Raw genomic sequence first — 197,034 nt, 5'->3', positions numbered from 1 at the left:
CCGAACCGCCCGGCGGCGACCTGCCGGGTGGCGCGCTCGCCCCGCCGCTTCCGCTCGCGGCCGGCGCGCCGCCACCGGGCCCGGACGCGATCGGGCCGCTCGCACCCGGCATCGGCGACATGGCCCTCGTGACGCGGCCCGGCGGGCTGGCGGACCTGCCGCCGAACCCGCGTGCCGTACCCCCGCCGCGGCTCGCGCCGCTGGACCCGGTGGAGGGGCAGGCCACACCGTTCGGCGAGGGCACACGGTTCGGCGGCGTGCTCGGCGACCGGCCCTTCGCCGCGCCTGCCGGCGATCTGGTCCGGCCGGGCGACCTGCCGCTGCACGATCTCGTATCGGGGACCACTCCGGGGACGATCGGCGGCCCGGCTCCGGCGGGGGTGCCGAACACGCTGCTCGGCGCCGCGCCGCTCGGGTTCGCCACGCTGAGCGGCGGGCTCACCCCGCCCGTACGGGAGTCCGCGGCCCCGCCCGGCGTCCTCGGCGCTCCGCCCGCGGGCGACCGGTTGTTCGCCCCGGGGCAGCAGCACCTGACCGAGCCGGCGCCCCCGGTCACGTCGCGCGGCGGCGGGCTGGGCTCGCTGCCTCCGATGACGGGCATGGCGGGCGCCGGGTACGGCGGCATGGTGTCGGCCGGCCCGGACCCGGACGGCCGCATGTTCCTCGACGACGTCTTCGAGGAGAACGAGGAAGAGAAGGCCAAGGCGAGGGAGCGCTCACTCGTCGGGGGCCCGCGCAAGGAGAACGGCGCACCGTTCACGCCGCCGTACGGCACGGCGCGGGACGAGGAGAAGGAACGCGAACGCGACCACACGGACACGACCGAGGACCTGTGGGGATCGGTGGCCGGGGCGACGTCCCTGGGCCGCTGAACCCTGCCTGCGGAAGGGGAAGGACCACCAATGGCAGCGGAACCGGCCGGGCAGATGCCCGGCATCCCGGGCCTCGCCGGCCTGATCGAGGACTTCGTCGCCGACTTCGAGCGGCGTCGCACCGAGCTCACCGAGGTACAGGACAAGATCAGGAAGTCCTCGTCCACCGCCACCTCGGACAAGCGGATGGTGACCGCGACCGTCGGCCCGCACGGCGAGCTGACCGCGCTGAAGTTCAACTCGCACGACTACCACGACCTGTCCTCGACCGAGCTGGCCGCGGTGATCGTCAAGACCGTGCAGAAGGCGCGCGACACCGCCATGGACAAGATGGGGGAGATCGTGGGCCCCGTGCTGCCGCCGACCATCGACTTCGACGCGGTCACCGGCGGCCGGCTCGACCTGGCCTCGGTGCTCCCGGAGAACCCGCTCGAGACGCTCGACCTCGCCCGATTTCTCGACCGGCACAAGCCGGACGAGGACGCCTAGGAGAAGGAGGACACATGGCCGATCACATCAGCGTCGATCCCGAGAGGATGGCGGCCTCGGCCAGAGGCATGCTGACGTTCGAGGACATGTTCGGTGGCAACATGTCGCGGATCCAGACGGCCACCGCCCAGTACATGGACGGGTTCGGCAACGACGACTTCGGCCGGCGGCTGCACGAGCAGTACAACGGCATGGCGCTGGAGCTGGTGACGAACAGCGAGGGCCTCGTCGACGCCGTCGGCCGCATACGTATGAACGCTTACCACTCGGCCGAGGCCTGGCACCAGACGAGCCACCTCGGCGGCGAACCCGCCCTTCCCGTCGCGCACAACGTCGTCCACGCTCCCCTGAACGCCCAGCACGGGCCTCAGCACTGAAGACGGCGAACGCCCCCCGCCCAAGGGCGGGGGGCGTTCGCGTCTCGTGGTTCAGGCCTCGCCGAGCAGGGCGGTCTCCTCCGGGGACGGCGTCAGGTCCACCAGCCGCACCGAGCCCTTCCGTACGAGGGCGACGGCGTGCCGCGGCATCAGGCGCAGGGCGTTGGTGGCGGCGCCCGGCAGCTCGTACGCCCTGGTCACCGCGTCGACGACCGCGGCGGCGGGGCGGTGGACGAGCGCCGTGTCGTACGTGGCGACGGTGGCCGGCTCGGGAAGCAGGTCGAGGGACGCGCACCAGGGCGCCGGGGCGGGCGGCGAGCCGGTGCCGTCGTCCAGCGTCACCCAGGGGCGCAGCGAGGTGCCCTCGACCGGCCCGGCGCCTGGGGGCACCCGCTCGATCGAGGTCGGCCACAGGCCGGGGCGCGCCGTGACGGCCCGTACGAGCGCGCCGGCGTCCGCCGCCCGCCGCGCGAGCAGCGCCGCGACCGCGGGACCGGCGAGCAGCGCGATCCGCACCGGGCCCGGCTGGAAGACCGGCAGCAGCTCCTGGCCGTGCGCGCCCGTGCCGAGAAGGAGGCCCTGGCCGCCCTCGCGCAGGAGGGGCGCGGCGGTGTGGCGTGGCCGCCAGGAGACCGGCGTCTCGACCTCGCGGCCGAGCGGGAGCGTGGCGAGGACGCCCTGGTGGTGCTCGCCGTGCAGCGGCACGAGCTGCGCGCCCTGACGCCGCGCCGCCCGGCGGGCGTCCCTGGCGGCCGTACGCGGCGCGACCAGCCGCACCAGGGTCGTGGCGCGGAACGCGTCGCCCCGCGCGGGCGTCAGCGTCACCGACAGGACGCCGGCCTCACCGAACTCGGCGAGCCCGGCGGCGGGCCAGCGGCGGAGCCAGAACACCGTGTGCCGCAGATCGCCGCTCGCCCACGCCCGCCAGTGCTGGCGGGAGGGTGCGCCGGGGGTCAGCGCGGCGTCGTCCAGCAGCGCGGCGCGGACCTCGGCGGCGTCCATCGTGTGCGCCCGCCGGCCGTGGGCGGTGAGGAGCTCGACGACGCGGCGCGCGCGCAGCCGCAGCGCCCGCTGGAAGGACGGCGCCCCCATCGTCTCGCTCCCCGGCCCGGCCGTACGCGGGTCGAGCCGCAGGGCGATCCGGGTCAGCTCGGTACGCCGTGGGCCGCCGCCCGGGTTCGGCACCGCGTGGACCAGCACCTGGATCGCGGCGAGGGTCACGTTGTCGCCGCGCAGCGCGGGGGCCAGGATCTCGGGCCGGAGTTCGGCGCCCGGACCGGCCGCGTCGACCGCGACCACGGCCGTCCAGCAGGACCCGTCCTCGATGACGCCGATCCGGGCGTTGGCCGGTCCGGCGCCGCGTATGCGCAGCTCGGGCAGCAGGTCCTGGCGCAGTGCCGCGACGCCCTCATCCGGCGCGCCGGGCAGGACGAGCTCGCGGGGCACCGGCCGGCGGCGCCTCACCAGCGCGGTGCCCAGCCACTGGTAGCCCCATCGGTGGTGCCGCCGCGCCAGCGTGCTGAGGAAGACGACTCCGGCTCCGGCGGCGAGGGCCGAACCGGCGGGCCCTTGGTGCGTCAGTCCGTACGCCAGTCCTGTCGCGGCGGGCGCCCACACTCCGACCTGCGCGGCCCGCAGGCCGGCAAGCGGGGGCTTGGCTCGATCGGCGGTCATCGGGGGTCCTCCGTGGTCGTGGGCCCGGCACGGCGCCGGTGCCACTCCGAGGTACGAGCGCGGCCCCGGCACGGGTTCAGCCATCGGCAATCGCCTTCGCGCTGAACCTGACGGTGAAGAAGTCCCGTACCGCTGGGCGACATGACCGGACCGACGGTGTCCAGGAGGCACGGTGATTGCGGAAGCCCGGGTGAGAAACCGGACTGGGCGACACGATGACGAGACGTTGATACGACGGCTGTACGCCGAGCACGGGAAGATGCTGCTGGCGTACGCCACTCGGTTGACCGGCGATCGCGGCGCGGCGGAGGACCTCGTTCAGGAGACGCTGATCCGCGCCTGGCGGCACTCCGACACTGTGGCCGGCGCGACCGTACCCCTCAAGGGCTGGTTGCTCACCATCCTGCGAAACCTGGCGCACGACCGGCTGCGACGCCGGTCGGTACGGCCGGCCGAGGTGCCGGAGCTGCCGGAAGGAGGACCGGCCAGCGGTGACCATGCCGACAGGGTGGTGGAGTCGCTCGTGGTGCTGGACGCCTTGAAGACCCTTTCCACCGAGCACTACACGGTGCTCGTCGAGATCTACTACCGGAACCGTTCGGTCGCCGAAGTGGCGCGGATGCTCGGCATCCCGGAGGGCACCGTGAAGTCGCGGACCCACTACGCGCTCCGCTCCCTGCGCGCCGCGCTCACCGCCGGGGAGGAGGGCCGATGAACCACGATCTGCTCCTGGGCGCGTACAGCATGGGTGTGCTCGGCCACGACGAGGCCGCGCAGGTGGAGGAACACGTGGCCGCCTGCCCGGCCTGCCGCGACGAACTCGCCGAGCTGACCGCGACGCGTGACCGGATGGCGGAGGTGCCTCCTGAGGCGTTCCTCGACGATGGCGCCGGTCCCGAGCTCGTCCTGCGGCGTACGCTGCGCAGCGTACGGGTCGCGCGGCGGTCCCGGCGGGGCGCGCTTCTCGCGGCGGCCGCGGCGGTCGCCGTCGTGGCGGGGGCGGCCGGGCTGGGCGGCGGTGTGCTGATCGGACGGCATGGCGGTGCGCCCGCTGCGGCTCCGGCTCCCGCTCCCGTGACCGCGGCCGTCTCCCGTACGGCGACCGGCGTCAACCGGGCGCTCGGCGCGACGATGACGGCCTCGCTCGTCCCGGCCGACGGCTGGGTGCGGGTCAAGGTCCGGATGAACGGCGCCCCCGCCGGCGTCGACTGCCGCATGACGGTGGTGGCGAAGGACGGGTCCGTACGGCCGGCCGGCAGCTGGCGGACGTCCGCGTCGGGCAAGGCCCCGGTCGTGGACGGCGCGGCGGCGGTCGCGCCTGCCGACGTGGCCGCGGTCCGGGTGGAGACCCTGCGCGGCGAACCGCTGGTCACCGCGCGATTCTGAGCCTTCCTCATGCCCGGCCGGCGGCGTCCGGCCGGGCTTGCCCTTTTGGTCAGCGGATCCGGCCGGCGTTGCCGGGATCGTCCTCGATGGCGAGGTAGAGCCTCCGGAGCGGCGGCCGGCCGGCCGAAGATGACCGCCCGTACCGCCCGGTCGCCCTCGCACCTGCTGAACCGGCGCTCTCGGGCGTGCGTACCGGACATCAACCGCGCCGCCTCCGAGGAGAAGAACCCGATGAACCGAACCCCTGACGACACCCGGCTGAACGACGCGGCCACCCACGTGATGACCGCGCGCCGGGTGGCGCGCCCGTTCCACCGGCGGGGTGGGGAACCGGTGGGTGCGAGATGACCGGCTCTCCGGCACCTTTCGCCCCCGCGCTACCGGCCGGCTGGGCCGCGCGGCGTGTCCCCGCCGGTGTCTGGGTCTTCGAGGAGCCGGAGCCCGCACCCGCACGCGCCGCCGAGCTGCGGTGGCCGGTCCCCGAGCCCGCCCGGCCCATCCTGGTCGTCGACGGACGCGGCGAACCCGCCCTGCGAGCGGCGGACGCGGCCGTACGATCCCTGATCGACGAGGGCGCCCCGCGCCGCGTACGCCTCCTCTTTCCCGGCCTGTCCCCGCAGGCGGCCCAGCGTTTCGCCGACCGGCACGGGCTGGACGTGGTGGCCACTTCGGGCGCGCTGCGGATCGGCCGTACGCACCTGCACACGTGGGGGTTCGACGCGGCGCGGCCGACCGAGTTCTGGCAGTGGTTCCGTTTCGTTCCGGGGCGGCGTCCGGAGCCGTTCGGCGCGGTGTACCCGCTGCCGGAGTGGGAGGCTCTCCTCGTCGGGTCCGCCGTGCCTTCCCGGCTCGCCGGCCTGGTGCCGTGCCGGATCGCCGCGGGTCTGGCCCTGGTTCCGGATGGTCTCACCGACGTGGCGTTCCTTCGGTACGCCGCCGAGATCCAGCCGGACCCCGCGCGGCTCACCGTGGCGGCGAGCGGTCCACCGTCGGTCCTCAACGCCGTGGAGAGCCTGCTGGCGGCGCTACCCGGGATGCGCCGGATCCGGATCGTCTGCCCGGACCTGGCGAGAAGCCCGGGCGTACGGGACCTGGCGCGGAGGTACGGCGCCGAGCTGCTCGCCCCGGACACCGAACTCGTCCGGACGCGGGCCGGCGCCCTGATCGCGACGGGCCCGGAGAGCCTGGGCCACTGGGTGAGGACGACGGCGGACGGCCGTACCGAGAGCCTGGGCGCTCTGCACCCGGTCCCGTTCTGGCGCCCGGCACTGCGCGAGGTGCTGGCGGGCTCGCGAGACTTAAGGGAGACGCCGTCCGGCGTGCGGCTGCCCCGGCCGACGGGTTCGTCCACGGCCCGCCTGGCCGCGGTCGTCCCCCCGTCCCCGGAACGCCCCACGATCCTCGCGGACGGCGACCCCGGCCGTCCTGGGGACCGCGCCGCCGTCGAGCGGGTCATCGCGCTTCTTCCCCCGGAGCTACGTACGTCGTTCCGCCTGGTCATGGCCAACGCCGAGGCAGGCGGCCCGCGCGCGTACGGCCAGTGGCTGGCCAACCGCTTCGGCGCGCTGATCGCCGTCGCCTGCGACATTCCGGCCGCGGCCTGGGAACCGACCGCGCCGAGGGTCCCGATCCCGGCCCCGGCGTGGCAGGAGTTCGCCCCGGAGGAACACCCCCCGTTCCCCCCGAACCGCCTGCTGGACCACCAAGCACCCGCCCTCCCGCCGAACGCCCCCGCGACCCCGCAGCCCATCGCCGAGCCGCCTGGGACGCCGGCACCGGTGGCCGGGCTTGGCGCGCCCCACCGTGCCCCGGCGGCGGCGATCGTGCCGGGCACCGCTCCGGACTCCGTCGCCGCCTTGATGACCGTCACCCGGCCCGATACGGCACGTACCGCCCTGGGCTCCTCCACAGCCCCCGCAAGGGTGACCGACCCCGGTTCTTTGGCCGCCCCGGCCACGGTGCCGCCGCCCGAGACCGCCCCGAAGTACCCCGTCATTCCGGCGATGTCCGCTCAGTCCGGCGTCGCCCCAGGGTCTTTCGTCACCACGGCGACGATGTCGCCGCCCGACACCGCCCCGACCGTGCCGGGCTCCGTCGCCGCGGCGGCGCCTGACACCGCCGCAGGCTTTTCCGCCGCCCCGGCGGCGCTCCCGCGCGAGGCCCAAGTGCGGCTCGTCTCCGCGCCGCCGCCACTCGGAACGCCGCCGCCGCGACACGAAGCGGAAGCGAGCCCCGGGCCCTCGGCGGCCACGCCCGGCGACGGGCCGGCCGCGCGACGGGCCGAAGAAGCGAAATCCCGCCCCTCCGGCCCCGCACCGATCGCCGCGCCGGCGACGACGCGCGAGGTGTCCCGGCACCCTGGCCGCCGTCCCGAGACGGCACCGGACGCCCTTCCTCCAGCCCCGCCCGAGCCCGGAGACGTGCCCGTCTGGCCACCGACGGCCGGCCCCGGCCGACGACCGCCACGCCGACCCGGCGACGTCCCGCCCCTCCCGAAGCCGACCGCCGGCCCCCGCTTCTCCACCGCCCCGGCCACGCACCTCTCCCCACCGGCCCTGCCCACTCCCGCCCCGCCGTCCGACCCCGGCCGACGACCCCCGCGCCGATCCGACGACACCTCCCCGTTCCCGACACCGACGGCCGGCCCCCGGCTCACCACCACCCAGGCCCCGCCCACTCCCGCGCCGCCGACCGACCTCGGCCAACGACCCCCGCGCCAAGACGACGACACCGCACCACTCCCGACACCTACCGCCGCCCCCCGGCTCGCCGTCGCCCAGGCCCCGCCCACGCCGGCCTCATCGGTGGTGCCGCCTTCGGCTTCGCCATCACGAGTGGCGACGCCTCCCGCTGCCGCGGCCTCACTCGCTACGTCCCCCCTGACCTCCCCGGCCGTGTCTCCGGTCCAGCCGGGCACCGCCCCAGGCGCGCCGCTCTCGAACCCGGTGCTCCCACCGCCCGTCGCACCCACGGTGCTCATGGGGGCGCCAAGTCCGGCGGATCCCGTCGCCTCGCCGTCTTCGCGACCGCCGGCGCCCTCACAGCCCCCACCGGCCGCGCCCGGCCTCGCCACGCCCCCGCCGACAGCGGCCGGCCTGGCCACACCGCCGCCGACCAGGTCGCCTCTGGCCACGCCCACTCCGACCACACCCCAGGTGACCGGGCCTCCCGTACCTCCGGTCCAGTCGGACACGGGGTCGGCCGCTCCGGCGGCCGCCCCCGTACCTCCGCCGCCGCCCCTCGCACCCGCGCTGCCACCGGGTGCGGCAACGCCCGTCGGCTCGCCGCCCCCATCACCCCAGCGGTCCTTGCCATCCGGGCAGCCGCCCGTGCAGGCCTCACCGGCGCGTGCCGGGTCCGGGGTGCGGCAAGTGGTCGTGGTTCCGCTCGTTCCCCGGGCGCACCGCACCGACCCTGACGAGCGGCGGCTCTATCGGGAGCGGATCGGGACCCGGCGGGAGCGGCACATGGTGGCCGTCACCCGCGTGATGACCGAGCGGCCTGCGCTCCGGGCAGCGATGGCCTCCGAGTCCGACGACGCCGTCACCACCGACCTGTCCGCACTGCGCGCCTACCTGAGTGGCGATCTGCCCGGACTGGACGCCGCCCTGCGCGCCGGCGACGCCGGCGGCCTCCCTGCCGACGCCGGGAGGCCCCGTGCCGACGCCGAGGGCCTCCGTGCCGACGTGGCCTGCTGCGTCTCCGGGCTGCGGCTGCTCGCCGCCTACCGTGGGCCCGCCTACCGTACGGCGGACCTCACCGACGACGAGGCGGCCTGCCACTCCCCCGGCGACGTGCTGGCCGAGCCCGGGTTCACCGCGGCGACCGCCCGCCGGCCGCGGCAAGAGGGGAACGCCCTGTACGCCATCTGGTCCCGTACCGCCCGCCGGGTCGCCCCGCTCTCAGGCGGCGACGACCCGGGAGCGCTCCTGTTCGCGGCGGGGACGGCCTTCACCGTGCTCGCCTCCGCGCGGGAGAACGACCGCTGGGTGATCCATCTCGACGAACGCAACCGGCCCGGTCAGGGTGACGGCGCGCTCACCGAGGCGGACCGGACCGTACTCCGGCGGCTCCACGAGGCGGAGACAGAGCCGGCCGACGACGCGCCACGTTCCCACGGCGCGCCGCTGGGCGTCGGCGACCGGTGCCGCTACGTGCCGCCTCCCTCATGATGACGGCGCGTCCCACGTCACCGGCAACCCCAGCAGCCCACGGGTGGCCATACCGTGCTTCCACCGAAGCTCCTCCTCGGGCACCGCGAGCCGCAGGCCGGGCAGCCGCGCCAGCAGCGAACCCAGCGCGACCTGCAGCTCCATCCGGGCGAGCTGTGCGCCGACGCAGTGGTGCGCGCCGTGGCCGAGGCCGAGCTGCGCCTGGGCCATCTCGCGCCTGACGTCCAGCCGGGCCGGGTCGGGGAAGGCACGGGGGTCGCGGTTGGCCACGGAGTACAGGGGCAGGACCGCGCGGCCGGCGGGGACCGTACCGCCCTCCAGCGGCACGTCCACGGTGGCGTACCTCGGCAGTTCGGTCTCGGTCGTCATCAGCGGGATGTAGCGCAGCAGCTCCTCGACGGCGCCGGAGAGCAGGGACGGGTCGTCGCGCACGAGGGCGAGCTGGTCGGGGTGGGCCAGCAGGGTGTACACGAAGTTGCCGATCTGCGAGGACGTCGACTCATGTCCCGCGGCGAGCAGGACCGTGGCCAGCTCGATGAGCTCCTGCTCCGAAAGCCGTGACTCCTCGTCGTGCGCCACCACCAGGGCGCCGAGCAGGTCGTCGGTCGGCGAACGCCGGCGCTGCGCCACCAACTCGCCGAGGTAGTGCGCGAGCTCGCCGAGCCGGGTGTCGCGCTGTTCGGGGGTCAGCGCCGTCGTGGACATGAACGCGTCCGTCCAGCGCACGAACTTTCCCCGGTCCTCGTACGGCACGCCGAGCAGCTCGCAGATCACCGTGGTCGGGAACGGCACCGCGAAGTCCCTCACCAGGTCGGCGGGCGGCCCGGCCGCGATCATCGCGTCGAGCAGGCCGCCGGCGGTCGCCTCGGCCCTGGGCCGTAGCCGTTCGACGCGGCGTACCGTGAACGCCTTCGCGACGACCCGGCGTACGCGGGTGTGCTCCGGCGGGTCGAGGTCGACGATGCCGCCGGCCGCGTGGTGCTCGTGGGTGCGCGGGACGTCGCGGTCGACCGTCTCGGCCCGGCTGAACCGCGGGTCGGCGAGCACCGTGCGGACGTCCTCGTAGCGCGTGACCAGCCACGCGTCCTCGCCGTACGGGAGGCTGACCTGGCAGACCGGCTCGGCCTCCCGTATCTCGTCGAGCCGGCGGTCGAACGTCAGACCGTGCGGCTCGTCTAAGGGAAATCGCTTCGCCATCACCCACCACGTCCTCTCTGTTCCACCGCGAGATCACCACGCGGAGCGGGCGACGTCAATGCCCGTCGAGACGTGCCGAACCCGACGGCCGCAGGTGGTGGCTCACGTCGCCGGTCAGGTCGACGTGGACGCGGCGGGACGTGAAGATCCATCGCCGGTCGCGGCGCGAGAACTCGTCGTGGTAGCGGCCGGCGACGATGGGCTGCAGCGGCAGGCCGGGCACTGCCTGCAGCACGGTGAAGTACGCGCGTGAGGTCGCCGTGCCGGTCTCCTCGTCCACGTCGACGGCGATGTTGGTCGTCACGTGCTTGGTCCGCGGTGTGCCGTCGTCGTACACGACCAGCGTGTCGCGGAACATCGCCTCGATCGCGTCGCCGCCGGTCACCTGCCCGCCGGAGCCGATGAACGCGGCGGAGGCGAGAAGCGCGCCGACCCCGGCGAAGTCGCCCGCGTCCACGAGTTCGGCGTACGACACGATGAGGTGCTCGATGGCGCGGTGGCTCGACATGGTCACTGCCTACCAGACGGAGGAGAGCCCGTGGAGACGCGACCGCAGGCCGGCCCGCCGCCGCTCGACCGGGAGCGGGCAGGCGGGCGGCGAGGCCGAACTCCACGTGTGGCCGGGCGGTTTCCACAGCTTCGACACGGAGGCGCCGGACGCCGCCCTCTCCCGGCGGGCCCGGTCCGCGCAGCGCGACTGGATACGGAGCCTGCTGGACCGCGCCCGCGGCGCCTGACGCGGTGAAGAGCGCCCTGCCCTTCGGAAGGCAGGGCGCTCTTTCGCTCCGGGCTACCCCCTCCGCCCGTCTTCGCAGACGGTGACCTCTACACACTGATTCCCGTTCGCGTTGCTCCGCTCGGATTTCCGCCAGTCTAGAGCTGCCATTCTTCGATCACCTTCTCGATCAGCTTCATTGAGTCCTTGGGCGGCAGGGCCGCCTCCCGCACGTCTTCCCAAATCTTGCTGGCCTCTACGACGTCACCGTTTCCTTCGACCACCCGACCGCTGAGTATGTCGTCCACGTTCACGAGCTTCGCGTTGTCGAGTTCGGCGATCATGAACGGCAACGTCGAGTAATATTCGATACCAGCCGGAATCACTTTCGCGACGATGTTCGGCCGTTTCGCACATTCGCACAGGTATGCCAACTGCTCCACCATCACGTCGGGCCCACCGACCAAGCGCCGCAACGCATACTCGTCAATGACGAAGATACACATAGGCGGATTCTCGTCGGTGAGAATCTTCTGCCGCACCACCCTTCGGTGAACTCTCTCCTCGACGTCGATCGGAGAATGCCTCGTGAACCGCATGACCGCCCGCGCGTAGTTTTCGGTTTGGAGGAGGCCGGGAATTACGGACAGCTCGTAGTTCTGGATCAGGTTCGCCAGACCCTCCGCGGCCAGCCAGGCGTCATCCCATTCCGAAGGGATCTCCCGGGTGACCCATCGTTCGTAGTAGCGGGCCAGGAATCCATTGGTGCCGAGCACGTCGTCACAGCGCTTGACGTCTTCCAGGTGCGGAGTCCGCTTGCCGTTCATCCACTGACTGATCGTGGATGGGGCCACGGTCAGCGATTTCGCGAGTTGCCGTGCGGTCATCTTCGCCGCGTCGCAGGCGTGCCCGAGTTCCTTACCCCACGCCTCAAGCGCTGTCTCCCGTTTCGGTGCCATCGAGGGTTCACATCCTTGTGTGAATGCTGATCACTAGTTCACGGGCAACCGACCGTGCGACACGGCTTCACAAAGCTTACCGTTTGTCATCACGATTATGCTCCCAGATAAAGACGCAGGACAGGAGCACACTCCCATGACGACATGCGCAGCCGACAACTTAGTAACGGATCTTGCAAACGCCCTCAAACGGCAGGGCATGGCGACGGATATCATCGAACCTTCAACGAAGATTAAGGTTTTTTCACCCGCCGGTAACGCCTTCATGGATGAGCTGATCACGCTCAAGCCGGACGCCGACGAGGTGCTCACCTGGTACTGGTCGTGGGACCGACCGATCTGCCCGGCCACTCACCTCGGATCGGCCGTCGAATTAATCAAAAACGTCGTGTCCGGAACACGCGCATGAGCGGCGTTTCGTAGACCTGAATCCGGCTCCCTCAATGCCATGTATTCGCTCCGATAATGACCTGCTTCGGCCACATGAAGGGGGCTCGAGGCCGCCTAGCGGAGCTCGAGATCGGCGAGGTGGCCGGCGACCGGCCCCAGGGTGAGCAGGCCGCTTCCCGCACCGGCCAGTTCTCCGTCCGCCGGGAGCAGCGCGGCGTACGCGCGCTCCATCGTCGCGCGGTCCTCCAGGGCGACGGCCGCCCGGGCGGTCAGGCACCACAGTGCCTCGAATAGCAGGTCACGGGGTGGTTCCGGCACCCGGCGCAGCGCCTCGGCGGCCTCGCCGCGCCGGTGCCGGGACAGCAGCACCAGCGGCCGGGCCCACGGCTCGTACGGGCCCCAGTCCCCTTCGTCGAGAACGGGCAGGGAGTGCCGTACTCGCAGGCAGAGCAGGGCCAGCGGCAGCAGGCCGCGTTCCAGGCCCGGCATGCCCGCGCCGGCGAGCCCCGCCGCCGCGACGCGGTAGGCGGCCTCCGCCGCAGGCGGGGAGTCGGCGAGCCGCAGCGCCCGGTACCAGGAGGTGAAGACCCCGACCAGCGGCAGCTCGTGGCGCTCGGCCAGGCGGTCGGCGGCGGACGCGTGCTCGTCCGCGCCGGGAAAGTCGGCCAGCGCGCCGAGAGCCTGGAGCCGGATGAGGTGGCCGAGGACCTCGTACGTCACCAGGCCGTGCCGCGCGGACAGGGCCACCAGCTCCGCCCCGATCCCGTCCCGCCGCGACGCCAGCCCCGCGCGCGAGAAGCTCTGCATGAACACGCCGTTCAGCGCGAACGCCAGCAGCCCCGGATCGTCCATCCGCCGCGCGATCTCCTCCGCCTCCCTCGCCGCGGAGGACGCGTCGGTGCCGCGTGACTCCAGCGCGACCGTGGCGAGCAGGCGTGCCCGCGCCGCCTCGTGCACGCCCGGCGGCAGGAGCGCGAGGGTGCGTTCGGCGGCGGCCACGACCTGCCCCGCCTGCGCGGGGTCGTCCGAGCGGGTCCAGATCGCCGGGACGTCGTACGCGCCGATCACGCGGGCGGTGAGCTCGGCGTCGCCGAGCTCCTCGGCCGCCGCGATGGCCGCCACACGGTGCGCCCGCGCCGCCTCCAGGCCGGTGCCCCCGGTCACCGCGAGGTTGCGGAGCAGGCCCACGGTCGACTCCAGCCGCGCGCGTGCGCCCGACGCCACCGTACGGTCGTAGGCGGCGGCCGTACGCGCCCACACCCGCGCCGCCGAGTCCGTGCCGTCCAGGTGGCGTTCCTGGTGCAGGATGTCGGTCTCCAGGCGGCGCAGGGACGGCCCCGGGTCCACGCCGAGCTGCTCGACCAGGAGCGTACGTGCCCGGCGGAGCACCGCGAGCGCGTCGCCCTGCCGCCCGGTGCGGTAGAGCGCGAGCGCCAGCAGCCGCCAGGCGTCCTCGCGCCAGGGGTGCTCGGTCACGTGCGCGTCCAGGTCGGGGACCGCCTCGGCGGCCAGGCCCAGGGCGAGCCGGGCCTCGGCCTGCCGCTCGACGGCGTGCAGCCGCAGCTCCGCCAGGCGCGAGCGCTCCGCCCGTGCCCACGGCTCGTCGGCGAACTCGGCGTACGCGGGCCCGCGCCACCACCCCAGCGCTTCGGTGAGCACGCCGAGGCCCTCCTCGTCCGGCGGCGCGGCGGTCACCGTACGTGAGAAACGCCAGGAGTCCACCGCCTCCGGCCCCGCCCGCAGCGCGTACCCCGGTCCTTCGGTGACCAGCAACCGCGCCGGTGTACGGGGCGGGCGCGACGGCTCCAGCGCACGGCGCAGCGCGGCCACGAAGGTCCGTACGGCCCCGGCCGCGCCGGCGGGCGGATCGGCGGCCCACAGGTCGTCGACCAGCAGGGACACCGGGACGACGCGGCGGTTGGCGACGATCAGCCGGGCCAGCACCGCGCGGTGCCGCGGCCCCTTGAGGTTGATCGCGTCCCCGGCGCCGTCCCAGGCCGTCACCGGCCCGAGCACCCCGAAGGCGATCTCACCGCTGCCCACCTGGTCACGGTAGCGCGCTCACCGAACGCTCATCGGCGCCCGCCAGGCTGAGGCCATGAACATCGAAGGCTTCGACTACCAGCGCGTTCCGGTCGCCGGCGGCGTGACCCTGAACGCGGCCGTCGCGGGATCAGGCCGGCCGATCGTGCTGCTGCACGGCTTCCCGCAGACCCATCTGATGTGGCGGCACGTCGCCGCCGACCTCGCGGCCGACCACACCGTGATCTGCCCCGACCTGCGCGGGTACGGCGCCAGCGACAAACCGCCCGCGACGGACGAGATGACGTACGCCAAACGCACCATGGCCGCCGACGTCGTCGCGCTGGCCCGGGCGCTGGGCCACGAGCGCTTCGCGCTGGCCGGGCACGACCGCGGCGCCCTGGTGGCGTTCCGCGCCGGGCTGGACCACCCCGGTGCGATCAGCCACCTGGCCTGCCTGGACGTCCTGCCCACCCTGGACATGTGGGAGGTGATGCACGGGCGGACCGCCGCCGTCGGCTTCCACCTGTACCTCATGGCCCAGCCGCCCGGCCTGCCCGAGCACATGATCGCCGCCGCTCCGGACGCGTTCTTCGGCCACTTCCTCGACCTGTGGGCCAGTGATCCGCAGGTGATCCCGGACGACGTCCGCGCCGCGTACCTGGAGGCCTCCCGTACGGCGGTCACCTCGATCGTCGCCGACTACCGCGCCTCCGCCGGCATCGACGTGGCCCACGACCAGGCCGACCGCGACCGGGGCGACCGGCTGACCATGCCGGTCGCCGTACTCCAGCAGGACTGGGGCGCCGCCCTCGGCTTCGACGCGGCGGAGCTGTGGCGCGCGTGGGCCCCCGACCTGCGGCACGCCACCGTGACCTGCGGCCACTTCATGGCCGAGGAGGCCCCCGCCGACATCGCCAAGACCCTCCGCGACCTGCTAACCCGGTGACGTCGGGAGCACGGCGCGCAGGCAGGCGCCGGGGGCCGGGCGGGCCGCGACGGTGAGGGTGCCCTGGTGTGCGGTGGCGATGTCGCGGGCGATGGCGAGGCCCAGGCCGGAGCCTCCGCTGTCTCTGGCGCGGGCCTGGTCGAGCCGGGTGAACCGGTCGAAGACCACCTCGCGGTGCTCCTCGGGGATGCCGGGGCCGTCGTCGGCGACCTCCAGGGCGGCCGAGGAGCCGTCCGCGGTCAGGCGCACCGTCACGGTGGTGGCCGCGTGGCGGACGGCGTTGTCGACCAGGTTCGCGGTCAGCCGCTTGAGCTGGCCGCCGGAACCGCGTACGAGCACGTCGGAGGCGACGTCCAGGTCGACGGTGACGTCCGGGCGCGGCCGGGGCTGCGCGGCCTCCTCGGCCACCACCTGGCCGAGGTCGACCTCCCGCTCGCGCAGGGGTTCGCCCGCGTCGAGCCGGGACAGCAGGAGCAGGTCGGCGGTCAGCGTCTGGATGCGCTCGACGTCGGTCAGCGCCTGGTCCGCCAGTGCGGGAGCCTCAGCACCGGCCACCTCCAGCCGCGTGCGCAGGATGGCCAGCGGGCTGCGCAGCTCGTGCGCCGCGTCGGCGACGAAGCGTTTGTGCTGCTCGACGGCGGTCTGCAGCCGGTCGAGCGTGGCGTTGACCGTACGGGCCAGGGCCGCGATCTCGTCGCGGGACTCCGGCTCCGGGACCCGCTGATGCAGGTCGTGGGCGGTGATGTCGGCCAGCTTGCCGCGGATCGCCGACACCGGCTTGAGCGCGCGCCCGACCGCGAGCCAGGTGAGCAGGCCGACGAGCAGCAGCAGCGCCGGGACGCCGGGCAGCAGCAGGCTCCACAGGGTCACGATCGCCTGCCGCGTCGGCGCGAGGGAGGACCGGCCCTGGACGAGCACGCTCCCGCCCCGGCCGTCCACCTGTTCCATGGCCACGGTGTAGCCGGCCCCGGACTTCCAGACCGAGCCGGTCGAGTTCGAGCTGAGCACCTGGACGTCGCCGTCCGGAGGGAGGCCCATCCCGGCCGACCCGGGAGGCGCCGGCGGGGCCCCGGGCCCGCCGACCTTCACCGCGGTGGCGACCGCCTTGGCCTTGTCGGCGGCCTCGGCCCGCGCGCTCTTCTCCAGGCTGCCCTGCAGGACCAGGAGCAGGACGGTCGAGGCCACGCCCAGCGCCACGGCCACGGTCAGCATCGCCGCGGCGGTGGCCCGCAACCGTACGCCGCCGAAGCGGGGCAGCCGCACTCTCGGGAGCGATCGCATCAGGCCTCCAGCCGGTAGCCGGCCCCGCGTACGGTGACCAGGCTCGTACGCCCGAACGGTTTGTCGATCTTGCGACGCAGGGCGCTGATGTAGACCTCGACGATGTTGGAGTCCCCGTCGTAGGCGAAGTCCCACGCCTGCGACAGGAGTTCGGTCTTGGTGACGACATCACCGGCCCGGCGGGCCAGGCCGTGCAGGATCGCGAACTCCTTCGGCGTCAGCGCGATCTGGGTGTCCCCCCGGCTGCAGCGCAGCCCGGCCGGGTCGACCCTGAGATCCCCGACGGAGATGACGGCCGGACGCTCGCGGATGCCCCGGCGCAGCAGCGCGCGCAGCCGGGCGAGCAGCACCACGTACGAGAAGGGTTTGGACAGGAAGTCGTCCGCGCCGATGTCGAGCGCCTGCGCCTCGTCCTGTGCGGTGTCCTTCGCCGTGAGCATCAGGATCGGCGTCCAGATCTCGGCCGTACGGAGCCGGGCGCACAGTGTGTTGCCGTCCAGGAGCGGCAGCATCACGTCCAAGACGATGACGTCATAGGCGTTCTCGGTCGCCATCCACAGCCCTTCCCGCCCGTCGTGGGCGAGGTCGACCGCGAACCCTTCCCGCTCCAGACCGTCCTTCAGGAGTTCGGCGAGGCGTCGTTCGTCTTCCACCACCAGTATGCGCACGGCCCCAGCGTGATGGGCACTACCTAAAGCCACCATGAAAGAACGCCGAAAGCCACTCATCGTGCCTTCAGGTCCTCCACACGAGACTCCGGGTTGTCTCATCCGACTCCCATCTCGGAGGAACCATGAAGAAGAAGCTCGCCGCCGCCTGCCTCCTGGCGGGCGGCATCGCCCTGACGGGACTGTCCGGCTCGGCCTTCGCCCAGGGCGGGTCCGCGACGACGACCGCGAAGCCCGGCGTGCCCAAGGGCAAGGGCGTCTCCGGCGTCATCTGCGCCGGCAAGGCCGGGCACATCAAGGGCCGGCCGGAGAAGGGGACCGTGACCAGCAAGGAGCCGGGCAGGCTCCCGGGCCTCCCGAAGCCGGTCAAGGGCGGCAGCCTCAAGGTGATCAAGGACGGTGGCGGCAAGGCGGTCAAGGGAGAGGGCGGCAAGACGCTCCCGGCCCCGCCGCCCGGGGGCGTCAAGATCACCGCGCGAACCGGCCCTGACGGCACGGTGAAGATCGGGAAGCTGCCGAAGGGCGTCCACTGCTCGGTCGTGAAGCCCGGCGCCGACGGCACCCTCCCGACCCCGCCCGCCGGCTGACGCGGCGGGACCGTCCCCGAACCCCTCGTCCCCAGCACCGGAGCGCGAAGGACGGCGGGGCCTTGAGACGGCCCTGGCCGAGGCAGGTCCGCCGGGCGGCGCATCCCGGCGGACCGCTCAGCCCGTCTCCCCCGCCCACCACCGGCCCAGGCGGCGGCGCCAGCCCTCCGGCTCCGGGGGCACCGGGGCCTCCGGCACGGGGACGGCCGGGGCGGGAGGCGGGGCGGGTGTCTCCTCACGCGAGGCCGGAGCGGCTCCGGGGATGGCCGGGAAGCGCACCGGCAGCGACGACAGGGCACGCTGGATGAAGCCGGGCCGCCAGACCAGTTCCTCGACGGGGACGGCCAGTTCCATGTCGGGCAGCGCGTCCAGGAGCTTCTCGATGGCGACCGTGGAGAGAAGCCGTGCGTGGCCCTGCGCCGGGCAGGTGTGCGGGCCGATGCCCCAGGACAGATGGGCGCGGTTGCCCGCCCGGTGGTCGCTGAGCGTCGAAGGGTCGTTGTTGGCCGCCGCGAAGCTGATGACGACCGGCTCGTGGGCGGGCAGTTCGACCCCGTGGAAGGAGATCGGCTCCACGGGATAGGTGACCCCGAAGTTGGCCAGCGGCGGATCCACCCACAGCACCTCGTCGAGCGCGTCCTCGACGGTGAGGCTGCCGTCGGAAAGGTCGCCGCCGAACCGATCGTCGGACAGCAGCAGCCGCAGTGTGTTGGCGATGAGGTTCTGGGCGAGCTCGCTGCCGGCGCCCACGAGCATCACGAGCTGGTGCGCCACCTCCTCGTCCGTGAGCCCGGCCGGGTGGTCCATCAGCCACGTCGTCACGTCCGGGCCGGGGTTCTCGCGCTTGAGCGCCATGAGTTCGAGGACGGCGAGGCCGAGATTCATGTTGGCCTCTTCGGAGTTCTCCCACTTGAGGACCTCCTGGATCGCCGCGACCATGCGGTCGCCCAGATCGGCCGGGCAGCCGCACAGCAGGTTGAACACCAGCAGCGGGAGGATCACCGCGTAGTCGGTGAGCAGGTCCGCGTCGCCCCGGGGGCCGATGCGGGCGATGAGCGTGTCCGCGCTGCGTTCGACGAACTCGCGCAGCACGGTCGGCTCGACCCGGTCCAGGCTGTCGGTCACGGCGTCCCGCAGCCGGGACCGCAGCGGGTCGTCCGTCAGGTTGCAGGTCGGCCGGTACGCCATGATCGGCAGAATCGGGCAGTCCGGTGGGATGCCCTGCTGCCATCTGCGGGCGTCACGCGGAAACCGGTTCGGGTCGCGCAGCACCTCCAGCGCCGCGTCGTAGCCGGTCACGAGCATGCCCGGAACTCCCGGGGACAGCTCGACCGGCGCGACGGACCCGTGCGAGCGCAGTTCGGCGTACACGCGCCCGGGGTCGGCGGCGAACTCCGGTCCGTAGATGGGAATGCGGCCGTGTTTCACTGGGCAATCGAGTGGCGACGCTTCGGAGTCGCGCGAGGTCATAAGTGCTCCTGATCGGCGCGGCGAAGCGCCGAGTCGAGCCGGGGCCGGCGCCCCGCCGCCATAGCGGGGTCAGAAGTCGCGGCGATCGTCGGGCCGCGAACCGAAGGCCGCAACGTTACAAGCGGTGATCACTCGGTGGCAATCGATAGCGTCAATGCCGGAGTGATGATTCGGCGGCCGTGCGCTCCGTTGTGGAAACGTTCCAACCAGGTGCGCACAACGGGAGACGGGGCGCGCGGGGATGCTTGGTTATTCTCAAGAATCATGATCTACCCAGCCAGTGAGGCCGCGAAGGTCCCGTTAGGGACCGGCCGCACGGGCTGTCGCTGTGACCGAACGGGTTCCGCACGGCTCCCTGGCGAGCGTGCAGAGTGGACGTGATCATGAGCCCCCGCCGTTCCAATCCTCAGGTGCGCCCCATGCTGGTGGACATCGCCGCCCGGCTGTTGCTGGAGGAAGGACCCCAGTCGCTGTCCACCCGGCGTATCGCCTCCGAGGCGGGCTGCTCCACGATGGCCGTCTACACGCACTTCGGCGGCATGAGCGGGCTCATCCGCGAGATGGTGCACGAAGGGTTCTCCCGGCTGCAGAACCATTTCTCGCGCGTACGGGAGACCGACGACCCGGTCTCGGACATGGCGCTGCTCGGGCGGGCGTACCGGCGCAACGGAATGGCCAATCCCCACCTGTACGCGGTGATGTTCGGGGCCTCCTCGATCAGCGGTTTCTCCCTTTCCCGTACGGACCGGCAGTACGGCCGCTACACCCTCGGCTCGGTCATGCGCTGCGCCGAACGCTGCATCTCCCACGGGCGGTTCCTGACCGATGAGCCCGAACTCGTCGCGCACCAGATGTGGATCGCCATCCACGGCCTCGTGACGCTCGAGCTCGGGGAGTACCTCATCGCCCCCTACACCGCCGACCGCTGCTTCGAGGTCCAGCTCACCGGGCTGATGGTGAGCGTGGGCGACAGCTGGGAGGCGGCGGCGGAGTCCGTGGCGCGGTCCCAGCCCCGCCTGAGCGTCGAGGTCGAGCAGGAGGGCGCCGGCGCCTGGCGCTGACGGCGAAACGTGCCGGCACCGTCGCGACGGTGCCGGCACGCGGGTGTCAGGCGTCAGGCGTCCAGGTCGGCGAACTGGCCGGGGCGGCGTCCCTCGCCGGCCGGACCGCGGTACGCCTGGGCGATGTCCAGCCACGTGTCGGCGTCCTCGCCGGTGGCCACGATCTTGAGGTCGTCGCGGTGCCGCCGGCGGGTCACCAGCAGGCAGAAGTCGACGGCCGGGCCGGTCACCGACTGCTCGGCGTCCTCCGGGCCGAACGCCCACACCTCGCCCGACGGCGCGGTCAGCTCGAACCGGAACTGCGTGTCCGGCGGGGTCAGGCCGCGCGCCTGGTAGCCGAAGTCCCACACGAGGATCGCGAAGCCGACCAGGTGCTGGATCCGGTCGGTGTACTCACGCCGTATTCTCAGCGCGTCCGCGATGTCCTGCCCGTGCCCGAACAGCTCCATGATCCCGGCGCAGGCCAGCACGAAGGCGGGGATCGGCCGGACCAGCCACGGCACGATCTTGTCCGGCGGCAGGGCGCTCAGCGCCTCGACCGTGGTGTCGCGCTCGTCCCGCCAGCGCTGGAGGAGCTCGGCCGGGTCGTCCATGTACTCCTCGATGGCGGCGTTCACCGCGGCGTTCAGGCCCTTCGAGGCGCGCTCGACGATCGCCTGGAACTCCTCGCCGTCGGCGGCGGCCGCGCCGGCCAGGTGAAAGATGAACGCCAGGTGGGCCACCTGGTTCGCGACCGTCCAGCCGGGCGCGGGGGTCGGCAGGTTCCACTGCGCCTTGTCGAGGCGGGCCACCATCGCGTCGAGCTCCTCGCTCTCGGCGGCCAGGTCGGTGAACACTTGTGCCAGGTCACTCATTGTTCTGTCCTCTCTCCGGTGTTCGTGACATCTCGCTCGGGCCGCAGGCGGCTCCCCACCTCGCGCGCCGCCGCCATGGCCGCCCACGAGGTGAGGCCGATCAGCGCCGCGTCATCGGGCCGGTCCCGGCGGAACTCCTCCACCACCGATCCGCCGACCTGGTAGGAGGCCATCGCGGTGAGCAGCGCGAGCCGGCCCGCCGCCCGTTCGCCCTCCAGAAGGCCCGCGACCGCCTCGTCGGCCCAGCCGCTCGACAGGCCCGGCGGCTCGCCGTCCCAGGCGGCCAGGCGCGCCAGCGTCAGCTCACGTACGGCGCCGGGCACCGCGGTCTCGCCCGCCGCCTCGATCGCCGCCGCGGACCGGGCGAGCCCGTCGGCGACGTGCCGGGTGCCGGCCGCCCACGACAGGTCGCCGGGCAGCGGCGCCTCCGGCAGCAGGTCGAGTGAGGCGCCGGGCTCGCAGAACCGCTGCGCGGCGGGCCGCACCATCCGGCCGGCCAGCCGCCGCAGCCGAGGCCGTACGCCCGCGGGCACCTGGTCCGGGAAGGGCGACGCGGTCAGGAAGACGTTCACGATGCGGTTCAGGTAGTGGAAGACGACGGCCACGCCCGCGAACTCCGGAAGCTGCCCGGAGGGGAACGGGGCCGGCGACGTGGACGGCCGCCCGGCCGCCCACGCCCAGCCGGCGATCGCGCGCAGGCGGGCGTCGCCGACCTCGTCGAGCCGCCCCTCCGCCACGGCCGTCGCGTCATCGGCGCTCGTCAGCCCGTACAGCGTCGAGCCGTGCACGTCGACGCAGTACGGGCAGCCGTTGCCGAGTGAGACGGCGGCGGCCACGACCTCCTTGGCCGTACGGTCCGCGTGCCCGCCGGCGACCAGCGTCTCGCGCAGCATCACCCAGGAGGCGGCGAGCAGCGCGGGCGCCGGCGCGTGCAGGCTCACCGGCGGCGCCAGCAGGCCGAAGTCCTCTTCGACCTGGGCGTACACCCGGCCGACGAGCGGGTCCGCGCCGTCCGGCGACACCGGGGTCAGGTGTTTGATCTGCATCCGCGCGCCCCGGCGGGCGGCGCGGGTGACGAGGCCGCTCATCGCGTTACTCACGGACCAGGCCGCCGACCAGCGGAGCCGTGGCGCGCCGCGCGCTGGTGGAGCCGTCGGGCGCGGGGGCGCCGTACGTGACGTCGATGCCGCGCCGCTGCGCCGCCCGTACGATCCCCGGCATGGCGCGCTCGGCGAGCGCCGAGATGGTCATGGCCGGGTTGACGGTCAGCGCGCCCGGGACGGCCGAGCCGTCGGTGACGAAGATGCCCGGGTGGCCGCGTAACTCGTGGCCGTCGTCGAGCGCGGAGGTGGCGGGGTCGTCGCCGATCCGGCAGGACGCGAGCGGGTGCACGGTGTACGCGCCGACCAGGTCGTTGGTCCAGGGCGCGACCTTGGCGAGCCCGTCGCGTTCGAGGACGTCGCGGATGACGCCGTCGGCCGGGGCCCAGGCCGACGCGGTGTTGAGCGTCGGCCGGTAGCTGAGGTTGCCGCGGCCGAGCATCTGCTGGGAGATCCGCATGGCGTTGCCGGTGCCGGGCGGCGGGCCGAAGACGCCCTCGTTGTCGTCCTCGATCATGATGAAGATGGTCAGCCACGACTGCCAGCGCCGCAGGACCTCCTTCTTGTCCAGGCCGAACCAGCTCGGCCCCTCGGCGCCGGGGACCTGGGCGAGGATGGTACCGAGGCCCGGCGGGAAGTAGAGCTGTTCGAGGGAGAACCGGGAGAACTCCGGCAGCGACCCGTCGAGGCGGTCCCAGTTGGCGACCACGGGCCCCTTGCCGATCTGGTTGGCCTCGTACGCCTTGCCGTCGCCGCGCGAGAGCCCGAGCACGTCGCGTACCCGGTCCTCGTCGATGATCGCGGTGTTGAGACGCTCGCCGTTGCCGGAGAAGTAACGCCCGACCGCGTGCGGCATCGGCCCGAGGTCGGCCGCGCTGCGCTGCAGGATCACCGGCGTCGCGCCGGCGCCCGCCGCCAGGATGACGATCTTGGCCTCGATCGTGCCGCCGCCGGTGGTGATCCGGTAGTCCTCGTCGTCGATGGTGTTGTAGTGGACGCGGTAGCCGCCGTCGTCGGTGCGCGTCAGTTTCTGCACCTCGTGGAGCGGCCGGATCTCCGTCCCGTGCGCGAGCGCGGCCGGGAGGTAGTTGTAGAGCAGGGACCGCTTGGCCTCGAACCGGCAGCCGGCCATCATCCAGTTGCAGTTGACGCACTTGGCGTTGTCGACGGCGACCGGCACGGGGTTGGCCGTGAGACCCGCGTGGTCGCAGGCCGCCGCCCAGAGGCCGCCCGGGTAGGACACGTCGTTCCAGTCCTGCGTGGTCACGGGCAGCGCCTCTGCCACCCGGTCGTACCAGGGCTCGAGCGCGTCGCGGTCGATCGTCTTCGGCCACATCCGCCGGCCGATGCTGCCCCGCCGCTCGAAGATGAACCTGGGGGCGCGGGGCATCGCGGCGAAGTAGACGACGCTGCCGCCGCCGACGCAGTTGCCGCCCAGCACGCTCATCCCGTCGCCGACGACGAAGTCGAAGATCCGGGTGTAGGAGGATCCGAGCTTGTAGTCGTGCTCGAACTCCTCGCTCTCCAGCCAGGGCCCGCGCTCCAGCATCACGACCTTCGCGCCGCCCGCCGACAGGTGGTACGCGGCGATCGCCCCGCCGAAGCCGGTGCCGATCACAAGGACGTCCGTACGTTCGACTGCGCTCATCCGAGGCTCCCCGATGCGTCAGTGTCCGGGTGTGTGGCCGCCAGCCGGCGCCCGTAGGAGTAGTCGGGGAACCGCCACAGCCCGTCCGGGTCCGGGAGGGTGATGCCCAGCGCCGCCAGTCCCGGGTGCCCGGCGGCGATGGCGTCGACCGTGTGCATGTGGGCCCCGGTGTCGTAGGCCATGTTGCTGAACAGCGCGAGCAGCACCCAGACCTCCTTCTCCGGGTGGCCCGGGGCCGTCAGCGCGGCCACCAGCGCGGTGCGGTCGGCGAAGGGCAGGGCGGCGAAGGGCGGAACCGCGTCGCCGAGGGTCAGGTCGTGCTGGTCCGCGTAGGCCAGCGCGTGCTCGTTCAGGTCGTGGACGAGCACGTCCAGGTCGTGCGATATGCCGGTGGCGGGGGTCTCCAGTAACTCAACCGCCCCGGCCTGAACCGCTCCGGGCCCATCTCCGGCACCCGCGATCGCGACATCGTCCGGTCCCCGTTTGTCCCCAGGAATGATCGTGTCGGCGAACGCCTCCAGCGTCATCGTCCTGGCTTCGTACTCATCCGATGGATGCGGTCGCACTTGTCAGCTCCCGTCGCCCGAGAAAGGCCATTTCACGCGTTCACCCATCGTCCATGCCGCCATCGGCGCGGATCATCTCCAGGAATGCCCGGTAGGAGAACGGCGCGGCCATTCAAAAGAACTCGGCGAACGAGGTTCGCCAAGCGGCATGGTCGTTTCCGGGGCGGGCGGAGCCGAGCCACGTCGTACGGCCCTCCGGCGGCAGGGCCACCGGCAGGCTCACGGTCGCCCGCGGCGGGCCGGCCAGGTCGAGGGCGTCGAACACCATCAGGTCGCCGCGGTGCCGGCCCGGGTCCTCGACCGCGAGGACCAGCCATCCGGCGCCCTCGGTGGCGTCGTCCGCGCGGGGGACGAAGACCGGCCGTCCGGGCACCAGACCGGCCGGGAACTCCCACGACCGGAGGGTTCCGGTCCGCAGGTCGAGGCGGCTCAGCGCGGCGCCGGTGGCGCCGAAGAGATAGCGGTGCCGCCGCCCGTACACCCTGTCGTCCACGATCGCCGCCTCCGGCGGGAGCCCCGGGGCCGGTACGGGCACGAGCGGGCGCGTCCGCACCGCGCCCGAGCGCAGGTCGAGCGTCCAGCGGCGCAGGCACGGCGGGCCGGCCGGGCCGTGCGCGTCGAAGGCGCGGGTGTACGCCGTCGCGTCCAGGACGACGCGGTCGCCCTCGTCGTAGGCGTTCGCGGCGTGGAAGACGTAGCAGGGGTCCACGGCGAACCACCGGGGCTCGGCGGTGCGGCGCCGGCGCAGGAGCAGGCCGATCCGGGCGGGCCGCCGCGCCCGCCAGGAGTAGGGGAAACGCGCCCCGACCAGCGCCGCCGCGTCGTCGTAGCAGACGGGCAGGTCGAGCACGACGACGAATCGGCGGGTGAGCGCCATGGCGTGCATCAGCGGCGCGCCGTCCAGCGCGAACGGCGTGGCGCGCAGGATCTCCCCGCCCGGGTCGACGACGACGTGCTCGGCGTAGCCGAGACCCGGGTGGCAGGCCACCGTGTGCCACAGCGGCGACCCCGCCTCACGGACGGGACGGGCCACCGTCATGGCCGGCCCGCCGGGACCCGCGAGCCACACCGACGGCGCGATCGCCGGCACCGGCCCCAGGGTCTCCGCGCGCAGGACGCCGCGGAACCAGCGGGCGCCGCCGTCCTCGACGCGCACGCCCGCGAACGTGCACGGTCCGGCGGCGGCCTGCCGGCCGCCGGGCGGCAGGGAGGCGGCCGGATGCGGGACCGCCTGCAGGAAGCAGCCGCCGAGCTCGGGCGGGAGCACACCGTCCACCGGCAGGCGGCCCTCTGACAAAGCGTGGGCAAGGGACCGGGCCGATGCCGGACCGCGTTCTTTGACGGCCATCGCGAGACCCTCCTCGGCGGCATATCCACATTCCATATCAGTGTTGTACTACGAAGTTTCCGGCACATATTTCTCGCAGATTGCCGCACCCGTGACGCCGTGAAATCCGATCGCAATTCGGAGGAAGCGTCACGCGTCCGCGCCAGATGATGATTCGTTGGTAACAACGGTGACCACAGGGGGAACGGTGAGCGCATCGGAACCGGACTTCGTCCGGGTGCCCGTGCTCCGTCCGAACCGGAGACGGCTGAACGGCGACGCCGCGAAGCCGCCCGAGCCGCCGGAGCGGTCGATGCCGCTGCTGCGCGAGCAGCGCGCGGCCCTGCGCGAGGAGACGGCCACCGGGAACCGCCGGGCGGTCCAGCGGCAGCACGCGCTGGGCAAGCGCACCGCGCGCGAGCGGCTCGGCCTGCTGCTGGACGAGGACTCCTTCGTCGAGATCGGCACGTACCGGCGGCACCAGGCCCAGGGGCTGAAGATGGGCGGGAGCCGCCCGTACACCGACGGGGTGATCACCGGCTCCGGCACCGTGGACGGGCGGCAGGTCTTCGTCTACGCCCAGGACTTCACGATCTTCGGCGGCTCGCTCGGGGCGGCCCACGCGGCGAAGATCCACCGGCTGATGGATCTGGCGCTGGAGGCCGGCGCGCCGCTCATCGGCCTCAACGACAGCGGAGGAGCGCGGATCCAGGAGGGCGTCGGGGCGCTCGACGGGTACGGCGGGATCTTCCACCGCAGTGTCCAGGCGTCCGGCGTGATCCCGCAGATCAGCGTCGTGCTCGGCCCGTGCGCGGGCGGCGCGGCCTACTCGCCCGCGCTCGCCGACGTGACCTTCATGGTCTGGGACACCGCGCAGCTCTACCTGACCGGGCCGGACGTCGTGGAGGCGGTGACCGGCGAGCGGGTGACGCACGCCGAGCTCGGCGGCGCGGAGGTCCACGGCACCCACTCGGGTGTGGCCACCTTCGTGCACGAGGACGAGGAGAGCTGCCTGGCCGACGTGCGCCATCTCCTGTCGCTGCTGCCGAGCAACAACCTCGAACCCCCGCCGGCCGCGGAGGAGCGCGGCGCGACGACCGACGAGAGGCCGCGGCTCGCGGAGATCGTCCCGGTCGAGGCCGGGAAGCCCTACGACATGCGGGCGGTCGTCGCCGAGATCGTGGACGACGGCGACTTCCTGGAGTTCCACACGGAGTGGGCGCGGAACGTCGTCTGCCTGCTGGCCCGCGTCGACGGCGAGGTGGTGGGGGTCGTCGGCAACCAGCCCATCGTGCTCGCCGGCGTCCTCGACGCGGACGCGGCGCAGAAGGCCGCACGGTTCGTACGGTTCTGCGACGCCTTCGGCATCCCGCTGGTCACCCTCGTCGACGTGCCCGGCTTCCTGCCCGGCGCCGACCAGGAGCGCGCGGGGGTCATCCGGCACGGCGCCAAGCTGCTGTACGCCTACTGTGAGGCGACCGTGCCGCGCGTCCAGGTCATCATCCGCAAGGCGTACGGCGGCGCGTACATCGTGATGGACTCCCACTCGATCGGCGGCGACCTGTCACTGGCGTGGCCGACGAACGAGATCGCGGTGATGGGCGCCGAGGGAGCGGTCAACGTCATCTTCCGCAAGGAGCTGGCCGCCGCGGCCGACCCCGACGGGCTGCGCGCCGAACTCGTCGCGGAGTACACCGAGCAGCTCGCGCATCCCTACCACGCGGCCGAGCGGGGGTTCGTCGACGACGTGATCGACCCCGCGCAGACCCGTGCGGCGGTCGCCCGCGGACTCGTCATGCTGCGTGACAAGCGCACCGCGCCGCCGCGTCGCAAGCACGGCAACATCCCGCTTTAGCCCGGCCGGCCCGCCGACGGCGGATTTCCGGCTGTCAACGCTGTTCACGACCATTTAACGAACGCCTGCGAGTCGACGCACCGACGTGAGCACGGCCGCTGTCCACGCCATTCCGGCTGCTTGCACGAACTGGACAGACATGTATCTTTGAGGCAAAAGCCATCACGAAGGGTAAGTCAGATTTAAATTACACCGTTATAAATCTATTGGTGGTGGAAATGGCAAATGCCGAACAAGATGCCGGATCGGGTTCGGCTGATTCTGCCATGGCGGACGACGACGCGACCCCCCGGCCTCCACTGCCGTCGGCGACGGCGAGGATACCCGTCGACCGGCTTCTTCCCGCGTTCTCTCCCCGCGTGGGAGGGGAGGACGAGGAGCATATTCTCCGCCTCGCCGAAACGGAGGCGCCTTTGCCCCCGATTCTGGTGCACCGATCCACGATGCGGGTGATCGACGGCATGCACCGGGTACGCGCCGCCGTACTCAAAGGATGCCGGGAGATCGATGTCGCGTATTTCGAGGGAAGTGAGGACGAGGCGTTCGTGCTGGCGGTACGGGAGAACATCTCGCACGGCCTGCCGCTCTCCCTCGACGACCGCAAAGCCGCGGCGAGCCGCATCATCAGCTCCCATCCGCGGCTGTCCGACCGCGGCATCGCCGCCTACACCGGGCTCTCCGGCAAGACCGTGGCGGCCATCCGCCGCCGGGCCCGCGCCGACGCCCCGGAGTCGGCCCCGCGGATCGGCACCGACGGCCGGGTGCGCCCGCTGACCGCCACCGAGGGCCGGCGCCGCGCGTCCGAGCTGATCGAGGCGCACCCCCACGCACCGCTGCGGGAGATCGCCAAGGCGGCGCAGGTCTCGCTGGGGACAGCGCACGACGTGCGCAAACGCATGCGCAGCGGGCTGGACCCCGTACCCCCCAAGGTACGGGCCGCGGACGGCGAGACGCTCCCGCCGGCGCCGCCCCGCCGGACCCCCGAGCGGCTCAAGAGCCTGGGCGCGATGGTGGAGAGCCTGGCGCGGGACCCGTCACTGCGCCAGACCGACCACGGGCGCGAGCTGCTGCTGCGCCTGCGCGCGAGCGTGCTGACCCCGGAGGACTGGGCCCGGCTCATCGCGGCGGTCCCGGCGCACTGCACGGAGGGTGTGGTGGAGATCGCCCGGCAGTGCGCCGAGACCTGGAACAGGTTCGCCGACGAACTCGACGGCCGTCCGGCGCTCCCGGGCTAACCGGCCGCGTGCACGGTCATCGGGAGGCCACCGCGCACCCGGAGGGACAGCATCGCCTCGGGCCGGGCCGTGTGGCCGGGCGGCAGGCTCAGCCGTACGTCACGTGCCGCCAGGGCCAGCACGAACGTGGCCTCCATCAGGCCGAGATGGTTACCGACGCAGAACCTCGGCCCGGCGCCGAACGGGATGTAGGCGTACCGCGGGCGGTCCGCCGCGACGTCCGGGGCGAACCGGTCGGGGAGGAAGCGGTCCGGCTCGGGCCAGAACGCCGGATGCCGGTGCAGGGTGTACGGGCAGATGAGGACGTCGGCGCCGGCGGGCACGCGGTACCCGCCCACCTCATCCTCCTCCTGCGCCTGCCGCGTGAGGATCCAGACCGGCGGATAGAGGCGCATGACCTCCTGGATGACCATGTTGGCGTAAGTCAGCCGGGTCAGGTCCTCATACGTCGGCAGGCGGTCGCCGAGCACCTCGACGGCCTCGGCGCGCAGCCGGTCCCGTACCTCCGGATGCTTGTCGAGCAGGTAGAACGCCCAGCTCAACGTCGACGCCGTCGTCTCGTGCCCGGCCAGCAGCAGGGTGATCAGCTCGTCGTCCATCCGCTGGCGGCGCACGTGGACGTCGCTCTCCTGCCGGGTGGAGCTGATCAGCCGGGTGACCACGTCGTCCCCGGGCCCCGTACGGTCGATCATCACGAGCCGGTCGGCGACCCCGCGAAGTTGCCGGCGGGCGCGGCGGAACCGCACCTGCTTGGGGAGCGGGATCCACGTCGGCACCATGCTCAGCGACACCATCTCGAACATGGCCTGGTCCTGCACGGCCTCGAACGCGTGGCCGACGGAGCCGAAACCACCGAGGTCGGCGTCGAGGAGCGTACGCCCGAGCACACCGAGCGTGAGCCCGGTCATCTCCTCCACCACGTCGACCGGCGCGCCGTCCTGGCGGGCGCGAAGCCGGCCCACGAGACCGGCCGCCTCCTCGGCGACGACGTCGGCCTGCCGGGCGATCCGCTTGGCCTGGAAGACCGGCTGGATCGCCGCGCGCTGCTTACGCCACAGCTCGCCCTCGCTGGTCAGCAGGCCGTCGCCGAGGGCGCGTTTGGCCTGGATGAGCCCGATGCCCTTGTGGTACGCGCCGCTGTTGTCGGCCAGGACGTGCTTGGCGTGGTCGGGGTGGTTGAAGAAGTACAGCGTCTTCGGCCCGATGCGCAGCCGCGCCGCGTCGCCGTACTCCTCGGCGGCGGCGTTCATCAGCGCGAGCCGGTCCCGTACGAGCCAGGCGAACAGCCGCGGCGTCGCCCGGCGGGGCGGCCCCGGGGGCACTCGCCGGCCGGCGAGTGCGGCCTCGCGGTCGGCGACGCTCATGCCGACACCTCACTGCGGTCGAGGTCGAGATGGCAGAAGCGCCCGTCGAAGAAGGCCAGGACCTCGCCGTCGGCGCGCCGGTCCAGCGAGAGCAGCCGGCCCAGGAAGATGGTGTGGTCGCCGCCGTCGTAGCTGCGCCACACCTCGCACTCCAGGCTCGCCAGCGCGTCGCTGATCAGCGGGACCCCGGTCAGCGGGCCGGGGCGCCAGTCCACGGTGTCGAACTCGGCCGTGCCGAGCACCCGCCAGCGGTCGGCGAAGTGCCGGGCGACGGCCTCCTGCTCACCGGCCAGCACCGAGACGCCGAAGTGGCCGGTGGTGCCGAGGACGCGGTGCATGACGGCGTCATGGTCGATGCAGACCAGGACGAGCGGCGGGTCGAGGGAGACCGAGGTGAAGGCGTTCGCGGTCATCCCGTGCGGGGCCTCGTCGCCCTCGGCGGTCACCACCGTGACACCGGTCGCGAACGCGCCGAGCACCGTGCGTAAGGCCTTCCGGTCGCCCACGTCGTACGCGGACCGGCCGTCCGGCTCGGGCCGGGCGGCCGGGGAACGCCCGGCCGCCGATGAGATTCGGGACACGTCGGTCACGCCACTCTCCCCACTCCGGCGGGATCCGCCGTCTCGTACGGTTTGAGCGCCTCCACCAAGGAGTCGGGCACCGAGGCGGGGACCGTCTGGGTACTCGGCCCGCGCATGCAGGCCACTCGCTGGCGGCCGCGGGCGACGAGTATCTCCTCGCCCTCGCGGTCCAGATGCACATAGTCGAAGCCGAACTCGAGCTGGGTCTGCGCCCGCTCGATCAGCCGCATGCGGATGGACAGCTCGTCGAACGCGGTGATCTCGGCGAAGAACTCGCAGTCGACCTTCAGCGTGAACAGCTTCAGGTCGTCCTGGATCTCCGCGAGGACCTCCGGGGCGCGCTCCTTGAGGAACAGCTCCCGGCACCGCCCCTGCCATCGCAGGTAGTTGACGTAGTAGACGTTGCCGACGAGGTTGGTCTCCTCGAAACCGACCGTGTGCAGGTACTCGAAATAGTTCCCCATGGCTCAGGACCGCCCTCCGGCGAGGACCGCGAACACCACGGGGTCCGGGGTTCCTCGCAAAGTCGTGACGAATGTCGTGATTTCGAGTTCGCCCGAGGCGAAGATCACCCATCCGTCCTGCCGCCGGGCCATCGCGAGCGGGGCGTCCGGCGGCAGACCGGCCTTGGTCAGGCACTCCGCCGCCGACCACACGCGCGTGCCGGCCAGGTCCAGGCCCTCGCCCGGCTCGGCCGCCACCAGGTCGGCCAGCGACCGGCGCCGGCCGAGCAGGCCGTCCCAGTCCTCCGCCGGGCGTCCGGTCACCGTCTCGACGTCGCAGGCCAGGGTGCCGGTCGCGGCGACGCACAGCGTCACCCCGGCCCCGTGCGACGCGGAGATGGCCCGGTCGCCGTCGACCTCCGGCCGCCCGTCGGGCCGGTAGCGGACCGTGACGCCGTGGCCGAGGGCACGGCCGGCGGCCTCCGCCGTACGTGCCCGCCGCTCGTCGCCGTCCGCCGGTTCGCCGTGCGGCTCGACCGCCACCGCCACCTGCGCGCCGGTGAGGTCGCCGAGCATCCGCTCGATGTAGGGCCCGAGCAGCGGCGCGACCCAGGGCCCCGAGCCGTCCGTCTTGCGCACGGCCTGCAGGCGCAGGCCCTCCCAGCGCTCGACGACCGTCCCGTCCCCGGTCCGTACGGCGATGTCGTAGGTGTAGGTGTCGCCGTCGCGCGACCGCTCGGTGGCGCAGTAGCGCACGCCGCCGGCCTCGGCCACGCCGTCGCCGGCCGGGTAGATCCGGTCCACCCCGATCGGCAGCAGCGTCGCGTGCGGGACGCACACCTGGTTGCCGTGCATCAGCGCGTCGCGCATCCCGGGATCGCCCAGGACCAGCCCGCCGGGCAGGAACCCGGCGAACCAGCCGGCCGGCCGTTCCACCGACAGGTCGGCGTCGACGTGGCGGGCGGCGGCCCGGTGGTAGCGGCGCAGCCGGTGGAAGGACCGGCCCTGGAACAGCACGCTCCCGTACAGGTCGGCCGCGGGGTCGAGGGGGACGACGGGCAGCCCGGAGACCTGGTCCGGCGGCCCGTCCGGCGCCTGGGCGCCGTCGAACCGCAGCCGGGCGCGGAAGTGCTCCGCCGCGAACCCTGTCTCCGCGCTGCGGATGGCCACCTCGACCGTGTCGTCGCCGGTGACGACCGCGGCGACGCGGATCACCGTCTCGCCGTCGGGCGGCACCACGATGGGCCGCAGGAACTCCGCGTCCTCGATGACCGGCACCGCGGACCGCCCGGTCGCCGCCCCGGCGACCTGGGCCATCGCCTCCATGCCGAACACCGCGGGGAACAGCAGGTTGCCGTCCAGCAGGTGGTCGGCGAGGTACGGGTCGGTACCCGCGTTCAGCGCGACCTCGGTGACGAGCTCGACGCCGTGGTAGCGGATCAGGCTGCGGCCGACGAACCGCAGCAGCGGCAGTGCCGGCAGGTCGTGCCGTACGGTGTCGATGCTCCCGGTCCGCCCGCTGATCACGATCACGGTGGGCGCGTCCGGGTCCGCGACGAGCCGCCGCATGATCTGGACGCCCTGGTCGGGGTGGATGGCGGTGATGCCGTCGCGGGAGAGCCCCTCGACGACCGACAGCCGCTCGCCCATGCCCACGCCGGACCAGACCGACCACTCCATGCACAGGCTGCGGCAGCCCGGATGGCGGCCGGCCACCTCCCGCGTCAGCTCGGCCAGCCAGTCGTTGGCGGTGGCGTAATGCCCCTCGCCGCGCAGCCCGGCACGGCCGATGATGCTGCCGAAGGTCACGAGCAGCCGCAGCCGGTCGGGTTCGATCGCCGCGAGCACGGCCCGCAGGCCGTCGATCTTCGGGGCGAGTGTGCGGCGGAACGCGGCCGCGTCGAGGCCGGTCAGCGCCGCGGGCTCGTTGAACCCGGCGCCGTGCAGGACCGCGGTGACCGGCCCCAGCTCCTCGGTGATCTCGGCCACCGCGCGGTCCACCTGGTCGGCCCGGGTGACGTCGGCGCGGAAGTAGCGCACGGTCGCGCCCTGACCGGCCATACGCGCCAGGTTCGCGGCCAGCTCCTCGTCCGTCTCCGGATCCGAGCGGCCCAGCAGGGCCAGCCGGGCGCCGCTGTCGGTCGCCACCGCGAGCGCGCACTCGGCGGTGATGCCCTTGCCGCCGCCGGTCACGAGCAGCACGTCCGAGCCGTCCAGCGGCTGCTCTCGTCTCGCCGGCTCCACGGGCATCGCCCGCAGGGTCGGCACGCGCCGTACGCCGGCGGTGTCGTAGTGCGCCTCGGTGAAGCCCGTGGTCGCCGCCACCTCGTCGACGATCCAGCCGACCGCCTCCGCGGCGACCGGGACCTGCACGAGGGTGACGCGTAGGTGCGGCGCCTCCTGCCGCAGGGTCTTGACCAGCCCGGACGCGCCGCGACCGTGCTGGACCAGGACGAACCGGCCGTCCGGCGGCTGGGCCGTGGCCGCCTTCGCCGCCTCCAGCGCGGTGGCCAGGTGCTCCTCCTCGCATTCGGGCGGCAGGCACACCAGGACGCCCGCGCCGACGTGCGCGCGCTGCAGCGCCGCGCGCAGCGGCCCGGCGAGCTCGGAGCCAGCGTCGAAGAGCTGCCAGGACCCGTCGTCCTCGGCGTCGACTCTGGCCGGTCGCGGCAGCTCGTCCAGGTCCAGGGCGAACGGCCGCGCCCACGTCGCCGCGCCCTCGATGACCGGGGCGACGGCCGCGTCGCCGCCGGTCTCGGCGAGCGTGTCGAGCGTCGAGGCCAGCTCCCCGATGGTGGCGGTCGCGACGTTGGGCAGCGACTGCGCGACGGTCAGGCCGAGCCGCTGGGCGGCCTGGTTGACGAGCTGCCCGACGGTGATCGAGCTGAGGTGCAGGTCGTCGAGCAGCCGGCTGTCCTCGCCCACGGTCTCCAGCGGGAGCTCGGCCCGCTCGGCGGCCAGCCGGCGCAGCAGCTCCATGCTGGACTCCCCGGTCGCGTCGCCGGGTTCGGCGTCGGGCTCGGTCATGAACGTGGCCGCCGCGCCGATCGCGTTCTGCGGCGCCCGCTCGCACGGGCTCGCGAAGAACGAGAACTCCGCGCCGATCTCGATCGGCCGGGTGAACCGGCCGCGGAACAGCACCTCGTGGCGGACGGGCGCGCCCATCACGTACGCCGCGCCGGCGATCCGCAGCAGCCCGGACAGCGACTCGTCGTCGGTGTCCAGCGCCACCGCGGGCACGTCGACGCTGCCCTGGACCAGGCCGCTGAGCACCTGGCCGGGGCCGACCTCGACGAACAGGTCGACGTCCTTGGCCGCCAGCGCCAGCGCCTGGGCGAACAGCACCGGCTCGGTGATCTGTCGCCGCAGCAGCTCCGGGATGTCGGTGTCGGGCGCGAGCGCCTCGCCGAGCACCGTGGAGACCACCCGCCGGTCGATCGACCCGAAGCGCTCCTCGGACAGCCGCCCGGCGAACGTGTCGGCGGCCGGTGCGACCAGCGGGGAGTGGAAGGCGTGCGAGACCCGCAGCCGGGTCCAGCTCACGCCGGCCGCCTCGGCCCTGGCCCCCGCCGCCGCCACGGCCTCGACCGCGCCGGCGATGACGGTCTGGTCCGGGCCGTTGTACCCGGCGATCACGACCGGCAGGCCGGTGATGAGGCCGGACACGACCTCGGGCCCGGCGCTGACACCGGCCATCGTGCCCGAGGCGCTGTACTCGGTCATGGTCTGACCGCGCACCCCTGCCACCCGGAGCAGGGTCCGCGCGTCCAGGCCGCCCGCCCAGTGCAGGGCGGAGATCTCGCCCAGGCTGTGCCCGACCGCGACGCTCGCCCGCAGGCCGAGCGTCTCCATCGCGCGCAGCCCGGCCATGGACCCGGTCACGATGCGCGGCTGGGCGACGGCCGTGGCCACCATGTCGCCCGCCGAGGGCAGCGCCGCCGCGGCGTACACCTCGTCGACCTCGGCGAACCGGCGCCGCAGCGCGCCGCCGCTGGTCCCGCTGCCCGAACCCTGGCCGGGGAAGAGGAAGCCGAGCCGGGCCGGCCGGGTAACGTGGCCCATGAACGCCCGGCCGCCGCTCACGGTGGTCATGGTCGTCTCGCCCGCGTCGAGGCTCTCCAGCAGGCTCCGCAGCCGCGTCTCGGCGTCCTGCGGGGAGGAGACGATCACGGCCGCGCGGTACGGCAGGTCGCGCAGCCCCCGCTGCGCCTCGGCGGCCAGGTCGGCGAGCTGGGCGTACGACAGGGCCGGCACCCAGCCGGCGAGCTCGGCGAGCCGCTCCCGCAGCGCCTGCGGCGACTCGGCGTCGACCAGCAGCAGCTCGACGTCCTGGACCGAGGCGGCCAGCGCCTCGTACGCGGGGCCGTGCGCCTTACGCGGCGCGCCGCCCTCCAGGACGATGTGCGTGTTGATGCCGCCGAAGCCCATGGCCGTGACGCCGGCGCGGAACGCCGCGTCCTCGGGCCACGGCTCGGCCTTGCGCAGGACACGGAGCCCGGCCGCCTCCTCCGACAGCACCGGGTGCGGGTCGAAGCACCCGGTGGTCGGGGGCAGCACCTGGTGGTGCACCGCGAGCGCGGCCTTGATCAGGCCCGCCACCCCGGCCGCGGCCTTGGTGTGGCCGATCATGCCCTTGATGGTGCCGATCGCGGCCGGAGACTCCGCCGAGCCCGCCCCTGCGCGCGCCTGTGAGAGCGCGGTGAGCTCGGTGGCGTCGCCGACCTCGGTGCCGGTGCCGTGGCCCTCGAACAGCGCGACGGTGTCGATGCCGAAGCCGGCCCGCTCGTACGCGCGGCCCAGCGCCAGGCGGTACCCGTCGACCTCGGGGCGCGTGATGCCGCCCTTGCCGTCCGAGGAGATGCCCCAGCCCGCGACGCTCGCGTAGACGTGGTGACCCCGGTCCACCGCGTCCGCCTCGCGCATCAGCACGACCATGCCGCAGCCCTCACCGGGCCAGAACCCGTTGGAGCCGCGGTCGTAGACCCGCATCTCCCGCTTGGCGAGCGCGCCCGTCTTGGCGAAGCCCACGATCTCGAACGGGTCGATGGACAGGTCGACGCCGCCGGCGACGGCCACGTCGAGCTCGCCCTCACGCAGGGCCCGGCAGGCCGTCGCGACCGACAGCAGCGACGACGAGCACGCGCCGTCGACGGTGTAGCCGCCGCCCTTCAGGTCGAAGTAGTTGCAGATCCGCCCGGCGATCGTGTTCGAGAGCCCGCCGGCGAGCGTGTCCTCGTCGATCGGCGGGAAGGGGCTCTTGTAGCGCTGTTCGAGGTCGGCGAGGAACCCGGCCGTACGGTCCTCGTCCCAGTCCAGGTCGCCGAGGGCGGCCGCGAGCGTGCGCCGCACGTACGGCCAGCGCAGCCGCATGAGGTTGGCTCGTGCGAACTCCCCGGTCAGCGTGTTGCCGACGATCACGCCCGTACGCTCACGCGGCAGGCGCTCCCCCGACGGGTACCCCGCGTCGGCGAGCGCGCGGGCCGCCGTGTCCAGCGCGAGCCAGTGCGTCAGGTCGGTGGACCGGTAGGTGCTACCGGCGATCTTGTAGCCGACGCGGTCGAACTCGTACCCCTCGATGACCGCCGCCGTACGGGCGTAGAACCGGTCCGGCGCGGCGGGGTCGGGGTCCCAGTAGTCCTCCAGGCGCATCCGCTCGTCCGGCAGCCGGCGGAAGGCCCGGCGTCCTGCGACGACGTTCTCCCACAGCTCTTCCGGCGACGCGGCGTCCGGGTACCGGCACGCCATGCCGATGATCGCAACCCTGGTCATGCCGTCTCCGCCCGCTCCGCGTTCTCGTTGTGATGACTCACCTGCCGGCACCTCCCAGAGGTACGAACTGTTCGGCGATCCGCTGCCGCCAGACGTCGTGGGCGGTCAGTTCGCCCTGGTCGCCGAAGTCCGGACGGGTCTCGTCGCAGACCCGGGCCGCCTGCTCGGGTGTCATCCCGCAGAGCACCTCGGTCGCGAGGTGCGTGTGCGGCACGACCAGACCGGCCCGCACGCGTGCCTTCGCGGCGAACGCGCTGCCCTGGGCCACCTCGGGACGGTGCGGTCCGGCGCGCTTGGCGAACCTTCGCAGTTCGTCCTCGTCGACGCCCCCGGCGTACGTGGCGGCGAGCCCGGCTCCGCTGTAGAGGTCGGCCCGCCGGGAGGCGTCGAACTTCTCGATCATGTCGGCCACGTAGTCGGGGTCCGTGCCTCCGACGAACCACATCGCCCGCCCGACGCCCTGGTCGATGGCCCGGTCGACGTAGGACGCGGGGCCCTCGAAGGGCCAGGGGAAGTGCGGCTCGCGGTACTGCTGATGGACGTAGCGGTCCGTCTTGAAATAGGCCTGGTGGAAGCCGTAGCCGTCCAGCGCGAACCAGCGCAGCAGCGGGTCCGGCGCCTGGACCTTGGACCAGCGGAACCTGGGCAGCCGCGCCATCGCCCAGCCCATCCCGACGTAGGCCATGTAAATGTGGTCGTGCCCCTCCCCGGCGAGCAGCCCCGCGAGCCTGCGGCTTCCGCCCATGGGAAGGGCGTCCAGGATGGTGAGACCCATCGCCGCGCCCTCATAGGCGAACCCCCGGAACCTCGTGGGGATCTCCTCCAGGCGTGCCTCCGCGTCGTTGGTCGTCTTCGCCTCGACGGCGTGGCCGAAGCCGGCGAGGAATGTCGCCCCGACGGTCTCGAGCAATTCCCTGGATTCGTCGTTCTTTATCCGGAAACCACGCGTGCTGAGCTTTGTATCCTCATTGCTCGGAGTCAGAATGCGACGCCTGATCGCCCGCAAGTAACCGGCCAATGTGTCCTCCTCGGCTTACCGAGATACGCCGCAAATCTGGCGCACTCTCGTGCAATCTATGCGGATCCGTGGTGATGACGCCCACTCCCAGCGTGCGACACCGGACACGGCGCGAAATGAACCGCGTATATTCACAGCGGCCGGTGGCGATTGCTCGCCACCGGCCGCTGCTGCCCCCGCGAAAAGAGTTCTGCAGGCGGGCCGTTGCCGTGGGCTCGACGGCCGCGCCGTTGCTCGGTTGAACGTCCTCTCCAGGACGTGCCCTCATGTTCCGCCACATCGGCCCGGAGGTGCATCTCTCCGATTGCGCGGAGACGGGCGGGCCCGCGGCGGCTACGCGTGATGATGCCGATAACACCGCCGGACGTCTTCTTGTAAATTGCTGAAATCTCTCCGGTCCTTACCGTTTCCGTAATGACCAGGGTGAACACGCCGCCCGGCCGGCGTTCCGGCGGCCCAGCCGCGTCTGCTCACGGACTGACACGAAGCCGCTGCTCACAGGCATGCCGTCTCGGCGGCGACTCCGGGCGGCCGGACGGTTCACCATTTCGACCTCGGCCGATCGTCATGTCCCGGGCCAGGCCCACCGTTCCATGTAATGCGCGTTTTGTCAGAAAGCCCATTCAGCATGTTCGTCCCGGAGTAGCCTTACGCGGCAAACCCTTGATGAAGGAGGTTGGGCCACGGTGAAGACGTTCGTGTTGATTCCCGGCGCCTGGATGGGCGGCTGGGTTTGGGAACCGGTGGTCCGGCCACTACGCGAACACGGCCATGACGTTCACGTTGTCACGTTGTCAGGATTGGGTGGAGACGACGGCGATAGGTCGCTCATAGGCTTGGACACGCACGTCGACGACGTTCTTTCATCGATTGCCGAACACGACTTGCACGATGTCATCCTGGTGGGACACGGCACCTCGGGCGTTGTCGCGGGCGTGGTCGCCGATCGCGCCCCCGATCGCGTGACGCACGTCGTGTACGTCGAGGCGTTCCTGCCGCATGACGGAAGCTCGACCCTTGACGCCTTTGCCGCGCCACTCCGCACGGACGAGCTTCGCGCCATCGCGGAGAACCACGGCCGGTGGCCGGTCCCCGACGCGGCGGCGGTGAGCGAGGGGCAGGGGCTGAGCCCCGAGCAGGCGCGCTGGCTGGTGGACCGTTTCGTCGACCACCCGGGCCGGCCGCTGACCGATCCCGTACGCCTGGCGCATCCGCTGGAGAACCAGCGGGCGACCTACGTCGTGTGCCGGCTCGAGCACTTCGACGAGCGGCTGGCGGACGACGTCGAGCGGATGCGCTCGGCGCCGGAGTGGACGTTCCGCTACCTCGACACCGGCCTGTGGCCGATGGTGTCGGCCCCGGGCGACCTCGTCGCGCTGCTGGAGGAGGTCCCGGAGAACGACGACCACCCGCCCGGTACGCACGCGGCACACCCGAGGTCTCGCTGAGCACGACCGCTCCGGCCGGCCTCCTCCCGACGTTCCGTCCGCGCCGCCCGCCATCCCCCGCTCCGCGCGCCGGCCGCGCGGCCCCTCGCCGACGGGCCACCAGGAGCGGGTGGGCGACGGGGGTCGGGCCGGCGGCGGCGCCCATCCCGCTCCGCAGGTGATCCCCCGCGGCCGGGATCAGGGCCCGGACCGTACGGCACGCGGTCAGGCGGCGATCTCGATGCGAGCGTGGTCGCCGACCACCAGGCGATGGTGGACCTCGCCGTCGACGCTCGGCCCGATCGTGGCCGACCGGCCGATGATGGACTCGCGCAGGCCGGGAGCGCCCGAGATGGACGCGCCGGCCAGGACGATCGAGTCGGCCAGACGGGTCGTACGGATCACGCAGCCGGGGCCGATCGCGACGTTCGGCCCGATGTTGCTGTCCTCGACCAGGGTGTCCGGGCCGACGATCGCCGGCCCGACCACCCGCGAGCGCACGATGCGGGCGCCCGGTTCGATGACGACGCGCCCGCGCAGGTCGCTCGCCTCGTCGACCTCGCCCGCGACCGAGGGACGCAGGTCGCTCAGCAGCCGGCGGTTGCACTCCAGCGCGTCGTCCACCTGGCCCGCGTCCTTCCAGAAGCCCGCGTACTCGCGCGCCCTGACCTCCGCGCCGTTGCCGAGCAGCCACTGGATCGCGTCGGTGATCTCCAGCTCGCCCCGTGCGCTGGGCTCGATGGCGGCCACCGCCTCGTGGATGGCCGCGGTGAAGAAGTACACGCCGACGACCGCGAGGTCGCTGCGCGGCTCGCTCGGCTTCTCCACCAGCCGCTGGACGGTGCCGTCCGCGTTCACCTCGGCGACGCCGTAGGCGCGCGGATCCGTCACCTTCTGCACGACGATCTGCGAGGCCGGGCGCCGCGCTCGGAACTCCTCCGCGATGTCGGCGTAGCCGTCCTGCAGGACGTTGTCGCCGAGGTGGAGCACGAAGTCGTCGCCACCGAGGAACTCCTGGGCCATCCGCACCGCGTGCGCCAGCCCCAGCGGCTGGTCCTGCCGCAGGTAGGTGATGCGTGCGCCGAAGCGCGAACCATCGCCGATCACCTCGGCGATCTCCTCCGCCCAGTCGCCGACGACCATGCCGATCTCGGTCACCCCGATCTCGGTGACATTGCGCAGAACGTGTTCGAGAACCGGTTTGTTCGCAACCGGAATGAGCTGTTTCGGCATGGACCAGCTGATCGGGCGGAAACGAACCGCCGACCCACCTGACAGCACCAGAGCCTTCACGACGAACTTCTCCTTAATGGTGATGAAAGCGCGCCCTGGCCGTGTTCCGCCGGCACGCGCACCGCACACCCCGGCGGCCGTCCACGATGCCCATCGTCAGACGCGGCCGGAGCGCGGCGCATCTCGCTGATTGCCACGTGGGACGGGGATGGGCGCGGGTGTTCAACCCGGCCGACAGGCACCGCGGCTCGCTCCAACGGATGTCCACAAGCCGTGGATAACTACACCCGGAACCCGTCTCGGTGGGCACACGTGACGTCGGCGGAGCCGCCGGACCGTACCCGCGAGGAGGCGGATCGCGCCACAACCTGCGGTTCGATCTGCCTGTCAAGGGGAGTAAGCGTAATCTAACTCTGCGCCGTCCCAGGCATTTGCTGCACGTGCAGCAATAGATAACTCTGATATTAAGAAAATCGATCCTTGTGCATCGCCGAGAGCGATGTATCTTATGGGAATCACATTGTTCGGCCCGGATCCGGGCTGGATTGCACTGCCCGCCTCCAGCGGAGGAAGGCCGCACAATCCATTCACCGAGCGTGATATTACACTGTGATATTACGGATTGTGAGGTAGCGGCAGCAGTGCATCGCGGAGCCATTCCCCGGCCGGCGCTCTCGAAGGTCATCGAGAAAGCACCGGCTGTCGCGGATAAAGTGAACGATACGTTCACTCTCCCGGCTCCCCGACCTGTCGATCAGACGACGCTCACCGCTGCCGCCGACACGACCGCCGGCGCGCCTCTGCGTTCGAACGCGGATTCTCCGCACTCGAACGCGGAAACCGACGGAGCCGGACCGCCGCACGCCGTTTACCGCGGCCGGATCCGGTCCCGCCGGGCGCCCCCCGGGGCGGTGAGAGGCTAGCTCCACCAGCCGGTCGCCGATACACCGGCACGTCAGGTCACGCCGAGTCCTCCACCCGGACCAGCGGCGCCACCTCCGCCACCCCTCCCTTTCCGACGCCTTCCCCGCCATGCCCGCGAACGCCGCGAAATGGCTAGATATTGGCGCCCTAAACATTTACCTGCAGGCCGTTTATTCGCAACACAGAATGATCGCCGGCGGTCAAAAACGTTCACTTACCTCTATGTATATTTGTCCGATTTCTTATTACTCTGAGGAACGAGTGCTTGATATGGCCGCAGTCAAGGACGCGGCCGTGAATCCGGGCTCTTCGGCATCCGTTGAGTCGACCGATCGGCGAACAGGAGTGGCTGTGGTGAAGACGCGACAGGAAATGACGCGTCCGCGTTGGGACCAAGACGCACGAGAGCCCATCGACGAGGGGCTGGAACGGGCCGTCATACGCGTGATCGATACGATGAGACAGAATCTCAGTGAACAGCTCACGGTCGATGACATGGCTCGAGCGGCGAGGTTCAGCAAGTTTCACTTCAGCCGGGTCTTCCAGCGGGTGACCGGAGTCTCGCCGGGACGTTTCCTGTCGGCGATGCGGCTTCAGGAGGCCAAGCGGCTGCTGCTGACGACTTCGCTCAGCGTCGCGGACATCACGTTCCAGGTCGGCTACAACAGCGTGGGGACCTTCAGTACGCGATTCAAGGAGTCCGTCGGCCTTTCGCCCACGCAGTACCGCCGGTTCGGCGGCTACACGAAGGACATCGCCACGGACGACCGCCGGCGCGGCCTGCGGTCGACCACGCTCAGAGGCGAGATCAAGTCCCCGCCGGACAACCCGGTGGGGACCGTCTTCGTGGGGCTGTTCCCCGACTGGATCCCCCAGGGTTTCCCGGTCAAGTGCACGGTGCTGCGGACCCCCGGCCCGTACGAGCTGGCGGACATCCCGCCGGGCACATGGCACCTGCTGGCACACGCGGTCGCTCCGGGCCAGGAGCACGTGGCCGGCTTCGACGCGGACCGGCAGTCGCTGGTGGTGGGCGCCAACGGCCCCATCGCGGTGCGGTCGGAGACCAGCCTCAAACGCGTCAATCTCCAGCTGAGACCGATGCGCATCCTCGACCCGCCGATCCTGCTCGCCCTCTTGGACGTACGCGAAATGGCCCTGAGCAAGCAGGCCGGCTGACCGACGGACGACGACGCCCGTGGGACCCCGACAGGGACTCCCACGGGCGTCGTCGTGCACTCGCCAGGGCGACGGGAAAGGCCGTGGGGGCGAGGACAGGTCCTCGCCCCCACGGCCGGGGGCCGTGCCCCGGACCGGCGGTCACCGGCCCGGGGATCGGGCTATGCCGGGATGCTCTGCGTCCTGCCGGGGACCGCGACCTCGCCGGCCGCCCGCTCACGGCGCCGGCGGCGTAGGTGCGCCACCCACCAGCCGAGCCCGCGGAGGGCGCAGACGATCGAGGTCGCGTAGAACAGCGTGTACACGACGTTGAACGCCATCAGCACCCCGTACGTCGCCGCGATCCCGCTGCCGAACATGAACTGCGCCCGGCCCTTCGACGGCGTCGTACCCGGATCCGTGACCATGTAGTTCGTGAACAGCACGAAGGCGACACCGCTCATCACGCCGAATGCCGTGAACAGGGAGATGTCCCAGATCCAGTGCCGGATCAGCGCCTGGATGTAGAACCCGCCCATCCAGCCCATGATCAGCATCACCCGCTTGGTGAGCATGGCGTTGATGACCGTGCCCGCCGTGGCGATCACCAGGGGGATGCCGATGCGGAAGAAGCTGTTCGCGTACTCGGTGAACTGGTACGGCGGGGCGATGCTGAGCCACGTGCCGAAGGTCAGCAGCGTCACCGTGATGCCGAGGTTGGAGGGGTTCATGAAGTGGCGCCAGCGTCCGGCGATCGGCGCCTTCAGGAAGTGCTTCTGCCCGACCGCGACGACGACGGCGAAGCCGATCGGCCACCACAGGTCGTTGGCGTACAGCAGCATGTTGCACGCCAGGCTCGTGATGTGCGCCGGGAGTAAGAACTCGTACATGCCCCGTGGGCCGTTCCCGCGGAAGCGCGGTGGGCGCTTCTCCGCCCACGCGCCGATCATCTCCAGGACCAGTTCCGTGGTGTAGCCGGTCGCGAGGGCGAAGAACGGCCAGATCCACGGCTGCTCGAAGCCGAGCACGGTGTAGCCGAGGATGTTGAAGATCGAGAGGGAGATGGCGAAGTTCCGCAGCGCCAGGTAGCGGTTGTCGGGTGCGGCCTTGGTGCCGCTCGCCGCCGGCGAGGCGGGGGCGGAGGCGCTGTTGGCCGGTTGGACGGTTGTGGTCATCGGGTCGTGGCCTCCTTGGCCGCGCTGTCCAGGAGCAGGGAGTGGTTGCCCGGGTTCAGCTGGAGGGTCTGTTCGCGCATCTGGCCCGCCTGGCACCACTCGATGTGGACGCTGACCGGGCCGTTGTAGGAACCGAGGCCGAAATTGACCTCGAAGCTGCGCTTGCCGCTGTGGCCGCCGCCGCCGTCGAGCCGGGAGATCTGCGTACGGCCGTCAGGCGTACGGATCTGCACGGTCGCGCCGTACGCCGGTGAACCGGTCCCCTGCAGGTTCGTCCCCGGCTCGGCGCCCGCCACCGGGCGGTACAGGTCGAGGCCCAGGAAGTTGCCGCGGCCGGGCGTGTTGTTGGCGAAGAACGCCGGCGGGCCCCACTGGCGTGCGACCGCGAAGTCCAGGGCGCCGGTGCCCCGGGTGTCGGCGGTGGCGATGCCGCGGGTCGGGGTGGGCGCGCCCGTGCCGAGTTCCTTGGTCACGTTGACGTACGTCCCGGTCGGGCTCGAACCACGCCGGGAGTAGAAGGCCATCGGCTGGTCACCGGCGATGTCGTCACCGGGCCGCGCGTGGGGCCACATCTTGGGGTTGGTGTAGATCTGGTCGTTGCTCATGGCCAGTTCCTGCAGCCACGGCCAGCGGTTGATCGTGCCCTTGATGAAGCCCTCGGCCTGGAGGATCTCCAGGTTGCCGTCGTTGCGGAAGTCGCCGGCCTTCACGTCCCAGCCCCAGCCGGTCCAGGCCAGCCCCATCTCCTGGGCCTTCTGGGAGAACGGGGCGTCGCCGGCGGCCATCTGGCGCTTCGCGTCGGCGGCGTCCTTGGCCGTGTTCATCCAGGTGAAGTTGCTCTCCTCGAGCCCCCACGCCGTGGTGATGTTGCTGACCATCATGTCGAACCTGCCGTTGTGGTTCAGGTCGGCGAAGTCGACGCCCATCCCCTTGAACGAGCTCTTGCCGAGCACGAAGGACTTGGGCGTGGTCGGGCCGCGGTGGCCGAGGGCCTCGCTGAACAGGATGTGCCCCGGCGTGGACCGGTTGTAGAGCAGATGGTCCTTGCCGAAGTCGTTGGCGACGTACAGCTCGGGCATCCCGTCGCCGGTGAGGTCGGCGCTGGAGGCCGCCAGCGTCCACCCGGTCGAGGCCTTGTACGGGATGGCACTCTTCTGCTCCACGAAACGGGCCGAGGGGTGCTTGCCGGAACTCCCCGAGAACCAGCGCATCATGTGCGCTCCGCCGCCGTTCTTGGCGTTGGACATCGAGGTGTTCATCGTGACGTTGTTCTGGCCGTGCGGGTCGAGCACGTCGGAGTCGGGGAAGTAGTTGGCGACCAGGATGCTCGGGTGCCCGCTGCCGTCGAAGTCGGCGACGTTGACCGCGTTCGTGTTCCACCGGGGGCCGTGGTACTGCCCGTCGAGTGACTGGTTGGCGATCAGCTCGGTCGGCACGTACGTGCTGGGCGACAGCCCCTTCGCGTCCGACCTGGCGAGGAACAGGATCGGCGTACGGCCCCAGTAGTTGACCAGCAGGTCCATCCGGCTGTCGCCGTTGAAGTCACCCGGTGTGCAGCCCATGGGCGCCATCGCCGCGTCCATCGGCAGCGGCGCGCCGTTCAGGGTGAAGGGGGTGAACCGGTCCTGTGCCGGTGCCGTCGGCGTGTAGGTCACCACCACCTGGTCGGTACGCGTGTCCACCAGGCACATGGCGTCCGCGTGGCCCCGTCCCCACAGGTCGGTGAGCGCGACCGACGCGCCGACCGCGGAGATCCAGGATCGGATGTGGTGGTAGACCGGGTTCACCTTCCGTACGGTCTGGACCGGCCGGTAGCCGGGAGGCATCGCGATCGGCATCTCGGTGAACTTGTACCGGGAGGCGATCTGCTCTCGCTCCGAGCCGGAGGCCGAAGGAAGCCGCGCGACCAGAAACAGGGTCAAGATGGCGGCGAGCGCGATGATTCCGGGAACGGATCTCCGCATTCTCGTGTTAGAGGAAGACATCGTTTCCTTTTCCTTGGGAATTCACTCTGGACTCCTGTGGTCGTGGCTCAATAGGCCACCCTTCGACTTTCCGCATTCGACCGAACGAAATGCGGCGATCGGAACCGATCCAGACTTGTAGCAACCTACGGAAAACTAAACGGCAGCGGCATTGAGAGGGTCTACTCTGAGCGTGCGATTCCTGACCGCCGTCATCCGGGCACGCCGATATGCCCGGCCCTCACGCATAAGCGAATGGAGAAGGCCGGGTGGTGCCCTTCGCGGTCAGCCGGTCAGCCGGTCGGCGGGCACGCCGAAACGCTCACGGATGTTCTGCCGCCACTGCTCGTACGGCGTCACCGGACCCGGGGCGTCCGCGCCGACGGCGGTGCCGTCGGCGATCTCGACGGCGCCGTCCATCGACAGGTCGGTCAGCGCGCGGAGGGCCTCCTGCGTGTGGTCCGGGACGAAACCGGAGTAGCTGCGGGCCCTCGCCGCGAAGATCGAGCCGAGCGCCAGCTCGGGACCGAGATCTCCCGCCGTGGCGCGCAGCGCGCCCAGCCCGGCGGCGTCGCAGCCGCCGGCGAAGGTGGAGGCGAGCCCGACGCCGGCCCACAGGTCCGGCTGCCGATGGACGGCGAACCGCTCCACCGCCGCCGCCACCGCGGGCGCGTCACCTCCGTGGATGAACCACAGCGCCCGGCCGATGCCCTGGTCGACGGCGCGGAGGAAGTAGTCCGGCGCCCCGAGCCAGGGGTAGGGCTTGGGCACCTCCTGCCGGTCGACCCAGCGGTCGGTGTGGAAGTAGGCGAGGTCGAAACCGTAGCCGTCGACGGCGAGCCAGCTCATCGTCGGATGGAATCCCGAGGCGAGGTCGGGCAGCACCTTCTTCCACAGCGGCCGGGGCAGCCGTGCCATCGCGAACCCGATGCCGATGTAGGCCAGGAAGATGTGCGGCTCGCCGGAGCCGTCGAGCAGGTCACGGGTGCGGGTGCCGCGGCCCGGGCCCATCGCGTCGAGGATGGTGAACGCCATCGTCGCGCCCTCGTACGCGAAGCCGCGCAGCTCGGCGTCGACCATGTCCAGCCGCCGTTCGAGCTCCCACTGGTCACGCGCGTCGATGCCCCACTCGAACCCGCAGACGACCGACTGCGGAATGGCTTCGAGCCGCCGCGTCGCGTCCGTCGGCTCGACCGGGAATTTCCGTCCGGCGAAGCTCACCTCGCTTAGAGACGGTGCGAAGACGAGCCTGCGAAGCGCGCCAATGATCGGCATGGGTTCTCTCCTCGCCATCCTCGGGAAGATGCCCTCATCCTCATGCGTACTGACCGGGATCTGCATCTTTCGCCGTGCGCTCAGTCCATCCGCGGATCCGGGCACGGCCGATCGAGCAACTCAGAAGTCGTCGCGCCCGGCGAAACGTATGACACTTCGAATGGATGAATTACGCAGCCGCCGGCACGCGCCCGGCCGCCCCCGAACGGCGGGACCGATGAGTTTTCCGCCCGCGCGTCGTCTCAACGAAGACGATCGCCACTCCGGCGGCGGCCCGCGACGAAAAGGAGCACTGGTATGACGACCGGCGCACCACCGCAACGGGCCGACTGGAGAGTCTGGACCGGTCTGGCGGTGCTGGCACTGCCCACGCTTCTGGTGTCGATGGACATCAGCATCCTGTTCCTCGCGCTGCCCCGGCTGAGCGAGGACCTGGGGGCCGGCGGCATCCAGCAATTGTGGATCATGGACATCTACGGCTTCGTGCTGTCCGGCTTCCTCATCACGATGGGCACGCTGGGCGACCGGATCGGGAGCAAACGCCTGTTGCTCATGGGCGGCGGCGCGTTCGGCGTGCTCTCCGCGGTCGCGGCCTTCTCCAGCAGCCCGGAGATGCTCATCACCTGCCGGGCGCTGCTGGGCATCGCGGGCGCCACCCTGATGCCGTCCGGCTACGCGTTGATCCGCAACATGTTCCTGGACGACAAGCAGCGGTCCATCGGCTTCGCGGTCTTCATCACCTGCATCATGGCCGGCGGGACGGTCGGCCCGGTGCTCGGCGGCATCCTGCTGGGCCGGTTCTGGTGGGGCTCGTGCTTCCTCATCGGCGTCCCCGTGATGCTGCTGCTCCTGGTCGCCGGCCCGCTGCTCCTGCCGGAGAACCGCAACCCGCAGGCGGGCCGGCTCGACCTGGTCAGCGTGGCGCTGTCCCTGCTGGCCATTCTGCCGGTGGTGTACGGCTTCAAGGAGCTGTCCCGCAGCGGGCTCGAGGCCACGCCCGTCTCGGTGGGGCTGGCCGGCGTGGCGTTCGCCGTGCTGTTCGTCGTCCGCGAGCTCCGGTCGCCCGAGCCGCTCCTGGACATCCGGCTGTTCGCGAACCGCACCTTCGCCGGCGCTCTGGTGATCATGCTGCTCGGCTCGTTCCTGACGGCCGGCATGATGCTGCTGTTCGTCCAGTACCTGCAGCTCGTCAAGGAGCTCTCGCCGCTGCGGGCCGGGGTCTACATGATCCCCACCGGCGTCGCGACCGCGCTCGGCGTGATGCTGGCGCCACTGCTCGCGCGGCGGCTGCGCGCGGCCTACGTGATCGCCATCGGCCTGTGCGTCGCCGTGGTCGGTCTCGTCATCTTGACCCAGGTCGGCCCCGGCACCTCGGTGGTCGTGTCGCTGGGCGCGGTCGTCATCACCAATATGGGCGTCGGCCCGTTCGTGACGCTGTCCACCGAGGTGATCCAGGGCGCCGTGCCGCCGCAGAAGGCGGGGTCGGCCGGCGCGGTGTCCCAGACCAGCGGCGAGGGCGGCGTCGCGCTCGGCCTGGCCGTGCTCGGCGGCATCGGCATCGCCGTCTACGGCAGCCGGGTGGTCATCCCCTCCGGCCTGCCGGCCGGCGCGGCAGACGCCACCAAGGAGAGCCTCGCCGGGGCGACGGCCGCCGCGGCGCGGCTGCCCGCCGCCCAGGGACACGCGCTGCTGACGAACGCGCAGCACGCCTTCACCTCGGCGATGAACGTCGTCGCGGTCATCGTCGCCGTCCTGGCGGCGCTGCTCGCCGTCATCGCCGCGACGACGTTGCGGGACGCCGAACGCCCGGGCGAGGGCGCTCCCGTGGAGGAGGCGGGTGAGAGCGCCCGGGTGGCGCCGGTCGAGTCCTGAATCTCGCCCGCGCCAGGCCTCATCGGTGATCGTGGGAGAAACCTCCTACGCCTACCAATGAGGCTTATTCGGCGTTCATAATACTTTTTCGTCAATTGTCACTGATTGGCGAAGAAATCACTAATAAATGGAATGAGCACGCCTGAGAAGTTACGATCGCTCCGGTCGTAGTTCGTCTCTCGTGTCCCATGCGGACCTCACGCTGAGGAGTGCTCGATTTCATGATGGAAAGACGCAAGGCGCTCGCCCTGGGCGCCGGGACCGCGGCGCTGGCCGCGACGGGCGCGGTCACCTCGGCCGCGCAGGCTGCCGGTCGGCGCGCGCCGTCCAACGCGGAGCTGGCCGGCTCGATCCCGGGCGGCTTCACCAGCAAGGTCGCGCAGGCGGGCGACGTACGGCTGCACTATGTGGCGGGCGGCTCGGGCGCACCGCTGTTCCTGCTGCACGGCTGGCCGCAGACCTGGTATGAGTACCGCAAGGTCATGCCTGCCCTCGCCAAGCGCTACCGCGTCATCGCCGTGGACCTGCGCGGCATCGGAGGCTCGGACAAGCCGCAGGGCGGCTACGACAAGAAGACCATGGCCGGCGACATCTTCGCCCTGGCCCGGACGCTCGGCTACTCCCAGATCAACATCGCCGGCCACGACATCGGCTCGCAGGTCGCCTTCAGCTTCGCCGTCAACCACGCCGCGGCCACCAGGAAGGTCGCGATCCTCGACGTCACGCACCCGGACGAGAGCTACTACGAACGCCGCCTTCTCGTACGGCCCGGCGTGCCCGGCATCAACCTGTGGTGGCACGCGTTCAACCAGGTACGCCTGCTGCCCGAGCAGCTCATCGCGGGCCGCGGGCAGTATCTCACCGACTGGATCTTCGACGACTTCCTGCTGAACAAGGCCGCGATCAGCAAGGGCGACCGCGCCGTCTTCGGCGCGGCCTACAACTACCCGGACGCGATCCGGGGCGGCAACGGCTGGTACCAGGCGTGGGACCAGGACATCGCGGACCTCAAGAACTATCCCAAGGTCACCGCGCCGATGCTCGGCATGGCCAACGAGATGTTCTACGACGGCGTGGCGCAGGTCCTGCCCACTCAGGGCACCGACGTGCGGCTCGTCAAGGTGCCCGGCGCCGGGCACTACTTCGTCGACGAGGTACCCGACTTCGTCGTCCAGACGCTCACCGGCTTCTTCGGCTGACCCCGGCGGACGCGGGCCACGCGTCCCCTCGATCCCGGCACCGCGCGGAACGGTACCCAGCCGCTATTTCGCGCGGTGCCGGCTTTTCTCTTTCTCCTGCCGTCACCACGATGATGGCACCGCCGTAAGGGCGGGACTTCTTCCCGGTTGCGCATTCGAGTCGAGCGCACCGGCTCTCCGGAAGACGGCAATCGTGGAGAGGCCACGGCCTCTCACCAAGCCGCAGCATGGGCGTGAGGCGAATCTGTCTCGTGCGCGCGAGAAATCAGTCCCCCGGAGAGGACAGGCGGAGATGTATGACTATGTGATCGTCGGTGCCGGCTCGGCCGGATGCGTGCTCGCGGCGCGTCTGAGCGAGGACCCCGACGTCAAGGTGTGCCTGATCGAGGCCGGTCCCGCGGACACGTCGGGCAACATCCACGTTCCCGCCGGCGCCGCCAAGCTCTTCCGTACCGAGCTCGACTGGGACTACGACAGCCACACCGAACCCTTCTGCGAAGGCCGGCGGATCTACCTCCCGCGCGGTCGTGTGCTGGGCGGCACGAGCTCGCTGAACGGCATGATCTACATCCGCGGCAACCGGCGCGACTACGACTCCTGGAGCCTGCCGGGCTGGAGCCACGACGAGCTGCTGCCCTACTTCAAGCGCGCCGAGGACAACGAGTGGGGCGCCTCGGAGTACCACGGCGCCGGCGGGCCGCTGGCCGTCTCCGACGGCCGCTCGCACAACCCGATGTCCGAGGCGTTCATCAAGGCCACGGCCGAGGCGGGGTACTCCCACAACCCCGACTTCAACGGGGAGACCCAGGACGGCTTCGGCTACTACCAGGTGACGCAGCGGGACGGGATGCGTTGCAGCAGCGCGGTCGCGTACCTCCACCCGGCGATGCGGCGGCCGAACCTCACCGTCGAGACGAACGTCCAGGTGCACAGGGTCACGCTGTCGGAGGGGCGGGCGACCGGCATCGCCGGGCGCCGCCTGGAGGAGGACGTCGAGATCCGGGCCGAACGCGAGGTCATCCTCGCCGCGGGCGCCTACAACTCGCCCCAGCTGCTGATGCTGTCGGGCATCGGCCCGGCCGAGCAGCTCGGCCCGCTGGGCATCCCGGTGATCGTCGACCAGCCCCTCGTCGGCCGGAACCTCCAGGACCACCCGCAGTTCTGGCTGGTCTACGCCCACTCACAGCCGGTCAGCCTGCTCGTCGCGGGTGAGGAGCGCTACCAGCGGCAGTACGCCGAGGAGCGCAGCGGCCCGCTCGCCTCCAACGGGCCCGAGGCCGGCGGCTTCCTGCGCTCGTCGGAGGACCTGGCCCAGCCCGACCTGCAGTTCACCAGCCTGCCGGTGATGTTCGCCGACGGCGGCCTCGGCTTCCCCACCGCGCACGCGCTGTCGTACGGCGGGTACGTCCTGCAGCCGCGCAGCCGGGGCAGCGTGACGCTCGGCTCCGACGACCCGACGGCCAAACCGCGGATCTCCCACAACTACTACGCCGACGACACCGACCTGACGACCGCGACGGCCGGTGTACGGGCCGCGCTGGACTTCGCCCGGCAGACGGCGCTCGCGCCGTACACCGAGAAGCCCTACAGCGTGCCGGCCTCTGATTCCGACGCCGACATCCGTGACTTCCTGCGGCGCAACACGCAGACCTCCTACCACGCGGCCGGTTCCTGCGCGATGGGGAAGGTGACGGACGGGGAGCTGCGCGTGCTCGGGGTCGACGGCCTGCGCGTCGTCGACGCGTCGGTGATGCCGACGCTCATCAGCGGCAACACGAACGCGCCGACCATCGCGATCGCCGAGAAGGCGGCCGACCTGATCCGCGACGTCGCCCCGCTCCCCCGGGACGCGGTGGCGGCGGCGGCTCACCACTCATGAGAGGACATGGATTCGTGACGATCTCTCCCACGACGCCGGCGACGTCACTGTCGGCCACCGAGCTGGAGGACCTGGATCGGCGGCATCTGATCCACCCGCTCCTTTCCGGCGACCGCACCGACCGGTCGGTCATCGTCCGCGGCAAGGGCTCCACCGTCTGGGACGCCCAGGGCAACGAGTTACTCGACATGACCGGGGCCGGCAACTGGCTCGCGCAGGTCGGCCACGGGCGTACCGAGCTGGCCGAGGCCATGGCCGAACAGGCCGGGCGGCTGGAGTACTTCACCAGCTTCTTCGAGTTCTCCAACGACAAGGCGATCCAGCTCGCGACCCGCGTGACCGGGCTCGCGCCGGAGGGCATGAACCGCGTGTTCTACACCTCCGGCGGCTCGGAGGGCGTGGACACCGCGATCAAGCTCGTACGGCTGTTCCACCACCGCCGCGGCGAGCCCGACCGTACGTGGATCATCGCGCGGCAGCTCGGCTACCACGGCTCCACGCTCGGCGCCGGCACCGCGACCGGCTTCGACTTCGTCCACCAGGGCATCGGCCCGGTCCTGCCGCACATCGAGAAGATCTCCCCGCCGTTCCCGTTCCACCCGGAGATGTACGGCGGCCAGGCCCCGACGGACTTCCTCGTCCAGGAGCTGGAGCAGACGATCGAGCGGATCGGCCCCGGCAAGATCGCCGCGATGATCGGTGAGCCGGTCATGGGCGGCGGCGGCGTGGTCGCGCCCCCGGCCGACTACTGGCCGCGCATCCGCGAGGTGCTCGACCGGCACGGCATCCTCCTGATCGCCGACGAGGTCGTCACCGGCTACGGCCGCACCGGGGCGTGGTTCTCCTCGACCCAACGCGGCATGGTCGCCGACGTCATCGTCACCGCCAAGGGCATCACCAGCGGCTACATGCCACTCGGCGCGGTCCTGATGCGCGACGAGATCGGCGACGCCGTGGCCGGCGGCGAGGGCTTCATGCACGGGTTCACCTACTACGGCCACCCCGTCGCGTGCTCCGTGGCGCTCACCAACCTCGACCTCATCGAGAAGGAGGGCCTGGTCCAGCGGTCGCTGCAGGTCGGCGACTGGCTCCGTACGGGCCTGGTGCCGGCGCTGGAGACGCCGACGGTGGGCGAGGTACGGGTCGAGGGCGCGACGGTCGGCATCGAGCTGGTGGCCGACAAGAACACCCGCGCGCCGCTCCCGCCGCCGTTCGCCATCGCGGCCGTCAAGGAGCTGCACGAGAGGCACGGCGTCATCGCCCGGCCGTACGGCCCGGTCATCGTGATGGCACCCCCGCTGGTGCTGGAGCAGGCCGAGGCCGTACGCGCGGCCGAGGCCACGGTCGAGGTGCTGTCCCGCCTCGGCACGGACGGGACGCTGAAGTCCTGACCGACGTCCCCTGTCCCGCTCACCGTCCTGGGCAGACCCGTCCGTTCCGCTCCGCCGGGGTTCGGTCGGGTCTGTCCAGACCGGCGTGGGGCGCTTCGCCCTCCGTCAGACGTCGAGAAGCAGCGCGCGATGGTCGGAGACCTCGGGTTCGGCGAGGATCTGGAAGCCCGCGGCCGCCGCGGGATCGGAGACGAGCAGGTAGCCGGCGTGGCGGACCCGTTTACGGTAGCGGGACGTGCGGGTGTCGGACTCCCCGACCAGGTCGACCAGCCCCACTTCCCTGAGCACGTCGAACGTCTCGCTGTCCGGCAGCAGGTTCAAGTCACCGCACACGACCGTGAGGTCCCCCTCTTCACGGCTGCGAACCACCAGTTCGGCGAGCCGCTCGGCCTGAGCGAGCCGGGCGGGGCTGTCCTGCTTGCCGGAAGGGTCACGCAACCCGTGACACTGCACCACCGTGACGCCCCGTCCACGGGCCCGGTCGAGGACCCGGACCCCCACCGCCGCCCGGGGCCGGTCCTCGATGGCCCACTCGTGATGGTCGACGAAGCTTCCGTGCACGAACGCCGTGTGGACTCCGACGACCGGCAGGTGCTCGGCGACAAGAGTGGCGAGGCCGAAGTCCTGCCGATGCGTCTCTCCCGACGCGTCGCGCACCGGGCCGGCGTCACTCGCGACGAAGACCGCCTGCTGCGCCGGCAGCAGCCCGCGCACGTCGTCGAAGAGGTTCGCCCGCTGCGGGAGCGCCCGCTCGCCGTCGTCGAAGCGGGTCCATCCCCCCGCGCCCGGGACGCGGGTCACCTCCTGCAGACAGGCGATGTCGGCGCCGACCTTACCGAGCCAGGCGGCCAGCGGATCGAACATCGCGCCACCCCAGGCGTTCACCGAAACGATGCGCACGGTGCCACATGCTACGTCCCCCGCCCGATGCCCTCGCTCCTGTCCGGCGGACGGTACGAGAAGCGAGTCCTCGGCCGCCGGCTCAGATCACGCCGTCGGCTCTCAGCGTGGTGAGGTCGTCGAGGCCGAGGTCGCCGGCGTAGATCTCCTCGTTGTGTTCGCCGAGCAGGGGTGAGCGCTCGACCGTCACCGGGGAGTCGGACAGCTTCAGCGGGCTGCCGACCGTACGGAACGGGCCCCGCTCCGGGTGGTCGACCGTGACGATCATCTCGTTGGCGGCCAGGCTCTCGTCCTCGATCAGTTCCGCGGTCGACAGGATCGGGCCGCAGGGGATGCCGCGGGCGTTGAACGCCTCCAGGACCTCCCACTTCGGATGCCGGCTCGTCCACTCCTCCATCAGCTGGAACATCTCGTCCAGCTTGGGCAGCCGCACCTCCGGCGTGCTCCAGTCCGGATCCGTGGCCAGCTCCGGGCGGCCGATGAGGCCCGCGATCGGTACCCAGCCCGGCGGTTGGACGATCACGTAGACGTAGTCGTTCGGGCCGCCCGGCGCACAACGTAGCGCCCAGCCCGGCTGGCCGCCGCCCGAGGCGTTGCCCGAGCGGGGGACCTCGTCGCCGAAGTCCGAATTCGGGTACTCCGACAGCGGGCCGTGCGCGAGGCGCTGCTGGTCGCGCAGCTTGACCCGGCACAGGTTCAGCACCGCGTGCTGCATCGCGACGCTCACCCGCTGGCCGCGCCCCGTCGTGACGCGCTGGAACAGGGCGGCGAGGATGCCGGCCACGGTGTGGATCCCGGTGCCCGAGTCGCCGATCTGCGCGCCCGTCGCGGTGGGCGGGCCGTCCTCGGAGCCCGTCGTGCTCATCGCGCCGCCCATCGCCTGGGCGATCACCTCGTACGCCTTGAAGCGGCTGTACGGGCCGTCGCCGAAGCCCTTGATCGAGGCGTAGACCAGGCGCGGGTTGAGCGACTGTAGCGTCTCCCAGCCGAAGCCCAGGCGCTCCACCGTCCCCGGGCCGAAATTCTCCACGAGCACGTCCGAGCGCTTGACCAGCTCGGCGAATATCTCCTTTCCGCGCTCGCTCTTGAGATTAAGTGTGACGCTTTTCTTGTTCGCGTTCAGCATCGTGAAATAGAGGCTGTCGACATCCGGCAGGTCGCGTAACTGCCGCCGGGTGATGTCGCCGGCCGGTGCCTCCAGTTTGATGACGTCCGCGCCGAGCCAGGCGAGCATCTGCGTACACGACGGTCCGGACTGCACGTGCGTCATGTCGAGGACCTTGACGCCGTCAAGAGCCTTTCCCATGGCCGGTTTCCTTTTCACTTGTACATGGTCTGGTTCATGGTTCCGGGTGCGTACGCGTCTGTGTCGATCCAGACGTTGACGAGCGACGGCTTTCCGGAGGCGCGGGCGCGCTCCAGGGCCGGGCGGATCTGCTCCGGCGAGCGCACCTCCTCGCCGTGGCCGCCGAGCATGCGGGCGAACTCGCTGTACGGCACGTCGCCGAGCGTGTTGCCGACCCGCTCGCGGTCCTTTCCGTACTTCCTGGCCTGGCCGTAGCGGATCTGGTTCATCGAGGAGTTGTTGCCGACGACGCCGACGAACGGCAGGTCGAAGCGCACGAGCGTCTCGAAGTCCCACCCCGTGAGGCTGAACGCCCCGTCGCCGAAGAGGGCCAGCACCTCTTTGTCGGGCCGTGCCTGCTTGGCGGCCATGACGAACGGGACGCCGACGCCGAGTGTGCCGAGCGGGCCCGGGTCCATCCAGTGGCCGGGCGAGCGCGGCTGGACGACCTGGCCGGAGAAGGTGACGATGTCGCCGCCGTCGCCGACGTAGATCGTGTCCTCGGTCAGGAAGTCGTTGATCTCGCTGACCAGTCGGTACGGGTGGATCGGCGTCCGGTCCGAGCGCAGCAGCGGCAGCCGCTTCTCCCGCGCCCGCGTCTCCTCGGCGCGGAGCTCATCCAGCCAGGCCTTACGGCGGGCGGCGCCGTTGTCCGTACGGCCCGAGGCGGCCTGCGTGACGGCCGACAGGACCAGCCCGGCGTCGCCGACGATGCCGAGGTCGACGTCGCGGTTCTTGCCGACCGTGCGGTAGTCGAGGTCGATCTGGACGACCGTGGCGTCGGGGGAGAGCCGGCGGCCGTACCCCATGCGGAAGTCGAAGGGCGTTCCGACGATCACGATGAGGTCCGCGCTCGCGAACGCGTGCCGCCGCGAGAGCTGGAAGTGGTGCGGGTCGCCGGGCGGCAGTGTGCCGCGCCCGGCGCCGTTCATGTACGCGGGGACGTTCAGCGCCGCGACGAGCTCGCGGGCCGCGTCGGTCGCGCGGCAGGTCCACACCTGGCCGCCGAGCAGGACGCAGGGCCGCGAGGCGTGGACCAGCAGGTCGGCGAGCCGTTCGACATCGGACGGGTCGCCCGCCGTACGGGTCGAGGCGCGGTAGCGCTGGGGCACGCGGGCCGACTCGACCGGCACCTTGGCGTCGAGCACGTCGCGGGGGATCTCCAGGAACGACGGGCCGGGCGCGCCGTGGTAGCACTCGCGGAAGGCCATCGACACCAGGTCCGCCACCCGTGAGGTGGCCGGGACGGAGGCGGCGAACTTCGTGATCGGCGTCATCAGGTCGACGTGCGGCAGGTCCTGCAGCGACCCCATCTTGTGCTGGCCGAGCGCGCCCTGCCCGCCGATCAGCAGCATCGGGCTCTCCGCCCGCAGCGCGTTGGCCACGCCGGTGACCGCGTCGGTGGTGCCCGGGCCCGCGGTCACGACCGCGCAGCCGGGGCGCCCGGTCACGCGAGCGTGACCGTCGGCCGCGTGCGCGGCGACCTGCTCGTGCCGTACGTCGATGACCTTGATCCCCTCGTCGACGCACCCGTCGTAGATGTCGATGATGTGGCCGCCGCACAGCGTGTAGATCACGTCGACGCCCTCGGCCTTGAGCGCCTTGGCGACGAGGTGACCGCCGGAGATGAGTTCGCCCTGCGGGCCGGTCTCCATATGACAACCCCAATTGAATGGCGCGAACAAATTGGTCGTGAACGCTCTCATAATAGCTTCGCGACACAGAATGGAACGCGCAATATAAGAGATGCGGTAATTGGCGGGCCTCCCCATCATGGATATGTTCACCGTCAAGCCGTTCTGCCTGTGGGAGGTCCAGAATGCGGTTCAGCGACATGTATGTCGCGGGCGTGGCCAGTTGGCTGCCGCCACGGGAGCCGATCGGCGAGAGCCGGGGGTATGACCCGGAGGAGCAGGCCGCCAGCGCCTACGAGTCGGCCGCGGTGGCGGGCGAGGAGGACGCGCCGCCGCTGATGGCGACGCGCGCCGGGAGCCTCGCGATGGCGCGTTCGGGCGTGGCCCCGAATGACGTGGCGCTGCTGCTCCACGCCTCGATGTGGTTCCAGGGCCTGGACTTCTGGTCCTCGGCGCCGTACATCCACCGCGCGCTGCTCGGCGGCGACAACCACCACGCCCTGGCGATCGACGTCAGCCAGATGTGCTCCGGATCGGTCGGCGGCCTGGAGGTCGCGGCGAGCTACCTCGCCGCCGACCCCGCGCGCCGCGCCGCGCTGATGACGGTCGCGGACCGCTTCCACCCGCCGGGCTTCGACCGCTGGCACAGCGAGGGCGCCTCGATCGTGTACGGCGACGGCGCCGGCGCGATCGTGCTGTCGAAGGACCAGGGCTTCGGCCGGCTGCTCGCCGTCCGCACCGTCGTGGACACCTCCCTGGAGCCGATGAACCGGGGAGAGGACCCGTTCAACCTGGTCAGCCCCACCGGCGGCACGGCCGTCGACAACCAGGCGCGGCGCATGGCCTACCTCGGCGACGTCGGCAACGACTACGTGATCGAGCGCACCAGCATCGGCCTGGCCGACGCGGTCAACGGCGTGCTGGAGGAGGCCGGGCTGGACAAGGACGAGGTCAGCAAGTTCATCTTCCCCAACGTCGGCCGCGGCCTGCTGCAGGCGGCGTACCTCAAGCCGCTGGGGCTCGACGTGGACGCGACCGCGTGGGAGCTGGGCCGTACGACCGGCCACGTCGGCACGGCGGACCAGCTCACCGGGCTGAACTTCCTGATCGAGCACGGCAAGGTCGCGCCGGGCGACCGCGTGATGCTGCTGGGCATCGGCTACGGCTTCTTCTGGTCGTGCGCGATCGTCGAGTGCACCGACGTGCCGCAGTGGCAGGCCGCCTGAGCCCACGACGGAGACCGGCCGCCGCGGGGTACGCACCGCGGCGGCCGGTCTCGTGCGGCGTCACCCGGCGGTGGCCGCCAGCCACGCCGGGTCCTGCCGCGCCCACTCGATGGTCCGCCGCAGGCCCTCGCGCAGCGACGTGCCGCAGGTCACGCCGAGCACGTCGCGGGCCTTGCGCACGTCCGGCACGCGCCGCCCGATGTCCTGGTAGCGGCTGCCGAGCCGGCTGGCCGTGTCGAACGGCGCGTCCGGCACGGAGACGCCCGTGAGCTCGCAGATGGTCTGGATCACCTCGGCGACCGTGGTCTCCCGGTCACTGCCGATGTTGAAGCACTCGCCCTCGGCCTTCGGGGAGTTCGCGGCCGTGACCGTGCCGCGGATCGCGTCGTCGACGTAGGTGAAGCACCGCGTCTGGCTCCCGCCGTCGTACAGCTCGGGCGAGATGCCGCGCAGCGCCCGGTGCACGCTCCGGCTCACGACGTACGCGGCGCGCTGACGAGGGCCGTAGACGTTGAAGTAACGCAGGATCGTGGCGTTCACCCCGTACTGCCGGATGTAGCCGAAGGTGAGATGGTCGGCCAGCGCCTTGCTCGTGGAGTAGGACCAGCGGTCCACCGAGGTGCTGCCGAGGACACGGTCGGCGTCCTCGTGCCAGGGCGGGTCGGGGTTCTTGCCGTACACCTCGCTGGTGCTGGCGACGATCACCCGGTTGCCGTTCTCCCGCGCCTGGCGGAGCACGTTGAGCGTGCCGAGCAGGTTGATCTCCACGACATCGGCGGGCCGGCTGAGGTACTGGTCCACGCCGACGACCGCGGACAGGTGGTAGATGACGTCGTCGCGCCCGTCCACCGCCCTGGCCAGGGCGTTCTCGTCTCTGATGTCGCCCTGGACGTAGCGGACCGAGCCCGGCGCGCCCGGGGGCGGCGGCGCCGCGTCGAAGACCGTCACCTCCTGCCCTGTGCTCGCCAGGTGTTCGACGAGATGTCCGCCGAGAAAGCCGCAGCCGCCGGTCACGAGTACGCGTGTCATCGTCAGCGTCCAATGCCTCGGTAGGTGAAGCCGGTCTCCTGGAGCGACCTGATCGTCTCCTTGGAGTAGTAGGCGCGGCCGTCGACGATCAGGCACGGCATCGACACCCGCCGCGCGAGGTCGGTGAAGTCGAGCCCCTCGAAGGCCTCGTGGCCGGCCAGGACCGCGACGCAGTCACAGTCGCGGACCGCGTCCTCCAGGCTCGGCGACGGCTTCACCCCGAACTCCGCCTCCGCCTCGTTCGCCGCGATCAGCGGGTCGTAGATCGAGATCTGGGCACCGTCGGCCCGCAGCGCCTCGACCACCGGCCGTACGGGCGTGTGGCGCAGGTCGTTGGTGTTGTTCTTGTACGCGAGCCCGAGCACGGCCACCTTCGCCGTCGCCGGGTCCTTTCCCAGGTCGGCCAGGCCGGCGCGGATCAGGCCGTGGGTGTAGGCGGGCATCGTGTCGTTCACCTGGCGCGCGGTCTCCACGAGACGCATGCGCACGCCGTGCTCCTGGGCGAGGTTCCACAGGATCCACGGATCCTTCGTCAGGCAGGAGCCGCCGACCCCGACGCTGGGCAGCAGGATGTTGACGTGGCTGTCGCCCTTCGGCAGCGAGTTCGCGCCGGAGATCACGTCGAGCACGTCCACGCCGAGCGCCCCGCACAGCGCGGCGAGCTCGTTGCCCAGCGCGATGTTGGCGTCGATCCAGGAGTTGTCGGCGAGCTTGATCAGCTCGGCGACCTCGGGCCGCGCGAAGACGTCCACGTCGACGCCCAGCGCGCCGGTCCAGAACCTGCGGGCCGCGTCGGCGCTCTCGTCGTCACAGCCGCCGACCACGATCGGCAGGGCGCGGAACTGGCTGATCGCCGCACCCTCGGCGAGACGCTCGGGGCAGAAGGCCAGCCCGAAGTCGCGGCCCTGCCGGAGTCCGCCCCTCTCCAGGAGCTCCCGGACGAGTCCGTTCGTGGCCCCCGGCGCGACCGTGCTCTTGAGGATGATCAGCTGACCCTGCCGGAGCAGCGGGGCCAGCGAGTCGCAGACCGACTCCAGGTAGCGCGTCACGAGCGACCGGTTCGCGTCCACGGGCGTGCCGACCGTGATGATGATGACGTCGGCCTGCCGCGTCGCCTCGTACCGGGTGGTGAGCTCGAGTCGCCCGTCCCGGCGCGCGTCGCGCAGCATCTCCGCGAGCCCCGGCTCGTTGAACCGGCAGTAGTCGGTCTGCATCTCCTGGATCAGGCGCTCGTCGGTGTCGATTCCGGTCACGCTCAGCCCGCAGTCGGTCAGCACCGCGGCCACCGTCGATCCCACGTAGCCGAAGCCCACGACGGCAACGCTCGGTTTTCCGCCGTCCAATAAGAATTTCATGCAGGTTCCCTCTGTGGTGGTTTTCTGACTCAGACCACGCGGACTTTCGGCACGTAGAGGATCCAGCGCCCGCCGGACCGGCGGAAGTCCTGCTCCTTCGCCATGATCTCCTCGGCGTGGTTCCAGGCGAACAGCAGCGCGTAATCCGGGTACGGGTCGGAGAACGCCGAGGCGGGACGTACGGGGATGTGCGCGCCCGGCGAGAGCCGGTCCTGTTTGGCCGGCGTCGTGTCGCAGACGAAGGAGACCAGGTCGGGGCCGATGCCGCAGAAGTTCGTCACGGTGGCGCTCTTGGCCGTCGCGCCGTAGGCGACGACCGTACGGCCCTCGTCCTTCAGCCGGCGCAGCAGCGTGACCAGGGTGTCCTTGATCTCGACGACCTTCGCGGCGAAGCCCTTCAGCGTCGCCGGGTCGGTGAGACCGCGCTCGTCCTCCTCGGCGAGCAGCGCCGCCACGTCCGCGGTGGGCTCGCGTTCGCCGGCCCGCGCGAGCGTGTACCGGATCTCGCCCCCGTGCACCTCCAGCCGCCTGACGTCGACCAGCGCGAACCCGTGCCGCCGCGCCATCTCCGCCACCGAGTGTGCGGAGAACAGGAAGCAGTGCTCGTCGTAGATCTGGTCGAAGGAGGTCTTGGAGACGATCTCACCGAGGTACGGGTCCTCGAACACGAAGACGCCACCGGGCCCGAGCAGCGCGTCCACCCCCTTGAGGATGGAGCCCATGTACGGGATGTGGCAGATCGTGTTGGCCGCGAAGATGACGTCGGCCGGGCCGTCGGCCGCGCGGACGGCCACGGCGGTGGCCTCCTCGAAGAAGTCCCCCGTCACCCGTACGCCCTTGCCCCGCGCCACCTCGGCGACCTTGCCGGAGGGCTCGAAGCCGAGGTGCCGTACGCCCGCGTCGTGGACGGTCTTGAGCAGGACCCCGTCGTTGCAGCCGATCTCGACGATGAAGGGGTCGTCCCCGGTGGCCTCGGTCTCCAGGAACTCCCGTGCGGTCTGCTCGAAGTGCTTGCGCATCACCGAGGAGCCGGAGGAGTAGTACGGGTAGTCGTCGTGGAACATCCGCTCCCTCGGCGGCACCTCGCCGAGCTGCACCATCGTGCACGACTCACAGAATCCGACGGAGAGCCGGAAGAAGAACTCATCACCGAGGTTCTCGGCGGTCAGGAAGTTGTCGGACAGCGGGTTCCGGCCGAGGTCCAGGAACTCGTGTACGGCGCCGCCGCACACCCGGCACCGGCCCTTTTCCTCCTGCGCGGGGCCAACTCGATCAGTCACAGCGATTCTCCTAGTCGGGACGGCCGGTCAGAGGGACGTCACTACCTTGCGTACGGAGCTGATGACGTGGTCCTGCAGCTCCCGCGGCAGCGAGGGGTACATCGGCAGCGAGAAGATCTCGTCGGCGAGCCGCTCGGTGACGGGCAGCGTGCCCTTCCCGAGCCCCAGGTGCTGGAAGCCGGTCATCGTGTGCACCGGCCACGGGTAGCTGATGTTCAGGTGGATGTCGAAGTCCTTGAGCCGCTCGAGGATCGCGTCCCGCTGCGGGTGGCGGACGACGTAGATGTAGTACACGTGCTCGTTGCCCGGGGCGGTGCGCGGCAGGAGGAGGCCGTGGGAGCCGGCCAGGTCGCCGAGGCCGTCCACGTAGTGCTCGGCCACCGCGCGGCGGCCGGCGATGTACTCGTCGAGCCGGCCCAGCTTACGGCGCAGGATCTCGGCGTGTAACTCGTCGAGCCGGGCGTTGTGCCCGGGGGTCCGCACGACGTAGTAGACCTTCTCCATGCCGTAGTAGTGCAGCCGCTGGAGGTTCTCCTGCGTCGTCTCGTCGCGGGTGATGACCGCGCCGGCGTCGCCGTACGCTCCGAGCACCTTCGTGGGATAGAAGGAGAAGGCGCCCGCGTCGGCCATGGTCCCGGCCAGTTCGCCGTGGTGGCGCGCGCCGTGCGCCTGGGCGCAGTCCTCCATGACGACCAGGCCGTGCTCGGCGGCGAGGCGCTTGATCGGCGCCATGTCGACGCACTGGCCGAACAGGTGCACCGGGACGATGGCCTTGGTGCGCCCGGTGATCGCGGCCGCCACCTGGCCGGTGTCCATCAGGAAGTCTTCCTCGCGGACGTCCACGAACACCGGCGTCGCGCCGCAGCCGTCGATGGCGAGCACGGTCGGCGCCGCGGTGTTCGAGACGGTGATCACTTCGTCGCCGGGGCCGACCCCGAGGGCCTGGAGGGCGAGCTTCACCGCGTTGGTGCCGTTGTCGACGCCGGTGCAGTGGGGCAGCCCGTGATAGGCCGCGAACTCCTCCTCGAAACCGCGCACGCTCTTGCCGAGAATGAGCTGCCCGGACTCCATGACCGTCTCGACCGCGTCGAGGATGTCGGCGCGTTCCTTTTCGTACTCTGGCAGATAGTCCCATACGCGAGTAGGCACGTACGACCTCCAATGCGGCACCAAGTGAATGTGGCGTTTCAGGTCAGAAGTCCACGGCCCCGGTGGTGAAGGCCGCGAGCAGGCTGCGGGCCTGGACGTTGACGTAGTGGCCGTGCCGGACGAGCGAGGACAGCTGGCCGGGCGTGACCCACTGGTAGTCCGGGGGCGGCGGCGAGGGCACCTCGGTCTCGTCGATCTCGACGATCCGGTAGCGGCTCTCCGCGTTGAGGAGCCGCCCGCCCTCCTCCGCGAGCACCGCGTCGTAGCGGATACGCGACGGCGGCGCGTCGCGCACCAGGTCGGCGAAGAGCGGGCGGGAGGTGTCGGGCAGGCCGGCGTACTCCTCCGGCGTGTACTGCACGGTCGGCCCGAACTCCACGGTGTCCAGGAAGCCCGCCTCCGGGCGGGCGTGCGCCAGCAGGTGCGGGACCCCCTCGAACCGGCACGCGACGAACGCGCTGACGCCGAGCCCGATCGGCTCGCAGAGCGGCTGCGACCAGTGGGTGACCTCGCGGTTTCCGGCCTCCACCTCCACCGCAGCGATGCGGAAGTAGCGCTCGTCGGCGTGCTCGATCGACCATTCGCCGCGCGCCCAGTCCGAGACCTTGGCCAGCGGGATGCGGGTGGCGCGGACGTGCCGCCGGGACCGTACGCCGGTGAACCAGGACAGCAGGTCCGTGTCCGAGTGGAGCGCGTGCGCCCACGGGCTCGCCATCGGGACGCAGGAGAAGATGGACCGGCTGTCCATGTTCATGACGTTGTCGCGCCGCAGGAACGCGCCGATCTGGCCGGCCGTGAGCCAGCAGAACTGGTCCCGCAGCGGCACGTCCCCGGTGACCTCGACGATCATGTTGCGGTTGGCCTTGTGGTGGAACCGGGAACCCACCTCGGACTGCAGCACGTCGACGAGGATCCGGCCGCGGCCGGGCTCGATGAAATAGTCGATGTAGTTGACGTCGGCGCCTTTGTGCACCCGGGTGTAATTGCTGGGCGTGGCCTGTACGGTCGGCGATATCTGGATCAGACCCGGATTTCCGGGCTCCATTTTCGCCTGCATGAGGAAATGCAGCACGCCGTCGAACTCCTTGGCCACGACGCCGAGGATGGCGACCTCCGGCTGCACCATGATCGGCTGCTGCCAGGCGCGCGGCCGCGGCCCGTCGGCGACGACGTCCAGGCCCTCGACGGTGAAGAACCGGCCGCTGCGGTGGGCGAGGTTGCCCGTCTCGGAGTCGAACGACCAGCCGTCGAGCTCGGCGAACGGGATGCGGTCCACCCGGAACCGCGCCGCGCGGCCCTGCTCGGCGAGCCAGCCGGCGAAGTCCTCGGTGAGCGTGCCGGCGCCCTCGTCGACCGCGGCGGCCGAGGCGGAGACCCGCCCGGGTAACGCGCCGTCGTGGCGGGGCTTCAGCAGCGTGTGGACCGTCATCGGACCGCCTTTCCTTCTCGGCCGCAGCAGTACGGCGTGGGGGGAATGTCATGGGGATTCGGACATATCCCACGAGCAGATCGTCACATCCGCCGCCGTACGAGGCATCCGCTGAAATGCGTTACCGGACCGGGGCGGTCACGGCGCTGCCCAGGCGACCCGGTCTGTCGTAGCATTCCTGGCAGGACCTGATGGTCGATGCGCAAGCGGAGGCGGCTCTTGAGCGCGGTTGATGATGTCCTCGTAGCCGCGGCCCGAGCGGGCGACGAGTCCGCGTTCGCGGAGCTCGTCGAGCATCACCGCGCAGAGTTGCGGGTGCACTGCTACCGGATGCTCGGCTCGTTCGACGAGTCGGAGGACCTGGTGCAGGAGACGTTCCTGCGCGCCTGGAAGAACATCGCGGGCTTCGAGGGCCGCTCCACGCTGCGCGCCTGGCTCTACCGCATCGCGACCAACGCCTGCCTCGACGCCCTCGACGGCCGGGCGCACCGCGTCCTCCCGCACAGCGTCGCGCCACCGGCCGACTCGACCACCGCGCGGCCGCCCCGCGGAGACGTCGCATGGCTGCAGCCGTTCCCCGACCGCCTCTGGGAGCCGGCCGAGTCGGCCGAGGCCGAGCCGGACGCCGTGGTGGTGGCACGGGAGACGATCGAGCTGGCGTTCCTGGCCGCGATCCAGCACCTGCCGCCGCGCCAGCGGGCCGTGCTGATCCTGCGCGACGTGCTCGGCTGGCCGGCGAAGCAGACCGCCGAGCTGCTGGAGGGCAGCGTCGCCTCGGTGAACAGCGCGTCGCAGCGGGCACGGGCGACGCTGCGCGAGCACCTGCCCGAACGCCGCATGGAGTGGGCGCCGGCGGAGGAGCCGACCGAGCAGGAGCGCGCGGTGCTGCGGCGCTACATGGCCGCGGTCGAGCGCGCCGACCTCACCGCCGTGGCCGGCCTCCTGGCCGAGGAGGTCCGCTCGATGATGCCGCCCTTCCCGGTGTGGTTCCAGGGCCGCGACGCGGTCGTCGCGGCGCTCGCCGAGAGCTGGAACCCCCGCTCGCCGGACTACGTCGGCGAGTTCCGCATGGTGGAGACCGGCGCCAACCGGCAGCCCTCGGTGGCGACCTACGTACGCCGTCCCGGCGAGTCCGCCTACCGCGCCTTCGCGATCTCGGTGATGCGCATCGAGGGCGAGCACATCGTGGACGCCACCGCCTTCCACGAGCCGGAGCTGTTCCCCGCGTTCGACCTGCCCCTGACGTTGCCATCCGCCCACCGATGAGTTTTGCCGCGGCTCGCCGTCTCAACAGGAGGCAGCCGAACGACTCGCAACGGAGGTAGGCCATGGCCAAGCTGCAATATCAGTGCACCATGTCGCTGGACGGCTTCATCGCCGGCCCAGACGGAGATATGTCCTGGCTGGCGGACCACCTGGGCCCCAACCCGACGGTGGACGAGATCATGGAGCAGACCGGCGCGCTGCTCGTCGGCAACAACACCTTCGGTGGTGACGACCCGTACAAGGGCACCGAGCACCAGGGTGAGCCGTACGGCGGTGGCTGGGACGGCCCGCAGTTCGTGGTGACCCACCACGTCCCGGCCGACCAGGGGCCGGGCGTCACGTTCCTCGACGACCTCGGCGCGGCGATCAGCGCGGCCAAGGCCGCCGTGGGCGACAAGTACGTCGGCGTCCTCGGCGCGTCCATCGCGCGGCAGTGCCTCGAGGCGGGCGAGCTCGACGAGATCTTCGTGTCCGTCGCGCCGGTTCTGCTCGGCGACGGCATCCGGCTGTTCGACCACCCGGGCGGCCGCAACGTGCGATTGGAGACGATGCGGGTCGCCGAGGTGCCCAGCGCGACGAACATCCAGCTCCGCGTCGTGCGATGAGCCCTTCGTGGGCCTCGGACACGGGGGCATGAGGATTCGAGGCCCTGGGGCGGCGCGCCCCAGGGCCTCGCGCTATTCCTCCTCGCCGCCGGGGATGTAGTCCGGAGGCGTCTCGCGCACCACGGCCGGCGCGCCGCACTCGTTGTTCGCGCCCTTCAGCACGAACGCGAGGTTGTGGTAGAAGTACAGCCCCATGACGTTCTCGTCCAGGTAGGACGGCTTTCCGGCCTCGTACTCCCGGTGGTACAGCCCGTCGATGAGCTTCTTCAAGAACCCGATCGAGGTCGTGGGCGCGGCCGTGTCCCGATCGTCCCCGCCCCAGCTCGGCCAGTACGCGGTCTGCAGGTCCTCGATCGCGTAGATACCGCCCTCCTTCAGCAGCGGGAACAGCGCGTCGAAGGACGCGAGCACGTCCCGGTTGAAGTGGCTGCCGTCGTCCACGACGATGTCGAACGGCCCGTGCTCCTCGCTCATCCTCCGCAGGAAGTCCCGGTCCGACTGGTCGCCCTGGATCGTACGGACCCGCGGGGTGTCGAGGCGCTTCTCGTACACGTCCAGGCCGTGGACGATCCCGCGGCGGAAGAACCGCTGCCACATCCGCAGCGAGGAGCCGCCCGACTCCAGGTCGTGGTAGCCGCCGATGCCGATCTCCAGCACCCGTACCTCCTCGTCCGCGAACGCGGAGAAGTGGCGCTCGTAGTACGGGGTGTACCAGTGCACCGAGCCCCACTTGTCGGTCCCGAAGCGGCTCGCGAGCTCGTTCAGGCTCGGCCGGTGCGGGCTGCAGGCGGCGAGCAGCGCGTCGTTCGCGCGCATCGCGCCCTCCTGCACCTTCAGCAGCTCCGGGATCTCCCCGGGCGGGGTGTCCGGGCCGATGAGCTGCAGCGCCTCGTGCCGCCAGGCGCCGGTGTTGATCGGACCGGGACGGCCGAACAGCGCCTTGGCGAGGTTCTCCGCGGTGAACTCCACCCGCGCCCACGGCTCCTCGGGGACGCCGGGCTCGGCCGCGACCGTCTCATCGCCGAACGCCACGACGTAGTCGGCGGACTCCGGGCCGGAGGTGACCCGCAGGTGGATGTCGACGCCGCCGCTCCGCGCGGGCGGGTCACAGCGGTGGACGAGCTCGTCGACGAGCGCCGCCGCGGTCAGAGGGAGGCCGATCTCGCGCACCCTGTCCGGAAGCGCGCCCGGCACGGCGGGGATCAGTGCCTCGAGAATGCTCGTCGTGTCGATGCCGGCACTCACGAATGTGCCCTCCTTGAGGTCAGGTCGTCGGGGCGGACTTCGCGGCTCGGACGCTCATGTAGTTGTTGTCCTGGTCGAGGCCGAGCGTCTGCGCGCTGAGGAAGTTGACGGCGTCGCTGTAGGTGTAGGGCTGCATGAAGGTCCCGGCCCGTACGTCGCGGTAGAGGCGGGACAGGTCGTGGGTGGTGGCGTACGCCCGGCTGCCGGTGACGGCGAGGCAGTCGTTGACGATGGCCGGCGCCAGCTCGTTGATCGTGAGCTTGGCGTACTGGTAGGGCAGCATCATCCGCCGGCCGCGCTCGTCCATGTCGCCGGACAGGTCGGCCGAGTAGGTGTCGGCGTTGGTGAGCGCGGCGGCGACGGTGGCGTGCAGCGTGTAGAGGTTGGCGTCGATGTGGGAGATGAGCGTTCGGGCGCCGGCCGGCGGCTCGCCGGACTTTCCCCTGAGCGTCTCGACGGTGGAGTCACGCGCGGCCTGGGCGATGCCCAGGTAGATGCCGAGCATGGTGATGGAGCTCACGGTCTGACCGGCGAGGACGGCGTCGTTGCGCGCGCCGACGGGATCGCGGACGAAGACGTTGCGGTCGGGCACGTGACACTCGTCGAAGATGACGTCGACGGTGCCCGAGGCGCGCATGCCGAGCCCCTGCCAGTTGTCCAGCACGGTGACGCCGGGGGTGTCGCGCGGCACGATCGGGGCCGCGAGCCGCGGTGTCCGCGCCCCGGTGAGCGCGGAGGCGTGCGCGACGAAGTGCGTCCCGATCGGGGCCATACTGACGAGCGTCTTGCGGCCCGACAGGATCCAGTCGCCGGTGCCGTCGGGGACGAGCGTGGTCGTGGAGGACGGGTGGTCCTTGGCCGCCCCGCAGACCGCGGCCTTGCCCGCGCCCATCTCCCGCATGAGCCCCTCGGCGAGGACCTGGGCGCCGGGTTCGGCGTGCCGCCATTCGTAAGTGAGGGTCAGGCCGCGGCTGAACTGCATGTGGAGCGCCAGTGCCGTGGAGGCGTCGGCGGTCGAGACGGCGAGCAGCGCGGCGGCGACGTCGTAGAGGCGGCTGACGCCGAGGCCCCCGAGCTCGGCGGGGACCGTCGCGCCCATCACTCCGCTGTCACGGAAGCGCTCGAACGTGGCGTAGGGAAAGGTCCCGTCGCGGTCGTTGTCGGCGGCGGAGGCCGCGATCTCCGGCAGCTGCCCGGCGACCAGATCGAGCAGCCGGCGGCCCTCCGGGGTGACCGGGACGCTCAGCGGCCAGGGCGTGTTGCCGGCGAGATAAGTGGACATTATCGGCCGTCCTTCAGATAGCGGTCGATGACGCGTTTGTAGTAACCCGGCGAGAAATCGATTCCGGCGACCTCGGGAACGGTCGCCCGTAGTTTCGCGATCGATGAACAGTAGGCGATTCCGTCGTCGACAACCTGCCGTTCGGCGGTGATGCCGAGGCGTTCCGCCAGATGGTCGATGATCTGCCCGACCGGCACGCATTCGCCCGAGGCGACGTTCACCACCTCATTCATCGGCCGGGTGCTGAGAAGCCCGTCGACGACCGTGACGAAATCGTCGATGTAGAGCAGGTCGCGGCGCGCGTGGCGATGAACCTGGATGCCGCCCGTCGCGAGCTGTTTCATCAACGTCGGTAACAGCCGGAAGTCGGGCTCTTCCGGGCCGACCACCTGGGTCAGCCGCAGGATCAGGTGGTCGACTCCCTCGTCGCGGATCAGCGTCTCCAGGTCGAACTTGTGCCGCCCGTACGCGGTGGAGGGAATGACCGGTTCGTCCTCACGGCCGTTGTTACCCGGACCGCCGTACATGCTGGTCGTGGAGAAGAACACCAGCTGATGCCCGCCCGCGCGGCAGCGCGCGATCGTCTCCCGGACCAGCGCCGCCTCGCGGGCGTTCTCGGACTCGGGCAGATGGTGGCCCGGCAGGCCCGCCGCGAGCACGGTCACGCCGGAGTGCCGGTCGCGTAACGGCCGCAGGGCTCGGGCGATGAGGCCGTTCCCAATGATGTACATGAATCACCTCGGTCATGAATACTCCCTCGCGCGCGCGGTGAATACTTCTCCTGCCGTGCTGAGAGCCGCGCCGATCGGCCGCACAATCTCGGAGATGCATCGTCGGCGATGCCGATGTCACGCTGCCGTAAGTGAATTCGAGTAAATCCTTATCGTGCCCCCGTGGCCCAGTGGCAGAGGCAAGCCCCTTAAAAGGGTTCAGGTGTTGGTTCGAGTCCAACCGGGGGCACTCGGTGAGGGCGCCCGCGCACCGTGGTCGCAGTTTGGGAGATGCGACCCGGCGAAGCCGGATGCGACCCTCGTCCGGAGCGTCACCGAATTGTCATTCCCTACAGTGAGGAAACGCGCATGGCCACCAAGGCAAAAGCCCCCGCCGACGCGGAGATGGCCGCCATAGCGGCCCTCCCCGGACGCCTCGTCGCGGCGTGGGCCGAGCACGACGCCGACGCTTTCTCCCGGCTCTTCGTCGAGGACGGAACCATGATCCTTCCGGGTGTCTACCAGAAGGGCCGGAAGGACATCCGCGCCTTCATGAGCCAGGCGTTCGCCGGGCCGTACAAGGACACCTCGGTCACCGGCTCTCCGCTGGAGCTGCAGTTCCTGAGCGACGAGTCCGCGGTCATGGTCACCGAGGGCGGCGTGATCGCGGCCGGCGCCACGGAGCTCGCGCCCGAGGACACCATCCGCGCCTCCTGGGTGGTCGTCAAGCGCGACGGCGAGTGGAGCCTGGCCACGTACCAGAACAGCCCCAAGTGACCGCGTTCATCTCTCGAGGGAAGCCATGACCGAAATCATTGATGCCCCGTCCAAGCCGGAACTCGTCCGCCGCGCGGCGGACCTGGTCCCGCATCTCCAGGAGAAGGCGCCCTGGGCCGAGGAGAACCGGCGCCTGCACGAAGAGTCGATCGAGGCGATGGCCGACGCCGGCATCTTCAAGCTTCGGGTGCCCGCGCGCTACGGCGGCTACGAGGCCGACATGCGCACGCTCGTCGACGTGCTCACCCAGGTCGGCCGCGGCGACGCCTCGGCCGCCTGGACCGCCGCGGTCTGGTCGATCTGCAACTGGCTGGTCGGCCTCTTCCCGGACGAGGTCCAGGACGAGGTGTTCTCCACGCCGGACGTCCGGGTCTGCGGCCTGCTGAGCCCGACCGGCATGGCCACCCCCACGGACGGCGGCTACGTCGTCAACGGCAAGTGGGCCTTCAACACCGGCTCCCTGCACAGCCAGTGGAACGAGCTCGTCGCGATCGCGCCCATGCCCGACGGCCAGATGGCGCCGATCATGGCGCTGGTGCCGATGTCGGACCTGCAGATCATCGACGACTGGCACACCGCCGGCCTCCGGGGCAGCGGCAGCGTGTCCACCGTCGCGCAGGACCTGTTCATCCCGGCCCACCGCGTCCAGCCCATGGGCGGCATGCTGCACGAGCAGTACGCCTCCGAGCGCAACCGCGACAACCCGGTCTACCGCGGGCCGCTGCTGCTGACCGCCTGCACGTCGACCATCGGCACGGCGCTCGGCCTGGCCGAGGCGGCGCGTGACGTCTTCTTCGAGCGGCTGCCCGACCGGAAGATCACCTACACCTCGTACGAGAAGCAGAGCGAGGCGCCCATCACCCACCTGGAGGTCGCCGAGGCCGAGGTGAAGGCGGACGAGGCGCGCTTCCACGCGCACCGGGCCGCCGGCGAGCTGGACTACCGGAACACCAACGGGGACTCGTGGTCCCTGCGCGACCGCGCCCGCATCCGTCTCGACGCGTCCTACACGATCCAGCGGGCGAAGGAGTCCGTGGACATCCTGAACAACGCCAGCGGAGCGTCCTCGATCTATGAGTCCGTGCCGATGCAGCGCATCGAGCGCGACGTCCAGACGCTCAACCAGCACGCGATCCTGCACCCGGCCACGAACCTGGAGCTGTACGGCCGGATCCTGTGCGGCCTGGAGCCCAACACCCTCTACATGTAGGCGAGGGTCCGCCCGTCGCGGCCACCTCGCGCTGCGACGTGACCGACATTCACGATTGGAGGAGGTGTCCGCGATGGGCGACCTCGTTGGAGACCGCGCGGTGGTACTCGGCGGGAGCATGGGCGGCATGCTCGCGGCCCGGGTGCTGTCGGAGGTGTTCCGGGAAGTGCTGCTGATCGACCGTGAGGAGCTGACCGGGGTCACGGGGTACCGGCGCGGCGTCCCGCACGGGCGCCACGCCCACGCCCTGCTGGCGCGGGGCCACCAGATCATGGAGGCCCAGTTCCCCGGGCTCACCGACGACCTGACCGCCGCCGGGACGGTCCCGGGAGACGCCAACGGCGACATCCGCTGGTACTTCAACGGACAGCGGCTGCGGTCGGCGCGCTCCGGGCTGATGTGCGTGCCCGCCACCCGCCCGGTCCTGGAGTTCCACGTACGGGAGCGGGCACGGGCCATCGCCAACGTGAGCTTCCTGGAGCGGTGCGACATCCTCGGCCTGGAGACCACGCCGGACGCCGGCCGGGTCACCGGCGCGCGGATCCGGCGTGAGGACGGCTCGGAGGAGGTCGTCTCCGCCGACCTGGTCATCGACACGACCGGCCGCGGTTCGCGCACGCCGGCCTGGCTGGAGGAGATGGGGTACGACCGCCCCGAAGAGGAACGCATCAAGATCGGGCTGGCCTACACGACCCGCCACTACGACCTGCCGGCCGACCCCTTCGGCGACGAGCTGGCGATCATCCCGGTGGCGACGCCGGAACACCCGCGGGGCGGGATCCTCTACCGGCTGCCGGCCTCCCGCAGCCGCGTCGAGCTCTCGCTCATCGGCATCCGCGGCGACCACGCGCCGACCGACCCGGACGGCTTCCACGCGTTCGCCCGGTCGCTGCCGATCCCGGATCTCTACAACGCCGTACGCGACGCCGAGCCGCTCGACGACGCGGTGACCTTCCAGTTCCCCGCGAGCGTGTGGCGGCACTACGAGCGGCTGACCCGCTTCCCCGGCGGGCTGCTCGTGATGGGCGACGCCGTGTGCAGCTTCAACCCGGTGTACGGCCAGGGGATGACCGTCGCCTCGCTGGAGTCGCTCACCCTGCGCAAGCACCTGGCGAACGGGCCACGGCCCGACGCACGCCGCTACTTCGCCGACGTCGCCCGCGACATCGCCGACCCCTGGGACGTCTCGGCCGGCGCGGACCTCGCCTACCCGGGCGTCGAGGGGAACCGGACGCCGAAGCTCCGTATCGCCAACGCGTACGTCGGAAAGCTCCAGAAGGCCGCCGTCCACGACTCCGAGCTCACCAACGCCTTCATCCGGGTGGCCGGCCTCGTGGACCGGCCGATGGCCCTGATGAAGCCCCGCACGGCGCTCCGCGTCCTGCGCCGCTCCCTGTTCCCCAGCACCCCGGAGCCGAACGGCTCGCCGGTGACCGAGACCGAAAGGCAGCCCCATGCGTCCCTTCCGAATCGAGACTCCGCAGGCTGAGATCGACGAACTGCACCGGAGGATCGCCGCGACCCGCTGGCCGGGCGAGCTTCCGGACGTCGGCTGGGACCGTGGCATCCCGCTGGGGTATGTCAGGGAGCTGGCCGACTACTGGCGGAACGGCTTCGACTGGCGTGCGGCCGAGGACCGGCTGAACCGCTACCCGCAGTTCCTCACCGAGATCGACGGGGTCGACGTGCACTTCATGCACGTACGCTCCCCGGAGCCGAACGCCACGCCGCTGATCCTGACCCACGGCTGGCCGGGTTCGTTCGCCGAGTTCGTCGACGTGATCGAGCCGTTGACCAACCCCACGGCGCACGGCGGCGAGGCGCGCGATGCCTTCCACGTGGTCGTGCCCTCCATTCCCGGCTACGGGTACTCCGGTGCCCCGGCCGAGGCCGGCTGGAACACCGACCGGGTCGCGAGCGCCTGGGCGGAGCTCATGGAGCGGCTCGGTTACGTCCGGTACGTCGCGCAGGGCGGCGACTGGGGTATGCCGATCACGCTGAAGCTCGCCCTGGCCGACCCCGAGCACGTCATCGGCGTGCACCTCAACATGTTCGCGGCCTTCCCCCCGGAGGACCCCGCGGCCTTCGCCGACCTCAGCGAGGCCGACCAGGGCCGGCTGCAGTTCACCATGTGGTTCGAGCAGGACGGCTCCGGCTGGCGCAAGCTCCAGTCGACCCGCCCGCAGACGCTGTCCTACGCGCTGACCGACTCACCCGTCGGGCAGCTCGCCTGGATCGCCGAGAAGTACAAGGAGTGGACCGACTCGGACAAGGCCCCCGAGGACGCGGTCGACCGCGACCAGCTGCTGACCATCGTCACGATCTACTGGCTCAACGCCAGCGCCGGGTCGAGCGCCCAGCTCTACTACGAGTCCAGCCACCTCGACGCCGAGTTCATCCGTACGTGGGCCGGTCCGTGGCCGCTCGCCATGCCGGTCGGCGTGGCGAACTTCCCGCAGGACGCGGTGCGGCCGGTCCGCTCGTTCGCCGAGCCGCTCCTGCCGACGCTCACGCACTGGAGCGAGTTCGAGCGCGGCGGCCACTTCGCCGCGATGGAACAGCCCGAGCTGTTCGTCGGCGACGTACGGACGTTCGTCCGTACGCTGCGCTGACACCCGCCCCGTTCATCCCGGCTCGGGGGGCACGAGCCGGGATGAACGGGTTCGCGGTTCGCCGACCAGCCGAGACCCTGAGGAGCTGCGCATGGCAGCCGAACCGAACACCGCGGAACACCGGCCGTCCCCGGCCGCGCCCGATCGCAGCCCGGAGGAGCTCGTCGCGCTGGCCGAGGCCATCGCGCCCACGCTGACCGACCGCCAGGCCGAAACGGAGGAACGCACCTTCTACGCCCAGGACACCCACGAGGAGTTCGCCGCGGCCGGCCTCTACCGGATCCTGGTGCCCCGGCGGTACGGGGGTTACGAGTACGGGATCGGCACCTTCCTGCGCGTCTCGATGGCGCTCGCGCGGGGCTGCCCGTCGACCGGGTGGATGTACTGCCTGGGCGCCGCGCACGCGCAAGCCGCAGCGACGTTCTTCGAGGAGAGGACCCAGGACGAGATCTTTGGCTCCGGGGAGTTCCTCTGCCCCCTGATGATCGTGCCGAGCGGCACCGCGGAGCGTACGGGCGACGGGGACTGGGTGCTCAACGGCACGTGGAAGTACGGCTCCGGCGCGCCGTACGCCACACACTTCATGGGCCACACGATGGTCGACTCCGACGGGAACGGGGAGCCCGAGCCGATGCTGTTCATCGCGCCGCGCAGCGAGTGGCGGCGGCTGGACGACTGGGGCGGCCAGCTCGGCCTGAACGGCAGCGGCTCGCACAGCATCGTCATGGAGAACGGCCGTATCCCCGCGCACTTCACGATCGAGCGGACGCACGCCAGCCGGGCCGCCGTCGACGGGGGCACGCCGGGCCTGCGCCTGCACGGCAACCCGGAGTACGCCGGCGGCCCGCTCAGCTTCATGAACCTCGAGGTCGCCGCCCTCTCCGTCGGCATGGCCAAGGGCGCGCTCGACGCGTACGAGGAGCTGATGCGCACCCGTACGACCGTGGTGCCGCCGATCGTCGGCCGGGCCTCGAACCCCGACTACCAGTACTGGTACGGCGAGGCCACCGCGCTGATCGCCACCGCCGAGGCCGCGGTGTTCGGCGCCGTGGAACAGTGGACCGGGCTGTGCGCGCGGGGCCCGTTCACGCGGGAGCACGACCTGCGGCTGAGCGGCGTCGCCCGGCACGTGATCAAGCTCTGCTGGCGCGCGGTCGAGGAGTTCGTCTTCCCCACCGCCGGCTCGAGCTCGGTCCGCCACGGCCAGCGGATCGAGCGGGTGTGGCGCGACATGTCGACGTTCCACACCCATTCCGGAATCTCGGTCCTGCTGCCCACCATGGCGCTCCGCGAACTCGCCCAGCTGCGGTTCGGCACGGGTGGCTGACGCACGTCTCGTACCCGAAGGAGGTCTGTAGTCAATGGTCGTTCATCAGCCCACGCATTCGCCGGACGCACTGGTGAGCCGGATTCCGTTCTCCTGCAACCAGGACTTCACCTACATGTTCGAGGAGGGGGACGCCGACGGCCAGTTCGGCCCCCGGAACCACCTGGTCCACGGCTGGCGCGTCACCGGGGCGGTGGACGTCGACACGCTGCGCGCGGCGCTGGACGACCTGGTCGTGCGGCACGAGATGCTGCGCACCGAGATCGTCCTCGACGGCGAGGAGCAGTACCAGGAGGTGCTGCCACCGAGCCCGCCGGAGCTGACCGTCCGCGACCTGCCCGTCGCGCCGGAGGACCGCGACCGCCGGGCCGAAGAGCTCACCATCGAGATCGAGTCCACGACGTTCGCCATCCACCGGCAGCCGCACGTACGGGCCGTCCTCACGCGGTTCGACGAGAACGACTCGTTCCTCATCCTCCAGGCGCACCACACCGTCACCGACGGCTGGTCGATGCGGGTCATCATGCGCGACCTCACCGCCCTGTACGCCCGGCGCAAGGGGCTCGGCGAGCCGCTGGAGGAGCCGCGGCAGTACCGGGAGTACACCACCTGGCAGCGGGCGAACCTGGACACGCCGGCGGTCGGCGCCTCGCGCAAGTACTGGCGGGAGAAGCTGCGGGACGCCCAGATCTGGGCCCTGCCCACGGACCGGCCGGTGACGACCGGCGCGCCGAAGTACACGTCGGTGCACCGGCACCTGGTCACCACCGACGTCATCACGTCCGCCCGGCGCCTGGCCAAGGCGACGCGCAGCACCCCGTTCATGGTCGTGCTCGGCGCCCTCGAACTCATGATCAACCAGATGACCGGGGCCACCGACATCGTCGTGCCGACGTTCACGCCCGGCCGCGACGCCGACCGGTTCGAGGACACGGTCGGCCCGATGTTCAACTTCCTGCCGCTCCGTACGGACATCGGAGGCTGCCGGACCTTCCTCGACGTGCTGGAGCGCACGCGCCGTACCTGCGTCGAGAGCTACACGCACGACATCCCGTTCGTGCAGATCCTCGAAGAGGCCCCGGAGCTGATGAACCCCGCGGAGGACGAGAACCTCGCCCCCTGCGTGTTCCAGATCTTCCCGTTCCCGTTCGCGCTCGGCGGGGAGCTGGTCGGCGACCTGCGCTACGACGAGCTGCGCCGCCGCCTGATCTCCCAGCCGGTCGGCTGCGACGTCCCGGACGGCGTGCTCTGGACGCTGAACCTGCACCCGGACGGCGACCTGATCGGGCACCTGCAGTTCCGCCGGAACCGCTTCGACCAGAGCTCGATGAGCGCGATGGAAGGCCACTTCAGCCGCCTGCTGCGCACTGCGGTGGCCGCCCCGGAGTCCCCGCTGAAACTCGCCTGACGGTCTCCTACGCCGAAGGCCCGGGCACGGCCCCGGACCTTCGGGCGAATGGGGAGATCTGGCACGCGACCACGCACGCCCTTCCCCCGGTGGCATTCTGGTTCGGGGCCGCCGGGGAAGAGGGGTTCGTCATGTCACGCATGCCGTTCGACCGGGTCATGCGCTTCTTCGCCGCGCGCCTTTGCCTGTACGTTCTCGCGGGCCTGGTGGTCATGCTGGGCACATCCCTGACCACGGGCGTCGGGTGGCTCTCGGCGATGCGCCAAGGCATCCTCCCCTGGATCGCGCTCGCGTTTCTCAACGAGTGGATCTACCGACGTGACCGGGGAAGAACGCCCTTCACGAAGAGGGCCCGGATCAGATGGGCGGGGATCCTCGTCGTGGACGGGACGCGCTTTCGCTGGGCCGCGGTCCGCGGCGAAGAGTTGGCGGCGATCGCCGTCGAACGGGCCGCCGGGCGTGGCCGGCGGATCGTCGCGCAGGTGGGCCACGACACGGTGATCGGGCCCGCGCTGGTCGAACAGATCATCCGTGAAGCGCTGGAGCACGGCTGGGTCCCGCGCGAGCGCGGCCGGGAGGTGACCTTCCGGATGGTCGACGACGGTTCGGGGACGCTCCGTCCGGGCGAAGGCATGCTCTGACCAGCACGACGAAGGCCCCCGCCCTCCCGGCGAACCGGAGAGAGCAGGGGCCTCGTCACGCGAACCAGTGGCGCGAGCCGGATTTGAACCGGCGACCTCAGGGTTATGAGCCCTACGAGCTACCGAACTGCTCCACCGCGCGGTCTGAGCCTACACCGGCAGCGCACCCACTCCGCCCACTCCGCCCAGGGCCCGGGGTCGGAGAACCGGTTCCACGGCGGCTCACCACGCGACTTTCATGCTGTCGGGGGAACGGCGGGGTGGCCCGGCACAGTGGGCGTTGTAGGCGTCCAGGAGCTGTTGTGCTTCCGTGTTCGCCTGCGTGAACCGGGCCACCGGCTCCGCGTCGCCGGTCAGGACATCGTGCATGGCCGACGTGATCTCCTTCTGGATGCCCGCGAACTCCCCGAAGATCGGGCCGAGGGTCCCCGGCAGGCCGGCGCTCGCCTCGAGCTGGTCGCTCGCGACGCGGCGTTCCGGGTGTTCGGTGAACCAGCCCTCCTCCTCCAGCAGCCGCACCGCCGTCCGCGTGATCGGCAGGCGGCCCTGGAACTTGTGCCACTCCACCGCGTGCTCCGGCTTGATGACGTGCTGCATGAAGGCCAGCGCCCCATCACGCCTGGCTGGGTCGAGGCCGGCGGCCAGCCACATGCCGTCCCCGCCCATCAGGTTGCCCGCGTACGGGACCTCGTCGTTGTACGGCATCGGCGCCGCCTCGACGGTGAAGCCGGCCTCCCGGCCCTGGCGGATCAGCCGGGAGGCGTCCACCGACGAGCTGAGGATGAACGCCAGGCCCTGTTCGCCGAACGCCTTGAAGCAGCTCATCCAGTCCGACTGCTCCCCGGAGTAGAAGAAGTGGCCGTCGCGGTGGAGCCGCTGCCACCAGGTGAAGAAGGCGGTCATCTCGTCCGACACGAGCGAGATCTTCTCGGCGCGGCCGGACCGGCCGTTGTCGTGGTCCACGAGCCGGCCGCCCTGCTGGGCCATCGCCTGCAGGAACATCCACATGTGGTTCGGCCAGGCGATCCGGTGCGCGGGGCCGCCGGCCAGCCGGGCCACCGCGCGGCAGGCGGCCTCGACCTCGGCCCACGTCCGCGGCACCGACGTGACGCCGGCCGACGCGAGCAGCGTGGTGTTGGCGTACAGCAGGACCGTCGAGGCGGTCGGCGGCATGGCGATCCTCCCGGACTCGCCGGTGAAGAAGTCGCGGGCGGCCGGGATCACGTCATCGACCAGGACGGGCTCGCCGAGGATCTCGGTACGGCCGCCGATGGCCGGCCCGATCGGGGTGAACAGCGGCTCGCCGTCCCGCCCGAGCGTGTCCAGGGCGAGCTGGGTGCTCGTGTAGAAGAACTCGACCAGATCCGGGGTCTCGCCCTTGGCGATCCCCCGGGCGACGTGCGTCGGCATCGTACGGAAGTCGCGGCCCTGGATGTTGACCTCGTACTCGGGATGGGCGGCGCCGAACGTCGCGGCGGCCTCCTTCAGCGGGTCGAGGAAGCCGGGGAACGGATACTCGTTCAGCCAGACGTTGATGGCGATCTTGTCTGCGGGCATGCTGATCTCCCTGATCTCCCTGATCTCCCTGATCTCCCTGATCTCCCTGATCTCCCTGATCTCCCTGATCTCCCTGATCTCCCTGATCTCCCTGGTCTCACGCGGCGGCGCGGTGTTCGGCGGTCAGCCTGGTCAGGGCGGGGATGACGTCGTTCGGCGCGGGCATCTCCAGCAGCTCCGTGCGGAGCCGGGCCGCGTTCCGCGCGTACGACGGGTCGTCCAGCGCCCGAACCAGGTGGTCGCGCAGCTCCCCGGCGGTCACGGGACGCGAGGTGTCCACGTAGATCCCGGCACCCTGGTTCTCCAGGCCCTCGGCATGGCCGACCTGACCCCAGAACTTCTCGTTCGCGAACGTGCTCGGCAGGATGATCTGCGGGATCCCGTGCTCCAGCGCCGAGAACACCGTGCCGGCGCCGCCGTGGTGCAGGATCGCCGAGCAGGTCGCCAGCAGCGTGTTCATCGGGACGAACTCCACCACCCGCACGTTGTCCGGGATGCCCGGCAGGTCCGCGACGCTCTCCGGCGCGAGCGTGGCGATCACCTCGACGTCGAGGCCGGCCACCGCGGCGAAGAGGTTCTCGACCGAGGGGATGTTGGAGTGCACGCCCCGCGAGGTCAGCCCGAGCGTGATGCAGATCCGGCGGCGCGCCGGCTGCTCGTGCAGCCACTTCGGCACCGCGGACGGGCCGTTGAACGACATCGGCCGTACGTTCAGGTAGTGCTGCCCGGCCGGCCGCCACGTCCAGGGCGGCATGGTGTTGATGGTGAAGTCGCCGTCGGTCATCGAGGGGTCGAAGTCAAGGCCGAAGTCGGCGAACCGGTCGCGGACCCCCTTCTCGATGGGGTCCGGGCTCCCGTACCGCTCCCGGTACGCGATGCGCAGCTGCGCCACCGAGTCCGGGCAGTAGACGAGGCGCGCGTTGGCCGCGCCGCAGGCCTTGGCGACCGCCGGGCCGGCGAACATCATCAGGTGGTCCCAGACCACGAGATCCGGCCGCCATTCGGCGGCGAAGGCGATGAGCTCGTCCACCATCGACTTGGAGCTGAACACGACCGGATAGATCCGCGCCATCTGCTCCAGCTCGACCCGGACATCGCAGTTCGAGTAATCCGCCTGCACCGTCTTGCGGCCGGGTTCCGTCGCGGGCGGTACGACCGGCGCTATTTTCGACGCCTCTTCCTGCGCCATTTCTCCGATGTTCACCGGCTCGCCGACCGACACCGAGGTCAGGCCGGTGCTCGTGACATCCTCCGTGGTCAGGCCGGGATCGGGCACGCTGGCGACGAACACCTGGTGGCCCGCGCCACGTAACGCCCAGGCCATGGGAACCGACAGATAGAGATGCGATCTATGGGCACACGGAATGAACAGGACTCGCACGACGATCCTCCAATGTGAATTCGACGGTAACCCGGCGAACAACGGCGTACTTCTCCGACGATGCGCAAAAAAGGCGTCACCGGAGCGTCGCGTGCTCCGGGGTGAGTTCCGCGACCGTCCGTACGCCGAGCAGTTGCATGGTCCGGACGATCTCGGCCCGCAGGATGTCGACGGCCCGCGCGACGCCGCGCTCCCCGCCGGCCATCAGCCCGTACAGGTAGGCCCGGCCGACCAGGCAGGCGTCGGCGCCCCGCGCCAGCGCGGCCACGATGTCCGCGCCGGACATGATCCCGGTGTCCACCCAGACCTCGGCCTCGCCGCGTACCGCCTCCGCCACCGCGGGCAGGAGTTCGAGCGGGACCGGCGCCCGGTCGAGCTGACGGCCGCCATGGCTGGAAAGGACCAGGGCGTCGGCGCCGTGCTTGACCACGTCACGCGCGTCGCCGACGTTCTGGACGCCCTTCACGACGAGCCGCCCGGGCCACGACTCCCGTATCCAGGCCAGGTCCGCGAGGCCGAGGTCGGGGTCGAAGACGTGGTCGATGAGGTCGGCCACGGAGCCGCCCCCGGCACTCAGCGAGGCGTACCTCAGCGGCTCGGTGGTGAACAGGTCGAACCACCAGGCCGGGTGCGCCGCCCCGTCGAGGAACGTCCGGAGCGTGAGCGCCGGCGGGATGGTCAGGCCGTTGCGCGCGTCGCGCAGCCGCGCGCCCGCGACCGGCGTGTCCACGGTGAGGATGAGGGTGTCGTAGCCGGCGCGGCGGGCCCGGTCCATCAGGTCGCGCCCCGCGGCACGGTCCCGCCAGACGTAGAGCTGGAACCACCTGCGCGCCTCCGGCCCGGCCGCCGCGACGTCCTCGATGGAGGTGGTGCCCATCGTGGACAGCGCGTACGGGACGCCGGCCCGCTGCGCCACCCGTACGACGGCGCGCTCCCCCTCGTGGTGCATCATCCGGGTCAGACCGGTGGGGGCCAGGGCGAACGGGAGTTCCGAGCGCCGCCCGAGGATGTCGGTCCCCGGGTCGGCGCCGGACACCCCGCGCAGCACGTTGGGGTGGAACTCCACCCTCCGGTACGCCTGCCGCGCCCGGCGCAGGCTCTCCTCCATCTCGGCCGCGCCGTCGGTGTAGTCGAACACCGCGCGCGGCACCCGCCGCCGCGCGACGGCGCGCAGGTCGGCGATCGTGTGCGCGCGGGCGAGCCGGCGCCGGGTGGCGTCGAGCGTCGGCGGGCGCGGGCGCAGGATCCGCGCGAGCTCGCCGGCGCGGGGCAGGCGGCGCTGGGTCACGCGTCAGGCCCCCAGGTCGGCGGCCGGGGCGTCGAACCGCCCGGCCAGGCCCGCCACCGTTGGGCTGTCGAACAGCGTCTCGACCGCCAGCGCGACGCCGAACGTCGCGCGGATGCGCCGGATCAGCCGCATCGCCAGCAGCGACTGGCCGCCCAGCTCGAAGAAGTCGTCCTCGATCCCCACCTCGCCGACGCCGAGCACCTCCGCGAAGAGGCCGCACAGCCTCTCCTCCGTGGCGTCGCGCGGCGGCCGGTGCGAGGACAGGGCCCGCAGGTCGGGCCGGGGCAGCGCCTTGCGGTCGAGCTTCCCGTTGGGGGTCAGCGGCAGGGTGTCCAGCACGACGAACGCCGCCGGCACCATGTAGTCCGGCAGCGCCGCCGACGCGTGGCCGCGCAGGGACGCGACGTCCAGGTCGTCCGAGGCGGCCACCACGTACGCGGTGAGCACCTTCTCCCCCGAGTCCAGGTCCTGGGGCAGCACGGCGATGTCGGCCAGGCCCGGATGTTCCATGAGCACCGACTCGACCTCGGCCAGCTCCACCCGGAATCCGCGGATCTTCACCTGGTCGTCCGTACGGCCGGCGAAGTCCAGCAGCCCGTCGGAGGTCTGGCGGACGAGGTCGCCGGTGCGGTACATCCGCGCTCCGGGCTCGCCGAACGGGTCGGCGACGAAGCGCTCGGCGGTCAGGTCGGCGCGGCCGACGTAGCCGCGCGCCAGGCGGTCGCCGGCGATGTACAGCTCGCCGGTCTCGCCGTCGGGAACCGGCCGGAGCTCCTCATCCAGGACGTGCGTGCGGACGTCGTCCATCGCGCGGCCGATCGGCACGGTCGGGCGCGCCTCGTACGGCGCCGTGATGGCCGACTGCGTGGTGAACAGCGTCGACTCGGTCGGCCCGTACAGGGCCCGCACGACGAGGTCCGGGCACGCCTCCAGCACCCGGCGTACGGCGGCCGGTGAGACGACGTCCCCGCCGGTCATCACCTCGCGCACCCCGGCCAGAAACTCCGGTGCCTCCTCGGTCACGACGCGGAAGAGCCCGGCGGTCAGGTGCAGGCCGGTGATCTCCTCCTCCACGATGAGGCGGTGCAGGGTGTCGATCTCCAGGTCGCCGGGCGGCGCCAGGACGACGCGTCCGCCGTGCAGCAGCGGCACCCACAGCTCGTACGTCGAGACGTCGAAGGCGTGCGGGGCGACCATCGGCACCCTCTCGTGGCGGCGGGTGCCCCAGCACCGGTCCAGCGCGAGGGACAGCACGCCGCGATGGGTGATCGCCACGCCCTTCGGGTGGCCCGTCGAGCCCGAGGTGTACATCACGTACGCGAGGTGGTCCGGGTGGACGATGACCCCGGGGTCGTGCGCCGGGGCGCCGGCCGGTTCGGTGTCGACGTTGACGAGCTGATCGCTCTTGGGCAGGTCGCGCTCGGCGTCGTCGGCGAGCAGCACGGGCGCCTTGGCCTGGTCCATGATCCACTGCATGCGTTCGACCGGGTAAGCACTGTGCAGCGGCAGGTAGCAGCCGCCGGCCTTGACCGAGGCCAGGATCGCGACGACCACGTTGACCGACCGCTCCATGAGGATCGCGATCGGCGCCTCCGGCTCGATCCCCAGGCCGAGCAGCCGGTGCGCGAGCCGGTTGGCCCGCTCGTCCAGCTCCCGGTAGGTCAACCGGACGTCGCCCGAGATCACGGCCACCGCGTCCGGCGTCCGCTCCACCTGCGCGGCGAAAGACGCCTGAATGGACGGGTACTCCATCGCCTACTCCATTCCGTTCGTTTGACGGGCGGACGCGCCCGGGGCGATGTCGCCGCCGAAGAGGCCGGCGGGGTCGACCCGCGCGCGGATCCGGTCGAGGGCCCGCACCTGGTCCGGTGTCAGGTGTCCCTGCGGCTGCTCGAAGTGCTCCACGAAGGTCGGGGTCGTACGGCCGGTGTCCCACGGAGTGAGCGCGGCGCGTACGGCCGCGCAGTGCGTGGTGATCGCCTCCGGGGTGACGGGGGCGAACGGCACGCCCCCTCCCATGTAGGCGTAGCGGGCGTCGAGGTGGTCGAGCACTCCGCCCGACGGATCCGGTACGGCCAGTGCCCCGCCGAGCTGCCGGATCTCGACGTTGGTCAGCGGCGAGCCGGATCCGTGCCCGGCCACCCGCAGGAGGGCGTCCGTGCCGCCGTCCTCGCCCAGGTCGCCGAGCAGCATGTGGTCGCCGTAGACCGGGAAGGGCTCGGCCGGGTCCATGTGCGTCTGGGCCACGGCGGGCGGCCCGGCGAGCTCCCAGGTGTCCATGAGCGGCGCGGCCACCGACCGCAGCGGGCCGAGCAGGTCCTCGGCGTACGCCCGCGCCGCCGTCACGTCATCGGTCGGGCTGAGCACCGCACCGTCCACGCAGAGCACCGTCCCGACGTTGAGCTCCGGCGGGACGTCGGGGTGCTCGGGCAGGTTCATCAGCCGCAGCGTCGTCGTGACCTCGCGCGGCGCGTCGCGCGACCACCGCAGCCACAGCGGCAGCAGCCGGTCGGCGTCGGCCGCGGACCAGTACGCGGCACCGGTGATGACCCGCGCGGCCGGGAACAGGGCGAACTCGGCGGCGGTGACGACCCCGAAGCCGCCGCCTCCCCCGCGCAGCGCCCAGAACAGCTCCGGGTCGGACGAGGCGTCCACCCGCCGCAGCTCACCGTCGGCGGTGACCAGCTCGAACGCGGTGACGCCGTTGACCGCCAGGCCCGTACGCCGGCCATAGAAGCTCACGCCGCCGCGGAGCAGGTAGCCGACGACGCCGACGAGCGGCGACGAGCCGTGCGGCGCGGCCAGCCCGTACGGGGCCGCGGCGTCGATCACCTCGGCCCAGCGCGTGCCGGCCGTCACCCGCGCCGTACGGCGGACCGCGTCGATGTCGGCGCCGCCCTCCAGCGCGGTCCGGATCAGCAGGGCGCCGTGCATGGGCCGCGCGGCCGCCGCCGCGTGCCCGGTCGTGTGCACCCGCACCGGCATCCGCTCGGCCCGGGCGTACCGGATGGCGGCCCGGACCTGGTCGATCGTGCGCGCGGTGATCGCCGCGACCGGCTGGGCGGGCGCGGCCAGGTTGAAGACCTGGGTCGCGGTCTCGTACTCCTGGTCTCCGGGGATCGCGATGTCCGGCGCACCCGTCAGCGTCATGAGTGACTCGCCTCCATTTCCATGCAGCGAGCGTCACACCATTCACAGAACGGAACATCTCCGGAATTGCCGCGATCATCTTCAGCGCACGCAGGAAGACGCGACGCGGAGACGGCGAATGCCACGATCGGGGAGCAGCGAAATGAGGAGCTCATGAGCGAAACGGCAACGCATTCAGCTGATCTGGGAAAGACGCTCGATTCGATCATTCCCATCATGGATCTGATCAACGGTGGCCATTTCCACCTGTCGTACTGGTACGACGAGAAAGACGACACTCCGATCACGGAGGCCGGTCAGCGGATCACGCGCCGGGTGGTGGACTCGCTCGGCCTGCGGAGCGGCGACCACCTGCTCGACGTCGGGTGCGGGCCGGGCGGGCCGGCGGTACTGGCCGCCGAGCTGACCGGGGCACGGGTCACCGGGGTGTCGATCAGCAGCTACGACGTCTCCGCCGCGACGCGGCGCGCCGAGGAGAGCGGGCTGGGCGACCGGCTGGAGTTCCACCACGGCGACTACATGGCGCTCACGTTCCCGGACGCCTCGTTCGACGCCGTCATGGCCATCGAGTCGCTGCTGTCGGCACCCGACCTGGACCACGTGCTGGGCGAGTTCTTCCGGCTGCTTCGCCCCGGCGGCGCGGTCGCGCTCTGCCACTGCACGAAGGAGGCGGAGATGAGCGAGGAGCTGATGGAGCAGTTCAAGGCCAGCAACATGGCCAACCAGCTCCCGACGCTGCCCGAGTGGATCGAGGCGCTGCGCCGCGCCGGCTTCGTCGTGGAGGAGTACTCCCAGTTCGGCCACCGGGTCTTCGGCCAGAGCGCCCGCTACTTCGCCGCGGTCGACGACCACCACGACGAGCTGGTGGCCAAGGTCGGCGCGCAGACCATCGCGGGCATCAAACAGGGCATGCGGGGGTTCTTCGACCCGGGGCCCGAGCTCGTCGGGTACGCGATCGTGGCCGGCCGCAAGCCCGCCGCCTGACGGTCGCGATGGCCGACCTGGAACTGCTCGGGCTGCACGACTCGCTGAGCTCGCCGACCTTCGAGTCGATGAACTTCCTCAACGAGGTCTCGCACCGCTTTCCCGACGCGATCTCACTCGCGGCCGGCCGACCGTACGAGGGCTTCTTCGACACCGAGGACGTGCACCGCTACCTGCGGATCTTCCGCGACCACCTGATGGCGAGGTTCGGCGGCGACGAGGTGCCGGTTCGGCGTCTGCTGCTGCAGTACGGCCGGACCAAGGGGATCATCCACGACCTCGTCGCCGAACACCTCCGGGTGGACGAGGACATCGTGGCCGACCCCGAGTCGATCGTCGTGACGGTCGGCTGCCAGGAGGCGATGTACCTCATCGCGCGCGCGCTGCGCCGTACGCCGGAGGACGCGCTCCTCGCGGTGGACCCGTGCTACGTCGGGATGGCCGGCGCGGCGCGGCTCGCGGACCTGCCGCTGCTGCCGGTCACGGACGCTCCCGGCGGGATCGACCTGGACGACCTGGTCCGGGTCGTGCGGCGGGCGCGCGCGGACGGGCTGCGACCCCGCGCGTGCTACGTCGTCGCCGACTTCGCCAACCCCTCGGGGGCCAGCCTCGACCTCGCCACGCGGGAGCGGCTGCTGCGGCTGGCCGAGGAGCACGACTTCCTCATCCTGGAGGACAACCCGTACGGGATCTTCCACGACGAGACCACCCCGCCGCCGACGCTCAAGGCGCTCGACCGGCATCGCCGGGTCGTCTACCTCGGCTCTTTCGCCAAGACCGGGGTCGCCGGCGCGCGCGTCGGCTACGTCGTCGCCGACCAGCGGGTCGCCGGCGGGGAACTGCTCGCCGACCAGCTCGCCAAGCTCAAGAGCATGCTGACCGTCAACACCTCCCCGATCGCGCAGGCGGTCGTCGGCGGCAAGCTGCTGGCCAACGACTTCAGCCTGCGCCGGGCGAACGCCCGTGAGAACCGCGTCTACCAGCGGAACCGCCGGCTGGTCCTCGACGGGCTCGCGCGGAGGTTCCCGCCGGGCGGCGGGGTCACCTGGAACGCGCCGAAAGGCGGCTTCTTCGTCGTCGTGGACGTGCCGTTCGTCGCGGGCGACGCCGAACTCCGGCAGTGCGCGCGGGAGCACGGCGTGCTGTGGACGCCGATGCACCACTTCTACAACGACGGCCGGCCGCGCCGGCAGATCCGGCTCTCCTTCAGCTCGCCGACCCCCGAGCAGATCACCACCGGGCTGGACCGCCTGGCCGCCTTCGTGGGGACACGCATTTCCGAAGATGCGCGGGCCGAGTCGCGGGCCTGACGATCGAAGGTGAAACCGCACCGACACCGGCGCCAGGAAGGCACCATGACCAATCCCTTTGACGGCCAGGACGACCCCTATTCGGTGCTGATCAATGGCGAGGGCCAGCATTCGCTGTGGCCGGCCTTCGCCGACGTCCCGGCCGGATGGACCGTCGCCCATGGCCCGGCCGGGCGTACGGAATGCCTTGAGTACGTCAACGCCAACTGGACCGACATGCGGCCGCGCGGTCTCGCCGCCCACATGGACGCTCAGCCCTGAACGACCGATCGAGAAATCACCATGAGCAGATTACGTACGCAGCCTTTCGCAGACCTGTCCGTCGACCATGTGGCCATCTACGTCAACGACATCGCGGCGAGCACCGAATGGCTCGTCAGCGGCTACGGGATGGCGGTCTACGCCACCGCCGCGCCGGACGACGACACCGCGACGGCCCGCTCGGCGGGGGTCGGCGGCAACAACATCCGGCTCGTGCTCACCGAGCCGCTTCGGGGCGAGCACCCCGGCGCGCGGTACGTCGAGAAGCACGGTGACGGCGTCGCCGACATCGCGCTGCGGGTCCCCGACGCCGCCGCGGCCTTCGAGGAGGCCGTACGGCGCGGCGCCCGCCCGCTGTCCGAGCCCGCCGGCCACGATGGCGTCGTGATCGCGACGATCGCGGGCTTCGGCGACGTGGCGCACTCGTTCGTGCAGCGCCCCGACGGCGCCTCCGAGCAGGCGCTCCCCGGGCTGCGCCCGGTCGCGGGGGCGGGCGCCGACCCGGAGATCGGCCTGTACGAGATGGACCACTTCGCGGTCTGCGTCGAGGCCGGGCAGCTGGACCCGACGATCGCGTTCTACGAGCAGGTCCTCGACTTCGACATGATCTTCACCGAGCGCATCATCGTCGGGGCCCAGGCGATGGACTCCAAGGTGGTGCAGAACGCCTCCGGCTCGGTGACGCTGACGATCCTGGAGCCCGACACCTCCCAGAGCCCGGGTCAGATCGATGAGTTCCTGCGGAACCACAACGGCGCCGGGATCCAGCACATCGCCTTCGCCACGAACGACATCGTCCAGGCGGTCGGCGCGATGACCGGCAACGGCGTGGAGTTCCTGGCCACCCCGGACACCTACTACACGATGCTCACCGAGCGGCTGGAGCTCGCCCGGCACTCCATCGCGGACCTGCGTCGGCTGGGCCTGCTGGCCGACGAGGACCAGGACGGGCAGCTCTTCCAGATCTTCGCCAAGTCCGTCCACCCGCGGAACACCTTCTTCCTGGAGATCATCGAGCGGGTGGGGGCACGCACGTTCGGCAGCGGCAACATCAAGGCCCTGTACGAGGCCGTGGAGCTGCAGCGGCACAAGGAGGAGGCGCGGGCCTGAGCCGCTTCGGTCCCGCGCTCTGAGGAGGGAACAATGCCGACCGCTGTGGCCGACGGCCTCGACCACGTGAACCTCACCGATCCCGCGACGTTCGTCGCCCCGGACATCGCGGACCTCTGGCGGCGGCTGCGCCGGGACCGGCCGGTGCACCTGCATCCGGCGACCGAGCGGGGGCCGGCGTTCTGGGTGCTGACCCGGTACGCCGACGTCCTGACGGTCTACAAGGACCCCGAGCGGTTCGGCTCCGGGCAGGGCAACATGCTCACCTCGCTGCTGGCCGGCGGTGACGCGGCGGGCGGGAAGCTGCTCGCGGTGACCGATCCACCGCGCCACACCGCGGTGCGCATGATGCTGCTGAAGTCCTTCTCCCCGCGCGTGCTCCGGCTCGTCGCGGACGGCGTACGGGCGAGGGCGGAGAGGCTGGTCACCGCGGCGGTCGCCGCCGGCTCCTGCGACTTCGCCCGGGACGTCGCCGAGCAGGTTCCCATGGGCACGATCTGCGACCTGCTCGGCGTGCCCGAGTCCGACCAGGCGGAGCTGCTCCGGCTGAGCAAGAGTTCGCTCAGCTCGGACGAGCCGGACCAGTCGGATGAGGCCACGCGTCTGGCCCGCAACGAGATCCTGCTCTACTTCGCCGACCTGGCGCAGTACCGCAGGTCCGAGCCACGGGACGACGTGGTCAGTGCCCTGGCGACGTGCCGCATCGAGGGCGAGCCGCTCACCGAGGAGGAGGTGGTCCTCAACTGTTACGGGCTCGTCCTGGCCGGGGACGAGACCAGCCGGCTCGCGATGATCGGCGCGGTGGTGAACTTCACCCGTCACCCCGGCCAGTGGGAGGCGCTCAGGGAGGAGGCCGTCCCGCTGGGGGGCGCGGTCGAGGAGATCCTCCGGTGGACCACACCGGCGATGCACCTCGGCCGTACGGCACGGGCCGACGTGACCGTCGGCGGGCGCACGATCCGCGCGGGCGACGTCGTCACCGCCTGGAACGTCTCGGCCAACCGGGACGAGGAGGTCTTCGCCGACCCCGAGGTCTTCGACCTCTCCCGCAGCCCCAACAAGCACCTGACCTTCGGCTACGGCCCGCACTTCTGCCTCGGCGCGTACCTCGGCCGCGCGGAGGTCGCCGCGATGGTCGACTCCCTGCGGCGCAACGTGGAGACGATCGAGCTGACCGGCGAGCCGAAGCCGCTGTACTCCACGTTCCTGCGCGGGTACAGCAGCGCCCCCGTCCACCTCTCGCCCGGCGCCCGCTGAGACGGCACCGACGTGCCCCCTGGCCGACTCCGGCGGCCAGGGGGCGCTCTTTCGCCGGGGGCGGAAAGAATCCGGCCGGCGATCGCCTCGTCGCGATCGCCGGCCGGTTTCGTGCCCGGGGCCGGATCGGCGGAAGGTGGCGCCGGGCGGGCTACTTGGCGTGGTTCCGGCTGATGTTGCGTTCGAGCAGGTCGAGGCACTCGGCGACACCGACCGCCCCGTCCGTGACCGCCGGCAGCCGGCCGTCGTCGACCTTCAGCTGGGACAGGGCCTGGTCCATCGCGGTCTGCGCGGCGAACAGGCACGGGGTGCTGTAGATCGTGGCGCTGACGTTCAGGTCGTCCAGCTCGCTGAGCGAGAAGCGCGGTGACTTGCCGCCGGCGATCTGGTTGAACAGCAGAGGCTTGCCGCCCGCCGCCGACTGGATCTTGCGGATCCACTCGGCGCTGCGCAGGCCGTCGACCAGGATCACGTCCGCGTCCGTGGCGGCGAAGGCCTCCGCCCGCCGTACGATCTCCTCCTCGTCGGTCGCGTCCGTACGGGCGACGACGACCAGGTCACCGCGGCTCTCCAGAACGAGTTCCAGCTTTTCCAGGTACTCCTCGAGCGGGAGGATCTGCTTGCCGTCGACGTGGCCGCAGCGGCGCGGGCGTTTCTGGTCCTCGATGATGACGCCGGAGGCGCCGATGGCGTCCAGGTGCTGGACGACGTGGCAGGCGGTCTCGGGGTCGACGTAACCGTCGTCGATGTCCACGAGCAGGTGGTGGCGGGGAAAGGCCAGGCGCAGGCGCTGGACGAAGCCCACCATGTCGGGCCACGCGATGAACCCGATGTCGGGCAGCCCGTAATAGGAGGCGGCGAACCCGAACCCCGACACGAAGAGCCCGTCATAGTGCTGGGCCGCCACCGACGCCGAGAACATGTCGAACACACCGATCAACGGCGTGACCGAATCGGCCTGAATGGCCTCCCTCAGCCGCGGACCGTACGGTATGGGGCTGGAACTGGTATTCACTTCTCCCCCGAGAATTGTCAGGTCGTGCATTGTGTCGCCTCTCACCAGGTGACCGGCAGTTCGTAAACCCCTTCGACGAACATCTCGTGCCGGAAACGGAGGTCTTCGAACGGAACGGCCAGGCGCAGGCCGGGAAGGCGCCGGATCAGGGTGCCGAGCGCCACCTGGAGCTCCACCCGGGCCAGCGGCTGCCCGATGCACTGATGGATGCCGAACCCGAAGGCCATGTGGCCCCGGTCCTTGCGGCGGATGTCGAGCGCGTCCGGTTCGTCGAACCGGTCGCCGTCCCGGTTTGCCGTCGGCAGGTAGCACAGGACGCCCTCGCCGGCCCGGATCAAATTCCCGCCGACCTCCACGTCCTTCGTGGCGACGCGCGGCACGCCGGTGTGGATGACCGTCGTGTACCGCAGGAGCTCCTCGACCGCGCCGGACAGGAGTGAGGGGTCCTCGCGCAGCGCCTGGAGCTGGCCCGGGTGGCGCAGCAGCGTGAGCATGCCGTAGGAGATCATCATCGCGGTGGTGTCGTGCCCGGCGTCGAGCAGCAGCCGGGCCATCGAGACGACGTCCGTGCGGGTCAGCTCGCCGGCCCGCTCCCGTTCGACGACGAGCCGGCTCAGCAGGTCGCCCGTCGGCAGGACGGCCTTGGCCTCGATCAACTCGGTGAGGAAGCGCGTCAGCGCCTCGCTCGCCTCGTTGACCTCCTCCTCGCTGGCGGCCACGCTCGTCATCGTGGCGGTGCACTTCTGGAAGTAGTCGTGGTCCTCGTACGGCACGCCGAGGATGATGCAGATCACCTCGCTCGGGATCGGCACGGCGAACTCCGCGACGAGGTCGACGGATGGCCCGTGCGCCTCGATCGCGTCGATGAGGCCGTCCACGATCTCCTGGATCCGTGGGCGTAACGCGATGGCCGCCTTCATCGTGAAGTCGGCGTTGACCATGCCGCGCAGCCGGCCGTGCTCGGGCGGATCCACCCGTACGAACGTCGGATTGTCCTCGGTGAGGGCCTCCGAGGAGGGGGTCAGCAGCGGAAAGCCGGCCTTGGAGTTGTCCGCGCTGAACGAATTGTCGGCCAGCACGGCGCGTACGTCCGCGTGCCGCGTGACCATCCACATGGAACTCCCGTCCCACAGGTCGATCCGGCTGACCGGGTCCTCCTCACGGAGTCTCTCATAAACGGGTGGCGGATCGAATGGACACGCGCCACGCTCCGCCGCGAAATTGAAGACGTCCGTCACGGCAACCTCCTTCGGCCTCGGTTACCGCCACAATAGCCACCCGATTAGCGACATCAAGTGGCCGAGAGGCCTTTGCCCATTACATCGCAATAATGGATAAATTAAGATAGGAGTGGCCATTTACGGGCGCTCCGCGGTGAGCATCAGCATGGCTCCCGGAGTGGCGGCCTCGCGTACGGTCAGACCGGCCTCGGCGAGCCAGGAGCGGATCTGCTCCTCGGTGTACAGGTCCAGCCCGTCGGGGTGGCCCGGCCAGGAGCTCGTCGTCTGGAAGTAGCGGTAGACCGGGTCGGGCGACAGCCGGTAGGTCATCACCGTCATGATCCCGCCCGGCCGCAGGCAGCGGGCCACCTCGCCGATCGCCGCGCGGGCGTCGGGCATGGCCTGCAGCGCGTTCCAGCAGTTCACCGCCGCGAGGCTGTCGTCGGCGAACGGCAGCGCGAGCGCGCTGGCCTGGACGCAGGCGACTTCGGGCGAGCGGCGGCGCAGCCACGAGAGCATGGCGAGGTTCGGGTCGAGCGCGATCACCCGCTCGGGGCCGACCGCGTCCGCGATGACGGCGGTCCACCGCCCGGCGCCCGCGCCGAGGTCGAGCACGGTCCCGTCCACCCTGCCCAGCCGCTCGGTGAGATAGCGGTCCTCATCGGCCGGCGTCACCTCGCCGCCCCAGTTCGAGCCGACGAGACGCAGGAACCCGGGGCGGGCGACGGTCTCGTAGAAGTGGCCCACGGTCTTCATCGAGGCGGCCTTGGCCATCGCGTCGTCGGCGCCGCCGAACATCGACTCGCCGTCCGGCAGGAGGTCGAGCACTCCGAGCCGTACGGGATGCTCGGTGCCGCAGCGGGCGCAGTGGATCTCGGTGCCGCCGAAGGTCAGGCCGCCGCCGCAGTCCGGGCAGCGGAGGATGCCTGCGTGCCGGGCGAACGCCTCGGCGTCGATGTCCCCGGCGTCCGGCCGCTCGCGGGCGTCGCGGTGCACGCTGGTGTCGCCGACGACGGTCGGGCGTCCGTGGCGCAGGGCCCAGTGCGCCTTGCCGCCGCTGTAGGTCAGCACCATGACCGTGTCGTCGTACCACCGCTTGGCGAGCTGCTCGGGCGTGAGTTTGGAGATCCAGCTCTGGTCGAAGGCGTGGTCCGCCTCGGTCATCGTCGTCCACTCGGCCGGCGAGGGCCACGTACGGCCGAGCGAGACCCCGGCCGGGTCGGCGGGGTTCAGCCGCTGGAGACCGCGGTCGAGCCGCGACCGGTCGTCCGGGCCGAGGTCGAGCCCTGCCACCGCGGCGAGGATCCGGCTCCGGTCGTCGGGGAAGTGCGAGAGCAGGTAGACCAGCGCGAGTGTGAGCGGCTCGCCGTCCGCGCGGCCGTCGAGAAGTGCGAGGTAACGGTCGAGCCCGGCCCGCGCGGCGGTGTAGACGGCGCCCTCGACCGGCGCCTCGGCCTCGATCAGCAGACCGAGCAGGATGAGCAGGCGGCCGACCCGGTCCTCGCCGACCTCACCGAGCTTGGTCACCACCGAAGGCACCGCCGCCGGCGCGGACTCGGTCAGCGCGCCGTCCTTCCACAACGCGCCGACCAGCCGGAGGTATTCGTCCTCGACACCGTCCGCCTCTGCCGCAGCGAAGGTGTCAAGGAGTTCGGTGGTCCATTGGGTCATTTTACTTCCCCTTTACGGAGATGCTTTCAGTCCATTTTTGAACCGTCCTCACCATCGTGGTCACGCCGCCGATAACGCGGCATCCTTGTCCGTGCTTTTCGGTCAGGCGACTGAGGCGGCCTGCTCGAGGTGGTGCCGCAGGTCCTTCAGGCCCTGCTGCCAGTGGGGGTCGATCTGGGCGTCGCGGAATTCCTTCGTGGTGTACTGAACGAGCGTCGTCAGGACCGTACGGTCGCCCTTCTCCTCGAAGGTGACCTTCTTGATGATCGCCGCCTCCGGCTGGTTCTCGAAGATCTCGGTCGTCAGGAGGCGCTCGTTCGGGACGACCTCGAGAAACTCTCCGTGGAAGCCCCAGAGGCTGTCGTTCGCGAAGATCACGTAACGCCACGCGCCGCCGACCCGGAGGTCGGCCTCGATGCTCCGGACCTCGCCCAGGCCCGCGCCCCACCACTTCTTGATGAGCTCGGGTGTGGTCCACACCTTGTAGGCCCGTTCCGGTGCCATCGCGAGTTCGATCCGGATCAGGACCTGTGTGTCCGACGGCATCTCCACGGCCAGCCCGTCGTCGCTGTTCACCGTCACCATCTGTATCCCGCCCTTTCGACCGACATACCTCGGCGCATTCAATATGCGGATACCTATGGTCGATCCGCCATTCTGGGGACGCATCTCCGAGATTGCGCGCCCCGCGGCGCGTCCTCATCGGACCCCGATCGCCGTTCGGAACCACTTGGGCCGATCGCGTCGAACACGCGATGATGGGGGTGTGACGGACGAGACAGGTCTCACAGCGCAGCGTGTCCGAAACCCCTGGGGACAGGGCGACCGACTGCGAACCGAGATCCTGGACGCGGCCGTCCGGCTGCTCTCCAAGCTGGACGGCGAGGAGGCGCTGACCATCCGCGGCCTCGCCCGCGCCGTCGGCATCGCGCCCGCCAGCATTTACCAGCACTTCGCCGACAAGGCCGCGCTCGTACGCGGAGTCGTGGAGTACGACTACGCGCGGCTGTCGGCCGTCATGCGCGAGGCGGACGAGAGCGTCACCGACCCGGTCGGCCGCGTACGGGCCCAGATGCACGCCTACTGCCGGTTCGCGATCGCCAACCCCGGGCACTACCGCCTGATGCTCGGCAACCGCCGCATCGCCGGGCCCGGCGGCGGGCGGCCCCAAGGCCCCCTCCGCTCGATCGTCGACTCCGTCGTCGCCGCGTTCGAGCGCTGCGAGCGGGCCGGCCAGAGGTTGCGGCTGCCCGCCGACCGGGCCGCCGTCATGGTCTTCGTCGGTACGCACGGCCGCGTCGCGCTCTATCACTCGAATCCGCAGGATGACAGTGCGGACCGCATTCTCCCGTTCGTCGACGAGCTGATCTCTCTAGTCCTTGACTAGGACAAACAGCACGAAACGTGACGTGCGCCTCATCTCTGCATTCTCCACGAGCAAAGTCATCTGACATATGCTGGTAAAGTCGCCGAACGATCGTTCGGCAACGGTTCGTGGTAGGAGGCTCCGAAGATGCCGGACACCTTGTCGGACGTGCCCGCCTTCCCCATGAAGCGCGGCGAGTGCCCGTTCGACCCACCTCCCGAGCTCAGCCGGATCCAGGCCGAGAGTCCAGTCTCCAAAGTGCGGCTCTGGGACGGCAGCCACCCGTGGCTGATCACCGGATACGACGACGTTCGCGGCGTGCTGGCGGACCGGCGGTTCAGCGCGGACGTGACCAGACCCGGCTATCCGCACGTCACCGCCGCCTCGGAGGCCCGGCGCAAGCGCTCGCGCGCGTTCATCTCGATGGACGAGCCGGAGCACGGCACCTACCGGAAGATGCTGACCTCCACCTTCATGATCAAAAAGGTGGAGAGCCTGCGGCCCCGGATCCAGGGCATCGTGGACGGGCTCATCGACACGCTGCTCGACGGCACGCCGCCCGCCGACCTGGTGGCGGACTTCGCGCTGCCGGTGCCCTCCCTCGTGATCTGCGAACTCCTCGGCGTCCCGTACGCGGACCACGGCTTCTTCCACAAGTGCAGCAGGACCCTCGTCTCCAGCCGGTCGACGCCCGACGAGGCGATCGCCGCGGCCGACGACCTGAACGCGTACCTCGTCGACCTGCTCGGGCACAAGGCCGCCGAGCCCGCAGGCGACCTCCTCAGCAGGCTGGTCGTCGAACAGGCGGAGGCGATGACGCGCGAACAGCTCGCCGACATGGCGATGCTCCTGCTGGTCGCCGGGCACGAGACGACGGCGAACATGATCGCGCTCGGCACTCTCACGCTGCTGCGACACCCGGACCAGCTGGCCGAGCTGCGCGGGGAGCCGGACCCGAAGCTCGTCGCGAGCGCGGTCGAGGAGCTGCTGCGCTACCTCACCATCGTGCACAGCGGCCGGCGTCGCGTGGCGACGGAGGACGTCGAGGTCGGCGGCCGGCTGATCAGAGCCGGCGAGGGCGTCATCGTGGCGACCGACGCCGGCAACCGGGACGCGAGCGCGTTCACCGACCCGGACGTCCTCGACATCCATCGGCAGGCGCGCCACCACGTCGCGTTCGGGTACGGAGTGCACCAGTGCCTCGGACAGCCACTGGCCCGGGTCGAGCTGCAGGTCGTCTACGGCACGCTCTACCGGCGCGTCCCGACGCTGCGGCTCGCCGTTCCGCTCGAAGAGATCAGGTTCAAGCACGACATGCTCGTGTACGGGGTGCACGGACTGCCCGTGTCGTGGTGAGGAGGACTCACGATGAAGGTCATCGTCGACCAGGACAAGTGCATCGGCTCGGGACAGTGCGTGCTGCTGTCCCCGGAGGTGTTCGACCAGCGTGACGAGGACGGCATCGTCGTGCTGCTGAACGCCGATCCGCCGGCCGAGCTGCACGACGCCGTACTCGAGGCGGCGCAGGTCTGCCCCAGTCTCGCCATCACCGTGGAGGAGTGACCACACCCGCCGCGCCCCGGCCGGTCATGCGCCGGGGCGCGCGTGGTGGGGTGTGGGCCCTCACCTGGTGGTATGGACCTCCGCGTCGGCCTTGACCGCGTCCTCGCCCCCGGTGGCGGACGCGGTCCCGGCCGTGGGTGTCACGGCGGCCCGGGTGAACAGTGCGAGGAAGGCCGCGATCACTGCCAGCATGAGCCCGACCTGCTCGCTGCTCCAGGTGATCACGCCGAACCCCACGAGTGCTGCCAGCGTCGCCTGAACGCACCCCTGGAAGGCGACGGGCTCGCGTCGGATGAGACGCGTGACGATGTTCATGTTCCTCATGGCCGTTCCTTGCAGTCGGCGGCACTGCCGCTCGCTTCCATCTACAACAACATTTCGCGAACGGACCGACAATCCGGGTAAACCCTGATTCCCCGGTGCTCACGCGAGCGTCGCCCTACGTACTCCGGGTCTGGCGCCGTACGGGGGACATTGGGAAGATCGCGCCATGAGGGCCGTCGAGCGAACCGCGCGACAGCAGGCCGCATCGGGCCTGGCCGGCTTCGCGGCCGTCCCGGTGACGATCGTGGTCGCCGTGGTCGCCGCCGTCCTGACCGCGCTCTCCTCCCGCTATGGCTTCCACCGCGACGAGCTGTACTTCCTCGTCGCGGGCGCGCACCCCGCGTGGGGGTACGTCGACCAGCCGCCGCTGACCCCGCTGGTCGCGCGGGCCGCCACCGCCGTCTTCGGTCACACCCCGGCCGGGCTGCGGGTCGTCTCGACGCTGGCCTGCGCGGCGACCGTGTACGTCGTGGCCCTGGTGGCGCGGGAGCTGGGCGGCGGACGGCGCGCCCAGGTGCTCGCCGCGCTCGCCACCGCGGCCTCGGGCTTCGTCCTCGCGGTCGGCCACATGGTCTCCACGGCAACGTTCGACCTGCTCGCCTGGGTGGTCGTCGCGTGGCTGGCGCTCCGGCTGCTGCGTACGGGCGACGGCCGCTGGTGGCTCGCGCTGGGCGCCGCGGTCGGCCTCGCCACGCTCAACAAGTACCTCGTCGGGCTGCTGGCCGTCGCCCTGGTCGTGGCCGTCCTCGTCGCCGGGCCGCGCGGCGTGCTGCGCGGCCTGTGGCCGGTGGCGGGGGTGGCCGTCGCGCTGCTCGTCGCCGGACCCGACCTGTGGTGGCAGGCCACGCACGGCTGGCCGCAGCTGACCGTCGCGGGCGGGATCAGCTCCGACGACGGCGCGGAGAACCGGGTGCTGTTCGTCCCCATGCAGATCGCCTACCTCTCGCCGCTGTTCGTTCCGGTCTGGATCGCCGGGATCCGGCACCTGTGGCGCGACCTTCCGTGGGCACGGTCGCCGGCGCTCGCGTACCCGGTGCTGTGCGTGCTGGTCCTGGCCGCCGGCGGCAAGTCCTACTACGCGCTTCCGTTGCTCCTCGTCCTCACCGCCGCGGGCTGCGAGCCGCTCGCACGGTGGACCCGCGGCCGATGGCGTACGACGGTCGTGGCCGTCGCCGGTGTCGTGGCCGCGGCCATGTCGGTACTGATCACCCTGCCCGTGCTGCCTGCGGACTCCCTGTCGGTGGTGAACGGGATCAACGCCGAGCAGGGCGAACAGGTCGGCTGGCCGGCGTTCACCTCCGCCGTGGCGGCCCGGTGGTCGGCGATCCCGGCCGCCTCGCGTCCACACGCCGTGATCTTCACGGAGAACTACGGCGAGGACGGCGCACTCGCTCGGTACGGACCGGCGTACGGCCTGCCGGCGCCGTACTCGGGACACATGAGCAACGCCGGCTGGGGCCCGCCGCCCGACTCCGCGAACGGTCCGGTGCTCCTGGTCTACCAAGACGGCGATCGGGAGATCGGGCGCCACTTCACCGGCTGCCGCGAGGTCGGCCGCGTGAACACCGGCCGTGACGTCGACAACCAGGAGCAGGGCGCCCGCATCACGCTCTGCGCCGGTACGGCGAAGCCCTGGTCGGCGCTGTGGCCGGACCTGCGGCACTATTACTGACCACGCCCCCGTACGCCGGGCGTGAGGAGGGACCTCATGAACTCGCCTTTCCCACTCCGGCACGGCACCGCCGGCACCGGCGCATGGCGTAGGCCCATCCGCAGCGCCGGGGCATGCGTCGAGGCCGCCGGCGCCAGCGCCACGATCTCCGGCGGGCGGGTCACCGGCTACACGCTGGTCTCCCCTCCGCACGGGAGCGTCGCCGGCGCATCGACCGAACGCCTCGCCCCGCCCACCGAAACCAGGGCTGTCAGCACCGCTCCCCCTGGCTACACGCCCATGGATCCGCCCGGCTACGCCCCCAGCGACGTGCCCGGCTACACCCGCGGGGACCGGCCCGATCGCGGTCCCGGTGACAGCCTGTTGGACGCCCTGCTCGAGTCGGCGGCCCACCGGTTGCCCGAGGACGCGCGATCGGTTCAGGGAATCCGCACCCGGCTCGCCGACGCCCTGCGGGACTCCGCCGAACATCAGCGGAACCTGCACACCGAGGGCCTCCGGTTCCTCGCCGAACGCCTCGCCGGGCGACTCCACGCCCCTGGCTCCCCGGCATGGAGGCAAGCGGTCAGCCGGTACTCCGGCACCCGCACGGAGGTGGACTGGCACCGGATCAGCGCCGACCTGCGGACCCCCGGCGCGTGGGACGACGCGGCCGGGAACATCGGCCCCGCTCTGGCCGGCCGGGTCTTCGACCTGCGCATCCACATTCAGCAGGGGGACACTCTCCTGGCCCCGGTCGGTGCACCGGACGGCTACCCCATCGTCCTCACGAGGAACGGCGCCCGCTGGCGGGCCCTCGATGCCCCGGACGACGAGCGACCGGACGGCGAGGTCCCGGAAGGCGACCGGGACCTGAACGCGCTACGGGGGCACATCGGCCGGGCCGGGCCAAGAGGACTCTCCCGAGCCGCGATGACCCGCCACTTCCCCCACCTGGACGAACGCCGGATCGACGCGCTCCTCGCCGACCTCGGTCCCGGCTACGAGGGGACAGGCCCTTCTTCGCCGGCGATCGTCGGCCGCCTGCTCGGTGCCTTCGGGGTTCGCCGGCCGGCGAGCAGACCCCGGTCGTACCGGGCGATACCCGTCACCCCAACGGGCCGGCCGCCGGCGAGTCCCCGGTACGGGCCACCGCCGGCCCGCCCAGCCTTGATCATGGAGGAGCCGTACCACCGTCGTCCTGGTGACAGCCTCATGTACGCCCTGCTCGAAGCGGCCGGGGATCGTCTGCCCGCCGAAGCGCTGAGCGTTCAGGGGATCCGTGACCGGCTCGCCGACACGTTGCGCGACGACGCTCCCGTCCGCAATCGTCTGTGGCACCAGGCCCTGCGGTCCATCGCCGAGGACCACGTCGACAGGGAGAACCCCGGTCTGGACGGTCCCGCCCGGAACCGCGCGATCTCGCAGTACGTGGGAGCCAACCAGGTGCCCTGGGGCAGGATCATCACCGACCTGCGGACCCCCGGCTCGTCGGACGACGCGGCCGGGACCATCGCCCCCGCCCTGGCCGGCTGGGTCTTCGACCTGCGCATCACCGTCCAGCAGGACGGCGCCCCCTCGTACGTGGCCGGAAACCCCGGCGGCTTCCCCGTCACCCTGCACCGCGACGGCGCCCGCTGGGCGGCCCCACCATCGCGGCCGTCCGCCGTGCCGCAGGTGCAGCAGGCCGCCGCCCGCCGGCGCGGCGTCGAGCTGACCGAGCAGCCGTACCGCCTGCTGGGGGCCGTCGTGGCCACCGCGACCGGTCTGGGGCTGACCCGCGAGGACGCGGAAGAGATCGTGCGGGAGAACCGTCATTCCCCCACCGACCTCAGGGCCGTCGCGGGCGACCTCGACCTGGAGATCGTGGTCATCGGCCGGGCCGGCAGCACCACCCAGACGTACGGCGACGGCCGGCGACGGGTGATCATCGCTACGACCGGCACCGGGCACTATCTGGCCTCACGCCCCCTGCGGGAAAGCCCTCCGGCACACGACGCTCCTGCCCGGACCGCCGCCGGTAAGGAGGCCGACGGTCAGCACCTCGAGACCGATGCCCACGGCTTCACCTGGCGTTCGAGCACCCACAGTTCCGCAGCCCCCGACGGCCTGCGACGGTGCGTGGAGGTGAGCCGGGCATGGGCGTAAGACGACCGGGTCCCCGTACGCCGGGCGTGCGGGGACCCGCCGCTTCTCTCAGAAGACGCTGACGCCGTAGGCGGCCAGCGGTTCGGTCACCGGCTGGAAGAACGTCCGGCCGCCGGAGGTCAGGCCGATCGCCGTACCCCCGTCGAACAGGGAGCCGCCGCTGTCGCCGGGCTCGGCGCAGACGTTCGTCTGGCCGCGGCGCCGAAGCGCTCGGCGACGGCCCGCACCTTGGCCAGCTTCACCCCGGTGACCGTGCTGTCGGCCGAGATCAGGAGCCGGTCGGCGACCGGGTCCACGCCCCATGACGTGCCCGCGACACCGGCGGCCTTCATCGCGTCGGCGACCTTTCCGCGCCGGCGCTCACCTTTCCGCCGAGCTTCTTCGCCAGGGCCGCCGCGGACTTGGCGGCAGCGGCCCTCTGAGGGGGTTTGGGAGAGGGTTGCGCCTGCGCCGCGGGCGCGACGAGGAAAGCGGCGACGGCGAGTCCGGCGGCGGAGACGAGCAGCCCCTTTCCGCCGGTTTTGCGGATCCTGAGATCCTCATGCGAGCCTCCTGCGGGGGATTCCGGACACGCCCTTATGGCGAATCCGGGAATGGCCTGGGAGTTCCGGCCACTCGACCACCGCGGGGGCCTTCCATCCGATGAATCGGGCGCCGTACCCGGCCAAATGAATCATCGGCGAGCCGCTGAGATGCGACAAGGCGCAGGATTTGCCCGACATCGCTTGTCATCTTACGGTCGGACCACGTTGACCGAAATGGTCAGTCCAGCGTATTCATTGGCTAACAAGATCAAATTAAAAACGACGACAGAATGACAGAAGCCCGAATCTGGCAACCGCCCACGCCGCCACGATCACGCCCCCGCCCGGCCACTGCCGCAAACCCGAGCGGGGGTCAGCCGACGGCTGCGGCGCCGTTCGGGGATGGGGCGGCGGGGGCGGAGGTGGACTCCTCGACGATGCTCAGCAGGGCGTCGGTGGCCGGGTTGGCCGGGCCGTTCGCCGGGACCGCGACCGAGACCACCCACGACGGGGCCGTCGGGCGCAGGGGCACGGCGTGCACCTTCTTGTTCTTCTTGTACGCGAACGGCCGGGGCACCAGCGCCACGCCCAGGTCCTCGGCCACGAAGTCGAGCAGGCTGTGGACGTCGTTGACCTCCAGCGCCACCTGCCGCTCCAGCCCGGCCGCGCCGAACGCGCGGTCCGTCACCTGGCGGGCGCCCCAGTCGCCGTGGAAGTCCACGAACGTCTCGTCCTGCAGCCGGCTCCAGTCGACGGTCTCGCACGCGGCGAGCGGGTGGCCCGGATGGCAGACGAGCATCATCGGCTCGCTCGTCAGCGGTGTCAGGCTCACCCCCGCCGGGGCGCGGGCGCCGGACAGGGCCACGAACGCCAGGTCCAGGCCGCCCGTACGGACCTCTTCCAGCAGGCCGGTCGTGCCGGCCTGCCGGAGCCGGATCTCCACGCCCGGGTGGACGGTGCGGAACCGGGCCAGGACCATGGGCAGGTCGATCACGGCCAGGCACTGTTCGGTGCCGATCGAGACGGTGCCGCGCAGCAGTCCCTGGACGGCGGCGACGGCGTTGCGGGCGGCGGCCGCGCTGGCGACGGTGCGGCGCGCCTCGGCCAGCAGGGCGCGGCCGGCCTCCGTCAGCCCGACCCGGCGCGTGCTGCGGACGAACAGCGGTGCGCCGAGTTCGCGCTCCAGGGAGCGGATCGACGCGGACAGGCCCGACTGGGCGACGTGCAGACGCTCGGCGGCGCGAGTGAAATGCTCTTCCTCGGCGACCGCGATGAAGTATTCAAGATGGCGCAGCTCCACGATTCATCACCCTAACCTCGGCTACGGAAGGACGGACGATGCCCAAGCGCAGTGCCGCTCTGCTGGTGTACCGGCTGGGAGACGAGCTCGGCCTCGAAGTCCTGATCGGCCACATGGGCGGGCCCTTCTGGGCGAAGAAGGACGCTCGCGGCTGGTCGATCCCGAAGGGCGAGTACGAGGACGGGGAGGAGCCGCTCTCCGCCGCCCGGCGTGAGTTCGGCGAGGAGATGGGGTCGCCGCCCCCGGACGGCGACCTGATCGAGCTCGGCGACTGCCGCCAGTCCAGCGGAAAGGTCATCACGACCTACGCCGTCGAGGGCGGCTTCGACCTCGGCGGATTCCACAGCGACACCTTCGCGATGGAGTGGCCGAAGGGATCGGGGAGGATCCAGGAGTTCCCCGAGATCGACCGCGCGGACTGGGTGCCCTTCGAGCGCGCCGGCGAGCTCCTCGTGAAGGGCCAGGTGCCCATCATCGCCGCGCTGCGCGAGGCCCTGCTGGCCAAGGGCGTACGCGTCGACCCGCGCTGAGGCATTCATCACCCCTGCTTCTGGATGCCATCGGTTTTTGCTCTTGGACATCACCGGTCCCCGCGTACAGGCTGGAGACCAGGCCGCCGAACACGGGCCGCCGGACGCGCGGGACCATCCATGGCCCGTGGCAAAGTTTCGAGGCCCGTTCGCCGGGGAGAGCCTCTTTCTGCACCCCGCCGGCGGCCCGCCTCACGGGCGGTTCGCCGTCCCCACGCGAAACATCTTTCGGAGGTCTTGTCACATGCGTACACGCCGGATCGGTGACGTTCAGGTCAGCGCGATCGGGCTGGGGGGCATGCCCATGTCGATCGAGGGCCGCCCCGACGAAAGCCGCTCGATCTCCGCGGTCCACGCGGCGCTCGACGCGGGTGTCACCCTGATCGACACCGCGGACGCCTACCACGTGGGCGCCGACGAAGTGGGCCACAACGAGTCGCTCATCGCCCGCGCCCTGGCCACGTACGGCGGAGACACCTCCGGCGTGCTCGTGGCGACCAAGGGCGGCCACGTACGTCCCGGCGACGGGTCGTGGCAGCTCGACGGCTCCCCCGCACACCTCAAGCACGCCTGCGAGGCCTCGCTCAAGCGGCTCGGCGTCGAGGCGATCGGGCTCTACCAGTACCACCGGCCGGACCCGGCCGTCCCGTACGCCGACTCGATCGGGGCGCTCCGCGGCCTGCTCGACGAGGGCAAGATCCGGATGGCCGGCGTCTCCAACGCCAGCCCGGACCAGATCCGCGAGGCCAACGAGATCCTCGGCGGGCGCCTGGTCTCGGTGCAGAACCAGTTCTCCCCCGCCTACCGTGACAGCGAGGCCGAGCTTCGCCTGTGCGACGTCCTCGGCATCGCCTTCCTGCCGTGGAGCCCGCTGGGCGGCATCACGAGCGCCGGCGACCTCGGCGCGGAGCACTCCGCGTTCTCGCAGGTCGCCAAGGCGCACGACGTGAGCCCGCAGCAGGTCGCGCTCGCCTGGATGCTCGCCAAGTCCCCGGTCGTCGTCCCGATCCCCGGATCGAGCCGGCCGGAGACGATCCGCGACTCGGCCCAGGCCGCCGAGCTGGAGCTGAGCCCGGAGGAGTTCGCCCGGCTCGACGTCGCCTGAGGACGCATACGAGAGGAAAAACGATGGCACTTCCGACACGGCCGTACGGCACGACCGGAATGGAGATCACCCGGGTCGGCTTCGGCGCCTGGGCGATCGGCGGCGGCGACTGGGCGTACTCCTGGGGACCTCAGGAGGACGCGCAGTCCGTCGCGGCCATCCGGTACGCCGTCGACCAGGGCGTCAACTGGATCGACACGGCCGCCGTCTACGGCCTCGGGCACTCCGAGGAGATCGTCGGCCAGGCGATCAAGGACATCCCCGAGAACGACCGGCCGTACATCTTCACCAAGTGCGGCCTGGTCTGGGACCTGGACGAGCGTACGAAGCCGGCGACCCGTACGGGCAAGGAGATCCGCCACGAGGTGGAGGACTCCCTGCGCCGCCTCGGCGTCGAGCGCATCGATCTCTACCAGATGCACCGGCCGGCCGAGGACGGCACGTCGCTGGAGGAGTACTGGCAGACGCTGCTGGACCTCAAGGCCGAGGGCAAGGTCCGCGCGGCCGGGCTGTCCAACCACGACGTCGGCCAGCTCGATGTCGCCGAGAAGCTCGGCCACGTCGACTCGCTGCAGCCGCCGTTCTCGGCGATCCACCGTGCGGCCGCCGCCGAGATCGGCTGGTGCGCCGCGCACGACACCGGCGTCATCGTCTACTCGCCGATGCAGGCGGGCCTGCTGACCGGCGCCTTCTCCAAGGAGCGGGTCGACAACCTGCCCGAGGACGACTGGCGTAAGCGGAGCCCGGACTTCACCACGAATCTCGACGCCAATCTCGCGTTCGCGGACGCGCTCGTGCCCGTCGCGAAGCGGCACGGCGTGCAGCCCGCGGCGGTCGCCGTGGCCTGGACCCTGGCCTGGAACGGCGTGACCGGCGCAATCGTCGGCGCCCGCCGCCCGGACCAGATCGACGGCTGGCTCGCGGCCGCCGATCTGGAGCTGACCGAGGCCGATCTGAGCGAGATCGCCGCCGCGATCGAGCACACCGGCGTCGGCGAGGGCCCCGTCCGGCCGTAGAGACACGCGCGAACGGCCCCGCTCCGGCGGGGCCGTTCTCATGCGTGCTCCCGCTCGTCACGGGCGAAGAAGCGGACCACCCGTACCGCGCACGGCGAGCGGCGCTGCAGGTCCAGCGCCGGGCAGCGGTGCAGGCGCGCCGCCCAGCGGGTGCGGATGCGCGAGCCCACGTACACCGCGCGCGCCAGGCGGTCGGCCGCGTACGAGCGCAGCACGTGGGCCGGGTCGCCGTCCACGACGTCGAACCGCCACTCCAGCGACATCTCGGTGAGCAGGACCGTGCACTGCAGCCACGCCTCGAGTTCGAGTTCGTCGCGCCACTGCTCGGCCAGCGGATAGGTCTCCCAGGCCATGAGCTCCAGCGGCCGCGGCGACCGTCGTACGTGCAGCGCGACCAGCGGCAGGCCGCTCGACACCGCCTCGCCGGCGGCGGTCTCCAGGGCCGCACGCCCAGAGTCGGTGCCATCCACCCCGGCCAGCACCACCCCGAAGCGGCCCATGTCAGTGCGGCCCGGCAGGCTGCGTACCCGGCATCTCCCGCCCCTTTCCGGCGGACCCGCAGCCGAGGGAGGCACGCGATCCCGGTAGACGTCACGTCATCACTATGGGTAGCCGAAAAGATGACGTTCGGTGGCCGATTTTGCGCGAGAGTGGCGGACCGGCCGCATCCCCCTGTCCCGTGAGCCACGTTTCCGCACGTGAAATGCGCGGGTCAGCGGAAGCGGATCTCCGAGAGGCCCAGCCGTGCGAGCCCGGTCGCGGTCTCGGCGGCCTCGTGCTCGCGCGACCGCTCCCTGTAGACGAGGTCGATCTTCTCCTCGACGTTGGCCTTGCGCGCGGCGACGGTGACCCAGGCGAAGCCCGTACCGGGATGCTGGACGATCAGCTCCGCCTCGTCACCGATGCGCGGGATCCTCCTCACGCGTTCACCGGCTCCGATCGCGACGCGGGTCACGCGGGCGAACGTCCGGTGGGCCTCCTCGGCGTCGCTGACCGGGCCGATCCCATGGTCCAGCTCCAGCTGGATGCTCAGCCGCCCGACGTCAAGGAGCGTCATCCCGCCGGGCGTACGGTGCGTGGCGTTCCACTGGCAGGTGTGCCGCTTGACGTGCGGGTCGGAGTCGTCGTTGCGGCTGAGCAGCCGGTCCACCTGGGCGCCCGGCAGCAGCCGCTTCACCCGGGCGTCGAGCATCCGGCACGCGTCGGGCAGCGCCTTGGCGTGCACGCGCAGCGGCCACGCGTCGCTGGCCCACGGCGGATCGATGAGCACGAGGGCGACTGCGGTCAGCGCGAGCAGCGGGCCCCCGACCAGCCGGGGCAGGCTCCACTGGTGGTACGGCCCCGAGGTCCCCGGATGCCGGACCCGGGTGCGGAGCTCGCCCAGCGCGCGGTCGAAGTCCGGGTCGGCGCGGAACCAGAGGCGCGTCGGCGCGCCGAGCTCGGTCAGGCTGCCGTCCCGCAGATACAGCACCGGCCACTCCAGGAGGAGGCCGCGGCGGACCTCCACCAGGCCGACCTGGGAGACCGGCACGACGCGCCGCCGGATCGGCACGCGCCACGTGACGATCCGGTCCGGGGCGACGTGCGTACGGCTGAAAAGCAGGACGATCGGCCGGATCACGAGGGTCGACACGACGATGAGGACGGGGACGAGCAGCTTGGTGCCGTGCGTCATCAGGCCCATCGCCGCGTACAGGACGCTGACCGGCGACCCGGCCAGGGCCGTGACGCCGACGAACCTGCGGACCGGCCGCGATGGGCGCAGCGTCGTCTCTTTCGCCATCGGCCTCTCCCAGGACGACGCATACGCTCCTGCCTGCGGTTTCTCCGTTATCCGTACCCCGAGACCGGCAGCCGCCCGCGGCCGAAGCACAATGCCCAGGCAACGATCACGCCGGTTACGATCTCCCCCTCTGCCCGAGCCCGATGGACCGGGCTGATTTGGCGAGGCCGGACTGTCCCAGCCGGTCACGGACGACGCTGGAGGAGAGCCGATGCTGACCGTCGACATGGTGCGGGCCGGGGCGCGCCGCCACCGGGACCGCGTCGCGATCCGGTACGGCGACGACGCGCTGACGTTCCAGCAGGTGGACGAGGCGGCCAGCCGGATGGCCAACACCCTCATCGGCGTCGGGGTCGAACCGGGCGAGCGCGTCGCCCTGCTACTGGGGAACGGGCTCTGGACGGTGCCGCTGGACTTCGCCTGCCTCAAGGCGCGGGTGTGCCGGGTGCCGCTGAACGCCCGCCTGTCGGCGGAGGAGCACGCGCGGATGCTCATCGACGCCGGAGTGCGCACGCTGGTGTACGAGGCGGCGCTCGCCGGGCGGGCCGCCGAGCTCCGCGAGCGCCTGCACGGGCTGCGGACCCTCAGCCTCGGTACGGGCCTTGGCACCGGCCGTACCGGTGACCGGGACCTGCTGGAGGAGATGGGCGCGGCGTCGGCCACCGACCCGCGCCTGCCCGCGCGGCCCGACGACGTGATCCTCGCCCTCTACACCTCCGGCACGACCGGCACGCTCAAGGCGGCCCAGCACACGCAGGCGAGCTACGCGGCGATCGTGGCCAACATCCTGGCCAACCTCCTCAGCCCGGCCCGCGACGACGTGATGCTGCACGCCGCGCCGCTGATCCACGCGAGCGGCACCTTCGTGCTGCCGTTCTGGCTGCGCGGCGCACAGGCGGCCGTACTCGACGGCTTCGACCCGCAGGGCTACCTGCCGGCGGCCTCCCGGTTCGGCGTGACGCACGCGAACCTCGTGCCGACCATGCTGCAGATGCTCCTCGCGAACGGCGAGGCGGGCGCCGATCTGAGCCGCCTTCGCTCGGTGATCTACGGCGCCTCCCCGATGCCGCGCCCGGTGATCGAGGAGGCGCTGGAGGCGTGGGGGCCGATCTTCACCCAGTACTACGGCCAGACCGAGGCGCCACTGTGCCTGTCGGTACTGGCCGCCGAGGACCACGTCGGGCCGGACGCGCCGCTGGGCTCCTGCGGGCAGCCGGCGATCGACGCCGAGATCAGGCTGGTCGGCGAGGACGGGGCCGACGTGGCGCCGGGGCAGCCGGGCGAGGTGGCGGTACGCGCGCCGTTCGCGATGGCCGGCTACCTCGGCGCTCCCGAGCTGAACGCCGCGACGTTCCTCGGCGACGGCTGGCTCCGCACCCGCGACGTCGCGCGCTTCGACGAACGCGGCTTCCTCCACCTCGTCGACCGGACCTCGGACATGATCGTCAGCGGCGCGTACAACGTCTATCCGCGTGAGGTCGAGGACGCGCTGCACACCCACCCGGCGGTGGCCGAGTGCGCGGTCGTCGGCGCGCCGGACGAGCGCTGGGTCGAGGCGGTCGTCGCGTTCGTGGTCCGCCGGCCCGGCGCCGAGGTGACCGGGGCCGCGCTCACCGAGCACGTACGCGCCCGGCTCGCCGGTTACAAGGTGCCCAAGCGGGTGGAGTTCGTGCCGGCGATCCCCAAGAGCGGGGTGGGCAAGATCTTGCGCCGGGAGCTGCGCGATCCACTCTGGGCGGGCGTGGAGCGGGCCCGATGATCCGCGTCGAGCGCGCGGGCGCGGTCACGACCGTGGTGATCGATCGTCCCGCGGTGCGCAACGCCGTCGACCCCGAGCACGCCGCCGGGCTGTACGAGGCGTTCACCGCCTTCGACGCCGACCCGGAGGCCCACGTCGCGGTCCTGTACGGGGAGGGCGGGACGTTCTGCGCGGGCGCGGACCTGAAGGCGGTGGCCGCCGGGCGGTTCGACGTCGCGCCGCCGGAGGAGTCCGACCGCGGGCCGATGGGCCCGACCCGGCTGCGGCTGTCCAAGCCCGTGGTGGCCGCGGTCGCCGGGCACGCGGTGGCGGGCGGCCTGGAGCTGGCGCTCTGGTGCGACCTGCGGGTGGCCGAGGAGGACGCGGTCTTCGGCGTGTTCTGCCGCCGGTGGGGCGTGCCGCTGATCGATGGCGGCACCGTTCGGCTCCCGCGCCTGATCGGATTGAGCCCGGCGATGGACATGATCCTCACCGGGCGGCCCGTCGGCGCGGAGGAGGCGGCCCGGCTCGGGCTGGCCAACCGCGTCGTCCCCGCCGGTCAGGCGCGTCTCCGCGCCGAGGAGCTGGCCGCCGAGATCGCGCGCTTCCCCCAGCTGTGCATGCGGCACGACCGGCTTTCGGCGTACGAGCAGGACGGCCGCTCGCTTCCGGACGCGATGGCCGGCGAGTGGCGGCACGGCGAGGTCGCGCTGGCGGCCGAGGCTCGCGGCGGGGCCACGAGGTTCGCCTCCGGCAGCGGGCGGCACGGCGACTTCGACGCGATCTGAGCGGTGTGTCAGCGCCGGTGGAACAACCGCGAGATCCCGCGCCTCCTCGCCGGCGGGCGCGGCGCGGTGAGCACGGCCGCCAGGCCGTCCGGCGCGTGGGACGTCCAGTCGGTCGCCGGGCGGGGCTCTCGCGGGGCGGCCGCGCGTACGGGCGTCGGGGACTGGCGCCGGAGGAGCTCGGGCGGGATCTCGCCGCCGGGCATGGCCACCGGCGGGAAGTTGACCGGCAGCGCGGTCAGCGCGCGGTGGAACGGCCCGGGACGCCACTTCAGCATGCCGGCGGGTACGGCGAGCTCCATCTCCGGCAACGCGTCGAGGACCGCCTCGATGGCGGCGGACGCGATGAGGCGCGCGTGCGCCTGCGCGGGGCAGGTGTGCGGGCCCGCGCTCCAGGCGAGGTGGGCGCGGTTGCCCTCGCGGTGGTCGGTGGCCAGCGCCGGGTCGGTGTTGGCCGCGGCGAGGCTGATCACCACCGGCTGGTCCTTCGGCAGCCGTACACCGGCGAAGTCCACGTCCTGCACCGGATAGGTCATCGCGAAGTTGGCCATCGGCGGGTCGGTCCACAGGACCTCGTCGATCGCGTCCTCGACCTGCAGGTTGCCGCCCGACAGGTCGCCGGCGAACCGCGCGTCGGACAGCAGCAGCCGCAGCCCGTTCACGATGAGGTTCTGGGTGGGCTCGGTGCCCGCGCCGAGGAGCGTGGTGATCTGGTGCAGCATCTCCTCGTCGCTCAGCCGTACGGGGTGCTCGGCGAGCCAGGACGTGATGTCCTGCGCGGGTTCGGCGCGCTTGAGGCGCACGAGGTCGACCACCGCGTCGCGCAGGATCTCGTTCGAGCGCCTGGCGTCGACGGTGTCGAAGATGCCGCTCATGCCCTCGACGAGACGGTCGCCGATCTCCGGCGGGCAGCCCAGCATCTCGTTGGAGACCAGCAGCGGCAGCGCCCGCGCGTAGTCGGCGACCAGGTCGCCCACGCCCTTGGCCGCGAACCGCGCGATGAGCGTGCCGGCGGCCTGCTCGACGTACCCGCGCAGCGCGAACATGTCCACGCGCGCCAGGCTGTCGGTCACCGCCGCCCGCAGCCGGCTGTGCGCGGAGCCGTCGGCGTGCCGGCAGTTCGGCCGGTACATCATCATCGGCAGCACCGGGCAGTCGTCCGGCATCGTCTTCTGCCAGCCGCGTGGGTCCTTGCGGAACGTCGTCGGGTCGCGCAGCACGTCGAGCGCGGCGTCGTAGCCGACGATGAGGGTGGCGGGCACGCCCGGGGACAGCTCGACCGGCACGGCGACGCCCTGCTCGCGCAGCCGCGCGTACACCGCGTGCGGGTCCTCGGCGAGATCGGGTCCGTGCAGCGGGAACCCGCCCTCGTGGGCGGGACAGCCGGGCGGCGGCTCCGTACCGGTCTCGGACTGCTCGGCGGTCACGCGGACTCCCGTTTCTTGGTCTCGACGAGGTATTCGACGAGGGCGATGAGCGCGCGTGTGGAGGAGACCGGGTCGCGGGCGTCACAGCTCACGAGCGGAGTCGTCGGCAGCAGGTCGAGGGCCTCGCGCAGCTCCTCCTCGGGGAACACCGGCGCGCCGTCGAACCGGTTGATCGCCACCGCGTACGGCAGGCCGCGCTCCTCCAGGAGCGTCATGACGTCGAAGGAGTCCTCGATGCGGCGGGTGTCGGCGAGCACGAGCGCGCCGAGCGCGCCACGCGCCAGGTCGTGCCACATGGCCTTGAACCGGTCCTGGCCGGGCGCGCCGAACAGGTACAGCACCAGGTCGTCGCTCAGCGTCAGGCGGCCGAAGTCCATGGCGACGGTCGTCGTCACCTTGCCCGGCGCGCCGGAGGGGTCGTCCACGGACTCCCCGGCCTGCGTCATGTGCTCTTCGGTGCGCAGCGGCCGGATCTCGGACAGGGCGCCGACGATGGTGGTCTTGCCGACCGCGAAGTGGCCCACGATGAGGATCTTGACGGAGTGGCGTACGGATTCACGGACGTAAAGCTGGTCAGAGACGAGCGCGGAGCCCATCCAGCACCTCCCTCAGCAGGTGGTCCGCCGGTAGATCGGCCTCGGCGGCGGAGGCCCGGGTGACGACGTGGCCGCTGTCGACGAGGTCGGACAGCAGAACCTTGGTGACGCTGACGGGCAGCGCCAGGTGGGCGGCGACCTCGGCGACCGACAGGGCGCCGCCCTGGCAGAGCTCCATCACCCGGCGCTTCTCCGGGCTCAGCCCGGTCAGCTGCGTACGGCCGGCGAGGACGAGGGTGACCAGGTCGAAGATGTTCCGCGTCGGGTGGGCGCGGCCGCCCGTGACGACGTGGGGCCGTACGAGCGCGCGCTCGGGCCGAGGCGGGCTCACCGCATGCCACCACGCGGCGGGATGGTGAGTTCCTTGCCCAGCCGCTGGACGAGTTCCTGGAGGCGGAAGGAGACCGCCTCCATATCGACGTTCTCGGTGGCGGACACCGCGAGGTACGCGCCCGGACCGGCGGCGACGAGGAAGACGTAGCCGTCGTCGAACTCGGTCACGGTCTGCCGCCACGTGGTCTGCGCGTCGTCGCCGCAGAACTCCGCCGTGCTGCGCGCGAGCGACTGCAGCCCCGACATCCCGGCGGCGTGCCGCTCGGCATCGTCCATGCCGATCCGCTCGGAGTGCGCCATCAGCAGCCCGTCGGCCGACAGAAGGATGGCGTGCCGCGTCTCAGGCATCTTCAGGGCATCGTCGAGCATCCAGCCGAGCTTGTTGGTCACGGCGTCGTTCATGCCTGCGATTTCCCTTCGGAGTCGGGCGGGACGGTGGCGCGGCCGGCCTGCGTGCCGCGCTGCCAGGCACCCAGGCCCGCGGCGGTCTGCCGGGCCGGCCGGCCCGGCTCATCGAGCCCTGTGGGCGCCGGCGCGGGTCTCTCTTCCGCTCCGGCGGTCTGTGGCTGCGGCCGGTCCGCCTGCCCGGCGGCCGCGCGCCGGCGTCGCGGCAGGCCGCCCGCCGTCAGCGAGGGCGGCGCCTTCGCGGGAGCCTCACTCACGGCCTCGGGGGCGATCTTCTCCGCGACGGAGGCCTGCGGCGTCGCGCGGCCGGCCTTGGGCCGGTCGTCCAGGCGGGTCAGCAGCACGGTGGGCAGGAAGAGGACGGCACGCACGCCGCCGTACGGCGAGCGCGTGTCCACCGACACGCTGAAGTTGTAGCGGGCCGCGAGCACGCCGATCACCGCGAACCCGACCTGCGGCGGGTCGCCGAGCCGGTTGATGTCGACCGCGTCCTGGCCGGACAGGAGGCGGCTCGCCCGCTTCAGCTCCTCGCTGTTCATCGCGACGCCCGCGTCATCGATGACGATGGCCATCCCGTTGTGCGCCGGCTGGAAGTTGACCTCGACCGGGGTGTTCGGCTGCGAGTGCCGCGCCGCGTTGTCGAGGAGTTCGGCGACCGCGAGGACCACCGGCTCCACCGCACGGCTGACCACCGCGTCGCTCACCTGCGAGTGCACGGTGACCCGCAGGTAGTCGCGGATCCGCGACGTCGCGCCGCGTACGACGTCGGTGAGGGAGGAGGCGGACCGCTGCAGGCCCGGCCACGATCCGCACAGGACGGCGCTGGCCTGCGCCCGCCGGCCGAGCTGGGCGTTCATGTGGTCGATCTTGAGCAGGCCCTCGAGGACGTCGGGGTCGTCGTGCAGGGCCTGCATCCGGGAGATGGCGAGCTGCTGCTCGTTGGCCAGGCTCTGCACGCCGCGCATCATCGCCTTCAGCGTGGCCTTGGCCGACTCGTCGGCGCGCGCCTTGGCCCGGCCGCCCGACTCAGCGAACATCTCCGTGACCTGGTCCAGGTTCCGCCCGTACGGGATCTCGGCCAGGCGCGGGTGGCGCGGGCCGGGCACGTCGACCTGACGGCCGTTCAGCGACTGGATCAGGGCGGGCAGACGGGTCGTCACAAGGTGGGACAGTTCGTCGTCGCGGAGGGTCGCGCCCTTCTCGAGCACGGAGACCCGGCTGCGCAGGCGGGCCGTGACCCGGCGCTGGCGGACCAGCAGGATCACGATGACGAACGCGACCGCGGCCAGGAAACAGACCGCCGCCACCAACATGTGTTGCTCCATCAGATCCTCGCGGGCAGGGGGCTGTCGGGCCGAAGGCTACATCCGCGTGATCTTACGACGCCGCACGGCGACCGTGGGGGCATCTGTCAGAGATGGCCTGGGTTCGACACTTCTGCCTGCGGAAACGTCATGACCGCTGGGTAGGTAGACGATGTGCGAGGACGGGAGCCGGGGGCGCTCTGGCGCCCACCGTGGCGACCGGGCCAGACGCTGCTGCTCATCCCGGTCGTCCTCATCGTAGTGATCGTCGTGGCCGACGATCTACTGCCGTACGGCGTCCACCTCGGCCCTCTCCTGGCCACCGCGCCCGCGATCGCCGCCCTGTCCGGCGGCCCCCGTACGACCGGAGCCGTCGGGGTTCTGGCCCTGCTGGGCCTGCTCGTCGCCGGCCGCAGGCGCGGCGGCCTGTCCACCCTCAACCACGAGGTGCAGATCATCTCGCTCGTGGCGGTCACCGGGGTCATCGTCGTCTTCTGCGTGCTGCGCGAACGCCGCCAGCGCGAACTCGCGCAGGTCCGCTCGGTGTCGGAGGCCGCGCAGAGCGTCGTGCTCCGCCCGGTCCCGCCCCGGGTCGGCCCGCTGCGGCTGGCGTCGGTCTACCTCGCGGCGGCGGCCGAGGCCCGTATCGGCGGTGACCTGTTCGCCGCGGCGCGCACCGAGGGCGCCACCCGGCTGCTGATCGGCGACGTGCGCGGGAAGGGGCTGGCCTCCATCAGCGACGCCTCCCTTCTCCTGTGCGCCTTCCGCGAGGCCGCGCACCGGCACGCGACCCTGCGGGACCTGATCGCCCACCTGGAGAGCAGCCTGACCCGCGACGCCGCCGAGCCGGACCCCATGGAGTTCTTCATCACCGCCGCGCTGACCGAGGTGCCCGACGATGATCCGGTCATCCGGCTCGTCACCTGCGGGCATCCGCCGCCGCTGCTGGTGCACGGCCGCCAGGTACTGATGCCGCAGGTCGAGGACCCCGCTCCGCCCCTGGGAATGGGCGAGTGCGATCCGGACGACATGGTCGTGAAGACCTTCCCGTACGAGACGGGCGACCTGCTCGTGCTCTACACCGACGGCGTCGTCGAGGCGCGCGACCGGTCGGGGGCCTTCTATCCGCTCGCCGAACGGCTCAGGGCCTGGCCCGGCGGCGACCCGGAGGCGCTCGTGCGCTACATCCACGAGGATCTGCTCGCCCACGTCGGCGGCCGGCTGCAGGACGACGCCGCCGTTCTCGTGGTCGAACGCCTTGTCTGACATGAGATGTCAGGTTTTTCGGCGAACATCTCTTTCCATGAGCGATACATCGGAACGGAAGGTCGCGCTGGTCGCGGAGGCCACGCGCGGCGCGGGACGCGGCATCGCCGTCGAGCTCGGCGCCATCGGGGCCACGGTCTACGTCACCGGGCGCAGCACGCGGGAGCGGCGCTCGGAGATGGACCGGCCGGAGACGATCGAGGAGACCGCGGAGCTGGTCACCGCGGCCGGCGGCGAGGGCATCGCGGTGCCGGTCGACCACCTGGAGGCCGCGCAGGTCTCGGCACTGGTGGAGCGGATCGACCGCGAGCAGGGGCGGCTCGACGTGCTCGTCAACGACATCTGGGGCGGTGAGCTGCTGTTCAGCTGGACCGACCGGCTCTGGGAGCACTCGCTGGACAAGGGCCTGCGCATCCTGCGGCTCGCGATCGACACCCACATCGTCACCAGCCACTACGCGCTCCCGCTGCTGATCAGACGGCCGGGCGGGCTGGTGGTGGAGGTGACCGACGGCACCACGGACTACAACGAGGTCAACTACCGGGTCTCGTTCTTCTATGACCTGGCCAAGACGTCGGTGACACGCATGGCGTTCGCGCAGGCCAAGGAGCTGGAGCCGGTGGGCGGGACCGCGGTGTCGCTGACGCCGGGCTGGCTGCGCTCGGAGATCATGCTGGAGCACTTCGGCGTCACCGAGGCGAACTGGCGCGACGCGCTGGCCGCGCAGCCGCACTTCGCCATCTCCGAGACGCCCGCGTACGTGGGCCGGGCGGTCGCGGCCCTGGCGCGCGATCCTCGGGTCGGCCGCTGGAACGGGCGGTCGCTGTCGAGCGGGGGGCTCGCGAAGGAGTACGGCTTCACGGACGTGGACGGCAGCCGCCCGGACGCCTGGCGGTACGTGGTCGAGGTCCAGGACGCCGGCCGCCCGGCCGACGTGACCGGCTACCGCTGAGGCCCGTACAGCTCCGCGAGGCGGGCCGCCGTCTCGATCATCCGCTCGCGGAGCTCGGGCGGGTCGAGGACCTCCACCTCCGGGCCCAGCCGCATCAGCGCGCTGTAGCCGACCACGAGGGACTCGACGGGCAGCCGGGTGACCACCCAGCCTTCGGCGTCGGGCTCGCCGGCCGCCTCGCGGGCCCGCCGCGCGGCCGGCGCCTCGACGGCGTACCCCAGCGCGCGCAGGCCCTCCGGGCTCAGCCGTACCGTCACCTCCACGGTCAGCAGCGACGCGACGAAGTCCGCCGCCCGTTCGGCCCAGAACGCCGGCAGGTCGAACGCCTCGTCCCGCTCGAACGTCGCACCGGTCGGCTCGACGGCCACGACCCGGTCCACGCGGTAGGTCCGGTGGCCTGCGTCCACCCGGGCCACGAGGTACCAGATGCCCGCCTTGAGCACGAGCCCGTACGGCTCCACGGTCCGTGTCACCTCGTGGTCCCGGCGGTACCGCAGCGTCACCACCTCATCCGCCCAGCTCGCCCGAGCAAGGTCGGTGAGCAGCGACGGCGGCTCGGCCGTCGTCCACCAGCCGGGGACGTCGAGGTGGAAGCGCCGCCCCGTACGGTCGGAGGCCTCGCGCAGCGCGGGTGGCAGCGCGGCCAGCATCTTCAGCCGTACGGCGGCCACCTCGTCGGCCAGGCCGAGCTGCCCGGCCGGCCCCGGCAGCCCGGACAGGAACAGCGCCTCCGCCTCCGTACGGCTGAGGCCGGTCAGTCCCGTACGGTAGCCGCCGACCAGGCGGTAACCGCCGCCGCGGCCCTGCTCCGCGTACACCGGGATCCCGGCCGACGACAGCGCCAGGACGTCGCGGTAGACGGTCCGCTCGGAGACCTCCAGCTCACGCGCCAGCTCTCCGGCGGTCATCGTCCCGCGCGACTGCAGCAACAAGATCAACGAGATCAGACGTGAGGCCCGCACGCCTCAATCCTGGCCCCGCCGCGCCGCGCGGAGGGCGAGAAGCGTGTGCCAGGCGCGGGAGGCGAGCTGAAGGTTGAAGTAGGTGTCCGGGTCGGCCAGGTCGTGACCGGAGATCTCCCGGATCCGCCGTAGCCGGTACTTCAGCGTGCTGCGGTGGATCGCGAGCACCGCGGTGGTCGCCTCGTACGCGCGGCCGCACTCGAGGTAGCGGCTCAGCGTCTCGACCAGCTCAGAACCCCGGCCGGCGTCGTAGTCGAGGAGTTCGCCGAGCCACTCGCGGACGAACCGCTCGACGCTCCCCGGCTCGCCCACGTCGGCGAGCAGCCGGTAGACGCCCAGCCGGTCGAACTCCGTGGCCTGGTGGTCGCCGGTGACGGCGGTCTGCAGCCGCAGCGCGAGCCGGGCCTCGTGGTAGGAGCGCGGCAGGTCGAGCGGCCGTTCGTACGCCCCGCCGACGCCGACCCGGCAGGGGGCGCCGCCGAGTTCGCGCCGCACCGCCGCGCGGAAGACCGACCAGGGCCGGTCGGCGTCGGACAGCACGACCACCTCCCGGCCGCGCGCGGCGAACAGCGAGCCGGCGCCGGTCTCGCGCATAGCGCCCGCGACGGCACGCCCGAACCCCTCGTCGCCGGGCCCGGTCACGACGACGATCCGATGCGGCCGCCGCAGGTCGTACCCGAGCGCCTCGGCTCGTGCCAGCACGGTCTCCTCTCCGGCGCCGGAGAGCAGTTCCTCGACCAGGTCCCGGCCGAGCCGCAGCTCCGCCTCGGCGAGGTTGTGCAGGTGGGCCAGTTCGAGCGCGAGCACGGTGGCGGCGTGCCCGAGCGCGACGCGTTCCGGTCCGCCCGCCGACTCGCCCGGGTCGATGAGCGCCAGCACACCGAGAACGTCGTCGCGCGGGCCGGCCGGCACGATCAGCCGTCCATTGCGCCGGATCGGCCGGGCCTCGCGCACCGCCTCGTTCAGCATCACCTCGCGGGCGTCCCGCGGCTCCTTGGGGTACGGCTGCGGGCGGCCGGGCCCGGCCCACGCCCGGAGGTTGCCGTGCCGGTCCTCGATCGCGATGGGGTACCCGGTGAGCTCGTGCAGGGCGTCCGCCATCCCCTCGGGCCCGGCCCCCGCCGCCGCGACGCGCGTCAGCCGCTCGTGCACCTTGGCGCTGAACTCCAGCCCGGCGACGGTCGCGGCGAGCGCGGCGTTGGCGTCCCTCAGCCGCTCGGCGTCGGCCTTCTGAACTCCGCGCTCACGGGCACCGGCGATCGCGATCCCGGCCTGCTGTGCCAGCACACGCAACAGGAACTGCTCCGAGGAGTGCGGCTCACCCTCGGCGCTGACCACGAGGTAGCCGAGGTGCCCGTTCAGGCTGCGCAGGGGGAACGCCCAAGCCCAGGGCCTCCCGAGCACCGCGACCGGGCCGCCGGCGACGCTCAGCACCGCGAACTGGGCCTCCAGGTCTCCGCGGGCGTCCGGGGCCGCGTGGCCGCCTTGGACGGCCTGCCAGCCGCCGTCGCCCAGGTGGACGCCTTCTAGCCGGCAGCGCCCCAGCGTCGGCACGGCGGTGGCGGCCAGCCCGAGAATGTGGGCCGGATCGTCGCTCTCGCTCATGGCCATGGACAGGGCGAGCAGCGACCGCATACCGGACACCTGATCCCTGAGAGCCGCGTCGGGCGGCGACGCGGGAATCATGCGATCCCCGACAACGATCCGCCGGTACGCCGACGGCCGCCGCCCCTCCGCCGCAGGCCCCAGAAAACGCGATGACCAGCCATTTCCCCCCTCTTACCAGCATACGTACCCAGATTCAGCCGCCCGGGCTCACAGGACCAGACCGGGCGATCGACACCGCCCCGCAGGACACCTACCGACCAGTAAGACCGCCGGATCAAGGCGCCCCGGACCGTACGGCCTCGTGCTTTTGGCCCTGCGGTGACCTGTTCCGGCGGGCGAGCGGGCCCGACGCTGATGCCATGACCGCTACCGCGTCGCGGTCGGGTGGGCCGAGCCCGGCGGCGAGGACGATGCGCGGCCGTGAGCACGAATGGGGCGTCGTGCTCGGGCTGCTGAAGGCGGCCGAGTCCGGACGGCCGGGCGTCCTGCTGGTGGAAGGAGAGCCGGGTACGGGAAAGAGCCTGCTGCACGAGGAGGCCGTACGCGCGGCGATCGTGCACGGCCTGACCCCGGCGACGAGTCGGGCGCACGAACTCGGCGGTCTGACACCCGCCGAACCGCTCCTGTCCGCCCTGGGCGAGCCGTCACCCGTCCGCGAGTCCCTGCTGATGGACGCTCTGCGGTCCAACCTGGAGAAGCGCGCCGGGGCCGGCCCGGTGCTCGTGAGCCTGGACGATCTTCACTGCGCGGATCCGGCGACGCTGGCGGCCCTGCAGGCGCTGTGCGGCCACCTCGACTGCCATCCGGTCGCCTGGCTGCTTTCCCGGCGCACGACGGAGCGCGGTGACACGGCCGCCCGCCTGTTCGAAGGGCTCGAACGCGACGGCGCCGAACGCTGCCCGCTCGGGCCGCTCGGCGACGACGCGCTGGCCGAGACCGCCATCGACATCCTCGGGGCCAAGCCCGATCCCGGTCTGGTCGCGCTCGCGGCCGGCGCGGGCGGCAACCCTTTTCTGCTGACCGAACTCCTGGCCGGCCTTCGCGACGAGGGTGCGGTCAGGATCTCCGGCGGCCGCGCGCGCCTCTCCTCCGCGCGGCTGCCGGAACGGGCCCGTACCGGCGTCGGCCGCCGGCTTGACGGGCTGAGCCCCAGGACGCGCCACCTGCTGACAGTGAGCGCCGTCCTGGGGCGTTCGTTCTCACCGGAGGACGTCGCCGAGATCCTGGGTACGACTCCGGCCGCCCTCGTGCCCGGCCTGGACGAGGCGCTGGCGTCCGGAATCCTCCAGTCGGCCTCCGACGCGCTGCGTTTCCGGCACGACCTGGTCCGGCGGGTGATCGTCGAGGGGGTGCCCGCGCCCGTACGGCAGGCTCTGCACCGGCAGGTCGGCGAGGTGCTGATCGGCCGGGAGGGCGCGACCGCCTCGGCGGCGTCTCACCTGGTCCAGGGCGTGCGGGCGGGCGATGTCCGTGCCCTGGCCCGGCTGGACCAAGTGGTCGCGGCGGTCCTGCCGCGCTCGCCGCAGAGCGCGGCCGACCTGGCCGTACACGCCCTCGAACTCACCGGCTTCGCCGAACCCGACCGGGCGCCCCGTACTCTCACCGCGGTCCGCACCCTCATCGCGACCGGCCGCCTGGACGAGGCCGCCCGGCTCGCGAGAGACGCGTTCGCCCGGCCGATGCCCGCCCTGCCCTGCGCGCGGCTGCACTGCCTGCTGTCGGAGATCCTGCACCTGCGGGGCCGGGCGGACGAGGCGGCCGAAGAGGCGTCGGCGGCGCTGGCCGAACCGTGCCTGTCCGATGGGCTGCGCGACGACGCCGAGCTCGCCCTGCTCAACGCCCGTGCCGGGGCGGGCGGTGAGGTGCTGGAGCGCGCGGCGGCGATCGTCTGCTCCACCGGCGAACACGGCGACGCGCTGATCTCCGGCGCCTTCCTCACGCTCGCGCTGGCCGAGTGGGACGCGGGCGCCCTCACGACGGGCCTGGCGCTCGCGGAGGAGGCCGTACGCCGGGCGCGGTCCGCCGACGCGCGGGGCACTCATCCCCGGCTGGTCCTCGCGATGCTGCTCACGGACGTGCAACGCCCCGCCGCCGCCCGTACGGTGCTGGCGAGCGCGGGGGACGTCTCACCCGATCACCTCGCGTGGACCGCGGCGCCCGCCATCCTGAGCGCCCGCGCGCACCTGGCGGCGGGCCGGTTCCACGACGCCGCCGCCGAGGCCGAGGAGGGCCTGGCTGCCACCGGCGGACTGGGGCCGCACCTGCTGATGTCGTCCGGGCTGGCGGCGCTCGCCGCCGCGACGCTGCGGGCGGGGGACGTCAACGCCGCGCACCGGTACGCACACGGCGCCGATCGCCGGCCGAGCGTCTCCCTTGCGCTGGTCACCGCCCAGGTCACCGAGGCGCGCGAGGGGGCGGCGGCGCTGGAAGGCTTCTTCCCCCCGCTGTGCGCGCAGGTGCTGCGGCACCGCTGGACACTGATCGCCGACCCGGCCGCGGCGGCCTGGCTCGTACGCACCGCGCACTCCCTGGGCGACCGGCCGTCCGGCGAGGCGGTGGTCGCGGCGGTGGAGCTATTGGCCGCCGACAATCCGGCCTTCCCTGCCGCACGTGCCGCCGCCGCCCACGCACGCGGCCTTCTGGACGGTTCGGCGAGCTCGCTGGAACAGGCCGTGACCGGCCACACCGGCCCGTGGGCGCGGGCCTCGGCAATGGAGGACCTGGCCGTCCTCGTCACCCCGGCGTCCCGGCGACGCGCGGTCGCCGCCTTCGACACGGCACTGTCGGCGTACGAGGCGATGGACGCGACACGGGACGCGGCCCGGGTCCGGAGACGACTCCGGCGACTGGGCGTACGCCGCAGGCACTGGAGCCGGATCGAACGCCCGGTCTCCGGCTGGGCCAGCCTCACCGACACCGAACGCGCCGTGTCGGAGTTGGTCGCCCAGAGCCTGACGAACCGGCAGGTGGCCGACCAGTTGTTCATGAGCGAGCACACTGTGGCGTTCCACCTGCGCCATGTGTTCCGCAAGCTGAACATCGGCTCACGCGTCGAACTGGCCCGCCTCGCCTTCCAGCGGAACATTTGACCCCTCACTCGGCGAGAGCGCTCGCCGGCAGCGCGGCGAGGCCGTCGTCCGGGAGCCCGCCGTACAGATCCTCCGTGCGGTGCGTCGGCCGCCCCCACCCCATCATCCGCGCCTTGGCCACCGCCGCCACGGCGCACGCGGCCACGACCGTCTGAAGGCCTCCGGCTCGGTGCGGCGCTTCGGGAAAACCGGATGCGCGCGGGGGCGGTGTCACCGACCATGGGGCATGGGCTGGGATGTCACAGGTGATCCGGATGCGTACGTCGCGGAGGCAGGTGCGTTCCTGCGCGCGGACCCAGTCGAGAACACCGTTCCGCTGGGCCTGATCGAGACTCTGCGGGTGCAGGGCGCGGACGTGTTCGGGAGTGATCCGCTGTTCGGCTGGTGGCGGTCGCCGGACGGGGTACGCGGGGCGTTCGTTCAGACGGGGACGTTCCCTCTCCTGCTGAGCGCGCTGCCCGAGCACGCCGCCACGGAGCTCGCCGCCCTCCTGGCGGACCGTGGCGTGACCCTGCCGGGCGTCAACGGGAACGCTGAGGTCACGCAGGCCTTCGCCACCGGCTGGACGGAGCGTACGGGCGTGGCGGCCGAGGTGCGGATGCGCCAGCGCCTGTTCCGGCTGGACCGGCTGGCGATGCCCGATCCGCTGCCCGAGGGCGGCTGGCGTACCGCCACCGAGGCCGACCACGACCTCGTCCACGCCTGGTTCAAGGCGTTCGAGGTCGAATCCCAGGGCGGGGGCAGCGTGAGCTCCCGCCTGGTCTCCGACCGCATCGGCCACGCCGGCGTCCTCCTGTGGGAGGCCGCCGGCGTACCGGTGGCGCTGGCCGCCCGTACGCGTATCGCCGCCGGCATGGCCCGGATCGGCCCGGTCTACACGCCCGTCGGCTACAGGCGGCGAGGCTACGGCGCGGCCGTCACCGCCGTGCTGACCCGCGCGGTCCTGGACGCCGGCGCCGATCACGTCGTGTTGTTCACCGACCTGGCCAACCCGACGAGCAACGCCATCTACCAGCGGCTGGGCTACCGCGCCGTGAGCGACCGGCTGGTGCTCGGCTTCGTCGCCTGATCGGCCTTACGGGGACTATCGTCATGGGCCTCCCCGTGAAAGGTCTGTGACCAATGCTCCGTATCGCCGGAATCCTCCTGGCCGGAACCGGAGCGGCGCACTTCGCCGCCCCACAGCTCTTCGACCCGATCTCCAAGGCCGCCTTCCCCGAGAACACCCGCCAGTGGACGTACCGCGACGGTGCCCTGGAACTCGCCCTGGGCCTGGCCATGACCAGCAAGAAGACGCGTCTGCTGAGCCTGGCCGGCACGGCCGGCTATGCGTACTGGCTGACCAGCCGCGTCCGCGCCAACCGCTCCGAGGCCTGATCTCCCGCCGACGGCCCGTCACAGCACTATCCGGAGGCGGGCTTCTGGAACCCGGCGCCAGGCCGGCCTGATCAGCCGAGGGCCGGAGTGGAATCGTCCGCCCCGGCCTCGGACGCACGACGGAGGACGGCCTCCCGGTCGACGGCGGCGACGGTCGTGTTGGCGGCGGCGACGACACCGAAGAGAACGGCCAGCGTACGGTGTCCGAGCCCGTCGAGCCCGAACAGCGCGGCTCCGAAGACGAGCGCCTTGACCGCGAGCACCCCGGCGAGCGGAAGCCTCACCGTGGCCTTGGGCGAGGCGGCGGCCCCCCAGACGACGGCGGCCACCAGCGGCGTCCCGATCCCGAGCAGAAGATGGACGACCAGCCCGCTCCCGGTGGAGGCCCCCCACCAGGCGAGCGAGGCGAGGGCGAGCAACTCGATGAGGAACGCCAGCCCCTCGTTGGCCATGCGCGGCGAGCCGTCGAGCACGAGCTCACCACCGACGAGCCGCCGCCACCGGGGCAGCTCCGCGTAGACGGTGATGCCCACCAGAATCCAGACGAGAACGGCCACCGGCACGGGCCACGCCGCCCAAGCGGCCAGAACGGCCGCGAGGAGCTGCAGCACAGCGAGCGAAATGGTCACCTTTCCCGAGACGGGAACGACGACCTTAACCTTGTCCCCAGGCGTCACGAAGACCGTCGGCAACCCGATGAGCAGCAACAACGCGACCCCGGCCAGCACGGGCGAGTGCGTCGCCAGCGCCCAGGGAGTCGCGACCCAGGCCACGATCTCGGAAAGAAACCGCAGCACGCCGGGCGCCTCGACACGGGTCGCCTCCGCGCGGTACGCGGGATGCTCTCTTGTGGAGGACAGCGCTCTCACCCGTTCCTAGACCCGTACGAACCGCCCCAGTCTGCCGCGCCGCCGAACCCCTAGGCCAGTAAGGCCGACATCGGCGGGACACCCGGAGGGGACCGAATCGTCGTACGACGAGTGGATCAACGGCCCGTTCGGCCGGGACGCCGACAAGGCGCTGACCGTATCGTCCCCGCGCACGGTACTCGGGGTCGCCCATCACCTCACCGCGGCCACTCGGCTGCCTGGACGGCTCGCATATCGAAGACCTGGGTGCGATCGCGCCTCGGGGGGACCGGGAGCGGCCGCTCGGCCGAGCTTCTACGCCGGCAGATGTACCGCCTGATGCGCCTCCCCGAGCCGGAATCCCCGGCATGCCTGGAGCCGATCGGGCCGCCGGCCGAGCGCGGCTAACGCGCTTATCTAATATGTCCCAGTAACTCGGCTCTCGCCATTCCCCGGCGGCACTCTCAGCAGGTCAGAGCCAGATTAACGGGAACGCCAGCTGGGCATCGAGCCTGTACGGCCGTACGCCAAAGCCGATGACCCCAGAAGTCCCGAACCAGACGTTTAATGCCGTTTAAATCAGCGCCGCATGAAGGGAGCAGGATGTCGTCCACTCTCGTCCGGCGGATCGGCGGGTGGGTCGGGGTTGTCGTTTCGGCCGCGTTCGTCCTCCTCCCTGTCTCGGCCTCCGGCGACTCCGCCGGGACCCGAGCCGACCCGCGAGCCGCCGTCCCCGTCAAGCGCGCCTGTCCCGACGTCACTCGGCAGGTGACCTGTCTCGCGCTCGTACGGACCGACGTCGCCCCCAAGCACGGTGTTCAGCCGCAGGTCGAGCCGGCCGGGCTCGGGGCGACCGACATCCGGGACGCGTACCGGCTGCCCACCGGCACCGGCGGCAAGGGCCGGACCGTGGCGATCATCGACGTGTACGACGACCCCAAGGCCGAGGCCGACCTCGCCGTCTACCGGGCGCAGTACGGCCTGCCGCCCTGCACCACCGCGAACGGCTGTTTCAAGAAGGTCAACGCCACGGGCGGCGGCACGCTGCCCCGCGCCGACTCCGACTGGGCGCAGGAGGAGTCGCTCGACCTCGACATGGTCTCGGCGGCGTGCCCCAACTGCCGCATTCTGCTCGTCGAGGCCGGCCAGCCCTCCATCAGCGCCCTGGGTACCGGCGTCGACACGGCCGTTCGGCTCGGCGCCGAGTACATCTCCAACAGCTGGGGCGGGCCGGAGCGCTCCGTCACCGGCGCCGCCGACAGGCGGCACTTCGACCACCCGAGCGTCGCCATCACGGCGGCCTCCGGCGACACCGGGTACGGCGTGCTGTTCCCGGCAACCTCACCTCACGTCACCGCGGTCGGCGGCACGTCGCTCGTGCGCGCCCCGAACGCCCGTGGCTGGGACGAGACCGCCTGGAGCGGCACGGGATCCGGGTGTTCGGTGGGCGCACGCAAACCCGCCTGGCAGAAGGACACCGGCTGCCCCCGCCGTACGATCTCCGACGTCGCCGCGGTCGCCGACCCGGGTTCGGGCGTGGCCGTCTACGACACCTTCGAGTTCGGCGGCTGGATGGTCGTCGGCGGCACCAGCGCCGCCTCACCGATCATCGCGGGCGCGTACGCGCTGGCCGGCTCGCTGCCGTCGCACGGCTACGCGGCCTCCGTCCCGTACGCCCACGCGCAGCGGTTGAACGACATCGTCACGGGCAGCTCCGGCACCTGCACGCCGGCCTACCTCTGCACCGCCGGACCCGGCTACGACGGCCCGACCGGGCTCGGCACGCCCAACGGGGTCGGCGCCTTCACCGCGGCCGAGCCTGCGGCGGCACAACGCCACCGCACGGCCGACAACACCAGACCGACACCGAAACCGGCACCGAAACCGATCAGCGCCACGAGACCCCGCACTCTCACCAATGGCGGTTTCGAAACCGGGAACCTGTCCGGCTGGACCTCCTCCGGCGTCGTCACCGGCGTGACCAAGGACCACCCGCACAGCGGAAAGTACGCCGCACTGCTCGGCTACCCCGACGACCCGCACAAGGGCGACTCGTCGATCCGGCAGAGCTTCACGACCGCCCCGGGCCACCGCCGCCTCTCGTTCTGGTACAACGTGAGCTGTCCGGACAGGGTGCGGTACGACTGGGTGACGGCGTCGCTGAAGGACGTCACGACCGGGTCCACCCGCGAGGTCCTGCCCAGGACCTGCACGTACGAGGAGGGGTGGCGCCAGGCCACCACCCCGGTCACCGGCGGCCACGCGTACACGCTGACGTTCCTGAGCCACGACGACGGCTACTTCGGCGACCCGACCTCGGCCACGTTCGACGACGTCGCCCTCGACTAGGAGTGCAGCGCGAGGCCCTTGAGCGTCTTGTCCAGCGGGTTCTTCGGCCCGTACACCGCGAGGCCCACGAGCTGGAGCTCCTCGGCCGCCACGGCCCGTACGACCGCGCGGTTGTCGGCGTCGTGCCCGGTCTTGAACATGTCCTCGGTGAAGATCGCGGTGCGCAGGCCTCGGCTCAGCGCCGCGGCGCGTACGCGGCCGAGCGCCTCGGCGTTCGCCGCGTACACCAGCACGGGCTGGCGGAACATCGGCAGGTACTGATTGCCGGAACCATCCTCGTACGGCTCGCCGATCGTCTCCTGGACGCTGCCGGCCACCGAGCTCGCCAGGAACGCGGTGACGTTGAGTTTCTGCCAGACGGCCAGGTCGTCGCGGACCACGATGCCGATCTTGGTGTCGAATCGCATGCCGACCAGACTGGCGCGAGGTCCGGCCCCGGGTCTTGAACGCTCGTGCGCCCGGCCGACAATGGAGGGGTGCCACTTGACTGGTCCACGTACTGGCACTCGGCCGACCGGCCGCTGGAGGCCATGCACGCCCACTTCGAGCGGCATGTCTATCACCGGCACAGTCACGAGTCCTACTCCTTCGGCGTCACCGAGAGCGGCGCCCAGTCGTTCACGTGCCGCGGCGGAGCGTACACCAGCGCCGCCGGCATGGTCATGGCCTTCAACCCCGACGACCCGCACGACGGCCACGCCACTGACGAGCTCGGGTTCACCTACCGCATGGTGCACATCGGCCCGGACCTGGTGGGCGACGTGCTCGCCGACCGCGCGGGCCGTCCGGCGGGCCTGCCGCTGTTCACCGACCCGGTGATCGAGGACCCGCGGATCGCGCGGAACCTCCACTCTCTTCACGCCGCCCTGCTCGGCGGCGCCCCGGCGCTGCGCCGCGACGAACTGCTGATCGCCACGGTCGCGACCCTGACGGACCACGCGGCCGGGACGCTTTCGTGGCCTCGTACGCCCGGCACCGCGCGGGTCGCCGACCAGGCCCGCCGGCTGATCCACGACACCTACCTCGAGGACATCACCGCCGACGACCTCGCCGCCGCGACCGGCCGTACCCGCTATGCCGTCTATCGGGCATTCCGGGCGGCGTACGGGATGGCGCCGAGCGACTACCAGCGGCAGCTCCGGTTGCGGGCGGCCCGCCGGCTGATCGCACGCGGCCGGCCGCTCAGCGAGATCGCCGTACGGACCGGCTTCGCGGACCAGGCGCACCTCACGCGCTGGTTCAGCCGCTACTACGGCATCACGCCGGGCGGCTACCGGCTCGCACTCGCTCCGGACCTGGCAGAAATTAATCCCGACACCGACTCTGACCAGGTCGAACAGCGCTGAACCGGCCCGCCCTCTTCGCTACGGTCGCGATGGAGGCCTCCCGCGTCGCGCGGGAGCGAAAGGAGTCCTCGTGCGAGTCGTGGTCATCGGAGCCGGGATCGTCGGAGCCGCCGTCGCGGCCGGGCTGACCCGCCGCGGCGCTCAGGTCACGGTCCTGGAAGAACGTTTCCCCGGTGCGGGCACCACCGGCGCGTCCTTCGCCTGGGTCAACGCGAACCACGCCGACTCCGAGCCGTACTTCACGCTCGCCCACGCCGGGCTCCACGCCCACTACGCGCTCGGCAGCGACGCGTTCCAGCCGACCGGGCACCTGGAATGGGCCACCGGCGACGGCCGTCTGGTCGAGCTCAGCCGGCGGGTCGAGCGCCTGCGCGGGCGGGAGTACGCGGTGGAGCGCATCACCGCCGACCAGGCCACCGAGCTGGAGCCGGGACTGACCACACGGCCGGAGGGCACGGAGTACGTGCTGTTCCCGGAGGAGGCCCACGTGTTCCCGGCCCGTCTGCTGGGCCGCCTCCTCGCCGAGGCGCGCGCGGGCGGCGCGGAGGTGGAGAACGGCGCGGCCGTACGGGAGGTACGGTCGGGCTCGGCGGGCGCGAGCGTGGTGCTGGCCGACGGCGACGTCCGCACGACGGACGTGGTCGTGAGCTGCGCGGGCCGGTGGACCGACATGCTGCTGGACATCCCGATGCGCGTCCCGGGCGTGGGCACGACCGGTTACCTCGCGACGACGAGCCCGCTGCCCACCCCGCTGTCCCGTGTGCTGACCACGGACGGTTTGAGCGTACGGCCGGACGGCGGCGGCCGGCTCCTGCTGCGCGCCCGCGACCTGGACTTCGCGGCCGACCCGGCACTGCCACCCGCCCCCCGGATCGGCGCCGAACTCCTGGCCCGCCTGCCGGAGGTGCTCACGGGTACGGAGGGCGCCCACGTGGAACAGATACGGGTGGCGGCCCACGCGACCCCGGCCCGCGGCCGTACGGTGGCGGGTTTCGTGGACGACGCCGAGCACGTGTACGCGGTCGTGACCAGGGACGGAGTGACGCTGGCACCGCTGCTGGCGGACCTGGTCGCGGGCGAGGTGTACGGCACGGAGTCGGCGTTGCTGGCCCCGTTCCGCCCGGGCGCGGACGTGCTCGCGTTCCCCGCGGGGACCTCGCTGTGAGGCGTCATCGGAGCAGCCAGGCACGGTCCTGGTCCACGAGGACCTCGGCGTACGCCGTGGGGTCGGTGTCGCCCGGACCGCCGTGGACGACGCTCCGATAGAGATAGTCGGAGACGATGAGCGCGAGGTCGTCGGCGGTCTTGAGCAGGTCGGGGGCGTCGAGCATGCGTAAGAGGTCGTCGAGGGCCTTTCCCGCCAGCCCGTACCCGTCCCGGTAGACCTCACCGATGTGCGCGGCCAGCCGAAGCCGTACCTGCGCGACGGGGCTGGACAGCCGGTTGTGCCGCCACAGCCGGACGCGGACCCGGTCGACGAGCGGGTCGATCACGGTGATGGTGGGCATGTGCGCCGGGATGACCACCACGACCCGGTCGCCCCGGCCCTCGTGGACGCAGGAGTCCCAGGGGATCCCGGCGTCCTCGAACGCCGCGACGAGCAGCCGGTAGAACGCGTCCCGCACCGCCAGCCGCACGTCGTCGTCCCGCCCGTCGGTCAGCCGGGCGACGTCGACGGCGAACAGCACGCAGTGCTGCGACCGCCCGATCGGCGGCGAGGGCAGGACCGCGACGGGCTCGACTCCGGTCTCCGCCACAGTTGTTTCCCGTCGGTGGCCCGAGAGCTCCGGAGGAGAGCCACTGATCGGCCCCTCGGCGCTTCGAGGAATGAAGATGCCGAACCCGTGGGGCAACTGGGACACCCACACCGTAGGCGCAGGAACGGCGTCGGGCGCGCGGAGCGGCAGCCCGCCGGCCAGCCGGTGCCATAAGCGCTGTGTGATGAGGCGACTGTCCCAGGGCCAGTCGATAAGCGTCAGTGGCAGGCCACCGGCCGCGAGCAAGGCCAGCCAATTCCCGATCTCCATATGGAGCCGGGTATACGTGAGCGCGATGGCGACCAAGAGGGCCATCCACTCGAAACACGGTATGACCTGACGGAACATCCGTCGTATGAGCTCCAGTGCCTCGCCCAAGGGGAGGCGCCGGCCAGCGCGAGACATCACGCCACTCCGTTCGTTCGCGGAGGCGAGTCACGTAGTGTGATCGGTTCGACGGGCAACGCCGCTCGAACCGGTGTCACGGTGAGCCGGACGGCTCGTCAATGAGCAGCTATTGTCGGAGATCTTCACCGACGTGGAGCACGGACACTCAGGCCACAGACCCTGGACCGACGAATGGCGACGGCTGTGCCGCGACTCGGCGCACGTGACGCTGGACTGCGCTAATGCAGGCACCAACCGCCTACCCCCTCATACCCCGCCCCGATTGTCGCGGGCGACTGGTATGCCTTTTCCCACTACAAAGATCGCTAAGCGCAACGAACGTAATTTGAGTCTCAAATTGAAGTAGCGAATTTTGCCGTGCAACTTTCTCTTCTTCTATCGCAAAACTTACGCCATAATGATTGTGCGTCACACGTCACACAGAGGAGGCGGTCGCCGAGTGAGCACTCGGGTCGGTCTTAGCATCAGCCAAAGAAGAGCCGCCAGCGAGCTCAAGAGACTGCGCGAGCTCGCGCTTCTCACTGCCGACCAGGTCGCACAGAGACTCGGTTGGTCGGCGAGCAAGATCTCTCGCCTCGAGAATGCCCGCATACGCCTCAGGGCCGAGGACGTGCGTCGGCTGCTCGACCTGTACGGAGTCGCTGGCGATCAGCGTCAGATGCTCCTGTCTCTACTACAGGAGGACGAACACAAAAGATGGTGGGAGGCCTACACAGATATCCTCTCACCCGACCTTCTCAACCTCATCAGTTTCGAGGCAGAGGCCTCAACTGCATTGAACTATGAGCCCATGGTCGTCCCAGGCCTGCTCCAGACCGAAGCCTACGCCCGGCGGGTGATCCGCATGTGGCAGTCGATCATGAGCGTCCCGCCGCCCGAACTCGACCGGCGACTTGAGGTACGCCTGACACGACAGAAAGTCATATTGTCCGATGACCCGTTAGAGCTGTCAGTCGTCATCGACGAGGCGGTACTCCGACGGCAAATCGATGATCGAAGCGTCATGCGTGAGCAGCTCCATCACCTTGTGAATGTCTCCGAACTGCCTAACATAAAACTTCAGATACTTCCGCTGTCCGGCCGACATGTCATATCGGCCGGACCGCTCATGTCACTTAGCATTCCCGAGTTCGGAGATGTCGTCTACCTCGAGAATTTTATGGATGGCCGCCTGTATGTTGACGACAACACTCTGATCTATCAACACGCGAGAGTCTTTGAACAACTGAAAGTGGCGTCGCTCACAACTAACGAGTCACGTGAACTGATAAGAAGGACGGCCGAAGAGCTATGGGTGTCTAAAGTAGATTGATATGCGCTTCGAGAAGCTAGCGCAGCGTCTGCAGTTCAGCGACGGGAGAAGAGCTCGAGGAGGCGAGCGTCCATGCCACCTCGACACACGCCCCATTGGTCATTGAGCGAGAACTCTTTTTCCACTCCAGGCTACCGATGTTCATCATATCCTCTTTCTTTCGGCGATGGCACCGCGCCGCCACCCGATATAAACTATGAAGGCGCCCTACAAAAGGCACTCCCAAGGGCTTCTAAAACCGGATACAGAATACCGGATAAAAACTTAGATCAGCAAGTTAAACACGGAGACTGACAATCGAGCGAATACACACAGGTGCGACGAATCGGCCATTTTGGTCCTTGTGCACCATCCCCGGAGCCCGGCCCAGTTCGGACACCTCTGCAAAATTCGGGTGACAATGCCGTTGTGTCATCCGGTCCGCAGCCGATTCTGAAGGTCCTTGCCCTTCCATCAGCGATGGTGGACGTGAACGGTGCCGCGACGAGACTCCACGTTCGGTCGCTTCGCAAGTCGCTCGACGCTCCGCTACCCGAAGTCGGTAAGCTCCCGCTCCGCCGAGGCTTATGCCGTCTTCAGCAAGGCTTTTGAGAGCACCTTCGAGCTCGCCAGTGGGCTGTGACACATGTCGCTCGCCTAAGATCCTGGCCTACCGGATCGAGAGAGGCCCTAGCTTCGCGCTTTCGTCTGCGGCTCCTGCCTCGACAAGCAGTCGGACGTCTTCTTAACCGGTCCTCGCCCTGCCCCCAGTGCACCGTCTGATGCCGAGAACCCCGCTCGAGCGGACACCCGCCGTTGTCACGACGACGGACATTACCAGCCCGTGGCCATTTCTACTCGACAGGCGCACATCACGGCCGGCTGATGGCGATTCATCGAGCAGGCGCTGGTCAGCCATCGAACTTCAGGTTGGAACCGGTGATCCGGAGGGCCACGCCCTTGGAGGAAACGGACAGGCTTCGGAACTTCAGGCCCATCGGCAGACCGGTCACCGGGACGCTGAAGTCCAGGTCGTCCCCCAGGTCCGACAGCGGGAAGCCCTCCACCGACACCGCGTGCACCTTGATCTCGTTGCCGACCTTCGTGATCTGGGCGGTGGCCTCCGCCGTCGTGATGTCGAGGTCCACCTCGGCCTTGACGGTGTTAGGGCCGGCGGCGCTCAGTTTGAGGTCCGGCTGGCCGGCCGCCTTCGCCAAGTTGCCGAACGACACCGTCGCGGTCCCGTCGACGCTCCCGATCGTGCCCCTGCGGAAGCCCGAGTCGACGGACACGTCGCGGACGTCGCCGTCGATGCGGGAGATGGTGAGCGGCCCTTCCTTCACGTTGCGCGCCGTCATGTGGGCGTGCGGGAAGCGACGGTCCAGCACCTGGGTCACGAAGGGGAAGCCGTAGATGGTGACGTCCGGCTTGGCGCCGAAGCCCTCCTTCTGGATCTCCGACGCGATGCGGTGCTCGGCGTAGGACTTGGCCACCCGGTCGCCCAGCACGACGAGACCGGCGAGCACCAGGATGATGATCAAGACGACATAGGGCCACCGACGCCGACGCTTCCTCGCAGGAAGGTCCGGCCGGGTCAAATCAGCCGAGAAAGCACTCATCGGCACGTCCCACCGCGGGCCAGCATGACATTCAGATAATTTCACGAGGACGCCCACGTCAATAGGTAAAATTTAGCTACGCCGGAAAGATGTCCGTTTCGGGGTTGGCCATCTAGACTGCGGAGCTATGACGGCCGAGGGCTCCGTCTCATCGATGGCCCCGCCGGCACTCGTCGTACGGACCAAGGGGACGGTCCGCACGCTGAGGCCGGGCGGGCCTTACCAGGTCGGACGCGATCCGGCCTGCGACATCCAGGTCGACGACGCACGCGTGTCCTGGCGACACGGCGTCCTGCGCACCGATGAGAACGGCTGGATTTTCGAGGACCTGGGAAGTACGAACGGCACGTTCGTCAACGGACGCAAGGTCCGGCGAGCGGGCATCGAGGGCGAGATCGTCTTTCGGCTGGGCAACGCCGAGGGCGCTCAGCTGGCATGCTCGGTCCCGCCGACGGTCAACATGCGGACCGGCGTCGATCGGGATCCCACCTCGATCATCCAGGTCAAGACCCGCAAGATGCGGATCGGCCGGGCGCCGGACAACGACGTCGTCCTGTCCGACCTCATCGTCTCCCGCTATCACGCGGAGCTGCGTGAGGTCGGCGGCGGACGGCACGAAATCGTCGACCTCGGCGGGCACAACGGCACGTACGTCAATGGGCGACGCATCACTTCCGCCGTGCTGCAGGAAAGTGACATCGTCGGAATCGGACGCGCCACTTTTCGCCTTGTCGGGAATGAACTACGGGAATTCGTCGACACCGGCGATGTCTCGCTCATCGCCCAGGATCTGGTCGTACGGACCCCTAAGGGCAAGGTCCTCCTCGACCACGTGAGCTTCCCGATCCCCGAGCGGTGCCTGGTCGGCGTGATCGGCCCCAGCGGCGCGGGCAAGTCGACGCTGCTCGGCGCGGTCACCGGGACACGGCCGGCCACCGAGGGCAGCGTCCAGTACGACCACCGCGACCTCTACACGCACTACCCCGAGCTGCGGCACCGCATCGGCCTGGTCCCGCAGGAGGACATCCTCCACACCCAGCTCCCGACGCGGCGCGCGCTGCGTTACGCCGCCGAGCTGCGCTTTCCCGGCGACACGAGCGCGGCCGAGCGCGACCGCCGGGTGGATGAGGTCCTGGAGGAGCTCGGTCTCACGCCGCACGCGCAGACCCGTATCGACCGGCTGTCCGGCGGCCAGCGCAAGCGGGTGAGCGTGGCGCTGGAGCTGCTCACCAAGCCGTCGCTGCTGTTCCTGGACGAGCCCACCTCCGGCCTGGACCCCGGGCTCGACAAGTCCGTCATGGAGATGATGCGCGAGCTCGCGCATGACGGCCGCACCATCGTGGTCGTCACGCACAGCGTCGCCAACCTCGACACCTGCGACCGGCTGCTGGTGCTCGTCCCGGGCGGAAGGGTCGCCTTCTACGGGCCTCCGTCGGAGGGGCTGACGTTCTTCGCCAAGACCAGCTGGGCCGAGGTGTTCCAGGCGTTCGACCGGGAGCCGGACCGCGACTGGGCCGCGGAGTTCCAGGTGTCGCCGATGTACGCCCAGTACGTCGTGTCGGGGCTGGACGGCGGGGTGCCCGGGCAGGCCAACGCCACGGCGCCCCCGGCCAAGCCGCCGCGCCAGCAGGGCCGTTTCTCCCAGCTCGGCACGCTCTGCCGCCGCTACCTCGCCGTCATCGGGTCTGAGCGCAGCTATCTCGCGGTGCTCGGCATCCTGCCCGTGGTCGTCGGAGCGCTGATCCGTGCCGTGCCCTCGCAGTACGGTCTCGCGGGGCCACCGGGCCAGAACGCCGACGCGTCCTCCCTGCTGCTGACCCTCGTCATCGGCGCGGTCTTCGTCGGCGCCGCCAACGCCGTACGCGAGCTGGTGAAAGAACGGGCCATCTACCGGCGAGAACGCGCCGCCGGACTCTCGGCGGGCATCTACCTGCTCTCCAAGATCCTCATTCTCGGCATGATCACGGGCGTCCAGGCGCTGCTGCTGGTCGTCATCGGCCTGGCCGGCCGCAAGATGCCGGCGCACGGCGCGGTGACGTCGCCGTTGCTGGAGCTCATGCTGGCCATGGCCGGGCTGGCCATCGTCTCGATGGCGATGGGCCTGCTCGTCTCGGCGGCGGTCAGCACGTCGGAGAAGACGATGCCGCTGCTGGTGCTGCTGTCACTGGCGCAGGTGATCCTCTGCGGCGCGCTCATCGCGCTGCCGGGCAAGATCGGTCTCGAGCAGCTCGGCTGGCTCGCACCGTCACGCTGGGGCATGGCGGCCACCGCGGCCACCGTCGACCTCAACCATCTGCAACCGCCGCTGCACAACACTCCGCCGGACACGCTCTGGAACCACACCCAGGCGGCGTGGGTGAAGGACATGGGGATCCTGGGCGGGCTCGGGCTGGTGTTCCTCGGCATCGCCTGGTGGCGGCTCGAACGCCTGCGCCCCGGCCGCCGCTGACCGAAAGATCTAGTGCAGCCCCATCGTCATCATCACGATCAGCGCGCCGACGTGGACGACCACGATGAGCACGATCAGGGTGATGAACAGGAATCTGGCCGGGCCGTGTTCGAAGACGCGGCCCTCCTCCAGCGGTCCGAGCTGTGCCTGACGTGCGGCGAGCCGCTCCTCGAACGACATCCGGCGAGACATCAGACCTCCCGAGAACGACTGGCGTACAAACCTTTGGTACACCAACTATACTACCGGCATGAGCGAAACCGACATCGACCCGCTCGCGCTGGAGCGGCAGGTCTGCTTCGCGCTGGCGGTGGCCTCGCGCAACGTGATCGCGGTCTACCGCCCGCTGCTGGAGCCGATGGGCCTGACCCACCCGCAATACCTGGTGATGCTCGCGCTCTGGCAGCGATCGCCGCTGTCGGTCAAGGAGCTGAGCGGCCTGCTCCAGCTCGACCCGGGCACCCTGTCCCCGCTGCTCAAGCGCCTGGAGACCGGCGGCCTCATCCGCCGCGGCCGTGACGCCGACGACGAGCGGCTCCTGGCCGTCACGCTCACCGACAAGGGCCGGGCCCTGCGCGCGGACGCGGAGAAGATCCCGCCCACGATCGTCGACCGGCTCGGCATGGAGCTGACCGAGCTACAGGACCTGCACGCGGCGCTGACCCGTCTGATCGGCGCCGCGAACAGAGCCGTACGCTAACCGACGTCCCTGCGCCGGAACGCCGCCAGGCCCAGGGCGGTCAGCGCCGCCGCGACGACGATCATCCAGATGACCGGCTGGGCCCGCATCTCCGCGCCCGGCAGCTTCGGCACGTGGGTGAACGGCGACAGGTCCATCATCCACTGCTTGAGCTTCAGCAGCGGACCGAGCTGTCCCAGCAGCAGGAACGCTCCCAGCAGGCCCCACGCCGCCACCGCGATCCGCGGCGCAAGGCCGAACAGCGCGACGGTGATCCCGGCCAGCACCCACACCGCGGGCAGCTGCACCAGCGCACTCCAGAAGACACGCGGGAACTCCCCGGCCAGGTCGTGCGCGCGCAGGCCGTGGATGAGCCCGACGAGGACGCCGTCGACGATCATCAGGATCGCCGGGCCGACCACCGCGAACACGATGTGGCTGAGCGCCCAGCCGATCCGGCCGACGCGGGTCGCCAGGAGCGGCTCGACGAGCTGGCTCGTCTCCTCCGACCGCAGCCGCAGGACGGCCTGCACGGCGTACGCCGAGGCGAACAGCCCCATGAGGCCCATCGTCGTGGTCAGGAACGCATCCACGATCCCGCTGTGACCGCCGAGCTTGCTCAGGAAGTCCCGGCCGCCCTTGCCGCCGAGCATGTCCTGTGTGTTGTCGACCACACCGCCGATCGCCGCGCCGTAGATCGCGAACCCGGCGATCCACCCGAGCAGCAGGCCGCGCTGGAGCCGCCAGGCGAGTGCCAGCGGGCTGCGCAGCCCGGCCACCGCCTCGGCCGGACCCAGCCGGTCCGGCAGCAGACCGGCACCGATGTCCCTGCGCCCGACCAGCCGGAACGCGGAAACGAAGCAGACGGCGGCGAAGGCGACCACGATGGCGAGCACCCACCAGCGCTCGCCGGCGTACGGCCGGAGGCGTGCCGTCCAGCCCAGCGGCGACGCCCACACCAGCCAGGACGGGCCGACGTCGCCCACGGCGCGGATCAGGTACGAGCCGGCGAGCACGGTCAGCGCCAGCCCGTTCGCGGCGCGGGAGGTCGTGGTCAGCTGCGCGGTGACCGCCGCCACGCCCGTGAACATGACGCCGATGGAGCACCAGAACAGCGCGAACATGATCGATCCGGCGACCGGCAGGCCCAGCAGCATCAGGCCGCCGCCGACCAGGACCAGGAGCACGACGTTCGCGGTGAGCGCGGTGGTCACTCCCGCGGTGAGCGCGGCGTACCGGCCGACGACGCCTGCGCTGACCAGCTCCAGGCGTCCGGCCTCCTCATCGGCCCGCGTGTGCCGCACGGTGATGAGGATGCTCATCACGGCGACCAGCGCGGCGGCGATCCCGCCGACCTTCCACAGGCTCACCGAACCGATCGAGGCCGGGTCCTGCACCGGCCCGTACAGCGCCAGCAGCGCGGGGTTCTTGTTGACCGTGGCGCCGAACTCCAGCCGTTTGGCCGCCGAATCGTAGGTCGCGCGGGAGCTGTAGGCCGTGCCGACGGCGACCGCCGTCAGGAGGTACAGCCAGCCCGGCATCATGATCCGGTCGCGCCGGAAGTTGATCTTCGCGAGCAGACCGGTCCCTGCCAGATCGCTCATCGGTCATCCGCCGCGTCGTGTCCGTAGTGGCGGAGGAACAGCTCCTCCAGCGTGGGCGGCCGGCTGATGAGGCTGCGTACGCCCGTCTTCGTCAGGTGTGCCAGCACGCCGTCGAGCTGCGCGGTGTCGACCTCGAAGCTCACGCGCCTTCCGTCGATCTTGGCGTCGTGCACGCCGGGGAGGGCGGCCAGGCCGTTGGGCGGTTTCGCCAGCTCGACCGAGATCGAGGTACGGGTCAGGTGCCGCAGGTCCGAGAGCGACCCGGTCTGCACCGTACGGCCCTTGCGGATGATGCTCACCCGGTCGCACAGCGCCTCGACCTCGGACAGGATGTGGCTGGACAGCAGCACCGTACGGCCGCTGGCGCGCTCGTCCTCGATGCACTGCTGGAAGACCTCTTCCATCAGCGGGTCCAGGCCGGAGGTGGGCTCGTCGAGGATGAGCAGCTCCGCGTCGGAGGCGAGCGCCGCGATCAGGGCGACCTTCTGGCGGTTTCCCTTGGAGTAGGCCCGGCCTTTCTTGCGCGGGTCGAGCTCGAACTTCTCCAGCAGCTCCGCCTTGCGCCGGGGGTCCTGTCCCCCTCGCAGGCGGCCGAGCAGGTCGATGACCTCGCCGCCGGACAGGTTCGGCCACAGGGTCACATCACCCGGGACGTACGCCAGGCGGCGGTGGAGGGTGGCGACGTCGCGCCACGGGTCGCCGTCGAGCAGCCGTACGCCGCCCGCCTCGGCCCGCAGCAGGCCCAGGAGGACGCGGATGGTGGTGGACTTGCCGGCACCGTTGGGCCCCAGGAAGCCGTGCACCTCGCCGGTACGGACAGTGAGGTCCAGACCGTCCAGCGCGCGGGTCCGGCCGAAGGTCTTCACCAGGCCGGACACGGATATGGCGTCTGTCATGCCTCAGAAGTTACACTAATTTCAGAAACTCGTGAAGTTAGTGAATCGTATAAAGTGATGCGACCTAAGGAGTTGATCTAGTGGCGGAGCGGGATCCCGAAGCCGTCGGGCAGTTCGTCGAGCACTTCGCCTCGGCACTGACGGACGCCGGGCTCCAGCGCATGCACGCGCGCGTCTTCGCCGCCCTGCACGGCACCGACTCCGGCCGGCTCACCGCCGCCGAGATCGCCGAGACTCTGCAGATCAGCCCGGCCGCGGTGTCGGGAGCGGTGCGCTACCTCATCCAGTTCAACCTGGTCCGGCGCGAGCGCGAGCCCGGCTCCCGGCGCGACACCTTCGTGGTCGACAACGACTCCTGGTACGAGGCGATCGTCAACCGCGACGAGGTCATCCTCCGCTGGCAGCTCAGCGCCAAGAAGGGCATCGAGGCGCTCGGCCCCGACACCCCCGGCGGCCGGCGGATGGCCGAGTCGCTCGCCTTCTTCGAGTTCATCTACCAAGAGCTCCACGAGCTCATCGCCCGATGGCAGAAGATCAAGGACGAGCGCGCCGAGGCCGACTGACTCAGCCGCTCGCGGACGCCTGCGCCGCGCGCTTGGAGCGCAGCGCCTTCTTCAGCGCGTCGGCCACCGGCCCGGTGTAGACGGCGAGCTCGTCCAGGCGCCGCCGCTGCTCACGGCGCTCGTGCCGGGAGACGACGGTCTTGACCTCGCCGCGCGCGGCCAGCGCGAGCACCGCCGCCGTACGCGGCTCGGCGCGGGCGGCCGACTGCCGCAGCGCCGCGCGGACGCTGTCGGCGTACTGCTTGACCGCCCGGCGGTCCTTCAGCTCGATCCGGTCGGGCAGGAGCATGCGCCGGTTCACCGTGATGCGGTGCTCGGACTCGAGCTGGTCGCGCACCGCGCGTACGGTGCCGTGCTCCTTCCGGCCGATCCAGCGGTGCCAGGACTTCGGCCGCTGGTCGGCGATCTGCTGGACCAGATCGTCGAGCACCGGGTCCCCCGTCGACCGGCCGCCGGCCACCCTGGGCCGGCCGTTCTCGTCGGTCAGCCGCTCGCTGAGGTAGAGGTCGGCGAGGGCGGCGGCGCGGAGCACGAGGCCGAGCTGGTTGCGGGCGGTCATGCGGTTCTTGTCGGTGTCGTACGCGAGCAGGTACATCCGTGCGGGCAGCGACTCTGGCATCGTCATGAGCCGGACTCCTCTTTGGACGGTCGTCCCGGCCGCCTCATGCGGCCGGCGTTGCCGGGCATCCGGCCGGCGTCGGTCAGGGCGCGCCGCAGCAAGAACTCGATCTGGGCGTTGGTGCTTCGTAGTTCGTCGGACGCCCAGCGCGCGAGGGCGTCGTGGACGGCGGGGTCGAGGCGGAGCAGGATCTTCTTGCGCTCGCCCCGACCCTTCGGCCGGGTCTCGTCGCCGTTTCCCGGGCGCGGCTCGCCGTCGGTCACTGGTAGAGCGAGCCGGTGTTGACGACGGGCTGGGCGTCCCGGTCGCCGCACAGGACGACGAGCAGGTTGCTGACCATGGTGGCCTTGCGCTCTTCGTCGAGTTCGACGACGTCGCGCTCGGCGAGGCGGTTCAGCGCCGACTCGACCATGCCGACGGCTCCGTCGACGATGCGCTGCCGGGCCGCGACGACCGCGCCCGCCTGCTGGCGGCGCAGCATGGCCTGGGCGATCTCGGGGGCGTAGGACAGGCGGGTGATCCGCGACTCGATGACCCGGACCCCGGCCGACTCGACGCGCGCCGTGATCTCTTCCGACAGCTTGCCGGTGATCTCGTCGGCGTTCTCCCGCAGGGAGAACTGCTCGCCGCCGTGCGCGTCATAGGGGTAGCTGCCGGCGATGTGCCGTACGGCGGTCTCGGTCTGGATCGCGACGAACTCCACGAAGTCGTCCACCTCGAACACCGCCTTTGCCGTGTCCTCGACCTGCCAGACGACGACCGCGGCCATCTCGATCGGGTTTCCGTCGGCGTCGTTGACCTTGGCGATGTCGGTCTCGTGGTTACGGATCCGGGTGGAGATCCGCCGCCTGGTGGTCAGCGGGTTCACCCACCGCAGGCCGTCGGTACGGATCGTGCCGGCGTACCGGCCGAGCAGCTGCACCACCCGCGCCTGGCCGGGCGCGACCGCGGTCAGCCCGTTCGTGGACAGCGCCGCGAGGATGATGAGGCCGATCCCGACACCGACGAGCACCTCCACCCCCGTGGTGATCAGTACGACCCCGGCGGCGACCGCGACGAGGACCCCGCCGAGCACCGGCCAGCCGGACACCCCGTGCGCGGTCCGCTCGGCCACCTGCGGCCTCGGCATCTCTACACCCATGACCCTCATCCTCTCTGAACTCTCAGGCACGAATGTAGCATGGTGATATCACTTTTTGTCCAGACTCTTCCCGGCGAAGGGGTGTCCGCCCAAGTCAGGGGCGAGGCGGGGGCATCGCGGCGGGACGCTCGGCCAGCCGCTCCAGCGCGATCCGTACGGCGGTCTCCAACTGCGGGTCCCGCCCCCGCGCCCAGTCGCCGGGCCCCATCGCGACCTCCACGTCCGGTTCGACTCCGCGGTTCTCCAGCTCCCAGCCGTGGCCGTCGAACCACCTCCCGTACTGCGGGACCGTCATGGTCGTGCCGTCCACCAGCCAGTGGTGACCCTCGTAGCCGATGACCCCGCCCCATGTCCGCGTGCCGACGACCGTGCCGAGGCCCAGTGCGCGCACGGCGGCGGCGATGATGTCCCCGTCCGACCCCGTGTGCTCGTCGGTGAGCAGGATGACCGGACCCCGCGGAGCGTCGTGGGGATAGCTCATCGGGCTCCGATGCCGCCCGACGCCCCACGAGACCACCCGGCGGGCCAGCTTCTCCACGACGAGCTCGGAGACGAAACCGCCGGTGTTGCCGCGCACGTCGACCAGCAGCCCCTCCGCGGCCATCTCGCCGCGCAGGTCGCGGTGGAACTGCGCCCAGCCGGTCTCCTGCATGTCCGGGATGTGGAGGTACCCGACCCTTCCCTCGCCCAGCCGGCGCACCTCCGCCCGCCGGTCGGCGACCCACGCCTGGTAGCGGACCCGCTGGTCGTCGAAGAGCGGCCGGACGACGATGCGCCGCACCGGCCCGCCGGACCCGGGCGCGATGGTCAGTTCGGTGAGCGTGTTGTACGCGCCGGTGAGCAGCGGGCCAGGCCCGGTGACATCGTTCACCGGCCTGCCGTTGACCGCCACGACCGCGTCGCCGGAACGGACCTGCGCTCCCGGCGTCGCCAGCGGCGAACGGGCGTAAGGGTCGGAGACCTCGACCGGCAGAACGCGCTTCACCCGCCACAGCCGGTCGTCGTCGCGCTCCAGGTCGGCGCCGAGCAGCCCGAGGTACTGACCGCTGTAGTGGCCACGGGCGGAGACGTACGCGTGCGAGGTGCCCAGCTCGCCGAACACCTCGCCCAGAAGGTCGGCGAAGTCGTCGCTGCCGGCGATCCGGTCGAGCAGCGGGCGGTAGCGGTCCAGGATCTCGTCCCAGTCGACGCCGCTCATGTCACGGGACCAGAAGTAGTCGCGCATGACCCGTCCGGCCTCGCCGTACGCCTGCCGCCACTCGACCGCCGGGTCGACGGTGACGCGCAGCCGGGACAGGTCCACCTTGGAGTCATCGTCGCCGTCGTCGGGCCCGTCGGTCGCCAGCACCCGGAGGGCGCCGTCGGCGCTGATGACCATGCGCTTGCCGTCGCCGCTGACGTCCAGCCAGTCGGGGCCGGTCGTGACCTCGTCGCAGGTCCGCTTGGTGAGGTCGTAGCGTTCGAGGACGTTCTTGGGCCGGTCCGCGTCGTCGTCGCCGAGCGTGCCGGTGAGCGGCCGCCGCAGCCAGACGATCCCTCCTTTCACCGCCCGCAGGTCGGAGTACTCCGCGTCGGGGACCGGGAACGGCACGACACGCGTCGCGAGGCCGTCCAGGACCACCACGGACTCCTGCTTGTCCTCCTTGTCGTCGTCGGACCCCGGCGCGCGGCCGTACGGGGTCGGCTCGAACGGCGACGGGGCGGCGGCGTCCAGCGGGACGAGGTAGGGGCGGCAGCCGAACGGGAAGGACAGGTCGAAGAAGTGGGAGTCGAAGACCGGGTCGAACCCACGCCACGAGAGAAAGACCAGGTAGGCGCCGTCGGTGGTGAACACCGGAGCACCGTCCTGGAACCGGCCGTCCGTGACGTCGGTGACCGAGCGGTCCGCCACCCGGGCGAGCCGGATCCGCGACAGCTGCCCGGTGTGCGGCTGGGTCCAGGCGAGCCAGGCCGAGTCCGGCGAGAAGGCCGGCCCGTCCGCCGGTCCGTGTTCTCCGGACGCCAGCGTGGCGACCTCACCGCTCGCCGAGTCGACCAGCAGCACCCGGCCGTCGTGCGCGGCGACCGCGACCGCCGTCCCGTCCGGCGCCGCCGCGAGCTCTTCTACCCGCCCCAGCCGGCCCGCCGCCAGCCGGCGCCGTACCGCCGGCCGCTCGGCGCCGACCGTCGCGGAGATCTCCAGTGCGTCGCCCTGCTCCGTGTCGGTGACCCAGACGACCTGCCCGGTGTCGCCCAGCACACGCGGCAGCCGCGCGCGTACGCCCGGTGTGGCGGCCAGCGCGCGGGCCGGCCCGTCGCGGTGGGTGACCCAGTAGACGCCGCCGCGGACCTCCACCGCGCTGGCCCTCCCGGTGTGGTCGCACGCCAGATCCGCCACCCGAGGGGCCACCGGCCGCGTGTTACGCCCGGTTCGCGGGCCGCCCAGCGTCACCTCGACGGGGGCGGGCTCGGTGTCGAGGCCGTTCACCAGCCACAGGTCGCCGGCCCGCTGGTAGACGACGCGTTCCCCGTCACCGCCGGCGTGCCGGGCGTAGAAATCCTCATCGGTGGAGTGCCGCCGCAGGTCGGAGCCGTCCGGCGCGCTGGAGTACAGCCGCCCGACGCCCTCGTGGTCGGACAGGAACGCCAGCCGCCCGCCGGTCCACAGCGGACAGTGGAGGTTGCCGGCCGGTTCGGTGAGGACCTGCCGGAATCCGTCACCGGAGTCGACCCACAGCCGCCCCATCGCGCCCCCGCGGTACCGCTTCCACCGGGAGGGCTCCTGCATGGGCACCGTGGCGAGCGCCACCGCGCCACCGGCCGCCATGTCGGCGCCGCCCACCGGACCCCAGCCGAGCGGCCGGGCGGGTTCGCCGTCCACGGGGACGGCGTAGGCGAGGGTGTGGTGGCCGAACGCCTGCCGCCAGGACGTGACGGCGAGGACCTCGCCGTCGGGCGTCCAGCCGCACACGCGGGTCTCCATGCTTCCCCAGTAGGTCAGCCGGCGGCTTTCGCCGCCTTCGGCCGGGGCGACGAAGACCTCGGGCTCGCCGTCGCGTCTGCTGGTCCAGGCCACCCAGCGGCCGTCCGGGGAGAACCTTGGATGGGAGACCGGGACGCCGTCGGCCGAGAGCCGCCAGGCGCGGCCGCCGGAGAGCGGGGCGATCCATACATCGTCTTCGGCGACGAAGGTCAGCAGATCGTCATGGAGATGGGGATAACGCAGATATCCGGGCACTGTCACGTCCGCCGATCGTAGAAGGCGCGGGCTCACCGCGCCTGGAGGACCGGGCACTCCGTGCTACGGGCAAGATGGAAGGCGTGCGCCTCATCGACCGAATGCCCGCCACTCCCGATCCCGACGCCGTCTTCGACGCCTTCAACGACTGGGTCGGCGAGCGCGGCATCACGCTCTACCCGGCGCAGGAGGAGGCCCTCATCGAGGTCGTCTCCGGCTCGAACGTCATCCTCAGCACGCCGACCGGCTCGGGAAAGAGCCTCGTCGCCGCGGGCGCGCACTTCGCCGCGCTCGCCCGTAACGAGGTCACCTTCTACACCGCGCCGATCAAGGCGCTGGTGTCGGAGAAGTTCTTCGACCTGATCGCGATGTTCGGCAGCGAGAACGTCGGGATGATGACCGGCGACGCCAGCGTCAACGCGGACGCCCCGATCATCTGCTGCACCGCCGAGGTGCTGGCGAGCATCGCGCTGCGCGACGGCGCCTCGGCCGACATCGGCCAGGTCGTCATGGACGAGTTCCACTTCTACGCCGAGGCGGACCGCGGCTGGGCGTGGCAGATCCCGATCCTGGAGCTCCCGCAGGCCCAGTTCCTGCTCATGTCCGCCACGCTCGGCGACGTCGCGAGGTTCGAGGAGGACCTGACCCGTCGTACGGGACGGCCGACCTCGGTGGTCACCTCGGTCACCCGGCCGGTGCCGCTGAAGTACGAATACCGGGTCACGCCGCTGCACGAGACCATCGAGGAGCTCCTGCAGGACCAGAAGGCCCCCGTCTACATCGTCCACTTCACCCAGGCCGCCGCGGCCGAGCGCGCCCAGGCGCTGACCAGCATCAACGTCTGCACGCGCGCGGAGAAGGACGAGATCGCCAGTCTCATCGGCGGCTTCCGGTTCACCACGAAGTTCGGCCAGACGCTGTCGCGGCTGGTCCGGCACGGCATCGGCATCCACCACGCCGGGATGCTGCCGAAGTACCGCCGGCTGGTCGAGCGCCTCGCCCAGGCCGGCCTGCTCAAGGTCATCTGCGGCACCGACACGCTCGGCGTCGGGGTCAACGTCCCGATCCGCACCGTCCTGTTCACCGCGCTGAGCAAGTACGACGGCAACCGCGTGCGCCGCCTGCGGGCGCGGGAGTTCCACCAGATCTCCGGGCGGGCCGGGCGGGCCGGCTTCGACGTCGTCGGTTTCGTCGTCGTACAGGCGCCCGAGCACGTCGTGGAGAACGAGAAGGCCCTGGCCAAGGCGGGCGACGACCCGAAGAAGCGGCGCAAGGTCCAGCGCAAGAAGGCGCCCGAGGGCTTCGTCACCTGGGACGAGGACGTCTTCACCAAGCTGATCGCGGCCGATCCGGAGCCGCTGCAGTCGCGGTTCCAGGTCAGCCACGCGATGCTGCTCAGCGTCATCGGCCGCCCCGGCAACGCCTTCCAGGCGATGAAGAAGCTGCTCACCGACAACCACGAGGACCGCGCCCGGCAGCGCCGGCACATCTCCCAGGCGATCGCGATCTACCGGAGCCTGCTGGCCGGCGGCGTCGTGGAGCAGCTGGAGGAGCCCGACGCGGAGGGCCGGTACGCCCGGCTCACCGTCGACCTGCAGGAGGACTTCGCGCTCAACCAGCCGCTGTCGACGTTCGCGCTGGCCGCCATCGAGCTGCTCGACCCGAGCACGCCCGCGTACGCGCTGGACGTGCTGTCGGTGATCGAGTCGATCCTGGAGAACCCCCGCCAGATCCTGGCCGCCCAGGAGAACAAGGCCAAGGGCGAGGCGGTCGCGCAGATGAAGGCCGACGGGATCGAGTACGAGGAGCGGATGGAGCTCCTGCAGAACGTCACCTATCCCAAGCCGCTGGAGGAGACGCTCCTCGCCGCGTACGACATCTACCGCCGCGGCCACCCGTGGGTCGCCGACTACCCGCTCCAGCCCAAGTCGGTCGTCCGCGACATGTACGAGCAGGCGATGACGTTCACCGAGTACGTCGCGGCGTATCAGCTCGCCCGTGTCGAGGGCATCGTGCTGCGCTACCTCGCGAGCACCTACAAGGCGCTGCAGCAGACCGTGCCCGACTCGGTGAAGACCGAGGACCTGCAGGACCTCACCGCGTGGCTCGGCGAGCTGGTCCGCCAGGTCGACTCCAGCCTCCTGGACGAGTGGGAGCAGCTGCAGAACCCCACCGCCGAGCCGGTCGCCACGATCGACGACACCCCCACCGCGGTCACCGCCAACCACCGCGCCTTCCGCGTGCTGGTCCGCAACGCGATGTTCCGTCGTGTCGAGCTGGCCGCCCTGGAGCGCTACGACGACCTGGCCGAGCTCGACGGCGCCGACGGCTGGGACGCCGACCGCTGGGCGGACGCGCTCGACGCCTACTACGCCGAGCACGCGGAGATCCAGACCGGCCCCGACGCGCGCGGGCCCAAGCTCCTGCAGATCGAGCAGGAGGACGAGGTGTGGCGCGTACGCCAGGTGTTCGACGATCCGGCCGGGCACCGCGACTGGGGCATCGGCGCCGAGGTCGACCTCCGGGCCTCCGACGAGGCCGGCCGGGCGATCGTCCACATCACCGAGGTGAACCGGTTGTAGGTCCTGAATGTCGTGGATCACACGGATGTTGGCGCGACTGGGATATCCCTATTCTCAGGGTTGATTCGGTTTGGGCTCCCTGAGGGACGGTAATGGACGGGCTACGCTTCGCGGTTCTCGGCCGGGTCCGTGCGTGGCGTGACGGCGTCGAACTCGAACTCGGCACGCCGCAGCAGCGAGCCGTGCTCACCGTGCTCCTCCTCCGCCGTGGCCGGCAGGCGACCGCCGAGGACCTCATCGACGCGCTGTGGGGCGACGAGCCACCGGCCCGCGCGATGGGCGCCGTCCGCACGTACGTCTCCCGGCTGCTCGGAGTGCTCGAGCCGGGGCACGTGGCGCGGCAGAAGTCCACCGTCATGCCCTCCGAGGCGGGCGCGTACGCGCTGCCCCTGCCGCGCGAGTCGCTCGACCTGACCCTCTTCGAGGAGCGGCTCGCCGCCGCCGAGGAGGCCCGGCGCGCCGGTGACCCGGCGACGGCGGCACGTTCGCTGCGTGAGGCGCTCGACCTGTGGGGCGGCGAGCCGCTCGCGGGCATCCACGGCGCCTGGGCCGAGGGCCAGCGCGTCCACCTGCAGGAGCAGCGGCTCACCGCGCTGGAGACGTTGTACGGCATCGAGCTGGAGACGGGCCGCGCGGCCGAGTCGGTCGCCGGCCTGTCCGAGCTGACCGTCGAGCATCCGCTGCGCGAGCGCCTGCGCGGCCTGCTCATGCTCGCGCTGTACCGCTGCGGGCGGCAGGCCGAGGCGCTCGGCGTGTACGCCGACACACGCCACGTGCTGGTGGAGGAGCTGGGCATCGATCCCGGCCCGGAGCTGACCGACCTGCACGCCCGGATCCTGGCCGGCGACACCTCGCTGGCCGAGACGCACGAGCCCGTACGGGAATCGGCGCCGCCTCCGCCCGCCCCGGCCCAGCTGCCCGCGGACGTGGCCGACTTCACCGGCCGTACGACGACGGTGGCCGAGCTGGTCGCGGCGCTCACCGCGCCGGACCGTACGGCGATGGTGGTCGTGTCCGTGGCGGGCATCGGCGGTGTCGGCAAGACCACTCTCGCCGTCCATCTCGGGCACGCGGTGCGGGAGCACTACCCCGACGGCCAGCTGTTCGCCGAGCTGCGCGGCGCCGGCCCGGACCCGGCCGGGCCCGAGGCGGTCATCGGCGCCTTCCTGCGCGCCCTCGGCGTACCGGACAAGGACCTGCCGGCCCCGCTGGAGGAGCGCTCGGCGCTGCTGCGCACCCGGCTGTCGGACCGGCGGATGCTGGTCGTGCTGGACGACGCGCGCGACGCCGACCAGGTACGCCCGCTGCTGCCCGGATCGGCCGGCTGCGCGGTGCTCGTGACGAGCAGGTCCCGGCTGGTCGGCATGCACGCGACGCGGGCGCTGGACCTGGACGGCCTGGTCACCGACGAGGCGATCACCCTGTTCGGCCGGATCGCCGGTGAGGAGCGGGTGGAGGACGAGCGGGAGATCGCCGCCCAGGTCGTCGCGGCCTGCGGCCACCTTCCGCTCGCCGTACGCATCGTCGGCTCCCGGCTGGCGTCGCGGCGGAGCTGGTCGATGGCGACCATCGCCGAGCGTCTCACGGACGAGAAGCGCCGCCTCGACGAGATGCGGGTCGGCAACCACACCGTCTCGGCCACGTTCGAGCTCGGCTACGGCCAGCTGTTCGACGAGCAGGCGCGGGCGTTCCGGCTGCTGGCCCTGCCCGACGTGCACGACGTCTCGCTGAACGCGGCGGCGGCCGTGCTCGGCATGCCCGAGCACGAGACCGAGGACCTGCTGGAGTCGCTCGTCGACGCGAGCCTGCTGGAGACGCCCGCGCCGGGCCGCTATCGATACCACGACCTGCTCAAGCTCTTCGCCCGGCGCCAGGCCGAACGCCACGATTCGGAGGCCGCGCGGGACGCGGTGCCGCACCGGATACTGGACTTCTACTTCGCCTCGGCGCGCAACGCCTACCAGGCCGCCGAGTCCGCCGCGGGCGACCACCTGAGCACCCCGGAGGCACGCGGTACCGAGTTCGCCTCCGCGGAGGAGGCGCTGGCCTGGCTGGAGCACGAGACCGCGAACCTGTGCGCGGTCGTCGCCGAGGCCACCCGCGGCGGCGCGCCCGACCTGCCGATCGCCGCCGACCTGCTGCTGAGCCTCGAACCGCTGATCATGTCCGGCACCCACCTGTGGGAGTTCGAGCAGACCGCGCGGCTCGTCGTCACCGCGGCCCTGGAGAAGGACCACCCGTACAGCCGCGGCCGGGCCGGCTACCTGCTCGGCCTCATCCTCCACGCCGGCTTCCGGCTGGACGAGGCCGAGGCCAGCCTCCGTACGACGGTCGAGGTGGCCGAGGTCTCCGGCGACCGGCACGTACGGGCCGAGGCCCTCAACGGCCTGGGCGTCGTGGCCTTCGAGCACCGCCAGTACGACGACGCCTTCACCTCCTTCCAGCAGGCCGCGGACGTCTTCGCCGACCTCGGCTCGCCCGAGGGCCAGGCGAACTGCCTCACCAACCTGGCGCGGGCCGCCGCCGAGCTGCACCGCGACAAGGAGGCCCTCGACGCGGCCGAGCGGAGCCTGGAGCTGTTCCGCGGGCAGGGCAGCGCGATGGGCGCCGCCAAGGCGATGCAGTACCTCGGATCGATCCTGGACGGGATGGGCCGGCCGGAGGAGGCGATCCCGTACTACCTCGACTGCCTGGCCGTCTTCCGCTCGACCGGGCAGCGCCTGCGCGAGCACCACACGCTGTACCGGCTGGCCGAGAGTCACCTCCGCGCCGGCCGTCCCGCCGAGGCGGTCGCCCACGCCGAGGAGGCCCTGGCCATCGCCCGCGAGATCGACCAGCGGTTCGGCGAGGGCCGCGCCCTCGGCGTCCTCGGCCGGGCGCTCACCGAGGACGGCCGCCCGGACGACGGCCGTGCCTGCTGGGAACAGGCGCTCGGCGTCTTCCAGGCGCTGGGCGCACCGGCCGCCGCGGACGTACGCGACCTGCTCGACCGGGCACCCGCGCCACGTTGATCCAATGTTGATCCGGCGTCACTAGGCTCACGCCATCACCTCACGAAAGGCAGACGCACATGACCGACAAGCCGCAGACCGAGGAAGAGCAGACCCCGGCGACGGACGACAAGGAGCAGATCTTCCACCCGAACGGCATGAACCCGCACGCCGTCCCGGGAAAGGCGCCCGCCGCCGAGACCGACGAGGACGCCTAGGAAGAACACCGAGCCGAGCGTGGTCCGTGGGGCGGCCGCGCCGGCCTCGGGGTCAGCGCCCCGCTTCGAGGGCGTCCAGGAACTCCTTGGCCCACAGGTCGACGTCGTGCTCGATGACGCGCTTGCGCATCGACCGCATGCGCCGGGCGCGTTCGACCGGGCCGGCGTGCATGGCCTCGTACATCCGCTGCTTCGTGCCGCCGATGTCGTACGGGTTGACGAGGTACGCGCGGTGCAGCTCATCCGCCGCCCCCGCGAACTCGCTCAGCACCAGGCTGCCCTTGAGGTCGGCCCGGCACGCGACGTACTCCTTCGCGACGAGGTTCATGCCGTCGCGCAGCGGCGTCACCACCATGACGTCCGCCGCGAGGTACAGCGCGGCGAGTTCCTTCCGCGTGTACGACGTGTGCATGTAGTTGATGATCGGTGAGCCCAGCTCGGCGTACATGCCGTTGGCGCGGCCGACCTGGAGCTCGATCTCGTCGCGCAGGATGCGGTACTCCTCGACGCGTTCGCGGCTCGGCGTCGCGACCTGCACGAACACCGCGTCACCGACCTTGATCCGGCGGTCCTCGAACAGCTCGGTGAAGGCCTGCAGCCGCTGCTGGATGCCCTTGGTGTAGTCGAGGCGGTCGACACCGAGCAGCACCGACGCGGGGTTGCCGAGATCCTCGCGGATCTGCACCGCCCGCTGCTGGACGTCCTCGTCCTCGGCCAGCGCGATCAGCTCGTGCGCGTCGACCGAGATGGGGAAGTGGTCGGCCCGTACGGTGCGGTCGTCGAGCATGACGTCGTGCCGCTGGGTCTTCAGATCGCAGATGCGCCGGCACAGCCGGACGAAGTTGGAGGCCGCGTCGCGGCTCTGGAAGCCCACGAGGTCGGCGCCGAGCAGCCCCTCGAGGATCTCCTTCCGCCAGGGCAGCTGCTGGAACAGCTCCATCGGCGGGAACGGGATGTGCAGGAAGAACCCGATGCGCAGGTCGGGGCGCAGCTCGCGCAGCATCTTCGGGACGAGCTGCAGCTGGTAGTCCTGTACCCAGACGACCGCGCCCTCCTCCGCGACCTCGGCGGCGGCGCGGGCGAAGCGGCGGTTGACGCGCTCGTAGGCCTCCCACAGCTTCCTGCGGTACACCGGCTGCGCGATCACGTCGTGGTAGAGGGGCCACAGCGTGGCGTTGGAGAACCCCTCGTAGTAAAGCTCGACATCGGCCGCCGACAGGCGTACCGGCTGAAGCGTCATCCCCTCCGCCTCGAACGGTTCGAGGTCCTCGTCCGGGGAGCCCTGCCATCCGACCCAGGCGCCCTCTCTCCGCTGCATTACCGGCACGATCGCGGTCACGAGCCCGCCCGGGCTGCGCCGCCAGGTCCCCTCGCCGTCCTCATCGGTGACCCGATCGACCGGGAGGCGGTTGGCGACGACGACGAACTCACTCTTCTTCGGCTGACTCACCCCTCTTTTCTCCCCCCAGAACGACCTCTTGACCCTAAATGGGCGTTTTATGTGGCGATGGTCATGCTGACGCCCTCCTGTCGCCTCTGGCGGCAGGAGGTGGCGACCCCGGCTCCGTCAGGAGCCGTCGCGCAACTGGTCCAGGCTCTTGGCCTCGAACGCGACGCGGTCGAAGGTGGCCGAACAGCCCGCACCCGTGGGTGACTGCGCGAAGAAGCCGTACGACGGCTCGTCCGTGGCGTAGAGGGCGAAGTGGCGGATCAGCCGCCAGTACACCCCGTCCAGGGACGCGTGGAAGGCGTAAGCCGCGCCGACCCGGGCGATCCGGAGCCAGACGTGGTCGCCGGGCACCACGAAGCCGCTGGCCCGGTCGGAGGCGCCGCGCGTGACGACCGAGACGATCTCGGCCTCGCCCTGTGCGGACATCTCCAGCGCGAACTTGGCCCACGCCCGGTCGTTCAGCCAGACCAGCAGACCGCCGGCGTCACTTGACTGGAGGAGGCCCGCGCGTACGCGGGCGCTCAGCTGGAAGTCGCCCTGCGCACAGGCGACCAGGTGCGGCGCGTCGAGCGCCTCCGCAGTGCGCTGCGGGTTGATGAACAGGTCGGTGTTCGGACCGGCTTCGATCGTGAGACCGTCATCCTTGAGGAGGTATGAGTTCGCGGGGCCTCCATCCCACCGCAGTGACACGGGAATGCGGGGGACCGCGACCTGCTCCGCTACGTGCGTCACGCCGTCTCCTTCACGTCCGGGAACAGCGTTCCAGGAACGCTCCAAAAATATGCCGAAGCGGGCACTTCGTACATAGTGAGCTTGTGATTCGCTCCCCCTATTTGCCCGGAACGGTCGGCTGTCCGCCTTAGGGGTGTCCGCCCCACGCTGGGCCGACGGCTAGTCTGCGCAGGTACACAGGCCGGCCGGCCCGTCACGCGAGCCGGTCCCGAAGGGAGTGACCGCGTGGATCGTCGTATTCGTCCGGTACGGGAAGGCGATATTTCGGCGGTGGTCGAACTCGTCCATGACCTCGCCGAATACGAGCGACTCGTGCACGAGTGCGCGATGACCGACGACCAGCTACGGGCCGCGCTGTTCGGGCCGGCGCCCGCGTTGTTCGGGCATGTGGCCGAGGTGGACGGTGAGGTCGTCGGCTTCACGCTGTGGTTCCTTAGCTTCTCGACGTTTCGCGGCACCCACGGGATCTACCTGGAGGACCTGTTCGTACGGCCGGACCACCGCGCCTCCGGGCTGGGCCGGGCGCTGCTGACCGAGCTCGCGGAGGAATGCGTGCGCCGCGGCTACGCGCGGCTGGAGTGGTCGGTGCTCGACTGGAACGACCCGGCGATCGGCTTCTACGAGTCGCTCGGCGCCGCGCCTCTCAGCGAGTGGACGATGTTCCGCCTCACCGACGGGGCGCTCGCCGCTCTCGGTCAGGGTGGCTCACCGGGCAGTCCGGCGAGCGGGAGCCGCTGACCGAGCCAGAGGTGGAAGGACCGGGCCGCGCCCAGCCACGCCGTGGTGGTGGCGGCGAACTGGTCGCTGGTCACCCCGCCGCCGACGTGCAGCGTCGCCTCGCTGACGATGATGACGGTCCCGTCGTCGTCGGTCGCGGTGTAGACCTTCAGGCCGGTGGTGTCGCGGTTCCACTCGTCGAGGACGCTGCGCAGAGCGGGCTTGTCGTCCACGGTGAAGAACCGGTCGTAGATCGTCCGGGCGGCGTAGACGTCGCCGTCCCCGTCGAGGGTGAAGAAGAGACTGTAGGACTGCCAGCGTGTCGCCAGGCGACCGCGCGAGTCGCGCAGGCACGAGATCTGCAACTGCTCTAAGACCTGCTCTAGACGGTCGAGATCGGGCCTGATCACCCCGGGCTGTGGTGTTTCGGGCGGCGGACTTGGAGGCTCGGCTCCCAACGTGGTCACACTCCCTCTTCGGCAGACGGCAATGAGATTGTGCCGTACGCAAAGCCGGTCCACCGCCGCACCGCACTATCTGTGGATAATCACGCCGGTGAACTGCCATGACCCGAGCCGACCATTCCTTACAACCTCAATAACGGACAAAATTCGCTTTCTGTCATATTGAGGCATACCGATGGGTATCGAGGCCCTCTTCGGGGATCCGTGGCACAGGAGGTACGCCCCGGCTGGTGCCGAGCGCCGCGGCCGAGGGATCGACCGGCCCGCCCTCCCGCGCGGGGCGTACCCCTAGATGGTCGTCATGCCGCTACGGCATGCCACTTCAGGCGCTCAAGGCCGCCTGCTCGACGCGGGCCACTTCGACGCAGTTGCCGCCGTTGCCGCTGCGGCTGCTCTTCTGCCAGGCGATCATGGTCTCGACGCAGTTGCCGCCGTTGCCACTGTGGCTGCTCTTCCGCCACGTCGAGGCGGAGAGTCCCGACTTTGTCATGCAGCAACACCTTTCTTATCGTGAGAGTTCCTTGACTTGTTTGCGAATCAACGCCGTAGAGTCACTGGTGTTGAGCGCAGCCGAGCGGAGGTGATCGAAAATCAGGCTGCCCTGTTCTGTCTCAGCGGGCTTCTCCAGATAGACACACCCCACCAGGTGCTCGATATATAGCAGGTCCGGATAGCCGTCGAAGGTCAGTAGAACAAAAGGGCCATCAATCGCGGCGTGAATTCCGGCGCGGTATGGGAGTACTTGGAGCGACACATTCCCCAGCTCACCGAGTTCGAGCAACCGCTTCAACTGCGCCACCATCACCTCGGACCGGTCGACCACGCGGTGGAGCACGGCCTCGTCGATGACGGCCCAGACGTTGAGAGGGTCCTCCGTCTGAGTGACGCGCTGCTGCCGCGCGAGGCGTACCTCCACGCCGCGGTCGACCTCGTCGGAGCGGCGCGGCTGGGCGCCTAACAGGATCGCGCGGGCGTACTCCTCGCACTGCAGGATGCCGGGGATCAGCTGGGCCTCGTAGCCGCGGGAGGTCCGCGCCTCGGCCTCGAAGGCCAGGAAGTCGATGAACCCCTTCTTCAGGTAGTCGCTGTACTCGCGCCACCAGTCACGATGCCGGGCACTGCGAGCGAGCTTGACCAACTGGTCGCGCTTGGCACCGTCGATGCCGTACGTCTCGCAGAGCTCCATCACCTCGCCCGACGTGATCCGCATCTTCGCGGTCTCCATCCGGCTGATCTTTGATTGCTCCCAACTCATCTTCGCGGCCACCTGCTCGCCGGTCATGCCGGCGTCTTCTCGCAGGTGACGAAGCTCTCGCGCGAGCTGCCGCCCGCGAACCGTGGGGGTGTACGGCATTGCTTCCTCACATAATGCGCTGAATCACTTGCACTGGATCATCATTCTGGGTCAGAGTGTAATCGCGCGACTACAGAACGCTTCGGAATCGCGTTTTTCTCTGAAGGCTGGGCGGGCCGGCGTGACCGTCCGGTGATCGACGTCCGTCGACCACGCCGACGTACGCCGGTGCCGCCCGCGCACCGCGGCGCGGAGGCATGTCCTCCGGGCCGCTTCGCGGAACTGCGACCCTGGGCTCCGCTTGGGGAGAGCCGAGTCCAGGGTCGCGGTTCCTGACCAGACCGAGAAAGGGTCGCCATGGACGAGTATCCGGACGATCGCGTACTCATATGGCGACGATCTTTTCCCGGCCTGCCCGAGCATGTCCGGAAAGCCCGTGAATTCACCGGCTTCCTCCTGGCCGACCTGCCGAGGGTCGACGACATCGTCCTGGTGGTCAGCGAGTTCGCCGCCAACGCCCTGCGGCACACCGCCTCGGCCCGTCCGGGCGGCCACTACCTGCTCGAAGTCCAGCGCTGGCGCCACGGCGCCTCGGTCGCCCTGACCGACGAGGGCAGCCACAAGGTGCCGCGGGTGCCCGAGCCGGACGACATGTCCGAATGCGGCCGTGGTCTCCAGACGGTACGCGCGCTCGCCACCGAGTGGCACTGGACCGGCGACGCCCACGGCCGCACGTTCACCGCCGCCTTCCTCGCCCGCACCCAAGCCGTGATGGTGTCTTCCATCGACATGTCGGACGTCTTCGACCTGGCCGCGGTGCTCGACCGCGCTTGATTTTCTAGAGCAGCAGGTCGGCCAGCTCGTCCAAGAGTTCCGTCACGCGGTCCGCCCGTTCTGGTATCGCCTGGGTGATGACGTCGTCCGCGTCCCGGCCCGCCCGTTCGAGCACCGCCTGTCGTGCCACGCCGCTGAGCCTTATTCGCGTGCGCCGCCGGTCTGCCGGGTCCTGTTCGGTCTCGACCAGCCCCCGTTCCTTCAGGCGGGCCACCGACTCTGAGACGTGGCTCTGCGCGAAGCCCGTACGGGCCGTGATGTCGGTGACCGGGCTGCCGGGGTGCTTGAGCGCGTCCTCGATCACCGCGATCTCGGCGGGGGTGAGCGACGCGTCGCCTGCCTGGGTGGTGACCTCGCGCGAGAGGTCGATGAGCCGTTTTCCGAGGCGGTGGAGCCTTACGCCGTCCATGGTTTGTAGATTACATCGGTACCGATGTATCTTGGGGTTCATGACTTTGTCCGGGGTCGGCGCCACGTCGCTGGGGGTGGCGCGGGCGCGTGCGCGGGAGAGCCTGCGACCTGACCGGCTGTTCGACGACCCGTACGCGGCGGCGTTCGCCGTCGCGGGGGAACATCGTGCGGTGACGCCGGCGCGGGCGCGGCTGGCCTTCCACGTCATCATCCGCACTCGCTTCTACGACGACTACCTGCTGGCCTCGGGCTGCCGCCAGGTGGTACTGCTGGCCGCGGGCCTGGACACGCGGACGTACCGCCTGCCATGGGCCCCCGGTGTTCAGGTGTACGAGCTGGACCTGCCATCGGTCCTGTCGTACAAGGCCGGCGTTCTGGCCGGCGTCGACGCGGTCCCGCGGTGCTCGCTGACCACCCTGCCGGTGGACCTGCGTACGGATTGGCCCTCCGCTTTGGTGGGGGCCGGCTTCTCCCCTGCTGTGCCCACGGCATGGCTGATCGAGGGGCTTTTGGTTTATTTGACGGCCGTCGAGGCGTCGCTGCTGCTCACGCGGGTGGGCTCGCTGTCGGCCCCCGGCAGCAGGGTGTCCTTCGAACGCAACAACGCCGCGTCCGCGATCGCCGCCGGTGACCGGGCGGGTATCGAGTCCTACGCCGAGCTGTGGAAGGGCGGCCTCGGCGAGGACCCGGTGGCGTGGCTGTCGTCCCACGGCTGGAGTCCGGAGACCCATGCGCTCGTGGACGTGGCCGCCTCGTACGGTCGCACCGTCCTGGACGAGTCATTCAGCGGTTTCCTCACCGCCACGTACGACGGATAGCGCCTTGGTGGTTCCGCCGCGGCTTCGCAGGGTGGCGTACTTGCGGAGGATGCGGCGCATGGTGCCGTAACCGCAGTCGAACTTCTGGGCGACCTGCCGGATGGTCCACCCTTGCTCGTACAGGCGTGCGGCGTCATCGGCCCAGCGCCGTTCGTCCTCGTCCGGTCTCGCCTGGGCAAGTTCTTGAAGGATGGCGTCCCGCTTGTAGCGACGGTGGCCACCCGGCGTAAGCGTCGGCGCCAGCCGGCCTTCGCGGGCCCACCGGGCGATCGTCGTGGTGCGGACGCCGAAGAGCTCCGCCACCTCGCGGGGTGTGAGCAACTGATCATTCTCATTGGGCATGGGGGACCTTCTTCAAAGTGCGTTCTGGACGGCGGGTTTGTACGGCTTGGTGTCGGCGCACAGCGCCCAGACGGTCTTGCCGCCGTCGTCTTCCAGCCGCCAGCCCCAGTCCTTCGAGCACGCCTCGACCAGCAACAGCCCACGCCCGTCCACCCGGCTGAGGGACTGCTGTTGGGGGTCGGGGATCGCCTCGCTGCCGTCGGAGACCTCGATGAGGACGGTGTCGCCTTGGCACGACAGCGTGAGGTGGAAGACATCGCCGATCTTCATGGCGTTGGTGACGAGCTCGGCGACGATGAGCAGAGCGTCGTCAGCGATGCCGTCCATGTCCCACGTGTCGAGCGCGAGACGCGTCACGATGCGCGCCTGCTCGGCGGCGATCGGATGCGGAGGAAGAGGAAACCGATAGGTATAGCCCGTGACGCCTCGTACGCCCGTCATGCCGTGCACGCCCGCTCGCCATGCGACCGGTGTCGGTCGATCACTCGCCGGCTCGCGGCACCGTGGCCGAACCGCTCATATTCGCCCGGGCCCTCACACGTGGGCTTGAGCCTTTGGGCCGGGGAACAGCGCCCGCGGTCCGCGATAGCCCGGAAGGCACAGAACGCCGGAATTGGTGTTAATCCGCGCAGTCGCCGCGATACCGCCTCCCTGACGGCATCCAGCGTTTCGCTCTCTGGTCGCACGTGATGCTCCTGTTGTCGGTCGCATGCGGCTACCGACAGTGAAGACTCCGTGACACGTGCACACCAGAGACGCCGCGTACCACCCGCGACGCCTTATCGGGGCGCAGTGGTACGCCTCGTACTACTTCACACGGCCAAGCTCTTGGCCAGAGACCGAATCGCCGGAGAAGGGCGAGTTTCCTCCTCGCGGATGTCCCGCACCAGCGATCGCGCGACCCCCTGATGCCGGAACCACACCGGCGACAGATCCCGCGCCTCTTGCAGACACTCGACCGCCGCACGGCGGTGCCGGGCGTCGGCGTGCGCCTGGGCGACGTCGAGGAGATGCCGACCGCGGGAGATGCCCCGAAGATCACCGGGCCGAATCCGACGCGCGGCCTCGATCGCGCGTGCAGGCTCCCGCCGGACGGTGTAGGCGTGGGTGGCTTGCATCGCCACCGTCGCGGGCCCGAAGGACGTTTGACAGACGCCGACCGGGTGGCCGAGCCGCTCGGCGGCGGCGCCCGCCATGGAGATGTACTCGGCGACGTCTCGCCGCGCCGCGGCCGCCGGCGCCAAGGCGGTCACGAGAAGATTGCCCCATGCGGCGATGCGCTGCGGCTCGGCGGCCGAGAAAGACGGCTCGATGCGGCCGGCCATGCGCACGGCCAGGGCTTCAGCCTCGGTGACTCGGGCCTGATGGAGCAGAATCCATGAGTATGTGGCGTGCAACGTCGCCCAAAGCAGCTCGTCATCGCCACCACGCGCGGTGACGATCGCCCGCTCAGAGGCGAGCGCGGCGAGGTCGTCGCGGCCGAGGTGCACCATGAGCGAAGCACCAAGATCGTAGGCGAGCGCGAGCGGCCGCACGGCGGCCTGACCGATCGCCGTATGCGCATGTCGGGCCTCGCCAATCAGACCAGGCAGGCGCGCGAGGAGCCCACCGAAGTCACCCTTCCAATAGGCGTCGGTCGCCACGTAGACGGCCCGCTGCAACTCTGCCACCGCAGTCGGCTCGCGGTCGTCTTGACTGTCGATACCAGGCAAGAGCGACGGGGAGATGAGGACGTCCCGGAGCGCGAGCACCCGACCGCCGTCACGGTCGGCACCGATACGTTCCCGCTTCCCGATGAGCTCGGACAGATCAACGTCGAGCGCATCGGACAGCTTCATTAGGGTTGTCGTACGCGCTGACTGGCGGCGCCCCTGCTCGAGCTTCGCAACGATCTCCCTACTGACGCCGGCCGCTTCCGCGAGCTCCTCCTGCGTTAAGCTCCGCTCGCGCCGGATGGCCCGAAGCCGGCTCCCGATGGTGCCACTCTCGGACAAGGCCACTCGCCTCCCTGATGACGTCGCAGTACCAGAGTATGTCGGGTGGGTTTGTTGTGTCAGAAAGACCGGCGTCTGCAGACGCTTGCGTCCGACCGCAGCGGTCCCGCCGACTCACAGCGTCACAGCACGCTGTCTCTCCCAGACACTCATAGGCTTACCGAAGAGCAGCAATCTCCGTGGTTCGGGTCCTCTGTCATGCCTAACCCGCCTCCGGAAGTTCCTGGAGAAACTTTCGGGGCACCCAAAATGCTAATCATGTTTTAAATGTATGCGTTCTGTCATGAATGGGTATGTCAAATGATTCGGACGGGATATGCCGCCGACGTACAATGGTCCAGTCCTATTCACCTCGGTGACCGATCCTCTTCAAAAGGACTTGTTGCTCGGCGCTGGGGAGAGACCGATCCCTCTTGACGGTGTTGCCTACGATCGTTGGGACGAAGCTCACATCGATCTCCAGGCCATCGAGTGTGTAGAGATCGTGTCCGCCCTCTCTGGAGCTACGGATGTCGAGGCCAAGCTCGCGGAGCTCGCGGATGCGACGTTCCGTATGGATAGAGTCTCCAGTCACGACTCGGAGCAGGGCAGCCGGAACTGCCTCGCCTCGGCGCTGAAGGAGGAGCGTAAAAAGCTCCTCATGGACACGACTACTGTAAGGGACCTTCAAGTAACGGTCGGGAATCCGACCAGCGTAGCGGTCATGGATCCTATCCTGAAGTTGTTCGCGAAGGCCGTGAAAAGTAGAATTGCGTTCTTCGATATTAACGCGAATAAACGCCTGCATAGATTCCGCGAGGAGTCTCTTGGCGTACAGGTATGAATCGAGCAGGTCCTGGGTGGAAGCGCCGGCTCGAAGCTGGGAGAGCAACTGAGCGACAGCCAGTTCAGTGTCTGGCTTTAGCCGGGTCCAGTCATCGAGGGGGTTCACGGTTGACCTCTTCCTCTCTTGAGATCAGCTGAGGGGCACTTCAGGAGGATAACGGAGAATGTGGGCATCTTCTCCCGCATCTTGGACTGCTGCAACGTCGCCCAACCATTCCCGCAGGAAGTCGGCGGCAGGCTGGTCCGGAATATCGGCGCGCATGAAGGTGACTTTGCTACCGAGGTGGACCCGCGGGTTAAGCGAATCGCTACGGCCGAGCTGGTCCTGAAGGTCGAGGCCAACCGCGAAACGGCGGATGTCGGAGACGAAGTCAAGCACGACCACACGATCTTTACCCGGAGCAAGGCGTAGACCACGACCCAGCTGCTGGACGAAAATGCGTCGACTGTGGGTCACGCGCTGAAACACAACAATGTTGACATCAGGAACGTCGACACCCTCATTCAGAATATCTACAGCACACAAGATACCGGTCCGTCCGTCCGCGAAGTCCCACAGGATGCGGCTACGGGTAGGGATGTCTACGACTTTGCCGTCACCCGTCTTCGAGGCAATGACTTCGGCGCGAGTGAAGCCGAGCGCGTTGATCCGTGCGGCCATTCGTTCGGCGTGATCAATTGTGCCACAGAATACAATTCCACGCGGTTTAGACTGTTCATGCCACGCTTCCGATAGGCGCACAACGACAGCGTCGTCCCATTCCTCTATAAAGAGCGTTCGATTAATTCCCTTTGGGGAGAGAGCGGGCGATTCTCGAGACAAGCCTCGGGTCAGTGCTTCCCAATTAATATTATCCGTATACATTCTGTAATCGACGTTAGAGAGGTACCCCTCACGCAAACCGCGGACGAGGTCGATGTCCACCACAGGAGAGTCAAACCATTGGTTCAACGCCTTGCCGTCTGGGCGCCATGGAGTCGCCGTCATCCCCACAAGGAATGCGCCGCCGTCTCCGGCCGACAGTTCGGCAAGTACCGTGCCATAAGCCGAGGTTCCGAGGTGGTGGCATTCGTCGACAATAACGAGGTTAAAGTCGGGAAGTGCGCGACCAGAGTTGACAGCGACCGCCACACTGTCAACACACGCGAAGACTATGTCCAGTTCAGCCAAGACGTCAGGGCTCGGTCGCTCGTAGCCATTCCAGACGCCAGTCGCGGCAGTCGCAGGAAGCATCGGCCAAAATGACCGTTCAAGCTGATAGACGAGCTCGTTACGGTGGGCGAGGACCAGGGCCTTTGAGTTCCTACGAAGCTTGGCGTACCGCCTATAAAAATCGGCCGCGACGACGGTCTTCCCTAGACCCGTAGCTAGGACAATAAGCGCGCTTCGGCCGCCGACGATGTGTTCTCCCATAATCCTGTCGACGGCCTGTTCTTGATATGACCGAAGCTCATATCTGTTGGAGAGCCGCTCCCAAGGTGGCGCGAGAGGGACCATCTCGGCCTGCTTAATCAGGGTGCGCCGACTCCAAAGCTGCAAGGGGATCCCGCTAGCAGCAAGTTGGCTGCGCTGTACGTGTACCGATGATTCGAAGCCATTGAGTCCGACCAAAACGGGGATGTCGGCGTCGTATCGCCGACACGCAGCCAGGGTCTCAGCAACCGCGCTTGGGCCAACAGGCGAGCGCCATCGCTTTACCTGGAAAAGCCAACGTCGGCCATGCAATGTTGCGATGACGTCAGCGCCGCCATCTCCGGAGGCCCCGACCCGCTGAACGGCAGCGTACCCTCGCGCCAGCAGGAGACGCTCGATGATTCGTTCGAATCCTTGCCATCCGGTGCCGGCCACCAGCAGATCGTTTACGAGGCGCTGAGTCATGACAATTTGTTAGTCAGGAACTCCACCGCGGCTCGTGCGCGGATGACCAAGAGCTGCTCCGGCTGCTCATACCGCAAGTAGGATGCACAATCCTGGAGACAGCGAAGATACTTAAGCTGGAGATCATCTTGAAGTCTGCTTGAGACAACCGTTCCCAGTTCCGTCTCACTTGGCCATGGGTCGCTCCAGACCCGACCGCCGAACCAAGAGACGGGGTACTTGCCGAAGAAGTCGGCGATGGCGTCACGGGAACAATACTTCAGGTAGCCGCCGCTCTTCAGCCTGCCGAGCTCGGCTAGGTCGACGCCGGCGCTAATCATCCCCTTGGCCATTGAAGTCTGATCTGCCTCAGGCAACTCGTCGTAAAAATCGCTGGCATTGGGAGCGTCAAGGATCCGCTCGATGATGTCATTGAACAGCTGCCTGATGTCGTCCCGCACGGTATCCGGGTTGTCAGTTACAGCGTCACCCCAGCCTTGCATGAGCAACTCGGCCGTGAGGACAGCGACCGTGTGCCCAGGCTTGCCATGCATCTCGAAGTGCGTTTGGTAAAGGTATTGCGCGGCCTCTGATGCGATCAAATATTCTGGACGCAGACCACTATTTGCGAAGACCGGATGCGTCAAATTAATAAACACGGTAAGTATGCCGGGCTTGATCTCCGTGACTAGCGGAACAGGAGGACGGCCGTGTGCTGCAATAATCGGTTGATAGACGCCTCGCACTATGACATCGAGTGGATTTGTCTGCTTGCCGTTGCTTAGCGTGAGAACGAGCGAGGATGTTGCGAGATCGGGCAGGGGCTCGGATATCTCACGAAGAACATCAGGAGCAGCTGGGTGAGGCGCACCTTCTGGGCTGCCACACGTGCCGCAGCGATCCTCGCCAGGCTTGTTGTCAGCTTGGCAGACGGCACACCGCCAGGGAAAGCGAACATCAGGATTTTGGTCTGTCCCGCAGTGCGGACAGGTACCTTCTGATCTCAAGAGCTTCCGGCGGCAATCAGCGTTAAGACAGGATCTTCCGACGAAAATCTCGCCGCAGGCCGCACAGGCTTCAGCGTTCTTGATGTTCTGGAACGTACACGCTGGGCACTCGGGAAGCTCCTCGATGGGCGGCTCATTCGCCGACTCCACAAGCTCCCACCACCGAGCGTCATCGTAGTAGCCTGCTCGCCGGTTTCGGAAGCGTTCATAATACTCCTTCTCAATCTCCCGCGAGATCCGCTCAGCCTTCCGTTTTGCAGTGTTGTACTGGCCCATATACATGTCGGCGCGGCCGAAGTTGCGAACCTTCCGGTACCCCTGAAACAACGTTGAGACAGGCGACTTATTTGGCTTTCCTTCTGGCCATTTACTGGGTAGCAGTGAGTCACCGCGGAGAAGCGCGATTGCGCTCCTCCATTCCTCAGTGGCGGTCTGGAAATTCTGCTTCTGGAAGTCGACCGGCACGTGGTCAAGATGGATCTCACCGATGATACGGCCATATTGCTGGTCGATCGGATATTCTCGTTCGCTCTTACCTGTTACCGGATCTTCGTGAATGAAGAACGCTTCCTTCTCATCGGTACGGATAGCCCGGCCGTTGCGGATTAGGTCGATGCCAAAGTCATCCTTGTCATCGAAACGCTGAATACCTACCCAGCCGTGTACACGCTGCGGGATTTCCCGGCTCTCCCTGCGGCCGCAGCGCGGACATACCTCCGCACCGCGAAAGTCCGCGCCGTCGTACAGACATCGCTGGGATCGGCCGAGTTCCTCGTTAATAGTAATTTGCGCTGGAACTCGACCGTGTCCCGGTCTTTCTACAAAACGTTGCTGGGACCACATGCAGTGTTCGAACGCTTTACATTGCTCACCGTTCAAGGTGATGCGAATATCCAGCTCGGAGTCACCCCGCAGAATGGTGGCGTACCGACGTCCGATCCGCTCACGTAGCGTCGCCTTCGGAATGCGTGCCACCTCTCGTATGAAGCCATGATTAGCGTCGCCCGTTGGCCACCAGTCGCGGATCTCTACGATGGTGCCATGCTCAAGGCCTTGCGGCTTCTCGATCGGCTCGGCTGTGACCTCAAAGGTCCCGCTTCGGACCAGCTCTGGCAGATCGAGCGTAACGCGGATGGCATGGTCGTCTTGGGCTCGTGCAGAGATAACCTGGGTGACTTTTCCGAGCTTACCTGTGGCTATATTGAAGCCCATACCGAACAGACCGAGGTTGTCGTAGTGGTTCTTGGAGGTATATCCAGCGCGCATCGCGTTCGCTATGTGCTGTTCGCTTAGGCCATGGCCCGTGTCGCGAACCCGGACGACTCCTTCGCTACGCTCTACCTTGCTTAGGCCAGGAACCTCGATTACTACATGGCGGACGGGTGACGGCGTTCCTGCGATCTCGGCCGCATGGAACGAGTCGATCGCGTTGTCGATCAGCTCGCTCAGTGCGTCCAGTGGGGTGATCGGCGTCCGGGTTAGCGCAATCAGCACCTCCGGCGTGGGCGTGATGTCAAGTAGCTTGTGCGCCATTGGGAGAGTCCTTGCTTTGGAAATGTGAGCCAAGAAATAGAATTGGTCAGGGCAGTGATTGGCTCTAATTTGCAGCCGCGACCGCCTGGAGGGTGCGTTTTAGCTCGGCGCAGGCCAGGTGTTGCCAGCGGAGCTGGATTCAGCCCGCTGGGCGAGCTGACGCTGCGCAAGCCGCAGGAGGGAGGCTCGGTCTGCCCTTGGCGATGTATTAATGACTTGCATTAGCCACGGAGCGATCCACGTGGAGCTAGGCGCGGGAAACTCTCCTCGGTGCAGGATTGTTCCCCGGATCCAGTCCGGCGAAGGTGGCAACTCACCCGTAACAACAGCGAGGAGGTCCACTACAGGCTCGTCGAGGTTAGGTTCTCGCAGCGCTAGTTCCAGGGTCACGCCGACCAGCCACCATTGAAACAGCCGATTGCTGGTGCCCGTGACAGCACTCCTGATCGTTGAACTGGAAAGGTGGGCCGCCCGATAGGCGGTCAAGGGCAATCCCTCTGGGAGAGGCAAGGTTGCCGCCTCTTTGGCCGTGACCGCTTCTTCCAACGTATCGTTGGCATCGTCACGGGATTCTGCTGCGCGACTGATCTCCTCGACCGTACTAGAAGTGAGTTTGGCATCGAGGAACTCGCTAATTCCCTCGAAGAAGATCTTGGTCTCTACAATCAGCAGGTCAGCGTTCGCGCGGGTTCTGAACTCGTCAATGAGCGACGGCCATGGCCGCCACGAGTCAGAGTCGGGCCCAGGCGGCTCATACCAATCAGCCTTTACGTCGCCAGAAACGAATAGAACGTATTCCAGCGTGGCCGCGTTCCGCACATGCTCAATCATCTCCTCCCATAGGAGGTAATCACCCGCCGCCCGAAGAGAAGTCGGCTTACCAGCGTCCAGGTAACCGGGCGGTATCTTGTTCGGATACCGATAACCAACAGCGTACTCGACAAGGCTCCGTCGTTCGTGAGGGTCCGGGATGGGACCAATTCTTTCACCGTACAGTGCCGCAACCTCGGGAAGAATTGGATCTGAACCGTCACTGAAATTGTCCACCCCGATATCCTGGGAGGCTTTCAGCTCGTCGATGCGCTCGCAGAGGATTTGCCGCCATGGTTTAACGAGATCTTTAAAGAGTGCCTCATTGATCAGATTATCCAACTCCGCCTGGCCTGCCTCGTCGGCGGCGAATGTATCGAGCAGCGCCTTCACCCCGTCCAGTGCTCCCTGAACACCTTTCCAAGCTTCCCGGAAAGGTTGATCGAGCTGTGACTTTGCCTTCCGGAGTTTGTCGGTTCGGTCCGCGATAACACCCCGCCGGCTCGTTACGAACTCCAACCCGACCTGGTAGGGGAGCCAGAGCCGCGGGGCGACTAGCCGCAGGGCGTCAAGGATTTGATTCCGGGCCTCGGGCGTATACCGGTAGAGATCCAGCAGCACGTTCGTGTCGAGAACGATCAGCGCGTCGGTGAAGAAGGCCTGCCGGTCATCTCCGATCTTCCCAAGGTCTGGGTTGGTCCAGGCCTGGTACTGCTGAAGCAGCGACGGCGCTGGACCGCTCGCCTCGTTGGCCACACGAAGTCCCCTCGTCAGCGTATGAAGAAGCGTCTCGCCATGACCAAGCCGTGGTCAAGGAGTTTCGTGCACCGACGAGCCTTTGAGAGGACTGGCTTGTTAGGCCTTCACGATGAGGGTGAGCTCTGGACCAAGGAAGAGCGGCGAGAGATAGCCTATTTGGCAGTCGAATCGTCACAAAACACCACAAAACGCTGTCTGCCCTCCAAGATCGGTAGCTACGCTGGGGGATGAAACCCCCGCTACTCTTCTTTGGTGACAAACCCCCTCAATCAGCCCAAGCTGTTCGATGAGTGTGGCGCCTCCGCCGACGATGAACTCTCTGCGGTCACCAGGCATCTCAGAGTCGCGGATCCAGAGGGCCTCCGATTCGCTCGGGTAATCCGCGAGACCTACGACATGCTGCTCGATGGCCAGCACACGGGCCGATACAGGTGGGATGAGCTCTACAAGACGGAGAAGACCCACTTCGGCACTCTCGTCGAGATCAACCTGCAACGAGAGTTTCGCTTCGCTGATGGAGCCACGATGGACTTCGCCATCTGCGGCGTTGACGTCGACTGCAAGTTCTCTCAGAAGCTGGCCGCCTGGATGATCCCGCCAGAGGCCATGACTCATCTACTTCTCGGACTCTGGGCTAACGATGATGACGGTTTGTGGTCGGCGGGCTTGATTCGGGCAACGGAGGAGGTACTCTCACGCTCGGAAGGCAACCGGGATCGCAAGCGGCAGCTCTCGAAAAGTGGTAGGTCCCAGGTGACCTGGGTGTTCAAGGACCGGCCATTGCCCGAGAATGCACTGCTACGCATCCCACCGGAGACGGTGAAAGAGATCTTCGGGCACACGCACGGCACTAAGCGCGTTGATGCCCTGTTTCGGCTAGCGCAAGGCAGGCGGATCAGCCGTACGGTGGTCGCCACCGTTGCCCGGCAAGACGACTACATGAAGCGAGTCCGCGGCAACGGCGGGTCTCGAAGTAGTCTCCGACCTGACGGCATCGTCATCCTTGGGCAGTACAGCAGCCACGTGGCCATCGCCAAGGCACTCCATCTCCCGGCTCCTGGGCTAGGCGAGTTCGTGAGCGTACGTCTCGCGAGGCGCAAAGCCCACCATCGGGACATGCCTTCGGTACGACTAGACGGCGATGACTGGGTAGTTGCCGTGCCGGGCCTGGACGACCGAATCGAGCAGGCCCCTGCGCTTCCGAGCACGAAGAGGCAGGAGGAGTAAATCAACACCTGCCCCGTTGGGGCGCCTCTCGTCTTGTCACTGCTCCCGAGTAGCGTCGATCCTGTGTCCGAGTTGAACGGGATGCAGCGCCTCGACCACCGCGTCGACCGCGGAAGGGAGGGGCTCGTGTTCCCAGAGGCGTACAACTTGCCACCCGGAAGCGGTAAGTGCAGCGTCGGCAGCGCGGTCACGTTCCATGTTCCGCCTCAGCTTCGGAGTCCAGTACCACTCGTTTGTCGTTGGCTGGCGCCCGTGCTCAGGACAGACATGCCAGAAGCAGCCGTCAACAAAGACTGCGATCTTCTTGGCCGTGAACACGATGTCAGGCCGCACCCGGACCCCGCCAGGAAGATCAAGGCGGAAGTCCTTCCGGTACCGGTAGCCCAGGCCATGGAGAGCTCTGCGCAGAGCTACTTCCGGCTTGGTGTCCGCACGGCGGTTCGCCCGCATGTTGCGCGACCGGCCTTCGTTCATGGGGCGGGGATAAGCGCCCTTAGCCCACGCTGCTTCGCGGGGGTCGGCGCCTGGGACGTTGGACACGATCTTGCCTTAGTTCCTTTGATTCGCCAGCACGAGGGTCGCATGAGGGAAGATAGTCCCCATGAGTCCCTCCTCGCCTGGCCTGCAACCGCCGCTGTGGAACGACGAGGGGGACTCCATGGATTCTTTCAAGGTTGTCGAGATCTGCGCCGGCGCCGGCGGGCAGTCTCTGGGGCTAGAGCTGGCCGGGTTCGAGCATGACCTGGCGGTCGAACTGGATGCCAACGCTGCCAACACTCTCCGTCACAACCGGCCAGACTGGAAGATCGCCGAAGGGGACGTCGCCAATCCCGACATCTGGAACCCCTCCGATTACATGGGTATAGATCTTCTTGCTGGCGGAGTGCCGTGCCCGCCGTTCACCATCGCGGGCAAGCAACTCGGCGCTACCGACGAGCGGGACCTGTTTGCCTGGGCGATCGAGCTCTGCGGGATCATGAAACCCCGCGCACTCCTGCTGGAGAACGTACGGGGACTGAGCATGCCGCGCTTCTCCGCTTACCGCCAGCATGTACTAGATCGGCTCAGAGACCTCGGTTACATCGGAGACTGGCAACTACTGCACGCCTCGGACTACGGCGTGCCTCAGCTTCGGCCCCGGTTCGTCCTGGTCGCGATGAAGCCGGAGGACTTCCAGTACTTTCAGTGGCCCGAGAAGCAAGGCCAGGCCAGGACAGTGGGCGAGACTCTTAAGGACCTGATGGCCGAAGACGGCTGGAGATGGGCCGCGCATTGGGCTGCGGGGGCCAACGATATTGCCCCGACGATCGTTGGCGGTTCCAAGAAGCACGGTGGCGCTGACCTGGGCCCGACACGAGCCAAACGCGCCTGGGCGGAACTAGGCGTTAACGCACGAGTACTCGGCAACGGCCCTACCCCTAAGGGATCTCCAAAGTCGGTTAGAGGAGCGCAGGAGGGCTTCAGACCCATGCTGACCTGCGAGATGGTCGCCCGACTCCAAGGTTGGAACGGGTTGGATTACAGCTGGACGTTCACAGGGCGTAAGACTTCCAACTACCGACAGATCGGCAACGCATTCCCGCCCCCAGTGGCTCGCGCGATTGGAGCGCAAATTTACCGTGCGCTCTCCCACCAAGGCGACCCCCAGCCTCTTGTCGAGCTTACAAAGACCACCCACGATCCCCTTTACGCTGTGCTGCGCGGTGCCAGCGACTTCCTGACAATGGAAGAGATCAATCGCAGGCTCGATCAGCCTCTCGACGCTTCAGCGTTCGAGCGCCACATTAACCATCTCAAGCAGGACTTCAAGATTGAGACTGAAGATCGAAAACTAGTTGCGTATCGGCTCAAGGCTTTCAAAGCCTTCGTCGGCCAGGATGACCATGTCCGCCATGAGGCGTTCATAAAGCCTGGCAAGATCAGCTAATTAAAGGACCCTCGGCAACGATCAGGCATGTGGTGTCATCGTTGCTTCCGGCATTCCACCAATCCTTCGCCATTCAAGAGAACGCGACGTCACGTCACGCTAAGTCAAAGCCGCCGAGCATCAGGCCTTTGCCAGGACATCGACCAGCGCGGAGGTGACGTCCTTTGTCGTGGCCTTACCGCCCAGGTCGCGGGTGCGCAGCACGGGGTCGGCGGTGACGGTCTCGATCGCGGCGAGGACGTCGGCTGCCGCCTCCGGGTGGCCCAGGTGTTCGAGCATCATCGCGCCGCACCAGACCTGGGCGATCGGGTTGGCCACGCCTCGGCCTGCGATGTCCGGGGCGGAGCCGTGGACCGGCTCGAACATCGACGGGTTCTCCCTCGTCGGGTCCAAGTTCGCCGACGGCGCCACGCCCAAAGACCCCGAGACCGCGGCGGCCAGGTCGCTCAAGATGTCGCCGAACAGGTTCGAGCCGACCACGACGTCCAAGTCCTCCGGGTCGGTGATGAAGCGCGCCGCCAAGGCGTCGACATGCATCCGCCGCCACTCGACATCCGGATGCTCGGCGGCCACCTCGGCCGTGACCTCGTCCCAGAACGGCATCGTGTGCATGATCCCGTTGGACTTGGTCGCCGAGATGAGCCGGCCCCCACGACTCCGTGCCAGCGCGAACGCGTACCGCAGCACCCGCTCGCACCCCCGTCGTGTGAAGATCGACTCCTGGACGGCCACGTCGCCCGCCGGGGTCGCGAAGCGGCCGCCGACGTCGGAGTACTCGCCCTCGGTGTTCTCCCGGACGATCGCGACGTCGAAGCGACCGCAGTCACGCAGCGGGCTCGCGAGCCCGGGCAGCAGTCGTGCCGGGCGCAGGTTCACGTACTGATCGAAAGCGCGCCGGATCGGGATCAGCAATCCCCATAGCGAGACGTGGTCAGGCACTCTCGGATGACCGATCGCTCCTACGAAGATCGCGTCCGTCTCACGCAAGCGGTCGATGCCGTCCGCCGGCATCATGGCGCCGTGCTCCGCGTACCACGCGCAGCTCCACGGGAGCTCTTCCCAGCTCAGCCGGACGTCGTATCTCGACGCCGCCGCGTCCAGTACCCGCTGCGCCGCCGGCAGGACCTCCCTGCCGATGCCGTCCCCCGGGATCGCGGCGATCCGGTGCCCGATCACGCCGCCGCCAGGGCCGGAGTGAGGCCGACGACCTCGATATCCTCCTCGGCCAGCCGCTGTCGTACGTGCCGGGTCACCTCAAGGATGTTCGGCATGTCGCCGTGCAGGGCCAGGGTCGGCGTCGCGACGTCGAGCATGGAGCCGTCCAGCGCCCGCGCCGTACGTTCCTTGACGATGCCGAGGGCGCGTCGTACGACGTCGTCCGGGTGGTGGGCCTTCTTGACCTGCTCGACCTGCGGATAGCCGTCGGACCCGTACTCCAGGTCGATGTAGCCCTCGTGGACGACCGTGAGGCCGTACTCCCCGGCCAGCCGCTGCGGCCACCCCGGGCCGGCGATGACGATCATCTCGTCGTCGTACGCGGCCACGGCCTCCAGGAGCGCACGCGCGTACTCCTCGCGCCGGCCGCACAACGGGCCGTACGGTTTGACGTGGCGCATCGCGCCGCCCTCGGCCCGGAGGAACGCGTCGAGGGCGCCGATCTGGTAGAGCACGTCATCGCGCAGACGGCTCGGGTCCCCGAACGAGACGAGCGCGCCGACGTCGATGCCCGCCTCTACGGCCTGCGCCGTCACGCGATGCATGGTCCGGGGATCCCCGGCGTGGAACCCGCACGCGACGGTGACCGACGGGATCAGCGGGACGAGTTCCTCGCCGCCGTCTCCCAGGTCGGTGTTGATGTTGATTTTCCACGTCACGTTCTGCTCCAGGGGGATTCGTGTCAGGCGGGCCGGGCGCCACCTCCGGCGGCACGATCCGCGCCTCGCGTGGCGCGGAGTCGTACGGGATCTGCACACCTATGGGCGGGATGTACGGGTCCCATCGACGTGACCTCCTGGCGTCGTCGCGGGGGCGGCGGTTTGTCGGCGGGTGGCTCGAAGCCCCGGTGCGGTATGCGGTGTTGCGGGCCGAAAAGGGGGACTCACGTCGGGGTAACCGGGCAAGTCACCTTATCTCGCCCTTTGGCGGTTCCACCACAGTTTCCGCAGGCCAGCATGTTGGCCGCGCGCCGTCGCGGGGCCCGTCAACACCCGTCGAGTACGTCCCGGACGGCGTGGAGCATTTCGGCCGGCCGCTCCTCGAGCAGAAAGTGCCCACCGGAGATCGCCTTGGTCCGGAACCCGCCGCCCGCCTCCCGCTCCCAGTCGAGCATGAGTTCGGGCATGGCGTCGGGGTCCTCGGTCCCCGAGATCGCCGTGACCGGACACCGCAGCTTCGGCCGTACGCCGCAGTCGAAGCTCTCGACGACCTCGAGGTCGGCTCGCAGCACGGGGAGCGCGAAGTCCCGCAACTCCTGAATCGCGAGCGGCACGGGATCGGCGCCGAGGGAGACGAGAGCGGCGACGAGGTCGTCGTCGGGCAGCCGGTACCAGTTCTGGCCCTGTTCCAGCTCACTGGGCGCCCGGCACGCGGAGACGATGAAGTGCTCGGGCCCGCGCTCTTCCTGGAGCGCGCGTACCAGCTCGACCCCGACCAACCCGCCCATGCTGTGCCCGAGCACGATGTACGGCCCGCGAACCTGCTCCGCGACCGCGGCGGCAAGCCCCGGAACGATGGCCGCGACAGAGGTGAGCGGCTTCTCCCGCAAGCGCGCCCCGTGCCCGGGGAGCTGCACCGCGAGCACGTCGACGCCGTCCAGCCCTCGCGCGAGGGGCACGAACACCCCTGGCCTGCCCCCCGCGTAGGGAACGCAGACAAGCGTCAGCGCGCCCGACGAACGCGCCAGCGGAACCAACCACTCATCCGTCCCAGTCATGGCAGCAATCTACTCAAACCCGACCGGACGCAAGGTGAAGCGCGGCGGCGCCCGCCAGACGAATTCAGCACCCCGACACTCAGGCAATCCGGAGTTTGCCGAGTTATTTCACAAGGGAAGAAATCGCGCGAGGGGGTCGCGATGCGCAGGGTCATGGTGGCGGTGGGACTGGTCGCCGCGCTCTGCGCCGGCTGCGCCGGATCCGGCCTGCCACAGCCCGCCGGCAACACCACTCCTTGGAGCCGTGAACGCTTCCTAAGAGCCCATCCGCCTTCAGGCACCCCAACGGCCGAGCCGGCCAGCTTCGGCAAGCGCGTCGGTGCTCTCTTCTCCCACGACACCAAGGGCGACCACTTCTGCACGGCCAGCGCCGTCGACAGCCCAAAACGCAACCTGATCATCACCGCCGCCCACTGCGTCCACTCCGGACGAGGCGGCGGTTACCTCACCAACCTCGTCTTCGTCCCCGGCTACCGCGACGGCAACGCCCCGTACGGCGTCTGGAAGGTGAAGGCGCAGTTCGTCGACGACCGGTGGGCGAAGAACTCCGACCAGGACCTCGACGTCGGCTTCGCCGTCCTCGACCCCCTGAACGGCAAGAACATCGCCGACGTCCTCGGGTCCAACCTGCTCGGGATCGGCCAGGGGTTCCACAACATCGTGCGGGTCACCGGCTATCCCACCAGCTCCGACGAGCCTGTGACCTGCATCAACAAGACCACCCAGCAGCTGAAATACCAGATGCGGTTCGCCTGCAGCGGCTACCCGCCCGGCACCAGCGGCAGTCCCTGGCTCACCCACTACGACCCCAAGACCAAGCGCGGTGAGGTGGTCGGGGTGATCGGGGGGTATCAGCTCGGTGGCGTCGAGGACCAGGTCTCCTACAGCGCCTACTTCGACGATGACGTGAGGAAACTCTACGAGCGCGCCATCGCGCAAAGTGTCGCGAATTGACGAGACAGGGAATGATCTGGCCCATGGACGTCGACGTCGTAGTCATCGGCATGGGACCAGGTGGGGAAGAGGTCGCGGGGAGTCTCGCCGCGGCCGGGCTCAGCGTGGTCGGGATCGAGGATCGCCTGGTCGGGGGCGAATGTCCGTACTGGGGGTGCATTCCGAGCAAGGCCATGGTCCGCGCGGCCGACGCGCTGGCCGAGGGGCGACGTGTAGAGAACCTGGCCGGTACGGCGGAGATCACGCCGGAGTGGCAGAAGGTCGCGGAACGCGTGCAAGAGGTCACCGCCGACTGGAACGACGAGGCCGCGGTCAAGCGCTTCACGGACAAGGGCGGCCGGCTCGTACGCGGCAAGGGGCGCCTGACCGGGCCAAAAGAGGTACGCGTCGGGGACGAGGTCTTCAGGGCACGCCGGGGCGTCGTCATCGCCACCGGCACGGCGCCGGCCGTCCCGAAGATCGACGGGCTGAGCGACACCCCGTACTGGACCAACCGCGAGGCGATCGAGACGAAGACGCGACCGGAGTCGCTGATCGTGCTCGGCGGCGGGGCGATCGGCTGTGAGCTGGCGCAGGTGTTCAGCCGGTTCGGCAGCCGGGTGACCGTGGTCGAGGCGGCCGAACGGCTCGTCTCGCCCGAGGAGCCGGAGTCCGGCGCGCTCCTGAAGAAGGTCTTCGAGGCCGAAGGCATCGACGTACGCGTCGGGGCGAAGGCCGAGCAGGTCCGGTACGACGACGCTTTCGTCGTCAACGACGACATCCGCGCCGAGAAGCTCCTCGTCGCCATCGGCCGCCGTACGAACCTCCAAGGTCTCGGCCTCGACACCGTCGGCCTGGACGACCAGCAGCGCTTCGTCGAGGTCGACGACCGGCTGCGCGCCGGCGACGGGCTCTGGGCGGTGGGCGACATCACCGGAAAGGGCGCCTTCACGCACGTCTCGGTCTACCAGGCCCGCATCGCCGCGCGCGACATCCTCGGTGAGGACGGTCCCCGCGCCGACTACCACGCGCTGCCCCGCGTGACCTTCACCGACCCGGAGATCGGCGCCGTCGGCCTCACCGAGAAGCAGGCGCGCGAGCAGGGGCGGGACATCAAGATCTACACGACCGACCTGGCGAACTCGAGCCGCGGCTGGCTGCACGGCGCCGAGGGCTTCCTCAAGCTGATCGAGAGCGACGGCAGACTGGTCGGGGCCACGAGCGCCGGACCGTACGGCGGCGAGATCCTCGGCGCGCTCGCGGTCGCGGTGCACGCCGAGGTCCCGGTTCGGAAACTGCGCGAGATGATCTATGCCTTCCCGACGTTCCACCGCGCGATCGAGGCCGCGCTACTGGGTACCTGAGACCTCCACCAGCGGCGGCGCGACGTAGCACGAGCACGGCGAGGTCGTCCCCACCGCCCAGATCGAGGAGCCCGAGCGAGCGAGGCCGTGCACCGCGCCCTCGGTCTCCTCGCTGGTGCCGGTGGTCCAGGCGGTGCCGTTCCAGCGCAGGAACAGGGGCCGGCTCACCGTGCCGTCGTCGGTCATCTGGTAGCCCGCCACCCAGACTCCGCCCTGGGGCGAGGGCGCGGCCGAGTACAGCCACGCCGAGGTCACCGAGGGACGGGGCAGTGCGGTCCAGCGTGTGCCGTCCCAGTGCATGACCAGCGGCCGGCCCTCGTTGTCGCCGACCGCCCAGACGTCATTGGCCGACACGGCGGTGACGCCCTGGAGCTCGGTGTTGCCGGCCGGCGGCTTCATCGTGGCTCGGGTCCACGTCTTGCCGTTCCAGTGCAGGGCGAGCGCGGCGTTGCCCTGGTCACCGGCGGACCAGCCGACCGCCCAGGCGTCGGTGGCGGACACCGCCGCCACGCCCTGCAGGGTGTTGTCGTACAGCCCGGGGCTCGGCGTCGTCATCCGCGTCCACGCGTGGCCGTCCCAGCTCTCGATGAGGGTCACCGGGCTCGGGGTGCTCCGGCCGGAATACCGCCCCACGGCCCAGGCACGGCCGGCCGGCAACGCCGCCACGTCGTACAGCCGGTCGGCGCCGACATGATCGCCGGAGGGCGGTGCCGCGGGCGCGACCGCGGCCCAGGACGTGCCGTCCCAGTGCCGCAGGACCGGGCCCAGTCCGTTGCTGTCGCCCACGGCCCAGACGTCGTTCGTGGCCACGGCGCTGACTCCGTCGAGCTCACCCGACCCCGTGGGCGTGGCGGGCACCGGGACCTCGGTCCACGACGTGCCGTCCCAGTGCTCGGCGAGGGGATAGGCGGTGTCGGACGGCGGCTGCCGCTCCCCGACCGACCAGGCGTCCGTGCCGCTGATCGGGGCGACGTCCATTAACGTGGCCTCGGTCGCCGAGTGCGGCACCTTCCGCCAGTCCGGCGTCGCGCCGAACGCCGTCGTACCGGCCAGAGCCACAGCTACTACCAGTTTTCCCATCGGATGCACGCAAGGAAGACGCTCACCCGATCTGACCGGTTGTCAGAGCGGCGGCTTCTTCGGCTCGACCGCCGGGCGTTCGTCGTGCTCGCCGTTGGGCAGCGGCACGATGTCCTCGAAGTAGAGCCGGTTGAGGCGGACCCGGAGCCGGGCCGCCGGACGATATGTCGGCTTCACGCCCTCTCCGTCCGGGCCGACCGCGGGCAGCACGGGGAGCGGGCGCCGGCTGCGGATCACCGCCTCCTCCTCGGAGGTGACCGGGCGTTCCCGCTCGGTGTACTCGCCGCCGGGCTGCCGTACGATCACGCCGGTCTCGACGCCGTGCGAGAGCATCGCGCCCTCGCGGCGCTGCAGGGCGACCGCGATCCGGCGGGCGATCTCGAACGCCACGAACGGCCCGACCAGTACCGCGACGCGGAAGAACCAGCTCACGCCGTGCAGCGGGATCTCGAAGGTCCTGGCGATGATGTCGCCGGCGCCGGCCAGCCAGAGCAGGCCGTAGAAGGTCATCCCGGCCACGCCGATGCCGACTCGTGCGGGCACGTCGCGCGGCCGGTCGAGCAGGTTGTGGACCTCGCGGTCGCCGGTCGCCCACCGTTCGATGAACGGGTAGACCGCGAGCGCCGTGAAGATCAGCCCTGGGATCACGAGCGCCGGGATCAGTACGCCCATCGGGACGATGTACCCGAACAGGCTGATGTCCCAACCCGGCATGAGCCGCAGCGACCCGTCCAGCCAGCCCATGTACCAGTCGGGCTGCGAGCCGGCGCTGATCGCCCCCGGGCTGTACGGCCCGAACAGCCAGATCGGGTTGATCTGCGCGAAGGTCGCCAGCAGGCAGATCCCCGCGAACACCCACATCTGAAACGCCAGCGTCTTCATCACGAAGGACGGCCAGAACGGCTTGCCCTCGACCGTCCCCTCCGTACGGCCCTTCGCGGGGTACTGCGTGTGGGTCTGGTGCCAGGTGAGGACGACCGCGTGCAGCGGGACCAGGGCGAGCAGGATGCCCGGAATCAGCAGGACGTGGATCGTGTAGAGCCTGGGAATGATCTCCTCGCCCGGGAAGAGCCCGCCGAACACCCACATCGACAGGTACGACCCGACGATCGGGATGGCGAGCAGCACGCCCTGGAGGATGCGGATGCCGGTGCCGGAGAGCAGGTCGTCGGGCAGCGAGTAACCGAACAGCCCGTTCAGCATGGCCAGGACGAACAGCACCACGCCGATCAGCCAGTTCAGCTCGCGCGGCTTGCGGAAGGCCCCGGTGAAGAAGTTGCGCAGCATGTGCGCGACGATCGCGGCCAGGAAGACGACCGTGGCCCAGTGGTGGATCTGCCGGATGAGCATCCCGCCGCGGACGTCGAAGCTGATGCGCAGCGTCGAGTCGTACGCCTCGCTCATCCGGACCCCGCGAAGCGGGACGTACGACCCGTTGTAGACGACCTCCCCCATGCTGGGTTTGAAGAAGAACGTCAGGAAGATCCCGGTGGCGATGATGATCACGAACGAGTACATCGCGATCTCGCCGAGCATGAACGTCCAGTGGTCCGGAAATGCCTTCTTCAGCGCCTTCTTCAAGAACCCGGCCATGCCCAGCCGGTCGTCCATCCCCCGTGCCAGTTCGGGCAGTGCCATCACCGATCTCCCGGTCCGACGGCCACGACGACCGCCCTCGAATCTCGGTCCCCTAACCCATTAATACCTACCCGACCTGCGACGGAAGCACCGTGAGCAGGTAAAGGGTGCGATCGGTCGATTACGGTTTCAACCGTGAACAGGTACGCAGGCCGCGGGGATCTGGTCCTCGGCGCCACCGTCACGGTGGTCGTCGTGGCCGGCACGGTCTTCCACGCCCGCGGCTTCCACGTGGCGGACCTCAAGGCCTACGCGATGATCGTGCTGGGCACCGCCGCACTGGTCTTCCAGCGCCGTTTCCCCCTGCCGGCCGTCACCGTGGCCGCCCTCTCTACCGCGTACTACTACATCGGGCCGTTCCCGGACGGCCCGGAGATGATCACGTTCGCGATCGCCTCCTTCCTCGCGGCGGCCCGGGGACAGCGCCTCTCCGCGTACCTCGGCACGGCGGCCGGGCTGGCGGTGTTCGCCTGGGCCGAGTTCATGGTCGGCCCGGCCCGCGTCGGGCGGTTCTTGAGCGTGCTCGCCTGGGTGCTCGTGGTGCTGTGCGCGGGCGAGATCAGCCGCTACCACCGTGCCTACATCGCCGAGGCCCGGCGGCGGGCCGACGAGGCGGAGCGTACGCGCGAGGAGGAAGCGCTGCGGCGGGCCACCGAGGAACGCCTGCGCATCGCCCGTGAGCTGCATGACGTCCTGGCGCACAAGATCTCGCTGATCAACGTGCAGGCCGGGGCCGCGCTGCACCGCCGCGAGCCCGAGCAGGCCTACACCGCGCTCAGCGCGATCAAGGACGCCAGCAAGGAGACGCTGCGCGAGCTGCGTACGACGCTCGGCGTGCTCCGCCAGGTCGACGAGGCCGGCCCGCTGGCCCCGGCGCCCTCCCTGGACCGGCTCGGCGACCTCATCAAACGGACCAAGGACGCCGGGCTGCCCGTACGGGTCATCATCTCCGGCGACCGCGGCCCGCTGCCCGCGCCGGTGGATCTGGCCGCCTACCGCATCGTCCAGGAGGCGCTCACCAACGCCGTACGCCACGCGGGCACGGCCACCGCCACCGTCATCGTGCGCTACGACGCCGAGCACGTGGTGGTCGAGGTGGGCGACGACGGGAAGGGCGCCGACGTACCGGAGGGCAACGGCATCCGCGGCATGCGGGAGCGCGCGGCCACCCTCGGCGGCGCGCTCGCGGCCGGCCCGCGCCCCGGCGGCGGCTTCCTCGTACGGGCGTCGCTGCCGCTACGGTCCGACGCGATGTGATGATGTGAGGGTGGATTCCCCGATACGGGTCATGCTCGCCGACGACCAGAAACTCGTCCGCGCCGGTTTCCGGTCGATTCTCGACGGTGAGGACGACATCACCGTGGTCGCGGAGGCGGGAGACGGGGCCGAGGCGGTGCGCGTCGCCACGGCGACGCGGCCCGACGTGGTCCTGATGGACATCCGCATGCCCGTGCTCGACGGCCTGGAGGCGACCCGGCGGATCGTCGACGACGCGGCGTTGTCCGAGGTCAGGGTCGTGATCCTGACCACCTTCGACCTCGACGACTATGTCTACACCGCCCTCAAGGCCGGGGCGAGCGGCTTCCTCGTCAAGGACACCGATCCGATCGAGCTGATCCACGGCGTACGGGTCACCGCGCGCGGCGACGCCCTGCTCGCGCCCTCGGTGACGCGGCGGCTGATCGCGGAGTTCGCCACCCGCATCAAGGTGCCGCCGCCCTCACGCGCTCTCGACAGTCTCACCGACCGCGAACGCGAGGTCATGGTCCTCGTCGCCGCCGGTCTGTCCAACGACGAGATCGCGGCACGGCTCGTGGTCAGCCCGGCCACGGCGAAGACCCACGTCAGCCGGGTCCTCACCAAACTCGCGGCACGCGACCGCGCCCAGCTCGTCGTGCTCGCCTACGAGTCGGGCATGGTCCGGCCCGGCTGGCTGGGCTGACGCCGTACTTCTTCCGCAGTACGCCGGGCGGGGTACTGCTGCGAAAGATGTAGACGGGTTGTAGGCCCGGGTCTGACGCGTGGACGGGTTCGTTTCCGGTTGAGTTACGACTTTCCGGTCGTCCGAGCGCCGGTCCACGTTTCTGGAGGCCTCCCCTTGAGCACGCTGTCGCTCGCCCGGCTGCTGTTCGCCGTCACGGCCGGCACGCACTTCCTCTTCGTCGCGCTGACGCTCGGGCTCGCCACGCTGGTCGCCATCACCCAGACCCGCGCGGTCGCCAAGGACAGTGACGTGCTGCGGGGGATGGTGCGTTTCTGGGGCCAGCTCTACGTGATCAACTACGCGGTCGGCATCGTGACCGGGCTGCTCATGGAGTTCCAGTTCGGGCTGAACTGGCCCGGGCTGACCGACCGCGCCAGAGACGTCTTCGGGGCGCCGCTCGCGATGGAGACCCTGGTCGCGTTCTTCGTCGAGTCCACGTTCCTCGGCCTGTGGATCTTCGGCTGGGACCGGCTGAACCGCCACGCGCACCTCGCGCTGATCTGGATCGTGACGCTGACCGGGTACGTCTCGGCGTACTTCATCCTGGTCGCGAACGGCTTCCTGACCAACCCGGTCGGGTACGTCCAGGCCGGCGGCGAACTCCGTATCGACAGCGCCACGAAGCTGTTCACCAACCCGGCGGCGCTCCTGCCGCTCGGCCACATCGTCTCCGGGGCCCTCCTCGTCGGCGGGTTCTTCATGGCCGGGATCAGCGCCTGGCACATGCGGCGCACCGGCCCGGATGAGTTCTTCCGCCGGTCGCTGCGGACCGGCCTGGTCGCGGTCGTCGTCGCGATCCTGCCCTCGATCCTGTTCGGCGTCCCGCAGTTCGACTACACGCACGACCGGCTGACGGCGGCGGGCGAGGTCGGCGCGTACCTCATGATGTTCGCCTGGCTGGCGATGTTCCTGATCTCGCTGGTCGCCCTGCTCAAGCTCCTGATCCCCCGCTGGATGGTGCGCGGGCGGCTGTTCCAGGCCGTGCTGGTGCGCGTCATCGGGGTGCCGTACGTCGCGATGCTGGGCGGCTGGTTCTACCGCGAGAACAGCCGTCAGCCCTGGCTGATCTACGGGGTGCTGCGCACCGAAGACGCCGTGCGACCGATGAGCCGGGCCGCGATGGCCTCCGTCACGGCCGGCGTCACCGCGCTGTTCCTGGTGCTCGTCGTGGTCAACATCGGGCTCCTGCGCGGGTACGCGCGGCGCGGGCCCGAGGGCGCCGCGCTCGGCCGCGCCGAGGCCGCCGAACTCCCCGAGCCCGTCCCCTCCTTCTGATTCCGGAGCCACCTCGTGGACACCTTCGCGTACGCCCTGCTGGGCTTCTTCGGCATCGGTTACTTCGTGCTGGGGGGCGCCGACATCGGCGTCGGCATGCTGCTGCCCTTCCTCGGCCGCGACCGGCGGCTGACCATCGCGGCGATCGCGCCGTTCTTCCTCGGCAACGAGGTGTGGCTGCTGGCGACGGCCGGCCTGCTGACCGCGCTGTTCCCCGGGATGGAAGGCGACATCTTCGGCCGTACGTGGGGCGCCGTGGTCCTGCTGGTCTGCGGCTGGATGGTGAGAGACATGGGCCTGTGGCTGCGCGGGCGGCGGGACGGGGCGGCCTGGCGGAGCTTCTGGGACGGCGCGACCGTCGCGGGCAGCTGGGCGGTGGCCGCGTCCTGGGGCCTGGCGATCGGCCTGCTGATGGGCGGCGGTGCGCCGCTGTTCGCGATCACCACGTGCGGTCTGTTCGCGCTGCACGGTGCGGTCTTCGCCGCGCTGCGGCTCGGCACGCCCGGACCGCGGGCCCTCGCCGGCCGGCTGGCGCCCGCCGTCCTGGTGGCGGGCGTGCCGTGCGCGCTCGGTGCCGGCGCCGGCCACCTCGGGCGTACCGCGCCACCGGTCGTCGCGCTGGCCGTGCTCCTGGTGCTGGCCTGGCTCGCCCTGGGGGCGCGGAGGTACGGCGCGGCGCTGGCGGCGTCCGCGCTCGCGATCGTCGCCGTGCCGCTGCTGGCCGCGGCGAACCTGCCGGACGCCACCGCCGCGGATGACGCGTCGCTGACGCTCACCGTGGCCGGGGTGATGGTGCCGCTGCTGGTCGCCGCGCAGGCGTGGGTCTGGTGGACCTTCCGCGGCCGGGTCGACGGGCCGTCGTACCTGTGACGTACGCGCTGCTCGCGCTCGTCCAGGGCCTGCTCGTCGTGGCCCAGGCCGACCTGCTGTCGCGAGCCCTGTCGGGCGACCCGCTCCTGCTGCCGCTGGTCCTGGTCGTCGCCGGGCGTGCCGCGTTCACCTTCGGCCAGGGCACGATCCACGGGTGGGCCGCCGCGCGGCGCAAGCGGGTGCTGCGCGTACGGCTGCTGGAGCGCGGGGCCGACGTCACCTTGCTGGGCCGCGGCCTGGACGCCCTGGACCCGTACTTCGCGGGATATCTGCCGCAGCGGTACGCCGCGGCCGTGATCCCGGTCGCCGTGCTCGTGCGGCTGGCGATGGCCGACTGGCCGTCCGCGCTGGTCATCGCGGCGACGCTGCCACTGATCCCGGTGTTCGGGGCGCTGGTCGGGCGGCACACGAAGCAGGCCACCGAGCGCCAGTGGGGGCAGTTGCACCGGCTGGGCGGCCACTTCCTCGACGTCGTGGCCGGCCTGCCGACGCTGCGCGCGTACGGCCGGGACGCCGCGCAGGCGACGGTCGTCCGCGCGATGGCCGACGGGCACCGGCGCGCGACCGTACGGGCGCTGCGGATCGCGTTCCTGTCCTCGTTCGTGCTGGAGATCGTGGCCACGCTGTCCGTCGCGCTGGTCGCGGTGCCCGCCGGGCTGCGGCTGCTGTCCGGCTCGCTCGACCTGCGGGTGGCGCTGCTCGTGCTGCTGCTGGCTCCCGAGGCGTACCTTCCGCTGCGGCTGCTCGGCACGCGCTTCCACGCCGCCGCCGAAGGCCGCGCGGTGCTCGACCAGGCCGAGGCCGTTCCGGAACCCGCGCCGTCGGGGGCGCGCACGCCGCCTGCGGGCCGCATCGAGGTCGCGGAGATCGTCGTGCGGTACGAGCGCGAGGCGGTCCTCGACCGCTTCTCCCTGACGGTGGAGCCCGGCGAGCGGGTCGCGATCACCGGGCCGAGCGGCGCGGGCAAGAGCACGCTGCTGCGGGCGGTCCTCGGCTTCACCGGGACCGAGGCCGGCCGGATCTCGGTGGGCGGCACCGACCTGGCCGAACTCGACCTCGCCGCGTGGCGGCGGCAGGTCGCGTACGTGCCACAGCGCCCGCACCTGTTCGCCGGGACGGTCGCGGACAACATCCGCCTGGGCCGTCCGGACGCGACCGAGGAGGAGGTGCGCCGCGCCGCGGAGGCCGCCGCCGCACACGACTTCATCGCCGCCCTGCCGCTCGGCTACCGCACCGGGCTGGGCGAACGCGGCCTGGGCCTGTCGACCGGTCAGCGGCAGCGGGTCGCGATCGCGCGTGCGTACCTGATGGACGCCCCATTCGTGGTGCTCGACGAGCCGACCGCCCGCCTCGACCTGCACAGCGAGGCACTCGTGGCCGAGGCCGCCGCCCGGCTCCTGGAGGGACGCACGGCGCTCCTGGTCGCCCACCGCCCGGCGCTGCTGACGCTGGCCGACCGCGTGGTGCACCTCGCGCCGGGAGAGGTCCCCGCGTGAACGGCCGCAAGGCGCTGCCCGGCCTGGCCGGGGCGGTGGCGGCCGGTACGGGCGCCGAACTCTGCGCGGTCGCCCTCACCGCGAGCGCGGCCTGGCTCATCGCGCGGGCGGCCGGGCAGCCGCCGCTGTCCGCCCTGGCCCTGGCGATCGTCGGCGTACGCGCCTTCGCCCTGTTCCGCGGTGCCTTGCGCTACACCGAGCGCCTGACCGGCCACGACGCGGCCCTCCGCGTCCTGGCCGACCGCCGCGTGCGCGTGTACGAGGCCCTGCGCCTCTCTCGTCACGCGCGGCTGCGCGACGCGGATGTCGTGCGCCGGATGGTCGCCGACGTCGAGTCGGTGCAGGACCTGCTGCTGCGCTGCCTGCTGCCCGCGGCCGTGGCCTGGATCGTCGGCTCGGGCGCGGTCGCGCTCGGCGTCTCCCTGCTGCCGGCCGCCGGGGCCGTGCTCGCGGGCGGCGTGCTGGCCGCCGGCCTCGGGCTGCCCGTCCTGGCCGGCCTCGTGTCGCGGGCGGGCGCCCGGCGGACGGCGTCCGCGCGGGCCGACCTCGCGGTGCACGGGCTCGACGTGACCGAAGGGGCGGCCGACCTGGCGGCGTTCGGGGCCACGGGACGGTTCGTCGCGCGGGCGCGGGCCGACGCGCTGCGACTGGAGTGGCTCGAACGCCGGTCCGCCGCGGTCGAGGCCGCGGTGAACGCGCTCGGCACGGCCGTCCAGGGACTCACCGCGGCGGCCGTGCTGTGGACGGCGCAGCGGCACGGCGCGGGCGTCGTGCCGGCCACGGTCCTGACCCTGACCGCGCTCGTGGCGATCGAGGCGGTACTCCCGGTCGCCGACGCCGCGCGCCGCTTCGCCGAGGTGCGGCCCGCCGCCCGCCGGGTCGCCGACCTGCTGTCCGCCGCGCCGGCGCCGTCCCGGGGCACGCGGCCGGTGCCGCCGTGTCCGGGGATCGAGCTGGTGCGGGTCGGCGTCGCGTACGGATCGGCCGTGGCGCTCGAAGACGTCGACCTGCGGATCCCGGCCGGGCGCAAGGTCGCGATCGTCGGGGCCAGCGGGGCCGGGAAGAGCACGCTTCTGGGCGTCCTGTCCGGAGAGGTCAGGCCTCGGCACGGCGCGGTGCTGCTGGGCGACGCGTCCCTCGACGCCTGCGACCCGGCCGGCGTACGCGCGGCCGTGCGCGGGCTGACGCAGGACGCGCACGTCTTCGCCACCTCGCTCCGGGCGAACATCGCGCTCGCCCGGCCGGACGCGTCCGACGCCGAGGTCGCCGAGGCCGCCCGCCGGGCCGGGCTGCTGGAGTGGATCACCGCGCTGCCGGCCGGCTGGGACACCCCGGCCGACCGCGACCGGCTGTCCGGCGGCCAGCGGCAGCGCCTGCTGCTCGCCCGTGCCCTGCTCGCCGATCCGCCCGTGCTGCTGCTCGACGAGCCGACCGAGGGCCTCGATCTCGCCACGGCCGACACGCTCGTCGCCTCACTGCTCGGCGGCGAGCATACGGTCGTGCTCGTCACGCACCGGCTCGCTCCCCTGGCCGCCGCGGACGAGGTCGTGGTCCTCGAAGGCGGCAGGGTCGCCCAGCACGGCCCGCACGACGAGCTCGTCGGGACGCCGGGGCCCTACCGCGATCTCTGGGAGGCCGAACGCCTCCGCTCCGGCTACTCGGCCGACGTGAAGACCTGGTGAATGATCCCCCTGCGGTGTCTCCCGTGATAGAGCGTGTCCGCGTCGCTGGGCGGGTCGATCTTGGCGAGGTAGTCGCTCTCCGCGTCGATCAACCGCTCCAGCTCGCCCCGGTCGAGGAACACCCCCTGGCATCCCTCGCATTCGTCGATGATGACGCCGCTGCGGTCGTGCGTGCCCCAGTCACCCGAGCACTTCGGACACTTCAGCCCCGTATCAGCCATCGTTCGGCTCCCCTGAGTACGTTTCGTGCGATCCAGCCAGAGTAGTGACGACCGGCCCGACAGGGAATCTCGGGTTCAGGATCGCGGCCGGGCCAGGAGCGGCCGCGATCCGGGCCCTCGCGTGGCCTGCGGTGACACTCGCCGGCCCTTCGCCAGCCGGTTTCGCCGCCACACGCCGAGGCCCGCGATGAGCCACAGCAGCCCCGCCTCGGCCACGACGGCGATCGCGATCAGGGTCGCCCAGGACGAACGGCCCGCCTGCATGGCGCCCGCCGTCGACAGGGTGTTCAGCTCCGAGACGCCCGAGCCGGGCGGCGTCTGCGCCGCGTGCGGCGCGAGCTGGGGCAGCGCCGGGGAGGCCACCGGCATGGGCGGGCCGCCCGGGAGACCGCCGAGCGGGGCGCTCGGCGGTGGCATGGCGACCCCGGGTGCGAGCGGCGCCACCGGCAGGTGCGGGATGACAGGCGCGTGGGCGGCACCGGGCGTTTGCGTGACACCGGGCGTAGGGGTGACACCGGGCGTGTGGGTGACGCCGGGCGTGTGGGTGACGCCCGGCGCCGGCGCCGGGGCGGGCGCCCGGTGCGCGGCGTGCGGGCGCACCTGCGGCGTGGACGATTTCTCCGGCGGGCGTACGGCCTCCGGAGACTCGGCCGGGGACGACTGGGCGGCCTCGGACGCGGACGGTCCGGCCGAGATCGACTCCACCGGCGTCGCCGCCTCCGGTGTGGCCGAGGCCGATGGCTTGGCGGAGGCCGATGGCTTGGCCGTGGGGTCGGCCGAGACCGATGGCTTGGCGGAGGCCGATGGCTTGGCCGTGGGGTCGGCCGAGGCCGCGGACGGCTCGTCGGCCGGCCCCTTGGCGAGGCGCATCGCCGCGGTGCCGACCACTCCCAGCGACGACGTGACGGACGGCGCGTTGGCCGCCCCGGCCCGGGCGGTCACCGGGACACGGGCCGGGCCGCCGGCGCCCGGCCGGGCGGTCAGGTGCAGGGTCCGCGGCGCCGACTCGCGTACTTCGCCGAGGTCGCAGGCCAGCGCGGTGCGGTCCTGGCTCGACAGGCAGTCCGGCTCCACGGCCGTCCACACCGCGGGACGGCGGGTGCTCAGCACCAGTGTCGTCGCGTGTGCCGGGCCGCCGACCGGGCGTACGGTCACGGCGTACCGGATTCCGTCCGGCGCGTGGGACAGGGCCTTGATCGAGGTCATCAGGTGGACCCCGGGCGCGGCGAGGCCGGAAGCCGGCACGGTCAGCACGCCGGCGGCCCCCGTCACCAGGATCAGCAGCGTCCTCGTCATCACATTCATTGGCGCGACGTCCCCCAGACGTGAGCCGGACGGTCTTCGAGGGGGGCGGGCGCGTGGAGCACCCGTGTGTGCGAGTCGTTACGGGTTATAACCGTGCCGACGCGCTTTGTAACCTCACGACGCCACGCCCGTTTCGCCTGACGAAACGATCCTTTCGTAAGATGCCGGAAAGGGGAGAGGTGATGCGGGGTGACGGCCGATGACACGGGGACGCGGGCCGCGTCCGGCGTACGCTCGATCGAGCGGGCTTTCGAGCTGCTGGAGCACCTGGCCGGCGCGGGCGGGCGACTCGCCCTCACCGAGCTGGCCGAGATCTCCGGGCTGCCGATGCCGACGATCTACCGGCTGATGCGGACCCTCGTCAACCGCGGTTACGTCCGCCAGGAGCCCTCCAAGCGTTACGCGCTCGGGCCCCGGCTGATCCATCTCGGCGAGACGGCCGGGCGCCTGCTGGGCTCGTGGGCGCAGCCCTCCCTCGCCCAGCTCGTGGACGAGGTCGGCGAGACCGCCAACATGGCCGTCCTGGAGGGCGATGAGGTGGTCTACGTCGCCCAGGTGCCCTCACGGCACTCGATGCGCATGTTCACCGAGGTCGGACGCCGGGTGAACCCCCACTGCACCGGTGTCGGCAAGGCCCTGCTCGCCCAGCTCTCCGACCCCGTGGCCAGCGAGATCATCGGGCGTACGGGCCTGCCCGCGCGCACCCCGCACACGATCACGGACCTGCCGGCGCTCCTGGAGGAGCTGGGCCGGATCCGGCGGCGCGGCTACGCGCTGGACGACGAGGAGCAGGAGATCGGGGTGCGCTGCGTCGCGGTACCCCTTCCCGGCACCCCGACGCTGGCCGCGATCTCGATCTCCGGCCCGCAGGGGCGGCTGCCGCTCAACGTGGTCGACGACGTCGTGCCGATCATGCGGCGTACGGCGGGACTGCTCGCCCGGACGCTCTCGGTGTGACGTCCCTCCCAGCGAGGCGCGCCCGTACGGGGGTAGAAGTGACCTCATGGACAAATTGACCGTTGCCGTACTCGGAACCGGGATCATGGGCGAGCCGATCGCCCGCAACCTGCTGCACGCCGGGATCGAGGTACGCGCCTGGAACCGCACGCGCGTCAAGGCCGAGCCCCTCGCCGATGACGGAGCAGTCGTCTGCGACGAACCGGCCGAGGCCGCCGACGGCGCGGACGTCGTGCTGACCATGCTGCACGACGCCGCCTCCGTCGAGGACGTGATCGCCGGCGTCCTGCCCGCGATGGAGGAAGACGCGGTGTGGGCGCAGATGAGCACCGTCGGCGCCGATGGCGCGGACCGGCTCGCCGAGCTCGCCCGCGCGCGTGAGGTCACCTTCGTCGACTGCCCGGTCCTCGGCACGAGGAAGCCCGCCGAGGACGGCGCGCTGGTCGTGCTCGCCGCCGGCCCGCGCGACGAACGCGTCCAGCGGATCTTCGACGCGATCGGCTCTCGCACCATGTGGGTGGGCGAGGGCACTGAGGCCTCACGCCTCAAGCTCGTCGCCAACAGCTGGGCCCTCGCGCTGACCGCCTCGGTCGGCGAGGCACTGGCGCTCGCACAGGCGTTCGGGCTGGACCAGAGCCTGTTCCTCGAGGCGATCGGTGGCGGGGCGCTCGACTCCCCGTACGCCCAGCTCAAGGGGGGCGCGATCATCAAGGGCGAGCTGCCGGCGAGCTTCCGGGCGACCGGGGCCGCGAAGGACGCCGGACTGGTCGCGGAGGCGGGCCGGGCCGCCGGGGCGCACCCGCGCATCGCCGAGGCGGTACGCGAGCAGTTCCTTCGCACCATCGAGCTCGGCCACGGCGGCGAGGACATGGCCGCCGTCTACTTCGCCGCCCTCCCGAACGACTGATCGGATTTGGCGAATATCGGGTTTGGCGAATATTGCCCTGCCGACGCCGGACAATTGGGATGATCGTCACGTAGCGGAACCCTCGGGCTTATGCCCGCGTCCCACCTGTCTAGGCGACCGGGGGAACGAAGATGACGTCAGCGACGGAGCAGGACGCGACGGAGCTCCATATCGGCAGGCTCGGGGACGCCACCGTACGGGTCTCGCTGGATCCCTACCTTTCGGTCCTCGCACTGACCACCGACGCGCTGGGCGGCCGCCGGCGCGGCGCGCCGGAGTCCTGGCGGAAGCACATCCGCGCGGCCGTCTCACCCGCGCACGCCCAGGCGGTGTGGCCGCTGGTGGCGCCCGGCCACTCGGTGATGCCCGACTCCGTGAGCCCGCTCAGCCCGGTCCTGGAGACCTCGGTGGACGACCAGGTCGAGCGGCTACGCGGCCTGTCGCCCGACGACCTGCTCGCGGACCTGGACGTGGTCTTCGGCTCCGGGCCGCCGCGGCACTGGCGCGCGGTCGCACGGCAGCCGGGCCAGTGGCTGCGGGCCTACGCGGGCGCGATGAGCCAGGTATGGGCGGCCATCCGGCCCGCCTGGCGCGACGCGCGCCCGCTGCTGGACCGCGAGGTCGCACGCGTGGGTGCGGCGGCCGTACGCGGGCGGCTCGACGTGGTGCTGGGCGGGATCCACCCGAACGGGCGGTTCGAGGACGGGGTGCTGAAGATCCGCGACCCGGAGCCGGCCCGGTTCGACCTGGCCGGACGCCCGCTCGTCCTCGTACCGATGATCTCCGGCGGGGACGCGCTGATCTGCTGCCTCGACCGGCCGGACGCGGTCTGGCTCGGGTATCCGGTGCCCGGCGTCGGGCGGCTGTTCCGCGGCGCGCCCACGCCGCCGCACGACAACGAGCTCGAACTCCTGCTCGGCCCGGTCCGCGCCCAGCTGCTGAGCGTGCTGACCCGGCCGACCACGATGGGCGAGCTGGCCACGCTGACCAGCCTCACGCCGAGCGCGATCACCTATCACTGCGAGCGGCTCGGGGCGGCCGGGCTCGTACGGCGGGAGCGCCACGGCCGGGAGGTGCGGGTGAGCCTCACTCCGCGGGCCGAGCAACTGACCGAACTGTTCGGCCGGTAGCGCTGGCGACCCACCACTTTACGTGTTACCAAGATATGTAAAGCACGCCCGTACGGGAGGATCCCCCATGACGATGCGCGACCGCTATACGATCCCGGTCCCCGAAGGCACGTGGGACGTGCCCGCCACAGGGGCGGCGAGGTTCAACTGGGAGTACGACGACGGTCGCGACCGGCTGCTGTCGCTCTACCAGAAGGGCAAGGACAAGCAGTGGGACGCGCAGAAGCGCATCGACTGGGACCAGCCCGTCGACCCGGACAACGTCGCCGGGTTCCCCGACGACCTGAACCCCCTCGTCGGCTCGGACCTGTGGGACCGGATGCCACAGGAGGCGCGCGATGAGTTCGGCCGCCACCAGGGCACCTGGCTGTTCAGCCAGTTCCTGCACGGCGAGCAGGGCGCGCTGACGGTCGCCGCGCGCATCGTGGAGTCGGTGCCCGACATGGACTCGAAGTTCTACGCCGCGACGCAGGTCATGGACGAGGCCCGCCACGTCGAGCTGTACAACAAGTTCATCCAGGACAAGATCGGGATGTACTACCCGGTCAACCAGGACCTGGCCAAGCTGCTGGAGGAGTCGCTGTCGGACGGGCGCTGGGACCTGCCCTACCTCGGCATGCAGGTCCTCATCGAGGGACTGGCCCTCGCCGCCTTCGGCGTCTACCGCGACATGTCCACCAACCCGCTCGTCAAACAGCTCCTCGCGTACGTCATGCAGGACGAGGCGCGGCACGTGGCGTTCGGCCGGCTGGCGCTGAAGGACTACTACGCGGAGCTGACCTCCAAGGAGCGCGCCGAGCGCGAGGACTTCGTGGTCGAGGGCTGCTACCTCATGCGCGACCGCTTCAAGGGCAAGGAGATCTTCGAGACGCTCGACATGCCGGTCAAGGAGTGCATGTCCCTCGTCGACAACGGCCCGGTCTACCAGCTCTACCAGTCGCTGCTGTTCACCCGCATCGTGCCGTGCGTCCGCGACATCGGCCTCTGGGGCGACAAGGTGCAGAAGGCCTACGCCGACATGGGCGTCCTGGACCACGCGAAGGCCGACCTGGTCCAGCTCATGAAGCAGGACGAGGACATCGCCGAGGACATCGACCGGGCCAAGCACGAGCAGGAGCTCGCCGAGCGCCGCGCCGAGGTGCACGAGGCGATCGACGAGGGCGTCGAGGCCTGACCTTTCACACCAAAGCAGGCAACGCGCCGTGAGATGGCGCACTAAATCCTGCACATCGGACGTGACCATCACCCACGGCCCCCTAGGGTCGGGGACTCGCGCCCGGGGCCTCGCGCGCCCGCGCCGATCGGAGACCGACGGTTCTGCCGGCGGAACCCGATGTCCTGTCCCCTACCAAAGGACCCCTTTGTGGGTAGATCTGCGGGTAGACCCGGCCGACATCGCCAGACCGACCGTCCCACACGACGCCACATCAACCTCATCGCCGCGGCCGGGCTCGCCGCCATCGCCGCCGTCGCGATCAGCGTCGCGATCACCGGGCCCGGCTCTCCATCGGCCCAGACGAGGTCCCGCACCGCCGCGGCGGACCCGCCGCGCCCCCTGGACCGTACGAGCCGCGACGACGTCCGTACGCCGGTCGCGACGCCGACGCCGGAACCCACCGAGACCCCCGCGGCGCAGCCGGTACAGAAGAAACACCAGCGCCACAGGATCGTGTCGCGCGGCGCGTGCGAGGCGTCCTACTACGGCTCGGGTGGACGGACCTCGAGCGGCGAGGCGTTCGACCCGGACGCGCTCACCGCGGCGCACCGCACTCTGCCGATCGGCTCGAAGGTCCGTGTGATCAACAAGAACAACGACCGGGCCGTGGTCGTGCGGATCAACGACCGGGGCCCGTTCGTCGCGGGCCGCTGCCTGGACCTGTCGAGCGCGGCGATGCACGCCGTGGGCGGCACGGGGTCGGGCGTCATCCCGGTGCGCTACGAGGTGCTCGCGAAAGTCTGATCGTGACGTGGAAGAGCGAGCGTTCGCGGACGGTTGACTTCTTCCCCCAAAGAAGTCCCGACCCGCGAACGCTCGCCTTCCTGCGGCCTGGACGGGTACAGATCCAAGGCCCCTGGGAACGGCCCTCGCGTCGCGTCCCCCGTTGAATCCCCCAATTCAATCGCGACGCGCCAGGCCTTTTGTTGGTCTGCGGTCTTGCAGCCACTACGTTACGTAGCTCGCACGGGTGAATCCGTCCACCCGTGGGTGACACTTGGCCGTACAACCACGGTTGACCTGTGGGTTTGCGGGGCTTTGGGGTTGACTGGGGTTCGCGGGGAGGCGCGCTCAAGGTTTGGCGGGACGGGGCCCGACCAATGATCAAGGTGTGGCTGCGAAGGGGCGACCTTGAAAGCCAAACGGGCGGTCACCCCTGCCGACATCCTGTTGTCGGCCGGGGTATTCGCCGTGTATCTACCTTATGTCCACGCTCGCGGGTATGTGATCCCGTCAGTGGTCCTCGGCGCGCTCTCCGCCATCGCGCTCCTCGGTAAAAAGCGCTTCCCTGTTCCCAGCCTTGTCATCTGCCTCATTTTCTCGGGTTTTCTCGCGGTTCTCCTGAAACGCAGCTACCCGGCCACCCCCGCCGACCTCGTCGCCCTCTACGCGGTGGGCCGCTACTGCGGTCGCGGGACGGCCCTGACGACGGCCATCGCGACCCTGATCCTGGGCTTCGCCGTCGCGGAGATCTCCAAGAACGTCCCCTCGTACAACTTCCAGAACCTCGGCACGCTCGCGACCGTCCCGTTCGCGGTGCTCGCCGGCACGTGGGTACGGACGCAGCGGACGTACGTCCTGGGCGCGGAGGAGCGCGCCGAGCGGGCCGAGCGGGAGCGGGAGGACGAGGCGCGCCGCCGCGTCACCGAAGAACGCCTGCGAATCGCGCGTGAGCTCCACGACATCGTCGGCCACGCCCTGATGTCGATCAGTGTCACCTCCTCGGTGAGCGCGCGGTTCGTCGAGGACGACCCGAAGGCCGGCCGCGAGGCACTGGAGACGATCAACACGGTGAGCAACTCCGCGCTCGGGGAGATCCGCCGGACACTCAGCCTCCTGCGCGGCATCGCCGAGCCGCTCAAACGTCCGGGACTCGGCCTGGCCGACCTCGACGAGCTGATCCAGCAGAGCCGGACGGACGGACTGCCCGTGACCCTGCACGAGTCGGGGCGCCGTACCGAGATCCCGGCGATCGTCGGTTTCACGGTTTACCGCATCGTTCAGGAGAGCCTGACCAACATCAAACGTCACGCCGAACGGGTCACCAAGGTCGCGGTGACGCTCACCTTCACGCCCGACAGCCTGGACGTGGCGGTCACCAACGACGGCGATCCGGTCGACGTGGTGGACCGCGGCTCGTACGGCCTGGGCATCCAGGGCATGCGAGAGCGCGTCGTCGCGACCGGCGGGCGCCTCAACACCACAGCACTGCCAGGCGGCGGCTTTCGTGTGCACGCGCGCCTGCCTCTGAAGGAGGCCCGGCCATGACGATCCGTGTCCTGCTCGCCGACGACCAGACGACGGTGCGCGCGGGCTTCAAGCTCCTGATCGACTCGACCCCGGACATGCACGTGGTCGCGGAGGCCGCCGACGGGAAGACGGCGGTCGACGGCGCGCGGGCGACGGCGCCGGACGTGATCCTGATGGACATCCGGATGCCCGGGATGGACGGCATCGAGGCGACCCGGCGGGTCACCGACGACCCGGCCCTGCGCGAGGCGCACGTGCTGATCCTGACCACGTTCGAGCACGATGACTACATCTTCGGCGCCCTCCGGGCCGGCGCGGCGGGGTTCCTGCTCAAGGACACCGCCCCGGACGAGCTCCTGGACGCGATCCGGGTGGTCGCCTCCGGCGAGGGCCTGCTCGGCCGCGGGCTGACCGGCCGGGTGATCAAGGAGTTCGCCGCCCAGCCGCCGCCGGCCGAACCCGCCCCGGAGCTCGACATCCTCAGCGACCGCGAGCGCGAGGTCCTGCAGCAGATCGCCGCCGGGCTCACCAACGAGGAGATCGCCGGCGCTCTCCACCTGAGCCCGGCGACCGCCAAGACGTACGTGCACCGGATCATGACCAAACTGCAGGCCCGCGACCGGGTCCAGCTCGTGATCTTCGCCTACGACAAGGGCCTCGTACGGCCCCGGCCGCAGGACCGATGAGACTCAGCGCCGGACAAGCCGCCAGGCGCCGGGCAGCAGGCCCGCGGCGAGGAGCACCTTGAGCACGTCGCCGACGAGGAAGGGACGGACGCCCATCGACAGGGCCGCGCCGAAGCCGGAATGCGTCATGCCCATCAGCCACGGCACGCCGACGGCGTAGATGAGCAGCGTGCCGAGCGTCATCGTGGCGACCGTGCGCAGCGGCGACCGGTCCGCGCCGCGCGCGGCCAGCGCGCCGACGACCGCGCCGGCGAGCACGAACCCGAGGACGTAGCCGAACGAGGCGAGGTGCCAGCCGGAGGCGCCCTGGGCGAACCACGGCACGCCCAGCACGCCGGCGACCGCGTACAGCGCCATCGCGATGACCGAGCGGTTGAGCCCGAGCGCGGCGCCGGACAGCAGGACCGCGAAGGTCTGGCCGCTCACGGGTACGGGGGTTCCCGGCACCGGCACACTGATCTGCGCGGCGATACCGACGAGCGCGGCGGCGCCCACGACGAGTGCGACGTCACGGGCGAGCCGACCGGGGACGAGGTCGCCGAGCACGGGCGGGCGTGCCACGACGGCATGCGTGTTCGACACGTGAAACCTTCCTGATTAGGGGGCTAACTAGCCAATTGTCCCTTTAGCCCCACGCGGCGCGCGCTCGCCCCGGGCACCAAAGATCGGCGCGCGCTTTTGTACCCGTCCCCGGGCCAACGCCCGCTCGCGGATCCGTTCCAGGGTCACCGCCGGCTGGTGGCCTGGTACGCGTCCTGAGCAGGGACCGGACGGTCGCGGTCAGGGCGCGGTGCATTCGTGGGCGCCGAGCCGGGCCTTGGCGGCCAGGTAACGCTTCCTCGGCATGTTCTCGGGATAGTCCGGCCCAGAGGGAGGGAGCGCCTCCTGGTGACCGCACTTCGGGCACACCAGCTCCGGCTCGCCTCGGTCGACGAACACGGCGTGCCTGGTCGCCCCGGGCCAGCCGTTGAGGTGCCCGGTCACACCGCCCTCACCGGACATGAGCCCGCACGACCAGCTCGCAAGGGCGCCCACGCTGATCGCTCCCAGCGCGAGGATCGCCCCTACGAGGCTGTCGCCCGTGACGAGCATGAGAAGGCGGCCGAACATCCCCGCGAAGAGCAGCGCGAGCCCGACGAAGACACCGGTCCGCCGGCGACCGTAGCGGCGCAGCGTGTCCTCGACGTTGTGAACGCGGTACGTCAGGAGCTTCTTGCACGTCTCGCACCGGACCGTGCGCTGCACGGCCGGCTCGCCGTCCTCCGGGCGTTCCACCAGCCAGTCCTGAGTCTTGTACCGCCGGGAGACCGTGTTCGCCGTGCCCGGCCGTGCCCAGAAGCGGATCCGATGACCGACCCGCGCATGCTCTCTCTGTTCGATCCGTGGTCTCATGCCCAGGCCCCTCGCCGGCAGTGGTCGCAGAGAGTCTCGTTGCCGGTGCACAGTTCGGTCAAGGGATGGCAAAACCCCCACGCCCGGCCCCGCCATCCGCACGACGATCTGGGATGTGAGGGGACCCCTCACCCCGCCCTGGCCCGGTGAGGGGTCCTCTCACCGGCCCGCGACCCGGCGACCACCGCGCTAGGGGCCCATCTCGAACCAGACGGTACGGCCGTCGTCATGGGTGTAGGAGCCCCAGCGGCCACCGCTGAGTAAGTCGATCAGGTGCAGACCGCGGCCGTTCACCGAGTCCGGGCCGTCCTCGGCGAACCGTGGAGCATTGGTCGGTGACCCGGCGTCAATGACCTCGATACGGAGCGCGCCGGCGTCGGCCATGACGAGCACCGTCACCGTACCCGGCGCGCCGTCGGCGTCACGAACGGCCGAGTCGGAATGGCGAACCGAATTGGTGATCGCCTCACAGGCCATCAGTACGACGTCATCGATGATCTCCTTGTGATCGTTGCAGAGCAATTTGCACAGCCAGTGTCGCGCGGGAGCTACTTCTGCAGGTAGGGCGGCGATATCGAGCGCCCCGAGAATGACGGCGGACATCGAATAACGCCCTTTCGTCTCGTGGAACCGCCACGCGGTGTGGTCGAGTGAAGCACCACGAGAAGGCACCATGCAAGACTTTGCGAGAAGTCCCGACAAATGACCATGCAATTGGTCTGAGTCATTTCAAGTCGCGGACTTCAGGTCTTTCCAATTGGAGCGAAAGCTTCCCCCCGAAACCAGCAGAAGATGACTCTGCGTGTCGAGATATGATCAGGGCGTACGGCATTCGTGCCGATCCAGGCGGGCCTTTGCGGCCTGGTACCGCCCCTCCGGAGGGCCCTCGACGTCGCCTGAGAACTCCTCCCGATGGCCACAGCGCGGGCACGCCAGCTCCGGCACGTTCGCCGACCGGTCGCGGAGAACGACCGCGTGCTTCGTGGCCCCCGGCCAGCCGTTGAAGTGTCCGGAGACGCCGTTCTCACAGGCGGCGACCAGCCCGAATATCCAGCCCGACATGGCGCCTGCTCCAATGGCCGCGGCCACGAGACCGACCCGTATCGCGCTCCCTCCGACGATGAGAACGAAGACAAGACCGATCAGTCCGAGGACGAGCAGCGTGAGGCCGCCATAGGCACCGGCGCGCCAGCGGTCGTAACGGTCGAGCGTGGCCTCGATGCTGTGAATTCGATAGGCAAGCAATTTGCGGCACGTCTTGCACCGAACCGTACGCCGAAAGGCGGGCTCACCGTCTTCCGGTCGTTTCACCACCCAGTCCTGGGTCTTGTAGTGCCATGAGACGGTGTTCGGCGCGGACCCTGGCAGTGCCCAGAAGTTGGTCCGATGGCCGAACTGTGCCTGCTGCCTTTTCTCGATCAGTGGCGCCATGCCCAGCTCCTCCGTGACGGTCGTGATTACGCGGATTCTGGGCTGCGCCGCCGGCTCGGTCAAGGGAGGGTAAAGAAGTCAGAGCCAGCCCTGGCGTTCGGCGGCCTGGACCGCCTCGATGCGGTTGCGCGCCGAGGTCTTGCGGATGGCCGCCGACAGGTAGTTGCGCACGGTCCCCTCGGACAGATGCAGCCGTACGGCGACGTCGCCGATCGTGGAGCCGTCCGCCGCGGCGGCGAGCACGTCGCGCTCGCGGGCCGACAGGGGGTTGGGCCCGGCGCTCAGCGCGGCGGCCGCCAGGGCCGGGTCGATGACGCGCTCACCTGCGAGGACGCGGCGGATCGCGGAGGCGAGGTCCTTCGCCGGGCTGTCCTTGACCAGGAACGCCGACGCACCGGCCTCCATCGCGCGCCGGAGATAGCCCGGCCGGCCGAACGTCGTGAGGATGACGATCCGGCAGTCCGGCAGGCTCCTGCGGATCTCGGCGGCGGCGGTGATGCCGTCCTTGCCGGGCATCTCGATGTCGAGCAGCGCGACGTCGGGCCGCGCGGACGCGGCGACGGTGACCGCCTCCTCACCGTTCGCGGCCTCGCCGACCACTTCGATGTCGTCTTCGAGACCGAGGAGCGTCGCGAGCGCACCGCGCACCATCCCCTGGTCCTCGGCGAGCAGCACCCGGATCACGGCAGCGACTCTAGAGGATGCCGTTCTTGAACGGGGGGTCAGGCGCCTGCGGGTTCGTGGCGGGCCGGGGTCTCCAGCGGCGCGCGTACGGTCAGGCGATGGCCGCCGTCGGCGCGCGGCCCCGACTCGACGGTACCGCCCGACAGCCCCACTCGCTCGCCGAGCCCGCGCAGGCCGTTGCCCTGCACGGCCTCGGTCCCGCCCACGCCGTCGTCGACGATCTCCAGGACGGCCGCGTCCGGCTCCCGGCGGACCGTGATCGTCGCCGTACGGGCGCGGGAGTGCCGGACGATGTTGGTGACGCCCTCGCGTACCGCCCAGCCGAACAGGCCGTCGATCTGGTCGGGCAGCGGTGTGCCGGAGGTCGTGACGGTCAGCTCGATGTCGGCCGCGGCCAGGACGCCACGGGAGTTCTGCAGTTCGTCGGTCAGGCTGCGCTGGCGGTAGCCGGAGATCGCCTCGCGTACGTCGGCGAGCGCCTGCCGGGCGACGGACTCGATGTCGCGCACCTCGGCGAGGCTGCGGTCCAGGTCGCGGTCGGCCAGGCGGGTGGCCACCTCGCTCTTGAGCACGATGAGCGACAGCGTGTGGCCGAGCAGGTCGTGCAGGTCGCGGGAGATGCGCAGCCGCTCCTCGCTCGCGGCGAGCCGGGCGACCTCACCGCGGGCCTCGCGGAGCTGCACCACGAGGATCCGGCTGGTGCGGAACGCCACC

General features: G+C 70.5%; 173 protein-coding genes, 2 tRNA genes and 1 pseudogene (1 of these 176 running past the window's edge). 81 read left to right on the top strand and 95 right to left on the bottom strand.

Going from position 1 to position 197,034, the window contains the following annotated elements:
- From QWU11_RS19405 to QWU11_RS19395, 3 genes and pseudogenes are all read left to right on the top strand, one after another.
- Window positions 1-872 (top strand): annotated as a pseudogene (locus tag QWU11_RS19405) (hypothetical protein); the annotation flags it as partial.
- A 30-nt stretch (window positions 873-902) separates the two neighbouring features.
- Window positions 903-1,361 carry a YbaB/EbfC family nucleoid-associated protein gene (locus QWU11_RS19400; RefSeq protein ID WP_290114228.1) on the top strand — a complete coding sequence of 153 codons (459 nt, stop codon included), beginning with the start codon at window positions 903-905 and terminating at the stop codon, window positions 1,359-1,361.
- A gap of 14 nt (window positions 1,362-1,375) precedes the next feature.
- Entirely contained in the window at window positions 1,376-1,738 is a 363-nt protein-coding gene (locus QWU11_RS19395) for a hypothetical protein (RefSeq protein ID WP_290114226.1), read from the top strand.
- Window positions 1,739-1,789: 51 nt separating this feature from the next.
- Here the strand turns inward: QWU11_RS19395 and QWU11_RS19390 are convergent, their stop codons facing one another.
- On the bottom strand, window positions 1,790-3,412 hold the full coding sequence (locus QWU11_RS19390; protein WP_290114224.1) for a type VII secretion protein EccE: 1,623 nt from the start codon (window positions 3,410-3,412) through the stop codon (window positions 1,790-1,792).
- A gap of 226 nt (window positions 3,413-3,638) precedes the next feature.
- Here QWU11_RS19390 and QWU11_RS19385 point away from each other — a divergent pair, with 226 nt between their 5' ends.
- The 3 genes from QWU11_RS19385 to QWU11_RS19375 all read left to right on the top strand — a co-directional run bounded on the left by QWU11_RS19385 (window position 3,639) and on the right by QWU11_RS19375 (window position 8,970).
- On the top strand, window positions 3,639-4,127 hold the full coding sequence (locus tag QWU11_RS19385; RefSeq protein WP_290114215.1) for a sigma-70 family RNA polymerase sigma factor: 489 nt from the start codon (window positions 3,639-3,641) through the stop codon (window positions 4,125-4,127).
- The gene (locus QWU11_RS19380; RefSeq protein WP_290114211.1) at window positions 4,124-4,798 is read left to right on the top strand and encodes a zf-HC2 domain-containing protein; all 675 of its coding nucleotides are present in this window, start codon (window positions 4,124-4,126) and stop codon (window positions 4,796-4,798) included. Before QWU11_RS19385 ends, QWU11_RS19380 begins: the two co-directional genes overlap by 4 nt.
- 344 nt (window positions 4,799-5,142) lie before the next feature.
- Window positions 5,143-8,970, top strand: coding sequence for a hypothetical protein (locus QWU11_RS19375; protein WP_290114207.1), 3,828 nt, complete (start codon window positions 5,143-5,145; stop codon window positions 8,968-8,970).
- On the opposite strand, the gene QWU11_RS19370 is transcribed toward QWU11_RS19375, so the two are convergent.
- Together QWU11_RS19370 and QWU11_RS19365 are read right to left on the bottom strand one after the other, a co-directional pair.
- Entirely contained in the window at window positions 8,965-10,167 is a 1,203-nt protein-coding gene (locus QWU11_RS19370; protein ID WP_290114198.1) for a cytochrome P450, read from the bottom strand. The two genes, QWU11_RS19375 and QWU11_RS19370, sit on opposite strands and share 6 nt — an antisense overlap.
- A 55-nt stretch (window positions 10,168-10,222) precedes the next feature.
- Window positions 10,223-10,675: a nuclear transport factor 2 family protein gene (locus tag QWU11_RS19365; RefSeq protein ID WP_290114189.1), complete on the bottom strand. Its 453-nt coding sequence runs from the start codon at window positions 10,673-10,675 to the stop codon at window positions 10,223-10,225.
- Here QWU11_RS19365 and QWU11_RS19360 point away from each other — a divergent pair.
- Window positions 10,674-10,904, top strand: coding sequence for a hypothetical protein (locus QWU11_RS19360; RefSeq protein WP_290114285.1), 231 nt, complete (start codon window positions 10,674-10,676; stop codon window positions 10,902-10,904). The genes QWU11_RS19365 and QWU11_RS19360 overlap by 2 nt on opposite strands.
- A 53-nt stretch (window positions 10,905-10,957) precedes the next feature.
- Here QWU11_RS19360 and QWU11_RS47345 read toward each other — a convergent pair whose 3' ends face one another.
- Together QWU11_RS47345 and QWU11_RS19355 are read right to left on the bottom strand one after the other, a co-directional pair.
- Window positions 10,958-11,053, bottom strand: a complete 96-nt coding sequence (locus QWU11_RS47345) for a DUF397 domain-containing protein (protein ID WP_354670859.1) — start codon at window positions 11,051-11,053, stop codon at window positions 10,958-10,960.
- Window positions 11,041-11,841 carry a helix-turn-helix transcriptional regulator gene (locus tag QWU11_RS19355; RefSeq protein WP_290114187.1) on the bottom strand — a complete coding sequence of 267 codons (801 nt, stop codon included), beginning with the start codon at window positions 11,839-11,841 and terminating at the stop codon, window positions 11,041-11,043. Before QWU11_RS19355 ends, QWU11_RS47345 begins: the two co-directional genes overlap by 13 nt.
- Window positions 11,842-11,977: 136 nt before the next feature.
- On the opposite strand from QWU11_RS19355, the gene QWU11_RS19350 reads away from it, so the two are divergent.
- On the top strand, window positions 11,978-12,250 hold the full coding sequence (locus tag QWU11_RS19350) for a hypothetical protein (protein ID WP_290114185.1): 273 nt from the start codon (window positions 11,978-11,980) through the stop codon (window positions 12,248-12,250).
- Between the two features lie 95 nt (window positions 12,251-12,345).
- On the opposite strand, the gene QWU11_RS19345 is transcribed toward QWU11_RS19350, so the two are convergent.
- Window positions 12,346-14,274, bottom strand: coding sequence for a BTAD domain-containing putative transcriptional regulator (locus QWU11_RS19345; protein ID WP_290114183.1), 1,929 nt, complete (start codon window positions 14,272-14,274; stop codon window positions 12,346-12,348).
- Window positions 14,275-14,329: 55 nt separating this feature from the next.
- On the opposite strand from QWU11_RS19345, the gene QWU11_RS19340 reads away from it, so the two are divergent.
- A complete protein-coding gene (locus QWU11_RS19340; RefSeq protein ID WP_290114181.1) occupies window positions 14,330-15,202 on the top strand; it encodes an alpha/beta hydrolase in 873 nt (290 codons plus the stop codon).
- Here the strand turns inward: QWU11_RS19340 and QWU11_RS19335 are convergent.
- Complete coding sequence (locus tag QWU11_RS19335) at window positions 15,191-16,483, bottom strand: HAMP domain-containing sensor histidine kinase (protein WP_290114171.1); 1,293 nt, start codon at window positions 16,481-16,483, stop codon at window positions 15,191-15,193. The two genes, QWU11_RS19340 and QWU11_RS19335, sit on opposite strands and share 12 nt — an antisense overlap.
- Window positions 16,483-17,151 carry a response regulator transcription factor gene (locus QWU11_RS19330; protein ID WP_290114169.1) on the bottom strand — a complete coding sequence of 223 codons (669 nt, stop codon included), beginning with the start codon at window positions 17,149-17,151 and terminating at the stop codon, window positions 16,483-16,485. Before QWU11_RS19330 ends, QWU11_RS19335 begins: the two co-directional genes overlap by 1 nt.
- Window positions 17,152-17,276: 125 nt before the next feature.
- On the opposite strand from QWU11_RS19330, the gene QWU11_RS19325 reads away from it, so the two are divergent.
- Window positions 17,277-17,738, top strand: coding sequence for a hypothetical protein (locus tag QWU11_RS19325; protein ID WP_290114167.1), 462 nt, complete (start codon window positions 17,277-17,279; stop codon window positions 17,736-17,738).
- Window positions 17,739-17,855: 117 nt separating this feature from the next.
- On the opposite strand, the gene QWU11_RS19320 is transcribed toward QWU11_RS19325, so the two are convergent.
- On the bottom strand, window positions 17,856-19,166 hold the full coding sequence (locus QWU11_RS19320) for a cytochrome P450 (RefSeq protein WP_290114161.1): 1,311 nt from the start codon (window positions 19,164-19,166) through the stop codon (window positions 17,856-17,858).
- Window positions 19,167-19,627: 461 nt separating this feature from the next.
- On the opposite strand from QWU11_RS19320, the gene QWU11_RS19315 reads away from it, so the two are divergent.
- Window positions 19,628-20,269: a TetR/AcrR family transcriptional regulator gene (locus QWU11_RS19315; RefSeq protein ID WP_290114142.1), complete on the top strand. Its 642-nt coding sequence runs from the start codon at window positions 19,628-19,630 to the stop codon at window positions 20,267-20,269.
- 53 nt (window positions 20,270-20,322) lie between these two features.
- On the opposite strand, the gene QWU11_RS19310 is transcribed toward QWU11_RS19315, so the two are convergent.
- From QWU11_RS19310 to QWU11_RS19290, 5 genes are all read right to left on the bottom strand, one after another.
- Window positions 20,323-21,123 (bottom strand): TIGR03084 family metal-binding protein, encoded by an 801-nt coding sequence (locus tag QWU11_RS19310; protein WP_290114133.1) that lies wholly within the window; start codon window positions 21,121-21,123, stop codon window positions 20,323-20,325.
- On the bottom strand, window positions 21,120-22,211 hold the full coding sequence (locus tag QWU11_RS19305) for a carboxymuconolactone decarboxylase family protein (RefSeq protein ID WP_290114130.1): 1,092 nt from the start codon (window positions 22,209-22,211) through the stop codon (window positions 21,120-21,122). Before QWU11_RS19305 ends, QWU11_RS19310 begins: the two co-directional genes overlap by 4 nt.
- Before the next feature lie 4 nt (window positions 22,212-22,215).
- The gene (locus tag QWU11_RS19300; protein WP_290114123.1) at window positions 22,216-23,871 is read right to left on the bottom strand and encodes a GMC family oxidoreductase; all 1,656 of its coding nucleotides are present in this window, start codon (window positions 23,869-23,871) and stop codon (window positions 22,216-22,218) included.
- Window positions 23,868-24,437 (bottom strand): DUF5987 family protein, encoded by a 570-nt coding sequence (locus QWU11_RS19295; protein ID WP_290114117.1) that lies wholly within the window; start codon window positions 24,435-24,437, stop codon window positions 23,868-23,870. Before QWU11_RS19295 ends, QWU11_RS19300 begins: the two co-directional genes overlap by 4 nt.
- A 112-nt stretch (window positions 24,438-24,549) precedes the next feature.
- A complete protein-coding gene (locus QWU11_RS19290) occupies window positions 24,550-25,785 on the bottom strand; it encodes a carotenoid oxygenase family protein (RefSeq protein ID WP_290114115.1) in 1,236 nt (411 codons plus the stop codon).
- A 292-nt stretch (window positions 25,786-26,077) separates the two neighbouring features.
- On the opposite strand from QWU11_RS19290, the gene QWU11_RS19285 reads away from it, so the two are divergent.
- The gene (locus QWU11_RS19285; protein ID WP_290114281.1) at window positions 26,078-27,619 is read left to right on the top strand and encodes an acyl-CoA carboxylase subunit beta; all 1,542 of its coding nucleotides are present in this window, start codon (window positions 26,078-26,080) and stop codon (window positions 27,617-27,619) included.
- 413 nt (window positions 27,620-28,032) lie between these two features.
- A complete protein-coding gene (locus QWU11_RS19280) occupies window positions 28,033-28,854 on the top strand; it encodes a ParB/RepB/Spo0J family partition protein (RefSeq protein WP_290114087.1) in 822 nt (273 codons plus the stop codon).
- Here QWU11_RS19280 and QWU11_RS19275 read toward each other — a convergent pair.
- From QWU11_RS19275 to QWU11_RS19255, 5 genes are read right to left on the bottom strand one after another with little or no spacing between them, the layout of a single operon-like run.
- A complete protein-coding gene (locus QWU11_RS19275) occupies window positions 28,851-30,218 on the bottom strand; it encodes a cytochrome P450 (protein ID WP_290114085.1) in 1,368 nt (455 codons plus the stop codon). The genes QWU11_RS19280 and QWU11_RS19275 overlap by 4 nt on opposite strands.
- Window positions 30,215-30,808: a flavin reductase family protein gene (locus QWU11_RS19270; protein ID WP_290114084.1), complete on the bottom strand. Its 594-nt coding sequence runs from the start codon at window positions 30,806-30,808 to the stop codon at window positions 30,215-30,217. Before QWU11_RS19270 ends, QWU11_RS19275 begins: the two co-directional genes overlap by 4 nt.
- A complete protein-coding gene (locus tag QWU11_RS19265) occupies window positions 30,805-31,263 on the bottom strand; it encodes an acyl-CoA thioesterase (protein WP_290114061.1) in 459 nt (152 codons plus the stop codon). The genes QWU11_RS19270 and QWU11_RS19265 overlap by 4 nt, the downstream gene beginning before the upstream one ends.
- A gap of 3 nt (window positions 31,264-31,266) precedes the next feature.
- Window positions 31,267-37,011, bottom strand: a complete 5,745-nt coding sequence (locus QWU11_RS19260) for a type I polyketide synthase (protein ID WP_290114059.1) — start codon at window positions 37,009-37,011, stop codon at window positions 31,267-31,269.
- Between the two features lie 37 nt (window positions 37,012-37,048).
- Complete coding sequence (locus QWU11_RS19255) at window positions 37,049-38,017, bottom strand: DUF1702 family protein (protein ID WP_290114277.1); 969 nt, start codon at window positions 38,015-38,017, stop codon at window positions 37,049-37,051.
- Window positions 38,018-38,715: 698 nt separating this feature from the next.
- On the opposite strand from QWU11_RS19255, the gene QWU11_RS19250 reads away from it, so the two are divergent.
- Window positions 38,716-39,477 carry an alpha/beta fold hydrolase gene (locus QWU11_RS19250; protein WP_354670858.1) on the top strand — a complete coding sequence of 254 codons (762 nt, stop codon included), beginning with the start codon at window positions 38,716-38,718 and terminating at the stop codon, window positions 39,475-39,477.
- A gap of 204 nt (window positions 39,478-39,681) precedes the next feature.
- Here QWU11_RS19250 and QWU11_RS19245 read toward each other — a convergent pair whose 3' ends face one another.
- Entirely contained in the window at window positions 39,682-40,737 is a 1,056-nt protein-coding gene (locus QWU11_RS19245) for a glucose-1-phosphate thymidylyltransferase (protein WP_354670861.1), read from the bottom strand.
- Window positions 40,738-41,985: 1,248 nt separating this feature from the next.
- Between QWU11_RS19245 and QWU11_RS19240 the strand changes: the two genes are divergently transcribed.
- Window positions 41,986-42,789, top strand: a complete 804-nt coding sequence (locus QWU11_RS19240; protein ID WP_290114040.1) for an AraC family transcriptional regulator — start codon at window positions 41,986-41,988, stop codon at window positions 42,787-42,789.
- Window positions 42,790-42,950: 161 nt separating this feature from the next.
- Here the strand turns inward: QWU11_RS19240 and QWU11_RS19235 are convergent, their stop codons facing one another.
- The 3 genes from QWU11_RS19235 to QWU11_RS19225 form a co-directional block, all read right to left on the bottom strand.
- On the bottom strand, window positions 42,951-43,943 hold the full coding sequence (locus QWU11_RS19235) for an enediyne biosynthesis protein (protein ID WP_290114038.1): 993 nt from the start codon (window positions 43,941-43,943) through the stop codon (window positions 42,951-42,953).
- Window positions 43,940-45,907: a CRTAC1 family protein gene (locus QWU11_RS19230; protein WP_290114036.1), complete on the bottom strand. Its 1,968-nt coding sequence runs from the start codon at window positions 45,905-45,907 to the stop codon at window positions 43,940-43,942. Before QWU11_RS19230 ends, QWU11_RS19235 begins: the two co-directional genes overlap by 4 nt.
- A 285-nt stretch (window positions 45,908-46,192) precedes the next feature.
- The gene (locus QWU11_RS19225; RefSeq protein ID WP_290114034.1) at window positions 46,193-47,182 is read right to left on the bottom strand and encodes a DUF1702 family protein; all 990 of its coding nucleotides are present in this window, start codon (window positions 47,180-47,182) and stop codon (window positions 46,193-46,195) included.
- Window positions 47,183-47,479: 297 nt separating this feature from the next.
- On the opposite strand from QWU11_RS19225, the gene QWU11_RS19220 reads away from it, so the two are divergent.
- The 4 genes from QWU11_RS19220 to QWU11_RS19205 all read left to right on the top strand — a co-directional run bounded on the left by QWU11_RS19220 (window position 47,480) and on the right by QWU11_RS19205 (window position 53,523).
- Window positions 47,480-49,054: an MFS transporter gene (locus QWU11_RS19220; RefSeq protein WP_290114022.1), complete on the top strand. Its 1,575-nt coding sequence runs from the start codon at window positions 47,480-47,482 to the stop codon at window positions 49,052-49,054.
- 221 nt (window positions 49,055-49,275) lie between these two features.
- Window positions 49,276-50,253 carry an alpha/beta hydrolase gene (locus QWU11_RS19215; RefSeq protein WP_290114012.1) on the top strand — a complete coding sequence of 326 codons (978 nt, stop codon included), beginning with the start codon at window positions 49,276-49,278 and terminating at the stop codon, window positions 50,251-50,253.
- 292 nt (window positions 50,254-50,545) lie between these two features.
- Complete coding sequence (locus tag QWU11_RS19210) at window positions 50,546-52,132, top strand: FAD-dependent oxidoreductase (protein WP_290113998.1); 1,587 nt, start codon at window positions 50,546-50,548, stop codon at window positions 52,130-52,132.
- A 14-nt stretch (window positions 52,133-52,146) separates the two neighbouring features.
- Window positions 52,147-53,523 (top strand): aspartate aminotransferase family protein, encoded by a 1,377-nt coding sequence (locus tag QWU11_RS19205; RefSeq protein ID WP_290113961.1) that lies wholly within the window; start codon window positions 52,147-52,149, stop codon window positions 53,521-53,523.
- A gap of 105 nt (window positions 53,524-53,628) precedes the next feature.
- On the opposite strand, the gene QWU11_RS19200 is transcribed toward QWU11_RS19205, so the two are convergent.
- The 3 genes from QWU11_RS19200 to QWU11_RS19190 all read right to left on the bottom strand — a co-directional run bounded on the left by QWU11_RS19200 (window position 53,629) and on the right by QWU11_RS19190 (window position 57,423).
- Complete coding sequence (locus QWU11_RS19200; protein WP_290113959.1) at window positions 53,629-54,423, bottom strand: endonuclease/exonuclease/phosphatase family protein; 795 nt, start codon at window positions 54,421-54,423, stop codon at window positions 53,629-53,631.
- 82 nt (window positions 54,424-54,505) lie between these two features.
- Window positions 54,506-55,729: a formyl-CoA transferase gene (gene frc, locus QWU11_RS19195; protein WP_290113955.1), complete on the bottom strand. Its 1,224-nt coding sequence runs from the start codon at window positions 55,727-55,729 to the stop codon at window positions 54,506-54,508.
- Between the two features lie 14 nt (window positions 55,730-55,743).
- Window positions 55,744-57,423, bottom strand: coding sequence for a thiamine pyrophosphate-binding protein (locus QWU11_RS19190; RefSeq protein ID WP_290113932.1), 1,680 nt, complete (start codon window positions 57,421-57,423; stop codon window positions 55,744-55,746).
- 164 nt (window positions 57,424-57,587) lie between these two features.
- Here QWU11_RS19190 and QWU11_RS19185 point away from each other — a divergent pair, with 164 nt between their 5' ends.
- Window positions 57,588-58,628, top strand: coding sequence for a ketoacyl-ACP synthase III family protein (locus tag QWU11_RS19185; RefSeq protein WP_290113930.1), 1,041 nt, complete (start codon window positions 57,588-57,590; stop codon window positions 58,626-58,628).
- A gap of 60 nt (window positions 58,629-58,688) precedes the next feature.
- Here QWU11_RS19185 and QWU11_RS19180 read toward each other — a convergent pair whose 3' ends face one another.
- Genes QWU11_RS19180 through QWU11_RS19160 form a run of 5 tightly spaced genes read right to left on the bottom strand, consistent with a single transcriptional unit; the run spans window position 58,689 to window position 64,870 of the window.
- Complete coding sequence (locus QWU11_RS19180) at window positions 58,689-59,657, bottom strand: NAD-dependent epimerase/dehydratase family protein (protein WP_290113929.1); 969 nt, start codon at window positions 59,655-59,657, stop codon at window positions 58,689-58,691.
- 2 nt (window positions 59,658-59,659) lie between these two features.
- Window positions 59,660-61,012 carry a nucleotide sugar dehydrogenase gene (locus QWU11_RS19175; protein ID WP_290113927.1) on the bottom strand — a complete coding sequence of 451 codons (1,353 nt, stop codon included), beginning with the start codon at window positions 61,010-61,012 and terminating at the stop codon, window positions 59,660-59,662.
- Window positions 61,013-61,041: 29 nt separating this feature from the next.
- Window positions 61,042-62,292, bottom strand: coding sequence for a class I SAM-dependent methyltransferase (locus QWU11_RS19170; protein WP_290113901.1), 1,251 nt, complete (start codon window positions 62,290-62,292; stop codon window positions 61,042-61,044).
- Between the two features lie 27 nt (window positions 62,293-62,319).
- Window positions 62,320-63,441: a DegT/DnrJ/EryC1/StrS family aminotransferase gene (locus QWU11_RS19165; protein WP_290113895.1), complete on the bottom strand. Its 1,122-nt coding sequence runs from the start codon at window positions 63,439-63,441 to the stop codon at window positions 62,320-62,322.
- Between the two features lie 43 nt (window positions 63,442-63,484).
- The gene (locus QWU11_RS19160) at window positions 63,485-64,870 is read right to left on the bottom strand and encodes an NDP-hexose 2,3-dehydratase family protein (RefSeq protein WP_290113893.1); all 1,386 of its coding nucleotides are present in this window, start codon (window positions 64,868-64,870) and stop codon (window positions 63,485-63,487) included.
- Window positions 64,871-65,089: 219 nt separating this feature from the next.
- Here QWU11_RS19160 and QWU11_RS19155 point away from each other — a divergent pair, with 219 nt between their 5' ends.
- Both QWU11_RS19155 and QWU11_RS19150 read left to right on the top strand, forming a co-directional pair.
- Entirely contained in the window at window positions 65,090-66,136 is a 1,047-nt protein-coding gene (locus QWU11_RS19155) for a sigma-70 family RNA polymerase sigma factor (RefSeq protein WP_290113891.1), read from the top strand.
- 62 nt (window positions 66,137-66,198) lie between these two features.
- Window positions 66,199-66,741: a dihydrofolate reductase family protein gene (locus tag QWU11_RS19150; protein WP_290113882.1), complete on the top strand. Its 543-nt coding sequence runs from the start codon at window positions 66,199-66,201 to the stop codon at window positions 66,739-66,741.
- 72 nt (window positions 66,742-66,813) lie between these two features.
- Here QWU11_RS19150 and QWU11_RS19145 read toward each other — a convergent pair whose 3' ends face one another.
- Genes QWU11_RS19145 through QWU11_RS19135 form a run of 3 tightly spaced genes read right to left on the bottom strand, consistent with a single transcriptional unit; the run spans window position 66,814 to window position 69,933 of the window.
- Window positions 66,814-67,986 carry a class I SAM-dependent methyltransferase gene (locus QWU11_RS19145; protein WP_290113860.1) on the bottom strand — a complete coding sequence of 391 codons (1,173 nt, stop codon included), beginning with the start codon at window positions 67,984-67,986 and terminating at the stop codon, window positions 66,814-66,816.
- A 19-nt stretch (window positions 67,987-68,005) separates the two neighbouring features.
- Window positions 68,006-69,268 carry an acyl-CoA dehydrogenase family protein gene (locus QWU11_RS19140; RefSeq protein ID WP_290113858.1) on the bottom strand — a complete coding sequence of 421 codons (1,263 nt, stop codon included), beginning with the start codon at window positions 69,266-69,268 and terminating at the stop codon, window positions 68,006-68,008.
- Complete coding sequence (locus QWU11_RS19135; protein WP_290113855.1) at window positions 69,268-69,933, bottom strand: NAD(P)-dependent oxidoreductase; 666 nt, start codon at window positions 69,931-69,933, stop codon at window positions 69,268-69,270. The genes QWU11_RS19140 and QWU11_RS19135 overlap by 1 nt, the downstream gene beginning before the upstream one ends.
- A gap of 222 nt (window positions 69,934-70,155) precedes the next feature.
- On the opposite strand from QWU11_RS19135, the gene QWU11_RS19130 reads away from it, so the two are divergent.
- From QWU11_RS19130 to QWU11_RS19095, 8 genes are all read left to right on the top strand, one after another.
- Window positions 70,156-70,228: transfer RNA gene (locus QWU11_RS19130), tRNA-Leu, on the top strand.
- Between the two features lie 119 nt (window positions 70,229-70,347).
- Complete coding sequence (locus QWU11_RS19125) at window positions 70,348-70,755, top strand: SgcJ/EcaC family oxidoreductase (RefSeq protein WP_290113853.1); 408 nt, start codon at window positions 70,348-70,350, stop codon at window positions 70,753-70,755.
- A gap of 25 nt (window positions 70,756-70,780) precedes the next feature.
- On the top strand, window positions 70,781-71,965 hold the full coding sequence (locus tag QWU11_RS19120) for an acyl-CoA dehydrogenase family protein (RefSeq protein WP_290113851.1): 1,185 nt from the start codon (window positions 70,781-70,783) through the stop codon (window positions 71,963-71,965).
- A gap of 73 nt (window positions 71,966-72,038) precedes the next feature.
- The gene (locus tag QWU11_RS19115) at window positions 72,039-73,454 is read left to right on the top strand and encodes an FAD-dependent monooxygenase (protein WP_290113849.1); all 1,416 of its coding nucleotides are present in this window, start codon (window positions 72,039-72,041) and stop codon (window positions 73,452-73,454) included.
- Complete coding sequence (locus QWU11_RS19110) at window positions 73,420-74,577, top strand: epoxide hydrolase family protein (RefSeq protein ID WP_290113840.1); 1,158 nt, start codon at window positions 73,420-73,422, stop codon at window positions 74,575-74,577. Before QWU11_RS19115 ends, QWU11_RS19110 begins: the two co-directional genes overlap by 35 nt.
- Before the next feature lie 91 nt (window positions 74,578-74,668).
- Window positions 74,669-75,904, top strand: coding sequence for an acyl-CoA dehydrogenase family protein (locus tag QWU11_RS19105; RefSeq protein ID WP_290113838.1), 1,236 nt, complete (start codon window positions 74,669-74,671; stop codon window positions 75,902-75,904).
- Window positions 75,905-75,938: 34 nt separating this feature from the next.
- Window positions 75,939-77,312, top strand: coding sequence for a condensation domain-containing protein (locus QWU11_RS19100; protein WP_290113822.1), 1,374 nt, complete (start codon window positions 75,939-75,941; stop codon window positions 77,310-77,312).
- A gap of 140 nt (window positions 77,313-77,452) precedes the next feature.
- Entirely contained in the window at window positions 77,453-77,953 is a 501-nt protein-coding gene (locus QWU11_RS19095; RefSeq protein WP_290113819.1) for a hypothetical protein, read from the top strand.
- Window positions 77,954-78,021: 68 nt separating this feature from the next.
- Here QWU11_RS19095 and QWU11_RS19090 read toward each other — a convergent pair.
- The 6 genes from QWU11_RS19090 to QWU11_RS19065 form a co-directional block, all read right to left on the bottom strand.
- A tRNA-Met gene (locus QWU11_RS19090) sits at window positions 78,022-78,095 on the bottom strand.
- Between the two features lie 80 nt (window positions 78,096-78,175).
- Window positions 78,176-79,510 (bottom strand): extracellular solute-binding protein, encoded by a 1,335-nt coding sequence (locus QWU11_RS19085; RefSeq protein WP_290113815.1) that lies wholly within the window; start codon window positions 79,508-79,510, stop codon window positions 78,176-78,178.
- A 97-nt stretch (window positions 79,511-79,607) separates the two neighbouring features.
- Window positions 79,608-80,834 carry a nucleotide disphospho-sugar-binding domain-containing protein gene (locus tag QWU11_RS19080; protein ID WP_290113812.1) on the bottom strand — a complete coding sequence of 409 codons (1,227 nt, stop codon included), beginning with the start codon at window positions 80,832-80,834 and terminating at the stop codon, window positions 79,608-79,610.
- Window positions 80,835-80,967: 133 nt separating this feature from the next.
- Window positions 80,968-82,179, bottom strand: coding sequence for an alpha-hydroxy acid oxidase (locus tag QWU11_RS19075; RefSeq protein WP_290113795.1), 1,212 nt, complete (start codon window positions 82,177-82,179; stop codon window positions 80,968-80,970).
- A gap of 3 nt (window positions 82,180-82,182) precedes the next feature.
- Window positions 82,183-83,931 (bottom strand): non-ribosomal peptide synthetase, encoded by a 1,749-nt coding sequence (locus tag QWU11_RS19070; protein WP_290113774.1) that lies wholly within the window; start codon window positions 83,929-83,931, stop codon window positions 82,183-82,185.
- 3 nt (window positions 83,932-83,934) lie between these two features.
- The gene (locus QWU11_RS19065; RefSeq protein ID WP_290113772.1) at window positions 83,935-85,329 is read right to left on the bottom strand and encodes an FAD-binding protein; all 1,395 of its coding nucleotides are present in this window, start codon (window positions 85,327-85,329) and stop codon (window positions 83,935-83,937) included.
- 216 nt (window positions 85,330-85,545) lie between these two features.
- Between QWU11_RS19065 and QWU11_RS19060 the strand changes: the two genes are divergently transcribed.
- From QWU11_RS19060 to QWU11_RS19040, 5 genes are read left to right on the top strand one after another with little or no spacing between them, the layout of a single operon-like run.
- Window positions 85,546-86,313 carry a class I SAM-dependent methyltransferase gene (locus QWU11_RS19060; protein WP_290113770.1) on the top strand — a complete coding sequence of 256 codons (768 nt, stop codon included), beginning with the start codon at window positions 85,546-85,548 and terminating at the stop codon, window positions 86,311-86,313.
- A gap of 8 nt (window positions 86,314-86,321) precedes the next feature.
- Window positions 86,322-87,623 carry a PLP-dependent aminotransferase family protein gene (locus QWU11_RS19055; RefSeq protein ID WP_290113760.1) on the top strand — a complete coding sequence of 434 codons (1,302 nt, stop codon included), beginning with the start codon at window positions 86,322-86,324 and terminating at the stop codon, window positions 87,621-87,623.
- A 45-nt stretch (window positions 87,624-87,668) separates the two neighbouring features.
- Entirely contained in the window at window positions 87,669-87,884 is a 216-nt protein-coding gene (locus tag QWU11_RS19050; RefSeq protein ID WP_290113758.1) for an MbtH family protein, read from the top strand.
- A 21-nt stretch (window positions 87,885-87,905) separates the two neighbouring features.
- On the top strand, window positions 87,906-88,994 hold the full coding sequence (gene hppD, locus QWU11_RS19045; protein ID WP_290113756.1) for a 4-hydroxyphenylpyruvate dioxygenase: 1,089 nt from the start codon (window positions 87,906-87,908) through the stop codon (window positions 88,992-88,994).
- 33 nt (window positions 88,995-89,027) lie between these two features.
- On the top strand, window positions 89,028-90,251 hold the full coding sequence (locus tag QWU11_RS19040; protein WP_290113753.1) for a cytochrome P450: 1,224 nt from the start codon (window positions 89,028-89,030) through the stop codon (window positions 90,249-90,251).
- 151 nt (window positions 90,252-90,402) lie between these two features.
- On the opposite strand, the gene QWU11_RS19035 is transcribed toward QWU11_RS19040, so the two are convergent.
- The 4 genes from QWU11_RS19035 to QWU11_RS19020 form a co-directional block, all read right to left on the bottom strand.
- The gene (locus QWU11_RS19035; protein ID WP_290113751.1) at window positions 90,403-91,191 is read right to left on the bottom strand and encodes an isocitrate lyase/PEP mutase family protein; all 789 of its coding nucleotides are present in this window, start codon (window positions 91,189-91,191) and stop codon (window positions 90,403-90,405) included.
- Between the two features lie 116 nt (window positions 91,192-91,307).
- Window positions 91,308-92,504 carry a cytochrome P450 gene (locus QWU11_RS19030; protein ID WP_290113719.1) on the bottom strand — a complete coding sequence of 399 codons (1,197 nt, stop codon included), beginning with the start codon at window positions 92,502-92,504 and terminating at the stop codon, window positions 91,308-91,310.
- Between the two features lie 120 nt (window positions 92,505-92,624).
- Window positions 92,625-94,157 (bottom strand): class I SAM-dependent methyltransferase, encoded by a 1,533-nt coding sequence (locus QWU11_RS19025; protein ID WP_290113712.1) that lies wholly within the window; start codon window positions 94,155-94,157, stop codon window positions 92,625-92,627.
- Between the two features lie 102 nt (window positions 94,158-94,259).
- Entirely contained in the window at window positions 94,260-94,742 is a 483-nt protein-coding gene (locus QWU11_RS19020) for an SRPBCC domain-containing protein (RefSeq protein ID WP_290113704.1), read from the bottom strand.
- 181 nt (window positions 94,743-94,923) lie between these two features.
- Here QWU11_RS19020 and QWU11_RS19015 point away from each other — a divergent pair, with 181 nt between their 5' ends.
- The 3 genes from QWU11_RS19015 (at window position 94,924) to QWU11_RS19005 (ending at window position 97,086) form a co-directional block, all read left to right on the top strand.
- Window positions 94,924-95,544, top strand: a complete 621-nt coding sequence (locus QWU11_RS19015) for a TetR/AcrR family transcriptional regulator (protein ID WP_290113702.1) — start codon at window positions 94,924-94,926, stop codon at window positions 95,542-95,544.
- Between the two features lie 126 nt (window positions 95,545-95,670).
- Window positions 95,671-96,879 (top strand): cytochrome P450, encoded by a 1,209-nt coding sequence (locus QWU11_RS19010; RefSeq protein ID WP_290113678.1) that lies wholly within the window; start codon window positions 95,671-95,673, stop codon window positions 96,877-96,879.
- Between the two features lie 12 nt (window positions 96,880-96,891).
- Window positions 96,892-97,086 carry a ferredoxin gene (locus QWU11_RS19005; RefSeq protein WP_290113676.1) on the top strand — a complete coding sequence of 65 codons (195 nt, stop codon included), beginning with the start codon at window positions 96,892-96,894 and terminating at the stop codon, window positions 97,084-97,086.
- Between the two features lie 60 nt (window positions 97,087-97,146).
- Here QWU11_RS19005 and QWU11_RS19000 read toward each other — a convergent pair whose 3' ends face one another.
- Window positions 97,147-97,410 carry a hypothetical protein gene (locus tag QWU11_RS19000; RefSeq protein ID WP_290113664.1) on the bottom strand — a complete coding sequence of 88 codons (264 nt, stop codon included), beginning with the start codon at window positions 97,408-97,410 and terminating at the stop codon, window positions 97,147-97,149.
- Window positions 97,411-97,576: 166 nt separating this feature from the next.
- Here QWU11_RS19000 and QWU11_RS18995 point away from each other — a divergent pair, with 166 nt between their 5' ends.
- Window positions 97,577-99,082: a glycosyltransferase family 39 protein gene (locus QWU11_RS18995; RefSeq protein WP_290113655.1), complete on the top strand. Its 1,506-nt coding sequence runs from the start codon at window positions 97,577-97,579 to the stop codon at window positions 99,080-99,082.
- 36 nt (window positions 99,083-99,118) lie between these two features.
- Window positions 99,119-101,209: a hypothetical protein gene (locus QWU11_RS18990; protein WP_290113653.1), complete on the top strand. Its 2,091-nt coding sequence runs from the start codon at window positions 99,119-99,121 to the stop codon at window positions 101,207-101,209.
- A 119-nt stretch (window positions 101,210-101,328) separates the two neighbouring features.
- Here the strand turns inward: QWU11_RS18990 and QWU11_RS18985 are convergent, their stop codons facing one another.
- Together QWU11_RS18985 and QWU11_RS18980 are read right to left on the bottom strand one after the other, a co-directional pair.
- Window positions 101,329-101,541 carry an alpha-lytic protease prodomain-containing protein gene (locus QWU11_RS18985; protein ID WP_290113635.1) on the bottom strand — a complete coding sequence of 71 codons (213 nt, stop codon included), beginning with the start codon at window positions 101,539-101,541 and terminating at the stop codon, window positions 101,329-101,331.
- A 565-nt stretch (window positions 101,542-102,106) separates the two neighbouring features.
- Window positions 102,107-103,033 carry a LysR family transcriptional regulator gene (locus QWU11_RS18980; protein ID WP_290113624.1) on the bottom strand — a complete coding sequence of 309 codons (927 nt, stop codon included), beginning with the start codon at window positions 103,031-103,033 and terminating at the stop codon, window positions 102,107-102,109.
- 38 nt (window positions 103,034-103,071) lie between these two features.
- Between QWU11_RS18980 and QWU11_RS18975 the strand changes: the two genes are divergently transcribed.
- The 3 genes from QWU11_RS18975 to QWU11_RS18965 all read left to right on the top strand — a co-directional run bounded on the left by QWU11_RS18975 (window position 103,072) and on the right by QWU11_RS18965 (window position 105,684).
- Window positions 103,072-103,563 (top strand): NUDIX domain-containing protein, encoded by a 492-nt coding sequence (locus tag QWU11_RS18975; protein WP_290113616.1) that lies wholly within the window; start codon window positions 103,072-103,074, stop codon window positions 103,561-103,563.
- Between the two features lie 244 nt (window positions 103,564-103,807).
- On the top strand, window positions 103,808-104,668 hold the full coding sequence (locus QWU11_RS18970) for an aldo/keto reductase (RefSeq protein ID WP_290113614.1): 861 nt from the start codon (window positions 103,808-103,810) through the stop codon (window positions 104,666-104,668).
- Between the two features lie 23 nt (window positions 104,669-104,691).
- Entirely contained in the window at window positions 104,692-105,684 is a 993-nt protein-coding gene (locus QWU11_RS18965) for an aldo/keto reductase (protein ID WP_290113612.1), read from the top strand.
- 38 nt (window positions 105,685-105,722) lie between these two features.
- Here QWU11_RS18965 and QWU11_RS18960 read toward each other — a convergent pair whose 3' ends face one another.
- Complete coding sequence (locus tag QWU11_RS18960; RefSeq protein ID WP_290113610.1) at window positions 105,723-106,184, bottom strand: universal stress protein; 462 nt, start codon at window positions 106,182-106,184, stop codon at window positions 105,723-105,725.
- 212 nt (window positions 106,185-106,396) lie between these two features.
- A complete protein-coding gene (locus QWU11_RS18955) occupies window positions 106,397-107,467 on the bottom strand; it encodes a hypothetical protein (RefSeq protein WP_290113608.1) in 1,071 nt (356 codons plus the stop codon).
- A gap of 211 nt (window positions 107,468-107,678) precedes the next feature.
- Between QWU11_RS18955 and QWU11_RS18950 the strand changes: the two genes are divergently transcribed.
- Both QWU11_RS18950 and QWU11_RS18945 read left to right on the top strand, forming a co-directional pair.
- Window positions 107,679-109,226 carry an AMP-binding protein gene (locus QWU11_RS18950; RefSeq protein WP_290113605.1) on the top strand — a complete coding sequence of 516 codons (1,548 nt, stop codon included), beginning with the start codon at window positions 107,679-107,681 and terminating at the stop codon, window positions 109,224-109,226.
- A complete protein-coding gene (locus tag QWU11_RS18945; RefSeq protein WP_290113603.1) occupies window positions 109,223-109,993 on the top strand; it encodes a crotonase/enoyl-CoA hydratase family protein in 771 nt (256 codons plus the stop codon). The genes QWU11_RS18950 and QWU11_RS18945 overlap by 4 nt, the downstream gene beginning before the upstream one ends.
- Before the next feature lie 8 nt (window positions 109,994-110,001).
- Here QWU11_RS18945 and QWU11_RS18940 read toward each other — a convergent pair whose 3' ends face one another.
- The 5 genes from QWU11_RS18940 to QWU11_RS18920 are packed head-to-tail and all read right to left on the bottom strand — an operon-like array spanning window position 110,002 to window position 114,076.
- Window positions 110,002-111,417: a cytochrome P450 gene (locus QWU11_RS18940; protein WP_290113601.1), complete on the bottom strand. Its 1,416-nt coding sequence runs from the start codon at window positions 111,415-111,417 to the stop codon at window positions 110,002-110,004.
- Window positions 111,414-112,013, bottom strand: coding sequence for an ATP/GTP-binding protein (locus QWU11_RS18935; RefSeq protein ID WP_290113599.1), 600 nt, complete (start codon window positions 112,011-112,013; stop codon window positions 111,414-111,416). Before QWU11_RS18935 ends, QWU11_RS18940 begins: the two co-directional genes overlap by 4 nt.
- Window positions 111,991-112,344 carry a DUF742 domain-containing protein gene (locus QWU11_RS18930; RefSeq protein WP_290113597.1) on the bottom strand — a complete coding sequence of 118 codons (354 nt, stop codon included), beginning with the start codon at window positions 112,342-112,344 and terminating at the stop codon, window positions 111,991-111,993. Before QWU11_RS18930 ends, QWU11_RS18935 begins: the two co-directional genes overlap by 23 nt.
- Window positions 112,341-112,748 carry a roadblock/LC7 domain-containing protein gene (locus QWU11_RS18925; RefSeq protein WP_290113594.1) on the bottom strand — a complete coding sequence of 136 codons (408 nt, stop codon included), beginning with the start codon at window positions 112,746-112,748 and terminating at the stop codon, window positions 112,341-112,343. The genes QWU11_RS18930 and QWU11_RS18925 overlap by 4 nt, the downstream gene beginning before the upstream one ends.
- The gene (locus tag QWU11_RS18920) at window positions 112,745-114,076 is read right to left on the bottom strand and encodes an ATP-binding protein (protein WP_290113592.1); all 1,332 of its coding nucleotides are present in this window, start codon (window positions 114,074-114,076) and stop codon (window positions 112,745-112,747) included. The genes QWU11_RS18925 and QWU11_RS18920 overlap by 4 nt, the downstream gene beginning before the upstream one ends.
- A gap of 153 nt (window positions 114,077-114,229) precedes the next feature.
- On the opposite strand from QWU11_RS18920, the gene QWU11_RS18915 reads away from it, so the two are divergent.
- Together QWU11_RS18915 and QWU11_RS18910 are read left to right on the top strand one after the other, a co-directional pair.
- Window positions 114,230-115,321, top strand: a complete 1,092-nt coding sequence (locus tag QWU11_RS18915) for a PP2C family protein-serine/threonine phosphatase (RefSeq protein ID WP_290113590.1) — start codon at window positions 114,230-114,232, stop codon at window positions 115,319-115,321.
- 37 nt (window positions 115,322-115,358) lie between these two features.
- Window positions 115,359-116,273 (top strand): SDR family oxidoreductase, encoded by a 915-nt coding sequence (locus QWU11_RS18910; RefSeq protein WP_290113580.1) that lies wholly within the window; start codon window positions 115,359-115,361, stop codon window positions 116,271-116,273.
- Here QWU11_RS18910 and QWU11_RS18905 read toward each other — a convergent pair.
- Both QWU11_RS18905 and QWU11_RS18900 read right to left on the bottom strand, forming a co-directional pair.
- Entirely contained in the window at window positions 116,264-117,235 is a 972-nt protein-coding gene (locus QWU11_RS18905) for a YafY family protein (protein ID WP_290113578.1), read from the bottom strand. The two genes, QWU11_RS18910 and QWU11_RS18905, sit on opposite strands and share 10 nt — an antisense overlap.
- Window positions 117,236-117,238: 3 nt before the next feature.
- On the bottom strand, window positions 117,239-118,870 hold the full coding sequence (locus tag QWU11_RS18900; RefSeq protein ID WP_290113576.1) for a helix-turn-helix domain-containing protein: 1,632 nt from the start codon (window positions 118,868-118,870) through the stop codon (window positions 117,239-117,241).
- Window positions 118,871-119,202: 332 nt separating this feature from the next.
- Between QWU11_RS18900 and QWU11_RS18895 the strand changes: the two genes are divergently transcribed.
- Window positions 119,203-121,932, top strand: a complete 2,730-nt coding sequence (locus QWU11_RS18895) for a LuxR C-terminal-related transcriptional regulator (protein ID WP_290113574.1) — start codon at window positions 119,203-119,205, stop codon at window positions 121,930-121,932.
- A gap of 4 nt (window positions 121,933-121,936) precedes the next feature.
- Here the strand turns inward: QWU11_RS18895 and QWU11_RS18890 are convergent, their stop codons facing one another.
- The gene (locus tag QWU11_RS18890) at window positions 121,937-122,077 is read right to left on the bottom strand and encodes a hypothetical protein (RefSeq protein ID WP_290113572.1); all 141 of its coding nucleotides are present in this window, start codon (window positions 122,075-122,077) and stop codon (window positions 121,937-121,939) included.
- Between the two features lie 81 nt (window positions 122,078-122,158).
- On the opposite strand from QWU11_RS18890, the gene QWU11_RS18885 reads away from it, so the two are divergent.
- Window positions 122,159-123,001: a GNAT family N-acetyltransferase gene (locus QWU11_RS18885; RefSeq protein ID WP_290113567.1), complete on the top strand. Its 843-nt coding sequence runs from the start codon at window positions 122,159-122,161 to the stop codon at window positions 122,999-123,001.
- 53 nt (window positions 123,002-123,054) lie between these two features.
- Window positions 123,055-123,309, top strand: a complete 255-nt coding sequence (locus QWU11_RS18880) for a hypothetical protein (protein WP_290113566.1) — start codon at window positions 123,055-123,057, stop codon at window positions 123,307-123,309.
- Between the two features lie 71 nt (window positions 123,310-123,380).
- On the opposite strand, the gene QWU11_RS18875 is transcribed toward QWU11_RS18880, so the two are convergent.
- Window positions 123,381-124,178, bottom strand: a complete 798-nt coding sequence (locus QWU11_RS18875) for a YrdB family protein (protein ID WP_290113519.1) — start codon at window positions 124,176-124,178, stop codon at window positions 123,381-123,383.
- Between the two features lie 582 nt (window positions 124,179-124,760).
- On the opposite strand from QWU11_RS18875, the gene QWU11_RS18870 reads away from it, so the two are divergent.
- Window positions 124,761-126,506 carry a S8 family serine peptidase gene (locus tag QWU11_RS18870; RefSeq protein WP_290113499.1) on the top strand — a complete coding sequence of 582 codons (1,746 nt, stop codon included), beginning with the start codon at window positions 124,761-124,763 and terminating at the stop codon, window positions 126,504-126,506.
- Here the strand turns inward: QWU11_RS18870 and QWU11_RS18865 are convergent.
- Window positions 126,503-126,913, bottom strand: coding sequence for a DUF2000 domain-containing protein (locus tag QWU11_RS18865; RefSeq protein ID WP_290113485.1), 411 nt, complete (start codon window positions 126,911-126,913; stop codon window positions 126,503-126,505). The genes QWU11_RS18870 and QWU11_RS18865 overlap by 4 nt on opposite strands.
- Before the next feature lie 69 nt (window positions 126,914-126,982).
- Here QWU11_RS18865 and QWU11_RS18860 point away from each other — a divergent pair, with 69 nt between their 5' ends.
- Both QWU11_RS18860 and QWU11_RS18855 read left to right on the top strand, forming a co-directional pair.
- On the top strand, window positions 126,983-127,852 hold the full coding sequence (locus tag QWU11_RS18860; RefSeq protein WP_290113483.1) for an AraC family transcriptional regulator: 870 nt from the start codon (window positions 126,983-126,985) through the stop codon (window positions 127,850-127,852).
- 70 nt (window positions 127,853-127,922) lie between these two features.
- Window positions 127,923-129,017: an FAD-dependent oxidoreductase gene (locus QWU11_RS18855; RefSeq protein WP_290113481.1), complete on the top strand. Its 1,095-nt coding sequence runs from the start codon at window positions 127,923-127,925 to the stop codon at window positions 129,015-129,017.
- Between the two features lie 4 nt (window positions 129,018-129,021).
- On the opposite strand, the gene QWU11_RS18850 is transcribed toward QWU11_RS18855, so the two are convergent.
- Window positions 129,022-129,609: a hypothetical protein gene (locus tag QWU11_RS18850; RefSeq protein ID WP_290113479.1), complete on the bottom strand. Its 588-nt coding sequence runs from the start codon at window positions 129,607-129,609 to the stop codon at window positions 129,022-129,024.
- Between the two features lie 847 nt (window positions 129,610-130,456).
- Between QWU11_RS18850 and QWU11_RS18845 the strand changes: the two genes are divergently transcribed.
- Window positions 130,457-131,329 carry a helix-turn-helix transcriptional regulator gene (locus QWU11_RS18845; protein WP_290113477.1) on the top strand — a complete coding sequence of 291 codons (873 nt, stop codon included), beginning with the start codon at window positions 130,457-130,459 and terminating at the stop codon, window positions 131,327-131,329.
- A gap of 16 nt (window positions 131,330-131,345) precedes the next feature.
- Here QWU11_RS18845 and QWU11_RS47340 read toward each other — a convergent pair whose 3' ends face one another.
- Complete coding sequence (locus QWU11_RS47340; RefSeq protein ID WP_354670857.1) at window positions 131,346-131,474, bottom strand: DUF397 domain-containing protein; 129 nt, start codon at window positions 131,472-131,474, stop codon at window positions 131,346-131,348.
- Window positions 131,475-132,219: 745 nt separating this feature from the next.
- Window positions 132,220-132,849: a DUF2993 domain-containing protein gene (locus tag QWU11_RS18840; protein ID WP_290113457.1), complete on the bottom strand. Its 630-nt coding sequence runs from the start codon at window positions 132,847-132,849 to the stop codon at window positions 132,220-132,222.
- A gap of 205 nt (window positions 132,850-133,054) precedes the next feature.
- On the opposite strand from QWU11_RS18840, the gene QWU11_RS18835 reads away from it, so the two are divergent.
- Complete coding sequence (locus QWU11_RS18835; RefSeq protein ID WP_290113428.1) at window positions 133,055-135,376, top strand: FHA domain-containing protein; 2,322 nt, start codon at window positions 133,055-133,057, stop codon at window positions 135,374-135,376.
- 9 nt (window positions 135,377-135,385) lie between these two features.
- Here the strand turns inward: QWU11_RS18835 and QWU11_RS18830 are convergent, their stop codons facing one another.
- Window positions 135,386-135,568: a hypothetical protein gene (locus tag QWU11_RS18830; protein WP_290113426.1), complete on the bottom strand. Its 183-nt coding sequence runs from the start codon at window positions 135,566-135,568 to the stop codon at window positions 135,386-135,388.
- A gap of 58 nt (window positions 135,569-135,626) precedes the next feature.
- Here QWU11_RS18830 and QWU11_RS18825 point away from each other — a divergent pair, with 58 nt between their 5' ends.
- Window positions 135,627-136,076, top strand: a complete 450-nt coding sequence (locus QWU11_RS18825; RefSeq protein ID WP_290113424.1) for a MarR family transcriptional regulator — start codon at window positions 135,627-135,629, stop codon at window positions 136,074-136,076.
- Here QWU11_RS18825 and QWU11_RS18820 read toward each other — a convergent pair.
- Both QWU11_RS18820 and QWU11_RS18815 read right to left on the bottom strand, forming a co-directional pair.
- The gene (locus tag QWU11_RS18820) at window positions 136,073-137,659 is read right to left on the bottom strand and encodes an ABC transporter permease (protein WP_290113412.1); all 1,587 of its coding nucleotides are present in this window, start codon (window positions 137,657-137,659) and stop codon (window positions 136,073-136,075) included. The two genes, QWU11_RS18825 and QWU11_RS18820, sit on opposite strands and share 4 nt — an antisense overlap.
- Window positions 137,656-138,555, bottom strand: coding sequence for an ABC transporter ATP-binding protein (locus QWU11_RS18815; RefSeq protein WP_290113396.1), 900 nt, complete (start codon window positions 138,553-138,555; stop codon window positions 137,656-137,658). Before QWU11_RS18815 ends, QWU11_RS18820 begins: the two co-directional genes overlap by 4 nt.
- A gap of 80 nt (window positions 138,556-138,635) precedes the next feature.
- On the opposite strand from QWU11_RS18815, the gene QWU11_RS18810 reads away from it, so the two are divergent.
- On the top strand, window positions 138,636-139,118 hold the full coding sequence (locus QWU11_RS18810) for a MarR family transcriptional regulator (protein WP_290113385.1): 483 nt from the start codon (window positions 138,636-138,638) through the stop codon (window positions 139,116-139,118).
- A gap of 1 nt (window position 139,119) precedes the next feature.
- Here the strand turns inward: QWU11_RS18810 and QWU11_RS18805 are convergent, their stop codons facing one another.
- The 4 genes from QWU11_RS18805 to QWU11_RS18790 all read right to left on the bottom strand — a co-directional run bounded on the left by QWU11_RS18805 (window position 139,120) and on the right by QWU11_RS18790 (window position 144,101).
- On the bottom strand, window positions 139,120-139,743 hold the full coding sequence (locus QWU11_RS18805) for a GPP34 family phosphoprotein (protein WP_290113360.1): 624 nt from the start codon (window positions 139,741-139,743) through the stop codon (window positions 139,120-139,122).
- A complete protein-coding gene (locus tag QWU11_RS18800; RefSeq protein WP_290113344.1) occupies window positions 139,740-140,000 on the bottom strand; it encodes a hypothetical protein in 261 nt (86 codons plus the stop codon). Before QWU11_RS18800 ends, QWU11_RS18805 begins: the two co-directional genes overlap by 4 nt.
- Entirely contained in the window at window positions 139,997-140,878 is an 882-nt protein-coding gene (locus QWU11_RS18795; RefSeq protein WP_290113342.1) for an SPFH domain-containing protein, read from the bottom strand. The genes QWU11_RS18800 and QWU11_RS18795 overlap by 4 nt, the downstream gene beginning before the upstream one ends.
- Before the next feature lie 94 nt (window positions 140,879-140,972).
- Window positions 140,973-144,101: a S41 family peptidase gene (locus tag QWU11_RS18790; protein WP_290113340.1), complete on the bottom strand. Its 3,129-nt coding sequence runs from the start codon at window positions 144,099-144,101 to the stop codon at window positions 140,973-140,975.
- Window positions 144,102-144,169: 68 nt separating this feature from the next.
- On the opposite strand from QWU11_RS18790, the gene QWU11_RS18785 reads away from it, so the two are divergent.
- From QWU11_RS18785 to QWU11_RS18775, 3 genes are all read left to right on the top strand, one after another.
- Window positions 144,170-146,677, top strand: a complete 2,508-nt coding sequence (locus tag QWU11_RS18785; protein WP_290113338.1) for a DEAD/DEAH box helicase — start codon at window positions 144,170-144,172, stop codon at window positions 146,675-146,677.
- A gap of 92 nt (window positions 146,678-146,769) precedes the next feature.
- The gene (locus QWU11_RS18780) at window positions 146,770-149,688 is read left to right on the top strand and encodes an AfsR/SARP family transcriptional regulator (RefSeq protein ID WP_290113335.1); all 2,919 of its coding nucleotides are present in this window, start codon (window positions 146,770-146,772) and stop codon (window positions 149,686-149,688) included.
- Between the two features lie 59 nt (window positions 149,689-149,747).
- Window positions 149,748-149,885: a hypothetical protein gene (locus QWU11_RS18775; RefSeq protein WP_290113328.1), complete on the top strand. Its 138-nt coding sequence runs from the start codon at window positions 149,748-149,750 to the stop codon at window positions 149,883-149,885.
- 52 nt (window positions 149,886-149,937) lie between these two features.
- Here QWU11_RS18775 and QWU11_RS18770 read toward each other — a convergent pair whose 3' ends face one another.
- Window positions 149,938-151,335 (bottom strand): trehalose-6-phosphate synthase, encoded by a 1,398-nt coding sequence (locus tag QWU11_RS18770; RefSeq protein WP_290113326.1) that lies wholly within the window; start codon window positions 151,333-151,335, stop codon window positions 149,938-149,940.
- Between the two features lie 117 nt (window positions 151,336-151,452).
- A complete protein-coding gene (locus QWU11_RS18765; RefSeq protein WP_290113318.1) occupies window positions 151,453-152,067 on the bottom strand; it encodes a DUF1349 domain-containing protein in 615 nt (204 codons plus the stop codon).
- A 261-nt stretch (window positions 152,068-152,328) separates the two neighbouring features.
- Here QWU11_RS18765 and QWU11_RS18760 point away from each other — a divergent pair, with 261 nt between their 5' ends.
- The gene (locus QWU11_RS18760; protein WP_290114274.1) at window positions 152,329-152,805 is read left to right on the top strand and encodes a GNAT family N-acetyltransferase; all 477 of its coding nucleotides are present in this window, start codon (window positions 152,329-152,331) and stop codon (window positions 152,803-152,805) included.
- On the opposite strand, the gene QWU11_RS18755 is transcribed toward QWU11_RS18760, so the two are convergent.
- From QWU11_RS18755 to QWU11_RS18745, 3 genes are all read right to left on the bottom strand, one after another.
- On the bottom strand, window positions 152,763-153,194 hold the full coding sequence (locus tag QWU11_RS18755; protein ID WP_290113315.1) for a YbjN domain-containing protein: 432 nt from the start codon (window positions 153,192-153,194) through the stop codon (window positions 152,763-152,765). The two genes, QWU11_RS18760 and QWU11_RS18755, sit on opposite strands and share 43 nt — an antisense overlap.
- A gap of 376 nt (window positions 153,195-153,570) precedes the next feature.
- Window positions 153,571-153,738, bottom strand: a complete 168-nt coding sequence (locus QWU11_RS18750) for a DUF397 domain-containing protein (RefSeq protein ID WP_290113313.1) — start codon at window positions 153,736-153,738, stop codon at window positions 153,571-153,573.
- 15 nt (window positions 153,739-153,753) lie between these two features.
- Window positions 153,754-154,602, bottom strand: coding sequence for a helix-turn-helix transcriptional regulator (locus QWU11_RS18745; protein WP_290113311.1), 849 nt, complete (start codon window positions 154,600-154,602; stop codon window positions 153,754-153,756).
- A gap of 297 nt (window positions 154,603-154,899) precedes the next feature.
- Here QWU11_RS18745 and QWU11_RS18740 point away from each other — a divergent pair, with 297 nt between their 5' ends.
- Complete coding sequence (locus QWU11_RS18740) at window positions 154,900-155,376, top strand: ATP-binding protein (RefSeq protein WP_290113309.1); 477 nt, start codon at window positions 154,900-154,902, stop codon at window positions 155,374-155,376.
- Between the two features lie 4 nt (window positions 155,377-155,380).
- Here the strand turns inward: QWU11_RS18740 and QWU11_RS18735 are convergent, their stop codons facing one another.
- Window positions 155,381-155,785, bottom strand: a complete 405-nt coding sequence (locus QWU11_RS18735) for a MarR family transcriptional regulator (protein WP_290113302.1) — start codon at window positions 155,783-155,785, stop codon at window positions 155,381-155,383.
- Window positions 155,786-155,825: 40 nt separating this feature from the next.
- Between QWU11_RS18735 and QWU11_RS18730 the strand changes: the two genes are divergently transcribed.
- Window positions 155,826-156,605 (top strand): SAM-dependent methyltransferase, encoded by a 780-nt coding sequence (locus QWU11_RS18730; RefSeq protein ID WP_290113289.1) that lies wholly within the window; start codon window positions 155,826-155,828, stop codon window positions 156,603-156,605.
- Here QWU11_RS18730 and QWU11_RS47335 read toward each other — a convergent pair.
- From QWU11_RS47335 to QWU11_RS18710, 3 genes are all read right to left on the bottom strand, one after another.
- Complete coding sequence (locus QWU11_RS47335; RefSeq protein ID WP_354670856.1) at window positions 156,567-156,947, bottom strand: helix-turn-helix domain-containing protein; 381 nt, start codon at window positions 156,945-156,947, stop codon at window positions 156,567-156,569. The genes QWU11_RS18730 and QWU11_RS47335 overlap by 39 nt on opposite strands.
- A 12-nt stretch (window positions 156,948-156,959) precedes the next feature.
- Entirely contained in the window at window positions 156,960-157,397 is a 438-nt protein-coding gene (locus QWU11_RS18715; protein ID WP_290113287.1) for an ATP-binding protein, read from the bottom strand.
- Window positions 157,398-157,759: 362 nt separating this feature from the next.
- Window positions 157,760-158,947: a helix-turn-helix transcriptional regulator gene (locus tag QWU11_RS18710; RefSeq protein ID WP_290113285.1), complete on the bottom strand. Its 1,188-nt coding sequence runs from the start codon at window positions 158,945-158,947 to the stop codon at window positions 157,760-157,762.
- Window positions 158,948-159,296: 349 nt separating this feature from the next.
- Here QWU11_RS18710 and QWU11_RS18705 point away from each other — a divergent pair, with 349 nt between their 5' ends.
- A complete protein-coding gene (locus tag QWU11_RS18705; protein ID WP_290113274.1) occupies window positions 159,297-159,764 on the top strand; it encodes a hypothetical protein in 468 nt (155 codons plus the stop codon).
- A 132-nt stretch (window positions 159,765-159,896) separates the two neighbouring features.
- On the opposite strand, the gene QWU11_RS18700 is transcribed toward QWU11_RS18705, so the two are convergent.
- The 3 genes from QWU11_RS18700 to QWU11_RS18690 all read right to left on the bottom strand — a co-directional run bounded on the left by QWU11_RS18700 (window position 159,897) and on the right by QWU11_RS18690 (window position 165,730).
- A complete protein-coding gene (locus QWU11_RS18700; RefSeq protein ID WP_290113273.1) occupies window positions 159,897-161,645 on the bottom strand; it encodes a DEAD/DEAH box helicase family protein in 1,749 nt (582 codons plus the stop codon).
- Window positions 161,642-164,164: an ATP-binding protein gene (locus QWU11_RS18695; protein WP_290113267.1), complete on the bottom strand. Its 2,523-nt coding sequence runs from the start codon at window positions 164,162-164,164 to the stop codon at window positions 161,642-161,644. Before QWU11_RS18695 ends, QWU11_RS18700 begins: the two co-directional genes overlap by 4 nt.
- A gap of 99 nt (window positions 164,165-164,263) precedes the next feature.
- Window positions 164,264-165,730, bottom strand: a complete 1,467-nt coding sequence (locus QWU11_RS18690) for a PIN-like domain-containing protein (protein WP_290113257.1) — start codon at window positions 165,728-165,730, stop codon at window positions 164,264-164,266.
- A 255-nt stretch (window positions 165,731-165,985) separates the two neighbouring features.
- Between QWU11_RS18690 and QWU11_RS18685 the strand changes: the two genes are divergently transcribed.
- Window positions 165,986-166,960 carry a NaeI family type II restriction endonuclease gene (locus QWU11_RS18685; RefSeq protein WP_290113255.1) on the top strand — a complete coding sequence of 325 codons (975 nt, stop codon included), beginning with the start codon at window positions 165,986-165,988 and terminating at the stop codon, window positions 166,958-166,960.
- Between the two features lie 36 nt (window positions 166,961-166,996).
- Here the strand turns inward: QWU11_RS18685 and QWU11_RS18680 are convergent, their stop codons facing one another.
- Window positions 166,997-167,434 carry a very short patch repair endonuclease gene (locus QWU11_RS18680; RefSeq protein WP_290113253.1) on the bottom strand — a complete coding sequence of 146 codons (438 nt, stop codon included), beginning with the start codon at window positions 167,432-167,434 and terminating at the stop codon, window positions 166,997-166,999.
- A gap of 184 nt (window positions 167,435-167,618) precedes the next feature.
- On the opposite strand from QWU11_RS18680, the gene dcm reads away from it, so the two are divergent.
- Entirely contained in the window at window positions 167,619-168,887 is a 1,269-nt protein-coding gene (gene dcm / locus QWU11_RS18675; RefSeq protein ID WP_290113250.1) for a DNA (cytosine-5-)-methyltransferase, read from the top strand.
- 120 nt (window positions 168,888-169,007) lie between these two features.
- On the opposite strand, the gene QWU11_RS18670 is transcribed toward dcm, so the two are convergent.
- The 3 genes from QWU11_RS18670 to QWU11_RS18660 all read right to left on the bottom strand — a co-directional run bounded on the left by QWU11_RS18670 (window position 169,008) and on the right by QWU11_RS18660 (window position 171,819).
- A complete protein-coding gene (locus QWU11_RS18670) occupies window positions 169,008-170,063 on the bottom strand; it encodes a tartrate dehydrogenase (RefSeq protein ID WP_290113248.1) in 1,056 nt (351 codons plus the stop codon).
- A complete protein-coding gene (locus QWU11_RS18665) occupies window positions 170,060-170,761 on the bottom strand; it encodes a LamB/YcsF family protein (protein ID WP_290113246.1) in 702 nt (233 codons plus the stop codon). Before QWU11_RS18665 ends, QWU11_RS18670 begins: the two co-directional genes overlap by 4 nt.
- 326 nt (window positions 170,762-171,087) lie before the next feature.
- The gene (locus QWU11_RS18660; RefSeq protein ID WP_290113240.1) at window positions 171,088-171,819 is read right to left on the bottom strand and encodes an alpha/beta fold hydrolase; all 732 of its coding nucleotides are present in this window, start codon (window positions 171,817-171,819) and stop codon (window positions 171,088-171,090) included.
- A gap of 141 nt (window positions 171,820-171,960) precedes the next feature.
- Between QWU11_RS18660 and QWU11_RS18655 the strand changes: the two genes are divergently transcribed.
- The gene (locus QWU11_RS18655) at window positions 171,961-172,773 is read left to right on the top strand and encodes a hypothetical protein (RefSeq protein WP_290113238.1); all 813 of its coding nucleotides are present in this window, start codon (window positions 171,961-171,963) and stop codon (window positions 172,771-172,773) included.
- A 23-nt stretch (window positions 172,774-172,796) separates the two neighbouring features.
- Entirely contained in the window at window positions 172,797-174,116 is a 1,320-nt protein-coding gene (locus QWU11_RS18650) for an NAD(P)/FAD-dependent oxidoreductase (RefSeq protein WP_290113236.1), read from the top strand.
- Here the strand turns inward: QWU11_RS18650 and QWU11_RS18645 are convergent.
- Window positions 174,102-175,196, bottom strand: a complete 1,095-nt coding sequence (locus QWU11_RS18645; RefSeq protein WP_290113235.1) for a hypothetical protein — start codon at window positions 175,194-175,196, stop codon at window positions 174,102-174,104. The genes QWU11_RS18650 and QWU11_RS18645 overlap by 15 nt on opposite strands.
- 42 nt (window positions 175,197-175,238) lie before the next feature.
- Window positions 175,239-176,834 carry a ubiquinol-cytochrome c reductase cytochrome b subunit gene (locus tag QWU11_RS18640; protein ID WP_290113233.1) on the bottom strand — a complete coding sequence of 532 codons (1,596 nt, stop codon included), beginning with the start codon at window positions 176,832-176,834 and terminating at the stop codon, window positions 175,239-175,241.
- A 135-nt stretch (window positions 176,835-176,969) separates the two neighbouring features.
- On the opposite strand from QWU11_RS18640, the gene QWU11_RS18635 reads away from it, so the two are divergent.
- From QWU11_RS18635 to cydC, 6 genes are all read left to right on the top strand, one after another.
- Window positions 176,970-178,091 carry a histidine kinase gene (locus QWU11_RS18635; protein WP_290113222.1) on the top strand — a complete coding sequence of 374 codons (1,122 nt, stop codon included), beginning with the start codon at window positions 176,970-176,972 and terminating at the stop codon, window positions 178,089-178,091.
- Between the two features lie 31 nt (window positions 178,092-178,122).
- Window positions 178,123-178,776 (top strand): response regulator transcription factor, encoded by a 654-nt coding sequence (locus QWU11_RS18630; RefSeq protein ID WP_290114271.1) that lies wholly within the window; start codon window positions 178,123-178,125, stop codon window positions 178,774-178,776.
- Between the two features lie 156 nt (window positions 178,777-178,932).
- Complete coding sequence (locus tag QWU11_RS18625; protein ID WP_290113207.1) at window positions 178,933-180,093, top strand: cytochrome ubiquinol oxidase subunit I; 1,161 nt, start codon at window positions 178,933-178,935, stop codon at window positions 180,091-180,093.
- Window positions 180,094-180,108: 15 nt separating this feature from the next.
- Complete coding sequence (locus QWU11_RS18620; RefSeq protein ID WP_290113205.1) at window positions 180,109-180,963, top strand: cytochrome d ubiquinol oxidase subunit II; 855 nt, start codon at window positions 180,109-180,111, stop codon at window positions 180,961-180,963.
- On the top strand, window positions 180,960-182,459 hold the full coding sequence (gene cydD, locus QWU11_RS18615) for a thiol reductant ABC exporter subunit CydD (protein WP_290113203.1): 1,500 nt from the start codon (window positions 180,960-180,962) through the stop codon (window positions 182,457-182,459). The genes QWU11_RS18620 and cydD overlap by 4 nt, the downstream gene beginning before the upstream one ends.
- The gene (gene cydC / locus QWU11_RS18610) at window positions 182,456-184,141 is read left to right on the top strand and encodes a thiol reductant ABC exporter subunit CydC (RefSeq protein WP_290113177.1); all 1,686 of its coding nucleotides are present in this window, start codon (window positions 182,456-182,458) and stop codon (window positions 184,139-184,141) included. The genes cydD and cydC overlap by 4 nt, the downstream gene beginning before the upstream one ends.
- Here cydC and QWU11_RS18605 read toward each other — a convergent pair.
- Both QWU11_RS18605 and QWU11_RS18600 read right to left on the bottom strand, forming a co-directional pair.
- On the bottom strand, window positions 184,114-184,362 hold the full coding sequence (locus tag QWU11_RS18605) for a zf-TFIIB domain-containing protein (RefSeq protein ID WP_290113175.1): 249 nt from the start codon (window positions 184,360-184,362) through the stop codon (window positions 184,114-184,116). The two genes, cydC and QWU11_RS18605, sit on opposite strands and share 28 nt — an antisense overlap.
- A 75-nt stretch (window positions 184,363-184,437) precedes the next feature.
- A complete protein-coding gene (locus QWU11_RS18600) occupies window positions 184,438-185,658 on the bottom strand; it encodes a hypothetical protein (RefSeq protein WP_290113161.1) in 1,221 nt (406 codons plus the stop codon).
- Between the two features lie 198 nt (window positions 185,659-185,856).
- On the opposite strand from QWU11_RS18600, the gene QWU11_RS18595 reads away from it, so the two are divergent.
- The 7 genes from QWU11_RS18595 (at window position 185,857) to QWU11_RS18565 (ending at window position 192,813) form a co-directional block, all read left to right on the top strand.
- The gene (locus QWU11_RS18595; protein ID WP_290113151.1) at window positions 185,857-186,624 is read left to right on the top strand and encodes an IclR family transcriptional regulator; all 768 of its coding nucleotides are present in this window, start codon (window positions 185,857-185,859) and stop codon (window positions 186,622-186,624) included.
- Between the two features lie 46 nt (window positions 186,625-186,670).
- Entirely contained in the window at window positions 186,671-187,531 is an 861-nt protein-coding gene (locus QWU11_RS18590) for an NAD(P)-dependent oxidoreductase (RefSeq protein WP_290113149.1), read from the top strand.
- 131 nt (window positions 187,532-187,662) lie between these two features.
- On the top strand, window positions 187,663-188,661 hold the full coding sequence (locus tag QWU11_RS18585) for a winged helix-turn-helix domain-containing protein (RefSeq protein ID WP_290113140.1): 999 nt from the start codon (window positions 187,663-187,665) through the stop codon (window positions 188,659-188,661).
- 67 nt (window positions 188,662-188,728) lie between these two features.
- Window positions 188,729-189,835, top strand: coding sequence for a ferritin-like domain-containing protein (locus tag QWU11_RS18580; RefSeq protein ID WP_290113109.1), 1,107 nt, complete (start codon window positions 188,729-188,731; stop codon window positions 189,833-189,835).
- Window positions 189,836-190,024: 189 nt separating this feature from the next.
- A complete protein-coding gene (locus QWU11_RS18575; protein WP_290113099.1) occupies window positions 190,025-190,621 on the top strand; it encodes a septal ring lytic transglycosylase RlpA family protein in 597 nt (198 codons plus the stop codon).
- Between the two features lie 387 nt (window positions 190,622-191,008).
- The gene (locus QWU11_RS18570) at window positions 191,009-192,145 is read left to right on the top strand and encodes a sensor histidine kinase (RefSeq protein WP_290113097.1); all 1,137 of its coding nucleotides are present in this window, start codon (window positions 191,009-191,011) and stop codon (window positions 192,143-192,145) included.
- Entirely contained in the window at window positions 192,142-192,813 is a 672-nt protein-coding gene (locus QWU11_RS18565) for a response regulator transcription factor (RefSeq protein WP_290113086.1), read from the top strand. The genes QWU11_RS18570 and QWU11_RS18565 overlap by 4 nt, the downstream gene beginning before the upstream one ends.
- Window positions 192,814-192,816: 3 nt before the next feature.
- Here QWU11_RS18565 and QWU11_RS18560 read toward each other — a convergent pair whose 3' ends face one another.
- The 6 genes from QWU11_RS18560 to QWU11_RS18535 all read right to left on the bottom strand — a co-directional run.
- On the bottom strand, window positions 192,817-193,395 hold the full coding sequence (locus QWU11_RS18560; protein ID WP_290113084.1) for a biotin transporter BioY: 579 nt from the start codon (window positions 193,393-193,395) through the stop codon (window positions 192,817-192,819).
- 198 nt (window positions 193,396-193,593) lie between these two features.
- Window positions 193,594-194,205 (bottom strand): hypothetical protein, encoded by a 612-nt coding sequence (locus QWU11_RS18555; RefSeq protein WP_290113070.1) that lies wholly within the window; start codon window positions 194,203-194,205, stop codon window positions 193,594-193,596.
- Window positions 194,206-194,394: 189 nt separating this feature from the next.
- On the bottom strand, window positions 194,395-194,808 hold the full coding sequence (locus tag QWU11_RS18550) for an ATP-binding protein (protein WP_290113068.1): 414 nt from the start codon (window positions 194,806-194,808) through the stop codon (window positions 194,395-194,397).
- Between the two features lie 213 nt (window positions 194,809-195,021).
- Window positions 195,022-195,636 (bottom strand): hypothetical protein, encoded by a 615-nt coding sequence (locus tag QWU11_RS18545; protein WP_290113066.1) that lies wholly within the window; start codon window positions 195,634-195,636, stop codon window positions 195,022-195,024.
- 78 nt (window positions 195,637-195,714) lie between these two features.
- Window positions 195,715-196,320 (bottom strand): response regulator transcription factor, encoded by a 606-nt coding sequence (locus QWU11_RS18540; RefSeq protein ID WP_290113064.1) that lies wholly within the window; start codon window positions 196,318-196,320, stop codon window positions 195,715-195,717.
- Window positions 196,321-196,358: 38 nt separating this feature from the next.
- Window positions 196,359-197,034 carry the 3' portion of a sensor histidine kinase gene (locus tag QWU11_RS18535; RefSeq protein WP_290113062.1) on the bottom strand. The gene runs 485 nt beyond the window's last position, so only the last 676 of its 1,161 coding nucleotides appear in the window; the start codon falls outside the window, past its right edge; its stop codon occupies window positions 196,359-196,361.

Origin of the sequence: Actinomadura sp. DC4 (assembly GCF_030406325.1) — a bacterium.
GTDB lineage: Bacteria > Actinomycetota > Actinomycetes > Streptosporangiales > Streptosporangiaceae > Actinoallomurus.
The sequence above is the reverse complement of the archived record's forward strand: the minus strand, read 5'-3'. Positions and strand labels throughout refer to the sequence as shown.

Bases quoted from the DNA above. Each gene is read 5' to 3' on its own strand.
- QWU11_RS19400 (WP_290114228.1), top strand. From the start codon at position 903: ATGGCAGCGGAACCGGCCGGGCAGATGCCCGGCATCCCGGGCCTCGCC.
- QWU11_RS19395 (WP_290114226.1), top strand. From the start codon at position 1,376: ATGGCCGATCACATCAGCGTCGATCCCGAGAGGATGGCGGCCTCGGCC.
- QWU11_RS19390 (WP_290114224.1), bottom strand. From the start codon at position 3,412: ATGACCGCCGATCGAGCCAAGCCCCCGCTTGCCGGCCTGCGGGCCGCG.
- QWU11_RS19380 (WP_290114211.1), top strand. From the start codon at position 4,124: ATGAACCACGATCTGCTCCTGGGCGCGTACAGCATGGGTGTGCTCGGC.
- QWU11_RS19375 (WP_290114207.1), top strand. From the start codon at position 5,143: ATGACCGGCTCTCCGGCACCTTTCGCCCCCGCGCTACCGGCCGGCTGG.
- QWU11_RS19370 (WP_290114198.1), bottom strand. From the start codon at position 10,167: ATGGCGAAGCGATTTCCCTTAGACGAGCCGCACGGTCTGACGTTCGAC.
- QWU11_RS19360 (WP_290114285.1), top strand. From the start codon at position 10,674: ATGGTCACTGCCTACCAGACGGAGGAGAGCCCGTGGAGACGCGACCGC.
- QWU11_RS19365 (WP_290114189.1), bottom strand. From the start codon at position 10,675: ATGTCGAGCCACCGCGCCATCGAGCACCTCATCGTGTCGTACGCCGAA.
- QWU11_RS47345 (WP_354670859.1), bottom strand. From the start codon at position 11,053: ATGGCAGCTCTAGACTGGCGGAAATCCGAGCGGAGCAACGCGAACGGG.
- QWU11_RS19355 (WP_290114187.1), bottom strand. From the start codon at position 11,841: ATGGCACCGAAACGGGAGACAGCGCTTGAGGCGTGGGGTAAGGAACTC.
- QWU11_RS19350 (WP_290114185.1), top strand. From the start codon at position 11,978: ATGACGACATGCGCAGCCGACAACTTAGTAACGGATCTTGCAAACGCC.
- QWU11_RS19340 (WP_290114181.1), top strand. From the start codon at position 14,330: ATGAACATCGAAGGCTTCGACTACCAGCGCGTTCCGGTCGCCGGCGGC.
- QWU11_RS19335 (WP_290114171.1), bottom strand. From the start codon at position 16,483: ATGCGATCGCTCCCGAGAGTGCGGCTGCCCCGCTTCGGCGGCGTACGG.
- QWU11_RS19325 (WP_290114167.1), top strand. From the start codon at position 17,277: ATGAAGAAGAAGCTCGCCGCCGCCTGCCTCCTGGCGGGCGGCATCGCC.
- QWU11_RS19315 (WP_290114142.1), top strand. From the start codon at position 19,628: ATGCTGGTGGACATCGCCGCCCGGCTGTTGCTGGAGGAAGGACCCCAG.
- QWU11_RS19310 (WP_290114133.1), bottom strand. From the start codon at position 21,123: ATGAGTGACCTGGCACAAGTGTTCACCGACCTGGCCGCCGAGAGCGAG.
- QWU11_RS19305 (WP_290114130.1), bottom strand. From the start codon at position 22,211: ATGAGCGGCCTCGTCACCCGCGCCGCCCGCCGGGGCGCGCGGATGCAG.
- QWU11_RS19300 (WP_290114123.1), bottom strand. From the start codon at position 23,871: ATGAGCGCAGTCGAACGTACGGACGTCCTTGTGATCGGCACCGGCTTC.
- QWU11_RS19290 (WP_290114115.1), bottom strand. From the start codon at position 25,785: ATGGCCGTCAAAGAACGCGGTCCGGCATCGGCCCGGTCCCTTGCCCAC.
- QWU11_RS19285 (WP_290114281.1), top strand. From the start codon at position 26,078: ATGCCGCTGCTGCGCGAGCAGCGCGCGGCCCTGCGCGAGGAGACGGCC.
- QWU11_RS19275 (WP_290114085.1), bottom strand. From the start codon at position 30,218: ATGAGCGTCGCCGACCGCGAGGCCGCACTCGCCGGCCGGCGAGTGCCC.
- QWU11_RS19265 (WP_290114061.1), bottom strand. From the start codon at position 31,263: ATGGGGAACTATTTCGAGTACCTGCACACGGTCGGTTTCGAGGAGACC.
- QWU11_RS19260 (WP_290114059.1), bottom strand. From the start codon at position 37,011: ATGACCAGGGTTGCGATCATCGGCATGGCGTGCCGGTACCCGGACGCC.
- QWU11_RS19240 (WP_290114040.1), top strand. From the start codon at position 41,986: ATGACGCGTCCGCGTTGGGACCAAGACGCACGAGAGCCCATCGACGAG.
- QWU11_RS19235 (WP_290114038.1), bottom strand. From the start codon at position 43,943: ATGACCACAACCGTCCAACCGGCCAACAGCGCCTCCGCCCCCGCCTCG.
- QWU11_RS19230 (WP_290114036.1), bottom strand. From the start codon at position 45,907: ATGCGGAGATCCGTTCCCGGAATCATCGCGCTCGCCGCCATCTTGACC.
- QWU11_RS19225 (WP_290114034.1), bottom strand. From the start codon at position 47,182: ATGCCGATCATTGGCGCGCTTCGCAGGCTCGTCTTCGCACCGTCTCTA.
- QWU11_RS19220 (WP_290114022.1), top strand. From the start codon at position 47,480: ATGACGACCGGCGCACCACCGCAACGGGCCGACTGGAGAGTCTGGACC.
- QWU11_RS19215 (WP_290114012.1), top strand. From the start codon at position 49,276: ATGATGGAAAGACGCAAGGCGCTCGCCCTGGGCGCCGGGACCGCGGCG.
- QWU11_RS19210 (WP_290113998.1), top strand. From the start codon at position 50,546: ATGTATGACTATGTGATCGTCGGTGCCGGCTCGGCCGGATGCGTGCTC.
- frc (WP_290113955.1), bottom strand. From the start codon at position 55,729: ATGGGAAAGGCTCTTGACGGCGTCAAGGTCCTCGACATGACGCACGTG.
- QWU11_RS19190 (WP_290113932.1), bottom strand. From the start codon at position 57,423: ATGGAGACCGGCCCGCAGGGCGAACTCATCTCCGGCGGTCACCTCGTC.
- QWU11_RS19185 (WP_290113930.1), top strand. From the start codon at position 57,588: ATGCGGTTCAGCGACATGTATGTCGCGGGCGTGGCCAGTTGGCTGCCG.
- QWU11_RS19180 (WP_290113929.1), bottom strand. From the start codon at position 59,657: ATGACACGCGTACTCGTGACCGGCGGCTGCGGCTTTCTCGGCGGACAT.
- QWU11_RS19175 (WP_290113927.1), bottom strand. From the start codon at position 61,012: ATGAAATTCTTATTGGACGGCGGAAAACCGAGCGTTGCCGTCGTGGGC.
- QWU11_RS19160 (WP_290113893.1), bottom strand. From the start codon at position 64,870: ATGACGGTCCACACGCTGCTGAAGCCCCGCCACGACGGCGCGTTACCC.
- QWU11_RS19150 (WP_290113882.1), top strand. From the start codon at position 66,199: ATGGCCAAGCTGCAATATCAGTGCACCATGTCGCTGGACGGCTTCATC.
- QWU11_RS19140 (WP_290113858.1), bottom strand. From the start codon at position 69,268: ATGTCCACTTATCTCGCCGGCAACACGCCCTGGCCGCTGAGCGTCCCG.
- QWU11_RS19125 (WP_290113853.1), top strand. From the start codon at position 70,348: ATGGCCACCAAGGCAAAAGCCCCCGCCGACGCGGAGATGGCCGCCATA.
- QWU11_RS19120 (WP_290113851.1), top strand. From the start codon at position 70,781: ATGACCGAAATCATTGATGCCCCGTCCAAGCCGGAACTCGTCCGCCGC.
- QWU11_RS19115 (WP_290113849.1), top strand. From the start codon at position 72,039: ATGGGCGACCTCGTTGGAGACCGCGCGGTGGTACTCGGCGGGAGCATG.
- QWU11_RS19110 (WP_290113840.1), top strand. From the start codon at position 73,420: ATGCGTCCCTTCCGAATCGAGACTCCGCAGGCTGAGATCGACGAACTG.
- QWU11_RS19105 (WP_290113838.1), top strand. From the start codon at position 74,669: ATGGCAGCCGAACCGAACACCGCGGAACACCGGCCGTCCCCGGCCGCG.
- QWU11_RS19100 (WP_290113822.1), top strand. From the start codon at position 75,939: ATGGTCGTTCATCAGCCCACGCATTCGCCGGACGCACTGGTGAGCCGG.
- QWU11_RS19095 (WP_290113819.1), top strand. From the start codon at position 77,453: ATGCCGTTCGACCGGGTCATGCGCTTCTTCGCCGCGCGCCTTTGCCTG.
- QWU11_RS19085 (WP_290113815.1), bottom strand. From the start codon at position 79,510: ATGCCCGCAGACAAGATCGCCATCAACGTCTGGCTGAACGAGTATCCG.
- QWU11_RS19080 (WP_290113812.1), bottom strand. From the start codon at position 80,834: ATGGCCTGGGCGTTACGTGGCGCGGGCCACCAGGTGTTCGTCGCCAGC.
- QWU11_RS19070 (WP_290113774.1), bottom strand. From the start codon at position 83,931: ATGGAGTACCCGTCCATTCAGGCGTCTTTCGCCGCGCAGGTGGAGCGG.
- QWU11_RS19065 (WP_290113772.1), bottom strand. From the start codon at position 85,329: ATGACGCTGACGGGTGCGCCGGACATCGCGATCCCCGGAGACCAGGAG.
- QWU11_RS19060 (WP_290113770.1), top strand. From the start codon at position 85,546: ATGGATCTGATCAACGGTGGCCATTTCCACCTGTCGTACTGGTACGAC.
- QWU11_RS19055 (WP_290113760.1), top strand. From the start codon at position 86,322: ATGGCCGACCTGGAACTGCTCGGGCTGCACGACTCGCTGAGCTCGCCG.
- QWU11_RS19050 (WP_290113758.1), top strand. From the start codon at position 87,669: ATGACCAATCCCTTTGACGGCCAGGACGACCCCTATTCGGTGCTGATC.
- hppD (WP_290113756.1), top strand. From the start codon at position 87,906: ATGAGCAGATTACGTACGCAGCCTTTCGCAGACCTGTCCGTCGACCAT.
- QWU11_RS19040 (WP_290113753.1), top strand. From the start codon at position 89,028: ATGCCGACCGCTGTGGCCGACGGCCTCGACCACGTGAACCTCACCGAT.
- QWU11_RS19025 (WP_290113712.1), bottom strand. From the start codon at position 94,157: ATGACCCAATGGACCACCGAACTCCTTGACACCTTCGCTGCGGCAGAG.
- QWU11_RS19020 (WP_290113704.1), bottom strand. From the start codon at position 94,742: ATGGTGACGGTGAACAGCGACGACGGGCTGGCCGTGGAGATGCCGTCG.
- QWU11_RS19010 (WP_290113678.1), top strand. From the start codon at position 95,671: ATGCCGGACACCTTGTCGGACGTGCCCGCCTTCCCCATGAAGCGCGGC.
- QWU11_RS19005 (WP_290113676.1), top strand. From the start codon at position 96,892: ATGAAGGTCATCGTCGACCAGGACAAGTGCATCGGCTCGGGACAGTGC.
- QWU11_RS19000 (WP_290113664.1), bottom strand. From the start codon at position 97,410: ATGAGGAACATGAACATCGTCACGCGTCTCATCCGACGCGAGCCCGTC.
- QWU11_RS18995 (WP_290113655.1), top strand. From the start codon at position 97,577: ATGAGGGCCGTCGAGCGAACCGCGCGACAGCAGGCCGCATCGGGCCTG.
- QWU11_RS18990 (WP_290113653.1), top strand. From the start codon at position 99,119: ATGAACTCGCCTTTCCCACTCCGGCACGGCACCGCCGGCACCGGCGCA.
- QWU11_RS18985 (WP_290113635.1), bottom strand. From the start codon at position 101,541: ATGAAGGCCGCCGGTGTCGCGGGCACGTCATGGGGCGTGGACCCGGTC.
- QWU11_RS18975 (WP_290113616.1), top strand. From the start codon at position 103,072: ATGCCCAAGCGCAGTGCCGCTCTGCTGGTGTACCGGCTGGGAGACGAG.
- QWU11_RS18970 (WP_290113614.1), top strand. From the start codon at position 103,808: ATGCGTACACGCCGGATCGGTGACGTTCAGGTCAGCGCGATCGGGCTG.
- QWU11_RS18965 (WP_290113612.1), top strand. From the start codon at position 104,692: ATGGCACTTCCGACACGGCCGTACGGCACGACCGGAATGGAGATCACC.
- QWU11_RS18960 (WP_290113610.1), bottom strand. From the start codon at position 106,184: ATGGGCCGCTTCGGGGTGGTGCTGGCCGGGGTGGATGGCACCGACTCT.
- QWU11_RS18955 (WP_290113608.1), bottom strand. From the start codon at position 107,467: ATGGCGAAAGAGACGACGCTGCGCCCATCGCGGCCGGTCCGCAGGTTC.
- QWU11_RS18950 (WP_290113605.1), top strand. From the start codon at position 107,679: ATGCTGACCGTCGACATGGTGCGGGCCGGGGCGCGCCGCCACCGGGAC.
- QWU11_RS18945 (WP_290113603.1), top strand. From the start codon at position 109,223: ATGATCCGCGTCGAGCGCGCGGGCGCGGTCACGACCGTGGTGATCGAT.
- QWU11_RS18935 (WP_290113599.1), bottom strand. From the start codon at position 112,013: ATGGGCTCCGCGCTCGTCTCTGACCAGCTTTACGTCCGTGAATCCGTA.
- QWU11_RS18925 (WP_290113594.1), bottom strand. From the start codon at position 112,748: ATGAACGACGCCGTGACCAACAAGCTCGGCTGGATGCTCGACGATGCC.
- QWU11_RS18920 (WP_290113592.1), bottom strand. From the start codon at position 114,076: ATGGAGCAACACATGTTGGTGGCGGCGGTCTGTTTCCTGGCCGCGGTC.
- QWU11_RS18910 (WP_290113580.1), top strand. From the start codon at position 115,359: ATGAGCGATACATCGGAACGGAAGGTCGCGCTGGTCGCGGAGGCCACG.
- QWU11_RS18900 (WP_290113576.1), bottom strand. From the start codon at position 118,870: ATGCGGTCGCTGCTCGCCCTGTCCATGGCCATGAGCGAGAGCGACGAT.
- QWU11_RS18895 (WP_290113574.1), top strand. From the start codon at position 119,203: ATGACCGCTACCGCGTCGCGGTCGGGTGGGCCGAGCCCGGCGGCGAGG.
- QWU11_RS18885 (WP_290113567.1), top strand. From the start codon at position 122,159: ATGGGCTGGGATGTCACAGGTGATCCGGATGCGTACGTCGCGGAGGCA.
- QWU11_RS18880 (WP_290113566.1), top strand. From the start codon at position 123,055: ATGCTCCGTATCGCCGGAATCCTCCTGGCCGGAACCGGAGCGGCGCAC.
- QWU11_RS18870 (WP_290113499.1), top strand. From the start codon at position 124,761: ATGTCGTCCACTCTCGTCCGGCGGATCGGCGGGTGGGTCGGGGTTGTC.
- QWU11_RS18865 (WP_290113485.1), bottom strand. From the start codon at position 126,913: ATGCGATTCGACACCAAGATCGGCATCGTGGTCCGCGACGACCTGGCC.
- QWU11_RS47340 (WP_354670857.1), bottom strand. From the start codon at position 131,474: ATGAACATCGGTAGCCTGGAGTGGAAAAAGAGTTCTCGCTCAATGACC.
- QWU11_RS18835 (WP_290113428.1), top strand. From the start codon at position 133,055: ATGACGGCCGAGGGCTCCGTCTCATCGATGGCCCCGCCGGCACTCGTC.
- QWU11_RS18830 (WP_290113426.1), bottom strand. From the start codon at position 135,568: ATGTCTCGCCGGATGTCGTTCGAGGAGCGGCTCGCCGCACGTCAGGCA.
- QWU11_RS18825 (WP_290113424.1), top strand. From the start codon at position 135,627: ATGAGCGAAACCGACATCGACCCGCTCGCGCTGGAGCGGCAGGTCTGC.
- QWU11_RS18820 (WP_290113412.1), bottom strand. From the start codon at position 137,659: ATGAGCGATCTGGCAGGGACCGGTCTGCTCGCGAAGATCAACTTCCGG.
- QWU11_RS18815 (WP_290113396.1), bottom strand. From the start codon at position 138,555: ATGACAGACGCCATATCCGTGTCCGGCCTGGTGAAGACCTTCGGCCGG.
- QWU11_RS18805 (WP_290113360.1), bottom strand. From the start codon at position 139,743: ATGACGATGCCAGAGTCGCTGCCCGCACGGATGTACCTGCTCGCGTAC.
- QWU11_RS18795 (WP_290113342.1), bottom strand. From the start codon at position 140,878: ATGGGTGTAGAGATGCCGAGGCCGCAGGTGGCCGAGCGGACCGCGCAC.
- QWU11_RS18785 (WP_290113338.1), top strand. From the start codon at position 144,170: ATGGAAGGCGTGCGCCTCATCGACCGAATGCCCGCCACTCCCGATCCC.
- QWU11_RS18780 (WP_290113335.1), top strand. From the start codon at position 146,770: ATGGACGGGCTACGCTTCGCGGTTCTCGGCCGGGTCCGTGCGTGGCGT.
- QWU11_RS18775 (WP_290113328.1), top strand. From the start codon at position 149,748: ATGACCGACAAGCCGCAGACCGAGGAAGAGCAGACCCCGGCGACGGAC.
- QWU11_RS18750 (WP_290113313.1), bottom strand. From the start codon at position 153,738: ATGACAAAGTCGGGACTCTCCGCCTCGACGTGGCGGAAGAGCAGCCAC.
- QWU11_RS18745 (WP_290113311.1), bottom strand. From the start codon at position 154,602: ATGCCGTACACCCCCACGGTTCGCGGGCGGCAGCTCGCGCGAGAGCTT.
- QWU11_RS18740 (WP_290113309.1), top strand. From the start codon at position 154,900: ATGGACGAGTATCCGGACGATCGCGTACTCATATGGCGACGATCTTTT.
- QWU11_RS18735 (WP_290113302.1), bottom strand. From the start codon at position 155,785: ATGGACGGCGTAAGGCTCCACCGCCTCGGAAAACGGCTCATCGACCTC.
- QWU11_RS18730 (WP_290113289.1), top strand. From the start codon at position 155,826: ATGACTTTGTCCGGGGTCGGCGCCACGTCGCTGGGGGTGGCGCGGGCG.
- QWU11_RS47335 (WP_354670856.1), bottom strand. From the start codon at position 156,947: ATGCCCAATGAGAATGATCAGTTGCTCACACCCCGCGAGGTGGCGGAG.
- QWU11_RS18700 (WP_290113273.1), bottom strand. From the start codon at position 161,645: ATGACTCAGCGCCTCGTAAACGATCTGCTGGTGGCCGGCACCGGATGG.
- QWU11_RS18695 (WP_290113267.1), bottom strand. From the start codon at position 164,164: ATGGCGCACAAGCTACTTGACATCACGCCCACGCCGGAGGTGCTGATT.
- QWU11_RS18680 (WP_290113253.1), bottom strand. From the start codon at position 167,434: ATGAACGAAGGCCGGTCGCGCAACATGCGGGCGAACCGCCGTGCGGAC.
- dcm (WP_290113250.1), top strand. From the start codon at position 167,619: ATGGATTCTTTCAAGGTTGTCGAGATCTGCGCCGGCGCCGGCGGGCAG.
- QWU11_RS18660 (WP_290113240.1), bottom strand. From the start codon at position 171,819: ATGACTGGGACGGATGAGTGGTTGGTTCCGCTGGCGCGTTCGTCGGGC.
- QWU11_RS18655 (WP_290113238.1), top strand. From the start codon at position 171,961: ATGCGCAGGGTCATGGTGGCGGTGGGACTGGTCGCCGCGCTCTGCGCC.
- QWU11_RS18650 (WP_290113236.1), top strand. From the start codon at position 172,797: ATGGACGTCGACGTCGTAGTCATCGGCATGGGACCAGGTGGGGAAGAG.
- QWU11_RS18645 (WP_290113235.1), bottom strand. From the start codon at position 175,196: ATGGGAAAACTGGTAGTAGCTGTGGCTCTGGCCGGTACGACGGCGTTC.
- QWU11_RS18640 (WP_290113233.1), bottom strand. From the start codon at position 176,834: ATGGCACTGCCCGAACTGGCACGGGGGATGGACGACCGGCTGGGCATG.
- QWU11_RS18630 (WP_290114271.1), top strand. From the start codon at position 178,123: ATGCTCGCCGACGACCAGAAACTCGTCCGCGCCGGTTTCCGGTCGATT.
- QWU11_RS18605 (WP_290113175.1), bottom strand. From the start codon at position 184,362: ATGGCTGATACGGGGCTGAAGTGTCCGAAGTGCTCGGGTGACTGGGGC.
- QWU11_RS18600 (WP_290113161.1), bottom strand. From the start codon at position 185,658: ATGACGAGGACGCTGCTGATCCTGGTGACGGGGGCCGCCGGCGTGCTG.
- QWU11_RS18590 (WP_290113149.1), top strand. From the start codon at position 186,671: ATGGACAAATTGACCGTTGCCGTACTCGGAACCGGGATCATGGGCGAG.
- QWU11_RS18585 (WP_290113140.1), top strand. From the start codon at position 187,663: ATGACGTCAGCGACGGAGCAGGACGCGACGGAGCTCCATATCGGCAGG.
- QWU11_RS18580 (WP_290113109.1), top strand. From the start codon at position 188,729: ATGACGATGCGCGACCGCTATACGATCCCGGTCCCCGAAGGCACGTGG.
- QWU11_RS18565 (WP_290113086.1), top strand. From the start codon at position 192,142: ATGACGATCCGTGTCCTGCTCGCCGACGACCAGACGACGGTGCGCGCG.
- QWU11_RS18555 (WP_290113070.1), bottom strand. From the start codon at position 194,205: ATGAGACCACGGATCGAACAGAGAGAGCATGCGCGGGTCGGTCATCGG.
- QWU11_RS18550 (WP_290113068.1), bottom strand. From the start codon at position 194,808: ATGTCCGCCGTCATTCTCGGGGCGCTCGATATCGCCGCCCTACCTGCA.
- QWU11_RS18545 (WP_290113066.1), bottom strand. From the start codon at position 195,636: ATGGCGCCACTGATCGAGAAAAGGCAGCAGGCACAGTTCGGCCATCGG.